The organism is Pseudoalteromonas citrea (genome assembly GCF_000238375.3).
GTDB classification, from domain to species: Bacteria; Pseudomonadota; Gammaproteobacteria; order Enterobacterales; family Alteromonadaceae; genus Pseudoalteromonas; species Pseudoalteromonas citrea.
This window is the reverse complement of the sequence record NZ_AHBZ03000027.1, coordinates 922745-1153430: the sequence shown is the minus strand read 5'-3', so window position 1 is coordinate 1153430 and position 230686 is coordinate 922745. Positions and strand designations below refer to the sequence as shown.

The 230686-nt window shown below is 41.2% G+C and carries 190 protein-coding genes, 7 pseudogenes and 1 CRISPR repeat array (1 of these 198 only partly in view); of the genes and pseudogenes, 93 read left to right on the top strand and 104 right to left on the bottom strand.

Translation table 11 applies throughout. The annotated features are described in order from the left end of the window. Window positions 1–66: 66 nt before the first annotated feature. Both PCIT_RS22960 and PCIT_RS22955 read right to left on the bottom strand, forming a co-directional pair. Complete coding sequence (locus PCIT_RS22960) at window positions 67–492, bottom strand: hypothetical protein (protein ID WP_010367702.1); 426 nt, start codon at window positions 490–492, stop codon at window positions 67–69. A gap of 13 nt (window positions 493–505) precedes the next feature. Further along, on the bottom strand, window positions 506–2311 hold the full coding sequence (locus PCIT_RS22955) for a S8 family serine peptidase (protein WP_010367704.1): 1806 nt from the start codon (window positions 2309–2311) through the stop codon (window positions 506–508). 267 nt (window positions 2312–2578) lie between these two features. Here PCIT_RS22955 and PCIT_RS22950 point away from each other — a divergent pair, with 267 nt between their 5' ends. Next, a complete protein-coding gene (locus tag PCIT_RS22950) occupies window positions 2579–2746 on the top strand; it encodes a DUF2986 domain-containing protein (RefSeq protein ID WP_010367706.1) in 168 nt (55 codons plus the stop codon). Window positions 2747–3497: 751 nt separating this feature from the next. Next, window positions 3498–5081, top strand: coding sequence for a DUF726 domain-containing protein (locus PCIT_RS22945; RefSeq protein WP_010367708.1), 1584 nt, complete (start codon window positions 3498–3500; stop codon window positions 5079–5081). A 559-nt stretch (window positions 5082–5640) separates the two neighbouring features. Here PCIT_RS22945 and PCIT_RS22940 read toward each other — a convergent pair. Beyond that, the gene (locus PCIT_RS22940; RefSeq protein ID WP_192992840.1) at window positions 5641–6615 is read right to left on the bottom strand and encodes a transposase; all 975 of its coding nucleotides are present in this window, start codon (window positions 6613–6615) and stop codon (window positions 5641–5643) included. A 793-nt stretch (window positions 6616–7408) separates the two neighbouring features. Here PCIT_RS22940 and PCIT_RS22935 point away from each other — a divergent pair. From PCIT_RS22935 to PCIT_RS22905, 7 genes and pseudogenes are all read left to right on the top strand, one after another. Next, window positions 7409–8092, top strand: a pseudogene (locus PCIT_RS22935) (IS5 family transposase); the annotation flags it as partial. A gap of 163 nt (window positions 8093–8255) precedes the next feature. Beyond that, a complete protein-coding gene (locus PCIT_RS23370; protein WP_084622662.1) occupies window positions 8256–8423 on the top strand; it encodes a DUF2938 family protein in 168 nt (55 codons plus the stop codon). A 152-nt stretch (window positions 8424–8575) separates the two neighbouring features. Continuing rightward, window positions 8576–9250 carry a vWA domain-containing protein gene (locus tag PCIT_RS22925; protein WP_010366022.1) on the top strand — a complete coding sequence of 225 codons (675 nt, stop codon included), beginning with the start codon at window positions 8576–8578 and terminating at the stop codon, window positions 9248–9250. Further along, window positions 9250–9969, top strand: a complete 720-nt coding sequence (locus PCIT_RS22920; RefSeq protein WP_010366024.1) for a PP2C family serine/threonine-protein phosphatase — start codon at window positions 9250–9252, stop codon at window positions 9967–9969. The genes PCIT_RS22925 and PCIT_RS22920 overlap by 1 nt, the downstream gene beginning before the upstream one ends. After that, window positions 9962–12667 carry a protein kinase domain-containing protein gene (locus tag PCIT_RS22915; RefSeq protein WP_010366026.1) on the top strand — a complete coding sequence of 902 codons (2706 nt, stop codon included), beginning with the start codon at window positions 9962–9964 and terminating at the stop codon, window positions 12665–12667. The genes PCIT_RS22920 and PCIT_RS22915 overlap by 8 nt, the downstream gene beginning before the upstream one ends. A gap of 278 nt (window positions 12668–12945) precedes the next feature. After that, a complete protein-coding gene (locus PCIT_RS22910; protein ID WP_010366028.1) occupies window positions 12946–13311 on the top strand; it encodes a hypothetical protein in 366 nt (121 codons plus the stop codon). 123 nt (window positions 13312–13434) lie between these two features. Further along, entirely contained in the window at window positions 13435–13920 is a 486-nt protein-coding gene (locus PCIT_RS22905) for a YdcF family protein (protein ID WP_010366030.1), read from the top strand. Between the two features lie 41 nt (window positions 13921–13961). On the opposite strand, the gene PCIT_RS22900 is transcribed toward PCIT_RS22905, so the two are convergent. The 3 genes from PCIT_RS22900 to PCIT_RS22890 all read right to left on the bottom strand — a co-directional run bounded on the left by PCIT_RS22900 (window position 13962) and on the right by PCIT_RS22890 (window position 15412). After that, entirely contained in the window at window positions 13962–14123 is a 162-nt protein-coding gene (locus PCIT_RS22900; protein WP_010366032.1) for a transposase, read from the bottom strand. Between the two features lie 97 nt (window positions 14124–14220). Further along, window positions 14221–14427 (bottom strand): hypothetical protein, encoded by a 207-nt coding sequence (locus PCIT_RS22895; RefSeq protein WP_010366035.1) that lies wholly within the window; start codon window positions 14425–14427, stop codon window positions 14221–14223. Between the two features lie 64 nt (window positions 14428–14491). Further along, window positions 14492–15412: a hypothetical protein gene (locus tag PCIT_RS22890; RefSeq protein WP_010366036.1), complete on the bottom strand. Its 921-nt coding sequence runs from the start codon at window positions 15410–15412 to the stop codon at window positions 14492–14494. A gap of 608 nt (window positions 15413–16020) precedes the next feature. Here PCIT_RS22890 and PCIT_RS22885 point away from each other — a divergent pair. Further along, the gene (locus PCIT_RS22885) at window positions 16021–16638 is read left to right on the top strand and encodes an EF-hand domain-containing protein (RefSeq protein WP_010366038.1); all 618 of its coding nucleotides are present in this window, start codon (window positions 16021–16023) and stop codon (window positions 16636–16638) included. 313 nt (window positions 16639–16951) lie between these two features. Here the strand turns inward: PCIT_RS22885 and PCIT_RS22880 are convergent, their stop codons facing one another. Continuing rightward, the gene (locus tag PCIT_RS22880) at window positions 16952–17704 is read right to left on the bottom strand and encodes a hypothetical protein (protein ID WP_010366040.1); all 753 of its coding nucleotides are present in this window, start codon (window positions 17702–17704) and stop codon (window positions 16952–16954) included. Between the two features lie 290 nt (window positions 17705–17994). Here PCIT_RS22880 and PCIT_RS22875 point away from each other — a divergent pair, with 290 nt between their 5' ends. Beyond that, window positions 17995–19695 (top strand): alkaline phosphatase D family protein, encoded by a 1701-nt coding sequence (locus PCIT_RS22875; RefSeq protein WP_010366042.1) that lies wholly within the window; start codon window positions 17995–17997, stop codon window positions 19693–19695. A 127-nt stretch (window positions 19696–19822) separates the two neighbouring features. Here PCIT_RS22875 and PCIT_RS22870 read toward each other — a convergent pair whose 3' ends face one another. From PCIT_RS22870 to PCIT_RS22860, 3 genes are read right to left on the bottom strand one after another with little or no spacing between them, the layout of a single operon-like run. After that, window positions 19823–22927, bottom strand: a complete 3105-nt coding sequence (locus tag PCIT_RS22870; protein WP_010366044.1) for an efflux RND transporter permease subunit — start codon at window positions 22925–22927, stop codon at window positions 19823–19825. Beyond that, the gene (locus PCIT_RS22865; protein ID WP_010366045.1) at window positions 22924–24141 is read right to left on the bottom strand and encodes an efflux RND transporter periplasmic adaptor subunit; all 1218 of its coding nucleotides are present in this window, start codon (window positions 24139–24141) and stop codon (window positions 22924–22926) included. The genes PCIT_RS22870 and PCIT_RS22865 overlap by 4 nt, the downstream gene beginning before the upstream one ends. Then, window positions 24128–25531, bottom strand: a complete 1404-nt coding sequence (locus tag PCIT_RS22860; RefSeq protein ID WP_010366047.1) for an efflux transporter outer membrane subunit — start codon at window positions 25529–25531, stop codon at window positions 24128–24130. The genes PCIT_RS22865 and PCIT_RS22860 overlap by 14 nt, the downstream gene beginning before the upstream one ends. 265 nt (window positions 25532–25796) lie before the next feature. Here PCIT_RS22860 and PCIT_RS22855 point away from each other — a divergent pair, with 265 nt between their 5' ends. Further along, entirely contained in the window at window positions 25797–26816 is a 1020-nt protein-coding gene (locus PCIT_RS22855) for a cytochrome-c peroxidase (RefSeq protein ID WP_010366049.1), read from the top strand. Then, window positions 26813–29062: an ATP-binding protein gene (locus PCIT_RS22850; protein WP_010366051.1), complete on the top strand. Its 2250-nt coding sequence runs from the start codon at window positions 26813–26815 to the stop codon at window positions 29060–29062. The genes PCIT_RS22855 and PCIT_RS22850 overlap by 4 nt, the downstream gene beginning before the upstream one ends. A gap of 42 nt (window positions 29063–29104) precedes the next feature. Here the strand turns inward: PCIT_RS22850 and PCIT_RS22845 are convergent, their stop codons facing one another. The 6 genes from PCIT_RS22845 to PCIT_RS22820 all read right to left on the bottom strand — a co-directional run bounded on the left by PCIT_RS22845 (window position 29105) and on the right by PCIT_RS22820 (window position 36578). Continuing rightward, window positions 29105–29695, bottom strand: coding sequence for a LysE family translocator (locus PCIT_RS22845; RefSeq protein WP_010366053.1), 591 nt, complete (start codon window positions 29693–29695; stop codon window positions 29105–29107). A 96-nt stretch (window positions 29696–29791) separates the two neighbouring features. After that, complete coding sequence (prpF, locus tag PCIT_RS22840; RefSeq protein ID WP_010366054.1) at window positions 29792–30967, bottom strand: 2-methylaconitate cis-trans isomerase PrpF; 1176 nt, start codon at window positions 30965–30967, stop codon at window positions 29792–29794. Window positions 30968–31088: 121 nt separating this feature from the next. Further along, on the bottom strand, window positions 31089–33680 hold the full coding sequence (gene acnD / locus PCIT_RS22835) for a Fe/S-dependent 2-methylisocitrate dehydratase AcnD (protein WP_010366056.1): 2592 nt from the start codon (window positions 33678–33680) through the stop codon (window positions 31089–31091). A gap of 93 nt (window positions 33681–33773) precedes the next feature. Continuing rightward, window positions 33774–34895, bottom strand: a complete 1122-nt coding sequence (gene prpC, locus PCIT_RS22830) for a bifunctional 2-methylcitrate synthase/citrate synthase (RefSeq protein WP_010366059.1) — start codon at window positions 34893–34895, stop codon at window positions 33774–33776. A 107-nt stretch (window positions 34896–35002) separates the two neighbouring features. Further along, window positions 35003–35896, bottom strand: coding sequence for a methylisocitrate lyase (gene prpB, locus PCIT_RS22825; protein ID WP_010366060.1), 894 nt, complete (start codon window positions 35894–35896; stop codon window positions 35003–35005). Between the two features lie 22 nt (window positions 35897–35918). Next, the gene (locus PCIT_RS22820) at window positions 35919–36578 is read right to left on the bottom strand and encodes a GntR family transcriptional regulator (RefSeq protein WP_010366062.1); all 660 of its coding nucleotides are present in this window, start codon (window positions 36576–36578) and stop codon (window positions 35919–35921) included. A gap of 212 nt (window positions 36579–36790) precedes the next feature. Between PCIT_RS22820 and PCIT_RS22815 the strand changes: the two genes are divergently transcribed. Continuing rightward, a complete protein-coding gene (locus PCIT_RS22815) occupies window positions 36791–37510 on the top strand; it encodes a substrate-binding periplasmic protein (RefSeq protein ID WP_010366064.1) in 720 nt (239 codons plus the stop codon). A gap of 48 nt (window positions 37511–37558) precedes the next feature. On the opposite strand, the gene PCIT_RS22810 is transcribed toward PCIT_RS22815, so the two are convergent. The 3 genes from PCIT_RS22810 to PCIT_RS22800 all read right to left on the bottom strand — a co-directional run bounded on the left by PCIT_RS22810 (window position 37559) and on the right by PCIT_RS22800 (window position 39694). Further along, window positions 37559–38533 (bottom strand): IS30 family transposase, encoded by a 975-nt coding sequence (locus tag PCIT_RS22810; RefSeq protein ID WP_010366066.1) that lies wholly within the window; start codon window positions 38531–38533, stop codon window positions 37559–37561. 150 nt (window positions 38534–38683) lie between these two features. Then, the gene (locus PCIT_RS22805; RefSeq protein ID WP_157592837.1) at window positions 38684–39106 is read right to left on the bottom strand and encodes a hypothetical protein; all 423 of its coding nucleotides are present in this window, start codon (window positions 39104–39106) and stop codon (window positions 38684–38686) included. A gap of 30 nt (window positions 39107–39136) precedes the next feature. Further along, window positions 39137–39694 carry a VOC family protein gene (locus PCIT_RS22800; protein WP_010366070.1) on the bottom strand — a complete coding sequence of 186 codons (558 nt, stop codon included), beginning with the start codon at window positions 39692–39694 and terminating at the stop codon, window positions 39137–39139. A 287-nt stretch (window positions 39695–39981) separates the two neighbouring features. Between PCIT_RS22800 and PCIT_RS22795 the strand changes: the two genes are divergently transcribed. Continuing rightward, window positions 39982–40713: a hypothetical protein gene (locus tag PCIT_RS22795; protein ID WP_010366072.1), complete on the top strand. Its 732-nt coding sequence runs from the start codon at window positions 39982–39984 to the stop codon at window positions 40711–40713. 96 nt (window positions 40714–40809) lie between these two features. On the opposite strand, the gene PCIT_RS22790 is transcribed toward PCIT_RS22795, so the two are convergent. The 6 genes from PCIT_RS22790 to PCIT_RS22765 all read right to left on the bottom strand — a co-directional run bounded on the left by PCIT_RS22790 (window position 40810) and on the right by PCIT_RS22765 (window position 46536). After that, entirely contained in the window at window positions 40810–41019 is a 210-nt protein-coding gene (locus PCIT_RS22790; protein WP_010366074.1) for a cold-shock protein, read from the bottom strand. Between the two features lie 476 nt (window positions 41020–41495). Then, the gene (locus PCIT_RS22785) at window positions 41496–42563 is read right to left on the bottom strand and encodes a hemin-degrading factor (protein ID WP_010366076.1); all 1068 of its coding nucleotides are present in this window, start codon (window positions 42561–42563) and stop codon (window positions 41496–41498) included. Between the two features lie 10 nt (window positions 42564–42573). Then, window positions 42574–44682, bottom strand: a complete 2109-nt coding sequence (locus PCIT_RS22780) for a TonB-dependent receptor domain-containing protein (RefSeq protein ID WP_010366077.1) — start codon at window positions 44680–44682, stop codon at window positions 42574–42576. A 159-nt stretch (window positions 44683–44841) separates the two neighbouring features. Beyond that, window positions 44842–45255 carry a biopolymer transporter ExbD gene (locus tag PCIT_RS22775; RefSeq protein WP_010366078.1) on the bottom strand — a complete coding sequence of 138 codons (414 nt, stop codon included), beginning with the start codon at window positions 45253–45255 and terminating at the stop codon, window positions 44842–44844. Beyond that, window positions 45248–45754 carry a MotA/TolQ/ExbB proton channel family protein gene (locus PCIT_RS22770; protein ID WP_010366080.1) on the bottom strand — a complete coding sequence of 169 codons (507 nt, stop codon included), beginning with the start codon at window positions 45752–45754 and terminating at the stop codon, window positions 45248–45250. Before PCIT_RS22770 ends, PCIT_RS22775 begins: the two co-directional genes overlap by 8 nt. A 23-nt stretch (window positions 45755–45777) precedes the next feature. Continuing rightward, window positions 45778–46536: an energy transducer TonB gene (locus PCIT_RS22765; protein ID WP_010366083.1), complete on the bottom strand. Its 759-nt coding sequence runs from the start codon at window positions 46534–46536 to the stop codon at window positions 45778–45780. Window positions 46537–46600: 64 nt separating this feature from the next. Between PCIT_RS22765 and PCIT_RS22760 the strand changes: the two genes are divergently transcribed. From PCIT_RS22760 to PCIT_RS22750, 3 genes are read left to right on the top strand one after another with little or no spacing between them, the layout of a single operon-like run. Then, window positions 46601–47524 (top strand): heme/hemin ABC transporter substrate-binding protein, encoded by a 924-nt coding sequence (locus PCIT_RS22760; protein ID WP_010366085.1) that lies wholly within the window; start codon window positions 46601–46603, stop codon window positions 47522–47524. Further along, window positions 47524–48579, top strand: a complete 1056-nt coding sequence (locus PCIT_RS22755; protein ID WP_010366086.1) for a FecCD family ABC transporter permease — start codon at window positions 47524–47526, stop codon at window positions 48577–48579. Before PCIT_RS22760 ends, PCIT_RS22755 begins: the two co-directional genes overlap by 1 nt. 2 nt (window positions 48580–48581) lie before the next feature. Beyond that, window positions 48582–49376: a heme ABC transporter ATP-binding protein gene (locus PCIT_RS22750; protein ID WP_010366089.1), complete on the top strand. Its 795-nt coding sequence runs from the start codon at window positions 48582–48584 to the stop codon at window positions 49374–49376. Between the two features lie 108 nt (window positions 49377–49484). Here the strand turns inward: PCIT_RS22750 and PCIT_RS22745 are convergent, their stop codons facing one another. The 3 genes from PCIT_RS22745 to efpL form a co-directional block, all read right to left on the bottom strand. Next, entirely contained in the window at window positions 49485–49658 is a 174-nt protein-coding gene (locus PCIT_RS22745) for a hypothetical protein (protein ID WP_157592836.1), read from the bottom strand. A 95-nt stretch (window positions 49659–49753) separates the two neighbouring features. Continuing rightward, complete coding sequence (locus PCIT_RS22740) at window positions 49754–50479, bottom strand: thioesterase II family protein (protein WP_010366090.1); 726 nt, start codon at window positions 50477–50479, stop codon at window positions 49754–49756. Between the two features lie 148 nt (window positions 50480–50627). Then, window positions 50628–51200, bottom strand: coding sequence for an elongation factor P-like protein EfpL (gene efpL / locus PCIT_RS22735; protein ID WP_010366092.1), 573 nt, complete (start codon window positions 51198–51200; stop codon window positions 50628–50630). 226 nt (window positions 51201–51426) lie between these two features. Here efpL and PCIT_RS22730 point away from each other — a divergent pair, with 226 nt between their 5' ends. Beyond that, window positions 51427–51801 carry a VOC family protein gene (locus PCIT_RS22730; protein ID WP_010366094.1) on the top strand — a complete coding sequence of 125 codons (375 nt, stop codon included), beginning with the start codon at window positions 51427–51429 and terminating at the stop codon, window positions 51799–51801. Window positions 51802–51856: 55 nt separating this feature from the next. Here the strand turns inward: PCIT_RS22730 and PCIT_RS22725 are convergent, their stop codons facing one another. After that, the gene (locus tag PCIT_RS22725) at window positions 51857–54781 is read right to left on the bottom strand and encodes a sensor domain-containing protein (RefSeq protein ID WP_010366096.1); all 2925 of its coding nucleotides are present in this window, start codon (window positions 54779–54781) and stop codon (window positions 51857–51859) included. A 214-nt stretch (window positions 54782–54995) separates the two neighbouring features. Between PCIT_RS22725 and PCIT_RS22720 the strand changes: the two genes are divergently transcribed. Together PCIT_RS22720 and PCIT_RS22715 are read left to right on the top strand one after the other, a co-directional pair. Further along, window positions 54996–55613: a hypothetical protein gene (locus tag PCIT_RS22720; RefSeq protein WP_010366098.1), complete on the top strand. Its 618-nt coding sequence runs from the start codon at window positions 54996–54998 to the stop codon at window positions 55611–55613. After that, window positions 55610–56338, top strand: a complete 729-nt coding sequence (locus PCIT_RS22715; protein ID WP_010366100.1) for an oxygen-binding di-iron domain-containing protein — start codon at window positions 55610–55612, stop codon at window positions 56336–56338. Before PCIT_RS22720 ends, PCIT_RS22715 begins: the two co-directional genes overlap by 4 nt. 39 nt (window positions 56339–56377) lie before the next feature. On the opposite strand, the gene PCIT_RS22710 is transcribed toward PCIT_RS22715, so the two are convergent. From PCIT_RS22710 to PCIT_RS22700, 3 genes are all read right to left on the bottom strand, one after another. Then, window positions 56378–57046: a hypothetical protein gene (locus PCIT_RS22710; RefSeq protein ID WP_010366102.1), complete on the bottom strand. Its 669-nt coding sequence runs from the start codon at window positions 57044–57046 to the stop codon at window positions 56378–56380. Window positions 57047–57099: 53 nt separating this feature from the next. Further along, window positions 57100–57450, bottom strand: coding sequence for a VOC family protein (locus PCIT_RS22705; protein ID WP_010366104.1), 351 nt, complete (start codon window positions 57448–57450; stop codon window positions 57100–57102). A gap of 157 nt (window positions 57451–57607) precedes the next feature. Continuing rightward, complete coding sequence (locus tag PCIT_RS22700) at window positions 57608–59944, bottom strand: TonB-dependent receptor (protein WP_010366106.1); 2337 nt, start codon at window positions 59942–59944, stop codon at window positions 57608–57610. Window positions 59945–60568: 624 nt separating this feature from the next. Here PCIT_RS22700 and PCIT_RS22695 point away from each other — a divergent pair. Next, a complete protein-coding gene (locus tag PCIT_RS22695; protein ID WP_010366108.1) occupies window positions 60569–61765 on the top strand; it encodes a cellulase family glycosylhydrolase in 1197 nt (398 codons plus the stop codon). 69 nt (window positions 61766–61834) lie between these two features. Here PCIT_RS22695 and PCIT_RS22690 read toward each other — a convergent pair whose 3' ends face one another. Then, complete coding sequence (locus PCIT_RS22690) at window positions 61835–62488, bottom strand: FMN-dependent NADH-azoreductase (protein WP_010366110.1); 654 nt, start codon at window positions 62486–62488, stop codon at window positions 61835–61837. A gap of 139 nt (window positions 62489–62627) precedes the next feature. On the opposite strand from PCIT_RS22690, the gene PCIT_RS22685 reads away from it, so the two are divergent. Further along, entirely contained in the window at window positions 62628–63506 is an 879-nt protein-coding gene (locus PCIT_RS22685; RefSeq protein ID WP_010366112.1) for a LysR family transcriptional regulator, read from the top strand. 92 nt (window positions 63507–63598) lie between these two features. Here the strand turns inward: PCIT_RS22685 and PCIT_RS22680 are convergent, their stop codons facing one another. Then, window positions 63599–63823, bottom strand: a complete 225-nt coding sequence (locus PCIT_RS22680; RefSeq protein ID WP_010366116.1) for a DUF6500 family protein — start codon at window positions 63821–63823, stop codon at window positions 63599–63601. 179 nt (window positions 63824–64002) lie between these two features. Between PCIT_RS22680 and PCIT_RS22675 the strand changes: the two genes are divergently transcribed. Beyond that, entirely contained in the window at window positions 64003–64773 is a 771-nt protein-coding gene (locus PCIT_RS22675) for a class I SAM-dependent methyltransferase (RefSeq protein WP_010366118.1), read from the top strand. Window positions 64774–64784: 11 nt separating this feature from the next. Here PCIT_RS22675 and PCIT_RS22670 read toward each other — a convergent pair whose 3' ends face one another. Continuing rightward, the gene (locus tag PCIT_RS22670; protein WP_010366120.1) at window positions 64785–65429 is read right to left on the bottom strand and encodes a DUF6058 family natural product biosynthesis protein; all 645 of its coding nucleotides are present in this window, start codon (window positions 65427–65429) and stop codon (window positions 64785–64787) included. Between the two features lie 180 nt (window positions 65430–65609). On the opposite strand from PCIT_RS22670, the gene PCIT_RS22665 reads away from it, so the two are divergent. Beyond that, window positions 65610–66281: an ArsR/SmtB family transcription factor gene (locus tag PCIT_RS22665; protein WP_010366122.1), complete on the top strand. Its 672-nt coding sequence runs from the start codon at window positions 65610–65612 to the stop codon at window positions 66279–66281. Between the two features lie 2 nt (window positions 66282–66283). Here the strand turns inward: PCIT_RS22665 and PCIT_RS22660 are convergent, their stop codons facing one another. Next, complete coding sequence (locus tag PCIT_RS22660) at window positions 66284–66697, bottom strand: ACT domain-containing protein (protein WP_010366124.1); 414 nt, start codon at window positions 66695–66697, stop codon at window positions 66284–66286. 513 nt (window positions 66698–67210) lie between these two features. Between PCIT_RS22660 and PCIT_RS22655 the strand changes: the two genes are divergently transcribed. Next, window positions 67211–67831, top strand: coding sequence for a hypothetical protein (locus tag PCIT_RS22655; protein WP_010366126.1), 621 nt, complete (start codon window positions 67211–67213; stop codon window positions 67829–67831). A gap of 87 nt (window positions 67832–67918) precedes the next feature. On the opposite strand, the gene PCIT_RS22650 is transcribed toward PCIT_RS22655, so the two are convergent. Continuing rightward, window positions 67919–70045, bottom strand: coding sequence for a S8 family serine peptidase (locus PCIT_RS22650; RefSeq protein ID WP_010366128.1), 2127 nt, complete (start codon window positions 70043–70045; stop codon window positions 67919–67921). A 666-nt stretch (window positions 70046–70711) separates the two neighbouring features. Here PCIT_RS22650 and PCIT_RS22645 point away from each other — a divergent pair. The 16 genes from PCIT_RS22645 (at window position 70712) to PCIT_RS22570 (ending at window position 83703) form a co-directional block, all read left to right on the top strand. Further along, window positions 70712–71968, top strand: coding sequence for an AAA family ATPase (locus PCIT_RS22645; protein WP_010366130.1), 1257 nt, complete (start codon window positions 70712–70714; stop codon window positions 71966–71968). Between the two features lie 150 nt (window positions 71969–72118). Then, the gene (locus PCIT_RS22640) at window positions 72119–73318 is read left to right on the top strand and encodes an AraC family transcriptional regulator (RefSeq protein ID WP_010366133.1); all 1200 of its coding nucleotides are present in this window, start codon (window positions 72119–72121) and stop codon (window positions 73316–73318) included. A 264-nt stretch (window positions 73319–73582) separates the two neighbouring features. Beyond that, the gene (locus tag PCIT_RS22635) at window positions 73583–73876 is read left to right on the top strand and encodes a RebB family R body protein (protein WP_010366135.1); all 294 of its coding nucleotides are present in this window, start codon (window positions 73583–73585) and stop codon (window positions 73874–73876) included. A 37-nt stretch (window positions 73877–73913) separates the two neighbouring features. Further along, a complete protein-coding gene (locus tag PCIT_RS22630) occupies window positions 73914–74183 on the top strand; it encodes a RebB family R body protein (RefSeq protein WP_010366137.1) in 270 nt (89 codons plus the stop codon). A gap of 95 nt (window positions 74184–74278) precedes the next feature. Beyond that, a complete protein-coding gene (locus PCIT_RS22625) occupies window positions 74279–74545 on the top strand; it encodes a RebB family R body protein (RefSeq protein WP_010366139.1) in 267 nt (88 codons plus the stop codon). Between the two features lie 107 nt (window positions 74546–74652). Next, window positions 74653–74841, top strand: coding sequence for a RebB family R body protein (locus PCIT_RS22620; RefSeq protein ID WP_010366141.1), 189 nt, complete (start codon window positions 74653–74655; stop codon window positions 74839–74841). Between the two features lie 38 nt (window positions 74842–74879). Further along, entirely contained in the window at window positions 74880–75284 is a 405-nt protein-coding gene (locus PCIT_RS22615) for a RebB family R body protein (RefSeq protein WP_010366144.1), read from the top strand. An 82-nt stretch (window positions 75285–75366) separates the two neighbouring features. After that, window positions 75367–75747: a hypothetical protein gene (locus PCIT_RS22610; protein WP_010366147.1), complete on the top strand. Its 381-nt coding sequence runs from the start codon at window positions 75367–75369 to the stop codon at window positions 75745–75747. Window positions 75748–75768: 21 nt separating this feature from the next. Next, window positions 75769–76824 carry a hypothetical protein gene (locus PCIT_RS22605; RefSeq protein WP_010366150.1) on the top strand — a complete coding sequence of 352 codons (1056 nt, stop codon included), beginning with the start codon at window positions 75769–75771 and terminating at the stop codon, window positions 76822–76824. Next, window positions 76824–77366, top strand: coding sequence for a hypothetical protein (locus tag PCIT_RS22600; RefSeq protein WP_010366153.1), 543 nt, complete (start codon window positions 76824–76826; stop codon window positions 77364–77366). The genes PCIT_RS22605 and PCIT_RS22600 overlap by 1 nt, the downstream gene beginning before the upstream one ends. Window positions 77367–77369: 3 nt before the next feature. Further along, on the top strand, window positions 77370–78923 hold the full coding sequence (locus PCIT_RS22595; RefSeq protein WP_010366156.1) for a hypothetical protein: 1554 nt from the start codon (window positions 77370–77372) through the stop codon (window positions 78921–78923). Between the two features lie 66 nt (window positions 78924–78989). Continuing rightward, window positions 78990–79253, top strand: a complete 264-nt coding sequence (locus PCIT_RS22590; protein WP_010366158.1) for a hypothetical protein — start codon at window positions 78990–78992, stop codon at window positions 79251–79253. 549 nt (window positions 79254–79802) lie between these two features. Next, the gene (locus tag PCIT_RS22585; protein WP_010366160.1) at window positions 79803–80237 is read left to right on the top strand and encodes an eCIS core domain-containing protein; all 435 of its coding nucleotides are present in this window, start codon (window positions 79803–79805) and stop codon (window positions 80235–80237) included. A 244-nt stretch (window positions 80238–80481) separates the two neighbouring features. Continuing rightward, window positions 80482–81330 carry a hypothetical protein gene (locus PCIT_RS22580; RefSeq protein WP_010366161.1) on the top strand — a complete coding sequence of 283 codons (849 nt, stop codon included), beginning with the start codon at window positions 80482–80484 and terminating at the stop codon, window positions 81328–81330. Between the two features lie 146 nt (window positions 81331–81476). Continuing rightward, a complete protein-coding gene (locus tag PCIT_RS22575) occupies window positions 81477–82367 on the top strand; it encodes a hypothetical protein (protein ID WP_010366163.1) in 891 nt (296 codons plus the stop codon). A 257-nt stretch (window positions 82368–82624) separates the two neighbouring features. Continuing rightward, a protein-coding gene (locus PCIT_RS22570; RefSeq protein ID WP_238347981.1) for an IS3 family transposase occupies window positions 82625–83703 on the top strand; the annotation gives its coding sequence in 2 pieces (ribosomal slippage) (window positions 82625–82886 and window positions 82886–83703; 1080 coding nt in all). Window positions 83704–84500: 797 nt separating this feature from the next. Here the strand turns inward: PCIT_RS22570 and PCIT_RS22565 are convergent. Then, complete coding sequence (locus tag PCIT_RS22565) at window positions 84501–85538, bottom strand: IS110 family RNA-guided transposase (protein ID WP_192992814.1); 1038 nt, start codon at window positions 85536–85538, stop codon at window positions 84501–84503. Between the two features lie 155 nt (window positions 85539–85693). Here PCIT_RS22565 and PCIT_RS22560 point away from each other — a divergent pair. Further along, window positions 85694–86738: pseudogene (locus PCIT_RS22560) on the top strand (transposase). 911 nt (window positions 86739–87649) lie between these two features. Then, the gene (locus tag PCIT_RS22555) at window positions 87650–89074 is read left to right on the top strand and encodes a linear amide C-N hydrolase (protein WP_010366580.1); all 1425 of its coding nucleotides are present in this window, start codon (window positions 87650–87652) and stop codon (window positions 89072–89074) included. Window positions 89075–89160: 86 nt separating this feature from the next. Here the strand turns inward: PCIT_RS22555 and PCIT_RS22550 are convergent, their stop codons facing one another. Continuing rightward, window positions 89161–89676: a hypothetical protein gene (locus PCIT_RS22550; RefSeq protein ID WP_010366579.1), complete on the bottom strand. Its 516-nt coding sequence runs from the start codon at window positions 89674–89676 to the stop codon at window positions 89161–89163. Between the two features lie 362 nt (window positions 89677–90038). Beyond that, the gene (locus PCIT_RS22545) at window positions 90039–90566 is read right to left on the bottom strand and encodes a hypothetical protein (RefSeq protein ID WP_010366578.1); all 528 of its coding nucleotides are present in this window, start codon (window positions 90564–90566) and stop codon (window positions 90039–90041) included. A 280-nt stretch (window positions 90567–90846) separates the two neighbouring features. Here PCIT_RS22545 and PCIT_RS22540 point away from each other — a divergent pair, with 280 nt between their 5' ends. The 5 genes from PCIT_RS22540 to PCIT_RS22520 all read left to right on the top strand — a co-directional run bounded on the left by PCIT_RS22540 (window position 90847) and on the right by PCIT_RS22520 (window position 95441). Beyond that, window positions 90847–91371 (top strand): hypothetical protein, encoded by a 525-nt coding sequence (locus tag PCIT_RS22540; RefSeq protein ID WP_010366577.1) that lies wholly within the window; start codon window positions 90847–90849, stop codon window positions 91369–91371. A gap of 373 nt (window positions 91372–91744) precedes the next feature. Continuing rightward, window positions 91745–92587, top strand: coding sequence for a glycosyl hydrolase family 18 protein (locus tag PCIT_RS22535; RefSeq protein WP_010366575.1), 843 nt, complete (start codon window positions 91745–91747; stop codon window positions 92585–92587). A gap of 215 nt (window positions 92588–92802) precedes the next feature. Next, entirely contained in the window at window positions 92803–93504 is a 702-nt protein-coding gene (locus tag PCIT_RS22530) for a glycoside hydrolase family 25 domain-containing protein (protein ID WP_010366573.1), read from the top strand. 63 nt (window positions 93505–93567) lie between these two features. Continuing rightward, window positions 93568–93960: a LysM peptidoglycan-binding domain-containing protein gene (locus PCIT_RS22525; protein ID WP_010366571.1), complete on the top strand. Its 393-nt coding sequence runs from the start codon at window positions 93568–93570 to the stop codon at window positions 93958–93960. A 95-nt stretch (window positions 93961–94055) separates the two neighbouring features. Further along, on the top strand, window positions 94056–95441 hold the full coding sequence (locus PCIT_RS22520; protein ID WP_010366569.1) for an ATP-binding protein: 1386 nt from the start codon (window positions 94056–94058) through the stop codon (window positions 95439–95441). A gap of 12 nt (window positions 95442–95453) precedes the next feature. Here the strand turns inward: PCIT_RS22520 and PCIT_RS22515 are convergent, their stop codons facing one another. Further along, window positions 95454–95627: a hypothetical protein gene (locus PCIT_RS22515; protein ID WP_157592861.1), complete on the bottom strand. Its 174-nt coding sequence runs from the start codon at window positions 95625–95627 to the stop codon at window positions 95454–95456. A 352-nt stretch (window positions 95628–95979) separates the two neighbouring features. Between PCIT_RS22515 and PCIT_RS22510 the strand changes: the two genes are divergently transcribed. The 4 genes from PCIT_RS22510 to PCIT_RS22495 all read left to right on the top strand — a co-directional run bounded on the left by PCIT_RS22510 (window position 95980) and on the right by PCIT_RS22495 (window position 99102). Further along, entirely contained in the window at window positions 95980–96252 is a 273-nt protein-coding gene (locus PCIT_RS22510) for a RebB family R body protein (protein WP_010366567.1), read from the top strand. A 104-nt stretch (window positions 96253–96356) separates the two neighbouring features. Further along, the gene (locus tag PCIT_RS22505; protein ID WP_010366565.1) at window positions 96357–97337 is read left to right on the top strand and encodes a cyanobactin maturation protease PatG family protein; all 981 of its coding nucleotides are present in this window, start codon (window positions 96357–96359) and stop codon (window positions 97335–97337) included. Between the two features lie 25 nt (window positions 97338–97362). Continuing rightward, entirely contained in the window at window positions 97363–98178 is an 816-nt protein-coding gene (locus tag PCIT_RS22500) for a hypothetical protein (protein ID WP_010366563.1), read from the top strand. 9 nt (window positions 98179–98187) lie between these two features. After that, entirely contained in the window at window positions 98188–99102 is a 915-nt protein-coding gene (locus PCIT_RS22495; RefSeq protein ID WP_010366560.1) for a cyanobactin maturation protease PatG family protein, read from the top strand. A gap of 131 nt (window positions 99103–99233) precedes the next feature. On the opposite strand, the gene PCIT_RS22490 is transcribed toward PCIT_RS22495, so the two are convergent. Continuing rightward, window positions 99234–102371, bottom strand: a complete 3138-nt coding sequence (locus PCIT_RS22490) for a M43 family zinc metalloprotease (protein WP_238348050.1) — start codon at window positions 102369–102371, stop codon at window positions 99234–99236. 679 nt (window positions 102372–103050) lie between these two features. Here PCIT_RS22490 and PCIT_RS22485 point away from each other — a divergent pair. After that, entirely contained in the window at window positions 103051–103983 is a 933-nt protein-coding gene (locus PCIT_RS22485) for a bile acid:sodium symporter family protein (protein WP_010366556.1), read from the top strand. Window positions 103984–104038: 55 nt separating this feature from the next. Here the strand turns inward: PCIT_RS22485 and PCIT_RS22480 are convergent, their stop codons facing one another. From PCIT_RS22480 to PCIT_RS22440, 9 genes are all read right to left on the bottom strand, one after another. Then, window positions 104039–104215 carry a hypothetical protein gene (locus tag PCIT_RS22480; RefSeq protein ID WP_157592860.1) on the bottom strand — a complete coding sequence of 59 codons (177 nt, stop codon included), beginning with the start codon at window positions 104213–104215 and terminating at the stop codon, window positions 104039–104041. A 118-nt stretch (window positions 104216–104333) separates the two neighbouring features. After that, the gene (locus tag PCIT_RS22475; protein ID WP_010366555.1) at window positions 104334–105773 is read right to left on the bottom strand and encodes an EAL domain-containing protein; all 1440 of its coding nucleotides are present in this window, start codon (window positions 105771–105773) and stop codon (window positions 104334–104336) included. Window positions 105774–105887: 114 nt separating this feature from the next. Beyond that, window positions 105888–106931 (bottom strand): PLP-dependent cysteine synthase family protein, encoded by a 1044-nt coding sequence (locus PCIT_RS22470; protein WP_010366552.1) that lies wholly within the window; start codon window positions 106929–106931, stop codon window positions 105888–105890. Between the two features lie 88 nt (window positions 106932–107019). Next, a complete protein-coding gene (locus tag PCIT_RS22465) occupies window positions 107020–107265 on the bottom strand; it encodes a BBE domain-containing protein (RefSeq protein ID WP_010366551.1) in 246 nt (81 codons plus the stop codon). 124 nt (window positions 107266–107389) lie between these two features. Then, window positions 107390–107845, bottom strand: a complete 456-nt coding sequence (locus tag PCIT_RS22460) for a GNAT family N-acetyltransferase (protein ID WP_010366549.1) — start codon at window positions 107843–107845, stop codon at window positions 107390–107392. Window positions 107846–107976: 131 nt separating this feature from the next. Next, a complete protein-coding gene (locus tag PCIT_RS22455) occupies window positions 107977–108381 on the bottom strand; it encodes a type 2 periplasmic-binding domain-containing protein (RefSeq protein WP_010366547.1) in 405 nt (134 codons plus the stop codon). A gap of 10 nt (window positions 108382–108391) precedes the next feature. Further along, window positions 108392–109582 carry a porin gene (locus tag PCIT_RS22450; protein WP_010366545.1) on the bottom strand — a complete coding sequence of 397 codons (1191 nt, stop codon included), beginning with the start codon at window positions 109580–109582 and terminating at the stop codon, window positions 108392–108394. A gap of 345 nt (window positions 109583–109927) precedes the next feature. After that, window positions 109928–112429: an ABC transporter permease gene (locus PCIT_RS22445; RefSeq protein ID WP_010366543.1), complete on the bottom strand. Its 2502-nt coding sequence runs from the start codon at window positions 112427–112429 to the stop codon at window positions 109928–109930. Further along, window positions 112419–113132, bottom strand: coding sequence for an ABC transporter ATP-binding protein (locus PCIT_RS22440; protein WP_010366541.1), 714 nt, complete (start codon window positions 113130–113132; stop codon window positions 112419–112421). The genes PCIT_RS22445 and PCIT_RS22440 overlap by 11 nt, the downstream gene beginning before the upstream one ends. Between PCIT_RS22440 and PCIT_RS22435 the strand changes: the two genes are divergently transcribed. After that, a complete protein-coding gene (locus PCIT_RS22435) occupies window positions 113131–113757 on the top strand; it encodes an arylesterase (RefSeq protein ID WP_010366540.1) in 627 nt (208 codons plus the stop codon). The genes PCIT_RS22440 and PCIT_RS22435 overlap by 2 nt on opposite strands. A gap of 112 nt (window positions 113758–113869) precedes the next feature. On the opposite strand, the gene PCIT_RS22430 is transcribed toward PCIT_RS22435, so the two are convergent. Beyond that, entirely contained in the window at window positions 113870–114040 is a 171-nt protein-coding gene (locus tag PCIT_RS22430; RefSeq protein WP_169727616.1) for a hypothetical protein, read from the bottom strand. A gap of 632 nt (window positions 114041–114672) precedes the next feature. Between PCIT_RS22430 and PCIT_RS22425 the strand changes: the two genes are divergently transcribed. Together PCIT_RS22425 and PCIT_RS22420 are read left to right on the top strand one after the other, a co-directional pair. Further along, the gene (locus PCIT_RS22425) at window positions 114673–114948 is read left to right on the top strand and encodes an Rdx family protein (protein WP_010366536.1); all 276 of its coding nucleotides are present in this window, start codon (window positions 114673–114675) and stop codon (window positions 114946–114948) included. A gap of 187 nt (window positions 114949–115135) precedes the next feature. Then, window positions 115136–115582, top strand: a complete 447-nt coding sequence (locus PCIT_RS22420; RefSeq protein ID WP_157592859.1) for a winged helix-turn-helix domain-containing protein — start codon at window positions 115136–115138, stop codon at window positions 115580–115582. Between the two features lie 37 nt (window positions 115583–115619). Here PCIT_RS22420 and PCIT_RS22415 read toward each other — a convergent pair whose 3' ends face one another. Together PCIT_RS22415 and PCIT_RS22410 are read right to left on the bottom strand one after the other, a co-directional pair. After that, window positions 115620–116423 (bottom strand): substrate-binding periplasmic protein, encoded by an 804-nt coding sequence (locus tag PCIT_RS22415; protein WP_010366533.1) that lies wholly within the window; start codon window positions 116421–116423, stop codon window positions 115620–115622. Between the two features lie 2 nt (window positions 116424–116425). Further along, the gene (locus tag PCIT_RS22410; protein ID WP_021032317.1) at window positions 116426–117595 is read right to left on the bottom strand and encodes a porin; all 1170 of its coding nucleotides are present in this window, start codon (window positions 117593–117595) and stop codon (window positions 116426–116428) included. Between the two features lie 187 nt (window positions 117596–117782). Here PCIT_RS22410 and PCIT_RS22405 point away from each other — a divergent pair, with 187 nt between their 5' ends. Beyond that, window positions 117783–119567, top strand: coding sequence for a methyl-accepting chemotaxis protein (locus tag PCIT_RS22405; protein ID WP_238348049.1), 1785 nt, complete (start codon window positions 117783–117785; stop codon window positions 119565–119567). Window positions 119568–119638: 71 nt separating this feature from the next. Here PCIT_RS22405 and PCIT_RS22400 read toward each other — a convergent pair whose 3' ends face one another. Then, entirely contained in the window at window positions 119639–119845 is a 207-nt protein-coding gene (locus tag PCIT_RS22400; RefSeq protein ID WP_010366527.1) for a DUF1289 domain-containing protein, read from the bottom strand. A 314-nt stretch (window positions 119846–120159) separates the two neighbouring features. On the opposite strand from PCIT_RS22400, the gene PCIT_RS22395 reads away from it, so the two are divergent. Beyond that, window positions 120160–120570, top strand: coding sequence for a hypothetical protein (locus PCIT_RS22395; protein ID WP_010366526.1), 411 nt, complete (start codon window positions 120160–120162; stop codon window positions 120568–120570). 89 nt (window positions 120571–120659) lie between these two features. On the opposite strand, the gene PCIT_RS22390 is transcribed toward PCIT_RS22395, so the two are convergent. Then, window positions 120660–122939, bottom strand: a complete 2280-nt coding sequence (locus tag PCIT_RS22390) for an aminotransferase class V-fold PLP-dependent enzyme (RefSeq protein ID WP_010366524.1) — start codon at window positions 122937–122939, stop codon at window positions 120660–120662. Between the two features lie 330 nt (window positions 122940–123269). Here PCIT_RS22390 and PCIT_RS22385 point away from each other — a divergent pair, with 330 nt between their 5' ends. Both PCIT_RS22385 and PCIT_RS22380 read left to right on the top strand, forming a co-directional pair. Then, window positions 123270–125126, top strand: coding sequence for a S8 family peptidase (locus PCIT_RS22385; RefSeq protein ID WP_010366522.1), 1857 nt, complete (start codon window positions 123270–123272; stop codon window positions 125124–125126). Between the two features lie 203 nt (window positions 125127–125329). Beyond that, a complete protein-coding gene (locus PCIT_RS22380; RefSeq protein ID WP_010366520.1) occupies window positions 125330–125986 on the top strand; it encodes a hypothetical protein in 657 nt (218 codons plus the stop codon). Window positions 125987–126138: 152 nt separating this feature from the next. On the opposite strand, the gene PCIT_RS22375 is transcribed toward PCIT_RS22380, so the two are convergent. From PCIT_RS22375 to PCIT_RS22360, 4 genes are all read right to left on the bottom strand, one after another. Further along, window positions 126139–126654 (bottom strand): DUF2141 domain-containing protein, encoded by a 516-nt coding sequence (locus PCIT_RS22375; RefSeq protein WP_010366518.1) that lies wholly within the window; start codon window positions 126652–126654, stop codon window positions 126139–126141. A gap of 165 nt (window positions 126655–126819) precedes the next feature. Beyond that, a complete protein-coding gene (yiaA, locus tag PCIT_RS22370; RefSeq protein ID WP_010366515.1) occupies window positions 126820–127242 on the bottom strand; it encodes an inner membrane protein YiaA in 423 nt (140 codons plus the stop codon). Between the two features lie 133 nt (window positions 127243–127375). Continuing rightward, window positions 127376–128752, bottom strand: a complete 1377-nt coding sequence (locus tag PCIT_RS22365) for an alpha/beta hydrolase (protein ID WP_010366513.1) — start codon at window positions 128750–128752, stop codon at window positions 127376–127378. Continuing rightward, entirely contained in the window at window positions 128745–129488 is a 744-nt protein-coding gene (locus PCIT_RS22360; RefSeq protein ID WP_040697880.1) for a helix-turn-helix domain-containing protein, read from the bottom strand. Before PCIT_RS22360 ends, PCIT_RS22365 begins: the two co-directional genes overlap by 8 nt. Window positions 129489–129618: 130 nt before the next feature. Between PCIT_RS22360 and PCIT_RS22355 the strand changes: the two genes are divergently transcribed. Together PCIT_RS22355 and PCIT_RS22350 are read left to right on the top strand one after the other, a co-directional pair. Then, complete coding sequence (locus PCIT_RS22355) at window positions 129619–129969, top strand: hypothetical protein (RefSeq protein ID WP_010366508.1); 351 nt, start codon at window positions 129619–129621, stop codon at window positions 129967–129969. 26 nt (window positions 129970–129995) lie between these two features. Continuing rightward, window positions 129996–130802 (top strand): DUF2145 domain-containing protein, encoded by an 807-nt coding sequence (locus tag PCIT_RS22350; protein WP_010366506.1) that lies wholly within the window; start codon window positions 129996–129998, stop codon window positions 130800–130802. A 67-nt stretch (window positions 130803–130869) separates the two neighbouring features. Here PCIT_RS22350 and PCIT_RS22345 read toward each other — a convergent pair whose 3' ends face one another. Then, window positions 130870–132669, bottom strand: coding sequence for an FAD-binding oxidoreductase (locus PCIT_RS22345; RefSeq protein ID WP_010366503.1), 1800 nt, complete (start codon window positions 132667–132669; stop codon window positions 130870–130872). 205 nt (window positions 132670–132874) lie between these two features. On the opposite strand from PCIT_RS22345, the gene PCIT_RS22340 reads away from it, so the two are divergent. The 3 genes from PCIT_RS22340 to PCIT_RS22330 are packed head-to-tail and all read left to right on the top strand — an operon-like array spanning window position 132875 to window position 137807. Continuing rightward, window positions 132875–133600 carry a TetR/AcrR family transcriptional regulator gene (locus PCIT_RS22340; protein WP_010366500.1) on the top strand — a complete coding sequence of 242 codons (726 nt, stop codon included), beginning with the start codon at window positions 132875–132877 and terminating at the stop codon, window positions 133598–133600. Window positions 133601–133614: 14 nt separating this feature from the next. Beyond that, a complete protein-coding gene (locus PCIT_RS22335) occupies window positions 133615–134709 on the top strand; it encodes an efflux RND transporter periplasmic adaptor subunit (protein WP_010366498.1) in 1095 nt (364 codons plus the stop codon). Further along, window positions 134709–137807, top strand: a complete 3099-nt coding sequence (locus PCIT_RS22330; protein ID WP_010366496.1) for an efflux RND transporter permease subunit — start codon at window positions 134709–134711, stop codon at window positions 137805–137807. The genes PCIT_RS22335 and PCIT_RS22330 overlap by 1 nt, the downstream gene beginning before the upstream one ends. Before the next feature lie 55 nt (window positions 137808–137862). Here PCIT_RS22330 and PCIT_RS22325 read toward each other — a convergent pair whose 3' ends face one another. From PCIT_RS22325 to PCIT_RS22315, 3 genes are all read right to left on the bottom strand, one after another. After that, on the bottom strand, window positions 137863–138393 hold the full coding sequence (locus PCIT_RS22325) for a GNAT family N-acetyltransferase (protein WP_010366493.1): 531 nt from the start codon (window positions 138391–138393) through the stop codon (window positions 137863–137865). Window positions 138394–138593: 200 nt separating this feature from the next. Then, window positions 138594–139091 carry a GNAT family N-acetyltransferase gene (locus PCIT_RS22320; protein WP_010366491.1) on the bottom strand — a complete coding sequence of 166 codons (498 nt, stop codon included), beginning with the start codon at window positions 139089–139091 and terminating at the stop codon, window positions 138594–138596. Window positions 139092–139190: 99 nt separating this feature from the next. Further along, window positions 139191–139931 carry a dienelactone hydrolase family protein gene (locus PCIT_RS22315; protein ID WP_010366488.1) on the bottom strand — a complete coding sequence of 247 codons (741 nt, stop codon included), beginning with the start codon at window positions 139929–139931 and terminating at the stop codon, window positions 139191–139193. A gap of 199 nt (window positions 139932–140130) precedes the next feature. On the opposite strand from PCIT_RS22315, the gene PCIT_RS22310 reads away from it, so the two are divergent. Beyond that, window positions 140131–140817 carry a hypothetical protein gene (locus PCIT_RS22310; protein ID WP_010366486.1) on the top strand — a complete coding sequence of 229 codons (687 nt, stop codon included), beginning with the start codon at window positions 140131–140133 and terminating at the stop codon, window positions 140815–140817. Window positions 140818–140898: 81 nt separating this feature from the next. Here the strand turns inward: PCIT_RS22310 and PCIT_RS22305 are convergent, their stop codons facing one another. From PCIT_RS22305 to PCIT_RS22265, 9 genes are all read right to left on the bottom strand, one after another. Then, entirely contained in the window at window positions 140899–141969 is a 1071-nt protein-coding gene (locus tag PCIT_RS22305) for a helix-turn-helix transcriptional regulator (protein WP_010366484.1), read from the bottom strand. Window positions 141970–142008: 39 nt separating this feature from the next. Next, the gene (locus PCIT_RS22300) at window positions 142009–142602 is read right to left on the bottom strand and encodes a hypothetical protein (RefSeq protein WP_010366482.1); all 594 of its coding nucleotides are present in this window, start codon (window positions 142600–142602) and stop codon (window positions 142009–142011) included. Window positions 142603–142615: 13 nt separating this feature from the next. Next, window positions 142616–143338 (bottom strand): SDR family NAD(P)-dependent oxidoreductase, encoded by a 723-nt coding sequence (locus PCIT_RS22295; protein ID WP_010366480.1) that lies wholly within the window; start codon window positions 143336–143338, stop codon window positions 142616–142618. Then, complete coding sequence (locus tag PCIT_RS22290; RefSeq protein ID WP_010366479.1) at window positions 143335–144042, bottom strand: hypothetical protein; 708 nt, start codon at window positions 144040–144042, stop codon at window positions 143335–143337. The genes PCIT_RS22295 and PCIT_RS22290 overlap by 4 nt, the downstream gene beginning before the upstream one ends. A gap of 225 nt (window positions 144043–144267) precedes the next feature. Continuing rightward, complete coding sequence (locus PCIT_RS22285) at window positions 144268–146025, bottom strand: hypothetical protein (RefSeq protein WP_157592857.1); 1758 nt, start codon at window positions 146023–146025, stop codon at window positions 144268–144270. 41 nt (window positions 146026–146066) lie between these two features. Further along, window positions 146067–146429, bottom strand: coding sequence for a hypothetical protein (locus PCIT_RS22280; protein WP_010366475.1), 363 nt, complete (start codon window positions 146427–146429; stop codon window positions 146067–146069). A gap of 133 nt (window positions 146430–146562) precedes the next feature. Beyond that, window positions 146563–147777 carry a YncE family protein gene (locus PCIT_RS22275; protein ID WP_157592856.1) on the bottom strand — a complete coding sequence of 405 codons (1215 nt, stop codon included), beginning with the start codon at window positions 147775–147777 and terminating at the stop codon, window positions 146563–146565. A 109-nt stretch (window positions 147778–147886) separates the two neighbouring features. Continuing rightward, window positions 147887–148303, bottom strand: coding sequence for a rhodanese-like domain-containing protein (locus tag PCIT_RS22270; protein WP_010366471.1), 417 nt, complete (start codon window positions 148301–148303; stop codon window positions 147887–147889). Next, window positions 148300–148788: a hypothetical protein gene (locus PCIT_RS22265; protein WP_010366470.1), complete on the bottom strand. Its 489-nt coding sequence runs from the start codon at window positions 148786–148788 to the stop codon at window positions 148300–148302. The genes PCIT_RS22270 and PCIT_RS22265 overlap by 4 nt, the downstream gene beginning before the upstream one ends. A 140-nt stretch (window positions 148789–148928) precedes the next feature. Here PCIT_RS22265 and PCIT_RS22260 point away from each other — a divergent pair, with 140 nt between their 5' ends. The 5 genes from PCIT_RS22260 to PCIT_RS22240 all read left to right on the top strand — a co-directional run bounded on the left by PCIT_RS22260 (window position 148929) and on the right by PCIT_RS22240 (window position 152886). Continuing rightward, the gene (locus PCIT_RS22260; protein ID WP_010366468.1) at window positions 148929–149471 is read left to right on the top strand and encodes a hypothetical protein; all 543 of its coding nucleotides are present in this window, start codon (window positions 148929–148931) and stop codon (window positions 149469–149471) included. 104 nt (window positions 149472–149575) lie between these two features. Beyond that, a complete protein-coding gene (locus tag PCIT_RS22255; RefSeq protein ID WP_192992771.1) occupies window positions 149576–150784 on the top strand; it encodes an IS256 family transposase in 1209 nt (402 codons plus the stop codon). A gap of 277 nt (window positions 150785–151061) precedes the next feature. Then, a complete protein-coding gene (locus PCIT_RS22250) occupies window positions 151062–151961 on the top strand; it encodes an NAD-dependent epimerase/dehydratase family protein (protein WP_010368172.1) in 900 nt (299 codons plus the stop codon). Window positions 151962–152053: 92 nt separating this feature from the next. Further along, on the top strand, window positions 152054–152362 hold the full coding sequence (locus tag PCIT_RS22245) for a hypothetical protein (RefSeq protein WP_010368171.1): 309 nt from the start codon (window positions 152054–152056) through the stop codon (window positions 152360–152362). A 116-nt stretch (window positions 152363–152478) separates the two neighbouring features. Continuing rightward, window positions 152479–152886, top strand: a complete 408-nt coding sequence (locus tag PCIT_RS22240; RefSeq protein ID WP_010368170.1) for an MAPEG family protein — start codon at window positions 152479–152481, stop codon at window positions 152884–152886. A 52-nt stretch (window positions 152887–152938) separates the two neighbouring features. Here PCIT_RS22240 and PCIT_RS22235 read toward each other — a convergent pair. Together PCIT_RS22235 and PCIT_RS22230 are read right to left on the bottom strand one after the other, a co-directional pair. Continuing rightward, window positions 152939–153847 (bottom strand): annotated as a pseudogene (locus PCIT_RS22235) (IS5 family transposase). Window positions 153848–154061: 214 nt separating this feature from the next. Continuing rightward, complete coding sequence (locus PCIT_RS22230; RefSeq protein ID WP_010367733.1) at window positions 154062–154292, bottom strand: hypothetical protein; 231 nt, start codon at window positions 154290–154292, stop codon at window positions 154062–154064. A 454-nt stretch (window positions 154293–154746) separates the two neighbouring features. Here PCIT_RS22230 and PCIT_RS22225 point away from each other — a divergent pair, with 454 nt between their 5' ends. Then, window positions 154747–155496 carry an alpha/beta hydrolase gene (locus PCIT_RS22225; protein WP_010367731.1) on the top strand — a complete coding sequence of 250 codons (750 nt, stop codon included), beginning with the start codon at window positions 154747–154749 and terminating at the stop codon, window positions 155494–155496. Between the two features lie 40 nt (window positions 155497–155536). On the opposite strand, the gene PCIT_RS22220 is transcribed toward PCIT_RS22225, so the two are convergent. Further along, window positions 155537–156025, bottom strand: a complete 489-nt coding sequence (locus PCIT_RS22220) for a hypothetical protein (protein ID WP_010367729.1) — start codon at window positions 156023–156025, stop codon at window positions 155537–155539. Between the two features lie 100 nt (window positions 156026–156125). Between PCIT_RS22220 and PCIT_RS22215 the strand changes: the two genes are divergently transcribed. Further along, window positions 156126–160115 carry a rhombosortase-dependent M36 family metallopeptidase gene (locus tag PCIT_RS22215; protein WP_010367727.1) on the top strand — a complete coding sequence of 1330 codons (3990 nt, stop codon included), beginning with the start codon at window positions 156126–156128 and terminating at the stop codon, window positions 160113–160115. A 102-nt stretch (window positions 160116–160217) separates the two neighbouring features. On the opposite strand, the gene PCIT_RS22210 is transcribed toward PCIT_RS22215, so the two are convergent. Beyond that, window positions 160218–162404, bottom strand: coding sequence for a DUF6359 domain-containing protein (locus PCIT_RS22210; RefSeq protein WP_010367725.1), 2187 nt, complete (start codon window positions 162402–162404; stop codon window positions 160218–160220). A gap of 107 nt (window positions 162405–162511) precedes the next feature. Continuing rightward, window positions 162512–164536, bottom strand: coding sequence for a bifunctional 2',3'-cyclic-nucleotide 2'-phosphodiesterase/3'-nucleotidase (locus PCIT_RS22205; protein WP_010367723.1), 2025 nt, complete (start codon window positions 164534–164536; stop codon window positions 162512–162514). Between the two features lie 255 nt (window positions 164537–164791). Here PCIT_RS22205 and PCIT_RS22200 point away from each other — a divergent pair, with 255 nt between their 5' ends. Further along, window positions 164792–166849: a serine hydrolase domain-containing protein gene (locus tag PCIT_RS22200; RefSeq protein WP_040697926.1), complete on the top strand. Its 2058-nt coding sequence runs from the start codon at window positions 164792–164794 to the stop codon at window positions 166847–166849. Between the two features lie 111 nt (window positions 166850–166960). On the opposite strand, the gene PCIT_RS23010 is transcribed toward PCIT_RS22200, so the two are convergent. The 3 genes from PCIT_RS23010 to PCIT_RS22185 form a co-directional block, all read right to left on the bottom strand. Beyond that, on the bottom strand, window positions 166961–169192 hold the full coding sequence (locus PCIT_RS23010; protein WP_021032330.1) for a YHYH protein: 2232 nt from the start codon (window positions 169190–169192) through the stop codon (window positions 166961–166963). Window positions 169193–169493: 301 nt separating this feature from the next. Beyond that, entirely contained in the window at window positions 169494–170405 is a 912-nt protein-coding gene (locus tag PCIT_RS22190) for a carbohydrate binding family 9 domain-containing protein (RefSeq protein WP_010367720.1), read from the bottom strand. Between the two features lie 383 nt (window positions 170406–170788). Further along, the gene (locus PCIT_RS22185; protein WP_010367719.1) at window positions 170789–171643 is read right to left on the bottom strand and encodes a LytR/AlgR family response regulator transcription factor; all 855 of its coding nucleotides are present in this window, start codon (window positions 171641–171643) and stop codon (window positions 170789–170791) included. Window positions 171644–171827: 184 nt separating this feature from the next. Between PCIT_RS22185 and PCIT_RS22180 the strand changes: the two genes are divergently transcribed. From PCIT_RS22180 to PCIT_RS22165, 4 genes are all read left to right on the top strand, one after another. Further along, complete coding sequence (locus PCIT_RS22180) at window positions 171828–173084, top strand: acyltransferase family protein (protein ID WP_010367718.1); 1257 nt, start codon at window positions 171828–171830, stop codon at window positions 173082–173084. Window positions 173085–173720: 636 nt separating this feature from the next. Then, the gene (locus PCIT_RS22175; RefSeq protein WP_010367716.1) at window positions 173721–174617 is read left to right on the top strand and encodes a hypothetical protein; all 897 of its coding nucleotides are present in this window, start codon (window positions 173721–173723) and stop codon (window positions 174615–174617) included. Between the two features lie 441 nt (window positions 174618–175058). Beyond that, complete coding sequence (locus tag PCIT_RS22170) at window positions 175059–175802, top strand: type 1 glutamine amidotransferase domain-containing protein (RefSeq protein WP_010367715.1); 744 nt, start codon at window positions 175059–175061, stop codon at window positions 175800–175802. 209 nt (window positions 175803–176011) lie between these two features. Beyond that, window positions 176012–176854, top strand: a complete 843-nt coding sequence (locus PCIT_RS22165; RefSeq protein ID WP_040697928.1) for a class I SAM-dependent methyltransferase — start codon at window positions 176012–176014, stop codon at window positions 176852–176854. Window positions 176855–177206: 352 nt separating this feature from the next. Here the strand turns inward: PCIT_RS22165 and PCIT_RS22160 are convergent, their stop codons facing one another. Beyond that, window positions 177207–178178: an integron integrase gene (locus PCIT_RS22160; protein ID WP_010367711.1), complete on the bottom strand. Its 972-nt coding sequence runs from the start codon at window positions 178176–178178 to the stop codon at window positions 177207–177209. A 308-nt stretch (window positions 178179–178486) separates the two neighbouring features. Between PCIT_RS22160 and PCIT_RS22155 the strand changes: the two genes are divergently transcribed. The 4 genes from PCIT_RS22155 to PCIT_RS22140 all read left to right on the top strand — a co-directional run bounded on the left by PCIT_RS22155 (window position 178487) and on the right by PCIT_RS22140 (window position 183287). Then, window positions 178487–179320: a tyrosine-type recombinase/integrase gene (locus tag PCIT_RS22155; protein ID WP_192992768.1), complete on the top strand. Its 834-nt coding sequence runs from the start codon at window positions 178487–178489 to the stop codon at window positions 179318–179320. Further along, the gene (locus PCIT_RS22150; protein ID WP_192992773.1) at window positions 179317–180405 is read left to right on the top strand and encodes an IS91 family transposase; all 1089 of its coding nucleotides are present in this window, start codon (window positions 179317–179319) and stop codon (window positions 180403–180405) included. Before PCIT_RS22155 ends, PCIT_RS22150 begins: the two co-directional genes overlap by 4 nt. A gap of 353 nt (window positions 180406–180758) precedes the next feature. Further along, the gene (locus PCIT_RS22145) at window positions 180759–182408 is read left to right on the top strand and encodes an AAA family ATPase (RefSeq protein ID WP_010368127.1); all 1650 of its coding nucleotides are present in this window, start codon (window positions 180759–180761) and stop codon (window positions 182406–182408) included. Then, window positions 182409–183287 (top strand): HNH endonuclease, encoded by an 879-nt coding sequence (locus PCIT_RS22140; RefSeq protein ID WP_010368125.1) that lies wholly within the window; start codon window positions 182409–182411, stop codon window positions 183285–183287. A gap of 82 nt (window positions 183288–183369) precedes the next feature. On the opposite strand, the gene ltrA is transcribed toward PCIT_RS22140, so the two are convergent. Both ltrA and PCIT_RS22130 read right to left on the bottom strand, forming a co-directional pair. Continuing rightward, entirely contained in the window at window positions 183370–184725 is a 1356-nt protein-coding gene (gene ltrA, locus PCIT_RS22135; protein WP_010368123.1) for a group II intron reverse transcriptase/maturase, read from the bottom strand. 940 nt (window positions 184726–185665) lie between these two features. Next, entirely contained in the window at window positions 185666–186820 is a 1155-nt protein-coding gene (locus PCIT_RS22130) for an IS110 family RNA-guided transposase (RefSeq protein ID WP_010368118.1), read from the bottom strand. A gap of 644 nt (window positions 186821–187464) precedes the next feature. Here PCIT_RS22130 and PCIT_RS22125 point away from each other — a divergent pair. Beyond that, window positions 187465–187725 (top strand): annotated as a pseudogene (locus PCIT_RS22125) (transposase); the annotation flags it as partial. Window positions 187726–187945: 220 nt separating this feature from the next. Here the strand turns inward: PCIT_RS22125 and PCIT_RS22120 are convergent. From PCIT_RS22120 to PCIT_RS22110, 3 pseudogenes are all read right to left on the bottom strand, one after another. After that, a pseudogene (locus tag PCIT_RS22120) lies at window positions 187946–188452 on the bottom strand (transposase); the annotation flags it as partial. A gap of 8 nt (window positions 188453–188460) precedes the next feature. Further along, a pseudogene (locus tag PCIT_RS22115) lies at window positions 188461–189123 on the bottom strand (transposase); the annotation flags it as partial. 90 nt (window positions 189124–189213) lie between these two features. Further along, window positions 189214–189492 (bottom strand): annotated as a pseudogene (locus PCIT_RS22110) (tyrosine-type recombinase/integrase); the annotation flags it as partial. Window positions 189493–189567: 75 nt separating this feature from the next. On the opposite strand from PCIT_RS22110, the gene PCIT_RS22105 reads away from it, so the two are divergent. Then, window positions 189568–190605 carry an IS110 family RNA-guided transposase gene (locus tag PCIT_RS22105; protein WP_192992835.1) on the top strand — a complete coding sequence of 346 codons (1038 nt, stop codon included), beginning with the start codon at window positions 189568–189570 and terminating at the stop codon, window positions 190603–190605. Between the two features lie 430 nt (window positions 190606–191035). Here the strand turns inward: PCIT_RS22105 and PCIT_RS23300 are convergent, their stop codons facing one another. After that, window positions 191036–191164: a hypothetical protein gene (locus PCIT_RS23300; RefSeq protein ID WP_021032152.1), complete on the bottom strand. Its 129-nt coding sequence runs from the start codon at window positions 191162–191164 to the stop codon at window positions 191036–191038. 266 nt (window positions 191165–191430) lie between these two features. Between PCIT_RS23300 and PCIT_RS22100 the strand changes: the two genes are divergently transcribed. Continuing rightward, window positions 191431–192339, top strand: a complete 909-nt coding sequence (locus tag PCIT_RS22100; RefSeq protein WP_192992804.1) for an IS5 family transposase — start codon at window positions 191431–191433, stop codon at window positions 192337–192339. A gap of 771 nt (window positions 192340–193110) precedes the next feature. Here PCIT_RS22100 and PCIT_RS22095 read toward each other — a convergent pair. The 6 genes from PCIT_RS22095 to PCIT_RS22070 form a co-directional block, all read right to left on the bottom strand. Continuing rightward, a complete protein-coding gene (locus PCIT_RS22095; protein ID WP_010367504.1) occupies window positions 193111–194076 on the bottom strand; it encodes a hypothetical protein in 966 nt (321 codons plus the stop codon). Further along, window positions 194064–194798 carry a glycoside hydrolase family 25 protein gene (locus PCIT_RS22090; RefSeq protein WP_010367503.1) on the bottom strand — a complete coding sequence of 245 codons (735 nt, stop codon included), beginning with the start codon at window positions 194796–194798 and terminating at the stop codon, window positions 194064–194066. Before PCIT_RS22090 ends, PCIT_RS22095 begins: the two co-directional genes overlap by 13 nt. Before the next feature lie 77 nt (window positions 194799–194875). Further along, window positions 194876–197272, bottom strand: coding sequence for a hybrid sensor histidine kinase/response regulator (locus PCIT_RS22085; RefSeq protein ID WP_010367502.1), 2397 nt, complete (start codon window positions 197270–197272; stop codon window positions 194876–194878). A 148-nt stretch (window positions 197273–197420) separates the two neighbouring features. Then, entirely contained in the window at window positions 197421–197933 is a 513-nt protein-coding gene (locus PCIT_RS22080; RefSeq protein WP_010367501.1) for a GNAT family N-acetyltransferase, read from the bottom strand. Window positions 197934–197966: 33 nt separating this feature from the next. After that, window positions 197967–198449, bottom strand: coding sequence for a DUF3293 domain-containing protein (locus tag PCIT_RS22075; RefSeq protein ID WP_010367500.1), 483 nt, complete (start codon window positions 198447–198449; stop codon window positions 197967–197969). Between the two features lie 21 nt (window positions 198450–198470). Further along, window positions 198471–199115, bottom strand: a complete 645-nt coding sequence (locus tag PCIT_RS22070) for a LysE family translocator (RefSeq protein ID WP_010367499.1) — start codon at window positions 199113–199115, stop codon at window positions 198471–198473. A 297-nt stretch (window positions 199116–199412) separates the two neighbouring features. Here PCIT_RS22070 and PCIT_RS22065 point away from each other — a divergent pair, with 297 nt between their 5' ends. The 3 genes from PCIT_RS22065 to PCIT_RS22055 all read left to right on the top strand — a co-directional run bounded on the left by PCIT_RS22065 (window position 199413) and on the right by PCIT_RS22055 (window position 201895). Next, window positions 199413–199805 (top strand): hypothetical protein, encoded by a 393-nt coding sequence (locus PCIT_RS22065; RefSeq protein ID WP_010367498.1) that lies wholly within the window; start codon window positions 199413–199415, stop codon window positions 199803–199805. 464 nt (window positions 199806–200269) lie between these two features. Next, window positions 200270–201079, top strand: a complete 810-nt coding sequence (locus PCIT_RS22060; protein ID WP_010367497.1) for an SDR family NAD(P)-dependent oxidoreductase — start codon at window positions 200270–200272, stop codon at window positions 201077–201079. 369 nt (window positions 201080–201448) lie between these two features. Further along, complete coding sequence (locus PCIT_RS22055; RefSeq protein WP_010367496.1) at window positions 201449–201895, top strand: GNAT family N-acetyltransferase; 447 nt, start codon at window positions 201449–201451, stop codon at window positions 201893–201895. Between the two features lie 58 nt (window positions 201896–201953). Here the strand turns inward: PCIT_RS22055 and PCIT_RS22050 are convergent, their stop codons facing one another. From PCIT_RS22050 to PCIT_RS22035, 4 genes are all read right to left on the bottom strand, one after another. Continuing rightward, a complete protein-coding gene (locus PCIT_RS22050; protein WP_010367495.1) occupies window positions 201954–202688 on the bottom strand; it encodes a DNA alkylation repair protein in 735 nt (244 codons plus the stop codon). A gap of 1417 nt (window positions 202689–204105) precedes the next feature. Next, the gene (locus tag PCIT_RS22045) at window positions 204106–205254 is read right to left on the bottom strand and encodes an acetyltransferase domain-containing protein (RefSeq protein ID WP_238348048.1); all 1149 of its coding nucleotides are present in this window, start codon (window positions 205252–205254) and stop codon (window positions 204106–204108) included. A gap of 59 nt (window positions 205255–205313) precedes the next feature. Further along, entirely contained in the window at window positions 205314–207410 is a 2097-nt protein-coding gene (locus tag PCIT_RS22040) for a TonB-dependent siderophore receptor (RefSeq protein WP_010367491.1), read from the bottom strand. 945 nt (window positions 207411–208355) lie between these two features. Next, a CRISPR array of direct repeats spans window positions 208356–209165; the repeat unit is 28 nt; unit sequence TTTCTAAGCTGCCTGTGCGGCAGTGAAC. 658 nt (window positions 209166–209823) lie between these two features. Further along, window positions 209824–217854, bottom strand: coding sequence for an ExeM/NucH family extracellular endonuclease (locus PCIT_RS22035; protein ID WP_010367489.1), 8031 nt, complete (start codon window positions 217852–217854; stop codon window positions 209824–209826). A gap of 580 nt (window positions 217855–218434) precedes the next feature. Here PCIT_RS22035 and PCIT_RS22030 point away from each other — a divergent pair. Further along, window positions 218435–218971, top strand: a complete 537-nt coding sequence (locus tag PCIT_RS22030; protein ID WP_420492151.1) for a methylated-DNA--[protein]-cysteine S-methyltransferase — start codon at window positions 218435–218437, stop codon at window positions 218969–218971. Between the two features lie 119 nt (window positions 218972–219090). Then, window positions 219091–220236 (top strand): FAD-dependent monooxygenase, encoded by a 1146-nt coding sequence (locus PCIT_RS22025; RefSeq protein ID WP_157592810.1) that lies wholly within the window; start codon window positions 219091–219093, stop codon window positions 220234–220236. A gap of 65 nt (window positions 220237–220301) precedes the next feature. Here PCIT_RS22025 and PCIT_RS22020 read toward each other — a convergent pair whose 3' ends face one another. Together PCIT_RS22020 and PCIT_RS22015 are read right to left on the bottom strand one after the other, a co-directional pair. Beyond that, window positions 220302–221003, bottom strand: coding sequence for an NHL repeat-containing protein (locus tag PCIT_RS22020; protein ID WP_010367482.1), 702 nt, complete (start codon window positions 221001–221003; stop codon window positions 220302–220304). Between the two features lie 187 nt (window positions 221004–221190). Continuing rightward, on the bottom strand, window positions 221191–221952 hold the full coding sequence (locus PCIT_RS22015) for a hypothetical protein (protein ID WP_010367480.1): 762 nt from the start codon (window positions 221950–221952) through the stop codon (window positions 221191–221193). A 107-nt stretch (window positions 221953–222059) separates the two neighbouring features. On the opposite strand from PCIT_RS22015, the gene PCIT_RS22010 reads away from it, so the two are divergent. Continuing rightward, on the top strand, window positions 222060–223079 hold the full coding sequence (locus tag PCIT_RS22010) for a M23 family metallopeptidase (protein ID WP_010367478.1): 1020 nt from the start codon (window positions 222060–222062) through the stop codon (window positions 223077–223079). Between the two features lie 74 nt (window positions 223080–223153). Here PCIT_RS22010 and PCIT_RS22005 read toward each other — a convergent pair whose 3' ends face one another. Further along, entirely contained in the window at window positions 223154–226816 is a 3663-nt protein-coding gene (locus PCIT_RS22005; RefSeq protein ID WP_010367476.1) for an amino acid adenylation domain-containing protein, read from the bottom strand. A gap of 286 nt (window positions 226817–227102) precedes the next feature. Here PCIT_RS22005 and PCIT_RS22000 point away from each other — a divergent pair, with 286 nt between their 5' ends. Further along, window positions 227103–228011: an IS5 family transposase gene (locus PCIT_RS22000; RefSeq protein ID WP_192992838.1), complete on the top strand. Its 909-nt coding sequence runs from the start codon at window positions 227103–227105 to the stop codon at window positions 228009–228011. A gap of 153 nt (window positions 228012–228164) precedes the next feature. Here PCIT_RS22000 and PCIT_RS21995 read toward each other — a convergent pair whose 3' ends face one another. The 3 genes from PCIT_RS21995 to PCIT_RS21985 form a co-directional block, all read right to left on the bottom strand. Then, window positions 228165–228527: a hypothetical protein gene (locus PCIT_RS21995; protein WP_010367827.1), complete on the bottom strand. Its 363-nt coding sequence runs from the start codon at window positions 228525–228527 to the stop codon at window positions 228165–228167. 133 nt (window positions 228528–228660) lie between these two features. Next, window positions 228661–229203: a peptide deformylase gene (gene def / locus PCIT_RS21990; protein ID WP_010367826.1), complete on the bottom strand. Its 543-nt coding sequence runs from the start codon at window positions 229201–229203 to the stop codon at window positions 228661–228663. Between the two features lie 131 nt (window positions 229204–229334). Next, window positions 229335–230686, bottom strand: partial view of a winged helix-turn-helix domain-containing protein gene (locus tag PCIT_RS21985; protein ID WP_010367824.1) — the 3' portion only. Its footprint extends 775 nt past the window's final position; 1352 of the gene's 2127 nt are visible here — the last part of the coding sequence; its start codon lies beyond the right edge, outside the window; its stop codon occupies window positions 229335–229337.

Sequence of the window (230686 nt, the reverse complement as noted above, 5' to 3'; positions counted from 1 at the left end):
AAGAAGGTTAATTTAAATAGTGAAAAGGCTTAAGAGAAAACTCTTAAGCCTCTAATTATTAATTGATTAATTAACTTTAGTACCTAAGTCAATTAAACCAAGGTCAGCTGAAATAACCGTACCTTGTTGACGCAGTGTATTAACCACCTCTGTCAAATTAGTCTGTGAAGACGTCACAACATAGAATGACTTATACGCTTGCTTAAGTGTCAAACCATGTGCTGCAGCTACTTTATCCGCATCTGCAAATGTTGCCAATTCGACGATCACTTCACCTGTTGCTTTGAAAGCACTTAGACCATTCTCACCTACGATGATCTGACCTTTCTCAACACTTTGACCGTCATTAACCGTACCAAACTGGCCACCTTGTGCCAGTAGCACACTGACATCTTGCACTGAATGTTGCGCCAATTCTTCATTTGACACGGCCGTGTTTGCTAGCGCCACTGAAGATACTGTCATTGCAGCAATTACTAATAGTTGTTTCATATACATCTACCCCTTAGTGACCATAAATTCTTAAAGACCAATCTTTCAATACACCATCTACTGCATTGTTGGCTGTATTCGTTCTGAACAAACCAATATTTTGGTTATAGATTAAAGTACTGCTGGTACCTTTATCAGTATCAATTACTTTGATTGTCCAGTTACCTTGAGATTGCTCACCATAGAAGTGGTGACTCAGCATGATAGAATTAGTGAAACCACCATCTGTACCATTTAAGAAACCAGTTCGTGCACTTAATACCACACTACGAGTACCTGATGGTGAAGTGAGTTCTACTGCAATATCACGTAAACGCTCATGGTCAACGTTCAATTTCAACTGAACCGCTTCAATCGTTAAGTTTTCTTCAACAACCGTTGTGCTTTGCGCACCCGCTAAACTTGCATCTGGGATAGCAACATTCGCTTCTTGTAACTGCCACTGCGTTGTTTGCAACTCAGGCAATGAAACACCGGTAAACAATGCTTTATATACAGCATCATCAATATTAAATGCGCCTAAGCCATAAAAGTTATGGAAGTTATAACCTGCCGCATTTGTTTGCCATGCAGGGATTGCATCGTAGCTAACTTGTTCACCCGTAGCTGATTCAAAGTTAATTGATACACCATCATGCGTAGGGTCAGTTTTGCGTGCCGTTGAAGCAAGAATATGACGTACTGTACGAGAATCAAGCGCTGGGTTTGCAGACATAACCGTTGCAATTGCACCCGATGCATTTGGTGCAGCTGATGATGTACCATTCATTGTGCCGCGATAGTCACAATTAGGGTCTAGTTCAGCACCACCATGTAACGCATTTTTATGTGCACCAGTAACATTACCACCCTTGTCACAGCCAGTTAAGTCAACCGTAACCATTGCAGGTCTGTCTTGACCATACTCACCACCTGGTGCTGATAAAAATACATTCGCACCAACAGAAGAGTATGAAGATAGCTTACCATCAGCATTCAATGCTGATACGACTAGGTTCCAATTAGTGGTATTACTTGACGTAATATTCGCATCGTGGAATGGCAGCCCTTGGTTATTAAAGAACTGATTGTTCTCATAAGGTAAAACTAAAAAACGAGTACCTTGAATATAGGCGTTGTAATTTCTGAAAGAGTTACCCGCAGATTTAACATATACCGCACCACGACCCCAATGGCTATCAAGTGTAATGTCTTGCATTACTTGCTCTTCTAGCGCAAAACGCGGGTTGTTTGCTAAAGTACCGTCAATGGGTGCTGATGGCGTACTACCATAACTTTGGTTAAATACGCGAGGATCTGTAAAGCGATCAAGTGCACGGAAATCTTCATTTAGGCCGTGAGACACCATCCATGATGTTACAGATTGCTCATCTAAAAAGTTGAAACCAACTAAGTTTGCATAAGGTGCTACACCACGTCCACCAAGGCCATTACCTTCTTCAGCGGCAATCAAACCAGCAACAGCAGTACCGTGACCATTGTTATCTGTAGGGAAGTCACTGCCGTCAACTAGGTTTTTAGAACCCGGTACAACGTTGTTAACTAGATCAGGGTGAGAAATCTCAACGCCCGTATCAATAACTGATACTGTGATACCGCGGCCTTTAATGCCCATACGGTCTGAAAAATCTAAATTAAGATCTTCACCTACTTGGCCAGCCGATAAAGAAAAGCCAGTTTGACCGGTGTTTTGTAAATGCCACTGTTGAAATGTCAGTGGATCTTTTTTTGTTAATTCTTGTGTTGGTGCTGTATTTGCATTGGCTGCACATGTTGCAGAAAGCACAGCAGCTGCAAGTATAGTTTTTTTATAAATCATCATTTCCCCTAGAATTATGCCCCGAAAGGGGAACTAAACATAACACCGTGATCACAATTCAGCAACAGTCAAAAGACACCGTTGTCATGTTAATATTTGCAATTATTCGAATTTACAGCAACTTAAAGTAAAAAATAAATTACAAAAAAAACATAAAACACACATAAAAACGTAAAAGAGGAACGTGATAAAAAAATTATCTCGCCATAATTTCCATTATTCACTCATTCACAATACAATGCGCAATCTAAACATGAGGAGTCATTAATGAACCGTAAAAAGAAGATTTACGAAAAGCTTAAAAAGAAAGATAAACGTGCGAATGCAAAATTACATAAAAGTAATAAACCACGTTACGTCTCTAAAGCAGACAGAGCTGAGCAAGTCGACAACACCGCAACACAAGATAACCTTTCTACTGAGTTGGCTGAGTGATCGCAGCCGCTGCTCCTTCACGGTAAAACAAATTGGAAACAAGAACTTTCAAAGAACCATTTAACGCTTCTCCAAAAATATGATGCTTTATTGAAGACTTTTCTATTCACCTCTTCAAACAGTCCTCTCGATGTATTTATTAGCAGATCTCATTGTTAATCCATTAAAGCTAAAAAGCGAACAAGAAAAGGTCTTTCTAGATCTAGTAGTTAACTATCTTAATAGTGTCTCGATGGTATTAGTATGTGATTCAACTGGTGGATTAACACCAATATGCAGAAAACTCTCTAAATTTTATATAAAGGAGTACAGGAACATATTACTAGCTGAAAGTATATCTCAGCTTTGCGCTAATTTTCGTCACTCACAGAAGAGATCTTATCGGGCCAAAATGTGCCAATAGTGGACCTTGAAGCGTAACTCGTTTCTACCCTAAAACGTGTTTAGGCGAATGCCTCAAAAGAATAGCGGCATTAGAAAATCATTTTTAAAACACTGTTTTTATGTCCAGTTGCTTTGTGTTTCTTCTATAGTCAAGAAAACGACCCATTGGGTCGTTTGTATCCTTTCCATAATTTCTACAATGATTAAAAATATATCTTTAGCAACAAGTTAGTTATTGTGATAGAACTGGTACAATGATCAAAATGACCCGAGGCTCGGTAGAAAAACGACCCATTGGGTCGATATTAAATTGTTATGCTAATAAAAACCAATATCATATTGAATAACTAATGGAGTATTTCAATTAATGTTTAAAAAACTAAAAGAGAATGCAGAGAAGCTAGCTAATTCAGCTAAAGAAAAAGCTAGTAATGTTGCGGATAAAGTAGAAGGTTGCATCCCTGAAGAAATAACAGATAGAATTAATGACGCTAAAATCTCAGTTGGAGAATCAATTTCTGATTTATCAGACAAAGCTGGGAATTTTCTAGATTCTAATCTCGAAGAAATAGAGAGTTATTGTTCTTGGTGTTTTGAAAAACATGGTTGTACTCCAAAAGAAAGAAACAACTTTACTAGAAATATTTATATCTGTAACGGCTGTGGTAAAGAAATTGTTAAGTGTCGCGCTTGTAACAATAAAGCAAAATTTGCCGGTGAAGAAAATACAGACAAAGATGATGTTGGTATTTGGTCAGGTAATTTTTGTTCTGTTCATGAAGGTACAATTGCAAAGTTTGAAACTCTTAATTGGAAACTTTCTACCATAGGTGAATACAGAGATATTGTAGAAAGAAAAGATAGAGATTATAAAAAAATAGGCACAACTGCCGCTTACACAATCGGCGGTGCTGCAGTAATAGCACCTTTAGCACTCGCTGCAGCCCCAGCTGTAGGTGGGGCGTTAGGCACTTCTTTGTTAGGATATAGTGGTGCAGCTGCAACAAATGCTGGTCTTGCTACTTTGGGTGGCGGCGCGTTAGCAGCTGGAGGTGCTGGAATGGCAGGAGGCGTAGCAGTAGTAACTGCTGCTGGTTCAGCTCTTGGAGGTAGATACGGAGCTGTCATATCAAATAGTTATTATGGTGATATTGATGGTTTTGAAATTATAAAAATTAAACCAGGTACACAACCTGCAATAATTTGTATAGATGGTTTTTTAACTGAAAAATCTAAGGAAGCATCAGGTAAATGGTTAGATGAACTGACAAACATTTATCCAGAGAATGAAATTTATTATGTGAAATGGGAAGCAAAGAGACTTCGAGATATTGCTAGCACTTTCAGCGCTATTGGTAGTAAAGAAATAGCTAAAAAAGGAGTATGGGGGTTAGCTAAATCTGCATCAAAAACCGCAGCAACCAAACTTGCTCCAGTAGGTTACGCTTTTCAAGCTCTTGGATTAGTTACAAATCCATGGTCTGTGGCTGGAGTGAAAGCTTACCAAGTAGGAGCTTTGTTATCAGATATTATTGCAAGAACTGATAAAGAGTATATTTTAATAGGACATTCCTTAGGAGCGAGAGTAATTTATTCATGTTTAGCTTCCCTAAAAACAAAAGATGAAGCTTTTATTAAAGATGTACATCTACTTGGAGGTGCCGTAAATAATAGCTGTTCAACTGATAAAGATACATCAAGCTGTGTAAATTGGTCAGGTATTGAAGACTCCGTATCTGGAAGTATCAATAACTACTTTAGTTCAAATGATTCTGTTTTAAAATATTTATATAAAGCAGGAGAGGGAGTTAAGTTCGATCTTGGTAGCCCTATTGGTAGGCATGGAATCAACAATCCAAAAATAAATAATGTAGATGTTTCTATCCATGTGAGCGGCCATTCAAAATATAAAGGGGAAATAGAAAATTTTATAACGCAGCCTAATCAATAAAAGCATAACAAATTGCCTCAGCGGAAAAACTACTCGCTCGCGCTCGCATTTTTCCGCTGAGCAATGGAGATTAAGATGACATATATGGACACTCCCGGTATGTCAAACAAAAACTGATTAAGATGACACCCACCCAAAAGTTAATTCCAATAAATAAGCCGCGTTCAATCTGAAATATCGTTTGGTTAGTAAAATTGAATCAAGTAAATGCGCTATAAGCTCCAAAATAGAGAAAAACTGAACTCATACCCAGTAATAAGGCACGGCTAACCCGCCAAGCTTGATATATTGGTTATATAGAGATTATCTTGATGGTCTAAAAATTAAGCCAGCAACCTTTCACACAAAACTGATTAAGATGACACCCACCCAAAAGTTAATTCCAATAAATAAGCCGCGTTCAATCTGAAATATCGTTTGGTTAGTAAAATTGAATCAAGTAAATGCGCTATAAGCTCCAAAATAGAGAAAAACTGAACTCATACCCAGTAATAAGGCACGGCTAACCCGCCAAGCTTGATATATTGGTTATATAGAGATTATCTTGATGGTCTAAAAATTAAGCCAGCAACCTTTCACACTGCTTATAGTTAGCCCGCCGTTTAATTTCCAGGCTCGCACAATAATTATCAAGCTTTTGAGGTCGCCCTACTGCACCGTGGAATACTCTGGTAAATTGCGTGGTGAGTTTTAGCCAGTTTTCCGGGGCTATGTTTAGTCTTTCTAAAATTGGGGAGTTGATTGGGCTTATAGCGCCTCGCTTATCTGCTCGCATACATCGGCCGGTTAATTCTACCAGCTCTAAGTATGACTTTAATTCAAACGGTAAACCTTTAGGCATGCGCTTTCGGGGGCTGCCTGCAAAACGCGCCAATTGTTTAGGTTGCTTGCCCTCTTTGGCATGTTCACAACGAGTTTTTACACTGGTGTAGTCTGAGGTTTCGGGTGTGTCAGCCATCTTTGCTCTGATTGGATTTAAATCGACATACGCCATACAAGCTGCCAGTGCCGCTTCATCGAGTAAGGCTTGTGATTTAAAGCGCCCTTCCCAAAATCTCCCAGTACAACCATCTTCTTTATTCGCTTTTCGGGCGATGCTTTCATTCAGTACCCGCATAAACCAACTGATACTCGCTAAACGTTCTCTAAATTGTTCAATGTCTTTATTTAAAAAGTATTGCTGTGCTGAGTCTAGACGCTCACCTTGAAGGGACTTATGAGACAGTATGGTACCTTTAAATAGCTTATGCCATCTGATAATAATCGCTTTATCACTCAGTCTTTTAGCTTTTATATCATCTACATAAAGCACAATATGAGTATGGTTACTCATCACCGCATACGCACACACATCAATACAAAATACTTTGGCAAGTTCCAGCAGTTTGTCTTCTATCCAGCCTCTTCTGTGTTCATACGATTGCCCTGTTACCTTATCTTCACCACACAAATACGCACGACGAACACACCGTGAAATACAATGGTAGTATTTGGTATCAGTTAAACTCACTTGTCTTTTTCGTGCTGTGGCCATAAGAGAAAGCGCCTATCTTTTAAGCTGAATCTATAAGATAGGCAATGAATGAAAAACAATCAATTTTGGGTGGGTGTCAGTTAAAATCAGTTAAAATCCGGCGTCAGTTAAAATCCGGCGAACACATCGTGAAATACAATGGTAGTATTTGGTGTCAGTTAAACTCACTTGTCTTTTTCGTGCTGTGACCATGAGGAAATTGCTTACCTTTTAAACTGAATTTAAAGGGTAGATGATGAATGAAAAACAGTCAATTTTGGATGGGTGTCAGTTTAAATTTTTTTATGGCGCATCGTCTGGCAAGATTAATGTGGATATTACTTCAAAAAAATGAATATTACCGCCCCATACGTTCATGCAACCAGGTTCAAGGTAATGTTTAAATACAAAGTTAGATTGGCAAGCAGCTCGTAAAAGACAAGGGTGACTTAACCCGAGTGGGTGTTGAGAGTACTTGCCAATCGCCTATCATTGTTCACTACAGTTAGATGAAAAAAGGCCTAGCCTGCCTATACAAAACCCGGCAAAGGCACGGTATATAAACCGCTTGGGTGTATTCAAATTAGGGTGTATAGGCTCGAAGCTCATTAGGGGCACTGAAATAACAGTTAAGCCCGGATATATGTCAGAGCAACGCTTTATTGCAAATGGGTCAAACGTCAAATAGTGGCAGCGACGAAATGAAAAAACGAGGTAGTTTGTTCTACCCCGCCAGAGTTATTTTGTTGAAACCTGTTTAACCTTAAGAGCTGTATTTCACTTGCCGTTAAGAGCTTTATAGGGGTTTGTAAATTCCTTGCTCACTATGATGGATACTTCGCAGCAATCACCCGGTTATAGTTGTTTATGTAAACGCAGCAAAACACTTGATGTGCAATATAGAAAGAGCGCTGGCAAAGGCTTTATAGATATCGTAGTCGATAGCACAGGCCTTAAAGTGTACGGAAATGGTGAATGGCATACGAGAAAACATCGAGCGACTAAGCGTCGAACTTGGCGAAAACTGCACTTGGCCGTAGATGCGACAAGTCACGATATTGTGGGTGCTGAGCTGTCGATGGTCAATGTGTCAGATGGAGAAGCCCTTGCCGATTTAATCAGGCCACTGCGTAGGAATATAGACAGAGTCACAGGTGATGGAGCATATGACACACGCAGTTGCTATGAGGAGGTCGCAGCAAAAAAAGCGATTATGCGGGTACCGCCAAGAGACAATGCCCAATACTGGGAAAAAGGACACCCCAGAAATAATGCCGTATTTATGATGCACCAAATAGGGTTAACGCAGTGGAAAGTGAATTCAGGGTACCACCTTCGTTCACTTGCCGAGACGGCGATGTATCGTTTTAAACAATTAATGGGTGATAAGCTAAAAAGTCGTCAATTTAATAGTCAGCATACTGAAACGATGATTAAAGTGAAGGCAATAAATAAAATGACTGGGCTAGGTATGCCCAAATATCAGCAACAGAGTTAAAGCTGAGAAATTGATTGGTAGTTAGCTATTTGATCAACAAGGCCTATTTTGTTTGACATACCGGGAGTGTCCATATATGTCAATTAAAATTTATTCAAACGACTGTCACTTATAACGCAACATTTTATTAAACTGCGGGCAAGGCGTAGCATATTGCTTTTGAATAGCTACGGTTATTTTTCCTGATTTGCTACTACAGCCTTGCTTAGGTTTAGGAGCTGCGACAAAAAAGCCTAAACCTAACTTCGCCCGCATACATAGTTTTATTACACATCGAATAGCTGGCTTGGGGTTTTACCTACCGACCATAATCAACCCTCTAAGCATATAGTAGTAATAAAAAATAATATGGAAGCAATGAAGTTAATGGACGACATTACTTGCTATAGCATTGAGACATCAAATAGTTTTTTAAAATACCGTTAGAATTCATTAACTTTTTTTGATTTAATAAGCTTTTACTTTAAATGGATTTAATTTCAAATGTCTAATAATGCTATTCCTGGTGTTGAGTTTATCGATAACGCCAATCAAAGAACTCCTTGTGTGCTCGTTTTAGATGCCTCAGGCTCTATGTACGGTGAGCCACTTAAACAGCTTAATCTTGGTCTTAAAATTTTTGAAGAGCAATTAAAGAGCGACCTCTCAACCGCATTAAGAATACAAGTATTGGTGTTAGCTGTAGGCGGTCATGACGATGTTGAAGTTTTACAGCCTTGGGTGGATGCCGTCGATTTTAAAGCGCCAACCATTAAAGCTGGTGGCTTAACACCGCTAGGTGCCGGTATGGACGCTGCATTGACTGAAGTACAACAACAAAAGTCGGTGTATGATAGCAATGGTATTTCTAGCACTAGACCTTGGATAATTCTCTTATCTGATGGCTGTCCAACCGATATTGACTGGGAAAGTTCAGCAAAAGCATGCCGGCAGGCTGAATCAAATAAACAAGTTGTTGTTTTTCCAATTGGTACTGAAGGTGCAGATTTTGAAGCCTTAAGCCAATTTTCAAATAAGTCAGCTAAAAAATTAAAAGGTTTAAACTTTAGTGAATTGTTTGTGTGGTTAAGTCGTTCTATGGCGACGGTTTCTGCTAGTGTTCCTGGGCAAAAAGTTCGCTTACCTGCTCCTGATGAATGGGCAGAGGTTGAAATTTAATGTCTACACGTTTTTTAGGTAGCGCAATTACCGGAACATCTCACCTTTCTAAGGATATTCCTTGCCAAGACGCTTGGCAAGTAACCAAAAACTCAAGCGGTGTTGTGGCTTGCTTGTCTGATGGTGCGGGCTCTGCAGTACATTCTCACATTGGCTCTAGACTATTAGTCGATACCGTTTGCCAAGTTTTAGCTCAAACAATATCAATGGATGAAAATACACTAAGCCGTATCGAAGGCGCTATTAGTCAAGTCAGAGATGAGGTGGGTAAACAAGGACCATTATCTGATTATCACGCAACCTTATGTGGCATAGTCACTAATAATAATGGCAGTTTAGTTTTTCATATTGGCGATGGTTTAATTATTGGTATCAATCCCGATGATTGGTCTGACTTTGTGGTGAGTGAGCCTGAAAATGGCGAGTTTTCCGAAACAACTTACTTTTTTACGCTACCTGACTGGCAATCACATTTGCGCTATATTTGTGCTCCTAAGCGTTACAAACTTTGGTTTTTAATGTCTGATGGTGCTGCTAGTTTTGCCGCGTTAACCAACCCTTATCGTCCAACAGAAAATTTTTTATTGCCTGTACACCAATACTTAAAAAGTGTTGATAGCATTACTGGCGAACAGGCGTTAGCTAATACTTTAAAAGATCCTCGTACTGACGTTATTACCAGCGATGATAAAACCTTAGTTTGGCTGTTTAATGAGTAATAACGTAAACCTGATCTACCTTGATGGCAAGACACAAAAAATACGCTACCACAAGAAGGCAATTAGCAGTGGTGCTGATGGCACTATTTATGCGAGTGTTGATAAAAAATTAGCTTTAAAAATTTATCATGATCCGCTTAAAGATAAGCAACGGCAAGATAAATTGTGGCAAATGCTATCTCATGCTCCCAAAGGCAACGGCTTTTGTTGGCCAGTAGCCATACTTAGTGATCAGAAGAGTAATTTCATCGGCTACGCGATGCCATTACTTGATTTGAGCCACTGCCATACGCTTGAAATGTTACTCTCAAAGCGCTTACGTTCTTCTTTAGGTATCAGCGAAAGCTATCAATTTAGAGTAAAAGTTGCGGTTAATTTAGCTCAAAAAGTGGCTGAATTGCATCAACTTGGCCATCATATTATTGATTTAAAGCCAGCTAACTTGTCATTTGATCAACGCAACGCAGAAGTAGTCGTTCTCGACTGTGACGGCTTTTCTATACAAGGTAATAACAAGCAATTTCTGGGGCATCAATACACCGCAGGTTATATTGCCCCAGAAGCCTTTGCTGCCCAACTTGCTCCTGAAAAGTTAGGTGAAGCACAAGACTTATTTGCTTTAGCTGCGATATTGTTTCAACTGTTAAATAATGGCTTGCACCCTTTTCAAGGCGTTTCAAAAGACGGTAAGTCACTTCCAACCGATAACCAAGCAAAAATTACCGCTGGCCTTTATGCTTACGCTAAAATGCCACATAAAAAAATAAAGCCGTCTCCGTGGAGTATACATGATGATTTTCCTGATGCTTTACTACAAGCGTTCAGCCAAAGTTTAACCAACACTCACCGCATAAAAGCCAGTGCATGGCAGCAGTTACTAGCAAAGCAGAGCCTCAACCTTAAGGTCTGTCAACAAGATATCAGCCATAGTTATTGGCAAAAAAATTGCCCGCATTGTAAGCTAGGTCAAACCAGAGTCAACATACAGCAACAGGCAAAAACTCAGAAGAAGGCAACAAAAAGAAAACATCAAACAATTAATGGGCACAATTTATCAACCGGTAATGTAGTGGCAAGTGCTCTTTCAAAAATGGGACCCTCAACATTATTATTTGTAATTTTCGCCATTATTTTTATTGTGGTTATCTTTACCTCGATAGATTTTAATTCTGCCCCCACTAGCGTAAATGTACCTAAAAAAGAAGTTAAACAACGCGAAATTTCGGCTATCAGCTCAGAAATATCTACCTTGAGCAAAGCACCTACCATAGCAGTAGCTAATTCATTATCAGGTAATATAACTTACCGTGAAATAAAAAGAGGGTCTCAATCTAAAGCTAATAAATTAGCTGAAATACCTTTTCATCAATTCACTCGTTTTGACTCATCATCTAATTTTCCATTACTAAATTACTTTCCTTTTGGAGTGATATCTCCAAGTAGCTCAGCTGAGATCAGCTTAAAAACGATTAATTTTGAAATGATGGGAAAGGAGCTAGGCCAACTTAAAAAGCAAAACGATAGACTATACCGATTAAACGATTGGCAATACGACAATAATACTGAAACTGCCTATGTTTATAAATGTAAATACAATCCGAGTATTTGTACTGGAGTTAGCCAAGTAGGTATGGGTGAAGAAGTTACCTATACGTTTAACTCCTTCAGTGCTGAAAGAATATTAATGGAGAATCCGACAGAAAAAACAGCGCATAGTTATCGTCCTTGGCGATTTAGTTTAACGTCTTCTGGCAAAAAATTAATAATGGCGAGCAGTTTCGAGTTAGTGGTTTATGATGTTAATAGCCCTAAAGAGCCTTTATTAAAGCAAAAATTACCAACCAAGTGGCAAGATTGGCATATTACGCGGTTGTTAACGATTGATGGAGGTCAACGATTACTACTGTCTTTGGCGAAAAGCGAAAAATATGGCGTAAACTACCAAGGATTTGTGGTTGAACTCACTTTAACTGATGGTTCATACTTGGTAACAACTGACTTTTCGACCTTACCTAATGCTAACTTAATGTCGGGCGTAGATATTGCGACGAACTTATCTGGAGATATTTTAGCGATAGGAGAATACGCAGAAGAAGAAATAAATAATGATAAATATTATACCTTTTTTGGTGACTCTGTTGAAGTGGCGCTAGCCTACCCGATGATCAGCTTGTGGAAAAAAACTACGTTGGGATGGCAGCCAATAAACACTCCTAACGGAAAAACTATACGAATCACACCAAAACAAAGAAAACCAACAAAAGTATTAGTTAAAGTACCGGCAAGTATTAGTAACACTAAAGCAAAGATGTCATTTATGCGAAACTCTAAACTCGTCAATGAATTAGGCTTAAATAGAGGTTTTAAACTAAATCAAACCGGTGATACCTTATTAACCGGCATTGATGCAAAAGAGCAACGTGATACTATATTTGCTAAAGCGTTTATCTATAAATTAGATGCTTCGACGAATAGCCTAACACTAAGCGCTAAGCTGGCGAGAAGTTATAGATCTTCTGACAGTTCAAACGCTGATAGCTTCGACACAAAAAGAATCGCCCACTTAAGCTCTACCCTATCAAACGATGGTAAACAGGCCGCACTTGGCTGGTTTATGTTATCTGATGTTAAATCCGCAGATTTTAAAAAGACCTTAGCGACTCAAGAATATAAACTTGATCTTTTTAATATTAACTAACGTACTTTGAAAGAAAGTTGTAAATAACGTAAGAGGAAGTTTAAAATAGCTTATTCAACTAAATATGAAAGTGGATTAAGATTACATATATGGACACTCCCGGTATGTCAGTTAAAATTTACTATTAATACCCATAAAGCCCCCCTCAAAGCACATAATGAAAATCAAAGTGAAAAGCCACTAAACGATTGAATCAAAATAGGAAGTCGGCTATGGTTGAGGCATCAATAAAAAATAAATTAAAACGAGTAATTCTACAGGCTCGTTAGGTTTTCAAGATGGAATTGGAGCAAATCAACGATTATCTTTCTAAACTCGAAGGTCCTGCTGATGTAGAAAATATATCAGTTGAGAAATCCGATGTTACGGTATCATTGTTAATTAAATTTAATGGTGATATTGGAACCAAAGATGATGGTGAAATAGAACTAGAGTTTTATGGCGTTGATTCAATGTGTCTTTCATTTCGCTTATTGGCTCCTGTAAAACTGGAACAATCGAACGAACTAGCGGTAAGTGTAATGGATTCTAATTATCTTGAAAACGAGCTTAATTTCTATCAACTTACCGATGATGTAGGTGCTAAATGGTGGATTTACGCTAAAGGGTTTAAGGCAAGGTTATTACCTGTCTATTACGGGTAAAGAAAACCTAACAAACAGTTTAAAAGCGAACAAAATTAAGTTGGCTGGTTTCGCTCCTCTTCAAATTTTAGCCAACTAAATTTTGCCTTTTAACTGAGGCGTTAGCTGTAAAGGGGATTTATCATGAGTTGCGCGATTATTGTTTTAGGATCACCCAATGACGAAAATGGAAATTTATTACCAATTGCCCTTTCAAGGTCTGAAAAAGCACTTTCTGAGTATAATAGAATTGGTGATTGTAAAATACTTTGTACTGGTGGCTTTGGTCAGCATTTTAATTCAACCAATATTCCACATGGGAAATATTTACAAGAGCATTTAATGTCTAATGGTGTTCCTCTCTCTTCATTTGTTGAGATTGCTTTAAGCTCCTTTACTCGAGAAGATGCAACGCTATCCAAACCTATATTAGAAAAGCATTCTATTACGAATGTAGTTTTGGTTACGTCGGATTTCCATATGGAACGTGCAAAATTGGTATTCAACCATATACTCCCTAATATAGAGTTTGTATATTCAGAGGCTACAACAATAACTACCCAAGTTGAGTTTAAAGAGTTACTTCAGCATGAAAAAAATGCAATCAAACGTGAGTTAGCAAATTTTTAAAGCTAACAAGTAAGGATAGGTGTCGCGCAGGGCCTTGTTGATCAAATAGCTAAATCAAAATAGTCATTTGAACGTCCACGGCCACCGTGTTTTTCGGTATTTTGCCACTTTGAGATGGCACTATCACTTAGCCAAATATTGATGTTACCGCGTTGAACAAAAGCACGGTTGTACTGTGAGCAATTCCTACTTTTCTTCTTCATTTCAAGGTGTGGGTATTTAATAATCTTAATGACAATAATCCATTAAATTCAATCCATTAGTAAAAAGTATCATTTATCACCGATAGAAATAGGCCAACTAGAAAAAGCGTAATGGCACTATTTCAAAAGCATCAAAATTATTTTTATTATACGCTTCTAAATGCAAATCAATAATCTCATGTGCAGGTACGTTGTCCGCTTTATACACATTATCTAAGTTTAAAATATTCTGCTTATCTACAGCAAACACAACTTCTGTATAAATAGCAAACATCAATAACACACAAGGTAGAATTAATTTCATATTAGTTCCATCTACTCGTTCAAATGAATGTTGGGGCCAACTAAAACACCTTCAAAAATTACACTTACTGCCCCGCCGCATTTCGCAGTTCATCCAGCATACGCGCATCACCAATGATATTGTCAAATAGCTGCTTTAATTTAGCATCAGAAGCGTTATCGTAAAGGCTCAAAATATCTTGAGCGACTTTTTTACTGAGTTCAGGTTGTTTACTTTGTGACTTATAATACTGCGCCACTAACCCTTCGGCAGCCATGCTTCTAATGTAATCGTTATCTTCTTTTTCTAATAAAGACATAAAGCTATCTGATACCCTAGCATCGGCAACTGGTGTATGGGCAACCACTTCTAATGCTTGAATTTTAACCTTATCATCACTGCTATTTCTGCCAATACTCAATATCGCATCAACCGCTTCATAATCATATTCTGGCATTTCTGTTTTATTGAGCATAAACATTGTCATTTGCAATTGACTCATCGCGGCTAAGCGCTCTGTTGCCGATAGGTTCTCATCCACAATCTGAGCTTTTAAGTCTTTACCTACTTGTCGTGCATAATCGGGATCTGTTTTTATTCTTATTTCATAATCTTCGGGCAAATCCTCATAAAAGCCATACATTGGGTTTTTTTCTTTGAGTTTTTGACGATCTTGCTCTTCTTTTAAGGCTATCACTTCAAGTACCGCATCTTGAAAATCAGCCTGAACAGGCATGCCTTGAGGTGCCTCTACATCATTGAACTGCTGATTGTTCAAGCGTTCTTCTAAATCGAGTATGTATCGACGTAACTCTAATATCTCAGCGCTTAAACTATCATTGCTATTGTTTTCAACCCATTGCCTGTTGTATTCATCATTGTTTGAGCTAATAGTCTCACCAGTTTGAGTCACAATTACCTCATTGTCAGTGAAAACACCATAGACTGATACCGCCAGCGCCAAAGCGGCTAGCAACACTGCGAAATTACCTTTATTAGAAGACATAAATAACCCATGAAATATAAAATCAGAAAGTTATACAAAGAAGATACGCAGGTCACGTAGAAAACTGTAAAAAGTTGTACACCATGCAAAAAGATACCACTAAGTGATACTAAACTTTACTCACTCCTTGTATCGGTTAAGAAAACATCATAGCATCAAATTTAAAAGAAAAAACAGTTAATTACATATATAATTATTCATAAAACATAATCCAAAAGCATTGTCATATTATCTCTTTTATAACTCAACTGGTGTGTTCATTAGTATATGAAGTCTATATAAATACGTCAAAAGTGGATTACCCTCCTCGTCCTTTTAATGAGCTTAAGTAAATTATATTAAAACGATCGGTACCAGATCTTGTTATCACCGCAGTTTGGCGATTAACCGCATCTAAATTTACAAACATTGACAAACTCGGTCATATTTTTTGCACATTTGTCTTCCATTTTATAGTTACCGAACAAGAACGGTTAAGTCTTTTAAAGAAAAACAAATGGCAAGTAAGTCATGCACATAAAATTAAATGTGATTTTCTTTGAACCTTTGTCAACCATCCTATGGTTGAACCGTTGCTACCTTTGAATCTACTAAAAAAGAGAATGACTATGAAACTTTCTATCATCAACATCGCACTAATTGGTACTGCATTAACGGCTTTAACACTCAGCACACCAGCTGATGCACGCAAGGGCGGTAAAGGTGGCAAAAAAGCGCCTGAAACACTATTTGCACGTATCGATGCAGATACCAGCGGCGCAATTACACTCGACGAGGTGCTCGCTAACATTGATACTCAGGCGCAAAAAAAGCTTGATAGAGCTGATACAGATGCAAGCTCTGAAATTGAACTGAGTGAATTTTTAGCTAAGAAGCGTCATCAAACTGATTTATCTGCTTATGCAGCAGATATTGTACAGTGTGTACAAGATGCGAAAGACGACAGTGGAGATGCAAATATTGTGGTTCCTACTGCTGACAAGTTTGCTTCACCAGAAACAAAATTTGCTGCGCTCGATACAGATCTAAGTGGTGGCCTAAGCTTATCTGAAATAACCACCGCCGTTACAGCACACAAAACAGATGCATTCACTGACATGGACGCAGACAATAGTAATGACGTAACTGTTGAGGAGTTTACTGCCCATTTTGAATCAAGAAAAGCGACTCGAGTTGCAGTGAAAACCTGTATTGATGAATTAGTTGACGACTCAGATCCAGTATAAGATTCAGTAAATAATTAAGTGTAATTTGAATCAAGCAGATAGTATTCAATTAATTTAATGATATCCGTGAGCAAGTATCGATAGCCCAGTCTATCGATACTTTTTATCATAAGAAACCGTCTCAACTAAGCCTTTACACGGTTAAAGTGGCCCCACAGCCAAAAGTAAACTCCCTCTACTACGTTGTAGCTAAAAGTATCTATGGCATTAAATTTGCTCATTACTCTCCGTCACAACCCCCTGATCTGATGAGGATAATCGATGATAGTCAGCAACTCTATGAACTTGGCAGCCATTAACCCTAGAAAGCATTTTACCGGTAATTAAACCAAATCTCGTGATTTATTTTCCCTTCCTGTGACTGACTAAAGGTCCATTCATCACCCAATATAGTGGTGCCTCCAGCATTACTACAGAAGATAATTTTGACCAAAAAAGGTCTATACGCATCGTAATAAGCAGCACCGTCCATTGTAAAATGATTGGTGTTGAACTGCATCACTTCTGGGTGAAGTGGCAGCGCCTTTGGCATTGTGCCAACCTGATCAGCAACATAGCACTTTCCATCATCTGCTTGGTTATCAATGAATACACTTGCGCTATATTGCACATCTTTGTAATGGCCTGGCGTACGACCAAATATAGGTTGCCACTGGCTCGCGACAACATTTGACTCCAACGTCACTTTAGGCGCACCTGGTACTTTATGATGAACAACATAATCAACACCCTCTGCTTGGCAAGTTAAACGCAAGGATTTCGCATTGTGTATATTACCTTCTGGTACCTCACCATAAAACGCAACGTCGCTGATGTTTAAATCACCTATTTTGTACCCTGCCACATCATCAAATATAGCAACATGAGAACATTCAGCGCCCATTCCTTGGGTCTCATAAAACCCTTGGAAATAGCGAGAATTTGAGGTAACCACTTCCACTTTACTGACAGGCCCGTGGGTATAGGTACTCACTCGGTTACTTTCCGAGTCTTGGTCATAAATTACGCCAGCCAACGCACTATTTGATGCACACGCCACCACAAATAAGCTTGATAAATATTTCATCCTAATTTCCTTTTTAATTTCGCTTGGTCATTTTCTAAAATTAAACTATCAAGCAAAAAACAATAAGTCAATTTAAATGACTTATTGTTTTTTATGCACATTACCGTCCAAAGATTACAAAAACCAGCGAATTAAAACCCTTCGATAATTTAATTAATGGCAATTAAGTAAACCACTCAAAAGCGACGTAAATACCCGTTTCCCTATCATGTATTAATATTGAAACAGTTTTGAAAGACGCTATTCACAAAACCTCACTATGATAATGTGTTTTATATCTGGGGGTTACAATGAAAATAACACGTTATTTGCTATTAAGCATATTGCCAACAATCGTGATGGCTGCACCGGAAGTACATTACAATGAATGTAAATCAAGTTTTAATTACCTAGGCGCTGACTACCAAGGCACCACCAATAAAAATAATGCAGGTAGCCAGTGGTGTTACTTAAAAAGCCCAGTTGAAGAGGCTAGTTGGGGACATGTCCGCGCTGAAACCATACCAAAATTCAAAACAATATCAGGTAAAACTTGTATGGCGCCTTCATCCTATATGGGTGAACAGTTTTATGGTTGCTCTTCACGTAATCACACAACACCTTGGTGCTATATCGATGGGAATAGTTGGGAAGAGTGCGACCCAACCCCTCCCTCTGAACTGTTATCACATACTCAACCACTGCAAAGTAAACGCTTAGACCGGGTCGCACTTGGCTCTTGCTTTAAAACGCAAGGCGACATGCCAGATGCGTTATCACGGTTAATTGGCCATAAGCCCGATCTGTTTTTATGGCTGGGGGATAATATTTACGCCGATACCACCGATATGAGTCGAATGCGCCAAAAATATGATGACAAAAAGCTCAACCCCGACTATCAAAAATTTCTAGAAGCAAAAATCCCTGTCATGGCAACATGGGATGACCATGATTTCGGTCAGAATAATGATGGTAAGCACTACCCAAAACGCGCTCAATCACAACAAGCTTACTTACGCCATTTTGATGTGCCTTCTGAAGACCTACGCCATACAACGCAACAGGGTATATATGAAGCCAAAATGCTCGGCCAACCTGGCGAGCAAACCCATGTTATCACGCTCGACGCTCGCTATTTCAGATCACCAACCTTTAGCAGTTATGGTGAATGTGAAGGAGCCAGCAGTTCTATTTTAGGTATGGCGCAATGGCAATGGCTAGAAAAGGAACTCGCAAAGCCCTCTGAAATTAAGCTCATTGCCAGTGGCATTCAGGTTTTGCCGCCACTTTATCAAGGCCGAGCTAGAAATAAATACTGTGCCTATGCTGATGGCGTTGAGTTTGATCAAGCAATCAGTAATTTGAATGAGTCATCAATGTCAGGGACTAGTTATGAATCTTGGGCAGAAATGCCGGCCCAACGTGAAAAGCTGCTCCGTCTAGTTCAAAAGTCAATAAACGCCGGTCATACTAAAGCGGTTATTTTCTTATCAGGTGATCAACACTGGGGTGAGCTGCTGCAAAAAAACATTCCAGCCAGTAATGAATATGGCAAAGCAACCACAGTGTACGAAATTACCGCGTCAGGCTTTGGCCAAAGCTGGCCATATCATATTGAAAACCCTCTGCGTTTACCAGTTTATGCCGACACTAAAGGCGATGGCAGCTTCACACAACAGTGCCATTTTCCAGCTAAACACAATGGGAAAAGCCACAAAAGTTGTTTAACACAAGATCGCTCTAAGCCATGGTGTTATACCCAAGTAGACGAACAAAATAATGGTAATGAAGCACACTGGGGCTACTGCGCAGGTAATGGCGCAGACATTCCTACCGGTAAAGTAGGTGTGGTTAGCAAAAATATCTCTCAGCTATCCACCAGCGACCGTCACTTGGTAAATAAATCAGGCAGTAACTACGGTATGTTAGACATAGATTGGCAAAATAGAGAGATCAAACTTTCAATTCAAACGGCTGATGAAGAAGCAGTATCGACGATAGTTAGGTTTTAACTCAGATTTATACAGTGGGGCATCTAGCCTCACTGTATCTTAAAAAGAATTTAAAGCATTACTTTTAATACAAGAAAATAAAAACAAATTATCACCTGTTGCTCAAAGTAACTATTCCCACTTTAGTTTAAACAGCTTTACCTAAACACCCATTAACCCTATTTTGAACTCGTTCAACCAAAAGGTAATTCACGGGTACTAAAATAAGCGTGATCATCGTCGCAAACACAATGCCAAAGCCAAGCGAAACAGCCATCGGGATCAAAAACTGGGCTTGGGTCTGTTGTTCAAATAATAATGGCATTAAGCCAAAAAAAGTCGTGATACTGGTTAACATCACCGGCCTAAATCGCGCAGCGCCAGCATTCAGCACAGCCGTCATAACCTCATACCCTTTTCGCCGTTGCTTATTGATATAATCCACCAAGACCAAAGAGTCATTTACCACAACACCCACCAACGCCAACATGCCCAGTAAACTCATTATGGTCAGTTCCATAGACATGATCCAATGCCCAATAACAGCACCTATCATACCAAATGGGATCACACTCATTACGATCAGCGGCTGCACATAAGACTTAAAGGGTATCGCGAGCAATGCGTATATCACAAAGAATACCAGTATTAATGCCCAGCCCAATGAACTAAAAGACTCTCTTTGTTCTTTTGCTTCACCTTCTAGTGAATGGCTAATGCCGGGATATTGTAAAACCAATTGGTCTAAAAATATCTTCAGGTCACTTTGTAACACCGTCATATTGGTATTGGCCTTTTCAATATCGGCTGTGACGTTCACCGTACGATAACGATCGATACGATAGATACTTGAGGGGCTTTGCCCTGGGGTCAACGTTGCAATATGACTTAACGGTACCGTTTGGCCTGATGGCGTATTAATTAATATTTCATTAAGCGTGGCCAAATTGCTACGCTCTTTTAACGGCAAACGCACCATCACACGCACATCATCACGGCCACGCTGAATACGCTGTACTTGCGCACCAAAAAATGCACTGCGGATCTGTCTTGATACCCCTGTACGTGTTAGCCCTAACGCTTGGCCTTGCGCTGTTAACTCAATTTGTAATTCTTCTTTGCCGTCACTCAAGCTATCTGCAATATCAAAAACTGAGGGGTAAGTTGATAAATTCTCTTTGACCTTCTGCGCAGCATCTTTAAGTACTTCTAGCGAAGTTCCCGTTAATTGCACATCAATTGGGTCACTCGAACGACCTATTTCAGCTCTATAAGTAAGGCTTTCTGCACCAGGGATCTGACCAATTAATGTTCGCCATTCGCTGACAAGCTCTCGTGATCCTATATCTAAAGTACGGGTTTCGGGAGGCGTGATCTCAAAACGTACTCGGCCCACATTGCTGGCTCCACCTCGTCCTCCTGTCGTTGCTAATATGTGCGTGATCACACTTTCTCCGGTATCAGGGTCGACATACTTTTCTTTCAGTAACTGTGCTTTATCTGACATCAGATCAATGTATTTTCCCGTCACCTCGAAAGGCGTACCTGTTGGCAGTGTTAAGTTCGCTCTCACCGTTTCACTCGGAATACGTGGGAAAAATATAAACTTAGTCCAGCCACTGCTGATCAAGGCCACAATAATGCAAAAAACACCAATAAATACACTTAAAGTGATCCCTTTACGCGCCACACATTTTTTTAGTAAAGGGTGGTAGTATTTTAAAATGGCTTTTTCAAAACCATCTGCAAAGTTACGTTGAAACTGGCTAAATTTACTCACCCGAGTCGTCGACTTTCTTAACTTGAGATACTTTAAATGTGCAGGTAATACAAACTTAGACTCAACTAACGACATCAATAACACGGGGATCACTATCACCGGAATTTGTGCAAATAACGCCCCTCTAGCGCCTTCAATAAAAGCCAAAGGCAAAAATGCAGCAACGGTTGTTAAAATGCCAAACGTCACTGGCGTTGCAACTTCCTGCGTCCCTTTAATGGCAGCTTCCTCACCAGACTCTGCACTATTGAGGTGGGTGTAAATATTCTCCCCAGTGACGATTGCATCATCAACGACAATACCAAGCACCAAAATAAAGCCAAACAAGCTCATAATGTTGAGGCTAATACCAAAAATAGGCATCGCAATAAAAGCGCCCATAAATGACACCGGAATTCCGATAAATACCCAAAATGCGATGGCAGGGCGTAAAAACAAAGTCAGTAATGCTAAAACCAATATCCCGCCTTGCATTGCATTAGATGCTAAAGTCGAAATGCGATTTTTTACAATCACCGAGTCATCATCCCAGTAACTTAATTCATATCCAAAAGGCAAAGTGCTTTGTCGCGCTTCAATATATGTCTTGACGCTATCGGCCACCTCAATCGCGCTTTGTTGGCCAATACGATACACTTCAATGAAAGCAGCTTGCTTGCCATTAAAGCGTGTGCGTACGGGGGTTTCTTCAAAGGCATCTAAGATAGTCGCAACATCTTCTAAGCGAATAACCGAGCCATCTGGATTGGTTTTAATGGCAATTTTTGCAAAGTCATCCTTACGATAGGCTTGCCCTTTCGAACGAAGTAAAATATCCCCGCCAGAAGATTTTAAATTACCTGCCGATATATCATTGCTTGAATTACCAATTAGCTCAGAAACTTGGTCAATTGTTAAGTCATATTGGCGCAGTTTATCTTGACTAATTTCAATCGCAATTTCATAGCTTCTCACGCCGTCTAGTTCAATCTGTGTTACTGCTGGCAGCCGTAATAAGTCATCTCGTACCTGCTCAGCGAACTCCCGGATCTCCTTTTCACCATAACTGCCAGCAACCGTCACGGTGATCACATCTCTTTTACGCTGTGCCAAAGAAATCACAGGTTTTTCAGCTTCGCCAGGAAAGGTATTGACCGCATCCACGCGACTTTTTATATCAGCCAGCATATCTCTGGGATCGTAGCCAGATGCCACTTCAATGGTGACTGATGCAGCGCCTTCTGAGGAACGGCTAGAGATCTTTTCTATGCCTTCTAAATCTTGAACAGCCTCTTCAACTCGAATAGAAACACTTTGCTCAACGTCCTCAGGCGTTGCGCCACGCAAAGAGATATTGACACTGATCCTGTCCGTTTCAAACGATGGAAACACTTCTAATGGGATCTGCGTCGATAATGAAAATAAGCCTCCAATTAAAATTGATATCATCAATAAATTGGCCGCAACATGGTTGCGGGTAAACCAAGCTATCATATGCCACCTCCTTGAACTTTAGCGTTACGTTCACGCTTCACTTGCTTTGGCACACCCTTTGCCACGGTGACCTTTGTACCAGAACTCACTTGCCCCAGAGGGGTGATGACCAACCTATCACCTGCCGATAAACCCGACTGTACTAACGTTATATCTTGATTTTGCCAAGCTAAGTCAACGTTCTTTCTCATCAAGAGATTTTGTTCATTGAGCACATATACATAGCTGCCCTGGTAGATAGCATGATTGGGAATAGTGAGCGCATTTGATAATGTTTTACCAGTAATTTTCGCGTTGACATATTGACCAATTTTTATCGGAAAATGAGCCAATTTTTTTGCTGAATATGGATCACTAATTTGCGCCACAACATACAGTTGTTGTGACTGGTCATTGATTGCGCCTTCGGTCCGTATTATAGTGCCCTGCCACTGCTGATACCCAACAAGGTCAGAACTAAATATAACCTTCGCTTGTTCACCATTATGCACGCCATCTCGTGATTGCTCTGGCAGAACAACGAACCGTAAATCACCATTATTAATTGGCAAACGCACCTCAACATAATCCACTGCGTAAACTTCTGCCAACTGGCCATTGTTAGAAACCACCTGGCCTACATCAACCTGCTTATTTAATACTCGTCCAGAGAACGGTGCCACCACACGTGTGCGTTCAAGTGCAAGCTGCGCTTTCTCGAGTTTAGCTTGTGCTGAGAGTACATTGGCACGTTGCGCAGCTAATTGAGGCTTGCGCAGCACCAACGAATTTGCATTGGATCCATTGCCCAATCGTTGCCAATCAGCCAACGCTTGTTCACTGCGCGCTTGCTCTTCTAACAGCGCTTGCTCAGCACTGAGTAAGGTGGCTTGCGCAATTTTAACCTCAGCTTGATAATCTCGGTCGTCTATTTGAAGTAACAACTGACCTTTTTCAAAAAAGCCACCATCTCTAAATTGGTCACTAACATAACTGATCTCACCAGATACCTGTGCTACCAACATGCTTTGTGTACGCGGCTTTACGACCCCATAACTATTAATTTCCATGGTGAAATCTTGCGCTGCCAACGTCAATACATCTACCACCATCTGCGCTTGTGGTTTACCTTTTGAGCGCGTGTTCTGTGGTGGGTTACTCACTATAAAAAATATCAACACACCTGTTATGGCTAAGATACACAGAGGCGCTAATACAGATTTAATTGTTTTCATGGGGTACTTCCTCATAGTGAGTCAATTGAAAGTCACCGCCCAGCGCAACATGCAGTGCAACGCGATTTGTGAGTAACTGTTTTTTTATTGAAATCAGATTGCTTTGCGCTTCAAATGAGCGCTTTTGCGCATCGAGTACTGTTGTATAGGTACTCAGCCCTTTTAAATACTGTTCAAATGATAATAGTTGTGCAAACTGTGCATGATCTGCTGCATCACGCGTTTGTTGATACCGTGCCTGTAGCGAGTCTTCTGCGGTGATCGCGTTCTCTACTGCTAAAAAAGCATCCTGAAGCGTATTTAAATAATTTTGCTCTGTCCGTTTTAGTTCTATGTGTGCGATCGCTTCGTTAGCTGCCAGCTTTCCAGCATTAAAAATAGGCGCCGTCATGCCCGCTAATAGCGACCAACCTAGTGCAGAACCAGACAACAATTGACCCAATTCATCGTGATTAAAGCCATAACCCATATTTAAATTTATACTCGGAAAACGTTGCTTGTGGGCATAAGCTAATTCAGCGTCTTTGGCCAGTAACTGATACCAACTAGCCACCAATTGCGGTTTTCGAGTAATTAACTCAGAGGGTAACCCGAACGACACGTCAGACTTTAGCAAAGTAAGATCTGCATCCACCGCTATTACCCCAGCTGGGTAATGCCCGACTAAACGTTCCAACTCTCTTACGGTATTTAATTGAACAGCATGCTGGCTTTCAACTTTGGCTTGTTCATTGTTATATTCACTGCGAGCCAAATACACATCCAACGCACTATTTAAGCCTTTTTGGTATCCACTTTCTATGATATCTAAGTTTTGCGCCACTAATGCAACGCGCTCAACCAATAGCGCCTGCTGTTGATTTGCCTCGATCACTGAAAACCATGCCGTGATCACGTGCGCAACCAACTCATATTGTTGCTGCAGGTATGTGGCTTGTTGCGCCATAAATACCAAATTCGCACGCTGTTCATTTGCCGATAACTTGCCCCATAAATCCAGCTCATACTTTATCGACAAATCCAGTGACTGACTGCTTGCTATAGCCCCTTCTCTGCTAGTCCTTCGCTTTGAACTGTCAAATGATAAATCCAAGGTAGGCCACAAAGCACTGCCAGAAATAATCAATTGCTGACGTGCTGACTCTACAGCAAGCTGTTGCTGGGTAAGCGCATGGTTATTCTGTAAAGCATGACTTACCAATGCATGAAGTTGCGGATTTTGAAACTGTGCTAACCATTCGATTTTTATCGGCTTTGATTGTTCATCTTTCTGCCAATGAGTCGGCACATTGATGTTACTTCGATAGTCACTTGCTATCTCAGATGTACTATTACAGCCACTAAGTAGTAGGCAACCTACTGCTAAATACAGCGTGGTCTTTTGTAGCATCTCTCAATGCTCCTGTTGATTTTTTAATGTATGACAGCCTTAAGTGTAATAGGCCTTATCAAACTAGCTCAACAAACTTTACATAGCCTTACATTTCAACGAGGTTTGTAATATTTCAGCCAATAATTCACACACTAACGTAACGGCAAAACAGCCTGCTAATAATACGAAGTCCACTAAAACTTTAAATCTAATTACATGTAACCATTACATAAAAAGTGACTACACTTAATACAACAAAATCACATACTAGGATTTGTTTAAAGTGAGAGATAACTATGCTCAACACATCGCTTATTTGGTTATTACAACATTGAGCATTGTTGCAAGTTACGCTTGGCTAAAGTTCATCCATTTAAAAGAGTCATACACCGAAAACGTATCAGAGCAGGTCCAATTCGAGTTTGTTTCAGTACCGGGGCCAATTCAACCTATCCCAGAAAAAGCACACTTCGAACAAGGGTGGGTACAATTAGGAAAATCACTCTTTAATAGCAAGTTGCTATCGGGCGATAACAGTATTGCCTGTGCATCATGCCACCTTGTTAATTACGGTGGCGATGACGGGTTTGCGCTATCGACTGGCTTTAATAACGCATTAGGGGAACGCAATTCACCTACCGTGCTCAATGCCGTTTTCAACTTTAGGCAATTTTGGGACGGAAGAAGCACTGATTTGTTTGAACAAATTGCTGGACCGATCCATAACCCCGCAGAAATGAATAGCAATTGGCCACAAATCATTACCAAGCTCAATAAAGAACCTGCAATAAAACAAGCTTTCTCTGAATTAAATGAAAATACCATCAATAAAAACAATATCAGTAAAGCAATTACTTTATATCAGTCAACGTTAATTACGCCTCATTCCCCCATTGATCGGTACCTTCTTGGTGATCAGAATGCACTTACTCAACAACAGCAACGAGGTTGGCGCGCATTTCAAAGCCTCGGTTGTATTGGCTGCCATCAAGGAAGAAACATCGGAGGCAATATGTATCAAAAACTGGGCCGTATCGACCTTATTCAAGGCTCACTCAAAGACGATTTAGGCCGCTATAAAGTCACAAAAAACCCAAATGATAAGCATATTTTTAAGGTGCCTAGCTTACGTAATGTTACTTTAACAGCCCCTTATTTTCATAATGGTTCAGTCGCAACCCTTTCTGAGGCAGTTTCACTCATGGCAAAAATGCAGTTAGGTATAGAGCTCTCAGAACAAACTCAACAAGATTTAGTCGCTTTTTTACACGCGTTTAGCAGTACTGAGGTAGCACACAAATGATCCGAGATTACCTCCTCGAAATTATCATACTTATTTTTGTCGCCTACTTTTCCATCACCACCATTGATAACGTGGTGTCACAAAACAAAAATTATGAAAGGCGTGCGTTATATACCGAATTAGAACCTGCCGTGAATGCTTTAATTATTGAAACCTTACTCATAAATCACGATAAAGTTACCTACTTTGACAAACAGGCAACTTGGCAGTTAACCGTTGATAAGTTGATGCTATCTCCCTATGTTGCCCCGAACATTGCGCAAAGCTGGCACCAACTCAGTAATACTATTTCACGGTATTTACAGATTGTCAGTGTGTTAAAAACATCGCGAAAGTTAATAGAACAAGCGAAAATTAAGAGTAATGCAACAACATATGATGACCATAAAGAAATAAAACTGTTCGCTAAACTGTTATCGTTTTACAACACACCTAATGATAAAAACGAGCAAGATATAAAACACTATTTAGCCGGTAATCCTAGCTTGTTTACGGCTCTGTATATTGACGAACGAAAGCACCAGCAACTTAAAAAGCACATTTTATTTTTAATCTCCAATCAGCATATCGTAGATGAAGCCATTATTGAGCTGACTCAGCAAGCACTGGTGCAACAAATCACTCTACAAAAAAATATCATTAACCAATCACTCGATGACCGTAACCTCATCATTATTTACTTCATCATTATTATCGCACTGTTATTTATGCTGCTGCTAAGTGTGGTATTTAGAAAAATAAACAACCTATTACGGTATCGCTCAGCGCAAGCCGAGGAAGCTTCGATAGCAAAGAGCCAGTTCCTATCGAATATGTCACATGAGATCCGCACGCCCATGAATGGGATTTTAGGGCTCAGTGAAATTTGCTTAAATGAAACACAGTTCAGTAAAGTAAAATCTCACTTACGTATGCTCGACTATTCGACTAAAAACCTGCTCAGGATCATTAATGACATATTAGATTACTCAAAAATTGAAGAAAATAAACTAGACATAGAAATTCGAAATTTTGACTTATATGATATCGTTAATCATTTAAAAGCAACGCTAACAAAATCAGCAAACGATAAAGGCCTGCAACTGTTGTTTTGTATTAATGACCTTGGCTATCAGTACTTTAAAGGCGATGAAGGACGCATAAATCAAGTGCTGCTCAACCTATTAAACAACGCCATCAAATTCACTGAAACAGGGTTTGTAAAGCTAGATATTAAAGTTGTTCCATCAATGAGTGATCAAGCTAGTATCATATTTAGAGTGGTTGATACCGGCATTGGTATTACGCCCGAACAAAAAAGCCGGCTCTTTACACGATTCACGCAAGCACAAATGTCCACCTCACGTAAATTCGGTGGTACCGGGCTTGGGCTCGTCATTTCAAAGCAACTAGCTGCTCTTATGGGCGGCAATATAAAAATGCGCAGTAAGAGCGAAAAAGGCACTGTATTTCAATTTCAGATCCCAGTAGCATCGACAAATACCCACCGCTCTCGTCGCTATGACGCAAAAGTATGTGTGTTACTTTATCCTGAGTTAGCTGTCCGCAAAGTACTTAAAAAGCAACTGTTATATTGGTGCTATGACGTCAAAATTGCTCATAATTTAAAGCACTTTAATAGCCTTATTCATCAATTATCACCGGCCGATGCATTTATACAGGCGAGCCTAATAACAAGCTCTGATAACATTCATCACGCGCCAACTACCAAGGTACACCTCATTGGCAATGCCCATACACATGGTGAAAACAACACCATTCACACTTTGAATTTGCCTATTGTATTTACAGATTTAGTGGCCAACAAACCACAAACAGAGCCGCCTCAACTCACGGAGAAAACAGCCAAGCCAACACAGTTTTGCAACATCAGTGTTCTGCTCGTCGAGGACAACCCTGTCAACCAAGTGGTCAGTAAACGATTGCTAGAACAATTTGGTGTTACGCCTAAGCTTGCCAACAACGGGCAACTAGCTGTCGAACTGATCCTAGCGCAACATTTTGATTTAGTCTTAATGGATATTCAAATGCCCATTATGGATGGAATAACTGCAACACAAAAAATTCGGCAGCACTTAAATAGCAAGCAACTCCCCATTATTGCATTGACCGCCAATGTGATGGAATCAGATATAGACACCTACTTAAACACTGGAATGAATGCCCATTTGGCCAAACCCATTGACACGCAAGCTCTAGAGCAAATTCTCACCCAATATTTAACGATAAAAGACTTAAGCGCATAGGGCCTGTTTGATTGTAAGAATAGCCATCACAATAAAGTTTACTTATAAAACAAAGGCCACAATAATACTGATCAGCAACGCACCAGAAAATCCGAGCCTCAGCCGTTTTGCGTGAGTTGGTTTAGTAAAGAAGCGCCGAAAACTACCCCCTGTGGCCATCCATAGTCCATCGACAAGTACGGCAACTAAAAAGCAGATAGCGCCTGTAACTATGGCACTGAGTAACTGACTATCAAGCACCAGCATATTGCTAGAAAATATTGCTAGAAAAGCCGCATACGCCTTCGGATTGATAAGATTTAAAATAAAGCCATCTTTAAAACTGGGTGCCGTGCCATTCAATTCATTAACGCCGCCTTGACCGGAGGCTATTTTGTACGCGACATAAACCAAATACGCTACGCCAATCACTTGGCATAAGAAGCTCACAGGAGGGTAAGCCGCTAATAAGGCACCAAGCCCTGCCGCAACGGCAAAAATCACCACCAGTAAGCCCGCTAAAATACCCGTTAAAAACCCCATTCCTCCTTTAAAACCAAAACTTGCACCAACGCCGGCCAATGCCAACGGAGCAGGACCAGGAGAACCCAATAGCAATGCAGTTGTTAATACCAATGATATAACGGCTTCCATATACATTATCCCTAACCTCAATACATTTTTTACTGAATAAAAAAGCCCTAATGGGCTTTAATGACATGTCGATTTATTCTAGATTCTAACAATCGGCTAATCCGCTGGTGGCACTCTAACATTGCCTTCCATCAATACCCGCGCACTGCGGCTCATTACGGCACTTTTTGCTTGCCATTGGCCCTCCACTTTATTGGCTACAGCACCTACTTTTAAAGTGCCTGAGGGATGACCAAACGTCACGCTATCTCGTGAGACACCGCCAGCCGCGCTATTCACCAAAGTGCCGGGTATCGCCGCCGCTGTGGCAATAGCAACTGCCGCAGTCCCCATCATGGCATGGTGTAATTTACCCATTGATAATGCACGGACACACACGTCAATCTCATGGCTGTTAATTACTTTACCGCTTGACGAGGTATAACCTTTTGCTTGACTGACAAAGGCAATCTTTGGCGTGTGCTGTCGAGTTACAGCCTCTTCTATATTGTCAATTAAACCCATTTTCACAGCGCCATAAGCGCGAATAGTTTCAAAACGCTGTAACGCTGCGTCATCTGTATTGATGGCTTCTTGTAATTCTGTTCCGTCGTAGCCTAAGTCTTGCGCATTAAAGAACAGAGTCGGGATCCCCGCATTGATCATGGTCACCGAAAAACTGCCTATATCTGGTACTTCCAAGGTGTCAACCAAGTTACCTGACGGGAACATCGCGCCGTCACCCGCCGCCGGATCCATAAACTCCACCACTACCTCTGCAGCGGGAAAGGTCACGCCATCGAGTTCAAAATCTCCGGTTTCTTGTACCTCATTATTGGTGATCGGCACATGGGCAATGATGGTTTTTTTTATATTTGCTTGCCAAATACGCACAATAGCAATGCCATTTTCAGGGATCCGCTGTGCATCCACTAAACCATTGCTGATAGCGAATGACCCCACAGCAGCAGTTAAGTTACCGCAGTTACCACTCCAATCTATAAAAGGTTTGTCTATCGCAACCTGACCAAACAGATAGTCTACGTCATGATCTGGCTGACTACTTTTTGATAAAATCACCGTTTTACTGGTACTGGATGTTGCTCCCCCCATACCGTCTGTTTGTTTAGCATAAGGATCTGGGCTGCCAATCACACGCAACAGTAATTGGTCTCTGTCGGGCCCTGCGTGTTGGGCTGCTTCAGGTAAATCAGTTAAATTGAAAAACACCCCTTTACTTGTGCCACCACGCATATAGGTCGCGGGTATTTTGATCTGTGGTTTATAAGACATCAGAATTCCTTGGTAGAGCTTTCGTTGCATAAAAGCCCGTTACATATCATGACTAAAAGAAGTTAGGCCTGAAAAAATCATCATATTTCAAGCCTAGGCCGTCGTGCTCAAATGGAAGAAATTACGTATTTGCTTCTAAGAAATCTTTCGCGAAACGCTGTAATACACCACCTGCAGCATAAATTGACACTTCTTCTGCAGTATCTAACCGACATAGCATCGGTACTTCAACACGTTCACCATTTGTGCGATGGATGATAAGCGTTAACGTTGCACCAGGGCTAGTATCCCCCTCAACGTCGTATGTTTCAGTGCCGTCAATGGCTAACGTTTTACGGGTTGTACCCGCAGCAAATTCAAGGGGTAATACACCCATACCAATTAAGTTGGTACGGTGAATACGCTCAAATCCTTCAGCGGCAATCACTTCCACACCCGCTAGGCGAACTCCTTTGGCTGCCCAGTCTCGTGATGAGCCTTGGCCATAGTCCGCACCCGCCACAATGATCAAAGGCTGTTTACGTTCCATGTAGGTTTCGATCGCTTCCCACATGCGTGTTTGCTGCCCTTCAGGTTCAATGCGCGCTAATGAACCTTGTTTTATTTCACCCTTGTCATCACGTACCATTTCATTGAATAACTTAGGGTTAGCAAACGTAGCGCGCTGCGCCGTTAAATGGTCGCCACGGTGGGTTGCATATGAGTTAAAATCTTCTTCTGGTAGGCCCATTTTTGCCAAATATTCACCCGCAGCACTGCTTGCCATAATGGCATTTGAAGGAGATAAATGGTCCGTGGTGATATTGTCACCTAATACCGCAAGTGGGCGCATCCCTTTCATGGTGCGCTCAGCAGCTAATGCACCTTCCCAATAAGGCGGGCGACGAATGTAAGTACTCATTTTTCGCCAGTCATACAATGGATCATTGTCTTCACCGTAATCGACGGTTAAATCAAACATCGGCTCATACACTTGACGGAAATGCTCTGGCTTTACACTTTTTGCTATAACGGCATCAATCTCTTCATCACTTGGCCACAAATCTTTCAAAGTGATAGGCGTGCCATCTTGATCATGTCCAAGTACATCTTTTTCAATATCAAAGCGGATCGTACCCGCAATGGCATAAGCCACAACCAAAGGAGGAGATGCTAAAAACGCTTGTTTTGCATAAGGGTGAATACGACCATCAAAGTTACGATTGCCTGACAATACCGCTGTTGAATATAAATCTCGATCAATAACTTCTTGCTGAATTTTCGGGTCAAGTGCACCACTCATCCCATTACACGTAGTACAAGCAAACGCGACAATACCGAAACCAAGCTGTTCAAGTTCTGGGAGTAATTCAGAGTCTTCTAAATACAACTTTACAGCTTTTGAGCCCGGTGCCAATGAAGACTTAACCCACGGTTTGCGCACCAAGCCTTTCGCATTGGCGTTACGTGCTAACAATCCAGCCGCAATAACATTGCGTGGGTTACTGGTATTGGTGCAGCTTGTAATGGCAGCAATGATCACTGCGCCGTCGGGCATTTTACCCTCTTCTTGCTCAACTTTACCGGCAATCCCAGTTTTGGCAAGATCAGCGGTGGCTACCCGTTTATGCGGATTGGAAGGCCCAGCGATATTACGGCCCACTGCCGATAAATCAAATTTTAAAACCCGCTCATATTCAGCTTTTTCTAGGCTATCTGCCCACAAGCCGGTGTGCTTAGCATAGTTTTCTACCAGCTGAACTTGTTCATCATCACGACCTGTGATCTTTAAATAATCAATGGTCTGCTGGTCGATATAAAACATCGCTGCGGTTGCACCATATTCAGGTGTCATATTAGAGATAGTTGCACGGTCGCCAAGGGTTAAACTGGCAGCCCCTTCACCGTAAAATTCAAGATAAGCTCCCACCACTTTTTCAGCACGCAAAAACTCCGTGATCGCCAGTACGATATCTGTGGCTGTGATCCCCGGTTGTGCTTTACCCATAAGCTCAACGCCCACAATATCAGGTAAACGCATGTAAGAAGCACGTCCCAGCATGACACTTTCAGCTTCTAAGCCACCAACCCCTACGGCGATAACACCAAGTGCATCAACGTGCGGCGTATGGCTGTCAGTGCCAACCAACGTATCAGGAAATGCCACGCCATCACGCGCATGCACCACAGGCGACATTTTCTCTAAATTGATCTGATGCATGATGCCGTTACCCGGCTGGATCACATCAACATTTTTAAATGCCGTTTTTGTCCAATTGATAAAGTGAAAGCGGTCTTCATTACGGCGGTCTTCGATTGCACGGTTTTTCTCAAATGCATCTTCTTCAAAACCGGGATGCTCTACAGCCAGTGAATGATCAACAATAAGCTGGGTAGGGACAACTGGGTTGACCTTTGATGGATCTCCACCTTTGGCAGCAATGGCATCTCGTAAACCGGCTAAATCAACCAAGGCTGTTTGGCCTAAAATATCATGGCATACCACGCGAGCAGGAAACCACGGAAAATCTAAATCGCGGCGACGTTCAATAATTTGCGTCAAGCTCGCATCTAGTTTTTCAGGTTCACAACGACGCACAAGGTTTTCAGCCAGTACGCGAGAAGTATAAGGCAATGCATCGTATGCGCCTGGTTTTAGCGACTCAATGGCTTCGCGGGTATCGTAAAAGCTTAACTGGCTATTAGGCAACAGTTTACGGAATTTTGTGTTCATAACTACATCCACAGGCAAAATAAGGTGACGGTTCTAAAGCTAAGAGGCAAAACACATGACTGCGTGTTTTGCCATAAGTATCAATTGTGAAAATTAACGTTCAGCAATCGGGGTTACTGGACGTAAATCTTCGCCTGTGTAATCTGCAGATGGGCGAATAATACGGTTATCTGCACGTTGTTCCATAACGTGTGCAGCCCACCCAGTCAAACGAGACATCACAAAGATAGGGGTAAACAGTTTGGTTGGAATCCCCATAAAGTTATAAGCAGATGCATGGAAAAAATCAGCGTTACAGAATAGCTTTTTCTCACGCCACATCACTGCTTCACAGCGCTCAGAGGCGGCGTATAGCACGGTATCACCGACTTCATCAGCCAGCTTCTCTGACCATTGCTTAATAATCTCATTACGCGGGTCTGACTCAGAGTAAATCGCGTGACCAAAGCCCATTATTTTCTCTTTGCGTGCCAATTTACCCATCATTTCTTCTTCGGCATGATCTGCTGACGTAAAGCCTTCGATCATTTCCATTGCGGCTTCGTTGGCACCGCCATGTAATGGACCACGTAATGAACCGATTGCTCCAGTCACACATGAATGCATGTCTGATAGCGTTGATGCACAAACACGCGCTGTAAATGTTGACGCATTAAACTCATGCTCAGCATATAAAATGAGTGAGACATGCATTACACGCTCATGTAGTTCATTGGGCTTTTTACCATGCAGCATATGTAAGAAGTGCCCACCAATTGAGTCATCATCAGTCTCAACCTCAACACGTACACCATCATGGCTAAAACGGTACCAATAACAAATAATACTCGGGAAACACGCCAACATGCGATCTGTTACTTGGCCTTGAATATCAAAGCTCGACTCACCCTCTAAATTGCCAAGCATTGAACAACCTGTTCTTAATACGTCCATTGGATGGGCATCAGCAGGAATACGTTCTAACACTTCTTTTAACGCAACCGGTAGGCCTCGCATTGAACGTAACGTGTTTTTATATGCATCTAACTCGCCTTGTGTTGGTAAATGACCTTTTAAAATAAGGTGTGCCACTTCTTCAAAGTCACAGTTTTGTGCTAAGTCTTTTACATCATAGCCTCGGTACGTTAAACCCGACCCTGATACGCCTACTGTTGATAATGCTGTTTTCCCTGCGACTTGACCGCGAAGGCCCGCACCACTAAGTACTTTTGCCATGGTATTATCTCCTGAAATTTTTAACCTGCTGTGTATTGATAGTTATTTTGTATAATTTTCTATTGTAAGCGCCCGTATTAACAGGCACTTATATATTGTGTTGACGATTATTTATTCTTACCTTCAGCGAATAATGAATCGAGCTTTTGTTCGTACACGTGATAGCCAAGATAATCATATAAATCCATACGAGTTTGCATGGTGTCGATGACAGCTTTTTGATCGCCATCCGATAAAATTGCCTGATAGACGTTTTCAGCAGCTTTATTCATTGCTCTGAAAGCACTCAGAGGGTAAAGCACCATATCCACGCCCCATTCACCAAGCGCTTCTTTGTTCCAAAGTTCAGTTTGTCCAAACTCGGTGATATTCGCTAAGATAGGCACATCTAATGCTTCGCTAAATGCACGATAATGGGCTTCTGTTTTAACCGCTTCAGCAAAAATACCGTCAGCACCCGCTGCAACATACGCTTTTGCTCTATCGATTGCTGCCTCTAACCCTTCTTGTGCGAACGAGTCGGTACGCGCCATAATAAAGAAATCAGGATCTGTTCTGGCATCTACTGCGGCTGTAATTCTATCGACCATCTCTTCAGTTGAGACAATCTCTTTATTCGGGCGATGCCCACAGCGTTTTTGTGCAACTTGATCTTCCATATGGACTGCTGCTGCGCCGGCTTTTTCCATATCTTTAATGGTTTTTGCAATGTTAAATGCACCACCCCAGCCGGTGTCAATATCAACCATTAAAGGTAAATCACACGCCGCAGTAATGCGCTGCACATCAACAATCACATCATTTAATGACGTCATACCTAAATCAGGCAAACCATAAGACGCATTCGCGACACCGCCACCTGATAAATAAATTGCTTGATGGCCTATTTGCTTTGCCATAATCGCACTGTAAGCATTAATAGTGCCGACAATTTGCAGTGGCTGGTTCGCTTTCAGTGCCTCTCTAAATGTTCTTCCTGGGCTTTTGTATCCTGTGCTCATGATGTTCTCTCTTAGCTTGATTTTATGATTGAAGTTTTGCTTTTATATTATTTTTTGAATACATAATATGGCGGCGCATCAGCATTTCTGCCAACTCAGAGTCACGAAGACTTATCGCCTGTACAATATTTTTATGTTCATCAAATGCGCTCGTTACTCTCGGGCCAGCCATCCCCAACTGAACTCGATACATGCGCACCAAATGGTATAAGCCATTAACTAACATTGAGATTAAATAGGCGTTTTTACTGCCTTGAATAATACGGTAATGAAAATCAAGATCGCCCGCTTCTTGATAATAGAGTTCTGCGTTTTTCACTTCATCAGATTGACTATTCAAAAGGGCATTTAAGTCTGCAATTTCGTCTTCTGACATATTTTTTGCAGCCAATCTGGCAGCCATCCCTTCGAGTGATTCACGTACTTGATATAGCTCAATGAGACCTTCGGGCGTTAAAGATACCACTCGAGCACCTATATTCGCTTTTCGCTCCACTAAGTGACAGGCTTCCAGCCGGTTAATTGCTTCACGTATTACAGCACGACTCACCGCATAATTTGTCGACAATTCAGTTTCACTTAACTTAGAGCCTGCCAAAATAACCCCATCAACAATTTCTTTCCTCAATCGAAAAAAAACCTTATCAGAAGCCGTTATTGCTTGCTCTTTAAAAATAACCATACCTGTTTATTTAAACTTATGTGCATTGCTTATGGGCAGACAATATAGATCTAGTTGACGTTTACGTCAACAGAGGTGAACCTAGATTGTCGACAAAATAGAAAATAGCTTCTATAAACACGGTGAATATAGGTAAATTCGCGACCCCTGTGATGTTTGCTACACTAGATATAGGCCAGAGCGTGTAAGCAACGATTAGCGAGGAAAAGGAAATGAGTAACTATCAGCCCCTCGTATTTATACTGCTGCTATGTCTCACACCCTGCGCGATAGCGCAATTACGCGTAGTAACAGAATTATCTCCCCCAAATCAGATGCTAGAGAATAATCAAGTAACCGGAACCAGCACGGAGGTCGTGAAGCAAATTCTTAAATACGCTCAGTTAGATGCACAATTTTTAATGTATCCCTGGGCAAGGGCGTATCAACAAGCACAAAAACACCCCAATATACTTATTTACAGCATGGTTAGAACGGCTGAAAGAGAAAAGCTTTTTCATTGGATAGGCCCTGTCGCGCTGTTTAAACTCGGCTTTGTCACAACCAAAGAACGCGCTGATATAAATATTCAGCACCTGTCTCATGCCATTCCCTACAGGCTGGCCCTTCAACGCGGCGATATATCAGAAGACATATTGAAAGCGCGTGGTTTTGACTATATTTTAACAGCCGACATTGTAAAGTCGTACCAACTGCTTATCGCCAAAAAAGTCGATATCATCCTTGACGATGCACGCTACCTCACACCACTTGCCAATTCTTTTGGGTTAGCAGATGACAGCTTTCGTTTTGTGTATGAAATCCCTGAATTAACACTCAATGGGTATTTAGCAGCGAGCTTAGCCACACCTCATGAAGTGGTGGAAGAATTACGTAAAGGGCATGAAAAAGTCAAAAAATCAGCGGCCTATAAGAACGTTATGGCTCATTAATAATGAGCCATACTTAATCCATCCCGAATTCAACATGCAAGTGCACCATTATAAACTATCAAGTAAAAAGACTTCCTCAGGCGTCTGATAATCTAAAATCTTTCTTGGACGACTGTTAATTTTGTTTACTACTTCTTGTAGTTCATTATCAGTTATAGTCGAAAAATCTGTTTTTTTGGGGAAATATCGACGTATCAACCCATTTGTATTTTCATTTGTACCGCGCTGCCATGAACAGTAAGGATCGGCGAAGTAAATATCCATATTAAGCCTATTCTCAAGCTTATTAAAAAGTGAAAACTCTTTCCCGTTATCAAGTGTAAGTGTCAGCCTCTTAGAAGTGTCTAACGTTATAAACATTGAAATCGTTGCTTTATTGAAAAGCTCTGCTGTTTTATTTTCTATTTTTTGGGCCATTAGATATTTTGTTGCTCGATCCACATGAGTAATTATATATCCAGAGCCTTTCTTTCCTTCAACAAGATCACCTTCCCAGTCGCCAATACGAGACCGTTTCTCAACGACATTAGGTCGTTCATGGATACTAACTCGGTTTTTTATCTTACCTCGTAAGTCCCCATATTTTCTTTGTTTTTTTCTCTTTTTGTGACGTTTTGGTAATGCTTTATAGAGCCCACCACCAACTTGATAGTCTTTAATAACCCATTGATAAATTGTCTCATGACTGACACATTCTCCCTTGTCATTTGGATGGTTTTTTTTAAGCCTTCCAGCTATGGCGTCTGGTGACCAACCTTCTTGCAGTTTATGTACAACATGCTGATAAAGCGTTTTATTAGCAAACTTTTTTGCGTGCCTTGGTTTCTTTCTACGTTCGGCTGCCAAGTCTTCTGCAGATTCATCGAAGTAAGTATAATAAGGGGGTTTATTCCTCTTTACTTCTCGCATAATGGTAGTGTGGTGTCGGTTAAGTAAACGGCCGATTGAGCGGTAACTTTCACCACTATTATGGCGATAATAGATTGCTTTTCGCTCAAAACTGTTAAGATGTTCATAAGACATTTCTCAGCTCCTAAAATGTATTTGGTCGCACATTTACATTAGCAGAAACTGAGAAGTGTCTTATTTTTATCTAGTTTTTATACGTGGTGCACTTGGAACTTGAATTCGGGCATAATTAAAGGCTGCTATTTATTGTGGGGGATAGGTCATTTAATCGATGTTTGACTTAATGAGTGGCTCACGGCATTCTGATTTGCCAGTAATATGGCCTAAATCGAGTGCGGCAATAATATAGCCATATTGTTTATCAGTGAGCGAACCTGTCACATGTAACTGTTTAGCAAGTTCATGTGTCCAAAGGCACCCTTTCGGCGCCTTGGGGAATGAACGGTCAATACTCAGCAAAGATATATTTTTAACAATATAGCCTTGCTTCGCTGCTTTTTCAGCGCAATAACTCAGTATATATTCAACCGCATATTTATCTACGCTCGGTTGCCAAGTATACTCAGTATTACATGCTACTTTGGTTGTGCCTTCTGGTGTCACGTATTCCAGCTGACCTGTTGTACACCCAACGAGCATTAACAATAGGAAGCTAAAAAATACACCACGCTGCTTAACACACATCATTCGCCTCCCAAATCAATATCAAAGAGCCTGTTAATCGTTCGACTTCAATTGACGGATATGTGATTGCTGCCAATCATTCGCCATTGCAAACCCCGGAAGCGCCTTAATTACCTGTAGCGTTGATGCCCTTAAGGCCTCGTCTGACAGGTTAAAGTCGACTTCAAATTTGCAGGGCTGATGCACATACCAAGGCGTATCAGTAAATATTTCAAAGCGATTCCCTTCAGGATCACGAAAGTATATTGACCAAGTAGAACCATGAGAGACAGTTTGCACAGGTATCTCATCGCTACACAACAGCGACTCAATAAAACGTTTTAAATGTGCTAATGAGTCAACTCGAAAAGAAATGTGATCAACAGGGCTGTCTTTCGCGCTGCGCGATGGGTAGGGACTCAAAACAATTTGATGGTGTTCATTTGGGCTACGAGACAAAAAAACCATGCCATTATCTCCCGAACCACTATCTGTGATCACAAACCCGAGTTTTTCGGTATAAAACGCGGTCATTTCTTTTAAATCTTTGACATACAATTCAACATGACTCAGCAACATATTCGGTAGTTCTTTATTCTTATTTATTTCCATATTTACAGCTCATTTTAAACTAATCTTACAGCAAAGTATCGCTGCTTTCGCACTCCAATTGTACCCATATAAAGAAAATATTTAATGTTTAATTTGGAATGAAAATTGTCATCGGCATGAATTAGCTAGCACAATATGAACACGATTTATTTCATAACACTGATCTAATATTAAAAAGCATCTAGATAAGTATCGCCTAACATTCATTGACTTTGATTAAATCACTGAAAAAGTTAATAATTGAAATTATTTACTTCTATTTCCAAAACTTATATGGAGTTAATACTTTGGAATATTTAATTTTAAGCATTGGTAGTGGCTGTATAGGTTATTGGCTAGCCAAAAAGAAATATCGAAACAAAATAGCCTGGTCTATTGTACTTCTTATATTTCCAGTATACCCCTTATTTATTTTACTTTTTCTCCCATCCATAGAGAGCCAATATAGAAATTATTCAAAAAAATCCGCATCTCGCTTTGTTAAGCGATTCAAAGGTAAAAAAGGAAACTATACAGTATCGTTGGCAGAATTGTCCGAAGCTCTAAGAATTGACGTACGCAACTATGCAATTGACTATACCGAAGATAATGAACGTTCTCAGCAACTTGCAATACAGTCTATTGCACTACAAAGCAGCCGAGCTGCTTATATAACAGGGGCAGTAACGACTTCAATTTTTTCATTTATCTCTAGAGGAATTATGATTCGAACCTTAAAGTCGCTCTACTTCAGTGTAAGTGAAATAGACAAGCCAATCGCCGACTATTTAAGTAAGCTATTCGTAGACAAAAAAATTACTGATGACGATTATATAAAAGGACTCGCCTCTATCGCTTTTAATCACGGAAACAATATTATTTCCTCAGCTAGGGAAGATGCTTTTGGACAGCCCTCTTTTGTCGACGAAGATACTAGGTATTATGCCAGCTTAGCGTATGACTTCTTTGCTGATTATTCAGTTGAAAAAAGTGACGTGCTGAAATTATGCTCTAGGCATGGCTTTCAGATGCCAACCTGAAAAATAGTGACTTATAATACCACGAAATGATTTTATTCTTTTTCCGGCACAAAAAAAGCAAGCCTCGGCCTGCTTTTTTTATCTAAGCTTTACAGCTTATAGCAAAGTGATATTCTCTGCTTGTGGGCCTTTCTGGCCGTTTGCTAAAGTGAACTCAACACGTTGGCCTTCAGCTAAAGTACGGAATCCGTCACCTTGAATAGCGCTGAAATGAGCAAAAACGTCTGGGCCATTTTCCTGTGCAATGAAACCAAAACCTTTAGACTCGTTGAACCACTTAACTGTGCCAGTTACTGTATTAGACATATCTTTAAATCCTGAAAAAATTATAACTATGCCCATATGGGCGCATAGAGCAAAAACTAGACGGTACTTAAAAACTTCAGGACGGTACGACAAGTTAGACTTATACAACAACGTAATGGAATTTTATAAACACTGACATATTTTTTGTCTAATTCTCATACTATAGATCTACATTGCCAAGTCAATAATTTTAACGCATAACATAGATGAACTTTCCATGACATTTAACGAAAAAACAACCAAAACATACATAAAGCACCAATAAAAGCACAAAATCGTTCATTAATAGAACACAGGTTCTCATTAACACCGCCTCTCTGATGTCTTATGACTAGCGCTTTGCAAGGTACGAAGGAGCGTCATCTTTTGCATCCATTACAGGTATGTCGACAACGAAGCTCACAGAAAAAAGCCAGTGATTTATCACTGGCTTTTTAAAGCAGTCACCTATTTTATATCACTCTTTGCGCTATAACTTACGCAATTTCTCGGTCGCTAGAGATCAATTTATCACACAGCGCTTGCCAGTCTGTGCTTTGTGTTTTTCCTTCCACACGACGGCCAAATAACGTCAACACGGTATTATTTTTATCATCGAAGAATTCGATAGATGACACAATGGTATCGCCGTTATCGGTTGGTTTTCGCACCACAAATGCTCGATTCACATCTTGCGTGTTAACATGCAAATTAAATGCTTCATCAAGTACATTATACCAAGGGCCAACTTGCTTAAGGTTAACTACCGGCCCCGAGTATATTTGTACTGCACCTGCATTACCCACAAATGCCATAATTTCAATTTTCTTATCTCGTGACTGCGTCAATACAGACTCTAACGCCGTAGCGCTTATTTCTGCGCTCCAAGGTTCTCCGGCTAATTCAAGTGCTTGTATTCGCGCTAATTTAAACTCTTTGAGTAAATTAGGAAAATGATGGACATCATTCAAATCAGACCAAGCCTGTGTAAACGCAACAACTTCTTGCTCGCTTGGACTATGCCACTGCTGCCTATCTGCTTCGGTTTCACGCGCATCATGTTGAACAGTAAGCTCTAACCCTTCTGTTAATTTAAAGCGTTCGCGTAAATTTAAAAATGCGTTTAAATCAGTGTCACTCGTGGTGAAAACTTTATGAACCGCTTGCCCATAAGCATCAAAAAACTGAATGCTCGAATGTTTCTCGCTTTCTACAATAAAAACACTGCGCCAATGATGTAAGAACAAGCGCATATCAATTCCACCGGGATTAATTGCAATGCCCATCACTCTGTCTTGATGCTCTGAAATATATAACTTATCGTAAACGCCTTTAATTTCATTGACCACAGAGCCATTTCGCGTCAATGCCATAATGTAGCCAAGACGCTTCAAGCCTTTCAAAATAGTGGGGATCTGTGCATCATCTAGTCGAGTGACACCTTGACCGATTTGAGCGTGTAATAGTTCCGCTTCGCTCACCTTTAAGGCATGCGCAGCATCAACGGCTCGCATTGTTGGGTGTTCTTTAATAAGCAGTTGATATTCTTTCAATAGTTGAGTCATAAAAAGTTCCTTAGAAACGCCAGCTAACTTGAGTCTTTATATTACGGCCAACACCATAATCACCAATTCCGCCACCAGTACCCGCTATAACCGTGTATTCTTTATCAAACACATTATCAATAGCCAAACGCAGGTTGACGTCTGTAGTTACGTCCCAGCTGGCATAAATATCCCATATTGTATGGCTCTGATGGTCTTGCAAGCTATATTCGCGCGTACGACGGTTATAACTTTCAACTTCTCTGTCTGAGGTATGTACGACTTTTGCGCCAACCATCACGGTGTTCTCTAGCAAAGCCATGCCAGCATCAAGACTTAACTTATCCGCAGGTAAATACCACAGATCTTTGCCTGTATTATCTTCCCCTTCAATCGTGCTGTACGTGAGGTTTGAATACATATACTGATTTGCATATTCTAGTTCCAACTCAAACCCATCACGGTCATTACTGGCACGATTTGCATAGCGTGCGTTAGGCATTGGGTTTTGCCTTTCGCTGGTCAATGAGGTAATTTCATCATCCACATTAATATCAAAATACATCATACGAACATTTAATGAATCCGTGTCACTGAGCACATTATCAGCCGTATAAATAAATCCTAACTCACTGTTATCACTATACTCTATATCTAAATCAAGGGCTGGTTGACGACCCCCATACTGGTCATAAAGCTCATCTATTAGCGGCGCTCTAAACCCTGACTGCCTATTGGCAAAGACAGAAAATTCAGGAGTAACTTGATAGTTCAGGCTGATTGAAGGCGCCCAATCACTGTGCGTTACTTTCGTATTTAACGCACTAAACTGTGAGGCAAACTCAGCGGTTGGAGTCGTTTCATAGCGCTCATAACGCACACCTGCAATAATTGTTAAATCTCGCAGCTTAAATTCATCTTGAATATACAGACCCGTACGCGCTTGATCACCACCAGGTTGAGAGGTCATTTCTCCAGTAACAGCCACAGTGCCATATTGCTCACACGCATAGGTTTCAAAATTGACTCGCTCACACGGCAAGGCTGTTTTTTCACCGACTCTTTCTTTGTCTGTATATTGCACACCATATGTGAGTATATGCTCACCAAGCTTTGAGGTATTCATCGCATCAAATGTGGTGATGTTGTACTCATAGTTAGATTTAATCCCGATGAAATCTTTAAGCATACCTATTCCATCAGTTTCCGTAACCTGACTACTGGTAAAACCAAGCTTAAGTGTCAAATCAATATATTGATTATCAGATGGCGTTAATTCATAACTTAAATTGGCAACTGTCTGCTCAACTTCACGATATACCGTTCCCCATGCGCCAGGATCAGTGGTGTTAAACTCCGTTCTTTGGTCATCTTGCGTGGTGTTGAATGTCGCACCTAATAAAGAGTCATCCGTTAAAAAGTACTCAGCTTTTAACAATAACGAACTATTCTCAATCCCTGAGTTATCGAGCATTTCTCCGTTTGACAGCTCAAAGTCGTCGCTATCACGCTTTACGACCGCGGCCAGTAAATCCAGCTCGTCGATTGGTCGGGCAAACGCAAATACAGAACCATTTTGTTGGTCATTATTGCTGTCGAAGCCGAGCTTAACCTTTGCGCCTGCCGTTTCGCCGTCACGTAAAAAATCAGCCGCGTCTTTAAGCTCTAACTGCACTACCCCACCTAATGCGCCACCACCATGTAAGACCGTACTAGTTCCTCGTTTAATACTCACGGTTCTGTATAGCTCAGGGTCGGTAAACAAGCTCCCCATACGATACTTTTCAAACGTTTGTACCATACCGTCAACAGTAACTAATACGTCCTCGGCATCGCTAAAACCACGAATATTAAACTTTTGACCACCACTTCGTGGACCACCATTGGCACTCACATTGGGGATCATATCGAGCACATTAAAAAGGTTACTTTCCAACTGCTTTTCAATTTGCTCGCTTGAAACCACATTAACAGCCTGCGCCGATTGCAATACCGTTTTCTTGGTTCGCGTTGCTGTTACTGTTACCGCATCTAATGAGGTCGCCATCACTGATTTATTATCAGCGCTTTGTGGGTTAGCCTGTGCAAGCACAGAAAGAGACAATGTAGCTAGACACAAACTAATTTTAGATAAACGCATGGGGTACTCCAGATTATTATTTAATAGCAAAAACAAACCGTACTTTCAGTGCCCCATTTAACTCAGTTCCTTCACCAAAAATAATGGTGTTAACTCCATACTGAAATGTGCGGTTTTAACTTGTGGCGCATAATACAACAACAGAAACACAAATGATAACTATTTTTGTTTGCGCTCAATAAGTATATTTGCAATTTGGCGGTTTTGTTGACTCAGATCTGCCAATAACCTCACCAGCTCTTCACTGGGGGATTGTTTATCAATGGCAATAAACAGCGGCTTTTCTTTTGCTATGTGTGACACAGCTTGCATTAAGGTTTCACGGGTACTAAAAGGCTGCTCGTCTAGCGCATAACTTACCGCCGTACCATCATACATGAGGCTCAATACTTGAGGGGACTGCTCTGAAACTACCTCCCCTTGCTCGCCTGAGTCGGGTAACGATACTTCCAACACATTCACTTGTACTGCCACACTTAATAACAAAAATACCAATACAATAAATAGAACATCAAGTAAGGCGGTCAGATCAGGTAATAGCGAGTCGTTCGTGTTGTGCGGAAGTTCAAGCATGTTGTACCTGCATATTTGATACGCGCTCATTTGCAAATAGTGTCAACTCTGTTTGCATATACCCCGCCAGCGCTTGGCATAAACCATGAGAAAAAATACAAGGGATCGCAATTGCTAACCCCACGACCGTAGAATACATTGCCCCCCATAGCCCATCAGCTAATAAAGCCGGTGTTACCGCTTGTTGAGAGTGTGCTATATCCCTAAACATCACCACTAACCCCCATACCGTGCCAAATAGCCCCAATAAAGGGCTTAACATACCAATTAAACTGATCAAGGCGAGTCGTTTTCGCCACTGCACCACGTAGCGCTGGATAAAAAGCTGTAATGTTTCGGGGTGTAAAGGTATTTGAGCAAGCAATACTTTACTGTTTTTTAGCTTAATAAATCCCTCCGATAGCACCCAAATCCTTTCCAAAATCAATGTTAATGCCAAAGATGATAAGCACAGAAATGGCCATTTCATCATTCCCAGTTGCGTGATTACTTCATTCATTATTACTTTCCAAATAGAGGTGGTTAACTTGTAAGGCTAAACTCAACAGGCACGGTAAACTTCGCGTTAATCGCATGCCCATGTTGCTCAACAGCATAAAACTGCCACTGTTTTACGTTATTTAATGCCGCTTTATCCAATGCAGCAAAACCACTGCTTTTCACAATATCAACAGCGACTATGGCACCTTGTTTATTGAGCTCAATTGAAACAACCGTGACACCTTGCTGGCCTCTGCGCTTAGCCCGCAGTGGGTATTTTAGTAATGGCCGAGGAGCTTTGAATAAGGGAGGAGCACTGACGTGAACCAGTTCATCACTCATGCTATGTTGTTCTGTAACTAAAGGGGCACTTGAGGACACAGCTTCTGATGTGTCTGACGCAAGGGCTGCAACCTGCGGTTGTTCAGGGTTTACCAAATCAGGGGTTATTGGCTTGTCATTTTTCTGCGGTATAGGATCCAGTGTTTTTTGAGGCAAAGGCAGAACATTTGTTTGCTGAACAGCCTTTTTATCAGTTAATACTTCAGTTTTTTTTGATTTTTTTACTGTAATTAACTGTTGTTTTTTACCATCAAATAAAGCCTCATTAGACGCCGTAAGTGGCACATTCTGCACCAGAGTGTTTTCTTTTTGCTTCATTGCAACTTGCTGTATTTTAACTTTTAAAGCAACAATATCGGCAACATTGCCACCATTAAAATGTGGGGGTTCTGGTTCCATAGCCAGCCAAAATAAACTGTGGGCCAAAATTGAAATACTTGTACAGGTTAAAATCTTCATATTGATTACTAATAATGATAACTGTTATTATTCTCATTATTATAATAGCAACTTTGGAATTGTTATGAAAGTTAAACCTTGGTCTAGTCATTTTGTTTTATCTATCTCTTTACTATGTGTATTTTTACTCAACCCATCGGCTAACGCGAAATCAAATTATGAGCGGATTGTTGTGTCTGGTGGGTCAATCACTGAAATCATTTACGCCTTAGGCGAGCAAAGCCGGATCGTTGGGGTTGATAGCACCAGTGTATTTCCGGCACAAGCTACTGAAAAAGCCCAAGTCGGCTATGTACGTAATATTAATGTAGAAGGCGTATTGTCTTTAAACCCAGACTTATTGTTAGGAGAAGCGGACTCAGGTCCAGATAAAGTAATACAACAACTCAAGAATATCGGCCTGAATACACACATATTTTCAGAAAATGATCATTTTTTTGCTATTGAGAAGAAGATTTCTAAAGTTGCTAAGTTACTTAATGTCGAGCAAAAAGGGCGAGACTTAAACGCCTATATCCAAACCGATCGCAAAGCATTGGCGCACATTTTATCTCAGGCAACAACAAAGCCGAATGTATTGTTTGTATTAAGCTTAAAAGCAGGACAACCTCTGGTTGCAGGCAGTGACACATCGGCACACGATGTTATTAAAGCAGCAGGTGGTCATAATGTTGCAAGCGCCCATTTTTCAGGGTGGAAACCCCTTTCAACCGAGGCTGCAATAGCAACTAATCCAGACGTTATTATTACTATGGGTCGTCACGGTAAAAGCCAAAGCCTTGATGTCGCGAAGATACCGCATTTTAAATACTCTAACGCGGTTAAAAATAACAAGGTGCTCACCTTTAATGGTTCCTACTTACTGGGTATGAGCCCAAGAACTCCGCAAGCTGTCACCGAACTTGCAAAAGCCATTCATTCAGGTGTTTCCTACCCTAAAAGTTATCGTTTGCGGGCGGCACAAACATCAGATAAAAAGGCGTTATAATGCTTGCTCTTAGCCAGTCATTTATACCTGTTGGATCTGCTAAGCGCATGTTAGTTAGCGGTTTGCTTATAGTGTGTTTCATGATCGGGTTAATTTCCTTAGCAATTGGCGGTGTAGATATCAGCTTAAGTCAATTGGTCGATATTCTAAGCTATAAAGAGGCTAATTCACTACAGAATGCTGTCATCTGGGAAATTCGCTTACCTCGGCTGGTACTTACCATGGCCGTCGGCGCAGGACTCGCGGCAAGTGGGGCTGCAATGCAAGCCATATTTCGAAACCCACTCGCGGACCCCGGGTTAATCGGTATAACCAGCGGCGCAGCATTGGGGGCAATCGCCACCATTGTACTGGGCAATAGCTTACTCAGTACCTTCAGTGAGTCTTATGGTATTTACGCTGTGCCAATAGGGGCTTTTTTAGGCTGTTTAGTCATTTGTACCCTGATTTATAAACTGTCTAGCCAAGGGAATCAATTTACAATTATTAGTTTATTACTTGCGGGCATTGCCATCAATGCCATCGTAAGTGCATTTATCGGTATATTAACGCTCATTAGTAGTGATGCCGAGTTACGTGATCTAACGTTTTGGGGAATGGGCTCTCTCGCGGGAAATAACTTTAAAATGATCATCCCTTCGCTTGTGGTAATCAGTGTATGTTGCCTTTTCTTTTTCAAAATGGCGAAACCACTGAATATTTATTTGCTGGGTGAACAACAGGCCAGGCATCTAGGCGTTAACGTCACTGCCTTAAAAAAGCAGGCTTTCATTTATACCGCGCTCTGTATTGGGGCATCAGTTTCACTTACCGGTATGATTGGCTTCGTTGGGTTTATTGTACCGCATATCATGCGTTTATTAATGGGCCCAGATCATCGCTACCTAATGCCAGCATCGATACTCGGTGGCGCGATTCTATTAAGCCTTGCAGACATCCTTGCCCGCACATTAATTCTCCCCTCAGAACTGCCCATTGGGTTAATCACCAGCGCCATCGGCGGGCCATTCTTTTTAGTTATGTTACTTAAAACATATCAATCTCGAGGCTTTTAAAAATGTTACAAGCAAAAAACATCTGTGTGAAAGTTGGTAGTAATACATTGCTTAATGAGACGGAGCTCACAGTTGAATGCGGGCAATTACATGTGGTGATTGGGCCAAATGGTGCAGGTAAGTCTACTTTACTAAAAGCACTATGTGCCGATGTACCCTTGTATTCGGGTAACATTACCTACCAGAGCAAATGCATGAATGACTACCAGCCGACAGAACTTGCCCAGTGTCGCGCAGTACTTACGCAAAACTATGACTGTGACTTTCCTTTTACAGTACAAGAGATTGTCGATATGTCGCACTTTGTTCATAACGAACACGTACCTTATGAGCAATTACTGTCATACTCAAAGCAAGCACTTGATACATTAAACGTGACCAAACTTGCCAATAAGTCATTTACATTATTGTCTGGAGGAGAAAAACAGCGCGTTCAGTTTGCCCGAGTGCTATGTCAATTATTGCCAGCACTGGCACAAAAGAAACCTTGCTATTTACTGATAGATGAACCCACTGCTAGCCTTGATTTATACCATCAATATCAAGTTATGAAATTAGCACGCGACATTGCGGATCAAGGCGCAGCTGTGATTGCAGTGGTACATGATTTAGCACTAGCAGCGAGCTTTGCCGACGAAATTACTATGCTCGAAAAGGGCAAAGTCGTCGCAATGGGTAAACCAGCAGACATACTAAACCGTGCACAGCTACAAAAAACATATCAGATCGATGCGCAGCTATCGCAACAAGCAGATCACTTACCGAGTCTTAATATTGCACATAGCGCGATACAATAGTTCAAGCTGCCTAAGGCTTACTCATAACGCTAGGCAACAAAAAGCAGCATTATAAAATGCTGCTTTTTAAATATGAATATGTGTTTACTGTAACACGGTATTCTCGGGCTAATTAACTTTGATAATAGAGTCACCGCCACATATAAAATAACCGGTATCACACGCAAAAGAAGGAGGATCCATTTTTCCACCCGCAACATGTATGGTTTGCTTTAAGGCAACAGAATTATTATCTGACAACGCTTTTAACTGTTTCTTTTTGAGTGCTAACTTAAGTTTCATGACTGTCCTTTCGTTTGTTTTTTAGTCAAAACAACGTTAGCAAACATCAGTGGCAAGTCAATAAAAAAGCTCAATAAACACACGAATGCATAGGCCTATATCAGCGCTAACCTTGTGCTTACTTTGTCAACAATTTCGGTGGTGCAGTCGTTAATAAAGAAATGCCCACCTTCAAACCAAGTAAAATCACCCGATTCAAAAAAGCTTAACCAATGGCGCGCATGTTCTTCCAAAATAGTATCATCTTTACCTGCAAACACGCTCACATTACATGGGAACGTGAGTGGCAGGTCATACCTGTACGTATCTGCCAATTTAAAATCAGCTCTAAGCATGGGTTCAAACAAGTCCATAAGCTCATCATGGGCCAATATCTCTTTTGGTGTGCCGTTTAGCTCAGCTAATTCCGCACGAAAATCCACCGACGGTAAATCATAAAGTGGCTTTTTTAGACCACAGTAAGTCGGGCTGGCACTGCCTGATGCAAAGAAATGCTTGGCACAAGGTAAGCCTCGCTCTAATGCTTGACGTAACACTTCAAAAGCAACTCGACTGCCTAAACTATGTCCGTATAAAACATACTCACCTTGCATGTAAGGGTCTACATACTGTTGTAATTCGCTCACCAATTTGTTCATATCATCAATGGCAGGTTCACCAAAGTGACGACCTCTTCCGGGTGGCTCTACCATAACCAGTCGAACATCATCAGGCAAACGCGTTTTCCAGCCTGAATAAATGTTTGTCCCACCGCCTGCATAAGGAAAACAGATCAGTGTTTTTTTAGCGTGTTCATTACTCACACTCAGCCATTTACTCACACCACAACTCCTTCTAAATCTTATACTGGCCTCAAATAATAAAAAACTATAACAGAGTTATATAAACCTGAGTTATGTTGGCCAATAATGAACTTCTCTTGAATATACAAGCTGCTTAATATGCAGCTTGCTTTTAGTTCGCTAACGATTAATTATCCGCACGACCCATGAACTTTTTCTCATCGGTGTTGATTTTGATTCTGTCTCCAGTAGAAATGTGCTCTGGTACTTGTACTGTTAGACCTGTAGACAAGGTGGCTGGTTTTGTACGGGCGCTTGCTGACGCACCTTTAATTGAAGGGGCTGTCTCTTCAATGACAAGCTCAACACTTGACGGTAAATCGATTGAAACTGGGCTACCCTCTACGATTACAGCAAGTAAACCTTTGGTATCTTCACTTACAAATAACACCTGCTCTTCAATTGACGATTTATTTAAGTTATACGGTGTGTAATCTTCTTCATCCATAAATACATATTCATCACCATCAATGTATGAAAACACAACCGGGCGACGAATCAAATCAGCGAGCGTTAACATTTCATCGGCTTTGAATGTCTCGTCAACTTTACCGCCATTTACCACATCGTACATACGCATGCGGTATAAACTACCACCTGAACGTCCTTGCGGTACCGAACGTTCAATATCTCTAACAATCATCACGCGATTATTGTATTCAACCGCTGCATGTTTTTTTATTTCACTGGCCTTTGGCATGGTCTATCTCTTTATTTATTTTTGCGAAAAACTATCACGAAGTGATGCGCTAGCCAAGTATCTTAACTAGAAACGTCGTCTTTAAAATGAAACCGCAGTTTAAACTACTCAGAACTAAACTTAAATTAAGAAGGACACATTAAACCCCATCGTGCTTAAACGTTTGAATTTTTCACAACGCCACGCGTCCTTATACTAAATACACCATGATCTAGGCTCGTATCTTATGAGTAATTTAAATGTGATAGCTATACAGCCATTTGTACCTGCAAAATGCTTTTCGTCATCTATAAAATACTATCAAGCACTCGGGTTTGAATTGGTTTCAGAGCATTCTGGTATTGCCGCCTTTCGTTATCAATCTTATTCTTTTTTATTACAAGACTTTTATGAACCCAAACATTGTGAAAACTACATGATGCATTTACATGTCCCTGACCTCAATGCTTGGTATCAGCACATACTGGCACTAGAGCTGGAGCATGATTTTAGCTGTAAAGTGACCGACATAACCACCCAACCTTGGGGGGTACGTGAGTTCTGTTTATATGATCCAAGTGGTGTATTGTGGCGTGTAGCACAAGCTATTTCTCAACAGTAAACATATAACAAATAGGTGAGTCGCACTTTAACGATACGTATTAGTAATAGAAACACTACTTAGTGCTTGCAGCAGTGCTTATGACCTTACCTTGCTCTATTAAAAGCGTCACAGCTTGAGCGTCAATCGGTTGTGAAAAAAAGTAACCTTGTAACTGCTGACAACCACAGGCTGCAAGGACTTTAGCCTGCATTGCATTTTCAACGCCTTCTGCCACACAATTTACGTTCAGACTTTGCGCCATATTGACAATCACAACAGCTAAATCGCCATTGCTTTTACCACCGCTAATATCATCAACAAAGGATTGATCCACTTTGATAGTGTCAAATGCCAAATGCTTTAAATAGTTCAAACTTGAGAAACCAGTACCAAAGTCATCAATGGCGATCGCAAACCCCATTTCTTGTAATAGAAGCAACGTTTTTTGCATCGACTCTATATTTGATACCAATGAAGACTCCGTCACTTCTATTTCTATATTGATGGTCGGTATGCCAAAATCACCAACTAACTCTATAAAACTATTAACAAAGTTAGCTTCACTCAATTGCAAAACCGATATATTGATGCTCATTATCAAATCAGGTTTTACCAAAAGCCATCTGGCAAACTGAGGCAATGCTTTATTCAATAATTGCTGACTTAATCGTGTAATACTGTTCGCGTCTTCTGCTATAGAAATAAAATGTGCGGGTGTGACTAGTTGATCTTTTTGTTGCCACCTTGCCAGCATCTCCAATTTCTCCAGTTCAAAACTCTGCGCATTTACAATCGGTTGGTAATAAGGCAGAAATTCGTCATGTTCAATGCCTTTATGAATGGCACTTTCTATCTCTACACGCAGCTCAGCTTCATGATCTAACCGTGCGCTATAAAACTGAAAGTCGGTTTTTGCTACTTTTTTTGCTCGGTACATGGCTGTATCAGCGTGTTTCATCAATGTTTCAGCATTGTCACCGTCATCAGGGTATATGGCGATGCCAGCACTCAATGAAACTTCGAGTTGAATGCCCTTGAGTTCATATTCACCAGTCGTACTTTGTAATACTTTTTTTATAACTTTACGCACATGACGTTTATCTTCTATGGCATCGAGTAATAAGACGAACTCATCACCGCCCATCCGTGACACTGTATCGCAGGCTCGCACACACCCTGCTAAGCGTTCAGCTACTTGTTTCAATAACAAGTCACCATAATCATGACCTAATGAATCGTTTATCTTTTTAAACTTATCAAGATCAATGAATACCAAGGCAAACTGGTGCTTGCAACGACGCGCTCGCTTACATGCCTGAATCAATCTATCTTGCAACAATAAACGATTTGGCAGCCCTGTTAAGGCGTCATGGTGGGCCAAATGGTTCATTTTACGAGACATCATTCTAGACTCAGTCACATCTTGAAATACCATTACTGAGCCCATTATTTGACCATTTTTACCATATATGGGGGAAATAGAGTCTTGAATCGCAAAGGTAAGTCCTAAATGGTTTTTCACGCAAGTTAGCTCTGGTAACCCTAATGTTTGATGATTCCCCATGCAGTAATCAGTCAAATTCTCGATTGGCTGTAAAGTATCCTCATTAAATAACGGCATGACATCTTGAAATGGCAGCCCAATAACTTCATTGGTCAACCTCGCCAAAATAGCCTCAGCCACGGGATTCATATAAGTGATGTTACTCTCAACATCAGTACAAATCACTCCGTCGCCAATGGAGCTTAATGTCACTTCAAGCAGCTCTTTCTCTTTCGATAACGCTTCTGATAATTTTTGCCGTTCCGAAATATCTTGAAAAAAACACAAGGTATGGTCCCCTGCTTTACTTTTATTAAATACATCAGCTTGGAGTAAGCACGTCACCTGCCTTAAATTCTTCGTCAGTAGCACGATTGATTCAATGGTAAACCGTGTATCACCAGATAAGCCCATCTGGTGAATTAAACTTGCTGAGTGCTCTGTCATATAATTGGTGATCGGCTTATTCAACAGTTGTTCACGTTGATAACCTAAGCACTTTGTTAGCCCATCACTGATGTGTAAAATTCGCCCCTGCTCATCGAGCGTGGTCAACATAATTGGGCTCAGTTCAAAGGTATGTTTGTAATTATTATCAACCTGCTGCATTTGTACTTGCGAGCGCTTACCCGCTAGTTCATACATACAAATAATAAGTGCGTTGCAATATCCAGCGATCATAACAAATAATATCGTCAGCTTAGTTTGCACATCCTGCTCCGCAAAGGACCCCTCTGCACCTGATAACACAGCCACACCAATCGCTAAGATAAAACCTGCTAAACTGAGGGGTTTAAACCCTCTTAATACAGCGCACAGTGCCAATGAAATTGCCGCTAATGCCGAAAAGGTAAACCAAGAAAAATAAATAGAACACAATGCAAATACGCCAATACCACCACCCCATACTAAATCTTGAAACTGATAGGTATTGGTTACTTTTAGCTTACCGCTTTGTGTACATAATAACACCACAGGTAACCCTGTGAGCAGGGTGATCAATGACCCTTCAAACCAGCCTTCTATAACCAGTTTAAAACTCAAAGACGACACCATAGTGACCAGCTGAGCCCCCGCGACGCCCAACAAGAGTGAAGGCAGAAACACAAATAAAAGGAGGCATTTAACCAAGTAAATCGGCTGTACTACCATGCGCTCAAAGTTGAAATGCTGCTTAAAGAAAAAGGCTATAATATAAGCCTCAGCAACATTCAAAAATAGAATAAACAGCACCTCTATACTAAGAGTGTTCCAAATAAAAAATGTGCTAATACTGATAGCAAATGTCAGTAATGTGGTTTTCCACCAGCTCTTATAGCACAATGTCATAAAGCCTGTGATTAACCACAGATCTGCCCCCCACAGCACCGTCCATGCTCTTTGTGTAGGTATATACGATATAAATAGCAAGGCAATGGCGACATAACCCAAAGCCCAAAATAAGTGGCGTTTCATTCAATATGACCTTTATATGGTCCAAAGTTAGGCCTACTTATCAAACCCAACCATAAAATCTTAAATCCATTCTTTAAACTATTGGTGAGAGTACAAAATTAATCAAGTTTACAAAAAGATAAAGCCAGTTAGCATAATGCTTTTAACGTAAGAAATTTCGCAAATAAAATAAAAGTTATCTATGCTGTAAAAACTGCAATAAACGAGCCTGACTATGATTAGCGCTGACCAAGCCACGATGGCAATTCACAACTTTGTGCGCGTTGCCAACATCATTACTAATTTAGACATGATTTTAAACCAAGCAAAAAACCTGTCTTTAACGGCAAAAAATGCCAGAGTGGTTGCATTGCGAGCAGGAGATGTCGCTTTTGGTTTTAAACCTATTACCAACTTTATTGACGAGTTCTCAACGCAAACAATCAAAACCACTGCTGAAATATCACAGCTATCTAATCAACTCTTCAGCTTAGCGCTCGCGGTAGTGCGCTGTGCTGACTTACAATTTCAATTAACCAAAGCAAATGATATAGCCAATCACGCATGCATTTCTCAATTACAACAGCAAAGCTATGCTGATCTAAAACAAAAAACCCGAGCGCTAGAACAAGCTATTTTTTCCCTTGAAAGCTATTTCGAAGATATTCAAAAGCAGATGCGCAGTGCTGAGTACATTGCTGTAACAAGCAGAGTTGAAGCGTCAAATGCAGGGGAGTTTAGCCACAGTTTAGAATCTGTTTCTGACTTTATTACGGACTCGGCCAGAAAAATTAAGGCCGCAGTCAATGAGAACCTACAAGAAATCTGCGCGTTGCGAGGAGGTTTACGATGAAAGCAACTGAATTGTACCACGGTGAATCTCATCAATGGATCGTACTTGGAAGGGATCCCGAAAAGCCGGAAAAAATAATAGATACCAATCAGTATCTGATTAAAAGTGCAGAGGAAGCAATCATTCTCGACCCAGGTGGTATCGAGCTATTTTCACCCATGTTAGCGGGAATTTTACATCATGTGACAATTGACCATATCACCACCTTATTTGCTTCTCATCAAGACCCTGACATTATTTCCTCTTTAGGTTTATGGGATAAAACTGTCCCCAATGCTAAGCTCTATGCCCCCTGGTTATGGGAAGGCTTTATTCGGCATTTTGGAATGGAAAATATTCAATACATGCCTATTAAAGATGAAGGGGGGGAAATCAGACTAGGGCACGCAACTTTAAAGTTCATACCGGCGCATTACTTACACTCTTCAGGCAACTTCAATGTGTACGATCCACAGGCAAAGATATTGATGAGCGGTGATATAGGTGCAGCGCTAGAACACGGTGACGTGCCATTGTATGTCGACAATTTTGCCGAGCATATTAAATATATGGAGTATTTTCACAAGCGCTGGATGCCATCTAATCGGGCAAAAAACAACTGGGTGGCAAGAGTAAAAGAGCTTGAGATTGACATGATGGCACCGCAACATGGCCGTATTCTCAAAGGCGAAATGGTTGCTGAGTTTTTAGAATGGTTTGCCAAATTAGATGTGGGTATAGCTTAGCAGCTACAGCCACGAATACGCCCAGTTATATTTCTGCTGCTATTTTTTGGCTTTGATCCACGCTTTAACTGGGTCAACCCAAGCCGCCAAAGGCCGATAAAAAGCGCCATGACTCAACCCTGTATGAATGGCGATTTCACGAAATGACTGAGTTTCAGTACTCTTTTTTGCCAGCTTTTCGCAGCTACCTGATTTATCTGTTTTTTCATAAACAGACAATACATGACCATATACTTTCACATCAGTATGTTTTTTCCAAACTAACCGTCCGCACCCCGCCAGAATAATGGTATTAACGCCTAAATCAGAAAGCTTGTCAGAGGTAACACCGGTGATAAACGCCCCGCGAGAAAAACCCATAATGGTAATATTGCTGGGCTTAACCCCCTGCTCAACTAAAGTGCGAACCTGTTTATTTAAAGTATAAGCATACTCAAATGGGTCGGTATCTTTTGCTCTATGCTGAGCAATTAAGTGATAGTGGCTATCAGCTAATGCTTGCTTAATTGCTGGAAAGTCATACATGCCCCAACCAAAACGGGTATCAACCGGTTTGGGGTTATCCCCTTCCACAATATATCCATGAGAGTAAAAGACATACTTGGCATTGCGGTCAATATTGGCTGGTAAATCAGCATGTACTTGCCCGGCAATGCTATGATTAGAAATAAATAACGCCAATACTGCACAGGTTATGAGTCTTATCATACCGTTATCAATCGTTCCTAAATAGGTTACTTAATAGCAAGTATATATGAAAGCTATTGCTGTGACCACACGGCCAGTTCGTTACCACTGGGTTCTATAAAATGAAATCGCCGTCCACCGGGAAAATGAAAAATCGCCGTACTGATCTTGCCACCCGCTTGCTCAACAGCGGTTTGAGTTACATCAAGATGGTCACTGTAAATAACCACCAACGCACTGCCTTTACTGGCTTGCGCATGTAAGTCTGCTTTGTAAAACCCACCAGCGAGGCCTGAGTCTGAAAAAGCACTGTATTCTGGCCCATAATGCGTAAATTGCCAATTAAACACCTGAGTAAAAAATGCTTCTGTCGCAACCAAATCTCGGGCTGCCAGCTCAATATAATTAATATGGTGATGGCTCATAGCGTACGCTCCTTAGTATGTACTCTTGTCAGCATAAAGTGCCGTAAAAAATATAGCAACGCTTTACCTATATTGCTACAAAACCTAAGGGTCGCTTAAATAAAAAGGCACTGAAACAGTGCCTTATGGTCAAGCTAAAATTGAGTGTTTACTACATTTAAAATTCTGCTTTAAAGTTTATTGCAGCAGTACGTGGAGCACCGATCCACGCTGATTGATTCGCAACGCCACCTAAGTAGCTTTTATCAGTGATGTTATTGACAGTGAAGCGCAGTTCCATCGCTTTTACACCCGAAATAGGTGCTTCAACCGCAACGCCAGCATAAAAATCTGACACCACATATGCATCAATCTGTTTTGTATTTGCCGCATCCATCCAACGGTCACCGACCCACTTGGTTGAAAGACCTGCAAAGTAATTCCCCTTTTGCCAATCAAACGATACTACCGCTAAGTTTTCAGCTGAGCCAAATACCGTATTGCCTTTAGGGAACGTACTTAACCCACCAGTGTATGTTGAATCGTTATGCGTATAAGACGTATACATGCCCCATTCATTAGAAATATACCACGTCGCTGACAACTCAATACCGTTAGATTCAATACCACCAACATTTTCATACGCGCCATTGTTACCAATAGAGTAATTGATCCCATCTGGCGAATCTGGTGCTATAAAGTTAAGTCGGTTATCAAAGGTAACATCGTAATAGGTCACACTGGCATTTAATTTTTCAGATGTATAACGTAACCCTAAGTCAATATTCTCAGCCGTTTCAGGTTCAATCTCGTCCAGTGCTGACGAATCTCGCTCTAACACGGTATCTTTAATTGCCGCAAAGTTTTCAGCGTATCCAGCAAAGACCTCTAAGCCATCAATCGCTGTCGGTGCAACAATACCGGCTGATAGTAAAGTATCTGAATCAGAGGTAAGTGACGTGTTCTTGCTATTATCAAACTGATTAATGCCTTCTAAATCTACTAAGAATTTTTTCGCTCCCACACGTACTCTCGCAAGTGAAAAATCCAGCTCATTTTCAATGTACAGCATCGTGGTATCAACATTAAACTCGCGATTATATTGCACCCAGTATGGGGTATTATCAAAATTAACACTCACTCTGGCATCGATTCTTTTGTGCCAATCACGCCATTCTTCACGTTGATAATCTTCATACCAAATACCGGCGCGAACGGTATTGTCCATATCCGCAATTTTGCCATAATAAGTAAAGTCGGCATTAAAGCCTAAACGGTCTTTGCCATAATGCGTATGACGGTAAGAACCCACCGGAATGGCCCCTGCAGCGTAACATTTAGGGTCAAACTCCGCACCTGCACCGCCATAAGGGAAAGTAATACTTGAGGCACAACCCTCCATTACATTCAGTTGACGGCCTTCATTGTCAACAAAGTAAATACGTCCATTTGAGCTGCCACCAGTGTACGAGGTATTTGTGGTGATCTCGCTATGAGGTTGGTTAAATCCATCTGCTGAAATATCTTCTAAATAAGGGGGGATCCAATCACCACGGCCTTCGTTGTGATGGTAATACACATTCCCTGATAGCTCCCAGTTGCGTGCCTTATAAGTCGCTTGCACATACCCGAAAGTATTTTCGCGATGTGTTTGCCAGCCATTACGAAACACCTGATCGACATATGGTATACCTGTTATTTGGTCTGTTAACCTATCCCAAGTTGGGTCAATGGCAAACTGTTCTGCACTTATGCGTTGATAGTTAGCTTCTGTTACATCGTCATATGATGCATACGCCTTAACAGTAAGCGGGCCATTAACATGCATTAGTTTTGCTGCTAAATGGTCTCGCTCACTGTTTCCAACTTGCTGCACCCAATCGGAGTTGCTCGAACTTGAAACACTCACCCATGCATAGGTATTATCGAGCATTTCTCCGGTTTGATAACGAGCAAAATATTTCTTCGCATCAAAATCACCGTTAGTCATCGACAAAGTTAGCCCTGCTTGGTCTGTCGGATCTAAAGTCGTAAAATTAAGAGTACCACCAAGCGCTTCATTAGAGCGCGATGCAATGTCTGCTGTACCCTGAGACACCTGCACTGTGCCCAAGTTTTCAGTATCTATATAACGGTTGGCTTTTGCTCCCCCGCCATAATTTGAATTACCATTAGCAATACCATCAATTGTAATACCGATTTGCTGTTCATCTAAGCTTAATTGAAAACCTCGGATTGATACGGTCGTAGACCAATCATCTGAACCGAATGTATCCCCTTCATTAATCAGTACACCGGGTAAGTTATCAATAATAGCCAACGCACTAGTCATGGCAGCTTGTTGTTTCGACATTTCTTGGCTGGTAGCATTGTTTGCAAACGACACACTTTGCGCAACAACAGCCACTTCTTCCATTGTGTCCTCATCTGATTGTGTGTTGTTAGCTGAAACACTGGTTGTAAAGCTTGCCAAAAGTGCAGCGGTAATAAGATTGAGCGAGAGCGTATTTTTCATGATTTCCCAACTTCTTCATTTAAGGGTTAAGGTTTAACACGCGAAGCAGTATGGAGACGTTACATTACAAATAGGAACAAGTTATTTGAACGTTCAATTAATAAAAATTGAAACTAATAAGACAGTGCCACATGAACGGCGAAAGTTATCATAGGATATAAAATGAAGTGCCAAGCAACCCTGTGCTAAGACAAAATTAAGCGTATAAATAAATTGAGTAAGTACGAACCACTGCCACACTCTTGTCACATTAAAAGACGACACTATTTGTGATGCAAGGAGCTAGCGTCCCCCTAACGACTAGTCTGTCTAGTATTATATATTTTGTTATATATTGTTGGGCCATACTTTGATGGCCTTTTTTTTGCATGATTTTTCTACATAAGTAAAACTACCTGTAATAGCATAGCCCCTAAAAATTCGCATGAGGCTAAAGGAAGCCACGCCGACACATGCTTGCTTTTTATACCTGCAACGCACAGTCAGTTAACTTAACAATCTCATAAAGAGTGACGCATTCTCAATATGGCTTGTGTTTATAAACACACATAGACCAAAGTCTATCTGGCTATTATATGACCAGCAAATACAGTAATAACTCACAACATGTAAAAAGGTCATACTATGAATTTAATAAAACTCACTATCGGAGCATGTGCACTCGCATGTCTCATTAGTAACAAAGCGGCTTATTCGGCAGATTGTAGTACAGTCAACGAATACCCAAATTGGACAGCAAAAAACTGGTCAGGGCAATTTGATCATGCCAACACTGGGGACTTGATGCACTACCAAAATAAACTCTATAAAGCCAATTGGTGGACCAAAGCCATACCCGGTTCAAACCAGTCTTGGCAATATCAAGGCACCTGCTCAGACCCAACACTCCCAAAACAAGGAGCATATGATAAACATGGAAAGCTCGCCGTATGCGGCACCAAACTATGCAACAAAAACAATCAACCCATTCAACTGCGTGGAATGAGCAGCCATGGTCTCCAGTGGTATGGGCTAGACAACTGCCTCACAAACCAGTCTTTAGATGTACTAGCCTATGATTGGCAAGCTGATATCTTTAGGATCAGTCTCTACGTTCAAGAAGGTGGCTACGAAACAGATCCGGTTGGTTTTACTGCACAAGTGAATACTCTTATTGCAATGGCAAGTGACAGGGGCATGTATGCTTTAGTAGATTGGCATCAGTTAAATCCCGGCGACCCTAACTACAATCTAGCACTAGCTAAGCAATTTTTTACCGATATCGTTACCAGCAATAAGCACCGTGACAATGTATTATATGATATTGCGAATGAACCCAATAATGTTGCTTGGCAAGGTATTCGTGACTATGCATCTGAAGTTATTCCGGTGATCCGCGCCATTAAAAACGACGCAATAGTACTGGTTGGTACGCATGGGTGGGCGACGTTTGGTGCGTCAGATGGAGGAACGCTCCAAGAGGTCATTGATAACCCAGTTCCCTTTGACAATATCATGTACACATTTCATTTTTACGCCGCTTCTCATTTAGAGTTTTATCGCACAAGACTCGATAACGCCTCAGATGCACTGCCTGTCTTTGTCACTGAATGGGGCTCTCAGAAATACACTGGCGATGGTGAAAATGACTTTATCAGTACACAAGCCTATATTGATTTAATGAAACGGAAAAAAATTAGCTGGACGAACTGGAACTATTCAGATGATATTCGCAGCGGCGCAGTCTGGAAGCAAGGTGCCTGCCGCACTAGTAACTTTACTGATAGCCAGCTTAAAGAAGCCGGTATGTGGCTCAAAAATCAAATATTATTAGGTCGATAACCGCACTGCCAATATGGGCTACCACACTGCGCCCGTATTGGCTTTTAAAAATTAAAACGATGCTCTATCCTATAATTTTGCTACAAGACTCGCTATTTTTTGTTGTGCACCTTGCACAGAGTTTGTGTGACGTTCATCTGTAAATTCTTGATATTCAGATCCTACTTCGTAAAAATCCTCTACCCCCAAATAGCGGCTTAACATTTTTATATGTGGACCTAAGTGGTTCATATGCGCGCGAGCTTGTCCTGCTGAAAAGCTATGCTCGCCGCATGAAGTAAGTAATACCATGGTCTTACCTGATAGCAAAGGTTGCAGTGCGTTATCACCTAAGCTGGCATCAAATGAAAACGTTTTATTCACCCGTATTACTTGGTCAAACCAGGCTTTAAGCACTGCCGGCATACCATAATTATACATAGGCGCAGACATCACAATAATGTCTGCTTTTATTACTTCTGCTATCAAAGTGTCTGAAACCTTTAATGATCTGCGATCAACCTCGGTATTGTCTTTTTTGGCAAAGCTTGCGGCCACCCATTGTTGATCAATAAATGGAGGTGGGGTTAATGATAAATCTCTATTAATAATAATACTATCAGGATTTCTCTCTAGGTATTTAGTCGTAAAATCATGTGCCAATTTACGTGAAACTGATTGGTGTTTCGCGGTGTCACTCGTATATGCCCTTACACTACTGTCTATTTTTAAAATGCATGTCATTATATTATCTCCGTAGTAATCTACTTGGTGAACTTGCTTGTATTGTTTCTCTAATTGGTTTTTTTCACAAACGAGAAAAGCCAACCTATAGATGAGATATACTTACTTATAAATTCATTCACCGCAGGTGTATACAATCATGCAATTTGGGCAGCTCCCTTCTTTAAATAACTTAAAAGCGTTTGCAGCAGCAGCGAAATACAAAAGTTTCAAACTCGCAGCGGAAGCTTTAAATGTCACCCCAACCGCAATTTCACACCAAATAAAAAGCCTCGAAGCGCACCTTGGTGTTACATTATTTGAAAGAAAGATAAGGGCTATCACGTTAACTGAAGAAGGAGAAAAGTTAGCCACAACCGCGCTCAACATTTTTGCACAGTTGCACACTACAATTTGCGAATTAGCCACACCTAACAACCTCATTAGGGTATCGTGTTGTACATCGTTTGCCACATTGTGGTTAGCCCCGCGCTTACCTGAGTTTTATCAAAAGCACCCTAATATTCAGATAGAGATCTGTGCCAATGATCAACTTATTGATATTACCCACACACGACAAATCGACGTTGCTATTCGTTATGGCAATCGCTCCAGTGCTAAAAATGACGAGGTCTACTTAGCCACTGAATATTTACAAGCCTATTGCGCAGCCAATGCTGTAAATAACCGTTCGCAAACAAAACCAACATTGTTTGTAACACAGTGGCAAGAGACCCCAGGCCTTGCCAATCTGCAGTGGCAAGCTCACTTTGATAAAAATGATTTTAAGATCACCAGCTTTACTCAAGAGCATTATGTATTACAGGCCACACTGGCAGGACAAGGTATCGGGCTATTGAGTAACATTTTCAGCAGCACCACCGTACATCAAAACTGGTTACTCCCGATGGAGAATTTACCCAAAGTCGCAGGGTATAGTTACTCTTTGCGACTATCACGCCACGCACACAATAATCATGCTGCACGCTATTTTAGTGAATGGATGAAAAATGAGATGCAACCTGAGGCCACGTCGTGAGCGTAGCATCACACCAGCTCAGCAAAACCATTGCAAAATTTAGACTGGTACTTTGAGGCTGAGTTTAATCAGCCAATATAACAGCACTCATCTCACTGGGCATTTTCTGAATTTACTAACGCGATAATGCGTTTAGCTTTTTCAAAATGGTCAAGCTGATGAGTTTGGATCCACCAAGTAGCCGCTTCCATTAAAGAGTCAGGATCGTCGTTCTTATTGGCAAAAAAAGCATAAAAAGATACACCAACTCCGTCGCCTTTCTGTGCTATTTTTTTATGACACACTTGAATAATTTTTTCTCGTAATACCGCACGCATACTAGGCGACTTCCTTATATCGTTTATTCATTGATTAGTAACTGACATTTTAACACTGTTAGTTTTGATTATCAGGTTGAATAATTGGAGGTTTCCCTCTGCTTCCTTAATACTCGTAGTGTTAAAACAGTCCAAATACTTTTATACTGAACATAGACACTTTTACTGCCCAGCTAATCATGCATCATTTAGAACAAGATACTCACGCCAAGTATTTACTAGACGAAATAACCACCCCCTCTGACACTGTATTTGTATACGAAAACAGCAACTATCGATGGCTAACCTTTTCAGACAAAATTATTCAAGGCGTGATGTCTTTAGTGCGCCCCGAGCAAGTTGTGTCACCCATAAGCCAAGCATTAATGCTCTTTTTATTGACTGAGCAGTCTAGTTTCCGTTTGCTAAATTTAGGCTTAGGGACTGCCGCCATTGAGCGGGGGCTGCAATATTTGCATGATAAACAACAAGTAACTATACAAGATTGCGTCACCGTTGAATTGAGTGACACAGTAAGCCATTGTGCCAAGAAGCACTTTAATTTCAGCGCCAAAAGCTTACACACTGAATGTGCACAGCATTATATCAACACCACACAGGCACAGTTCAATGTGATTGTATTAGACATTGTGCACACACAGTATGAGAATGATTTCTTACAGCAAGCATCACTTTGGGAAAAGATCACCCAAATACTCGACCCTGATGGACAAATACTCTTTAATTTCAACGCTTACTCTGAGCATGCATTGATCATGTTACTCAAGCTCATTCGCCCACACTTTCGCACCATTGATATCATTGAGTTTTACAATTATAAGAATATTATTATTCGTGCACATAAATCGTCAACGTTCAACCTAAGCCTACACAACATCAATCAGAGTAATACTCTCTCGACTATCGCTCCAAACTTTTTACATAACGTTAAAAATATATTCAAGGTATAGGCAGCGTCAGTTCAACTCCGTAACGCATCAATATATTTCGATCTTGAGCTTGCTGCATATTCATGTGGCGCAAAGTAAGCACTAGCTTCATCCAGTAAATCAATCGCACGTTGCAGTGTTGTCATCTCACCCTCGGTTAACTTATCAATGCCTGATAAGTGCTGTATGGTCTTAATCGCCACTTCTTTTTTAACAATTTCAGCGACCCGTCCAGTGCGCGTGCACACGCCATACGTTCCCGCTATAAAATAATGAAACTGCTCGTTAATATAACTATCTAGCATCATGCTTTTAGCTGCATCATTGCGCACATATCCCTGTATTTTTAGCGCCTCATACTCACGCAAAAAGCATCCCTTAAAATGCGCGTAAATCGTTTGTTCATTTGAGAGCGCTCGGACATCAGTGATCCACTGTACACAACCCTGCGCATAATAGGTGCATTGTGTATTTGGTACCGTATGCTCACCAAAGTAAGAGTGGCAGCTTAACGAAAAACCCAATTGATATGAAGGTTTAGGGATCGCACCTTGTTCCAGTAGCTTATAGAAGGCAGCCTCTGATATATTCGCTTGGGCAATCAGCTGTGCTTGAGATAAAAAGTTCCTTTGTAAATACCTCCCCAGCGCCACAATTTCTTCAACAGTATTTTCCATACTCGCTCCTGTATACATAACAAAGTATGCATGCACAGTACACTTAACATAAACAGTATACTTCGTTGCTCATCGAAGCATCGGCTACAATTTTATTGCGCTGTATCAAGGGTTAAAATAGCACTATGATTTAAGTGAGTATTTAGTTAAGGTACTGAAAAACATAACCATGAGTTAACAATGGAACCCGATATCGCCTCTTTAGCAGCCATGATAGCCGACCCCTCGCGAGCAAAAATGCTTACAGCATTACTTAGCGGCAAAGCACTCACCGCTACAGAGCTTGCCCTAGAAGCTGATATAACCGCACAAACAGCCAGCAATCACCTCGCTAAGCTACTAGAAAAAGAGCTATTAGTGGTACGCAAACAAGGTAGGCATAAGTATTTTCAACTTGCAGGGGAACATATTGCGCGACTGCTAGAAAACTTAATGGTATTAAACCACAACATTACCAGTATAAAAACAGGGCCAAACGACCCCAGTTTAAAAGTGTCACGCGTGTGTTATGACCATATGGCAGGAGAAATTGCGGTGGCACTATATGCTGCATTGTTAAAGCAAGAGATCATTATTGATAAGGTCGATCACTGTACTTTGTCGCCGGCCGGCGAACGCTTTTTTATCACTTTAGGCGCGGATTTTACCACCATAAAAGCCACCACAAGGCCTGTCTGCAGGCCTTGTCTTGATTGGAGTGAACGGCGTAGTCACTTAGCTGGCACACTTGGCCAGTGGATACTCAATGACGCACTACACAAAGGGTGGGCTGAGCGCGACCTCGTTACCCGAGCCATTCATTTTAGCCCTCGGGGCAAGCGAGCTTTTTTTAACTGCTATGCCATTGTATAACATCACTTTGCAATGCCTTCTTGCACCAATGCCTGTAAAGCCATTAACGCTTTTTCGCCATCATGCTCATTGATGAACACATGGTCATGATAATACGCCGCAATCACATTAGCACTGACATTCACTTGCGTGAGCTTTGCTGACACAGCCGCTGTTAACCCAACCGCATCGAGACTTGAATGCACCATCAAGGTAATACAGTTAAAAACCCCCGTATATGCGATGCCAAACTCATCGGCTTTTGCCTGTGTTAATACCACCGTTAAGCCCTCTTTTTCTTGAAAAGTGCTCACCGGTGTTAACTGGGCCAAAAGTGTATAATCCCAATTTTCTAAAGTCGCAAATATATAGCGCTCATTCGCTAACTCAGGCTCCATTGTGGCAATTAATTTCGCTAAATCAGTTTCACCAGACATTATTTATCCTCAAAGGTTTATTATTTATATTAAGACGGTCTTAAAACCATAGGCCGTTAAAAGATCCAACAATAGAGAGGTAATGAAGGTATGAAAAAACTATCATGCAAGCAACATTAACACTCTATTCAATATTGGGGTCGTCCCCTGAACAAATAGAGCGGTGAGGTCGTCCTCACTTCGGGCTAAACACATTTTTATTCTGATTTAATGACTATATCAAACACTCACCTTAAATCACACATCATATAATGGTAAATAGCAGCACGCTAACCAGCCTCATCTTTGGCTCATGAACCCTACACTGTAATCGCCTGTAATAGCAAGCCACACTATATAGCCCTAGAATAATGTTCTCTGAGGATACCAGTTATATAAACTTTATTATTACAAGGAGTGATGCCAACGAAGGGGACACCTTTACGATGAAAAACAGCCATAAATCAATATTAATACTATCGAAACCTACTGCACTAACTATTTTTAAATAACCTATTTATCGGGATAAATATAATGTCTTCAAATATTGAAATTACTTATATCAATAAATCAATGAACAAAGATTTACCAAAAATCTTTGTCTTTACTAAAAACGAAACGCCTACCTTTGATGCGTTAAAAGAAGGTGTCGCCTGGCGAGTGATCCCAGATATTGATCGCGCATCTTCTAGTACTTTTTCTTTCCCAATTGAAACCAGTGTGGGTGCAACTTGGCAGGGTGGTCAAAATCAAACCAAAGTGCTTAATTCAGTTATTGGGAAACGTTATACGGTAATTAAAGATGATACAGGTGTAGTGCTTGCAGCCAATGGCAATGCTTCAGATACAAAAGCAATTGATGTTAACAATGATGTACAGGTGCCTAATGGGATCTGTGCTCAGCTGTATAAAGACGGCAAGTTAATGATGGAAAAGAAAATTGTCGGTTTTGGTCAAAAAGCGACTTTTGTACTTAAGCCTAAATTATATTGGGGTGTGGCTTCAGAAATTGAAGAAAGTCAGTTATTAAATTCAGCGGTACTGAATACCAATAGCTTTTTTGAACAAGATCTGGAAGGTGTCAGCAAGGCAACCATTTCATTGAATGGCAATGCTGAAGAAGGTTACACCTTTAAAATTGAAAGTCAGGAATAAGCTTATAACTGAACGAAAATGGGCCAACGTCTTTGGTTGACCCATAATAGATATTTATCTCTTTTCAGGTATTACCCAAAAAGTCGTTTACTGAGATTTCTTTTTTGTTACCTTTTCTTTATGACCAATTACACGTAACGACCACCCTTTCAATGTGCCAGCATCGGCATTATTTTCATTGTTAATTGTCACTGTAGGACCATTAGTTTGGTTCAAAATGAAATTACGATCTGCGTTACTGATATCTGTAATATGAAGCTTCCACTCACCATTCATGGCGTTAGATTTTTCATTCCAGAACTTATAACTTAGCATCAAGTGATCATTGTACCCGTTATATAAGGCATCTTTTGTTACATCAATACCTTGATATTTGGAAATAGCTCGACCAACTAAATTATTATATGGTGACATTAAGATACTGCGAGTCCCACTGGGTGATTCAAGCTCAATCTTCAAATCTGAAATTCGCGTGTGGTCAATATCTAGACGCACTTGAACCGCTTCAACAAATAGATCCTCATCAATTGATACCGTGTCTGTCACCGTCTGCGCATCATCTGAAATAGCAATATTTTTTTGACTATCGATACCATGCCAAGGCGTCATGATTAATTCAGACGGTAAATCTGTGATTGCGTGACGACGAATAAGCTCCACAGCTTTATCTACATCAACTAAACCGAACCCATAATAAGGAGAATAACTCACGCTTTCTTGCGCATTATTTTGTGACCAGCCTTCTAACCCTACAACATCACCGATTAAAATATCTTGATAATTTGGGTCTATCTTAGTCGCTGTTCTTGCAAGTAAATGGCGAATATCTCGGGCAGATAAGTCATGATTTTGCTGCTTTGCAGCAGAAAGCATAAGCGCAATAGCACCCGATGTATTCGGCGCCGCTGACGATGTGCCATTCATGCTATAACTATACTCAGCACGACTTGCCATATAGCCCACAATAGAAATTGTTGGGTTACGAATTTGCAAAAAGACTAAGTAAGCTAGGTCGTTCGTATTGGCACCAAAAGACGCTGAAATTGCTTGCTTATCTTGCACTGAAACCTGAGTATCACTTTCCTGCAAATGCGCTAACAACATAAAGTCTTTACCGTAAAGTGCTCGGTATTTTTCTGATATGACGTATAACGTATCAATCGCATCAATGTTTGCACATGCGATGCGATTAAAGGTATTTGTGTCTAACTCCCCTCTAAGCTCAAGTAACTCACAAGTTAACGTGGGCGTAACATGCCCTGGTGTCCCTTGATCATTTCCACCTGGTGCAGTCAAAAACACATTACTGCCTACTGAAGAGTACGAAGAAAGCTGACCATCTGCATTAAGTGCACTTACCGTCAGATTCCAGTAGTTAGCTTGTTCAAAATCAACATTGGAGTTATGCCACGGTAAACCAAAGTTATTATTGCCCGGATTGCTATGCCCTTTAAAAATAAGCCCGTTATCACCGAAGGCATGTACACGAGATCCGGTATAACCATTCCCTGCAGATTTAACAAATGTGGCTTCTCGTGGATCTAAAACATTACTGGTAGAAACTTGCTCTAAAACACGCATGCGATCAGCTTGATCGATCAGTAGTACTTGCTCACCAGCAGCAGTCGATATTGTTTGAGCGTATTCATAGGGAATACTGATTGCCTGACTTACACCGTAACTTTGGTTAAATACTCGAATTTCATCTGTAATAGTGTGTGTGTTGATATCACCATCATCACCATGACTAACCTTCCACTGGGCGTGGCTATCTACTGCACCGCCAAAATTTGAATATGAAATAATTTTCGCACTTGGTGCAACGCCTCGAGCCCCTATATCATTCATAACAGCCGCAATAATGCCGCCTACCATAGTGCCATGAGACCCAGATACATCTTCATTGGTATTGGGGTCAATGATCACATTGTCAGCTAAATCAGGGTGAGATAATTCAACCCCGCTATCAATAACTGCAACTTTAACATCTTGACCTAAATGGCCCCAAATATGGGTTTGCCATAAATTCAAGTCAACACCAGCAACCGTCCCTGCTCGAGTACCATTATTTAACAAGTTCCATTGATATTGCACTAATGGATCGTACTTTAAATCAATCCATCGATTATCATAGTCGCGGTCTGTCGTCGCGTTGGCTTGAAATACAAGAGCAGCCGATACTGCACACGTTAAAAGGGCGAGTTTATTTCTCATCAGACTTCCTTCGTCATATTTAAATTATTGTTTTATCGCAAAGTTTCTTGGGCCAGAACATTCGCTAATAAAATAAAACCCAATAAATACTCAAAAATAACACTAAGCGAAAAAATAACAGTAAATCCCTCGTTACTTTATTCAAAACCACCAAGAATTACTGTAAAGGTCCTACATAAGTTTCTTTAATAGAAATTAAAAACCTCGCTTCATAGTTAGAATAAGCTATTAGTAAAAATGCAGTAATAATGAACTGAGTTTGGCGAAAATATGCGGCAATAATTTCTCAACCCTATACAAAACCAACCACTAAACATATTAAAATTACGAAGTATTTAACTGAGCTTATTTGTAAAAGAATCGCGCCCATCATTCTTATCAGCTTTTTTAATATGGTTTATTACGTAAAAAAAGATATGTCGAATTATGTAATGCTCTGTAATACCAAAAACTTAACAAAAAAGTAAACTTATAATTTCATTTTGTTGGCATCATTGATAACTTCAATACAGCCATTTTAATAAGCAGATAAAAAAGTTATAAGGAATAGCTTAATGGATAAGTTCACGAATGGGCGTATTAATATTAATGCGCATGCGCTGCAATTGCTGAGAAAAAAAAGCCTTAAGTCAAGAGCAGCTAGCTAAAGAATGTACCGATAAAAGATTGTTTATTTCGGTTTCATCAATAAAAAGAGCCGAAGCCGGAGAGAAAATACTCTATCGTACACTGTCGATTTTTGCGCGTTTCTTTCAAGTCAGTATTGACGTATTACTGCCGAATTCTCCTACCCCAACTTGGTTATATAATCATTTAATCAGTAAATCTTTAGAACCTTGTTTAGGCAGAGATTGGGAACTGCACCAACTGCACTCCTTATTAAGCTACGTGAGCAGGAAAAACCACTCTAAAACAATTTACATTTACGGTATAACTGGCTGTGGAAAAACCCATCTATTGAGTCACTTTGCTCAGTGCATTAGAGCTGCGGGACATTTTGATTTAGCCTTTAGCCAACAAGGTTCTTCTGTCATCCGTGCGCTTAAGTTTTCGATTATTAATTTTATCAAACAACTACTGCACATTGATCATACGGCCACTGACGCAGCAGTTAAAGAAAAAGTAAACTTGGTTTCCAGAACATCTCTGGGCTATATGCGCATGCTACAGTTGTTAGCGTTTGATTTGAATAAAAATCAACTCAATACCCTATCACAACAAACACCGCATCAAATCACGAAAATTGATAGACTCATTGCTGACGATTTAATGCGTTATGCTGCGCACAAGCGTATTACATTAGTCACCATAGATGATGCACAGCATTTAACCCAGACCCAACTGCAATTTCTGCGCTTATTTACTGAAGTAGAATACCCGCAGCCGATTTTATTTATTATCCTGGCCCAGCCGCAAGGTTTATTTACTTCAGTACCAGAATGGCTATCACTTGCGCACACCATGCCCTTACAGCAACTCAACCAAGATGCACAGACCCGCTTAGCAAAGCACTGCCTTGCCAAAAAAGGGCTGCCTATAGCCAAATATCAAAACAAATTAAAAATGGCCATAGAGCGTGCTGCCGGCAACCCCGCCTTTTTACAGCAGCTGCTTCTTTCGTCCAATGCACAGCAATGTACTCCACTAGATTTACAGCTATTGATAGACAATACACTGACCAATATGCCAGCTGAACTCACAGAGTTGTTCCAGTTTTCAGCGTTGCAAGGGTTTCATTTTAATGCCAGCCAATTAAGTCAATTTACACAAAAAAAACACACTCGCTCACCGCTGTGCTTAACGCAAAAAATGTTATGCAGTGGTTTAGTGGTACGTAAATCGGATCATTACAGCTTCTCTCACCCTTTAATATGGGAAGGCATTAGAAACTATCAACCTCGAGGTATGACAAACCCGGTATAAAAAAGCTAAATAACACAAGTGAGCCGGATCTGAGCCGATATAAAGAACGATAAAAAAATATCTTTTCGTTGAAGCAAATGGTATGCGCAGTCACATAACCAAAATTTTTGCCTGCGCATGTTTACTCTCCATTCAATGAAAGGAAAAATCATGTCTGTACAGTTAAAAATAACACCCAACATAATCCCGTGGATTGGCAAAAGTGATGCACTTTTTAAACTAAAACAAGATATTGAAAAACTAGCTTGTTCAACCATTCCCATCCATATAACCGGAAAATCAGGGACAGGTAAATCACTTGCAGTACAACAAATACATCAACATTCGCCACACCAACGCGGCAAACTGGTTATCTCGTGTTGTAAATCGTGGGCACCAGAGAACAGCAGAGTTGAGCTTGACTCATTGATCAATCAAGCCTGTCATGGCACCGTTTACCTGAAGAATATTGATGCACTCAGTAGCGCACAATTTGAACAGATTAAAGATTACTGGTTACTTGATAATCCCCTCAGTAATGCTGTTAGACTCATTACATCAACCAGCCAATGCTCCACGACGGAGGTAGGCCAAGTCGATACTTCGCTTACTTGGCTACAATACTATTGCCTCACGTTAGTGTTACCTTCTTTATCGCAACGCAAAGGGGATGTCGAGCCACTGATAAGTTATTATCAAAAGACCGATCTACGTATCGGGCAATTAAAATTAGAAAAGTCTGCTATCTCATTGCTTACTAACTATAGCTGGCCCGATAATGTAAAGCAGTTAAAACGGTGCTTAGAAAAGCTCACCTTTGTTGACGACAACACCGAGATCACAAAACAAGCACTCATTGAAGTGTTTCCATGTATGGCACCCAATTTTGAACATCATACGCAGTCAAACTCTGATATCTCTGCCCCTTTACAATCCCCTCTAGCAGAAGCCCATGCTGACCTAGAGACTGAACTCGCAGTATACTTTCAAACCCCTAATACGACTTCTTTACAAGTGGATAAAACAACAATACGTTCTCAGGGCCACCCGGCATTGCAAAGGGCACTAGATTACTTAGAAGCACACTACACACAACCCTTGAGTTTAAGTGAGGTCGCAGAATGTGCGTGTGTTAGCCCGTCACATTTATCGTTTCTATTTAAGCGCTACATAGGCCGTTCATTTAAACAAACGCTACTGCGCATCCGCATAAATACCGCGATGGCGCTGTTCAGAGAGAACCCATATAGCCAAGTCACCGAGGTGTGCGATGATGTTGGCTTTTCTGATTTAAGCTTTTTTGTTCGCAAATTTAAAGCCGTTGTGGGGGTTAGCCCTGGGGTATACCGAGATCAAAGAGCAAAACATTAGTCACATACAGCATGTAGTAGCAGGTGAAGTTTGACTGTTATTCAATGGTTAAACTTCCTCTGTAAACACAATACAAACTACGTGAATTAACTCCTCCTATTTATTGCCTGTTTTTACCAATTAGCTTACGCGTTCTTACCAATCATCCAATCTGTGCAGTACGTATACTGAGTTCAGTGCTTAGGCAAGGTGAATAAGTTTTTATTGCTTAAGAGAAACACGTTTATTCATTTGATTATTAACATAAAACAAAAAGGTTTAATTATGGCATTTCCAACCGCAGTGAACGACCAAATTACAGACTCTGTCACCCAAGCCAATGTAAAAGTGCTCGGTGATGCGCCCGCTATGTCAATGGGTAACTTATTTCAAGCGACCTCACAAGCACTGGCAAACGCTGCGCATAATGCAACGTCGGCACAACAGCAAACGTCAGTAACGGCTCAGGCTGCGACCACCATGGGGGTGACTACGTTGTACTCAATTGATACAGCAACCACTGGCGTCGCAACCAAAGATATTCTTACCCCAAGTAATAAAGTCGCAGGGTTAGGTTAATAACTCGGTCAATAATTTTAACTTATAGGATATTAATATGGCATTTCCAACAGCCGTGAACAGTCAAATAACCGACTCAGTAACACAAGCAAATGTACAAGTTTTGGGTGACGCGCCTTCCGTCGCAATGGGTAACTTATTTCAAGCGACATCACAAGCCCTTGCTAACGCGGCCCACAATGCCACCACAGCGCAGCAGCAAGCAAATATTACGGCGCAAGCCGCCACCACAATGGGGGTAAGCTTACTTTACTCCATTGATACCGCATCTACTGGTATGGCAACAAAAGCAATTCTTGGCTCATAATATTTCAGCTAAGGTGTTTTTCGTCCCCAGTAAATACCCCTGTAATCATAATGGTTACATTTTAAAACTTTAAAACTTTAAAAAGGAATAATACTATGGCATTTCCAACAGCAGTAAACAGTCAAATTACCGATTCAGTATCTCAAGTAAACACAAAAGTACTCGGTGATGCACCGGCGCTTGCAACTGGCAATTTTATGATTGCAACAAGCCAAGCATTGTCAAATGCTGCGCATAACGCAACGTCTGGGCAACAGAACAATGGCATTACAGCACAGGCTGCACTGGTTCAAGGTGTGAATACGCTCTTTAGCGTAGATACAGCTGCAACGGCCACGGCAACACATAAGATATTTCGCTAATCAGTGAGTATCGCAGCATTGCTTAGCTTTAATCGGCAGTGCTGCACCCAAAACGCGTTAATGACTTTGCCAACTAAGATACACGCTTGATCTAAAGAGGCTACATAATGACCGACTCGCTCTATTCAGTAGACATCGCAGCCATCGCAATGGCCAACTCCATCGCCTTATTGATGGAAAATGCTGTGAGCAATGACAAAAATGCGCAGTTAACTCAGAACGCGGCGGTAACACAGTGTTGTGTACTGATGGTATGCGCGGGTGCAGCACAAGCAGCAGTCGCACCTAAAAGTTAACGTCAATCTCAAGAAATAAACCAGTAAGGACTATAAAAATGAGCACAGTTAACGATCAAATAACAGATTCAATCACACAACTCAATGCATTACTCACCGGCGGAGCCGCGGCACAATCTATGGGCATGCTCGATATAACGGGTACAGAAACCTTAGGTATGTCTATGTTTAACGCCATTACAGCGCAGCAAAATGCACAGACTTCAGCATCCGCCGCTGCCACTGCCAGTTGTGCAAAAATGCTAAACATTGAATTACCAAAACCGCTGCCTGAAAAAAAGCTCAAAGCGGATGCAAAACAGACGATTGCCGATTTAACGCATGCAATCACCGCAGTACAAAAAATTGAGCCCGCACTTAAAAAATACGAGGCCACTTTGCCTTCAAACACAAGTGAAGGCGGTACAAAAAAATCAAGTTCAAGTGACAGCGCATCAAGCTAGCCTAAATCGTTTATAAATAAAAACAGGTATTGAGTGTGTAAACAACGCACTTCAGTGAATATAGATAAAAAGGTAACTAACCATGTCTAATACCACACAAGTTAACCCACAAGTTGTCAATGCTCTGGAGGTTATTCAGCACAGTGCACTGTCTGGTGAAACCGCAAAGTTATCAGGGGCAGGAAAAGCCTTTCAAGCCGTCTCGCAATCCTCAGCCATTGCAATACAAGACGCGACCGATAATTTACGAAATATAAATACTATGGCCACCACTGCAATGGGCGTTGCCATGGCGCAAATGCTAGCTACGGGGGATGTTGCTAAATATAGTCCCATTATTGCCGCCGCCAATACCATGGTAAAAGACGGGGCTGATAACTTCAAAACGGTGAGTACCAACGCAGGGTCATTATTAGATCAATTCCCTACCGAGGCCAACACGCCCCCGTCATCTAATAGTTAAAACAAGAACAGAGAGTAAATTATGACGATTATGATAAACCAGAGTGAAGTGACCGCTGTAGAGCAATTGCCTGATAAGGTTCAAACATTGATACAGTTGATCCCTGAAAGCAAAAATGCATTTGACCTACTACTTAGTAATCAAGATGAGAACTTCAGCTTTAATTCAGCCGATAGCTTAATTGAGCAACTTGCTCTGGGCATTCGCAATTCGTCACTCGTTTTAATACCCAGTGTTAAATTGGTTGCTGACATAAAAAAACTATTAAATTTAAGTACCAATGATCTACGAGATCTATCATATGCTGTTAGCGACAGTGTACAAAAACCAGATCCAGTAAAACCGACACAGCTGTTAAAAAAGTACCACCTCCTAGACAGCAGTGACTTTTCTACTGTAAATAACTTTATCAAGCGCAATAATTTAAGTGATGCTTCACTCATATGGTCCGCCAGTTTTCAAGATCAGATCACATTACAGCGCACATTAACCTATTGTGAGAAAGCTTTTTCATGCTCCAACGCTCAAACAAAGAGTGCTTGTAAGTGGGCCTTAAGCAAAGCACAAAATCTCAGTGAGTTTGCACATTACTACTGTATCTACTTAGCATGGCAGCAATACTTATCTAAAAAAGTCGACCCTATAGATACACTCATGGCGCAACTGCAGCCCGTGGTACTTTCTCACTTAAAATGTCCAACAGTGACATTTGAACTAGATGCAAACACCTTAAATCATGCCATTGTACAATGGCATGAAATAGGCAATACCATTGGCTTTAACAGTGCCACTACTGGGCTACTCAACATCATATTAAACATTGACCTGTCTGACTCCTGCGAGCTTATCACGCAAGCACACCAGTACATAGCAAGACTGCAAAAGCTGCTGGCTCAAACACTTGCCAGCGAACACTTCGTAAACCAAGCCGGATTAGCGCAATATTACGTATTCGAACTAGAGCAACGCAGTGTAGTGATGAGCGTGGCCGCAGATGGGTGCTTAAGTATTGTTAGTGATAAACCTCTTAAAAGTGTAATAACGTCCCCTACAAATACGCCTAAAGGAGAAGCATAATGGCCCACTCAGCTAACAATAAAAAGTTAGATAAAACAGCAGCAACCACAACGCTAGATCACTTAAATAGCTTGGCCAATAAGACGGTGCCAGCAGGGTTGAATGACTTACTTGCAGGGATAGATACCATGCTGGCCAATGCACAGCATACAATTGACAGCTCTTTGCAACAATCGGCTGCGTTAATTGAGCACTCTCGTCAGCAATTACAGCAATTTGAACAGCAGCAAGACCCACATCAAAGCAACGGATCAGGGCCCTCTAAAAATGTGCTAGGGCACGATGATTATACCTTAGGTAACACAACGCCACAGCCAGGAAATGAGTCGGCAGGCAATATATTAACGCCTTCTTTCACGACGCAACAAACCGCTGCATTAGAGGCTGCCCAGACTGCGCAACAAACTATGGATGACGCGATTAAACAGATGCAGCAACAATTATTAGCACAGAGCAAACACTATGAAGCGTCTGTCGCAAAAAAAGTGGCATCTCATGAAGCGCATAACCAAGGCCCACAACCTCATCAAGCGCAGGGCTAAACTATGATAGCCATTGAATTTTCAAGCATCGAATGCTCTGCTGATGAAGATGTCAAAAAGCAGGCTGCAGTGAAACAAATGCGCGCGCTCATGGCACGTTTAGAAGGCGCACCAAAGTATCACACTCTCACAACAAAAGATCGTACTTTACTGATTAAAGAAGGCTATGCCCGTGATTTGGTCGATAACTTAATTTTTATCACTGAGCGAATGCTCACGCGGCCCAAAAGCTACGACAGTCAAGCGGTACAACCTGATAGTCAAGATAATCTCGAGTTAGGGTTTAACTACGCCGCGTTTGACCCTGCGCTATTTGCCAGTAACACCATAAGGTCACATTTAGTACAATTGTCAGACGGATGCTGCGCGCTCTGTGAGAGCCCATTAGCCGCCACACAGTGCGGTGAAATCGCTCACTTTAGACCCGTAGAACTGCTTGATAACGCCTCAATTGATAAACAAGTTATTCACTCTCAATGCTCACCTTACTATGCTTTGGCCTACGAACAAGAGAACTTACTTTATGTGTGCCGTGCGTGTAATGAACAACACAAAATTGGGCTTTTCCCAGTCAGCGGCCCTCGATTTCCTAAAGTTGCCATTGAAAATGAGCATCCTTTACTGGTCAGCCCTTACCATGACAAGCCACGTGACTATATTCGCTTTAACCCATTTACCGGTCAAGCATATAGCTATGACAAAGTAGCCGCCTTTTTAATGGCGACCCGACAATTAACCGCGCCTGAGGTTGAGCAGTTGATTTGGTCACAACCGGATGTGATCCCAGTGCAGGCCTACACAGGTATACTTTGTGATACCGCCAAAGAGCGCGATTTTTCATCTTGGTTTGCAACACTCGATCACCAAACCCAAATACACCTAAGCCGTGGCGAACTAAGCATTGACAGCTATGGCCTTAATCGCCCAGCATTGGTAAATGCAAGGCGTGCATTTAGTGCGCAACTGCTGTCAGTTTATACCCACACACACAGCGCAAAGTCCAAAATTCAGCATAAAAACACTGTTCTGGAAACAAATACAAACACACCCAAAACTGAAACAAGCCCTGCTCGCCCGCTATCTGAGATTCCACTCACTGGATATCGCAGCTTTGCAATAGACGCGTTAAATAGCTGGCAACACAGCGTGAAACAACTCCCCGCTCTTGTTCATGATGTAATAAAGCAGCCACAAGAAAACGCCAACAACCCTTCCGATGAAGCAATCGCGGCAGTTCGGGCATTTCCCATGTGGTTTAGGTCATGCATTAAGTACTGTGTTGGGGAGTCGCACCTCACGCAACAGGACAAACGTCAGCTGGTATTCCTCTCAGGTCAAGATGCGCACTATGGACAAAAATCGATAGAAAAGAGCGTATTTTTAGCGATTGACTGGTTAGCCGACCAACATAAAGTGATTAAAGTAAAATCGCATCGAAATATTTGGGAGACGTCTTTTGCAGAGCTTGCATGTTCACGGGCGCAGCAGCTCACTGATTTATTCAGTCACAATGAAATCTGGGTGGAAGGGCCCTTCGCGCCCTTAGCACCAAATTGATGAAGCCAACCTAGCATAGGTTTTTTTATTTAGTTATTTTTAACCAACCAACAAGGAAATACCGTAATGAGCCAACCAATAGAGCCCACTGTAAACCAAGAAGAGCAACAAGCAACGAACGCCGTTGAATATACTGACACTTTAGTAGCAGAACAAAGTACTGGCTATGCTACCAGCACACCTGAACAAGCTGAGCAAGTGGCCACCAATGCGGTTGTCAATGCCATCAACGCAACCGCTCAGCAACTACAAGGTGAGGCTGAGTACAACTCACCAGTGGAGGCTGAGCAACGAGCAACCCAAGCCGTTGCAGCAACCGAGTACGAATAACCCCCTATGGGTTAATGCCCAGCAACGTGTTATTCACTTAACACCAAAAACCGCCTTGCTCACCCAGCCGAGTAAGGCAGTTTTTTATCTTTATTGTGGACATCATCACCCACCTCTAATTTCGTCTCCCTGACGCAGGTCAGGGCCCACATAAACTAACCCAGCACTTTACTCCCCCAATCCCCAATCCCCAATTCACCTACAGCCTCAATTCACTTACAGCCTCAATTCGTCTCCCTGCCCCAAATTTTATCTCCGCCCCCTATATTGTCTCCCTGACGCAGGTCAGGGCCCACATAAACTAACCCAGCACTTTACTCCCCCAATCCCTAATTCACCTACAGCCTCAATTCGTCTCCCTGCCCCAAATTTTATCTCCGCCCCCTATATTGTCTCCCTGACGCAGGTCAGGGCCCATATCAATTCGCAGCATAATAAAAAAGCAAAATATACCAAACACCTCCACAACAAATACCAATCACATGCACTGGATCTTGCCTATAGTATTTGCATCAAACGGCTTCTTATTAACAATAGCGAACACGAATTATGTGGTTAACTCAAGCAAAATGCGCAGTACACAGAGCCTTACCCAGCACAGCAGCCAGCTCCTTAATGCAGCGTAAAACGCATCGCTTTGCAAAGGTACTCACTCGCCCACATACACAAGGGTTACCACCACGGCTAAAACGCGGCATGGAAAAACTCACCGGGGTGAACCTAGCCAATGTGCAAGTACACTATAACTCGCCTAAACCCGCGCTGGTGCAAGCGCATGCCTATGCGCAGGGCAAGGACATTTATTTATCACCAGGGCAAGAAAAGCACCTCCCCCATGAACTGGGCCACATAGCTCAGCAAGCACTGGGGATGGTAAAGCCCACCACCGAAGTTAATGGTGTGGCGGTCAATGACGACCCTAAACTTGAGCAACAAGCGACAGACTGGGGTGAGATGGCGGTTCGTTTAGGTGGGCAGGGGTAGGTGAAGATGGAGGCTGATTTACGTTGTTGCCATAGACAATGTTAAAGAGCCAGCAGGATTTAAAGTCGTTCAGATGTGAGATTTTAAACAATCGTGGTCTTTTAACGGCTAGATAGGGTGTTAAAAGGCCATAAAGTGATAATGAGACAGTCTGAATAAAGTCCATGGTGGCTTTGTTAGCATGTTATAGGCAATGAAAACAGCCTATAACAGTCAATAAAGAATAATTTAAAAGGATAAAGAAATGTATGAACAAGTAGAAAAACCGAAAGAGAATAAAAGTAGAGCTATTGCTAATTCAGTTGCTCAAAAGAAAAGCAATGTGATGCAAATTTTTGTGGATAATAGACCTGAGGCTGTTGCTCAAAGAAAGTTGCAAAATGCCATTATGAGTGGGCGAGATACAGGCAAACGACGCTCTATAGAAATCATTCAAAGAGAAGTAATACGTGATGGAGAGTTTTCTAAAACAGGTGGTTTTTATAATGATTACAGTTATTTCAAGACTATATTGCCTACATCAATTTATACTGACAAGCTTACGGACTTGATAATAACCACCGAAGATTATGGGGGCAAGAAATATGGGAACACAAAATGTGAAATACAATATGGTGGTAAATGGTATGATATTGATCAGACGACTGAATGGAATAAAGCACATATGGATGCGAAAGCGCGGATTATTATAAGTATTGACGGGAGTAAAAAAGGCAATTTAAATCAATTAGAGGTGATAGAAACATTAGCTCATGAATGGAAATTGCATGGAGAACACTTTTACCGATTTATTAATAACAATTTACGAACAGATATAAGTGAATCAAAATTACTTGATCGCTATGACGAGCGAGATGCCCCTGGTGGATACTTGAATGTAGATACGCAACATGAACGTTTGTTTAAAGCATCTACAGTGACCCCTATGGACGAGAGTATTGTTATGATAGGGGAAAACATGCCCGTAAAGAAAGCAGATGAACTTTATGAGGAGTATAGGAAAGATGTAAAAAGTCACATGGGAGCGTCTTATGGACATGTCCCATCTATGAACTTCTTGACCAGAATGGAAGATCAACAGCACAGATTATAGATGTTTTCATAAAAACTTAGTTCATTGGAAGGCAAGCCCATAACAAAACCTAAAAGCCATTAAAAACAGCTTTTAGCCCCATTGTTATAGGCAATAAAAGACAGCTTATAACAATCGTTAAAGTTCAATTTAAAAAGGTTTGAGATATGTATGCGCTAATAGAAAACCCAAAAGAGAAAAAGTATAGGTCGATTGCTAATTTTTCTGCTCAGACAAAAAGTAATGGGAAACAAGGCTTAGGCTTTGTGGATAGTAGAAGGAATGGTAATTCGGTAGTTGATCGAAGAAACGACAAAGGCAACGCAATGGTCCAATTGGCAATAACCAGAGATGATTATAGTGTTGCTCAAATGAGGCAATCACAAGTTATTCAATGTGATCTAAAGGATTTGGTGAAAGTTCCATTCAGTTGGAAAGGTTTTCAATCTGGATTGTTGATTATCGAAGGTGGGATGACAATGGCTGCTGGATCAATGGCAACAGCATTTCCTTGGTTATCATGGCCTATATGGACGTCTGGATTACTAAAGATGGTAAGAGGATTTACAGAGTGGACTCAAGTCTATTCTGATAAGAGTACGGATAAAGGACTAAATCAATTCAAAGGTCTGCTTAAGGCCCTAGAAGCTGCATCTATAGATATGATCGCCATTGGAGCAGTTATTTCACCTAAGCATTTCCAAGATGCTACGTTAAAAGCACAAGTAGTAGCGGCTATTATGGCTATCATTAAAAGTTTAAGAGCAATATTGGATTTCCTAAAAGATACTGTTTGGTTGGAGACGAAAGTAGGAGCAATGTGGCCAAAGATAATAGCTGTTGTTTCATCAACTTTAAACACTTTTGAAGGCATTGTACTGGATGTGTCAGGGGTCGCTCTATTGGCAGAAGGTGAAAATGGAGCAGGATTGTTAACATTAGCAACTGGATTATCGAAAAATGTTAGAGGTGTAACAGGTGTAAAAAAGGCAGGAGATAAAATTACAGAGCATCAAAATATTGCTGCAGTGCATCCTCAGAATGTTCAACAAGCATAACCCATAACAAAACCTGGGAGTGTCCATATATGTCTTTTTTCTATTAGCCGAAATCCAACGGAATATGTGAATGTTCTCTTGCAAACTGACCATTGGCTGGTGCCCAGTTTCTCGGCGCAAAATAATTAACGTGATCATCGGGGTGAACGCTGACCAATGGCTCAGATAAAAGCCATTTGTAACTCCCTGTAACTCCCCCAAAAAATGAAACAGTTCATAAGTAGAATTTTCCATTAACTAAAATAGGAAAATTTACGATGAGAAAAAGTAAGTTCACCGAAACTCAAATTGTCAGCATGATCAAAGAAGCTGAATCAGGTATTCCAGTGCCTGAAATTTGCCGTAAACATGGCATAGGCCAAAGCACATTTTACAAATGGCGCTCAAAATATGGTGGTATGGAAGCATCTGATGTTAAACGCCTTAAAGAACTTGAAGAAGAAAATCGTAAGCTAAAAGATATGTTTGCAACGCTGAGCTTAAAGCACTCGATGCTTGAGGATATCATTGCAAAAAAGCTGTAAAGACAAGTAGACGCAGAGCTTGGGTTGAGCATTTGAGAACTCAATTTAACGTCAGCGTCGCATTTGCTTGTGAAGTGGCTGGATTAAGCCGCTCAGTTTTTTATTACAAACATAAACGGCCATCAGATGATGAAGTTATCGACGCATTGCTAGCATTGATCGAACGTCACCAAAGGTGGGGGCTGCCCAAACTATTTAAAAGGCTTCGCAACAAGGGTAAACCTTGGAATAAGAAGCGTGTTGAACGTGTTTACAACATGCTTAAACTCAACTTAAGACGTAAAGGAAAACGCCGTGTACCAACGAGAACGCCAGAACCATTAAGTGCCCCACTGCAACATAATGAATCTTGGTCAATGGACTTTATGAGTGATGCATTAAGCTATGGACATCGGTTCAGAACATTGAATGTACTCGATGACTTCAATCGACAAGCATTAGCGATTGAAGTTGATACCAGTTTAACGGCTGAGAGAGTAATTAGGACACTAAAGCAGATCATTGCTTGGCGCGGCAAACCAAAACAAATTAGGGTAGATAATGGCCCAGAGTTTACTTCCACTATGCTTGAAACGTGGGCGATGGAAAACAGTATTAAGCTAGAGTTTATAAAACCTGGTAGCCCTTATCAAAATGGCTTTGTGGAAAGGTTTAACCGAAGTTACCGTGAAGAAGTGCTAGATTTATACTTGTTTGAGTCACTACAAGAAGTACGTGAAATCACAGATGAATGGTTAGATATTTATAATTATGAACGACCCCATGATTCACTTGGTGATATGACACCAATTAGTTATCTTGAGGCTGCATAAAATTCTACAAAAGAGCTGTACTAAATTGGGTGGAGTTACAATAGTGTCACTTAGTTTGCGACTAGAACTCTGTATCGCTCACAAAAAATATTGCTTACCATGATGTACAGGTGTCCCTATTTAAAGGGCACTAACGGACTTAACATAGCATTATTAAAAGTCGAGGACGTAGAGCATTATCTACTAGGTCGCTTAATGCGCCTCAACGGCAACGTGATTTACGTCCCCCGAAAAACCTCATGATAGCCATAGTAATCTACATCGTTTTTAACGATTGAAAAAAAGACACCCACTCTAATTTGACCAATCCAAACCCCTTGCCTATCTTTAAATAACCAGCCCAAAAGATAGGCAAACTCTCATGGCTATTGCACGTAAAAGACAAGTTAGTTTAAGTGACACAAAATATTATCACTGAAAAAAAAGACATATATGGACACTCCCGGTATGTCAAACAAAATAACTCTGGCGGGGTAGAATAAACTACCTCGTTTTTTCATTTCGTCGCTGCCACTGTTTGACGTTTGACCCATTTGCAATAAAGCGTTGCTCTGACATATATCCGGGCTTAACTGTTATTTCAGTGCCCCTAATGAGCTTCGAGCCTATACACCCTAATTTGAATACACCCAAGCGGTTTATATACCGTGCCTTTGCCGGGTTTTGTATAGGCAGGCTAGGCCTTTTTTCATCTAACTGTAGCGAACAATGATAGGCGATTGGCAAGTACTCTCAACACCCACTCGGGTTAAGTCACCCTTGTCTTTTACGAGCTGCTTGCCAATCTAACTTGGTGTTTAAACATTACCTTGAACCTGGTTGCATGAACGTATGGGGCGGTAATATTCATTTTTTTGAAGTAATATCCACATTAATCTTGCCAGACGATGCGCCATTGCAACCGCAGCTTTATTCACACCACGCCTTTGCTTGATGGCAGTGACCCATAGGTTCAGGTCATCGTCTTTTTTATGCGCGTGGTTCACAACCGTTCGAGCACCATGAATAAGTTGTTTTCTGAGGTACCCATCTCCACGTTTAGTAATTGTGCCCAAACGATTTGTTTCACCAGACGCATATTGCCTAGGCGTAAGGCCAAGCCAGACGCTAAAGTCTTTCGCACTTTTAAATGCTTGCCCTTTATCGATACTAGCGCTAAACGCGGAGGCAATGATAGGGCCAATCCCAGGAATTGATTGCATAATTTCTGCACTGGTGTTGTGGGTATTAGTTTGTTGAAACAAGGTATCCATTAGTTTAATTTTTTTATCATAGTTTTCTAACTCTTGTTGTACTTCTAACAACATGAGGCGAATAACAGGTTGAACATCTTGTGATAAAAGTTCATGGATATGCTTTTTGAATACAGAGTATGCTTTGGGAATGTGAAACCCAAATTCGAGGAGTAAACTTCGAGTTTGATTTATACAGGCAGTACGAGTACTGAGTAGCCTTTCTCGTATTCTATGTAGACAAAGCACAGCTTGTTGCTGTTCACTTTTAATGGGAACAAAGCGAATGTTAGGCCTTCTACTTGCTTCATATATTGCCAAACAATCATTTTTATCATTTTTGTTACCACGTACAAATGGGGTGACATGTTGTGCAGGGATTAAATTAACTTGATGACCAGAATTTAAACATGCTCTGCCCCAGTAGTGAGAGGATGAACAAGCTTCCATAACGACTTCACAAGGCGGTAAATTAAGGATTATTTCATGGAGTTTTACTCTAGAAACCCGCTTTGAGAAACAAGGTTTTCCGTGTTCATCAATTCCAAGAAGTTGAAAGACATTTTTTGCTAAATCGATGCTTAATATACTAACGTTATTCATGATGGATGCTCCTACTAACTATCGTTAAAAACACACCTTTAGTTTGGCGCATTGACGCCGATTTGGGAGTGTCCATCTCATCACCCACTTTAATTTGACCATTTAAATCCCTTGCCTATCTTTAAATAACCAGCTCAAAAGATAGGCAACCTTTCATGGCTATTGCACGTAAAAGAAAAGTTAGTTTAAGTGACACAAAATATTACCACTGTATTTCTCGCTGTGTTCGCCGTGCCTTTTTATGTGGTAAAGACACCTTTACAGGTCAAAGCTATGAACACCGCCGGCAATGGGTAGAAGATAAATTACTAGCCCTTACAAAAGTGTTTTGCATTGATGTATGTGCCTATGCAGTAATGAGTAACCAGCAAAACATCGGGAATGTTTTACAACAGCGTTAGCTGATCCGAAGGACGAAAGGCAGGATGCCTGAAGTATACCCATGTGGTGTTGTTTGTGGATGATAAAAAAGCGCAACGCTTAAGTGATAAAGCGGTGATTATTCGTTGGCATAAACTGTTTAAAGGTACTTTGCTGACACAAAAATACCTACAAGGGGAGAAGCTCGATAAAGCCCAACAACTTTTTTTAAAGCAAACCATTGAGCAATATCGAACGCGTTTGGCGGACATCAGCTGGTTTATGCGCATACTCAACGAAGACATTGCCCGTAAAGCCAACCGAGAAGATAAATGCACTGGGCGCTTTTGGGAAGGGCGTTTTAAATCTCAAGCACTGTTGGATGAAGCCGCCCTTGCAGCCTGTATGGCCTATGTGGATTTAAACCCCATACGCGCGAACATGGCGAAAACCCCAGAAGAGTCACACCACACCAGCATACAAAAGCGCATTAACAGTGCACAAGAAGGTAAACAACCCAAACAATTAATACGCTTTGCAGGCAGCCCCAGAAAACACATGCCCAAAGGCGTTCCTTTTGAGTTAAAAAGCTACTTAGAGCTGGTTGAACTCACTGGCCGTTGTATGCGTGAAGACAAAAAAGGGCATATAGCGCATCATCACCTACCGATATTAGAGCGACTTAATATTGCCCCCGAAAACTGGCTAACGCTCACCACACAATTTAGCAAAGTATTCAAAGGTGCCGTAGGGCGAACTAATACCCTTAATAATTATTGTGAACACCTGGCAATAAAACGCAGAATTAGTGTAAGTAATTGCGAGCGATTACTGGCTTAACACTAAGTTCAACTCTACCTAAAAAGCACCATGCGAGCCTTCGTAGGAACACACCTTTCTCAAATACAGTAAAAATCAAAACTTACGGCTTAGTGAGAAATATTCTGGGTAAAAACACCGCATCATTTAAAAATAACCTCAAGATGAGTCATAAGTCTTTATTCATAATGATGTTTAAGTTATATAAATTAGTTTGGTGCCTTTTTATTTCAGCTGAACAATTTAAACTCGATGGAATGACAAAAGTGTTTCGTAATCGAATAATGGATATCCGCTGGTTCATGCGAGTACTCAACGAGGCTATTGCGCGTAAAGCTAATTTTGAAGATAACTGCACTCGCCGCTTGTTTGGTATACGTTGATTTAAATCCAATACGAGCAAAAATCGAAAATCCTCCCGAAGAATCAGATTTCACGATCATTAAAAGGCGCATCAAGCTATTACAGGAACAATCAATTTAGAATGGGCAATCAATTTAGAATCGGTGTCTTTTTTTCTTTGTGTCTTGAACGAAGTACCCAAAAAACAAAAGCGAGTTCAGGTGCAGCCCATTGACTGGTATAAAGATAACGATAGGATCGACAAAAAACGGGCCATGGCTGTCGCCTATTTAGGGGTCAATAAACATGAGTGACGTCGCCAAAGCATTTGGGGGGCACTACACCACTGTCAGCTCCGCAGTTGCACAATGTAAGACCTGACCCTACCCCATCTTTGTACCCTACCTTTGGGATTCACTACGCCACTCTTAGCCATGCAGTTACAAAGTGCAAGACCTGACCTAACTACGTGTAATTCGATGTAATAGATGATTTACGTTATGGCTGCTAGTTTGAGTACTGTGTGTGAATTCAACATTCACTGATCAGATAGATGTTACTTTAAATTAATTTGCTAAAGGAATTAAAAAATGTGCACCGATTTTTCAATCAAAGGGTTAACTCTTGATCCAAATAAAAGTATTCCTGTCATTGGCCGCTCAATGGAGCTGGGCCCAAACTTAAAATCTCAAATATTTTTTAGGCCAAAAAATCATGAATATAAGCAATTAATAGCGAAGTCTTTAGATACATTAACAGAGGATACAGCGAGAGAAGATTTTATTCTGCGCTGCGATATTAATATGATCACTCCTTTACTGTTAACTTGGCAGGGTAAGTATGACTTTATTTCTCTAAATGGCTTTAAGACCTCTATCAGTAACGTACTGGATAAAGAAAGTGATCCGAATGCGAACATCGCAACCAATGGGATGAACAACGAGGGCCTGACAACTGGAACCATGGTGTTCGCGCAATCAAAATATCAAAACCCGCTCGATGAGCATAATAACCCAATAGCTGCAAAAGGGGTCATCTATTACCCAAGTCTTACCACGTGGATTTTATCAACTTGTGCAACTTGCCAAGACGTCATTGATGGTTTGCAATATGGCCAACTCAAAGTAAATAAACACGGTTCAAAACTTAAAGAGAGCAAGGTAAAAAATAAAGACAAAATAGTGGTGGCTAACCCTTTTGAACCGAGCTCAGTGCCAAGTGCTATGAATTTTCATTTCCCCGTCCATGATGCACTCGGCAATAGTATTGTATTAGAGTACGTGGAAGGTCAATTGCAAATCACCGATCTAAACCCGATTGGCGTATTAACGAATGACCCTATAATCAGTTGGCAACAGGAAAACGTAATTAATAACTATGTCAATGTGGTGCCGTTTAACTTTCAAAATAACGAGGGTTACCCAGACGTGCCCAGTGTTGATGCATCGCAACGCGCCGCCTATAAATTTCAAAGCTTTTCACATGCGCAAGGCACTGGTTTTTCAGGGTTACCGGGTAGCTCGACGCCAGTGGATCGCTTTGTACGAGCCGCTATGATGAGTAACTTTGCATTTCCTGTTTTTCAACTTACGGAGCTCAGTGAGGTTGATAATGCGAATACATTTAAACAACATGCTCGTGATTATGCTCAAGCATACAATGAAAGACTGCCAATTGAAGCAGACATTGAAGTGGGTATTACTGACGCGACAACACTCGCATTTCATATTTTGAATACGGTTGATATCCCATTGGGCACGAGCCGAGACTCACAGGGAAAAAATGTCCATGATTACACGCAATGGGTAACTGTTTCTGACTTAGTGAATAAAACCTTTTCTGTACGTATGTATCAATCAACTCAGGTATTTGAATTTAAATTAGAAGATATTCAATTTGAAGGCTTAGAGGCACATGTTCATTCACTTGATATCACCATTAAATCTGTAGATTTAACCGATGTTGTCAATCAGCATTCTTCGTTCGGCAAACAGTCTCAACAACAGACCGCTTAAACCATCATAACCAGGGTCTCTAGTTCAGACTAGCCCTAGCGGCGCGGTCTGGTCTTGCTTCAAGTACAAGACCACGCTCCGCCGCGCTATCTATAGCGTGCCAACGTGCCATCTATCAGCTTAAGGCATTCATTTATATCCCCGACCATCCAGCGGCCAAACTTTCCGCCGGGTTTGATATTGTGCAAGCCTCGATTGGTATACCACTGGAGCAGTTCAGCCTGTTTTGGCCTGCCGTCATATCCTGAGGACTCTGCGATTAAACGCACGATATCACACCCAGCTGCCTTGCCTATTTCCATGACGTGTTTCATTAACTTCACCCCTGTACCTTTTTTCAGCTTGTTAGATACTAGGTCGGTGATCTCCAGTATTTTTGCGCCTTGATAATTAAACATCTTATATTTTAGTTTTCCTTCTTTAATACACAGGTCCTTGCCATCTCCGGTGAGCTCGCGCGATAAGGTCTTGGCGTACTTGTCGTATTTATGCTCTGCTTTTTGTAATACGCCCTTTACTTGGGCACTGCCTCTTTGCTGCGAAACACGCCCTATGATGAGTCGGTGATTATGGCGTTTATCATTTTTTATCTGTGCGTACATATCGCATACCTTATTTAGTAAAAGCGGTAACTCATTTAACCTGTATCTGTTAGCAAATATGCATGGGCTCACGGATGTTTTTATGTTGGCAAATGGCAAACCACGCACTTGTGAGGTCACCAAAACACACTTATCTAGGGTGATAATTTATCAGGTGTGTTTACTATAAATTTTCTGAGGTGATAGCAATTGGTATTAAAACCCAGTTAATTGGTATTTTATCGGATTATGGCTCAGAGGCTGGTTGAAAAGTGCTGCACAAACCAATATAACGCGATCATCTAGCAACACATAAAGCCATAGAAAGAGAGGCCAGTGTAATGACTATTTTTTTTAGTAGGCCTCAAATTTAGGTAAATCAATTAGCCGAAAACCAATGGAATATGTGAATGCTCTCTTGCAAACGGACCATTGGCTGGTGCCCAGTTTCTCGGCGCAAAATAATTAACGTGATCAACGGGATGAACGCTGACCAACGGCTCAGATAAAAGCCATTGATTGCCATTTCGTATGCGCACAACCCAGCCTGCGCCCCCAACATGGCCTGCTTGAGCGCCTGCATCAGCTTCATGCCCGTGAACATGCCAATCCCCCCATTCAAATCTAAAGCCTCTTTGTGCTCTTGGCCCAATATCAAAAGTATTTTGTAACCCCGCGGGTATTACCGCCATTAACTGATCCGCATCGATTCTGCCACCATGCAGTAAATTCTGAAAATCAGCTCTAGTGGGGTTTGGTGCACCTATTGGCACCCAGTGATCTAGACCAAACAAACCTGCAAGCCCTTCCATTCTTTGCATAGTTTTGCGTTCGGTATTTTGCTTTTTGTTGGAAAAATGCATACTCGGGCTCAATACATTCCTTTTTGATTTATCTACATGTACATACATATTTCAAACCTTTGTTAAGTAGGCTTTACTGTTTGCAAAGCGTTGAAACCGTCCAGTCAATAATTTAGAGCGCCTTGATAGTTTCATCTTGGTAAAAACAGGTCTATTTTTGGTGGTTTTTACGGTTTAAAAAACAAAAACGCCTGCCTTTTTATTGTGCAGCCACTTTGATTAATGGTTTTTGAGAGTCTCATAAACATAGAAAATACCAAGCCCAACAATAAATTACCGATTAAGTTACTCATAACTCAACCTGCAAAAAAACTGAATAGGATAAGTTATGAATACAATACATTCACCACCTAATACCAATGACGCCGAGCAAACCGACTTGGACAATTCGGAACAATATCAAGCCGCCATAGCACTTCAACCTGAAAAGGCACAACCTCAGGCTGCGGCTAGTCTTAACATTTTCACCACACAAAAAACCACTGCACTGGCATTAATTGCCAAGTTACTGGCTTGCTTCCCCGGATTTACGAACCCACAACGAGATGATGTGATCATCGCAAATCGTATTTTAAACTTTGGCTTGGATGAACTGAAAACGTCAGATCTGCCGATTGCCAAAGAAGCGATGGATTCTGCGCGAAGCTTTTATAGCAAATATGCCAGTCTGCTGGGGCTTGCCGTTGGCGGTACAATTAGCGCAGGTGTTGAGTGGCTGCAACATACCTACCCAGAATATCAGGCAATTCGGGCGGCACATGTTGGCAGTGGCGTGATCGCCAGCTGGATAGTACACAATATTATGGGTGAATATGAAAGGCGTTTACATCAACTTAAAGAACACCTTAATTAACTCAAGGTACAGCGCTTGTCTGACGCTAAGGCCGCACAACAAGGATAGCTGCACAATTCGGCCGTCCTTGTGATCCCCCCACCAAAAACCACAACAAACAAAATGCTATAAAAAGCCAACCTCTATTAAGTAAGTAAGTGAGTGAGTACTTGCGATAGTGTAATTGCTTGTAATACTAAATATCTACTCACTGAGCTAGATTTTTAGACGATAACGTATTCCCCCTTGTGATGATTAAAAATCACCTTAAGCCAAAGGGGCATTTAATCCTCAGCATGCTGAGCATCGTTACTTTTACCAAGTCAGGTAGGTCGGGTGTAGCTAAGCTAATTACGTAACCTCATTTTCAGTCAAATAGATATAAGGAACTATGATGTCTAAAACCATTACCTATTATAACTCGGGCGCGATCCCGCTCATTAATGCCAGCGAACTGCCATATGATGTGGTGAATCTGGCATTCCTGTCTTCTTCGTCTAGCAACCCGTTCAATTTAGTATTAAGTGGTGCCATCGCTGCAACGGACTCTAGCTTTACAAATAGTACCATTGAGGCCATAAAAGTAATGCAACACAAGGGGCAAAAAATATTGATCTCATTTGGTGGCGGCACTATGGATTCCAACGCTTATCGTGCGTTGTCAGAGGACACGGCCAAGCTGGCTGACTCGCTGGCAAGCTTTGTGAAAAATAATGAGTTAGATGGCGTGGATATAGATTATGAAGATACCCCCGCGTTCACAGGTCAAGCGGGATACAACGGTGCACAATTCTTGGTCTCATTGACTCAGGAGCTCAGAAAACGACTCCCAAGTCCTGACTACATCATTTCTCATGCACCTCAACCTCCTTATTTGGAGCAAGGCGGATACATGGCAGGTTACGTTGAAGTGGTACAGCAGGCGGGGCAAGAGATTGACTGGTTAAATGTGCAGTTTTACAACAACCCACCTTGGAGCGCCAACCCTGACCAAATTGTTAGCTCATATTTGAATTATACAAAGCTACCTAATATGTCTCCAGAGAAGGTTATTGCTGGCTTTCCTGTCACACAGAACGATGCAGGTTCTGGGTACATGCCAGTACAAACAATCATTAATGAAGTGATTAAACCTATCCAACAACAATCAAGCCTTGGCGGCATTATGAATTGGCAGTTCTCAAGTGACCACAATGGTGACTGGATCAAAGCCATTGCACAATCGCTGAATAGCTAAACCAACACCTGATTTGCTTGGAATAGGCCGCTTTTGGTGGCCTATTTTGCGACAAGGCTCTATAAGGATTATAGAATGCTCCATTAAAGTAGAATATACCAATTTAAGCCCCACTTTTACCAAGTTGGTAAAAAACCCCTCTTTTATAGTTAGTTCAACCAATTTATTTGGTTTTACCTGCAGAACAACAATATTCAAAAAAAGAGGATTTTATTATGAGCACCGAAAAAAATGATCAAGGTACACCAGAAACCCCCAGCTTAGTCAAAATAGTTAATCCACCAGCGCCACAGTTAACTTATTCTGAGGTTGCACACCCTCACGCAAAAGGGATTATATACAATGGTACAATGAAACCGAGCATTGCAGATAATTACAAAAGCGAAGGTTATAACTTTTGTATACGCAGTCTTAACGCACCAACAACGCAATCGTCCCCAACTGCCAAAGGTTCTGGGCCGATCACAATACCGCTGACGGCGCAAGAAACCAATCGAATCACCGGTGCAAATGACAAACATGGATACGGGCTTGCTTTGATGCCTTTATACCATCAAGACGCAAGTAAAATTGGTACTGGCACTGGACAAACAGCTCCATCTGATATCACTACCAGTGTACTTAACCTACTCAGTGAAGCGGCCATTCCAATCGGCACGACTGTCTGGTTACAATTAACAAGCACGGAGAGTGGTTCGGGTTCAGACCAAATTCAGGCTGTAGAACAGCAGATTTTTCAATCGGGTTACTCTGTGGGAATACTAGGCGACGAAGTGCAGCAACAACAGCAAACAAATGGCCGAGTACTGGAGTCTACGTATACACCGTTCGGGCAATCTAGCAGCAACACCCAAATACGCACTATTGCCATTGGTGACAACGCTGGCTCATACCCGATTTATTGGGCTATTCAATAATACTTTCTTTCATATATGAGCAGGCAAGCCTATCAGACCTGCTCTTAACTTAGAGTATCCATTATGCATACTGTACTCAAATATACCGTTCAACCAGGCGACACCCTTGCACTGATCACGATTTCAATTAGAGCCAGTGCGGGGGTTAAAGCCAAAGAGGTTATCAAGGCAAATCCCCACGTGAACGTCGCGCTTTTATCAGCGCACACTTTACTCAAAATACCCTATTGTTGCGCGGGTGGGCATTTTATGTACCAAACACGTACCGGCGATTCGGTCACCTCAATTTGTGAGGGATTAGCCAATGCTGCATCACTTACAGTAATCGACTTAATTAATCACAATTACGCCATAAGCAAACACAAGGCGTCATTAGATCTGAGTAAGTTAAAGAACGACCAAGTTTTATCAATCCCCTACTCACCAGCGTTACATGTTGTAACAGCCATACCATGATATACCAATAAACACCGCGTCTTTGCCAAGAGAAACACCCCGTTTTTTTATACGCTATGTCTATCGTCTGTGATATGACTTATAAGGACACACCTATGTGGCAAATCCATACAGGCCATTCAAGGTCTCAGACCAGTCAAAAAACATGCGCGTTTTCACATAATGCGCGTGATTTAACGCAAGAATGTAGCTGGTTAAAACAACTGCTCCACACGCGCATCAAGCATTACTTTGAGCAAAGTGAGCACACAACGCAATGGCATATTACTGAGCCGCCAGAATTTACGTCTGTGCAGTCTCCCTATGGACACTTCATTGTATCTAATAAACTTAGCACCTTAGAGCGACTCCTGATCATTTTGGCATTAACCCCTGTGATCACTCCCTCCCTCTTTGATGTGCTATTAAGTATAAATGAACAAACAAACCGCCCTTTTACTGAGTTTGGTATGGTTGAGCGTGACGCAACCCTATACGCAAGTGCTGCCACAGCAGCGTTTATTCTGGGTGGAGATGATATAATGACCCAGTGCCATGTATTAAAAACGTTACATACAAGCCCGTTGTTAAAGCGGGTTTTATTACACCATACCGATGGGCACGCCCCCAGCCTATTAAGTGCCCCATTGGCCTTAACCGCTGAGTATGTGCAAACACTGACCACCGCCACGGCGTATACCCCTGAGTCAGACAGCACCTTTGCTGCATCACCTGTGAAATCAAATATGACGTGGCAAGACCTTGTTTTACCTACGTCAATTCAAACCCAATTAGACGACATCATTCAATGGGTAAAGCATGGAGAAGCGCTTATCACAGAATGGCAAATAGGCAAACAACTGCGCCCTGGGTATCGCGCTTTATTTTATGGCCCACCCGGCACAGGAAAAACGCTCACAGCCAGCGTGCTTGGGCAAGCGGTCGACATGGCAGTTTATAAAATCGATTTATCGATGGTGACTTCAAAATACATTGGTGAAACAGAAAAAAACTTAGAAAAGGTGTTTAGTTTGGCAGAACACCGCCGTTGGATATTGTTTTTTGATGAAGCCGACGCGTTATTTGGTAAACGGCAAACATCAAACTCTGCCAATGACCAATTTGCCAATCAAAATGTGGCGTATTTACTACAACGTATCGAGCGCTTTAATGGCATTGTCATTTTGGCGTCTAACTTTAAAGACAATATTGATAATGCCTTTTTTAGACGCTTTGAATCAATTGTGCACTTTGAATCACCCAAGCCCGCACAGCGTTTAAGCATGTGGCAAAATGGATTTTGCGAAAAAACCCGACTTTCTCCAGACATTAACTTTCAGCAACTGGCCGATCAACACCCATTAAGTGGCGCTGATATTGTTAATGTCATTCGATGTGTGTCGCTGAAGTTACTATCACAAGGCCGATCTGAAGTGCACCTTCGTGACATACACGATGCCATCGCCCAGATCCAAGTTAATCATACCCAACCCCGATGGTAAGACAAAGTACGCTTAATCGTAACTTTTACCAAGTTGGTAAAAACCATCAGTTCTATAATGACTAAATCCTACTGAGGTTGGAAATGCCAACACTAAGTAACCTCGATTGGTATTGTTCGCTGTATCGGTTGAGGTTATACCCAAGACATTAAATACAAGGTCAGAAGGTGCACACGTAAATGGCATGATCACACGGCAAAAAAATTCACTATGTCATTATTTAACAAAGATAATTTTTAGCGCTATTTACGCACCTCTTAGCTCACTCACATGACCTTGGAGTTAATAAAACGGGGATGACTTATTGTTGGTGGATTGGACATTAATCAAATGAATAGCAGAGGTAACATGGCTAATTTTGGCGTGTTACCTCTTTTGAATCATTAAGCTTACCTGTGTTTAACTGTGAAAAATAACGATTTAAAAACACGTTATTTACCATCTAATCGGTAAGTTCATCCAAAACTTATCATCATAATTTCTCTACTATTATTCCTGAATTTTAACGTAACCACATATTATAATTAAGGAACAAACTATGGCATTTCCAACCTCAGTTAATGATCAAATCACCGACGCTGTTACACAAGCCAATGTGAAAGTGCTAGGTGATGCACCTGCTATGTCAATGGGCAATCTATTTCAAGCCACATCTCAAGCGCTTGCGAATGCAGCGCATAATGCTACCACTGCGCAACAACAAATGGCCATCACAGGCCAAGCTGCAACCACTATGGGTGTAACGACGTTATATTCAATCGACACAGCCAGTACAGGCGAAGCGACTAAAACCATACTAGGTGCGGGTTAATTTTTAGACATTCCATATGCCTCTCCCTGACATTTTAGATAGTAATAACACACCAAATGCACTGACCTAGGTCGGTGCTTTGGCTCAATTAATAAGGTGAAAAAATGAGTGATAAAGATGCTGATGAAGCCACTGAAAGCCACATCGAACAACAAAACACAGCCTTTGACTTGGATACTGACAAGATAAACACAAAAACGAGCGAAGCGATAAATATAACTGCGCAAGCAACACCAATTGTCCAAACGTCTGAGACTGACAATGAAACAATCGAAAATCTTGAACCCATAATTCAACGCCGGCACTCAGATCTTATCTACGCACTTGGCACAATAAAAGTACGTTTTCCTAACAAAGGAATAAAGAAACAGTTTTTAAGCGCTGCCCGCACCCTTGGCGTTAATGAACAAGACTATTATGGGGTCTTTACTAATAATAATGCCAACACTGATCGTGACAAATATTTATATCTAGCCGAACAAGTGCAATGGGTACTCTCAATAAAAGCGCATTATCAGTATTCACTCGTACCGGCAACACAGCAAATATTAGCTTCATTCATCGCATCACTTAAAGCACCTAGTGATACATTAGAGAGTGTATATAGTTGTGTGATTGGCACCAGTTATGTAAGTGAAAATAATCTGAACCTGCCGGAAGTTGTTTGTGAACAAGTTTACTCTCAGACCTTGGATGAATTACACCGTACTATTAAAGAAGTGTCATCGGCGCAAACCACCGCGATCCAAGATGTCATTAAAGAGTTAGAGGTTACGCCAAACATGGGGGTGACTCCCTTCGATAGAGCCCGTAACTTTGTGGCATTTCGCTACCCTGATATGTATGAACATACCCATAAAATGCAAACAGGATCAAACACCATACAAAGTGCATCATTGTTACGTATTGACATGACTATGTTTGATTCTGTGTCAAGCCACTCTATTGTCGACATAACATTCGTCTATCAAGAGAACAGTTCAGACAAGCTGCATTATTATTATTGCCGGATAGATGTAACGGGACTGTTCCCTTTTATTAATACTGCTATCCAAGCGTTCACGCCTGTACAGCCTTTGTTATGAACAGGGTTCTTTGAGGATCAAGAAAATGAATTTATCAGATAAAACGCACAATGCAGCTAAACCAGACGTGGCCGACACAATTAACCCTACTAAAGAAACACTGCAATGTAAGCACAAACAACCCGATGAACACGTGTATGCAATAGGCTATGTTAAACCATATTTTGCAACAATAGATTTAGAGAAACAGTACGAGGCTGCAGCAGAATTTACCAAGCAGTCTGCTACGAGTTTTGATCACGTTTTTAACTATGTAACATCGCCTCATGAGCAGCCAAATCTTCGTATTCGCCCTTTTTTGTACCTCGCACAACAGGCAACTTGGGTATTTACCATTAATAATGTTGATACATATACGTTATTGCCAAGAACACTCACACAATTAAATGCGTTGATCCAAGCGTCGACTAAACACGAGGTTATTTTAGTCGGGTTAGCCGAGCACATGTCTGTGGGTGGTAGCTATGGTTCCAAAGCGCTCCCAGGCGTTCTGGTCGAGCATATAATTGATACTGTGGACGGTACAAAAAGCGCCCCCAATAAACCCAAAGAAGGTGCGTTAGCGCAATTAAAGCCCAATATTGGGCTATCTACTTTAGAACGCGCCAGCAACTACTTAGTCACGCATTTTGATCAAATCAATATTAATCAAGCGCACAATGAAATCATTGACTGCGTTAATGCCGTGCATTTTCAACATATGCCCTCTCACGAAGACCGTTCCATTATTGAAGTTATTTTATCCGACCCAAATGACACCCGGTTTGCTTGTAATATTGATGTGACAAATGCCTACCCTTTTGTGTCGTCTAAGCTCGCCCCCTTTGCCAAAAGCAGCTAGGAGTTACTTATGTATCACAAGAATAAATCAGCATATCAACGCGTTGAAAAACCCATGGTGTTACAACGTGCACTCACCGAAAAAATTGAATTTGAGACGCAACCAATGAGTCGCCACTATGTCTATTGCGTAGGCAATATCAATGCTAAATTCCCCACGTTAAATTTAGAAAAAGAACTAAACCAGAACAGCATCATGTCATCAAGCCCATTACCTATGCTTGAAAACGTGAATGATAATATTGCATTAGAACGCTTAAATCGAAACACCCAACTGTATCAAGTACTGTTTAAAAGTCTCAGTCAACCGCAGAATAACTATATCGCACGTGCGATGGATTGGGTGCTAGATAACCGCTTTAATGAACAACAATATAAACTTATTCTTACTAATGATGAATTACTTACGCAGTGTATTTCAGCACTGGGCCGTAACGAATCGTCTACTGATGGGCAAGTTGTCGTTATTGGCGTAACCTCTGGCGAAGGCGAGATGCACGTAACTGCTATTATGCCGACGGCGGTAATGCCCTATGGCCAAGTGTGTCATGGTGACAAAAGCACGAATGCACATTTCACGCAACTTGTTCAGGAAATTACTGCTCTCGATAGTTCAGCGGGGTGTACCGATGGAGCTCGCGCACTGAATTTTGTGTTGTATAACACGGTTGACCTATATAATCATTCTTACAGCTTGTACTACAACTCAAGTGCAGATGGCCCAAATCCAAGTGGTTACCAGCTACTTGACGTAAACACTGACACATTAAGCACCGGTGATCGTATTGTCGTTAACGTCATTTTTAAATATCAAGGGATCAATACCGGCGCGCTGCAATATTGGTATTATCGTGTTGATGTAACCGGCGAGTATCCCTTTATTACATCTGCTTGGCAACAGTATTTACCCCATCATACTTTTTAATCTTTGCGACACTGGCAGCGCCTATCACAGTGCGCTAACACTGTAACCCTCCAGCTTATTTCTGCCCTAATAAAACAAAAAAAGCAGCGCTTAATGCGCTGCTTTAACTCGGGGGGAAATAAAACTTATGCCTATTGGCGGCAACTTGCAGTATCAAAGTCAACGATAATACTGGTGTTCGTCGCATCGCCATTTATTTTAAAGTACGACCAATGCTGAGTGCCTGCCGGAACATAGATACACTCAGTGTGTGTGCCACTGTTTGATGTCGCATCATAGTCTGACTCACTCGGCCAACCGCCATTTTTGTAGAATACTTCTAAGTTACCTTGTCCATGTGCAGTGGTAATTGCAACGCTCTGTGCAGCCGAAACGTCAGCAAGGCTTAACCAAAGCGTACCATTGCCTCCTAAACAACTGGCAGTGCCTGCTTCTAAGCGCCCACCCGTGATAGGCGATTGTGTCAAACACGCGTTTGATACTGCTGTCACTGGTGGGGGTGTCTCACCTGACTTAACCAAAATGGTATAATCTTCCACTTCACCATCCCCAATATTGCCGCACGCACTGTTTGCTGCGCTGCTATATTTCATTGCAACGCGCAGTATTAAAGACTGCCCGACTAATCCAGCAGGTACAGTCAATTGGCCACTGACAGCGCCTTTACCTGATACGCCTGTGAGTACCTTTTCATTTTCACTGAACGTGCCATCGTTATTGCTGTCTAGCCAAGCAACCCAATGCTCGGTATACGTACCTCCCGCTGTTAACGTCAGCGTATTATTACCTTCGGTCAGCTCAATGACTTTATTGGTAAAGTCTTGGTAACCAACCCCTTGAGACGGGTTCGTAAAGCTGCCAGATTGTACATTGGCAATCCATTCATAACGGGTATTACCAGACGCTTCGCAATAACTTGACTCACTCACTGTCACTTGTGCCGTTGAGGTGTTTGTCAGTCCTAAATTATCAGTCACAGTCAAAGTGGTGCTATAGTTGCCAGCTGCTGTATAAGTGTGGGTTGGGTTTGCACTGGTGCTTGTTTGTCCATCACCAAACGCCCATGCATAATCAGTAATTGTACCATCCGGGTCTGATGAGCCTGCACTGCTGAATACAATCGCTTTACCAAGCTCAACCGCGTAAGGTCCATTGGCATTCGCCACTGGCGCTTGATTACTGGTACTCACTGTCACATTGGCAGAGTCGGTTGCAGTGTTGCCGTCATTATCAGTGACTTGTAATGACGCATTATAACTTCCTGCTAATTGATAACGGTGTGTTGGGTTCGCAAGCGTCGATGTTGCTCCGTCACCAAACGCCCATAAGTATGACGTGATTGAGCCATCACTGTCATTTGATCCTGCGCTACTAAACGAAATATCTTCACCAATCAGCGCTGAGTAATCGCCATTCGCTTGTGCAATTGGCAAACCCGAACCGGCTTGGCGCTCGTAGTAGACCACCAATGAGGCACCGCTATATTCTAAAAATGGGTCAATCATAATATTAAGTGTGCCGCCCCCTGCACCAAATTCACAGTACTCACTTAAACGTGGCGCACTAAACGGCCCACAGTCATAAGTGGTTTTATCTGGTGTCGCATTCATACTCATATACGCATCTGGATCGCCTTGATACCCACCAGGCATAACAGCCACGGTGCGCACTGCATCTGCGGGGATTTGATACTGATAAGTTTTTACCGGTGCTCCTTTGGCTGACGCCAAATCTTTTACCTCAGTTAAAAATACTCGCTCACAACCATTACATAATGTGCTGTCTTGGGCGGTGATCACGCTTAATGTGGCATTCGAATATGCTGAAAATGCATCGACTGCTGCATGGTAAGTATCGGCGCTAGATGGCGCTGAGAGCGTCACCAGCTCAGGTGATCCTGCACTTCTGAACGAGATAAAGTCAGCATTCCAGTTATCACCGGTTTTAGTTGGCACAGTGCCTTTGGAGACATACATGTCTGGATCTTCATCATACCCATCAAGATAAAATGCTACCGCTTCGGTGCCTTCTGGAACGGTGAGTGCAAAGTTATCCACTTCGCCTTTTTGCGCTGATATATTGGTAAACGTTTGCACCGTTGTCCCTTGAGGTTTTGGGTCACCGCCTATGCCATCCCATGGGTGATCAGCGTTACTTGTTAGTTCCTCTAAGCCAACTGCAATCAAGTTATTATTTGACCAAAGTGTTGCACGGGCCGCACTGTGTAATGCCGCGGTCATACGTTTCACTTGATCTTGGGTATACATGGCATAGTTATCAGAGTAATGCATAAAGTTCTCTGTATTGGTAGCTTCACCTAAACAGTTTTGTGCATTATTTTGTAATATGCTGCTGCTCATTTGTGGTGTATCGCACGATCCATCTCCGGTGGCACTGCAAAAAGCTTGTGAGTGGACCGTACAGATCTCACCATCGAATGTATGCGGTAAATTTAGCCAATGACCAAATTCATGCGTAAGTACTGAACGGAAGTTTTCATTGGTATTTGCGCCTACATAATCGCCGTTATATACCACCCGCGCTAAGCCCGCATCTGACATACTCACTTGTGGGTACCACGCAACCCCCGAATTATTTGTTTTACCATCGGCATATAAGTCATGCTGGATGTAAATGTTCATGTATTTAAAGTTATCCCATGCATCTGCGGCTATTTGTGCATCGGCTTTCTCGCCATCGCCGTAGCCTGCCTTTTCAGCATGACGCACGATACCATTAGTGACATTGCCGCTGGGGTCTTTTTTTGCTAATACAAATTCAATATCTAGGTTTTCACGAATTGCCTGAAACTGGGCTGAAATGGGGCCATCATCCGTGATCAACCCTCTAAAGTCTTCATTGGTTTTATTTAAACCTTCAATGATTTTCTGCTCAGTTAAACAGTAGGTGCCAGTCTCACAATTGTATCTATCGCCGTAGACATGCACGACAACAGGAATGTAGTAGCGCCCAGCTACGCCATTGCCATTTAATGCAGCGTCATCTGATGCTTGTGCCATACGTTGTTGTATTTGACTCGTCAGACTGCTTGGGAGTAATGCTTCACGTGCATTTTCTTTTTGCAATAAGTCCCAGTTTTGCAAATTCGTATCTGTACCACAAATCTGCCCTGAACTCGCTTTATCGAATAAACTAGACTCAACTGATACACTGCTTTGCAATGGCATCACCTGATTTTTAAACGACTTAGACTCTACCATTTCACCGGCAAAGGCTGAAGCCGACGACATACCTGCCAGTAACATCATAAGGTCGCTTTTTTTATAATTATGCCTATGTATATTTTGCCTACTAAGGCTGCGTAAACCCTTAAAATTAAATAGCATCATTTTCTCCTGTGAATAACTTTACATGTTGTATCAGTGCCCTAAATTGGCAGTATGATGGTCATTTCAAGCTGCTACTTTTCACGTTTATATTCTCTAACCCTGACGAAAGAAAAGGCACCGTAAAAATAGACAAGTGACCTAAACAAACATGGCCAAAGGCCTGTTGCTTGCTTTTTAAGCTACAACACAACGTCAAATTTGTATACAATATAATTTATATTTTTACATTAAATATATTTTTTAGTGAATTTTTATTAACACTGCTTTGTATCAACAACCTTCGGTTTTAGCGAAGTTAGAAGGTCAATACAGGAGTTTTAACAAAGAGTATCCTCATTAAGGCAACACATTTCGTCTCTCGAAATTAATAAATAAGCAATTAAATTAAGGTTTTATACTTTGGTTAAACGATAATGATTAGCTCAAATGCCTCCATGGGTCATAATTCCATGTCATAGCGCGACGATTTGTCTTACCCAATATGATTTGACTAAGACCCATCATTGATTCAGTACTTGGCCATTTAATCAGGTTCAGTTAGTAAAGTGTGCACAATCCAGATAGTATTTGTTCATCATTAACACGCGTATGAAGACCTATGGCACTGACTTTACAACTTTTCCCAATTTGGGCTATTTTATTTTCAACAATCGCATTTGCATTTCCACAGTACTTTATTGGTCTCAAAGGCATGATAGTACCACTGCTGATGATGATCATGCTGACAATGGGTCTAACGTTAACCCTCAAAGATTTTTCCCGTGCCACACAAAACAAAAAAGCCATTCTCATTGGGGTTTTATTACAGTTTTCTGTCATGCCCATTTTGGCTTTTTTACTCGCAAAAGGGATGGAGTTTGATACCCCATCCTTAATTGGCATGGTATTGGTTGGCACAGTGGCTGGTGGCACAGCCAGTAATGTTTTATGCTACCTTGCAAAAGGCGATGTTGCGCTGTCTATCACTATGACAGCAATAAGTACCCTGCTAGGCGTGGCGCTCACGCCTTTATTAACCACACTCCTTATCGGTGAGCTGGTGGATATTCCGATGATGGATATGCTCATCAGTTTACTAAAAATCGTGCTATTACCGGTTGCTGTAGGCGTCATGTTGAATAGGTATTGCCATAAACTGATCACAAAGAGTCTGCCTGTACTACCATTGCTTTCTATGTTTGCGATAGTAGTGATCATTGCCGTAGTCGTAGCACTTAATCAAAGTAAGTTAGCCACTATTGGCCTATTTGTGATGCTTGCAGTCGTTTTACACAATGGTATAGGGTTGCTACTGGGTTATTTTATTTCTAAACGCTTGGGGTGCAGTGAGCAAGTTTGTCGAACGATAGCTTTTGAGGTGGGCATGCAAAACTCAGGGTTGGCAGTGGCGCTGGCGATGAAATTTTTTACGCCTAGTGCCGCCGTAGCAGGTTCACTCTTCTCAATATGGCATAATGTGAGTGGCTCAGTGCTTGCTAGCCATTGGCAAAAATCGCCCCCCTCAAATAACAAGAGCAACGAACTTAAGTAATAATAAATATAAAAGACTGTGTTCTATACACAGTCTTTCGTGTTCCTTCTATAGGTTAGTCATGTAAACACGTTTCTCCATAGATAGTTGCAGGGCAACTATAATCTGGGTTAGAGATTGGTCCACACCCCATAGCAGAAAAGCCACCTACTACCTTTACGGTCAATTCAACATTGATCTTTTGCTCACGTAGAGACAAGTTTTTTAACTTCTTTTTATTCAATTTAATCACGATATATTCCTTTTACATGTTGATATTTCATTAAATGCCTACCTAGGTAAGCCTGCAATAGGTTACCCCGTTAAGGTTAAAATACAATCAAGTATGCGCGAGAAATAGTAATATACCGTTATACGGCCTGGGGGCTCACACGCCTGTGTTTGTTTTCCAATGATAAATAGTTATTCGCACTGAGTGGTGCGCTGATGTAATACCCTTGCAACATGGCATTTTCGAAGCGTTTAATATATTCAAGCTGATATTGATTTTCTACCCCTTCAACAATCACAGTCAACTTATAGCGCTGTGCCGTTGCCATTATTTGTTCAAGTGATGCTGACGAGCTTCTTCTGTCCCGTACTTCACCAATATACGCTTTATCTACTTTTATGGTTTTATAATAGCCATTATTTAAAAGCTGATAACTCGGCTTATCATTTTCAAAGTTATCTATCGAAAACCGACACCCTAAATTTATGATTTTACGCATATTACTTTTTATGTACTCACTGTCAGTGAGGGAGTCATTCTTCTCCACCTCAAAAATAATGAAACCAGCAATCGCAGGGGCGCCTTTAAGTAGTAACTTTAAATGGCTATATAAATGCTCTGTGTTTAGTTCTTGTTTTGTAATATTAATATGGATTGGCGCTAGTTCTTTTGTCGTTTCTAACTGAACTTTGAGTAATGAGAAAACTTGGTTCAACACTATTTCCGTCATACCTTCTTGCAGACCAGGCTGACTCTTTAACATCGGTATGAAGGTTTTTGGGCCTAAATTTTTATTATTTTTCCAACGAACCAGCGCCTCATAACGCACCGGCTTATCTAAATCACAAGGTGTGTATATTGGCTGAAATACCAAATAGAAATCCTCTTGATTAAACGAGATACTGCTGGTGAGTTTACGTAAAACATGCTTTTTATACATTTCAGCTTTGTATAACTGTTCATTATGAAAAAATGTACCATCTTCACTCTCTAATGCATGTTCCATAGAATAAATTAGTCTGCGTTGCACCTTATCCATACCATAAATGGCGGAGTACCCAGTCAAGCTCAATGATGATATCGCATAATCAATAGGCACCATCGTGTTACTCACCGAAATTTGTTTCGGCAGGTTATCTAGTATTTCATGCTGCTTTTGCACCGCTTCTTGGCTGTTAGCACCACTGCCTTGTGTGACGAATGCCATCAGCATGTATTCATTATCGTACAGCGCTAAAGCAAACGGTTCACATGACTTACTGGTGGCATGAAATAACTCTGACAATGAATCTAGATGATCATCAACATCGTCAAAAACGGGTTGTTTACCCAGTTTAATAAGCGATATATGATACCGCGTAAACTTACGTTCAACTTTGAGCAACTTTTGCATAAATTGTCGATAGTTGGGAATATCACTATCACCATGATAAAACACTTTCTTACTTAATGCCGACTTAGCCTTTTTGATATCTCGAAGGGTTTTTAAGTCACCTTTGCGCAGTTGGCTAACGCGCACCAAAGCAATAAGACTTATTGCCGCTACACCAACTGCGAGTGCTAAAATAATATTATCCATTGCTAAGCCTGTTATACGAAAAGAAATTGTTCGCATTAGATAATAGAAAAGTGGACAAAATATGTATTTTTTACGGAAACAAACTAGGGCCATAGCCCCAGTGTTTGCAAAGTGTTAAAAAAACTGCTTTAAATAATCATTATGATGAATGAAATCGCCAATTGAGCTTTCAACCCACTCATTATCATAATATGTATTTAAATATCGCTCGCCGCTATCACAAATTAACGACACAATGGCCCCGGTTTCACCCGCTTTTTTCATTTGCTCAACACGATTTAACACGCCCCAAATATTAGTGCCAGAAGAAGGTCCAACCCTTCTCCCCAATTTACCATTTAGCCAGTGCATTGCAGCGATACTCGCCTGATCAGGGACCTTTAACATCTCATCCACAACTCCAGGGATAAAAGAAGGTTCGACTCTAGGACGGCCAATACCTTCAATTTTACTGCCGCAGTGGTGCGTTAAATCACTCTTTTTTGTTTTATAATAGTCGTAAAATACCGAGTGTTCAGGGTCAACCACCAACAACTGTGTATCATATTGCTGGAAGCGAATATAACGCCCAAGCGTTGCTGATGTTCCACCTGTGCCTGGACTCATCACTATCCACGAGGGAATAGTAAATGGCTCGTCAGCCATTTGTTTAAAAATACTTTCTGCTATGTTGTTGTTGCCACGCCAGTCGGTTGCGCGCTCGGCAAACGTAAACTGATCCATATAAAAGCCGTTCATTTTTGCAGCTAGTGCTTTCGATTCAGCATAGATTTGGTCTGTTTGTTCAACTAAATGGCACTGCCCGTTGTAGAACTCAATTTGGTTAATCTTTTCTTGTGCAGTTGACTTAGGTACAACAGCAATAAATGGCAAACCGAGGAGCTTAGCAAAATAAGCTTCTGAGACTGCGGTACTACCAGAAGACGACTCTATAATTGGGGTGTTTTCATGAATTTTACCATTACACAGTGCATATAAAAAAAGCGACCGAGCTAAACGATGCTTTAATGACCCTGTAGGGTGGGTACTTTCATCTTTTAAATAGACTAAAATATCCGGATGGCTCTTTAAATCCAGACGAATTAGATGTGTATCAGCAGATCGAGTGTAATCTGCCTCAATGGTTTTAATGGCCCAATTTATCCACGCGCGATTCATGATAAAGTTCCTGCTCAACTTAAGTAATACATATATCAAGACTGGCATCTTTTTGATGCCAGTGCAAAAACTCTGAACGAATTGCCACTTAAGCCAGTAGCTCTATTGATTGACTATGATGCAGCCTATTATGTGGATCAAGCTGGGTTTTTATACGCTGTAACCTTGGGTAGTTGTCTTTGTAATAAAGCGTTTGCCAATTAGGTAAATCAATATCAGGGGAATTCTTATAGCTGAAGGCAATAATACTAGCCAAATTCGGAAAACGGGTATTGACCATTATAGTGTAAAGCTGTTGGTGCAGGATAAAAAACCACCAATTACTATACTGCATATACACCACTTACAATATCAAGTTTCAACATTTGACGCACTGAGGAAAATATCAGCCACTCAACAAATACATTACAACGAGCTGAAACTACCTGCTTTTTTATCAAATAAAAAACTACAAGTTATCACTTTTTATGTACTGCCATTTCAACCAAAGTATCATCAAACCCTAACTTTTTATAAGCGCTCACGGCAGCGCGATTGCTAGAATATACATCAAGATAAAAGTCGTGGATATTCTTTACCTTTGCCCATTCAATCAAACGCTCAATAACCAATTTATTGATCCCTTTTCCCCTATATTGTGGCTCAACATACATGAACCCCAAATAACCATGCTTTTCATGAATTAATGACTGTTTCGAGTCTCTTATCTGTACGTAGCCTGTCGAGATGATTTCCCCTTCCAGCTCTACAATCAGCAGCAAACTGTCACCGCTAGTAATTAAAGCTGGTAAATCATAATACTTAGCACCTTCAATTTTTAGAGTTTGGTTAAATGGCCGCTCAGCAGTAATAATGGCCTGCTCTAACTCCTCTAACTTTGATAAATCAGCCTCTGTTGCAGCTCTATAAATCATATAGCATCCGTTTGTTTCTATTTAAGTACAAACTAAAATGTATCACCATAAAACCTAAAAATATATTATACCTTCAAAAAAAGCACCCGAAGGTGCTTTACATATCTAGATTGCAAACCGTACTCATGCAATTAAAATTTACCGATCACTTTTACAGCGTCAGTCACTTTGGCGCTGTCGATATAACCAATCCCCTGTGGGTTACTGGCCACAAAGTCAATCACAGCTTGATCGCTCGCGAGTGGGTCTGGTGGTGTCCCTTTTCCTGTAAAAATTAATTTAGACCAATAGGCTTTAAACTGACTACTCGATTTACCCACCACATTTTGCGTAAACTCTTTTGCCACAGCGGTGCCTTTTTGCCCAACGGCTTTTATTTTCCCACCATCCGCATATGACTTTGTTTTTCCCAAATATATTTTAGAAATAACGCCCTTATCTAACGCATTATTGTTATTAGGATTAACAATTACGGCAACCTCAGCACTGGTGTACGCAGAGACACACAATAAACAAATAGAAACTAGTTTTTTCATCATTTACTCCTTAAAAGACGAGGTCAATAGCAACAGCCAATACATCAATATCTTGATCAGTAACATCATCATTAAAGCGGCTCAGATCAATTTTGAATGCTGCGGACGGATGAAAATCATATCGAGCACCAACCGTTACAGTACTACTTTCTTGTTTAGCCCCTAAATATACCTGATTTGTTAGGTCTTTTAATAAAGGCGAATTTGCGTTTGTTGGGTCTAATGATACTGGGACCACGGTATTATTTGGGCCAGTTATAGAGACTGGTACGGTATTCAGTCGATTTGAATCATGCTCATCATCGTTACTTTCATAGGTAAGATGCAAGGTCCATTCGTCTAACCGATAGCCAATCGATGCATAGTATTGGGTTTGGTCAGGCAGTAAGCTGTCCGTCACTTCAATTTCTGTATATTCAGCATCGAACAAAAAACTATCGTAATCAACTGAGATACCAAGCCCAAAAAATGAGCCATCATCTTTATTTATCAGTAAATTATTTGCTTGATTGCTCAAACCATAACCATTCAGTGCTGCAGTAAGCCCAGTAACACTCGAGGCATTTATGCTGGTCTCAGCGACCAAATAAGCAGCCCGAGCACTAAACCAGTCATAACTGACTGTCCAATTCACTCCCATTAGATCATTGAGTTTAATATCTTCTGGCATTGCTCCTGCACCTGAAGGAACGGTGTCTTCAAAAGAGCCGTAAATAACCTGCACAGATGAGTCCCAATCACCTAATGTAGTGTTGTGCAATAAATTTAAACCTTCATAGGTTGAAAAAGCAAAGCTATATACTGATTGCGGGGGACGAACCCAACGATAAGCATACCCAACATCTAAAAAGTCTGAATAACGATAAAAGGGAATACGCATTTTTCCGCCACTCACTTTCAAGTCATCATTGATTTGATAACTCACATACGCCCATTCAAACTCTGCATCAAAATCTTCATTACCACGGGCCACAATTTGAGCCGTTGCACTGAGCCCATCTTGTAAATCTGATGACAATTGCAATGCAAACATACTTTCATTTTTATATGAAATATCATCATCATAACCATATAAGCTAGTATTATCATCGAGAGTTTGGCCCGCAACTATCGATGCGAAGCCATTGATCCTAATTTCAGCATGCGCAGTGGCACTGATGCACGCAAGCCCTACAGCTGCCGAGAGTAATTTTATATTCATAGCATTGTTCCATATGTTATATATTATATACCTGATCCAGTCTGAGTATAGTCGTAAAAATAGGCATCACAGGTTTATTTACATGAACACTAATGGCGTCCTATCTTCTTTAACAATTTGATTTGTAAGTAATATAGGAACTTTGCCGTATAAAGTTAAAGTCAGCTTACAAGTTACTTACTCACTTTTATTTGAATAAAAAGTTTGTATAAAGTAACCTCCAATGTTGAGGTAAGTGAGGGTTTAAATACGATTTAGTGTTGTGGTATTTATGCTAAATAATAGCTTGAAGCACATAAAAAAAGGCCGCCATCAAGCGACCTTCTTACTCATTTCCACCTCGTACTAGCTTAGCTTTCTAAGCAGTCCTTGCGTGTTTTGTCTCATGGTATTAGCAACCATAAAATAGCCAATACTTGCTACAAAAACAGCTCCGCTAACCGGTCCAAGTATCCACACATATAAATGAAGCCTACCTTCGACATCAAACAGTTGTTGTTGAATAACAAGTAAAGCAACATCACTCACAAGCGCGGCCACAAAACCAGCAATAGCACCCAGTAAAATAAACTCATAAAGCGTAGCAAGTTTTATCAACCGCCCTTTGGCACCGAGTGTGCGAAGAATGACAACTTCTTGCATACGTTCGGCGAGACTTGCTTGTACTTGTGAAATAAGTACCAGTGCACCGCTGACTAAAACGATTGATAGCACAAAACCAATAGCTAATGACACCTGTGCAATAATTGACTGAGCTTGCTCTAAGCGACTCTTGATATCAATCATGCTAACGGTGGGGTGGCGCTGTAACAACCGACTAATGTCTTTGTTATGCTGGCTTTCTAACTTCCCGGCACTGAAATAGGTTACCGGAATTTTTCCTGCCATATTCGGGCTCAGTATCATCACAAAGTTAGGTTTCAATGTGCCCCAATCAACACTGCGAAAACTTGTTACTTTTGCATCAAAACGCTGCTCATTCGCTAAAAACGAAATGGTGTCTCCTAATTCTAAATCAAGCACCTCTTTCCAGCCTTCAAATACTGAAACTTCGATTTCATCACCGCCACTAAACCATTCACCCTCGATAATTTCATTACCCTCAGGAACATCGCTCAACCAAGTTAAATTAGGCTCCCGGCTGACTCCCTCACGCGCATCTTCGTCTTGCTCTTCGCCCTCTTGCTTGGACAACCGACGCGCCAATTCTTCGCCATTAACAGCATTAACACGCGCATTAAACACCGGATAGAATGCCTCATGCGTAATCCCGTTATTATTGAAGAAAGCAGTTATTGGCGAGATATCTTGTTCTGGAATATTAATAAAAAATGCATTGGGTGCATCTTCTGGGACTTGCATTTCCCAGTCAGAAATCATGTCATTCTTAAGTACAACTAAGAACAACATGAGTTTTATCGCTAATGCAAAGCTGATCAACTGGATAGCATTTGCATTCGCACGCTTTTGTAAGGTTGCAATTGCCAATGACCAACTTGAACCGGGGCTTAAACCGAGCTTGCGGCCAAACGAAAATAGCGCCCGTGAAATGGCAAACAACACCCCAATCACAACCAGTGTCGAACCAAATAAAATCAATGTCAGTATGATTTGACCACTAAACAACCACATGAGTGCAAAAATAGTAAGCAGCGACGACACCATGTGTATTTTGCTTATCGCTAGCTTATCGCCTAAGTTACGACGTAAAACACGTAAAGGCGGGATGTCAAATAGATCTAACAGGGGTTTCAGTGAAAACATCAAAGCACATACGACACCAATAAACGCCGACAATAACCAAGGTTTCGCACCCGCTTCAGGCAATTGAGTGCCCATAAATTGTGCCAAATAATTAGCGCCAATATGCTGTAAAATAAAACCGAGCCCTAGCCCAATTGCGATTGAAACCAGCGTCACTAGACCCAAATGCGTTAGAAAGATATTTCGAATTATTTGACGACTACCACCCAACGTTTTCATCATAGCAACCGGATCATACTGACGTTCACAATACCGTTTTGCCGATACTGCCATTGCCACAGCCGCGAGCATAATGCCAAATAAACCAGCGAGAAGTAAGAATCGCTCAGCACGCGCTAAATTCTCCCCTAAAGGCGACTGTCTATCTTTAATGCCCTCCCAATTTTGATTTTCTTTTAGTTGCGGCTTAAGCCATTCATAATAGTCTGCTAATTGCTGCTCTGTTCCAGCAAATAATAATCGATGGAACACTCGGCTTCCTGCTTGTACCGCTTGTGTTTTAGCCACATCCAAATAATTAAGTAAAACGCGCTTGTTACCTGCCAGAGAAAAGAAAGGGGCATCCGGCTCATTAATAAGCACTTTGCTCACCTTAAATTGCCCTGCGCCTAGCTCTACGGTATCACCAACATTCACATTTAAAGTATAAAAGAGCCCTTCGCTCAACCATATTGACCCAACTTTTGGTCCGCCTCGTACTTCATATGGTAATTCATCTAATTGGTCTTTTATGGTCACCATGCCACGCAATGGGTACTGTTCACTGACTGCCTTCACTGACCCAAGAACTAGCTCATCATTGGCAAATAACATGGAGTCAAAAAATAACAATGAGGCCGTTTCCAGACCTTCTTTACTGGCGATATCAAGATAATTCTCTGTAAACTCATGGTTGCTCGATAAACGTCGGTCCGCCGCAATAAAATCACTGGTCTTTTTCTCAATATTAAGCCCTATACGCTCCGTAACCGACGATAAACTGAAAACCGTTAAAACAGCTAATGCTATCGCTGCAAAAATGATAGTCAGCTCCCCACGGCGAAATTCTCGCGCGAACAACCTAAAAGCTAATTTAACCCACATTAATAGCACTCCCTTCTCTTATTTGCTCTAGCTTCCCACCTTCAATATGAATAATTCTTTGGCATTGCTGTGCAAGCTGTTCATCGTGCGTGACTAAAATTAACGTTGTCCCATTTTGCTTATTTAGATCAAAAAGTAGACGTTCAATTAAATGACCATTTTTGCTATCAAGATTCGCTGAAGGTTCATCTGCAAATAGTATCTTTGGAGAGCCGATAAAGGCTCGAGCTATAGCAACACGCTGCTGCTCTCCACCAGATAATTGAGAGGGGTAATGCGCTAACCTATGCGATAAACCAACCTTTTCTAATAGCTCAATTGCTTGGCTTTTTGCTTTTTTATCACCCGCTAACTCAGCTGGCAGCATTACATTTTCCAATGCCGTTAAACTTTGTACTAACATAAATGATTGAAATACAAAGCCCACTTTTTCTGCTCGAATACATGCACGCTGCTCCTCATCCAGCGTACTCAAGGCATCACCATCTAGGCGAATATCACCACCGCTTGCTGTATCCAACCCAGCCAATAAGCTCAGTAGAGTTGATTTACCGGAGCCTGACGCCCCCACAATAGCAACTGACTCTCCCGACTTGACAGAAAAATTAATTTCGCTAAGGATAGTAAGCTCCCCTTCAAGGGTACTCACTCGTTTGGTTAATCCTTCGACCTGAATTACATTTAATTGAGAAAGTACTGACATGACTCGTTTTATCCTAAATTTTTTAGTTATTAGTATCTTACTGCTTTTGCCATTTTCTAGCATCGCCAAAGACAGAATAATGCTCATAGGTGACAGCTTAAGCGCAGGTTACGGCCTTAAACAAGCCCAGGCATGGGTTAATTTGTTACAAAATAAATACGTTGAAGAAAAAAAACCGATCGAAATAATTAATACCGCTATCAGTGGGCAGACAACCGACAATGCATTGCTAAAAATAGACACTTGGCTAAAAGTGCACAAACCAAGCCATGTATTAATTGAGCTTGGCGGTAACGATGGCATTCGAGGGTTTCCGATAAAGTTACTTAAAAAGCACCTGACTGAGCTCGTAGAGAAGAGCCAACAATCGGGGGCTAAAGTGGCACTGATGGAGATTCAAATCCCCCCTAATCTAGGCCCTAGGTATACATCTATGTTCTCAAATAGCTACGGTAAAGTTGCACAAGACACAGGGGCTTATTTAATGCCTTATTTTATGACTGAGATCGCTGTGGACAAAGCACTCATGCAAAATGATAATTTACACCCTAATGCTAAAGCTCAACCAATAATTCGTGACTTTATGCATGCAGAAGTGGGTAAATGGTTAAAGAGTTTAAAGTGATGGGTTTAAAGTGATAATTAGGTCTTTGGGGAAGTGATAGGAGCTATAAACGCAAAGCTTATAAAACGATAACTTAAAGCTTTGCGCCTACACACCATAACGGTAAAACACCTTAGCTTTTGGCTGTTAGCCATTTTATAAAGCTACGTGCATCGCCTGTTGAGGCAAACCTAGTGTTTTTCATCCCTGTTTTATCCGCATAAACAACGGTACTTTTATTAACAGAAATAGACTGCACTGGATGTGCTATTTGGATCATAGACCCATTGTATTCATATGACATAGAAAACTCACAATAATATGTGTTCAGCTCAATAAGCTGAACGAATTTAGTATAAGCTTCACTACAGTTTTGACGATATTCCGACATGTTCAACATGTTTAAGAGGACTTTACTTTAGCAACGAGATTTCGAGTCTTGCTTTTGGTCGCCGTACAATAATTCAGCTTCGTTTTTTTTAATGCTGGCTTACTGGATCAGGGTAAGAAAGGACATTACACTTGGTTTTAAAAACCAAGCTAGAGATAATACCAGTCTTAATTAAACAATACAAGTAAAAATAATGGCCCTAAACCCTACATTTGCCGCTTACATATCTAACATAGAGACGCTTTCATTATTTTTCAAGGCTACAAAGCAAATAAACAAAGTATACATTAAATGCATTTCACCCAACCTAAACACTTTACTTTTGTACTTTAAAACCAGATATGTAAACTTGATAGCTTACTCAGTAGGCACATGCACGACAGTAAAGAAAGCGAGCAATGCGAAGTGGCCTATTAATACGCACTAAAAAGTAGCGTGTTTTGTAAGTTACTATCGCCTATTTAAAGAAAACATGACAACCTAGTCTTTATTTAAGTTGGCTAGTCTTTTTTGAAAAAAACACCATAATCCTTAGGTTCTTTAATATGCATAAACCAAAAATCACTATTCACTATTGCGTATTGTGCCAATGGCTACTTCGCAGTGGCTGGCTTGCACAAGAGTTACTGTCTACTTTTTCTGATGACTTAGCCGAGGTAGCATTAGCCCCTGCAATTAAAGGGACATTTAAAATCTTTTATAACACAGAGCTGATCTGGTGCCGAGAGCAAGATAATGGCTTCCCCGAAGCAAAAATATTAAAACGTCGTGTCCGAGACCGCTTAGACCCAAGCAGAGCACTTGGCCATATCGACCGTTAATAAGTATAAAGTACTAGTTATAAATGAGTTTAGTATCGTTTTAGTTGTAAGTTAGCCAACAATGTAAAATATTGTTAAATAATAATATAAATTACTTTTCACGTTTACATCCCGATTTTGTAATGAATATGTTATGCTTTAAAAAAAATAAAAACAGGTACGTGCCCAGTGGGGTATGAAAATTTTCATGATATATAAATTTAATGACTTTGAGTTTGATTGTGACAATCTCATTCTCTTTAACTCCGGAAAAAAGTTTTCTATAAAAGAAAAGCATGCACATATGCTTGCAATACTATTACTTGATACAGAGAAGGTTCATAGCAAAGCCGAGTTACTGCAAAAAGTATGGCCTGATAAAACAGTGTCTGATCAGATGGTATTTCAGAGTATTGGGCACCTGCGTGCACTGTTTGGTGATGATGCAGTTAAGACCTTCTCTAGAAAAGGATACCAGTGGCAACTCCCTCTAGAGAAAATAGAAAAGCAAGGTGATAACGCAGCAGCTGCAACCTCACCAAATAAAATACCACCGCAATCGACAGTAGCGCATATTACCAACGAAAATAACGCAAACCATACACCTTGGTTTAAACGTGCATTAGGTAAAATACAAAAAAAGTTTGGTTACTAACATGTGGCCAAACTGACTCTTCGCAGCTCTGTGGCCCTCAGTCTGTTCCTACACCATCTTCTTGCCTTTCTAGTATTGTTGACAGCGCGCCGTCCATTTTATTAATAAAGTCATTTTTAAATGGGAATTTAATACTTGCCTCTCTCAAATACCCTATGTGTGCAGTACGTCGTAATATTGTTTTATCTTCTACAAAATTTGTAGTATCAATTTCAGGGTGAGCGCGTTCCATATTATTTATGCCTATCAATGTAGATAGGCGATCATTAATATAACAATCGATACGCTTTTTCCCCAGTTTCATAATATTGGCTTTGGTATTTTTATTTTCCCATATTTTTATTTTACCCCGTTTTTGCGCTTCCATCAGTGCCTCATCTAAAATCATAAACCCCGCATTTAAGCCAACATTTATCGGGAGATCAGTGCTTGCCCTTGAAAGAACATCAATTAAAGTAAAGCCTTTATTGCAAAACGCTACAACAACCTCCTCTTGCAGCGCGACAGAGTATGGCCAAATAAAAGGCCTCTTTTTCATGTGAATATAGGGAGGCATCAATGCAAATGCCTCCCCTTGCTCCAAAGCCGCGACTCCTCTTTTCCACGGTACTGGCTGTAAGTCAATTTTATAGGTGTTTCTTAGTAAATATGCAGCTTGCTTTACTAAATCTACATAAATACCATATAAGTTACCATCGCTAAGGTATGAGTAAGGAGGATAACTGTCGTCAACTAAGATTGTGACTTTTTGTAGATGTCGGTTTTTGTCAACTTGACCAAAGACGAACGAGTTAAAAAGTAACAATAAAAAAGCAGAAACATACAGCATCGCCCTAGCCATAATTACTCATACTGCCATTTAGTGCTAAAGTCATATCTAAACCCTATAGAAATAGAATCAAAATCGTCCCTGCTTTCGAATGATTTCATTAAATACTCTATGTGTAATCGTAAGGAGTCTACAGGTAACCACTCTAACGTTAAATTATAACCGTCAAAGCTCTGATTAAGTGGATCTGGCTGGCTGTAACCATCATCAAAATCAAAATACCCCATTTTAACCTTGTAATGTTGTGATAGTTGGTAAGCTACCGATAAATCAAAAGTGTGGCCGTCACGATCACCATTTAAATAATCATACTCTTTACCTTGATAGGCAACAGCAGCGTAAAACCCATTATTAAACTGATACGCTAGTGCACCCGACCACAGCGTACTATCGCCCAAAAGCTGCTCTTGCTCATAATCAGTATGGTGTTGATATGTGACAGCAGCATGTAAGCCGTTGTTGTCGTAACTTAGACCTGTATTAATTAGATCTGCCTGGTTATCCCCATCCTCCCCGTCAAACTTCCCAACAGCTATGAATGTAAGTGGGCCTGTTTTGTATCGATATGTCACTAGGTTATCAACAAAGAAGATGCTTTCAGGGTCATAGGCAAATGGACTGGCACCATGGTTAAAGATGTCGACGTACTCGGCAATAAACAAATACTGGGCAGGTCGCTGCTTGCCAATACCGAATCGTCCAAAAGGCGTATCAAGTGCTGTGTAAGCTCGGCGCGAACGGCCAAAGTTGCCTTCGTTTGCTAAATCGATACTCCATTCTCCATGTAGCTCTGCTGTCCAGCCCGGTTGGAACTCATACATCGCTTGTATTCCAGCATGTGACAAAGCATCTCTTACATCAATATTGCTGGTACCCTGCTCATCTAATATGCCGAGGGTTGGACGCACGGTTGCATAAGCGCGCATACTTTTTTGCAAGGCTGGCTCAGGCTGGGCTTTATGCCTTTCAACTTTATTTCGTTGAGACTGTGGTTGACCCGGTGACATTTTCACCGGCTTGTTAGATTTTTCTTGCGAAATAAGACGAGCTTTTAATTCGGCTAATTGAGCCTCTAACGCACGGATATCGGCCATGGTTACAGGCTCAGCGGCTAAACAAGGTGAGCTAATACACACCATTGAAAATAGGCTAGAAGTCAGGATTGAACGTTTGAGAGTTTTCATATTGTTCACACTTTAGGGTTGCGAATAACAAAATTATAGTCAACACTTTAGATAATTGAGTGTTTTTTAACTAGCGGTAGAAATTATAATGAAAATCCGTACTAAGTTTTCCGTTGCTTCTGCGCTCGTAATTTTAATCATCATTTGCGTGACAACCCTGTCCACTTATTGGTTTGTTAGCGATTCGATGAAAAATAAAACTCGGGCTTATGTGACTGACAATGCTGCTTTGTTGTCGATTAGTATCGATAACTGGCTTGCGTCAAAGGCAAATCAAATTGATGTTGTGAAAAGTCAGCTAGAGCAAGACTTTAGCCCTGACAAGTTTCAAAACACACTCAACACCCCCTATTTCAGCAATGCTTTTTTACTCGCGTTCGGTACTTTAGAAACGGAAATAGGTTTACGGTCAAACAATCCCAATCGACAAAATCCGCCAGGTGTCGATTTTAAACAGCGCCCTTGGTATCAGCTTGCTAGGGACAAAGGAGCAACCGTATTTACAAGCCCATATACCGATGCAGCGACTGGAGATTTGTTACTTTCTGTGGTGTCTCCTATCAACACAGCCAGTGGCTTTTCTGGTGTGATCGGGGGTGACTTGAGTTTAGATACGATTGCAAAAAGTGTGAATGCCGTAAACTTTGATAATACTGGCTATGCTTTTATCGTAGACAAAAATGGCACTATAATTTCGCATCAAGAAAACGACTATAATGGGAAAAAAGTCAGTAGTTTGTATCCAGGTCTAACGACCAATAATGTCGACGAACTAATCGAAATTGATACCAAGGATGGGCAAAAGATATTTTATCTGCACGAACTACAAAACGCATTCGGTACAAATTGGTACCTAGCAGTGTTAATGGATAAATCACTTGTGTATAGCACCTTAACTGACATCACCATAAACTCTTTTGTCATAGCCGTACTCGCAATTTTATTTGGCGCGATATTGATGAGAAGCCTCGCTATTCATTTGCTTAAACCATTACGAGATTTAGAACAAACTATTACAACGATGGCAAGTGGTGGGGGAGATTTAACCCGCAGGTTAGAGATTGTAAATAAAGATGAATGTGGCACAGTCGCTCGACAATTTAACCGCTTTTTAGAGTCACTCCAGCAACTGGTCAAAAGTGTTAAAGATCGCGCGGATTTGGTCGTAAGCAGCAGTGATGAAGCCAAAGAGCTATCAACACAATCGACTCAGCAATTAGATCAACAGGTCAGTTTAATCGAAAGCCTAGCAACTGCAATGCATCAAATGAGCACCACCTCCTCTGAAATCGCCAGTAGCGCTCAACAAGCTGCCACATCAATTACTCAGGTGAACGATAAAACAGAACAAGGCCAAGATGTATTTAACCTCGCTCGCTCACATATTACTGACTTAGCTGATGAAATATCAAAATCACATGAGTTAAGTACACAATTGGCCGAATACAGTAAAAGTATTGAAAATATTTTGTCTGTCATTAATGGTATTGCTGAGCAAACAAACTTGCTGGCACTGAATGCCGCAATAGAAGCGGCCCGAGCCGGTGAGCAAGGAAGGGGCTTTGCTGTCGTAGCTGATGAGGTTCGCTCTCTGGCATCAAAAACCCAAGAATCCACAACAGAAATCAAATCTATGATTGGTCAAATTCAAGTTTCTTCAAGCCAAGTGCAAAATGCGATGGGCTCAAGTAGAGATAAAACTCAATCCTGTGTAGAGCAAACAGAGCAAGCTACATTAATGCTAAGTGATATATCTGAGTCAGTAAAAGAAATAATGGACAGAAATATTCAAATTGCCACGGCCATTGAAGAGCAAAGCGTGGTCATTGAAGAAATCAATAAAAATACCAGCCATATAAATGACATCAGCGTGGAGGTCGGTAGTTTTGCAGATAAACAGTTCACGGCAAGTGGTAAGCTGGCAAATCATGCTCACGAACAAGAAGGCTTATTGTCTAAGTTTACTCTATAATTTATTTAACCCTAATGAGGCTCAGTCTAACTGATGTTTTGAGTTTGCTTATAAACAAATGAACACAAAGGTTATTTTGCGCCCTTTTTACGACTCCTGCACTTGTCTATTACGATTTCTTTTTCTCCGTCACTATATGTATGCCATGACAATATTTCATGCAGCGTTCTAAAACACCCCATACATCTATCATTACTATCTAAGCAGCAATGACGAATACATGGCTGCTCAACCGTTGGCATGTGGGTGTCTATTCTATTTGGTTTAGAAAAAGTCATTTCAGGTATCAAGAAGAGCCTAGTAAACACTGTAAAGTGTGGACCACGAATACCGACAATACAACAATTTAGTCCAGCAGTATTATAAAGGGTTAAGAGCTTGCTTTTTAAAAAGTAAAAACCCAAAAAATGGTAAATTAATACTTCATAAATCAATAACAAACATAATACATTCCAGATGATGGCTTTTTAGGGTGAGAGGAAACTTGATATTATTAAATGAAATTATCATTTTCCTTACTAACGCTCTACAGACTAGTTTTAATTTAGTACACTACTTAAAATCAGTCATATAATAATAAAAAGGAATAATAATGCGTCTTAAATTATACTCAATGGCATTGTTAGCGATATCCACATTTTCAGCTAATGCCATGAATGATTTAACAGGAGTTGTGGGGGAAGTACATACTCGTTCAGGTAACTCAGACGGCGACCACTCAATATATTTTCGCTTAGAAGTTGATAATGAAGGCTCTACATTTGCTAATTGCCTGAGTGAGGGCACGACAGTAACTTGGGAATTAAACCCTCAATCTCCGGTATTTCAACAACAGTATAACTTAGTAATGCGCTCATATACGGAACAATTGCCAGTGCGTGTTAGTGGGCAACGTGATGTCTGTAATTCAACGTATATTAATAGTGATAAGGTATTTGAGTTAAGCCCAATCCATTGGGACTACTTACTGAACCGTTCGAAAGCGACTGAAAATAACCAATAGTAAAGTAACCTACCGCTTATTCTCAGTAAGAAAATTTATCGAGCCCAAACACATCAAGTTTTGGCTCGACATTAAATATTAAACACCGATTAATGGCTCAAAGCATAGCCGCCTTTTAGATGTCCAACATGCTTAAAACCTAATCGTGCTAACGCATTCGCCGCTATATGAGAGCGGCTGCCACTACGGCATACTAAAATAAGCTCTTGATCCATATTGTTATGCTGCTGCGCAATAAAGTTAGCTAAACGCGTCAGAGGCACATTTTTTGAAAAATATTGGTCATGGTTGAGTGCATACTCATGAGGCTCTCGAATATCAATGAGAGTGGCATCGCTATGTTGCTCTATATGCTCTGTAAGCGCCACACTATCGTACTCACTCACTTGTACTTTTTGACAAGACTCCACAAAGGCGCCACACATGATTTCAGCACCTTGTTCATCATCAATATGTAAATCTAACGACGTCTTTGCTTTAATAAAATTGGCAGACGATATCCTGCCTTCAATAGCCTGCTCTAACAATGTATTGCGATTCATCTCTGCATCAAAAGTGGTTACAAACTCATTGTGATAGTCATGGCTTGGGCACAATACGCCTTGTTTATTTGTGATTTTAGCAAGGTTTCTGAGGCTACAATACATCGCCGCGGCATCACTCGTTGAAAAATTTGTTCTTCCTACACTGCCCATCAAGATCAAATCACCACAAAATGTAAACTCCGGGACAAACTTTTCTTTGAGCAATTGAGACTTATCACAGAGTAAAAGAGAAATGCTATCCGCTGTATGACCTGGGGTGCTCACTTTTACTAAACAGTGCTCACCTAGTTCAATAAAACTAAATACATTTTTATTTATTTCGATACGATCGCACTGTATTGGCCACCCTAGTGGATCGCACGCCTGCTCACTAAGGTGTGCTTGCACTAAACCAACTCTACCCGAAGTATGGTCTGCGTGGCCATGTGTATCTATAGCCGCAACTAAGGATAGTTTTTGGCATTCAAGTATCGTGAGTAATCGCTCCTGAACCTCAACTAAGGGGTCAATAACAACCGCTTTACCACTTTGCTTATCAGCATATACCCAGCAGCAGCTGCCACCGACTTTAAGTTGTAATAACCCATCAAGCTCTTCTCGCTCATTAGTTACCCCATCCATACTCACCAAACAACTATGCCCTAAAGCGTGCGCACAGTGCTGTATTCTGTCACATGCTTCAGTGATTTGTTGCTGCGTAACCGCTGGACCAAATGACATTCTAATGGCTGATTCACTGCGCCAAGGCTCTAATCCCATCGCATCTAATACAAAGCTACGGGTTACTTTTGAGCTACATGCAGAACCGGAGCTTACACGCATATTTGCCGCATCAAATAAGTCCATAATTTCTTTCGATGTAAAACCTGGGATCGAGAAATTTAATGTGGTGGGAACACTATTGTCAAAGTTATGATTAAATACCACTGTCGGAAAAGCCGTTTTTAGCGCTGTTGACAATTGAGCGCGTAACTCACTTAACACCTTCGTCGAAGAAAATACGTCGCTACCTTGCCCTAGTAGCTCATCAAAAATAACGTTCAATGCTGCAAGCCCTGGTAAATTTTCAGTACCTGAACGTAATCCGCTTTCTTGGCCGCCGCCTGCTATAAAGGGCGTAAAAGGGGCCCCTTCTCGAATATATACAAACCCAATACCTTTAGGGCCATATAATTTGTGACCACTAAACGGGGCATAGTCAATCGTCGTATCGGCTAACCCTAAGTGAGTTTTTCCTAATGCCTGTACACAATCGACCATCCAATAAACGTCAGAGTTATGAGTACGAATTGTCTGTTCAAGGAGTGATAAATCTTGGTAGACACCAGTCTCATTATTGACAGCCATGGTACAAATCATGAGTGCATCAGGGACTTCATTAGCAATGTACTCCATATCAAGTTTACCCTGTACATCTACTGGGATAGCTTTAATGGTCGCATTAACTTCTAAAATACGATTCCAATGTTTGAGAGATTCAGGTACCGCTTTGTGCTCAGTCGCGCCGTATAAAATTGAATAACTTTGCCCCGCTTTCATCTTTGCTTTAGCAGCATATAGTGCAGATAAAATGCCGGTTTGAATGCCTTCAGTGGCACCACTGGTGAAAATAACTTGCCCAGTACCTGCGCCTAATACTTGAATGGCTTTGCATCTGGCCTGATCCATAATCTGCTTCGCTTGTAGACCACTGGTATGACTACTACTTGGATTACCAAACATGGTCTCCATTGTTTCCATCGCAGCTGCTGCTGCACTAGATAATACAGGGGTAGTGGCATTGGCATCTAAGTAGATTTGTTTCAGTACTTCAGGGTTATCCATGATCAGGCCTTACTTTTTAAACACTAAATTTATATAGACTCTCACCCATATAACAAAAAGGAATAACTAATTACTTAAAGTAATATTAAGGAGTTTCCCAAACATATTCAAGTTTAAATTTAAACAGTTCAGAAAAATGTCGCAGCAATTTTAGCTTGGGTATATTCATAAAAACGCCCCCTAAAAAGGCACAAAAGAAAAAGTGTAAAGATAGAGATACAAAAAGCACCACAAAAGTTACATTTAAGTTAATCATATGTTTGTTTTATTTTCGATTCGTGATAATAATTTGTTTACTTTTTAACCACGACAACATGTAAAGGAAATAATATGCGTAAATTAAGTTCATTAACGCTAGCAATATTAACTGGGATATCTAGCCAAGCTTTTGCCGCTCAAATGATAGAAGTCGACCAAGCTAAAGCCATCGATAACAAATATATCGTCGTCTTTGATGCGCCAAAGATTATCGATAAAACGGATAAAAAAGCGATAGCAGCTTACATAGCACAACAAACCAAAATTCTTAGTAACCAGTATAATGTCACTGTTGAAAGAGAGTTTGGTACTGCACTTAACGGCGTGTTAGTTGACGCATCTAAAAAGCAGATCCACACCTTACTTTCAAACCCAAATGTCAAATATATAGAACAAGACCAAATCGTGTCAGTGACACCTCTTGTTGATAGCAAAGCTGACCAAGGTAATGCAATTTGGGGTTTAGACCGTGTCGACCAAACTGACTTACCATTAAACTCCAATTACCATTATGATTATGACGGGAGTGGAGTCACTGCCTACGTTATCGATACTGGCGTGCTGATCAGCCATAATGAATTTGGTAATAGAGCCAGTCATGGTTATGATTTTATAGACAATGACAATAATGCCACAGACTGTAATGGTCATGGCACACACGTAGCTGGTACGGTAGGTGGTAACAGCTACGGTGTCGCTAAAAATGTCAATGTGGTTGGTGTACGTGTGCTTGGTTGTAACGGCTCAGGATCAAACTCAGGGGTAATTGCAGGTATAAACTGGGTGAAAAATAACGCATCTGGCCCTTCTGTTGCTAACATGAGCTTAGGTGGCGGTGCATCACAAGCCACTGATGACGCAGTAAACAATGCCGTTGCATCTGGCATTAGCTTTGTCGTAGCCGCTGGTAATGACAACAGTAGCGCTTGTAATTATTCGCCTGCTCGCGCAGCCAATGCGATTACGGTTGGTTCAACCACAAGCAGTGATGGCCGTTCAAGTTTCTCCAACTACGGTAACTGCCTTGATATTTATGCACCGGGTTCAAGCATAAAATCAGCTTGGTATAACTCAAACTCAGCAACCAATACCATCAGTGGTACGTCAATGGCATCTCCCCACGTTGCAGGCGCGGTTGCATTATACCTTGACCAAGATCCAAGTCTAAGTCCTTCGCAAATTGACAGCCTACTCAGTCAAAGAAGCTCTAAAAACAAAGTGTCGGACGCTAAATCAGGGTCGCCAAATGAGTTACTATTCACGCTTGGCACATCAACACCACCACCACCTCCTCCTCCACCTATAGAGCTATCTAACGGCCAAGCAGTCAGCGCCAGTGCTGCAAATGGCTCAGAAACCATGTATAAAATCTCTGTACCAGCAGGCAGTACATCCCTTGCGATTGATTTAAGTGGTGGAACAGGTGATGCTGATTTGTATGTTCAAGTTGGTCAGCAGCCAACCCTAAACAATTATAACTGCCGCCCTTATAAAACAGGGAACACTGAGTCTTGTAGTTTTGCCAACCCAGCTGCGGGCGATTGGTATGTATTGTTACATGGATATAGCCAATATTCAGGTGCTTCATTAAAAGCAACATTTGACTCTCAAGGTGGATGTGGCAGTAACTGTTTAGATAATGGTGTGCCTATCAGCAATATCTCTGGGTCACAAAACCAAGAGATATTTTACACTATAGACGTACCAGCAAACGTTAATTTGAGTGTGACAACATCTGGCGGCAGTGGTGATGCGGATTTATACGTTCGCAAAGGTAGCAAACCAACAACGAGCACTTATGATTGCCGACCTTTTAGAAATGGAAACAGTGAAAGCTGTAGCCTAAACTCAGGTCAAGGTGGCACTTACCATATTATGCTAAGAGGCTATTCAGCCTTCGCAAATCTCAGTTTAGTAGGTCAATACTAACTACTATTTAGCCATTTCCGAAAGTTCAGTATGCACGCATGCTGAACTTTTTCTGAAAAGCCTCTATTTATGCCTTTCAACCGCACTTTATAACACTACAATTTTATACATATCGTCACCGGAACTTACACTTGAAACCATTAAAATAGCACTGAGTTAACTAAGGGTTCACACCTCATTCTATTTAAATGGATATATACAACATGAAATTTGCACACCTTTCAATACCACTTGCTGGCTGCGTTTTAATGGCATGCTCATCTGAAGATTTAGAAACAGCCAACTTTGGCTCAGACTTAAACAAAAACCACTACAACTACGTTAACGCCACTCAATATGAAGTTAAGTTTCATACCGCAAATACAAAATTAAATGGGCATGAAAGAAACGTCGCGAATGAAAAATACTATGTTACTACACTAGCAACAACAGCTGTTCCAAAGCGTATTGAACACGAACACAATATCAATCGACAAATCAGTTTTTACGCTAAGTCTTTAAATTCTATAGGGCGTCACAAGCAAATGAAATATAAAGTGGAAACAGATCAAAATTATCATGTCATTGCTTGGCAAGATAATGTTGAGAATATAAAGCTCACACTATTAAAACAGCAAACTAACAATAAAGATGATCACTTTGCCCTTCGCTTTCTCTCTAATGTGGATCAAACTATCACCGTTAATAATAAGCCACTAAGTGTGGCCAAAGGCGCGGTTAGCAGTTGGCACTCCCTGCAAAATTGTACCTCCGACCTCAAGCTTAACGGTCAACCTGTAGAATTTTGTAATGCTTCATTTAATAACTCGTATACGTTAGTGATCAATAACCAAGAAATTGAAGAAATAATTACAGAGTAAGCACAAAGCTAGGGCATAAAAAAGTATGGCGCTGTGTAATACTTAGCGCCATTAAACGTTACCTTTAATTGAAAACGAAAAAATAAATATGATTAAGTGTAACGAGCAGATACAAGCATGTAAAAACACACTATGCCAGCCTATTAAATAAGTTACATACCAACCACTTTTTTCAAATGGGTTGCTAAACGCAAATCCACTCGAGAGTTTGGTGCGGCTATATCAATTAACGCATTATCAAAATCACCTTTACTAAAATGGTCATAAATATTATTTGATAATGCATATGGCTCGCTCGGCATGCCAGTAAATGGGAATATCATACGATCTAACCCTCCATCACTGTCTTCATCATGGATCACATTAATTGCATAGCGCCCTGCGGGAACATTTTCGAACACCACCAATGTGTTTGGTACTGATGGTGTGACCACTTTTTTTAAGTAAAACTTGGCATTTGGATCATTAATATTCAAATCATCATGATAATCACCGTTATTGTCATGCACCAACACAATTAACTGCCCATCCGTATTCTGCACATTAGAAATAGTAACACTAAGGTGCGTCGGGAGACCCGCTTCATCATTCACACTGGTATAGCTTGTTGACTGGCATCCCGTTAATAAAGTGAGCCCAGCTAAGGTGGCAACAAGTATTTTAAACATCGTATTTCCTTTACGTTATTACACTCTAAACACATTACCATAGCAAATACACGTTAATACGCTTTCTAAGCAAACAAATTTGTTAAAAACTGTACGCGTAAAAACAATTTAAAAATTCAGCTGATGTATACACAATCGAATAACTTAGTTGCACCACTCCCCCAACTATTCATCAGCAATATAGGTAGGTTCAGCATTGTCAGTGAGCATTGAGTCTCGAACATTCTTTTGTACTGTGATCGCGGCAAATCCGCTCAGGAGAAATGCCATTGCATAAAAACCTTTTTCACTTAACAAAAGTTCAGCATTATACAAACCCACACTCAGCAACCCAATTGCAGCAATTACGGCTACCCAACACATGATTAGGTATGGTTTAGATATACTTTGCCCCTCTACTTTGTCGCGCACGGTTTTTTGCAAAGAGACAAATGAAAACAACCCAAATAGCAAGATTGAAAAGTAATATCCTTTTTCATTTAATGGCATAGTGGCATTCATTAACCCGACTAAAAACCCCAAAACACCCACTAACAAAGCAAAAATTGCAGCAAACTTAAACGCTTTGGTTGGTTTATATATATTCATAAAAATACTCCTGCTGTTAATTTAAAATCCTGTTAAATCAGAACTGCAGTATTAAAATTGTGCACACATAAGTCAACCACACTCATAAAAGGGTAATAACACTCCCCCAAAAGTATCGTAAAACTATACTTAATTATTTACTTGCGATAAAACGCGCCAACGCATCAACCATATGATCAAAGTACGGATTGAAAGTTAGACGCTGCATTGCAGGATAGGCCTGCAATGCTTGAGCTGTCGTTTCACCTATCATTGGGCTCTGCGTCGTTTTACATGTTCGATAATACTCTGTGCCAAATACATGCTCGCAGTTTCGATAAACCCCTTCCCAGCCATAGTGTTGATTATTTGGTGCATTAGTAAGCGCGGTGTGTGCAATACCTATAAGCGCATCACAATAGTCACCACGTGTACATGATTCAGGTTCTATCATATTGATTGAAATAGATAAAACTGGCTTTTGTACCTTATCAGTATAATAAATCAGGGTATCTTTATACTGTGTTTTACGCATGCTTTTGTTATGCCAATGTTCAAGCAAACGTAAGGTACTTTTTGTCTCAATGGTTTGATCAACGTCAGATGCTACAACGAACAAAGGAATATCAGGCGTATCAGTTAAATTAGCAGGCTGAATACGCTGCATCAAAGAGTATATTTGTGCTGCCGCATTGAATGGAAAAGATTCATATTTGGCAAAATCACTGTCTGTACTTTCATCCATATAATCTTTGAACCAAGCCACATATTCTGCTGCCCATGCCATACTCGCCTTAGCTTGACTCGCTGGTGACCATAACAGAAGGCCTTTTATCTGCGCTTTTTGTTCTAAGCTAATGCTTTGCTGGTTTAAATAGTCAATTAATAAAGCACCTCCTGTTGAAAAGCCCCCTAAATACACCGTGTCAAAGTCTTCCAGCATCGATTGCACACCGTATTCAGTGGCAGCTCGCCACTGCGCGTGTGATACATCAACCAAAGCTGATGGCGCAGTACCATGGCCTGGTAACAGTAAAGTACGTACCGTAATGCCTTGCTTTAAAAATGATGAGGCTAAATCATGAAATATGAAAGGTGAATCAGTTAAACCATGGATCAATAGTACCCCGCGCGTATCGTGCTTTTTCTCCGTATTCCCTTGAGTCTGCATACGCGGTTCAATCTGAAATGGCGCAATTAAGTCAAGAACCTTGAGGTCTCGCTCTCCGTATAATTGCTCGCTAATTGGCGTGGTTATTGGGCACGGTAAATGCGCTTTCGGGTTCTCAGCTAAGATTTTTTTTCGTTGATGTGCAATATACTCTGAAAAGGCCCCTTGTGTTGAGAAGTCAAATTCGTCTGTTATCGTCAAGGTCTGTCGATAACGGCCTTTTTCTGCAACAGCCTCAGCCTTCGTAACATGCTGGTTAATTGATACACAGTCTTCTACATTTTTGTGAGGAAGCGCCAGGCTTCCCCCTGACACAAACAAAGATCCCATGAAAATCATGGCCCTAGATAGGCTATTCATTGCTGTTCCTTTTAAATTGTTCAAATAAAGATGGCTCCCATGGCCGCATGGCAAATAACAAGCCCATATGCTTTCGCGCATGCAAAGGCAAATTTGCGTCTTCCTGATTTAAAATAGCTGACTCTTTGGTAAGCTGATTAAGCTTGCGTTGAATAATTTCAATAGAGGACTGTGAATACCTGCCACGTAAATAAAAACGAAAGCTATTAGGCTCATCAAACTTGCTAGCCATGAAACGGTGCAGCACTTCCTGCTCCATAAAGCGTTCCAGTGGACCATTCTTCAGCCACCGAAAGTCCTGCGCTATAAGCAATTTATAATGATTATTCGGTAATAGCTGAATCAACTTTATTTTATCTAAACGCGCGAATAATCGGATCAATTCAAATTGATCAAGGTCGTAATATTTTATGATGTCGTCAAAGTCCCATGCATCTCGGGCGCATACCGCTACCAAAAGCAGTTTTGGGTTATCTATCAGCTCTTGCTCTTGTTCTAATGTAAGCTGTGTCAATTGATTTTGTTGCTTCTCAGAAATGGCAAATAAGTCAGACAAATTCATTTGCAACAAATTACAGATCTGTTCCAGGCGCTGTAACGTGAAGCTTTGATTAGCAAAAATACGCTTAATATTAGCTTCACTCATATCTAGATGCACGGCAATATCCTTGTACGTCAACTTATGCTGTTTGAGTACCGACTTTAAAGTGTCACTGACTAACGCTATCTGACTCATGTCATGTTTATCCATACAAGTATATTTTTTGTATACCTTAAGTTGTTTTTTATAATACATCAAGCACAGCAGTTTACCTTTTTGATACCCTAATTTAAGTTAGTGACAACTTAATTAAAGGGATATATAAATGAATAAGCAACTAAAAATGTTAGGCCTTGCGTGTACTTTTTCTTCATTAACTGTTGTCGCAGAGTCTGCATCTGACAATAGCAGTCAAGCCAGTAAATACTCTGTATTGGCATTGGGCCATAGTTCAGTTGCATCTGCACAAGTAGCAAGTGGCGTTTTAGCCGTACCATTGCTGGTTGCTGGGAGCACTGCCTCAGCATCGCATGCCGCAGCTGAGGTATTGCTCGATGTTGCCAGTGGGCAAACTCATCAAGAACCCGTTCAACACAATACACCTCTGCACATCACACACATTACAATTACTGCCGATAGGGCACCAAATGAGATGATCGGTAACAAAGACGAATAATCTATTTTTATCTTTTTGGAGGTTACATGTATAAAAGAGTCATGATTTCATACGCTATACTTGCATACTCGTTCTTTGCGCAAGCTGGAAGTGAGCAACAACAAGCGCCTCAATTTGATGCTGCAACAATCACTGCATTTGCTAAAAGTGTTAAACACTACGCCGCTGAACAAGGTGCTCGCGCTTTTATTATTGCTCGGCTTGGTCAGCCAAAAGAGAAATTGCCAGCAGGCTTTCACTTTACCCATACAGCCATCGCCATCTACTCACAAATAGAACTAGAGGATGGCAACAAGGTAAATGGTTATGCTATTCATAACTTGTATCAAAAAGCAGGTGATGCCAATGTAAGTCAATTAGTCACTGATTATCCAGTAGATTTCTTCTGGGGAGCCCATGCATTAAAGGCAGGAATTGTGATCCCGACACCAGTATTACAACAAAAACTAATCATGGCGATTCACCACGGACAAAACAAAACAGTCCATAACCCCAAATACTCACTCATCGCTAATCCATTTAACAACCAATATCAAAATTGCACAGAGCACACATTGAACGTTATAAATGCAGCTATATACCAAACGGATAATATGGCAAAGCTCAAAGTAAATACCACGGCCTATTTCAAAGCACAGCCGGTGGCAGTAAGCCGATTTAAACTTGCTTTGGGTAATTGGTTTGCTGATGGGCTCAGTACCGATGATCATCCTGAAAAAGTTGCAACGGCTAGCTTCACAAGTATTGCTAACTATTTAAAAGAGTATGATTTATTAGACAGCGCCGTGATTTTTGAGCAGAAAAAGACAGTCCCCTTACTGTCATCATCATGACAGCATTTAACCACCCCTTTCATAGAGTGATAGGTTGATACTATGAAAGGGAGGTACATTCGTCGTACTAAATAATCGTTTTACGCGTGCGTAAATGATTGTATTGGTCGCGAATATACTCTTTCTTAATCATCACCAGTCGCTCATAATTTTGCTGAAAATACACAGGCGTTGGGATTGAGGCGTCTTTAAAGCTAATAAATGCGCCATAAGCCCCCTCTATCTCAGAGCTACGACTCTCTGCAATCCAATCCATCGCGCGGTTGGTATCAACATACACAGCATTGTTTTGTTGCTCAATCTTATCTTTGAGTTCTTCATTCCACCAGGTTTGATATTGAATCGTATATAAGCAGTCTTGATAAGGAAATGCAACGCCGAGCGATGCCTTGTTCTCATCTCGCTGCTGATAATAGTCGCCAATAATTGCACCTAAAGTGACATAACTAAATAAACCGAGCCCATTATTTTCGCTTTGAATTAAATCAGACGTCAGCGTTGCTAATAATTGTTCATAGCCACACGTTGTCAACCCTGTGGGTTCAACCAGTTTAGAAGTTATTTTATGTGGAGCCGGTGCATCATAGTCAGGAGCAAATCCTTGCCCATGTTGGCCTAAAATAGAGTGAAGCAATGTACTATGGTCGGCAATGCTCTCTCGGGCCCAATGGCTGAGTAATGCATGATCGTATTCGTATTGTGCGCTATTGCTTTGATTGCTGATCAACCTTCTTCCCCCTACTTTAGCAGAACTAATTAATGGTCTCCCCTGCATTGGGTTCACAAACGTGGTGAGAATATAACTATCTAACGCTTCTTTAGTTCCCTCCCAATAACCAAACATTGTACAAGGGTGATATAGTTGCGCGAGATCTGAATAGGGCGTTTTTGCAATCGCATTTATTTTCAGATTGGTACCGAGTAAATAAGGGGCTTCAGTTGATTTTATGGCTTCCTCCCAAGTCGTTAAAATATCGATAGTCGGGCAATCTTGTAAAGGCACACACTCTTCAATATTGGGATCTTTTTTCGTCAGTTTATTCCAAGTAATTTCAAAGCGGTGTAGTTCATCCGGTAAGGCAAATGTTTTTACTTGCAGCTCGGTGACAATACCCCAACTCATGCCGCCACCGCCACGCAACGCCCACAGTATTTCACTGTGATTCTTTTCACTTACCTGCGCAATTTCACCATCGCCAAGCACCACCGTTGCGCCCATTAAATATTCACAACACATCCCATACTTACGAGTCCAAGGTCCCCAACCTCCTCCTTGAATAAATCCTGTGAGCCCGACCGTCGCACAGGTTCCGTGGGCAATCATTCGACCCAAATCAGCCAGTTTGGGGGTCAACTGATAAAAGCGGTACCCTGCACCAATGGTCGCGACTTCAGTGTCGTTATCATAACTGAATTGCTTAATACGGCTGACATCAATCAAAATAGTATTGCTGCCACTGCACTCCCCTTCATGATCATGCCCGCCAGAGCGCACTCTCACTGGTAAATTGTGTTCTATGGCGAGCTTATAAATTAACTGTACTTCTTCGGTTGAGTCACATAATGCAATCGCGAATGGGTGCGCTTGAAAACGCGTATTAAATACCATCGCCTCAGTTTGATAATTATTGAGTCCCGCCACATTACTTAGCCCATTGTGCGTTTGGCTCAGCAAACGTTGTTTACTAAACCCGCGCTCTAAAGCTTGCTGATAAAACAACTGGAAGTTATTCACTGTATTGGCAAACACAGCTTGTATTTGATTTCGTTGTTGCTCTGGGTCTGGGCTTTCAGGTATGGCTGAGCGATCTAAATGCTCGCTTAAGGTGTTGACTAATTTTTGGATTTTATTTTCTTCACTTTGCATGTTATTTATTCCTTCATAGGCAAAATAGCTAGATGACCCACACCATGAATAACAACTGGCGCGCACACTAACTTATATTTCTTTGCTTAAAAGTAGCCGCTAACGTGCAATTAAGAAAGCTTGACAAGTCGGAGTAAAAATTTAGAATAACCGCATTCGAACATCATTCGAATGCGGTTATTAATAAACTTGAATAGAGGTAAAAATGGCGCCAGCTCCAAAATACAGTCACCAAAAGCAACTTGAAATGATCCTTGATGCGGCAGAAGAATGTATACAAGCATCGTCTGTAATGGACTTTACAATGGCAAAAGTGGCAAGGACCGCGGGCCTTTCCATGGGATCTGTTTACAAACATGTGCAATCCAAAGAAGACATTATTTTGGCACTTGCACATAGTACTTTTGTTCACATCTGTAATACCTTTAATCAAGTGCTAGCACTCCCGATTACAACCCCTGAAAAAATTCTGGCAATTGCATTAATTTCACCTAAAAAACTACAGTTTTTTGAGTTTGATAATGATCTTTTATCATACGCAACGAATGAGGCAGTTATTAGCCGCGCTTCAAGTATTTGGACCGAGAAAATGATTATCGCAAACAATGCATGCGAACAATCCTTTAAGTTGGCATTAACAGAAGGGATCAATTCAGGAGAATTAATCGGAGAGCTCAATTTATCTCATGCCATTGAAGAAATCATTTTGGGATCGTGGGCAATGTGTGTCGGGTATGACCAAGTACAACGCGTCAAGCAAATCAAACAAATCGGAGAAGGAACAGATTCATTAATGGACCCGCTAACCGAAAACGATCCTATTATTCGTAGCTCTATACGATTTCTAAATAGTTACCCATGGCAAAAACCCCTCAATGAAAAGTCAGTTCAAGCACTCATAAATACGCTTACTGACATTAATTTACGCTAATTTAAGGATGAACCATGAATATTAAACGTTGGGTAGCATCAGTTATAATTATTGTTACTATTATTTTTGCACTTGGTTTTATTAAATTTAACCAAATACAAGCTGCTATCGCTTTTGGCGAGTCATTTCCTGAACCGTCGGCTTCGGTAAAATCAAGCTACGTGGAACAGCGCAATTATAGCGAGACCAGTAAAGTCATTGGCCAATTACAAGCCAAGCGTGCCATTGACATACATAACGAATACCCCGGGCTTATCGTTAAAGTTCACTTTCAACCTGGCGATTTTGTCGAAAAAAACCACGTACTCTTTGAATTAGATACCCGCATAGAGCAAGCCAATTTACTGGCTGAACAAGCCAAGTTAACTTTGGCTGAATCTACTTTTTCACGTTTATCTAAGTTGCTCGCACAAAAACGCGTTAGTCCAGACCAAGTGGATCAAGCACAAGCCGATGTGGCCATAGCAAAAGCACAAATCGCTAACTTAAAAGCGATAATAGACAAGAAAATTATTAGAGCGCCCTTTTCTGGTATGTTGGGGCTCACTAACTATCAAAGTGGCCAATTCCTTGATGTAAATACCCAACTTACCTCTTTAATTGCACAAGATGAAAAAATTTGGGTAGATTTTAAGCTACCACAAACACTGCCTCAATTAGCCGTTGGTGATAACGTTTCTGTGAATCTTATCGCAGGTAACCAACGCATAGCAGCAACCATCATCGCAAAAAATTCCGCTATTGATATTGCGGCACGCCAGCTTGCTTATCGTGCAGAGTTAGACAATAGCCAATTACAATTGCACCACAATCAAATGGTCTCTGTCGTAGTATCGACGCCAAGTATCCCTATGTTTGCAGTACCAACCAATGCCATTGCTCGAAACCAACTTGGCGCTTTCGTCTTTTCATTGGACCAGGATGACAGCAACAATTGGCGTGCTCGTTCAATTCAAGTGGAGTTAGGTGCACGTCAGGGTGATATGCAGTTGATCACCCATGGACTAAAAGGTGATGAGTTTATTGCGACAGAAGGCGCATTTAAACTAAAAGATCAACTGCTTGTTTATACGCAAGCACCAGATAGCCTTGTGCTTGAGGAGGAGTAATGAGTGCATTGCATGAAAACAAATCATCAATAATGGATATATTTGTTCAGCGACCAGTCCTTTCCATCGTGTTATCACTACTGATAATACTCGCGGGCCTCAATGCTGCAAATAAAATTTCGATACAACAATACCCAAAAATTGAAAGCGCCTCTTTAGTCATTAATACCGTTTATACCGGCGCAGCAGCCGATGTCGTGAAAGGCTATGTCACGGAGCCAATCGAACGGGTTGTGTCATCAGTACCTGGGGTAGATTATGTTGATTCAGTCACTACATCAGGGCTGAGTAAAGTGACAGCATGGTTACAGCTTAATCACAATACCACAGATGCTTTGGCTGAAATGAGTACACGACTCGGTCAAATCAAGTTTGAACTCCCCACAGGAGCAGAAGACCCTGCCATAGAGATTATTCGTGCTGATAGCCCTTACGCCGTATTCTATTTGAACGTGGAGTCACAGACACTTCCTAGAGGGGAAGTCAGTGATTATTTGGTACGCAACGTAGTACCGGGCCTGACTGATATCAACGGGGTACAAAAAGTCACATTGGAAGGCGGGCGTAACCCTGCCATGCGAATTTGGCTCGACAGTGACAAGTTAGCTATATACGATTTAAGTGCCAATGATATTTTTTCAGCCTTACAAAGCAATAATACTATAGCCACATTAGGCTATAGTGAAAATAACCGTCAACGTATCGATTTATTAGCGAATACCACATTAAAAACAGTGTCTGATTTTGAAGATTTAGTCATCAAAGAAAGTAACGGCAGTCAATTACGTTTGGGCACTGTGGCTGACATTGAAATAGGAGAAGCTGAGGGGATGGTGACGGCTCGGCTGGATGCTACCGATACCGTATTCCTTGCCATCTGGCCATTGCCGGGCGCCAATGAGATTGACATTGGTGATGCACTTTACACTAAACTAGACAAATTAAATCAAGAACTTCCACACGGCATGCAAATCACTATCGGCTATGATGGAACCTTGTACATGCGCGATTCAATTAAAGAAATATTCACTACGTTAGCTGAAACTGTGCTGCTGGTAGGTATCGTAGTTGTCGCTATGATGGGATCTTTTAGAACCGCATTGGTGCCGTTAATCACCATTCCTATTTCTATTCTTGGTGCCGTTGCAGTGATCTCTTTAATGGGTTTTTCACTCAACTTATTAACTATTCTCGCGATTGTATTATCAGTCGGATTAGTGGTGGACGATGCCATCGTCGTCGTCGAAAACGTTGCACGTCACATGCGTGATGGCAAACCACGCTTGCAAGCTGCACTCATTAGCTCTCGTCAATTGCTGGTCCCGGTGATTGCCATGACGCTGACTTTGGCGGCGGTATATGCACCAATCGGTTTTTTAACAGGACTCACTGGGTTTCTGTTTAGGGAGTTTGCATTTACATTGGCTATTGCGGTTCTAATATCAGGTATCGTTGCCGTGACACTCTCGCCAATCATGAGTGCATATGTGAGCCCTGAAGGTGGCCGTGAAGGAAAGTTAACACAAGCCGTAAATGGCTATTTTGACCGCCTACAACAGCGTTATTTCAAGCTGTTAGACACACTGTTCACTATGCGCCCTCAGCTGATATTTATTGCCGTTGTATTGTCACTGCTTAGCGTGCCATTTTATATGCTGTCACAACAAGAGTTAGCACCAATTGAAGATCAAAGCTCTATTCAAGTTGTGGTTGAAGCACCGCCAGAGTCTTCTCAGGCCTATACTTCAACTAAAATGAATGACACCGCTGAAGTCATGAATGCCACTGAAGGGGGCAAATTTACTTGGCAAATCGTCACTGCTGCCGCAGGGTTTGGTGGTGTAGAGCTCGCACCATTTGAAGAACGTGAGCACTCTGTTCATGATTTACTCTATGATTTATATGGTCGGCTGGGCAGTGTTACTGGGTTGAGCTTGTTTCCGATTTTACCGGCATCACTGCCAACAGCAGGCCAATTTGATGTAGAAATGGTTGTTCGCGCAAATGATGACCCTATCACCTTGAAAAAGTATGCTGATGAAATATTAGCCAGGGCAAATGCCAGTGGTAACTTCTTATTTGTGAACACTGATTTAAAAATTGATTTACCGCAAGCAGAGCTCAAAGTAGACAAAGAACTAGTCGCTGATTTAGGTCTGAACCTAGCGTCAGTAAATGAACAGCTCAGCGTCTTAATGTCGAATAACTTTGTTAATTACTTCAATAAAGATGGTAAAGCATTTCGTGTTATTCCCATTGTAGGCGATAGTGAACGCTACAACCCAGAAAACATTCTAGATATGAAAATTCGTACCGGTGACGGAGCGCTTATTCCGGTGTCATCTTTTGCCAGTTTGCACACCTCAACCAGCCCTCGAGTGCTGGGTTCATTCAATCAACAGGCATCATTTAGGATATTTGCGGGTGTATTACCACACATTACCAAAGAACAAGGGTTAGCGACGGTTGAAAACATCGCCGCAGACATACTACCAACGGGTTACTCGATAGATTATGCGGGCGAATCACGTCAATTGCGCAAAGAGGGTAACACCATGGTGGGTGTGCTATTTGTCTCTATGATCATTGTCTATTTTGTGTTAACAATTCAATTTAACAGCTTTAGAGACCCATTAGTCGTGGTACTAGGCTGTGCACCGCTGGCACTATCAGGTGCGTTAATGCTGCCCTTTTTAGCATTAACCACCATCAATATTTATAGCCAGATTGGACTGATCACACTCATCGGCTTAATTGCCAAAAACGGTATTTTAATCGTCGAATTTGCAAATCATTTGCAGCTTGAAGGTAAGTCAAAATTAGAGGCTGTAAAAGGTGCTGCGAGTACACGATTACGTCCAATACTGATGACGACGGGTGCAACTGTATTAGGGCACTTTCCACTCGTTCTAGTCTCTGGAGCAGGTGCAGAAGCCCGCAACAGTATTGGTATTATATTAGTCGCTGGAATGATAATAGGCACATTCTTTACCTTAATCATTTTACCATTATTATACGAACTGATCGCAAAGGATCACCGAGGGGAATCAGAAACAGAACAAGCGCTGGCCGCCAGCCCTGTATCTACCGCGCTATAATTGACCCGTGACCTGTCATAAAAAAGCGACATTCATCTGTCGCTTTTTACTTTAATCACTCAATATCGATATCAGCGGGAATTAATGAATAACACTTGGCTGCATAAGGCTTACCTTTGAAAAACAGCTTATTTTTTTGTACTCCTTCAAACGTCGCGTTTAACTTTTCAGCTACTCGATTGCTCGCGTAATTCTCTTCAAGTACATGTATTTCGATTCTTTGCAGTCCTAGGTCAGTAAATGCGTAGTGTAATAGTTGTTTAATTGCAGCAACACATACTCCTTGCCCCAATGCTGATTTAGTAACCCAATAGCCCAAATTACCACAGCGATGCATTGGCACCATTTGATTAATAGCCACAGAACCGAGTATTTTTCGCGAATCAAGGTCTTCAATTACAAAATTATATTCAGCCCCACTTTCCCATTGCTGAATACTGTATTGAACCCACATTTGGGCTTCATCTAAACTATAATTTTCATGGCACCAGGGGAGCCAAGCTCCAAGGTGTTCGACAGACTCGAATACTGAGGTATAAAACCCTTCACTATCATCGCACCTAAAAGGTCTTATCTTTATATTCATAAATATAATCCTTATCTCTGTAATATTAAAAGGGCTGTAGAATCCTGATCACGTCATGTACTAAGTATCACGTCATGTACTAAGTATCACGTCATGTACTAAGTATCACGTCATGTACTAAGTATTTAGACTATCGACGAAAGTCGCAATGCATAAATTTAATTTGCAGTTGGTATGGCTAAGCATACGGTCATAAAACATTAATTGTTAGCATAAGAAACATACACATTATTCACTATTTCACTCTGTGAAAAAGTAAACTGATATCTCCCGGCTAACGTAAGCCCTATATGTGTATAAAATGAATTAGCGTCACTTTCTTCCCAAGTATATAACCAAAACACATCACCAAATCGGTGTGCAACATCATTTAGCAGCGCTTTACCTATGCCTTGGCCCTTATGCAGCCTGTGGATATATAACTTCTCAACTTCGTAGCCATTAGCCTCATTTTCATAGTGAGATTCTAAGTTAACCAACACAAAACCTTGTAGAGTCGAATCCTTTTCGCACACAAGGCATTGATAGTTAGACCGTGCTAACAAGTCTAAAAAATATGCTTCAGTAAATGTTGATAATGCATACTTCGAATACTCAGAACGAACGCCCTCAAGTGCATAAGTATCAAACCATACAAGCACACTCAAAGCAGCTAAATTGATACAGTCTTCTGGGGTTGCCACTCGTATATTGCCCACATTTAATTCCTTTTGCACTAACGCATTATATATGTAATCAAAAAATGTGAGCCTCTAGAATGGCCCACATTACATAAGTCATTTACCTTCATAGCTATGTTATGAAGCGAGTGTCCTACCAAATAACGTCACTGCTTGCTGATACATTGAAATCGCTAATGCTGCGTCATACCTGTCACCTTCATCACGCATAAATGCATGTTGTGCATTTACCTCCTGCCAATGGAAGTTAATACCTGTTCGTTGGCAAGCTGTGTAAATACGCAAACGCCCTTCCATAGGTACATGTGGATCTTGCTTACCCCATACAAAATGGATTTCTCCTTGTATGTCTTTCATTCTTTCAAATGATCCATTACCAATTTGCGCAGGTAACGAGTCACTATGAATATCGGTTGCATACAAACAAAACGCAGCTTTAATCGTAGGGTTTAAGGCTGCTCTATAAGCTAAATGTCCACCAATGCACACCCCCATCGCGCCGACATTACCATTACACCCGTTAAGCTGCTGTGCAAACTCAATCAACGCTTGCGTATCACTGTCGTGATGCTCTAACTGCTTGCTCCATTTGTCTTCATTGCCTTTGTCTTTACCTGCATCGTCATAGGCAAGTACCGTCCCAATTGGATTCAACTCATGAAACACTTCGGGCACAAGTACATGAAAACCATGACTTGCCAAAATCGCTGCTGAGCGTGCTATTGGGGCTGTTTGTTGAAAAATCTCTGAATAGAAAATGATACATGGGTAATTGCCACCCTCGACAGGAGAATAATGGTAAGTGCGCATAATGCCTGTGGGTGTTGTGATATCGTGAGTTTGATTACTAATAATCATAGAGCTAATTAATCTTAATAGAAAAAGTTACCAATAAGGGTAATAGATTTAGTACTAAAAAGTAACATCGCTTGCCTTCAAAGCACCATAATGTGGCCAATTTAGTTTTTATCTTGATGTTATGGCATATATTTTCAATCTTTCACTCGACCACCTTGCCATCATAGTGATCCAACTAGTCACACAAATAAGTCAAACAATGAACAAATTATTATGCTCCAGCCTATTTTTTAGCGCACACTTTACCGTAAATGCTGCCGATGTGAATCAAGCAGATATACACATGAGTCACAAGCTAACTGACACAGGTAAAATATATTCTGTACACAGTAGTCAAAAGCAAAAGAGTACAACCCTGTATAGCGCTGACATTGATGTACAAACAAACCAAGTCACTGTCACTGTGTCACAAGGTCACCCTGCACAAATTGGTAAACTTATAATTGATCATGAAGAGGTCGTCGCTCATTCCAGTAACGGCAAAATCGCATGGCGTGAAAGCCGTAAGTCAAAGGAAAAACTGTGTTTACCTGAAATGTTTGCTGAATTTATCCGTGTCCATTTAAACACCTTGAAATCGGGTAAAACCCTCACCTGCTACGGTCCTATTCTTAAAGCAAAAAAACTCGCCCCTTTTAATGTGGCTTTAAAAAGCGATACCCCTGACTCGCTTGTCTTTGAAGTTGGTCCCGGATCATTTGGGATGTGGTTTTTTATGGATACAGTAGAGATACATCTAAATAAAGCAGCCACTAAAATGATCTATTACAAAGGCATCACACCAGCGCCACAAGGGCTAGAAGGCAAAATGGCTTATCTTGAATATAAGGGTGACGTTAATAATTATAAGCTAAACAGCCATATCATTGACTCAATTTTATGGTAATTGTCACACTTCATAATCACATGCGGTTCCACGGAGTCGCATGCCCTGTACTTCTCATGCGTTCTCTAATGGAAATAGATATTAACCGGCTATGTCGCAAAACTTTTCTTCACCAGTGCCTGCTTTTTTAAATTCACTGTACTGCTTTGGCGATAACCCAGTCCACACTTTAAACACCCGAGAAAAGTGCGCCTGATCAGAAAAGCCACATATAAAGCCTATTTCAGAGATCCCCAGTTGCCCTTGCAATAATAATTCACCAGCGTGTTCTACCCTCACTTCCTGCACAATAGAGGAAAATTTCATATTCAACTGGCTAAGTCGGCGCTGCAAAGTTCTTACAGACAATGCCAAGGCATTCGCAACCTTAGGTAAGTCTATATCCAAAAGCCCCAACGACATTATTACCTGCGTTAAGTTTGCCAGTACCACCGAATTCGATGCCGTCATATGTGCTGGCGACATGACGCTCGAGTAGCCAGCGGCCGAGTGCTGATCACTTTTTGCCATATTTGATGCAACGAACGCGTCGGTTTTAAAATGTATATACCAATTCCGTTGATCACTCAGCTCTGGATGCGACTCAGCCAAAAACTGCTCACGAATCGTATTTGCAGGTAATTCAAGTACACACGAACTCACACTTTCAGACGTACATAATAAAATGGGGTGACCTGAAACCTGCTGCAACAATGCACATAAAACACCTAGCACAGCGAAGTCTTCAGCTAATGTAGGCGGGTGTTCTGTATTTGAGCGGTGACTTACTTTCACATAGTGCGATGTAAACTCTGCAGTAATATAATGTTGACTATGAATATAGCGCTCTAAACGTTGCCACTTCTTTATCAAAGTGTGCACTGAGCTATTGATTAACAGAGCTTGCCCTATTGGTGATCCAGTAAATTCCGTGACCCCTATGCCTAATCGCATTAGTGTCGTTATACCGTAAAGCTCTGCAACATCATTCAGCCAGTTTTGTTTGGTAGTAAGCGGAATGTGTGCAGACACTGCCTTATTTTCATCAGCTGCCATAGCTAAGTTCAGCTTGGAAAGCCCTGAGCGCAAAATATTCAACATCATACGACTCGCAAATGCGGGCGACTCTGGTAGTGATTGCGTTTTTATAGTCGACGCTTTTATATTTGGCACAGCTACTTTCTCCCTGACACAAATAGTCATTATGCTAATTTACGTGTTTATATTTCGTGTAGTAACTGCGCTTGACGCTCGATGGCGCTGTTTTGATACATATTGACCTATCCATGGGACCTTACTCAGCCATGTCGGTGCCATACAAACAAACGTAACAACCGCAAAAAACCACACCAATTTCCCCATAAAGACCATGGCAATCACTGCACTAACCGACAGTCCGGATAAGATACTCAATACTACCAACGTACGTGGTGGTGTCGGTAATAAACACAATACAGGTAAAGCAATTAGTCCATACTCTTGCACAGTGCCTTTAAGCCATTGCCAATGCTCATAACCATTCTTACCTGCAGTTGGTATTAAACTACTAAAATAATCATCTAACATCAGAGCCAAAATGGCTAAAAAACTGCTTCCTATAGCTGCAGCCAATGCAAATGAGACCGCTATCAACCATGCCTTTTTGGGCTGTAACCACGCCAATAACATCACCGATGTTTGTGTTGGTAAAGCGGGTATAAAAAAATCCCCTACTGACAATAAAGATAATGCAGGTATAGCCACCGGCCGTTTTCCGTGGCGAGCGATCCAATTAAGTACGCGTTTTGATACTGTTATTCTAGCCATCACAAGTGTCCTTTTATAATTTAAGCATGATGTTTTCAATAAAGTTAGGAAAAAGAGCACGTGCTCTCATGAGCAATCGGACTTTTCCCACCTGTATTTCCGGCTTTGCTTTATTCACTCCGTCATAAATCTCTTGAGCAGCCTGCGTCGCGGAAATTTTCCCAGTACCGCGACCTCGTGTCATATCCGTGTCAACCAAAGGGAGTATTGCTTCACATACTTTTACACGGCTTGCATGGCGCTTGACTTGACCATTTAACGACTTACAAAAGGCCCTTAGTCCTGCTTTATTGGCACAATAAACTGGTGAACTTTGTTTAGGTGCAATGCCAAGTCCTGACGTGACAAACACCCAGGTTCCTGACTGCTGCTCGATATTGCTAAACAGTTTTTTGGTTAAGGTAATAACCGAGGTGAAATTAATTGCCGTTTCATCCTCGATTGATAACAGTTCACGTTTGGGTTGAAAAAAGTCTCTGCTCTGCTGAACACCAGCATTATGAATAACCAGCTTCAATGGCAGAGTACCAATCTGCTGGACTAAGTTACTTACCTCCTGTCGCTGAGTTAAATCACAGCAGTACCACTGCACATCAGGACAATTCACTTTCGCTTGTTCCACACTTGTCGAGGAAGCCCCAGTCGCGATCACCTCAAACCCATGACGTAAATACAGGTCCACCAGCGCTTTTCCGACCCCTCGTGTACCTCCGGTAATTAACACAGTAGTACTCATGCTATAAACTCCTTTATACGCCCGTAATCCACAGGCGATTCCAACTGAGCATGCCCTAAGTACTCGATATATTTGCCATTTAAATTTCGGTCCCTTGGTTCCAATAACCCAATGTTCTTACGCAGTTTCAGTGTATTACGATCAAAGTAATACTCTGTAGACCCAAATAACATTCGCCAAAACCAGTTTTTCGGTGTAACACTTACCACTGTATGGTCGATGGTCTCTCTTTTTTGCAATGTCACTTTTGTATGTGCTTGAACCTTCATTACAATATAATCCAAGCATACTTTTTCACCGCGCTTTAGCGCAGGCCAATGATGGGAAATTTCAAATGGTATACTCAATAAGGTACAAGGGCGCGAAGTAAACTTTAGTGGCTTTTGCTTTGACTTTTGCCCTGTTTTATCACTTTGTAAAACCGAGGTTGCTTTGCTCTTTGTAACAGTTAGTGAGCCCTTTTCATTTAAGTGTGGTTGCGCCATCGCGCCATATAACAGCCCTTGCGTAGAGCACCAAGTGATTTCCTCTTTCGCTACTATCGTTTGCTCAGCCCCTCGCCACTGCCGTGTTACTCTTAACAACCCTTCAGGTAAACGCGCTATATTCATATCATACTCAAAAATAGGACGTTCACTTTGATGTTTTTTATCTATTACACTGGCTTTAACTTGCTGAAAACTTTCACTGCTATTGCTACTCATGTTGACCACTATCTTGATTAATGTATGGCCTTACAATAATGACTCCGGAAAAATAATGATTGAATATATGTGCCAATGTACATAAGTAAGATGTCAAGCAGCTGGCCAGAAAGAAGCTCACCAAATCATGCACTGTCTGGTTTTATAAATAACATGGTATAGGTAAGAACAAGAAAGGGGCTGTTAGCTTAAAGGCATAAAGCAGTTATGGGGCTCAAGCAAAAACTAGCTGGCTTTATGATGTTCACGTAGCGCAAGTTGAAAATCTTGTTTGTCTTGCTCAGTGATTGACTGATAATAGTTAGCCATGAGTAATACGCCGTCAATCACCTCCCAAGCTCTGCCAGTGATCACGCCAGTCGTTACCTTAAAGACGGATAAAAGTACTCGAAACAGACCACATGCGACTTTAAATAACCTCGCCCGATGCTGCATCGAGACAGTGGCATCACGCATTTGCGATTCAGTGCACTGTGCGCTACGTAATGTCGTTAAGTCAAAGTCATGATCGCCTACCACTTTGAAATGGTCATTATCTACAAACACTTTATTTATCAGCAGTTCAATACCAGATCCAACAATATCCGATACTTGGCTTAGCAATGTCATCCCCTGAATTGCCACAGATTTAACAACGCGTATCACACGTTGCACAAAACCAGATATTGCAAAAAAGACGCGTGAAGCCGCTTTATATAACCATTTAAAAGCACGCTTTAAGCCATCAAGGCAAGCAGCACCGATACTTTGCTTGCGCCACAATTCAGGGTTTCTTTCACCTTTTGATAGCGCCGCGTAGTGTTGGTTAATCGTGGGCGTTAATTGCGTTTGTTGTAAGGGAAGACTATCAAGTTCACAGACACAGTGCAGTGTTCTCAATGCAATGCCTATTACTGTTAATTGTTTTTTTTGTATCGCCCGCGCGATATGTGTTTCTCGCACGAGTCGCTTGTCAGCTGTCCCATGCTTTACTCTTTCAAAGTCATCCCACAAACGAATAACGCGCTTTAGTTCAGGATGTAACCGAGGCAAAGTACTGGTATATCGGGTTTTATATCTTGGTTTAAAGAATTCGCTATATCGATAGGCGTCAATAGGCGCGCCAGGATAAAAATCTCCCCCTTTAGCAAAGTCACTTTGCTTGCTGCCAAAGCCGTTTAACCACGCCTCTATGCGCGCCTGTGCCATGATCACGCGTAAGCTCAATCTCGGTAATTCAGCTGGCGTCACATCAGGAAACACCTCATTATCGGCATTATTCCACACAATCGGTCGCGTCAGCTGTTTATGTTGTTCCAAGAGCTGGTTAGCCTTATCGTTTAAAAACTGTGTAATGCCATCTGTGTCAAATAGCCACTGGAGCAAATGCAGTTTTGTTACACGGATGCTAGGATCAAGCGCTCCCCAATAATATAAGAGCTGTTGCCAATACCCCAAGCCCGCTTCAACAGCTTGGTTAAGCAGATCATGCGCCGCTGGCTCTGTAAAAAAGCGACGTGTTTTACCGGGTAAAAGCCCTAACGCACGTAAGCGAACATAAATAGCGCGATTCAAAAACTTGTTACACGCTGGCTTTGAAAACCAATCTTCTAACTCGGTGGGCGCTTCAAATGAATACACCTGCTGTAGAACTGTAAACGACTTATGACCAAACCACGCATCACAACGAAGACCCGCTTCAGCTTGCAGTGTTTTTACTGCGGTTGAAAAAGAAGATAACCACTGACTCACCTCACCTGAGTATGGCGATGTTTGCCCTCTTAAAGCCTCTTGTATGTTAGTAAAACCAGCGCGATGCTCGGCTGATAGATATTGCATACGATATAAGCGGTCACAAAGCGTTTGCCCCAATGGACCACGCAGCAATGCGGTATTGCCCTCTAGCATATTCGCTGAGAAATCAGGCAATAAATGATGCTCAAGTGCCTGCTCAACCTTAGATTCAGCCTGTTCATAGCACTCGAACACAGAGTCGGAACTCACACTAGGTACGCTGTAATGCAACAACCACGCATACTGCTTGGCTAAAATACATCGTTTACCAATGCCAACAAACCTTCTCTGGTTTCACGCGCTGCACTCAATGCCGCATTATGGGCAGTTTCAAGCTCAGACGTGATGTCTTTTTGGCGAAAGACCATACCATCACCATCTAATTTGTGCGCGTTAAGTGCAACTAGCTCAATCTTGCCTTCGGTCGATGCTGATGCCCCCGAAATCGCTTTTTGTAACACATCATTAAAGTCTAATTCACTGAGCTTTATTGATGTACCATCATCGGCTTTCAATACCACTGAAATATCACCGGTATAAGTCGCAACAGACAAAGTAGAAAAATCAATCAGGGCGTCGTCTAACTTCTCTAGAGCTGCTTTAATTTTTTGCATATTACAATTCCCTTTCGTTATTTTTTATAGATATTCATTAGGTGATGTTAGTTATTTAATAGCTTATTTATTTGCGCCTAAATTGCAAACGAAATTAATATGACACACCACTAATTGAACTATGCAAACTACATTAGTTCAGTGTTGATACGTCTAATACGAATACCGCATCTTGCTTCGCCGCGGTTACGAATAACGTATTTATATCCGATAACGTTAATGACGAAACAGCAAAAAGGTCTGCGTGCAAAATTGTTTTTTTAATCTCTAAATTGCCTCTATAGTCGGTATTTAAAACAACAATACCTCGACCGCTTTCAGCCGCACCATATCCTGTTTTACCATCCAGCGTAAATGCCAAGCTGCTGATCCCTTTTAAACTAGGTGCTTTTAATGTTTGTAAAAGTTCAAGGCGCTTCTTGCCTATTTGGTTACCCAAATCACTTAAAACAATGATGTTATTACTGCCAGTACAAGCAACATAGAGACGATTGGTTGCATTAACTTGACTTACTGCCTGCGGGCCCACGCATCCATGCTTGTTTAAATTAAATACTTGGGCAACACTATAATTCTTATTTGACGCTCGATTTAAAACGGTAAGCTCTGCCTTCTCATGTCCTAATACCAATAGAGTGTCAAATACCGGAGCCCTGCCAAGCGATTGAATAGCTAAGGGTCGTGAAAACCGGTGCCCATTTACTACATTGTTCACGTTTTCATCTGGTGAGAGTTGCCCATCCTTAATTTGAAAAAAGCTGATGGCGTTACTTTGATAACTCGCAACTGCAAACCGCTGTTGGTCAAGTTTAAATAGGTCCCACGCGCCAAGGAGCTGCAATGTATCAAGCTTACCAATAGGCGCTGGGTCTTTAAATACTCTATCTGGTGTTAAGTTATCACTCAGTGTATGTACAAACTCATAAGGACCCGCCTTTGTTTTTTTAAACAAAGATACCGCACCATCATAAAAGCTGCTTGTAACAATGAATTCTGCGTTATTGAAGCTAATTACATCAGATGCTCCCTCTAACTTAAGTGCTGGGTTATCTGAATTTTTAAAGACTTGCTTAAATTGGAGACTCCCCCCTTTTTGTCGAGTAAATATACTCAGCGCATTATCATCCCCACTAACCACAAACACCTGTTTTCCATCTTTTGAGATGCTAAGCTGACGCGGGTTATCTAACCCTGATATGCCTAGGTGGTCGTTAAAAACAGACTGTGAAGTGTACGTTTCGGCTGGTGTTTTATTAACTTTGCTCGGCTGATTACCTGCCCCTTGAGAGATACCAGCAAAGATGAATAAAAAACATGATAGCCACTTTAAAAGTAGGGTGTTTTTCATTGTTTTAATCAACCGCTTTATAAAAAAATTCATTATATTACAGAAGCTTAACATCCAAATCAATCACCACTAAAATCTCAAAAGGCAGGTAGAAAGTAAAACCAATAGCTTAAGGAATAGCATTTTTTATAATGGGTAACTCTGAAGCTAGCCACCCGTTCATGTCTCCAGTAAGATGCTTCACATCAAAGCCACGCTTTTGTAATTGCTTTTCAAAAATAGCCGCTCTGCGGCCAGACCGACAATAAACCAGTAAAGTAGAGCCTTTTTTCGCATTCAATTGTGCTTGATGTTGGGCAATTTGATCAAACGGAATATTTATGGCACCTTTAATGTGCCCCGCGTTATATTCTTGTGCGGTTCTTACATCAATCACTGTAAAGGGGGTTGACGACATTTGCTGCCTCAGCAGTGTTTGTTGAGATACCTGAGTTATGTTGGCTTGCACTAAGGTGCTAACCATAAGACTAAATAAAAGCATACCAAACAGTACCAGCATCCAATTTTTTGTTGTTACTAATTTCATTTTTCTGCCTTTTTGATATATAAGCCGTCAAAAATAACCTGCCACTTTTGATCAAGCATTTTTGTTTTCCACACTTGCCGAACACTGCCATCCTCATTGGGTGTCCAAGTGATTCTTTCTTCTAAATAATTGCCTTCTTTATCAAAATCAGAGCCCGTTAGTACCATAACATTGCCCTGTAAGTTGCCTTCCAGTTGTAACAGTAGTCCCGTGTTATCTACCCAAGTTTGATGCCACAACTTTCTGGTAACATCATAAATGCCAATACTTTCACCTTTATAACCAGATAAGCCAGTATAACGCTCTTTAATAACACACTTATTATGAGCTGCCGTAATTACATTACGCCCTGCTAATTTCCCATCAGGCGTATATACTTGCCAATCACCCAGCCAAAAATCAAATTCTCGGTATGCTTTGTCATCACAATTAGCCCATACCCCACACGCACATAAACAACTAAAAACGATTAAAAACCATCTCATAATAGTCCTCCTTTTTTGTCTTTAAAGCGTAGCTGAAGCACCTTAATTTACGAATTATAGTCAGGAAATACCTTCAGAAATAAACAAACCAGTCGATACTATGAGTCGATAGGAAATACATTCATATTTAAGGATTAAAAATGAAAACGAACGCACTACCGCAGACATTTGTAGTACCAAGAATCACAAGTCATTCGCTCGAGAATAGACCTGAACAGACACAAAAAGAACAACTCCCTCCCGATGGTGATCCGCAAGATGCCGAAGATGAACAACAAGCTTACACGTTTTCAAAATACTTAGATTCAATGGCTGAAGACTACAAAGAAGGTAATGCCAACTTCAAAAGTCACTATGAAGGCTTAGAAGTCATCAATAAGGACTTACAAAGACAAATAGACATAGTGAATAAGCAAATCACCCAGTTAAAGCAAAATCCACAGACACCTACTGCGGAAATTAATATTCAAAAAAGTACCCAACCTGAAAATGAAGGACGCAACAATCATATAAACGTCACTGCACACCGAGGCGTGAAAGAATATCAAGAGAATAACAATGAAGTTGTCATTCAAAGTTTAGAGAAGCAAAAAAGTGCGTTACTCACCGAGCAAGCAGATGTTAAGAAAGCGATGTTAAACATGATCATTGATGAAATGAAGCGATTGGAAAACGGCAACTAGGCTGATACACAGAGAGCATGTACATAACAACGAATTTTCGGAGCCTGTAATTTAAATTGTGTATCTGCTTATAATTAAGCCAGTAATGGCTGAGGATAAGCAATATGGATAAGAAAGCTCTAGAAGCCTTCGCTCGCGAAGCAGCTAAGTCGATTAAGACTCCTTCTGATCTTGATGACTTTAGGAAAATGTTAACCAAGGTGACGGTTGAGACAGCCTTAAATGCTGAACTTAATGAGCACCTCGGTTACGAAAAAAACTCACCAACTAACGATAGTAACAGTCGAAATGGCTACTCATCTAAACGCCTAATTACAGACGATGGTGAGATCCAGTTAGAAGTCCCTCGTGACCGTGACGCGTCCTTTGAACCCAAGCTTGTTCGTAAACATCAAACCCGATTTCAATCGATGGACGACAAGATCTTAAGCCTATATGCCAAAGGAATGACCACCCGTGAAATCGTCGCAACATTCAAAGAAATGTACGATGCGGATATCTCCGCCAGTCTAATATCTAAAGTTACAGATGCTGTTTTAGAACAAGTGGTTGAGTGGCAATCTCGCCCGCTTGATACGGTCTATCCCATCGTTTATCTCGATTGCATCGTCGTGAAAGTACGCCAGAATAAACAGGTTATCAACAAAGCCATTTATCTCGCACTTGGCGTAAATATGGAAGGTCAGAAAGAACTTCTTGGGATGTGGATGTCCGAAACCGAAGGAGCGAAGTTCTGGCTTAGCGTGCTCACCGAACTTCAAAATCGAGGCGTGAATGATATCCTCATCGCGTGTGTAGATGGCCTGAAGGGCTTTCCTGATGCCATCAACGCTGTTTATCCAAAAACTCAAATTCAGCTCTGTATCGTACACATGGTGCGAAACTCAATGAAATACGTCCCATGGAAAGACTACAAGGCAATTACCGCTGACTTAAAAGAAATCTATCAAGCAACAACGGAAGATGAAGCCCTGTTGGCGTTAGAGCACTTTGGTGATAAATGGGATGAAAAGTACCCTCAAATCAGCCGCTCCTGGACGGCTCATTGGGATAATCTCAATACTCTATTTAGCTACCCTCAAGATATTCGTAAAGCTATCTACACGACAAATGCTATTGAATCTCTGAACAGTGTGATCAGAAAAGCGACCAAGAAACGTAAACTGTTCCCGACAGATGAATCCGCTAGCAAGGTGGTGTACTTAGCGATAATGGATGCTTCCAAGAGGTGGACAATGCCTATTCATAACTGGAAGCAAGCTCTAAACCGTTTTATGATTATGTTTGAAGACCGACTAACTGAATACTTGTAACTAAGAGCAGTTACACAGAATTATTTACAGGGTCAATTTTCGAGTTCAAACTTGTTATTCTTATACTCTATAAAATTAGTATAGATAAAACCTCAAAGCTGCGGTGCTGTAACATGTACTTTCATTACAATTAAAGCAACTAGCATTTGCACTCCCACCTAACCGTTTTGAAAAAGCTCCGGCTAGTATTAAAATAGCCTAGGTCGAATAAAGAAACGGCCAAGTTATAGCTCTAAGCTGCAATAAAAACCTTTCAATTGATTACACAGAGGCGATATTGAAAATACTGATCACTGGTTCTGCCGGGCGTGTTGGACGTGCCATTTATATCAACTTAATGCAACAACATGCTGTGTTTGGGCTTGATACAACGCCTTGCTCTACTGTCGACATGGTGGCTGACATTCGAGATACACCCAAAATAATACACGCCCTTAAAGGCGTTGATGTCATTATTCATAGCGCCGCTTTACATGCTCCCCACGTTGGTCTGGCGACGGAACAAGAGTTTATTCAAACCAATATCGACGCCACTGAGCGACTCGCATTAGAAGGCATAAAGCAAAATATTAAACATTTCGTGTTTACCAGCACGACAGCACTGTATGGCTTTGCCTCGACCCCTCAAGGGCAGGCTGGTTGGGTAAATGAGCACACTCAGCCACAACCAAAAACGCTTTATCATACCTCAAAAATTAAAGCTGAAAATAAGCTCAAGCGTATCTCTCAGTTATTTAATCTACCCATTACCGTCTTGCGTATGTCCAGATGCTTTCCCGAGCCTGCTAACTTGATGAGCGTTTATCGCTTAACACGCGGCATTGATGTGCGCGATGTTGCACACGCCCACGCATGTGCTATCACAGCAAGGTTAACAGGTTTTAGAACCTATATTATTTCTGGCCATACACCTTTTGATCGAGGTGACTGCATTGCGCTTTTTCATAATGCGGGTGATATGCTCCAAAAAAAGGCACCTGATCTGGCAAAGACATTTGCACAGCGGCATTGGCCTTTGCCTAACACACTAGACCGTGTCTATGACTCAGCTTTAGCGCAGAAAGAGCTACAATGGCAGCCAAAATATGGTTATCAAAGCGTAATAGATATGCTCGACAGCGAGCTGCCCGAAGTATTGCCGCCAGTGAACTTTACCAGTACGATACAGCGCATCTAAATAAGGGAACGTAATCATCAACGCAATGCAAATCATGCCCTATACCTCCTAATGCCACTGTGGCAATTATTACGGTCATATTTAACGCGTCCGTGAACGCTCTCATATCATGCAATTACTCAATTTACCATAAATTAGGCGCACTGTGGGGCTGCACCCATCCGAGTAATATTACCGTCAAAGCCGTCGCTGAAAGTACAACGTCGTATTCCAACGGTGATAAATATATTGAGTTTCACCATTGCCCTCTGTGCGGCTGCACAACTCACTACAGACCAACAAAAATAGGTAACCCACAAAGAATGGCGGTCAACTTTAAAATGGTGTCAAAGAAGTTAATCAACGACGTTAAAATACGCCACTTCGATGGAGCTGATACATGGGAGTTTATTGAAAGCTAATCAGCTGATGCCACTTATTGCTCTTATCTGTAAATAACACCAGCCCTCAAGGAACACTGGCAATCAAAAGGGAACTAAGCTAATGTACCTAAAAGAACAAAGGACGCATTGTTAGCATGGTAGATATTCTAACGCATTATCACACTTCCATTTTTATAGTCGGCATACTCGCGGGGCTATTTCTGCTGCAACTTATTATTGCTGATATTGCTTTGTTTTTACAAAAGCACCAAGCAGGGCATCCCGTAGAGCCTGATCATACTCGCTTTGTGTTTCGAGCCGTTAGAGCACATGCCAATACCAATGAGAGCATTAGCATTTACATCTTACTGCTTCTTTTTGCCATTTTTTCTCAAGCTAATGCTGATTGGTTGGCTATTTTCTCAGGTATATATTGCTTTGCACGACTAACGCATATGTGTTTTTACTATTGTAATGTGCACCTTGCACGCAGTATTTCGTTCGCCCTGTCACTGGTTGGCTTATCGGGTATGCTAATTTCTGGATTAATCAACTGGATTTAACCGGGAATGGCCTTGTTGATCAAATAGCTAACTACCAATCAATTTCTCAGTTTTAACTTTGTTGCTGATATTTGGGCATACCTGGCCCAGTCATTTTATTTATTGCCTTCACTTTAATCATCGTTTCAGTATGCTGACTATTAAACTGGCGACTTTTTAGCTTATCACCCATTAATTGTTTAAAACGATACATCGCCGTCTCGGCAAGTGAACGAAGGTGGTACCCTGAATTCACTTTCCACTGCGTTAACCCTATTTGGTGCATCATAAATACGGCATTGTTTCTGGGGTGTCCTTCTTCCCAGTATTGGGCATTCTCTCTTGGCGGTATCCGCATAATCGCACCTTTTGCTGCGACCTCCTCATAGCAACTGCGTGTGTCATATGCTCCATCACCTGTGACTCTGTCTATATTCCTACGCAGTGGCCTGATTAAATCGGCAAGGGCTTCTCCATCTGACACATTTACCATCGATAGCTCAGCACCCACAATATCGTGACTTGTCGCATCTACGGCCAAGTGCAGTTTTCGCCAAGTTCGACGCTTAGTCGCTCGATGTTTTCTCGTATGCCATTCACCATTTCCGTACACTTTAAGGCCTGTGCTATCGACTACGATATCTATAAAGCCTTTGCCAGCGCTCTTTCTATATTGCACATCAAGTGTTTTGCTGCGTTTACATAAACAACTATAACCGGGTGATTGCTGCGAAGTATCCATCATAGTGAGCAAGGAATTTACAAACCCCTATAAAGCTCTTAACGGCAAGTGAAATACAGCTCTTAAGGTTAAACAGGTTTCAATTGCTAAATCAGAATAGTGATTCGAACGACCGCGGCCACCGTGTTTTTCGGTATTTTGCCACTTAGAGATGGCACTCTCACTTAGCCAAATATTGATGTTACCGCGTTGAACTAAAGCACGATTGTACTGTGACCAATTCCTAATTTTCTTCTTCATTTCAAGGCATGGGTTAAGGCATTTTATGATCTGATCACACCAAACCAAAGAAGTTCAATTATTTAGGAAACAAGGCCACCGGGAATTATAAATAATTAAGCCACCACTATGCATCAGAACACGCAGCGCTTAACACAAGCTAGCTTAAGAAATTAAAGTAGGTGATGTATTTTAAGCCATTACCTGCTTAACTTCGAGATAAAGCTATACAGCCTTAGCTCGCGTTACAATTACCTTGTTGGCACTGGCGATATAAATAATTGTATAAAGGCACGCTGCTACCACACGCTGAGCCACCATTTTGAGCAGCGCATATTTGGCTACGCTTTTGTGCAGCCCACTGTGCACAATTAGAGCTACACGCTGCGGCAATCGCAGAGGTCGCACTGACAGATAAAAGTAGCATCGCAACTGCCATTAATGGTGTTTTAGTAATCATTTTCATTGTTATTCCTTTCATGTTGTTTATTTACCTAGTTAAACCATAAGTAAACTGTTCAAAAATAGAACTGAAATAAGCTAACATTTCTATTTTTTAAAAAATATTGAAAACAATTCATGCACAAGAAAATATGTACAAATTCATAAAACGTCAAAAATCACAAAAAACTAATTTATAATCCTGTATCCACCATTTTAAAAGCGATGTAATAAAAGCATGCTTAAATATCAGGAAGAGCCAAAGGAAAGTGCACCACGACAAATAAAATACGGCCAATAAATACTGCAATACCTTTTACATTTACGTCTCTTAAAGGCCCTCTCTATTTTACTAAAAAACCTATATTTATGAAAATATCATTTAAGATAATATAATTAATTAAACCATCACTCACCCTATAAAATCGAGTGAAAAGTAAACTAAGATTAAAAATAGAGAGAAAATAAAAAGCATGTACATGTATAAGTTATTACCCATATTTATGTTTATAATTACTGCACATCATGTGTCGGCACAGCCAAAAACGCTTTACGATAAAGAGCGAGCTCGCACCATCCCCATTATTATTTCTGAGCCAGTGAATGCATCGGTACAATGCACCAATAAAAGCAAGTGTTCAGTTGCGTTTATTAGTGCTGGATACGGAGTACCTCATAATAACTATACCTTCATAAGTGAGCTATTAAATAACAGAGGGTATTTAAGCATTGCTATACGCCATGAATTAAAAACCGATCCACCACTTTCCATCACAGGCAACTTATATCAAACTCGCTTAGTGAATTGGCAACGTGGGGTTAAAACATTAAAGTTTGTTAAAAAGGCCCTCGAAAAACAATTAACCAGTTATGACTTTAATAATTTATTACTCGTTGGGCACTCTAATGGGGGAGATATCTCTGCGTTATTGGCAAATGAATCACCAAGCTATGTTAAAGAACTCATTACTCTCGATCACCGAAGAGTCTCGCTTCCCAGATCAAAAACCATCAAGGTGCTCTCTATTCGCGCCAGTGATTTTTCAGCCGATCCTGGGGTACTACCCTCTAACATTGAGCAAAAGCAATATCCAAGCTGTGTAATAAAAATTGATGAGGCTCAGCATAATGACATGTCTGACTCAGGCCCCTTATGGCTTAAAAACAGAATATCTAACATTATTATAAACCAACTCACCAGCTCCTCGTGCGACGCTTCAGATACATAAAGCATTTACATTATTGACCATTTTTCTCAATGGGTGAGCGCTAATACTCACCCATTAACGTTCCAAAATACCTCACTTGAAGCTCTATTGACTGGATCGCATCGATGCCTTGCAACTTTTGAAGCTCACCGAGTAAATCAACATCAGACGACAACACCGTGTAGCTAACCAATGAGTCCGATTTTTCTTGTTTTTTCAACCCTGCTAATTGTGGCGCAAGTTGGCTTTGCTTTAAAACAACAATAATTTCCCCCGTTACGATGCCTATTTGGCCAGTTGTTACATTTTTTACTTGGTCACCTTTATGTAGCATATCACTCGTTAAAATAACCCTGTCCATGGCCGTTATCTGTAAATACTTCTTTGGTATAGAAATTACCGCTTCAGCTTTGCTGTGCACAGTATTATTCACTGTTTTTGTTTCATACAGCGTGTTTTTCACAGTCGGTGCGCCATCAATTTCTGCAACAAAAGAACATCCCGAAAAAAGAAACAAAAAGAACACCAATCGACCTAAAATCATACACATGTGTAAATAACCCCCGCAACAAAGTAAAAAAAACTTTGAATTTTCATTAAAAAAGAGAGATGTTAAGAAAGTCTAACAACAATAACACAAGGGTTAAAGAATGAAAAATGTACCGAAAACAACTATAATCGCAGCTTCACTGACTGCAATATTAGGTACACCAACAGTTTCTGCATTGCCAAATACTACATTGTCAGACTTGGTTAACTTTACCAATGTCGCTAACAGTGCAGACTTAATTACTCAACAGCAACAAGCTCTTGCTAAACAACAGACCAGCTCAGGTATGACAAACCACTATGATGAGCAACTTGGAAAAGCAACTTTTCTGTGGGCTAGTAAAGGGCTAGTCACACCTAACATTTCACAAATTGCTGATGAAGAGCGTAACGCCTTTGTTGCTGATTATTACTTACAACAACTCACCGGTTTAAAAACCAGCAAAGCAACCATTTTAAATGGTGCAAAACTAAGCAGTTTACATCAACCAAAACGCGGGCCTGCAATCGCTAAATACAAACAAGTGGTTGGCGGTATCGACGTGTTTAACAGTGAATACAATGTGATGCTAGACAAAGAATATAACCTTGTCGCTTCATCTGGTTTTGTATCATATGCTAAAGTTGCTAACACCATGGATGCTGCACTCACCTATTTTGGTGATCCTGAAAAAGCCATTAACATTGCCGCTCGCAACATCGGGGCCGATGAAACAGCTCTGAACTTAAGCGAGCAAAAAGTACAGGGCCAATTCACCTCTTTTACTGCAAAAAATAGTGACGGTGTCATCAACACATTCTCTCCTCGTGCTAAGAAGGTATTTTTTGACACCGGTAATGAACTCGTTGCTGCGCATTACGTCGAAGTTGATGTGGCACCAAAAAATAGTGTTGAGTCGCAAGCCTATGGATTTGTCATCGCAGTAGATACAGGCAAAGTTCTATTCAAAAATAATTTAATTGCGCACGACAGTAACTACACATATCGAGTGTATGCCAATCAAAATGGTTACCCAATGGAAGGGCCTCATGGCGATGTGTTGCCGAAAATAGGCACAGGTCCTGATAAAACAGAGATTGAAGCCGCACCTCTTGTTACTTTATCGCACTATTCGAAAATTAGTACCGCAGATGCATGGCTTGCAGAAGATGCAACCATGACTTCTGGAAACAATGTATTTGCTTACGCCGATGTCGTAGCCCCAGACGGCTTTACCGAAGGTGATTTTAGCGCCGAACTCACATCAGCAAAAACGTTTGATTATCCATATGAACCAAGTCAATCGCCGACCAGCTTAAATAATCGCAAAGCGGCAATTGTTAATCTGTTTTATATGAATAACTTCCTTCATAACTTCTTTTACGACTATGGCTTTGATGAAGCATCAGGTAATGCACAGATCACAAACTATGGTCGAGGAGGTGAAGAAAACGACCCACTCCATGTTCAAGCACAAGATTATTCAGGGTTAAACAACGCCAATATGGCAACCCCTGCAGATGGTCGAAGTCCTCGTATGCAGCAATACCTCTGGAACAGCAAAGACGCCGTTGTTGGGGTTGATTTTGGTGTTACTGTGACTTCACACGACGAAGTCGGCTTGCTAGCATCATCTAGAGTCGCGTCATTTGGACCTGTACAATATGATATGTCAGGCACAACAGCGAGACTTAACGACGGCACCGACACTGTAACCGATGGCTGTGAAGCTGCAACAAATACAGATGAGTTAGCAGGGAAAATTGCATTGGTTGACCGTGGTGGCTGCGCCTTCACTGTTAAGGCTAAAAACGCGCAATTAGGCGGCGCAATAGGCGTTATTATTGTCAACAATGTTGATGATGGTACACCAGCACCAATGGGTGGTACAGACGATACTGTCACAGTGCCTTCAATGGGTTTAAGTTTCCAAGATGGCAAAAAAATCTACGACCTGATGGAAAGTGGTGAGATGGTCACCGTCAATCTAATGAGTACTTTCCCACTTAAAGATTCAACGTTCGATAATGGTATTGTTGCGCACGAATGGGGTCATTACATATCTAACCGCCTGATTGGTAACAGCTCAGGGTTAAATAACTTCCAAGGTCGTGCTATGGGCGAGGGTTGGGGCGACTTCCACTCATTGATGTTCATAGCGCTTGAATCTGATTTAGCAATTGCAGGCAATGATCAATTCCAGCTGTCTTATGCTACCGGTACCTTTGTAGAAAACTTTACAACGGGTATTCGCCGTGCCCCTTATTCAACTGATATGTCTGTTAACCCACTCACCTTTAAACATATTACCAGTGGTGCAGAAGTCGATGGTCTACCACCTACTAATGGCGGTTCTCCACATGCGGCAGGCGAAGTTTGGGCAAACATGCTCTGGAACATTTACGTTGGCCTGATCAACAAACATGGCTTCCAAGAAGCGCAAGATAGAATGTCAACGTACCTCATCTCAGGCTATAAAGCGACTCCAATATCACCGACCTATGTTGAGGCACGCGATGCAATACTTGCGTCTATGTACGCCACAGACATGGCTGACTTTACCTTAGCGCTGAAAGCATTTGCTGAAAGAGGGCTCGGCCTTGGCGCAATAGCTCCCCCTCGCGACAGCACAGATAACTCGGGCGTGGTTGAATCGAATAAAACATCACTATCAGCATTCCAAGCACAAAAGATCTCACTAAACACCAACTACAATGGCGCTGAATTAGGGTATTGTTCCAGTGATGAAATCCTTGATAAAGGCGAGACAGGTACATTGTCTGTATCGGTAAAAAATGCCGGTGATACTGAGCTCAGTAATATTCAGGCTAAAGTTGTGGTGACCAGTGGACACGACGTGACACTTGAAAATGACGGGATGATATCATTTGACGCACTGGCACCGTTTACGTCAATGACAAGTATGCCACTTAAGATCACACTTAACGAAGCCGGTACGGCCGAAAACCTCACCTTTGAGGTGACTTTTGAAGGGGAAGAAGTTGTTGGCGAATCCACCATGGACATTTCAACAACGGTAAACTATGACTTTAAAGTTAAAGCGCATCAAGGCACTTCTGCGTTAGTAGACATGGAAGGCTATAACTTATTTGCCGACTTTAAAGAGCATGTTATGACAGGCGCTGAGTTAGCTAAGGGCACGCAAACCTTTAACACTAGCAACACCGCGTTTTTTGCAGCAGGCAATGAAGGCGTTGAGTTTGGTGAGCAAACCATGTTCCTGCGTAACAACGGATTTGAGTCTGATGTTGCAGTAGAAACCAAGAACTTTGAAGTGGGCTTTGGTAATGACTTCTCGGTTAGTTTTTGGCACTTATTCATCTTAGAAGAAAACTGGGATGGCGGCGTACTAGAAATAAGCGTTAATAATGGCAATTGGGTTGATGTCACCTCAGATATCGCAGGTGGTACCTTTGCCACAGGCTACAACACTGAAGCACTGATTGAGAACCCCTCTCAAGCTCTACAAGAAAGGCCGGTATTTTCTGGTTTAAACTTAACTGCGGAGCAACGTGGCAATATGGAAAAGGTCAGCTTTGGCGATCACCTTAATGGCCAAACCGTAAAATTCCGTTTCCGTATTGCATCTGATGGTGGGACAGCTGAAACAGGTTGGTTTATTGACCAAGTGAAATTCGAAAATGTAGTATCTTCTCAGTTCCACACTACAGTCGCTGGTGATACAAACGCATGTGACAATGTAGCGCCTCTTGTGAATACACCTGAATCAGTCGATGTAAATGAAACTGACACAGCCACAATTACAGCCACAGCAACAGATCGTGATAATGATAATTTGACATACTATTGGGTACAAACTGAGGGGCCTGAAGCGACACTCTCGGGCAGCGACTCAGCGACTCTCTCAGTGACTCCGCCAAGTATTACTGAAGACACCATGTTAAAGTTTGAGTTAACCGTCAATGATGGCTCAACTGAGGTGAAAACATCTACTATCGTCAATGTCACGAATGAAACGCCAGTGGTAACCCCACCAACATTACCTGATTCAAGCAGTAATAGTTCAGGCTCTATGGGTTGGTTCGCATTATTATTTGCAGCAGCAGGCTTGATCCGCCGCCGTAAGTAACACTTTGTGAATTATCTATTTTGATAGGGAAAAAACAGAGCTATTTCATAGCTCTGTTTTTGTATAACACCATTGAATAATACGCTCTACCCTCTGTATGTACTAATCAAGGAGGGTCAAACGGCTGACATTGCGCACACCAGCATGGCTCATATAGTTATTTTTAATCCCTTCTACACGCAACCGTTTACCGATCACATTAGAATTCAGTTGTGGGCTATACATATTACGTTGCGACGACTCCAATTTAATATACACAGTATCAGATGCACTATTATCATCACGTAGCTCTAACGCATATTTACCATTTACAGCACGGGTAATTACCCCTACGACGGTCACAGGCTCACCATTACTCATAGCAAGTACTTCAGCTACTGAAGAGTCTGAGCCAGGTGCTGGCTCATTGGTACTGCCACCCGATACGCTCAATTGTGACACTTGGCGAACACCAGGCTGACTCATATAGCTGTCACGTACGCCTTTAACAGTTAAAGTCGCATTCAGCAACTCAGGGTTTAACTGTGGGCTAAAGTCGTTACGCTGGTTACTTTCAAGTTTAATATTAATGGTAAAATTCGCGTTGTTATTATCTTCGAGTACCAAGGCATAGATGCCATTTAACGCAGACTTAATACGCCCAGTTACTTCAATCGCCTCGCCCGTCGACGACGCCAACGCTTGCTCAACAGATAACGCCGTCGGTGCAATTTTTATATCACTGACATAACGAATACCCGCGTCACCCATGTAGCTATTACGCGTCCCGGTTACGATAATATTTTGGTTTAAAATAGCAGGGTTTAACTGAGGATTAAAATCAGCACGTTGTGCACTTTCTAGTTTTACAAATATATGGCTTGCTTGCGCCGTTAAATCATTTAACTGCAGACCATAAATGCCATTAACCGCGGCTGTGACTTTACCTATAACAACAACTGGTTGCCCTTGTGCTGTAGCGAGCGCATCAGTTACTGAAATCGTGCCACCAGGTGTCGGTGTTGGATCAGGGTCTGGATCTGGGTTCGTGCTGGTATCACCAAAAGGCGCATTAAATGAATTATTTTTGTATGTATCTGTATCCCATGGATTAAAACCGCTTGCTGGCGTACCCCATGGTTGGCCATTATTCGGATCACTCATTTCTTGCGCAGCCATAGCGCTCGGCGTTACAAAGCCGCTGTTATGGCCGTTTTGATTATCAAAATACTGGTAACTTTCAGGCGTGGCTAGCCAGTCAATAATATTCACCGCAAGCGTGGCTGCATTGCCCGCATCAGTCCAACCTGGGTAAGTACGCTTAGTACTGCCAGAATCTTGGCGACGGTACTTAGGGCTCGCATCTTCAATCGGTGATGAGTCGCCAATAAAGGCTGCTTTACCAGCACCCGATTTGGCAATTGCTACATAAGGGCCTTCCGCTTTGCCACCAAAATACAGCCCTTGATCTTTAGCGTGCTTCCATTTTACTGGGTTATCTGACTCTGAAAAATACACCAAGCCCTTGGCTTTTTGTGCATCAACAACCGCAAGCGTCGCGCCGGCCGCCATCAATATAGGTTGTACGCCTTGTGTAATGCCCTCTGTTTGTGCACTTGGCTCTACACCACTGACACCTTGCTTATAATCAACGCCGTTAAAACGAAAACGAATCCCAAAATTCTCAACTAACCACCCCGCATTAGCTGACTTTGGGTTACGCCAATCGCCATACTCTCCGCCTAAGTTATATTTACTTAAGTCAGAGCGGTTATAACCATTAAATACTTCAGTGGCATCCCATGTATTCAGGTTGCGGTCTGCATCATAATGATCAGCGACAAAAAATATACCTTTACCCGCGGCGATATATTGCTCTAGCGCTGCTTGCTCTGCCATTGTAAAGGGGCGGTTAGTTTCCGCCAATACGAATACATCAGAGCTTTTAATAGCATCATAAGTTATGACGGCTTCGTTTTGCGCACCATTGCCAGTACGGTCGTCATAAAAACGGATCGCGCCGTCGTTATTTAAATCGATACCTCGGTATTCTTTTACCGTATATCCTTGTTGTACTAACGCATCGGCAAAGTCAGAAAACGCCCCATCAATGACCCAGTCTGCGTTGCCCTCTACGCCACCATGCGACACATCAAAATAGACTGTTTTACCATTATTGTTGCTCGCTGTTGGCGTTTTAACTGGCGCGACATTATTCCAGTCGTAAGCTGCGGCCGACACGCTATTCGCTTGTGCAAATAAGCCTGCGCCAAGCACCATTGCCAGCGTTGTTTTATTCATACTGATCATGATTCAATTCCCGTTGAGTGTATGTGTAATGAAAGTGCCCACGCTCGTTATATAAGCAACGCACGTGAACACAGAGCAAGCATTGCGCTTGCTCATAAGTAAATTGGCTAGTTAGCTTGAGTTAGGTCCAAGCGATACAAAGCAAAGCCGTCAGGGTTGGTTTGGTTTAACGCTTGAATATGGCCAAATTGCTGACTGTACGTTTTAGCATCGTCGCTATTTGAACTAATAAACTGAATGTCAGCATGGCTATTTGGCGCAAAGCCCCAGTTCATATCTGCTGACGGATCAAGTCCTTTACCGGCGTTTTGTTCACTTTGATAAGCAATGTAATCGGCTACTACTTGACGGTTTTCATTGGGTGAATCAATGACAATTTTATCTGCCCCAATGTTTGGGAAATTACCACCACCAGACGCGCGGTAATTATTGGTTGCCACTAAAAACTGCTGCGCTGCAGTGACATCTTTACCCTGATATTGTAATGACACAATGCGTTCACCATCAGACACTTTAACGCCTTTACTGTCATAACGCGCTGGTTGCGCAACATCAATCTGGTAGGTAACACCGTCAATCACATCAAAGTTATATGACGGGAAAGCAGAGTTTATCAATGACTGAGTCTGAGCATTTTGGCTATCAACTTGGTTAAACTGCCCGGCAGACATCTCAAGCCACTCTTTGACTTCGGCGCCATTAAGTTTAAGTACTTTCAATACATTCGGATAAATGTATAAATCAGCCACGTTGCGATACGCAATGTCACCTTGTGCAATCGAGGTGTAATCATCCGCTCCACCTCGACCCGCTCTAAATGGCGCACCCGCAGACAATATAGGTAAATCTGCAAGCTCAGTGCCCTGTACAATTTTTTGGGTATACCAAGTTTGCGCATCGGTCACGATTTGTATCGACGGATCATCATTAACTAAGGCAAAAAAGCTATTCACTGAACTGGTCACTTTAGCAAAAGGTTCATTGACCCATGTACGCGTTTGCGTATGCTCATGAGTGACAGCCGCTTCGACTTCTGGGTCATTGTCAACCAAGGCAATCGTTTGACGATTATCACCTGTCTCATAAATTGCCTGAAGTGAAGATTGAGAGTCTGTAACTTGCCATTGGCCCGCGTTGTACTGCAATGTCAGATCAATTACTCCTAAATGATTGCCCCAAAATCCAGGCATCACTGCAGCTACGCCATTGACCGTACCTTTTTCTATATCAATGCCTTTATCTGCCATGCCTTCATAACGACTCCCGGGGAAGTTCGCATGCGCATGACCAAATAAAATGGCATCAATTCCGGTCACTTTAGACAGATGATAGCTGGCATTTTCTTCCATTTGTTTATGCTCAGCCACCTCAAGCCCTGAGTGCGGAATGGCAATCACAATATCAGCGCCTTTACTTTTCATTTCAGGGACATATTTATTCGCCATTGCCAGAATATCTTTTGCAATCACTTTGCCTTGTAAATTCGCTTTATCCCACTGCATGATTTGTGGCGGCACAAACCCAATAAAACCAACTTTTACCGTATGACTATTGCCTTGAGTGTCTGTAAATGTTTTGTCTTGAATAAGATAAGGTGAGAATAAAGGCACGTCATTCGTTTCATCATCATCATCCACAAAGACGTTAGCCGAGATATAAGGGAAGTTCGCGTCATCAATCGCTTCTTCTAAAAACTCAATGCCAAAGTTAAACTCATGATTACCAATATTTGCCACATCATAATCCAAAGTATTCATGGCTTTATACACTGGGTGCACATCCCCTTCGGCTAAGTTTTTAACTTTGGCCATATAATCGCCCAGAGGACTCCCTTGGATCAAATCACCATTGTCTACTAACACAGAGTTGGTTGCTTGTGCACGTGCTTGATGGATCAAAGCAGCCGTTTTTACCAGTCCGACTTTATCGTCTTGCTTATCCGCAAAGTAATTGTAGTTCAGTAGGTTTGCATGCAAGTCTGTGGTTTCTAAGAGGCGTAATTCAATTTGTGTGCCCTGAGCCGGTGCAGGCACTGGCGCGATAACTTCTATGTCATTATTTGAATCAGAACATCCTGTAAATAGTGCAGAAGTACCGCATAAAACCGCCAATTGCAGTAATTTTGTTTTCATAATCCCTTTCTCTTTTATCGTTTTTAGAGACACTACTATAGAAGGTGAAAAAGACATTTAAGCTAAAATAAAGTGGCAAATTGGTGCCAGATTTATGACAATTTTATATTTGAGAATAAATAAGAAAAATATGAATTTAGACAAATTTAGTAATCAACTTATTCCGTGTTAATAGATGGTTGTTAAACGAAATTGACAATAGCCATTAATATTGGCCATAGGTAATATAACAAGGAAACATAAAAAGGACTTACAATGAACACAATCCGGACTGATCTTCTTTTAATGTTGAGGCGCCTTAGTTTAATGTTATTTATTGGCATAGGGTTAAATCAGCCTGTATGTGCCAGTGCTCACCCCATATGTTGTGGTCAAACCGTTCCTAACAACGAAAAACCAAATAGACAAAACCCGTTAACCCCCGCTTCAAAAACACAAGAATTAAAAGGGTTACAAAAATATGTCGACTATTTAATAAACACAGAAATTGCACGGCACAATTTACCCGGGGTGGCTGTGTCTATCGTTAAAGATGACAAAATTATCTTGTTAAAAGGCTACGGCTTTGCTGATCTAAATAACCAAATAAAGGTGGACCCTAATGACACCTTGTTTCGCATAGCATCTATCACCAAAACAATGACCGCCATTGCAGTAATGCAATTGGTAGAGCAAGGCAAACTTGAAATAGATGCTGATATTAATGACTACCTAAGCGCATTTAAAATCCCTAACACATTTAATGAACCCATTACGATCGGCGCTTTGCTCAGTCATCGTGCGGGTTTTGAACAAGCCGATGCTGGTAACTTGTTTGTGCAAAACCCGTTAGAGGTTTTGAGTACTGAGCAATATTTGGCTACACACATGCCCCAAAGAATTTGGCCACCCGGTCACTTAGTATCTTATTCAAACTATGGCTTTGCTTTGCTTGGCTATCTCGTGGAGTTGCAGTCTGGGATGAACTTAGCGACGTATATGGATCACGCTATATTTTCCCCGCTAGGTATGAGTTATACAACATTACGAGAGCCGATAAAAAATAACACAGCCTCCACGTCTATGCCGTCGGTATTAGAAAATCACCTTGCCACAGGGTATTTTCGAAATACAAAAGGCCAAAATATTGCCAAACCTTTCGAATTCACGGGGCATATTGCCGGGGCTGGAGCTGCGTCTTCAACGGCGCATAATATGGCGCTTTATATGCGTACACTGTTGAAAAATAGCAGTCTTTTAGTCAACTTAGATACTCACGAGCAAATGAAGCAGCGGCTTTACAGCGATAGGCCATTAGCAACAGGCATTACACATGGTATGTTTAATGACACCTTTAAAGGCTATCAACAACATCATCATGCGGGTGGAACCTATACGTTTTCATCTAATATGGTTATGTTCCCTGAATTGCAATTGGGTGTTTTTATTTCAACCAACGCGGTTGAGCCGCAATCTCATTTAGTGACCTCGTTAGCTACTGCAATAGTTAATAAATACTATCGACATCAGCCAGCAAAACCCACGGCAGGGCTTAAGGCTGAAAAACAGGCTCAACCGCACTCATACAGTCAGTTTTTAAGTGGACAAATAACTCAACGGCACCTCGCAGACTACACGGGAACGTATCTAACAACACGCCGTTCATACACCCAATTAGAAAAACTATCAGCGTTAAATGGGCCGGCCACGATCTCGATAAATCAGCAAGGCGAGCTCGTCATGACCAATTCAGGGCACCAATTAAGACTTAAACGGCTCAAAGAAAACATCTTTCAGGGAAAGTCTAAAGCGGCACCAGCGTTTTATTTTTATCACGATGACTCGGGAAATATCGACCGCTTTTCGGCAAGTATGTATTCTGGTGATTATGAACGAGTGAGCTTTTTACAAAGCCCGCTGTGCTTTTATTTGGCGTTGGCGCTCGCTTCATTATTGTCGATGTCGACCCTATTACTCAGCGCCATTCGACACTTTAAAAGTAACACTCTAAGCAGAGCCGAGCTGTTAGCATGTTACTCAGCAGGAATGATATTAGCCGCAGTGTTGGGCTTTGTTTTTATGAACGTTACTTTAGCGGTTGATGATTATGACTTTCTTATAAACTTCCCTACGATTGAGGTAAAACTACTACTGAGTTTACTGATAGTCATTGTGTTAACCACCTTAGCAAAAGTGTTCTGCTTAGCATTGGTATCGCGCCTTCGCTGTCTGCCTTTACTTTATAAAGTCCATTTTTGGCTTTTTACACTAAGCTGCTTAAGTTTTATCTACGTATTTTGGATATGGAATGCGATTGGGTTTAACTATTTTTAACTAAGCTTGCATACAGTCTGTGGCAATCAATGATATAGGTAAAACATCAAAGGTATCGATGCTGTGCACATATGGAGGTCAAGCGGTATTAACCTCCACATGCGCACATTACTAACCATTAATGGCTATGCTCCCCTCACTACCATGACTGTGGCTTCTTCGCTCTAAGTTGGTAGGCCGAGTAAATGTGCCATTTAAGTTGCCTTTAAAACACCCTAATACCCAAGGGAACGTATCTGTAACGTAGTAGCCATACTGACCATTTACGGTCATGCCGTTACATTCATCTAAATCTCCCGCACTGGCTTGATACTCCCAATCACCTCTGAACTGACCATCATAATTATTGCTCGCAACAACGCCTGTTCCACCCACAGGCGTGGTATACCCTGATACAGCTTGGCGTGCGCCACCATTATTTTTTAATACATAGCTTGAGGTCGCCTTTCTAATGGTGCCTGTGGTGGCATCTTGAAAACAGCTACCATAAATAGGGAAACCATCGGCTGCGAAGCCAATAACCGCCGATGCTCGACTACCACAAGTCTGGTTGAACATCGCAACCGGATTGCCATGATAGTGATATTTGCCCGAAGGCTGAGTATGAGCATTATGCGCGTCAGTTCCAAATGTATTTAATGATGACATCGGGTCGTAGCGCCACGGGTTATCATTTTGATCTGGGCCGCAGCCAATTTTCTCTCGGCCTATTGGTTCATCGCCTACGTCATAGCACGCAGCTGGCAACAAATCTAAGGTCACACCATTAAGTAATACACCCTCGGTGGTGCCTATGCCCTGAGATGTTGTAGCTGTCGCGAAGCTGGCTGTGATAGGTAAGTTATAAACCAAGTTTTGCGCCGATGCATTCGTCGCAAAGGACGCAGTATTATCATTAAAATCATGATTTGGGATCGAGTTTACTGTAATTGTGCACGTCGTATTACCCACTGTGAGTACCACATCTCCGGTAAAATCAGCCGCCCTTTTAATATCGGTGACATTAGAGAAATAACTGCCTTCATAATTGCGGCAACTTACAGCTTCATTGGTAAATATTTTGTCTGTTATATTAACGCTCGTGTTACTCGAGGTCACTGTAAGCATATCGGTTGCAGAGCTTGTCCCTTGCGTCACCGTTAAACTCACCTCAAACACACCAGCAATATCTGCATTAAATTCCGCACTCACTTTATCGGCGGCACTCAGTTGTGCACTACTATTATCGGGTTTACTCACCAGTTGCCACTGGTAACTTAAATTATCCCCTGTACTTTGGCTGCCACTAAGCGCAACAAAGTCACCAACAGTAACACTTTGGTCATCCCCGGCATTGGCAGTAGGTGCGCCAGCTTGTGCCTCTGCGGTTATCGTGATCATATCTGCCGCAGAGTTCACTTTACCGTCATTAACAACCAAAGAAAGCTGATAAGTCCCTGCTGTATCTGGCGTGAGCTGCACAGATTCAGACGTGCTACTTGAAAGTACCGTGTTACTTTGTGAGGGCTTACTCACTACACTCCAAGCATAACTAAGAGTATCGTTATCAGCATCACTACTGAGCGCACCAGATACGGTTACCACATCCGCAACGCTCACTGTTTGGTCATTCCCAGCATTGGCAATAGGTGCTTGGTTCGTGGTAGATGCTTGCGCCACCACCGTCATTGTATCTTGGGTTGATTCAATTTGCCCATCACTGACCGTTAACCCTAGCTCATAATTACCTGCAACATCAGCGGTGAACTTTGCATTCACCAATTGTGCATCTGTTAGCGCCGCATTACTGCCATTGGGTTTAGACACAAACAGCCATTGGTAACTCAACGTATCGCCATCAGGATCTTGACTTGCAGCCCCCGATAACGTGATCACAGCACCCAGCAACACTTGTTGATCGCTCCCCGCATTAGCAATCGGCATTTGATTGACTGCAGCCGCATTCACGGTAACCGTATCTTGGCCTGAATTAACCGTGCCATCATTCACAACAAGACCCACTGTATATTGCCCAGCAATATCCGGCGTAAACGTCGTGCTACTGCTTGTGGCATTGACTAAACTAGACTGGCTCGACGCAGGCTTTGTAATAAACTGCCATTCGAATGAGAGTGTATCTCCATCGGCATCTTGGCTTTGACTACCACTCAATGTCACAACAGTCCCCACAGAAACCGATTGCTCATTGCCAGCGTCTGCCACTGGTGCTGAATTACTGACAACCACGCTACCACCATCATCTGTATTTGGCGTTGTCCCTGAGCTGCTATCACTACCACCCCCGCAGCCACTTAGCATGCTCGAAGATACTAGTATCAACCCTAATAACCTTTGTCTTGTCATGATTTACTCTCTGTTGATTCAACTCAGTAAGTGTTGGCAATAAGCGGTGTTATTGCCACTGTGATGACAAGAAATTTAGAAAGTAAATGTGCAAAGAGTATGCACGCATCAAATCTATACTGTTTTTCACAACAAAAAATACACATATCCCCATTTAAGGTGCAGAACACATGCATAAAAGATAGAAATACCTTCTCTCAACTGCTATATGAAATATGAATTTGGAGAACGTCAATTACTGCTCTGTATTAACGTGTTAGCAGTGTTAGCAGTGTTAGCAGTGTTAGCAGTGTTAGCAGTGTTACTCAGAGTAAGAATTAAAACGCGTCATATTCACATCTTGCGCGTCAACTTCAGTGCCAGAAAAGTCAGTATTTAGTGTCAATAACCCTGTTACGTTGGATGTAAATTTATACATCACATCTATGGCTGGTTCGGTATCAGTTACATCGCCAGAACGCTTTACACTGAGTGAGGGTTTTACATCCAACCCTAACCCTTGACGTACATTTTCAACTCCTGATATTTCTCCCAACTGATGTGCATTCCAAGGTTGATCTTGAATATTATTAAAATTCCAAAAATAGTCTTGAAATGGCTTGGACTTTTTATGCCTAAGCTGCAATCCCCAATTCGTTTTTGTCGGATCAAATGAGATAGAGTGCATTGGAATCGCGATTTCAACAGACCAGCTATCCGCTGTTTTATGTGTTTTGGCGTACCACAATGTATTCCACTCTTCTATCCACTGTGACCCATTGACCATACCATCTACTTTAACGCCTGAAGGAGTGACATGAAATAAATAAGCATCCGATTTATCATAGTTGGTGTCTAACACTAATCCGAAGTAGTCTTCACGCCAGATCCAACTCCCTTGCGTTAATACTCGATCAACAACGGAATCTTCCTTTTGATGAATTGTCGCTGCAACATAAAAGTAATCCGCATCATAAGCAACGTAGGCTTCAGTAGGATGATCTGGCTTATCACCAACAACAGGCCTAAATTCAAAGAACTCCGTTACTTGTTTTGCTTCTAACCATTCATCCGCCTTTAATAAACCGTCAATCTCAGGCGGGCTTGAAAGCCTTGGTATTTCAACTGCCATTTGCTGATATTGACTTGCGCTTGCCTCTGCCGCCGTTTGGCTCATTGCCAAAGCTGCACTACTAAGTGGAAACAAAATAAGGGGTATGCTTTTATTGAACATTATACTGCTTTTCCTACTGCGTTCGATTGAGTGCAAATACTGTCATTTACGATAAGAAAAGAAGTGAGAAACAAAGGAAAAAAGGTGGTCAAAACGTGAATTACGATAAAGCATCGGGTTTTATCGACAAGCTGCCTAAAACTGACTCAAAGTCGTACAAATACCAGCCATTCAGTAACCTAGCCAGTTTTGCTTATGAATTGAATTAATCACTCAGCCAAGTAGCAAAAACACGCAAAGCGCTATTTAAAGCCACCCAATAAAAACCATAAACTTATGATATATATACTTAAATTAACTTTTAAATTATCATCTCCCCTTGTTAAAAACATAAATTAGCCTAAAGCCCCTGATGTGAGGCTAAGCTTGCATTGATATAGAAATTAGCCGTCAATCAATAGGAGTGATTTAAACTGCTCTTTGTAACGTCTTGATAGATTTATTTTTTTACCATTTTTCAGGGTGATTTCACTATCTCCACTGTGTATTGGCATGATCGAACAAATGGCATCTAACCGAACGGCATAACTACGATGAACCCGACAAAACCCCTGAGAAATGAGTTGCTCACTGAGCTTGGTTAACGTTGTTCTGAGCGGGTAAGCTCGCCCATTAATATGTAAATTAACATAATTCCCTGAAGACTCTATCCACTCAATCTCACTCACTTTAATAATAAACTCTTTGCCTAACTTTCTCACTAGCAAGCGTTCAAATTGCGGCTGCACTGACTCTTCGGCGCTTTGCAACACTCGAGCCTCACCTTTGAGCTGAGCCATAAAATATTGATAACCTTTTATCACAGCAATCAGAAAAGCAAAGCTCAATAAATCTTTACGGTACTCGTATAAGAACTCATACCATAATAAGCCAAAATCATAATCACGACTGTTACTCCAATACACAAGCTCCCTAATGCCAACCATTATACTGACATGCAACACACTAAATATAAGAGATGCCAGCAAGTAAACTGACAGTGAGCGGCCCATTGCCTGAAAGTTAAATGGATAAGCTGTAAGTAAATATACAATACCCGGTACAAGCGCCAATGTGCCCAATGCACTACTATATTCCCAAATAAATGGTTCCCACCATTCAAACAGCTGGTTATTCAACCGTTGCGCTTCCATAATATCTGACGTGGCATTAATGGTGTTATTAATGAAAATGTACGCCGCTAAAAAACACACACCATAGAGGTTCGAATACTGTAAAAAGTGTGCTGAACGCACCATGACATAACCTTATTTGTTTGATGGATCTCCAGACTATCAATTAACCGAGTTTACCCCAAGTTGTTTATCCCTGTATTCCTCCGCTTATCCCTAGTAACTGTTTTTTAAACACATATTAATATGAATCCACCTCAAATTAAGAAAAGCTATACACATCTAATCACACCATTTTATAGGGTTATCTATGCTAAAGCGCATCATAGCATTGTGGCAATCATCAATATTTTCATTACAAACAACAGAGCGTATGGTTGAACTAGATTGGCTTAGAGTCCTTGCCTTTGGCTTATTGATTTTTTACCACACCGGCATGTTGTACGCTCAAAACTGGGGTTATCATTTTAAAAGTTCGCACATGAATACTGATATCGAAAGCTGGATGTTATTGCTATCACCATGGCGAATGGGGGTAATTTGGTTTATTTCTGGCGCAGCATTAAGTAGCATTTTACAAAAAAAACCAATGACACACGTGCTACTCAACCGCTCAATTAAAATCTTGTTGCCTTTGCTTGTAGGTGTGTGGATGGTCGTACCGATTCAGCTATATGCGCAAATGCAACAGGAAGTCGGGCTATCAATGAATTACGCCGAGTTTTATAGCGCTTTTTTAGACTTATCTCACCCTTTATTCACACAATACCAAGCAGGTATTTGGCCCCACGTTGATGTCAATCACCTTTGGTACCTGCGCTCACTTTGGCAATTTACTATCTGGATACTAGTCGTATTACCAATTTTACGGAGCAATTGGCTGCAAAAGTTTATTCAATATTGTTTAAAACAACCGTTTATCTTCGTCTGCTTGGGGCTATTGCTCCCCCTATGGGTCCTTAAGTTAACTTGGCCAAGCGAAACATATCGCTACCCTATGGGGTTTGTGTTTTTGTTATATGGCTTTTTATTGGTACATCACACAACGTTTTTTACTCAGTTATGCCGATATTGGCAATGGCTACTTGGGTTATTCGCCTTCACATACATAATAATTGTTTATGGATACCAAGCGATTTGGCTCAGTAGCAGCAGTCTTCACTGGCAACTTGTGAGCATGAATATGATATACACGGTGCAAAGCTTACTGGGTGTATTGGCAATACTGGCATTGGCCACACGCTTTTTGAAACGCCCCTCCAAGCTACTGACAAACCTAAACACGATTGTTTTCCCGTTTTATATTTTCCACCAAAGCGTCATTATCGCTCTTGCTTACAGCTTAAGTACGTTAAAACTAGGCCCTTGGCTTGAAGCCTTCATTATTTTATTAGGGACATTTTTGGTATGTGCAATACTCTGCTCTATTGTCGCGCATGTTAAGATCCTACGGCCGCTCTTTGGTATGAAAACCAATTACCCGTGTTCAAAGAGGGTTACTTTAATTGGCACTATTATCTCAATATTAGCGATAACACCTATGGCAATAAAACTATTAATATTTTAACAGGAACTACACCACAATGAGGTGCGACCCCCTTAATATTGATGGAAAAGAGCTCGTTCTTAGAACGCGAACGAGCTCTCCCTATACATTACACCGCTAATTAAAGGTACATTGAACACTGCCATCGAACTGATTGACATATATAGTTTTATTTCGCTTCTTATCATTGTCGCTTTTGGGTTTTCCTGGGCGTATCGATAATGGTCAACGGCTATAATCATTGCAGCCTTAGCCTGCTTATTAACTTGTTTTTATTGTTAACTGCCTCTATGTAGCTCAGATGAATTATCTAGAACAGTCGTGCTTAAATATCAAAAATACTGCACAGAAATCGCCATGACCTCTGGTCTACACTCATCCTAATAATTTAGCGAAGAAAATGGTTCACTCAGCAAGGGCACCTGCTAATAGAAACAGTATAAGTACCTTTCATAATCCCCACATCTCTGCTTTCAAAATGGTTAAAGCAAAGCTATTTATTAAGCTAAACTCGAAAAGCCCCTTCAGTCAATTTAATCCTTTTTTTGAATCGAACCACATAAACAAGCCCCAACAATTAACATTAAAGATACATTGACTCATAAAAACAAACAATTTAATATAATGATTCTCATTTGCATAAAGGAAAGTTACTAAATGAAATTAATCTCAGCACTGCTAATTCTGCTGTTTTCTATCCCTGCTTTTGCCAAAAAGCCAATACGTGTCGTTGATATAGGGGTGATGGGACTCGCGTCTCATGATCTCTTTCAGTGGAACTCTCAAACCCGTGAAAATGATGAAAATGGCCGTTTTGATTTAAGCACTATTTTCGACTACGCAAATGGCACTCGAATTAATCAAGGAGGAAACCCTAAAAACGCGTCCAACGCCGCGGTGTATTCAATTACGCAAAATCTAGTCAGTTTCTATGTTGGCAAGAAAACGACGTTGCTCATGTCTAGGCAAGTCACTGAAGAACAGGCGCACATCATCGCCCGCCAAAAAACACTCGAGTTTTTCATGGGCATGGTTAAAGAGTCTTATCAGCGTTTTACCAATAAAAGGTTCCCTAATTACGCGCTTTCTCTAAGTGTGAATGACAATGAGCAAGGCGTGATGCGTGCCTTACACGATATTTTACCAGGAACCATAAACGTCAATCGTAACCTCACTCAAGAACAATTAACCGTCACCGACTTTTCACTCGCTATGACTCAACTATCGCCTACAGAAATGCTGCAAACAGTGAAATTCTATGATGGTGAATATGACGAAGAATACTTACACGTCGTAATTCCTAGCTTCCCTGAGCCTACAATTATCAATTTAAAAGAAATAGACCACACGTTTATCGCAGAACAAACGGACTATAACTTAGATAATATGCTCCGCGAGCTACACTTCTATGGAAGGCTTCCATTATTCGGCAATCTGGTTGACTTCACCAGCTTTGGTTATCACTTAGAAAACCTGTTTGCAAAAGGGATTTGTAATAAATATGCCGATGGCACTCCAAACACTTGGAATACCATTGCGATAGACTGCTACTAAAAAATACATAGGGTCAGCTGGCTAGCTCCATAATACGCTCTGAAAATTAAAAGTATCATGAAGCAAGCGTCCTGACCCCTCACCATTTCCCCTAAACTAAAGGTACTCACCTGTTAAAATATTGTTGTTTTAGCTGGGTGACCTCCTGTGTACTAACCCACTAAATATTAGACGCACCAGTCGGTTCGCCATAGCGCCTAAAGAATAAAAACGAAGAAACGTGCGAGTGCAAGACGATTATCAGTGTATGGCACAACTCCCTGCCAAGCGCGGCTGCAAAAAGTGCCACTGCGTACTTTTAGTATTGAAGCCCGGAATGACTGGCAACTCAACCTTGGCGTAAAATGCTTAAAAGCCTTGCGATTGAAGATTTGAATGTTTAAACCATTTATTAGCTGGTCTCGTCTAAATAACGATTCTAATTATTTAAAAAGGCAAGTGATGAAACTCTTAACCACTTTTTTATTTATAACAATGTTAGTCACCACAAGTACTGTGGCAGCATCAGCAAAGAAAGTATTAATCGTCGTATCAAATACGGTGGATATGGGAGACCCTGAAAAGCATGATGCGCGCAACAATTTATGGGAAGTCGCCCCGCCTTATCACATTTTTTTAAGCCATGGTTTTGAGGTTGATTTTGTCTCACCCAAAGGAGGCTCTGTTGAGTTCATGATGGACCCTCTAGGGATAAGTAGTTATACCATTAAATATGAAGGTTTTTTAGATAAAGCGAATAACTCTCTCTCACCCGCCCAGGTTAACCCTGAAAACTATTGGGCCGTGTATATCGGCGGCGGTTACGGCGTGATGTTTGACGTTGCTAACAATGCCAAAATCCACGCTATCATAAGCCGAGTATATGAGTCTGGCGGCGTGATAGGAGTTGGAGGACATGGTTCGGCAGGCATTGCGAACGTTACTTTATCTAACGGTGAGTTTTTAGTGAAAGGTAAAAAAGTAGCCGGGTTTCCTAATTCAACTGAAACATCTAAATCATGGGCGAAGCAAGGTGCATTGCTACCATTCCTTATAGAGAGCCAGCTGAATAAAAACGGGGCAATTGCACTAAATAAGCAAACACTAAAAGACAAACACGCCGTCGTCGTCAATCAGCGGATCGTTTCAACCATGTTTTTGCCTTCAGCGGCACTGGTTGCAAAAGAAATGATTATATTAAATTGAGACTTTAATAAATGACATTAATTATACATTAACCACATACAGATAATTAACGAAGAAAACACGTTTTAAAACCTTTTGAAAGTTGAATTAAAATAAAAACCGAGATATGGTTATTTTAGAAAATAATGAAGTTAAAAATTAAAATTTCTCGACCCGTAAGTAATAATAAAAAAACACAAAAAAATAAAAATCACAACAGGACATATAACGTGAGTAAACATGCATATTTAGCAGGCATAATTTTGTTATTCTCAACTCTTAACGTGAAAAGCGTATCAGCCACATCAACGGAGAAAGATGCTATTTGGCACGCTGTGCATAATAATACTTACCGTACGACGGAAGAGTTAAAACGTGATAAATATCGAAACCCTGAAGAGGTACTAAGGTTTTTTGACATAAAAGAAACATCTCAAGTCGGTGAAGTAGCGCCAGGTAAAGGCTGGTATACTCACATACTTGCACCTTTACTCAAAGACAAAGGCAAATATGTTGGTTTACAGCATAACCCCGCATACTATGGGAAATGGCCTGAATGGGCTAAAACTCTGCAAGCATACCCTGAAAAAGTGAAAAACACGCCTGAGCTGTATGGCAAGAATGCAATTGGTTCATGGCTGCCTTCCCTTAAAGGGTTACCTGTAGATGAGGGGTCATTGGATTTTGTTTTTATTACACGTACTCTACATAATTGGCAAAACCAAGGTCGATTAGAGTTAGGCTTGAAGCAGTCATGGCAGATATTAAAAGACAAAGGTGTTCTAGCGATAGTGCAACACAGAGACGATGAAAGCTATTCAGGCGATCGAAAAGCATCTTCAGATCGAGGACGCTGGAAACAGTCAGATCTTATTAACGTGGTTGAGTCACTTGGTTTTAAACTCGTTGCTAGCTCAGAAATTAACGCCAACCCAAAAGATACCAAAGAGTATGAAAAAGGCGTGTGGACTTTGCCCCCGAGCCTAGCTTTAAAAGACAAAGATAAAGCGGTTTACACCGCAATCGGTGAGTCCGATCGTATGACTCTTAAATTTGTCAAAGTGGCATTATAAAGCTCATAAAAGCGCCGCGATTTAATGAGCTCGGGTGTTAGAATAGCTGATGATTTGCTTCATAATAAAATCAATATGAAGCAAATCAACTACGGTTATAGTAAAACAATCGACATACCATTGAATAAAAAATAAAGAATTGGATCTCAAGCAGTTAAGTTAAAAACCCTATGTAAGGTAGTTAAAAATAGAGTTAACGATTAACTGTATTGGTTCTATAAAGTTTAGCGAAAGTACCTGTGCTGTGAGTGTACAGCACCTTTTGAGATTAGCAGGACTCAATCAAACCTGACAGTCGTGTATGTGCCAATTTCAGTCATTTAGGTATAACTCGTTTCTGCCGTAAAACAAGCTAGAATATTTTGCTCAAAGGGCTAACAACACCGTTTGCGCCTTGCTGTAAAACATGAGTATATATTTGCGTTGTCTTCACCTCAGAATGGCCAAGTTGAGCTTGCACGGTTCTGATATCTGCACCACTTTGTAGTAAATGAGTAGCAAATGAATGTCTAAAAGTGTGGGGCGTTATAGGTTTTGTGATTTGTGCTTTTTTGGCTGCCTCTTTAACCGCTTTACGTACTCCTGTTTGATGAAAGTGATGTCGGCGGATCTCGCCAGTTTCAGGATCAACACTTAGCTTATATGAGGGAAATAGATACTGCCAAGCAATTAACTTATTGGCGCTAGGATATTTTCTTGCCAGTGCGTTTGGCATCCAAACACCAGCATATTGTTCATTCTGGGAATCTAATTTTAAGTATTCATCAGCCTGAGCAATTTGATTTCTTAGTTTAGATATAAGTTCTGTGGCGAGTGTAACCACCCGATGTTTATTCCCTTTTCCATTCCAGATCCGAATGCATTTGTAGTCAAAGTCAATATCCTGAACTCGTAGTTGAACAGCTTCCATTACACGTAAGCCGCTACCATACATTAAACCTGAAATTAAATAATATCGTTTACTTAAAAACGACATGAGACGTTTAACCTCCTCGGGGGTCATAACAATTGGCAACTTAGATTGACGCTTGCTTCTGACAAACGTTAGATTAGGACACAAATCCTGTTTAATTATTTGCTTATACAGAAAAGATAACGCATTTAACGCTGTCGCTTGTGTTTTAGGCGACACATTACATTTAAGTACAAGGTAGTCGAGATATTCGACAACCTCGTTATTGCCCATTGAAGCTGGGTGACGCTTACCATGAAAATTAATATAGGAAGAAATCCACTTAAGATATGTATCAACGGTTCTGAGCGAATATTGCTTAGTCAGCATAAACTCGGTGATGTGGTTTAAAAATGGTGAACGAGTTCTCATTGAGCTAGCTCTAACAGGTAACTGTATTTATACACAGTATCGTTGTGTTTCTCCTATAGTCAAGAAAACGACCCATTGGGTCGTTCTTATCCTTTCCATAATATCTAAAGTGCTTAAAAATATATCTTTAGCAACAAGTTAGTTATTGTGATAGAACTGGTACAATGATAAAAATGACCCGTGGCTCGGTAGAAAAACGACCCAATGGGTCGATATTAAATTGTTGAACTAAGCCGCTACGCGGAGATCCTATTCTCAGCATTTGAGCCACACTTTCTCTGAGTTATTTCACAACTTAGAGGTCAAAAATGCATACACTCATTGAACAGGTCAAGGCAGAAATAACCTATCGAGGTTATTCACAAAGAACAAGTAAAAGCTATTGCGCGCACTTACTTAAACTCAGAAATTACTTTAATAAATCGTTGGATTTAATTACAGATGAAGAGTTGAATTCATTCTTTCAAGATCCGGCGATCCGCAAGCTTTCTCGGGCAAGCCAAAAGTTACAGATAAACAGTATTTGGTTCTTGTTTAAGCACATTTTACATCGGCCATTGAACTTAGATATTACCTTACCAAAAGCGAAGTCTCGAGCACCCATTTATTTATCTCGTAGCGACATACAACGGCTGATAGCAAGCTGCACAGATATGCGATTAAAGACGCTAATTATCGTGTGTTATGGCTGTGGTTTACGTATTGGTGAGCTATTACGCATTAAAGTTACAGACATAGACGGTAAACGAAAAACCATTTTAATTGAGCAGGGTAAAGGAGATAAATCACGTTACGTTGTTGTGTCAGAGAGTGTATTGAAGCAGTTACGTTGCTACTGGAGAGTGTACCGTCCATCAGGCTGGATGTTCTATTCTCGATGGCTTATGGACAAACCGATGTCGCCATCGAGCTTTAGAAAGTCATTAAGGAAGCAGTCACACAGTATTGGTTTGCAGCAGTGTAACCCGCATGCACTTCGCCATGCTTACGCGACACATCAACTTGAGTCAGGCATGCCGCTTCATCAATTGCAACATCAGCTTGGTCACAGTGATATTAAAACGACACAGAGTTACTTACATTGGTTACCTGAATTAGGCCATGGCGGCATTGATTTACTGGCCGATTGGGCAAAACAATGAGTAGGTTACACCTTGCTGATATTTTAAACTTAGGGTTAGATGATTATCGGCAACACCACTCACTGAATTACCAGCAGACACGGGTCTGCCAACATCTTCAATCATGTAGGACAGGCAAGTTAGGGTATCAATCTTGGCAATGTGATACGTGTGGCGAGGTAAAACAGGTCGGATGCAGCTGCCGAGACCGACACTGCCCACGCTGTCAAAGTATGGCAACAGCACAGTGGGCGCAAAAACAGCAAGCCCGTTTATTGCCTTGTCGTTACTTCCATCTTGTTTTTACACTGCCACATGAGCTGAATATTGTTGCGCGCTATGACCCAAACACGCTTTATCAGTGTTTATTTAAAGCAGTATGGGACACCCTAAGTAAATTTGCACAGCGTAAAGGGCATGGGCAGTTAGGGATGACAAGCGTTTTACATACATGGGGACAAACCTTAAGTCAGCATATTCATCTGCATTGCTTAGTGCCAGCTGGAGGGCTAACGCAAACTCAATGGCATGAAATAGAACAGGGCTACTTATACCCAGTTAAAGCATTATCAACGGTATTTAGAGGGAAAATGCTTGCGGCATTGCATGCGCGAGGTACTTCGCTGACACATATAACGACACCAGCTAAATGGTGTGTGTATAGCAAAGCGTGTTTAACATACAGTGATAAGTTAGTAAGTTATCTAGCACGTTATACCCGAAAGGGCGCGATGTCAGAATCGAGACTGGTGTCGGTGAATAAACAAAGCGTGTGCTTTAAATATCGAGGTTATGCAGATAAACACAGTGAAAAGGTCATGACACTGAGTTGTAGAGAGTTCTTACGGCGCTATTTACAGCATGTGCTACCCAAAGGGTTTATGCGAATTCGTCACTATGGCTTTTTAGCCAATGCATGTTACAAGCGAAAGTTGGCGTTGATAAAGGCGCAAGGGCCCAGTTTACGTAAAGTGAAGAAGAAAAAGGCGGAAGCTGCGTCACCATCCCCTCATTGGGCTTGTGAAGTATGTAAAATCGGGGTCTTACGATTTAGTGAAATGGTTAATTCAAGTGAAGAGACAATGAAATTAGCACGAACGAGTTAGCAGCAGAGCTTGCTGAATTAAATCAACGCGTTAACCTGCTTAAGTGTTCGGGCTAGAAAAGTGCGTGCGCGGTGAAAATATCATTGATAAATCGGCGAAAATTAGCTCTAATGGCAGGATAAAACGTACTGAGTAATGCAGGGATGGCTTAATCACGAAAGACAAGCCGATAAAATAGGCTCAAGACAAGTTACGCCACTAAAAGCAAATTCCCATAGCATAAATAACACCAACTCTGACACACCGAGCGGGTAGCGGCTCAGTCCAACAAGCGATTATGCAGCACAAACAACGTGCCGCATAAATACTAAATAGTTAGCTGTCAATCCATCAACTTTATACTTGAGTCCCAAATGAAATATTATTATTCAGAATCTTTAGCAATTGAAAAACTAGATGGATTTCATTTATTACAAGATCATCATGGAACAAACTATAGGCAGCCATGGGATGATTTTGGGTTTATTATCAAATTTAACTTGTACTATGTTACCGAAAAAAAGAAACGAAAATTAGGTCCTCTAAAAGTATTGATTAATGATAATGAAGATTCATCATTATTTTTTAAAGATAAAGGAATAGCTGTAGATTCAAAATTTTTCGACATTACTGATGCATTAAATAGCGGCAATATAGTGTCAATTGGGGAAGATGTTGATTTTTATAAAAAAATAAACTCTTTATTCAATGTGGAGCAAGTTGAAGATATTCTGGTTAAAATTTGTGATGCGGGGTATTTTCACAATCGTTATGATGAATATTCTTCTTGGAAAGGATTTTCAGGCAGTTTTATGCGAGGCACTGCCGCAAGTGCAATTCTAAAGAAAGGGTTTCAAATTGCTTTAGGACGTTACGTACCCAAAAAAACATTTGATATAAGCCTCAGTGAACTTGGTGATACTTTTGATGATTTATGCTTAAAATTTGATACAAGCCGTGTGATAGGGAAATCTAATATCAACTTACTTATAGGTAAAAATGGAGTCGGTAAGTCCCACGTATTAAAAAAATTGAGTGAAATAATTACGGGTGTTATCGATAGTAAGGATAACCCTCCATATTTCCATAAGTTAATCATGATTGCCTTTTCTCCATTTGAAAGTTTTTATACTAAAAGTGAGATTTTTGAAAAACTATCTAATAGATATTCAGATGTTGATGATAAAGATAATAAGAAAAGTGACAAAAGAAAAAGATTGCATGTAAACGAGTATTCCTACATCGGCTTTAAAAATGAAGACGGTGTCCATGATATAACTCATCCAATTAAGCAAAGTATAGAATCGTTGGTCAAAGTACTACAATATGACGATGAAAACTCCTGGTGGGAAGATCAATCTAGATTAAGAATACTAAAGGATACACTGTCTTTATGTATTGGTTTTGATGCGATATTTATTACTAATGATGAAGGTAAAGAAGTTGAAATCACTTCAACTCTAAAAACCAGTACTTTAAAAGATAAAATAGATTACACAAAAGGTATTTTCTTCAAAAAAGAAGGAGAGATATTGCCATTAAGTTCAGGTCAAAAAATATACTCATATATGATTCCTGCAATTATTGCAGAGCTTGAGGAGGAGAGTTTATTAGTACTTGATGAGCCCGAGTTATATCTACACCCTGAGCTTGAAGTTGGCTTGATGAATATGCTGCAACATATATTGAGAGAAACTAAATCATACGCAATTATTGCTACGCACTCTGCGATACTGGCTAGAGAAGTCGAGAGTAAAGCTATAAGCATTTTAAGGAAAGTGAAAGGAAATACAGAATCAAATATTACAAGTGTTGAAACGTATGGTGAATCTTTAGATATTATAATTTCTGAAGTATTTGATGATGAGTATATGATTAAGCCATATCAAAAGGAAATTGATATATATTTAAAAAAGCCAGATAGTTCTATGGATACGATAAAAGAACTTATAGGGGATGATGCTCTAGCATATGCATTATCAACAATGGATGATGTTGATGATATAAAGATAGAGGATGTTTAATTGCAATACCTTAATGAGCTCTTAGAAGAATTACCTTGTAGTTGGATTGACCTAGCTACAGGTTGTAGAAAAGACAATGTTAATGAACTCATAGACATTTCAGATGAATTATCGAGAAGGTATTCCTTATACGAGGGACTTGTCAGTAACTATACATTAGATCTTCAGTCTACAGAGTTTAATGACCACCGAGATTTACTTGTTGAGTACTATGAAAAGTCCCCCGCAGCATTAAACCGTGAATTGCTGAATAGAAGAAATGAACATGGTTTATATTTATGTCCATTCTGTGGTAACCCAAAGAAACCTGACACATTGGACCATTTCATTCCTAAGGTTCAATGGCCTGAGTACTCAATTTTTCCAAATAATTTAGTACCTCAATGTCGGGGGTGTGCTCCGATTAAAGGTGAAAACTATTACTGTAACGAAGAGAGTACTGCAAAGTTTATTCACCCAATATATTCAGATCTTCTACAAAGATTTAGGTTCAAGATTACAGTCAATTTTGACGAAGGTAACAATAGGCCTATTTTTGCTATAAGCTTAATAAAGGTTTTAGATGCCGAAAGAAGTGAAAATGAAAGAGTAATATTCCATATAAAACACCTAAAGATTCAGCAAAGAATAATAAAGTTTTGCCAAGAAGATTATCGAAGGTGGAAGAAGAGGCTATCAAAAACTAGATTTGATTTAAGGGTCGCCTTACAACAAAGATTATCCGAAATACCAGAAAATGATTGGGGAAGAGATTGGAAAACTGCATTCATTAAAGGGCTTTTAGATAATGAAAATGCAATTGACTACCTTCATTCTTTAAGGCCTAACCCAATACAAGCTCCGCAATTACAGGTTATCGAAGAATTAGAGATAGAGTGAATCAAAACAGCTAATCGGGTAGCCGGAGGTCTCTAACCTCCAGCCCCCACACCACCCATCATGCGGGTCCGCAATGGGCGGTTCATCTCCCGTAATGAATATTGATCCAAATATCTCTCAATGAGACTAAACCTTGTGAAGCTAAGTAGTCATTGCTTAATGCAATGTTAATTCCTTTTGTTTTTGAGCTTCGACAAGGCCCCTTGCTAGTAATACCGCATGCTATGGCCAGTCGTTCATTAACCCCTAATTTTATTAAACTGCGTACTTTGGTGCGTGGTTTACGCCATTGTCGCCAGTAGCACATTCTTATCCTGCGGCGGATCCAGTGATCTAAATCCACCGTTAGCTGATAAGTGTTGGCTATTAGGTAGTAGTGTCCCCAGCCGCGTAAATACCGCGTGAGTTTATGAATTTGTAGGGTCATTGAGATCCCCCAATTTCGGTTAGTGAGCTCTCTTACATTTGCTTTAAACTTCTTTAGCGCCTGTTCGTGGATCTGCACTTGAGCGTAGCGGAAGGTAAACCCGAGAAATTTCGAGCCTGATACTGAACCGACCCGACTTTTCGACTCATTCACTTTGAGCTTTAATCGCTTAGTGATAAACGCAGTAATTTCCTGTTGGATTATTAGCCCTTCGCTTTTCGTTTTTACTAAAATGATTATGTCATCAGCGTAACGTGCAAACTTAAGTTGTTTACAGGTTAGTTTCTTATCTAATTCATCAAGTAAAATGTTGGAAAGCAAAGGGGATAATGGCCCACCTTGAGGGACTCCTTTGGTTGACTCAAACCACAGACCTGTTTCACGCTCTGCGATCCCCGCTCGGAGGTATTTACCGAGTAGGCGCATGAGTGCTTTGTCTTTGATTTTACGGCCAATACGACTCATCAGCATGTCATGGTCTACTTCATCAAAGAACTTAGACAAGTCAATATCAATTGCTATTTTATAACCTTGTTTAACACAAGATTGAACATGGTTTACTGCTTGACTGGCTCTTTTATGAGGGCGATAACCATAACTATGTGGTGAAAATTGAGGCTCAAAGTAATGCTTAATCACTTGAGCAATGGCTTGTTGGATCACTCTGTCGATAACAGAAGGGATCCCAAGCATTCGCTCACCGCCATCGGGCTTGGGTATCATCACGCGTTTGACTGGCAATGGTTGGTAAGTGCCGTTAAGTAATTGTTGTTTAATACCCAGCCAATGTAATTTAGCGAAGTGATTAAATTCCTCAATACTCATATTATCAATACCCGCAGCCCCTTTATTGCGCTTAACATGTTGCCATGCTGCATCAATATTGTGGTTGCTTAGTACCATTGCCATCAGGTCATGATCTGTTTGGTTATATTCATTCGAGGTATTATTCACAGTAGAACGCTGTTCATCACTATCACAACACGGTGATCTATGTGAATTCAAGTTCATTTGTAGTATCTCCTCTGGTTAAGATGTTCAGGCCTTCACCGTGTCCCCTCCATTACGATGGGCGTTTGGCTACTATGCCGTCTGCTGACTTCTGATAAATCACTCTAGCGATTACTCGATAAAGCGCGTCTAAACTAACGCTTGTTTACTGCTATTTCGCTCGCTGTAGGTCGCAGCAACCAAAGCGCCAAGGGTTGATCAACCAGCCCCTAACTGGTGATCTCCAAGCGTTAGCGCGGATGCGTGTTTATCAGATCTCCCCGAATAAGGAGCATCGACTTTCTCTGCACAACTACATCATTTACGGTGGCCGTTAGATCACATGACTTCGCTATCTTGTGCTAGCTCGTCTCCAGCCTACGCCTCATATGATGTTTTTGTTCATCAGCTCACAGATTTGCTAGCGGCTTCCTCCAGACTATCTCTCGCGATTTAGCCCTTGCCATTCGCTAGTAGTTATCGTTTAATAACAGTATGTTATTTAAACGGTGGTCTTCCTACAGAGGACTTTCACCTCATGAGTCAATGCCCATGTCGGGCGTACACAAGGCAATTAAACGGACAAAAAACAGTTGGCTTTGTTCGTGCCTCACAAATTATAGACAACTGTTTGTTTGCCGCTTATTGCGGCGTTGGTATGACTCCCACTGTCAAGTTAAACACACTGATCCCTGCTTAACTTTAAGCCATAATCTCTCAACTCGAATTAGAGCGAGTTAATACATAGGATGAAGCAAGTAATTTCGTCGGTTTTCATGCTGATATTCGTTGGTTACTCACTTTCGTGAGCAGAGCAGACCTTACTTAGTTCGACGTGGCACCTGTCTTCAGTCTATGTTCGTGGTTCAATGCTGTGTTTGCAGCATTGCCATCCTAACGCCGTCGGTGGTTGTGCCACACCCGATGCCTGACCCAATGCATTAACTCTAATTCGTTCATTTTAAGCTGGTACCCGTGCTAAACGTAATCTTGGATTAACGGGTATCAATACTACTTCTTTTGCAATTGCCCAGATATACGCAATCATTTCACGGGCAATAGCAGTGACAACGAGGTTGTAATGCTTGCCTTTATTTATAAGCTTTTTATAACGTTTGCAGAGTCTTAATTGTGCTTTCCATGCGATATCAACAATTTGCTTTGGCAAGCCTTCTTGTCGTTTTTGTAGTTCAGTCGATATATTGGCTGCATGACGATAACTATGCGCGCCTTCGACTAGTAATCGCCTTGCACGACCATTCCCACATTTAGTAATTGCGCCAATATGCCTTTTACCACCGCTTGAGTGTTCACTTGGTACAAGGCCAAGGTAACTCATGAGTTTACGCGGATGATCGAAGCGGGTTAAATCGCCAAGCTCAGCCACAACGCCAGCGGCGACAAGTAAGCGAACGCCGCGCATGGCTTGAATGGCTTTAACAACGGGGTAATAACGCCATTGATAAACATGATGAGATAGTTCGTTGTCGAGTCGGTCCAATCGTGCAGTTCGCTCGTTTATAGTTTGAATAAACTCTTGTAAAACGATTTGTTGTGCAGGGTGTGGCAATACCAGTTCGGTGAGCCAACGTAAGTGTTTGAGAGACCAGTTTGCTGTGCCTGCATAGTTAATATTATTACGAAGTAACAGCGCTTTGAGTTGGTATTTGGCATCTTTTAAATCCTTCATGGCGACTTCTCGAGCACGAGATAAATCACGAATAGCTTCATCTTCAGGCTCGGGGACATAAATAGGGGTTAAGTCTTCAGATTTAAGAAGCTTTGCGAGTTTTAGTGCATCACGTTTGTCAGTTTTAATACGTTCACCAGGCTTTTTAGGTATTAAAGAGGGTGCAACCACGTAACAGCAATGTCCAAGAGAAGTAATTAAACGGTAAATCCAGTAACCGCAAGGGCCAGCCTCATAAACGAAGTGCAGAGTTGCATTTGGGTATTTAGATTCAAATTGCCTGATAAGCTTTTTAATAGCGACTTTAGAAGAAGGAATTCGGCCGTGATGGATAGGTTGAGCGCCGCGTTGGTCTTCAATATAAGCCACTTCATTAAACTCTTTATGAGTATCTAAGCCAATGAAAAGTATGTTATGTTTAGTCATGCTAGCCTCTGCTATTTAGTTATTTGACAAACTAATTATGGCTCTGGCTTTAAGCTAACCCACGAAAATGCGGAGGCTAGCACCGTGTGGGAGTCATTATGTCTATATGCCCTAAAGGAATTTGGTGAAATCTTGAATAAATTCGACTATAGGTTTGACGCCGCTCCAAATCAAAAGGCGAAGGTAATTCGTTATATCGTATATACGCTTCTAGTTTGTATTGCTTCGTTCTCGTTTATGTATTTTATTCACTACATGGGGGATGTATTGAATATAAACGTTAATCAGCCTATACGAGAGTTTCCGACGAACGTAGTGATTTTGGGTTTGTTGGGAATGCTTGTAGCATTCACTCTTATTTATACTGTCCTACTTATATTAGCTAGAGTGATATTTACAAAACTCAGAGTGTGAATCGGGCATATAACAAGGCGATGAAGAAAGGGACATAAAATCATTGGCTTGTCACTCGTCCCTCGCTAAAGTATAACCAATAATTTTATTGCCTCTTATCGAGGCGTTGAGGCTGTAGAATTACTCGTTTCAGGGACTTATTCTACACTGCTTAACTTGTTCACTTTTTGACCTTGAACCAAGCTGGTTACTGTGATCTAATAGATATTATTCACCCATGGTAAACTGTTATGGCTAACTACAAGCCTGACTTATCCTGCCAAAATAAATTCATTCCAATCAATTTTTCTGAACAGATATTGCCTGGTACATTTGAGTACGCGCTTTGTTATATTATTGAAAATAAGCTCGACTTATCGGGGTTTGATGCAGGGTATAACAATGATAAAACGGGCGCGGCGGCGTATTCGCCAGCGGTGATGTTAAAGATAATTTTACTCGGTTATGCACATGGGTTGATCAGTAGTCGCCGTATCGCCAAGGCCTGTGAAAACAAAGGATAGATTAGGATGACACCCACCCAAAAATTAATACCAACAAATAAGCCGCGTTCAATCTGAAATATCGCTTGGTTAGTAAAATCAAATCAAGTAAATGTGCTATCAGCTCCAGAATAGAGAAAAACTGAACTCATGCCCAGTAATAAGGCACAGCTAAGCCGCCAAGTTATGGAGTATCGGTTATATAGAGATTATCTTGATGGTCTAAAAATTAAGCCAGCAACCTTTCACACTGCTTATAGTTAGCCCGCCGTTTAATTTCCAGGCTCGCACAATAATTATCAAGCTTTTGAGGTCGCCCTACTGCACCGTGGAATACTCTGGTAAATTGCGTGGTGAGTTTTAGCCAGTTTTCCGGGGCTATGTTTAGTCTTTCTAAAATTGGGGAGTTGATTGGGCTTATAGCGCCTCGCTTATCTGCTCGCATACATCGGCCGGTTAATTCTACCAGCTCTAAGTATGACTTTAATTCAAACGGTAAACCTTTAGGCATGCGCTTTCGGGGGCTGCCTGCAAAACGCGCCAATTGTTTAGGTTGCTTGCCCTCTTTGGCATGTTCACAACGAGTTTTTACACTGGTGTAGTCTGAGGTTTCGGGTGTGTCAGCCATCTTTGCTCTGATTGGATTTAAATCAACATACGCCATACAGGCTGCCAGTGCCGCTTCATCAAGTAAAGCTTGTGATTTAAAGCGCCCTTCCCAAAATCTCCCAGTACAACCAGCGCCAATTGTTTAGGTTGCTTGCCCTCTTTGGCATGTTCACAACGAGTTTTTACACTGGTGTAGTCTGAGGTTTCGGGTGTGTCAGCCATCTTTGCTCTAATTGGGTTTAAATCAACATACGCCATACAGGCTGCCAGTGCCGCTTCATCGAGTAAGGCTTGTGATTTAAAGCGCCCTTCCCAAAATCTGCCTGTACAGTTATCTTCCTTATTCGCTTTTCGGGCAATACTTTCATTCAGTACCCGCATAAACCAACTGATACTCGCTAAACGTTCTCTAAATTGTTCAATGTCTTTATTTAAAAAGTATTGCTGCGCTGAGTCTAGCCGCTCACCTTGAAGGTACTTGTGAGATAGTATGGTACCTTTAAACAACTTATGCCATCTGATGATAATCGATTTATCACTCAGTCTTTTAGCCTTTATATCATCTACATACAGCACAATGTGAGTATGGTTACTCATCACCGCATACGCACACACATCAATACAAAACACTTTGGCAAGTTCAAGTAGCTTATCCTCTACCCAGCCTCTTCTATGCTCGTACGACTGCCCTGTTACCTTATCTTCACCACACAAATAAGCACGGCGAACACACCGTGAAATACAATGGTAGTATTTGGTATCCGTTAAACTCACTTGTCTTTTGCGTGCTGTGGCCATGAGAGAATTGCCTATCTTTTGAGCTGAATCTAAAAGATAGGCAATGAATGAAAAAAATCAACTTTGGATGGGTGTCAATGTAAATTAATGTAAGTATTCATTAGCCTGAGCAATTTGATTTCTTAGCAAAGGTATAAGTTCTGTGGCGAGTGTAACCACCCGATGTTTATTCCCTTTTCCATTCCAGATCCGAATGCATTTGTAGTCAAAGTCAATATCCTGAACTCGTAGTTGAACAGCTTCCATTACACGTAAGCCGCTACCATACATTAAACCTGAAATTAAATAATATCGTTTACTTAAAAACGACATGAGACGTTTAACCTCCTCGGGGGTCATAACAATTGGAACTTTGGATGGGTGATGAGATGGACACTCCCAAATCGGCGTCAATGCGCCAAACTAAAGGTGTGTTTTTAACGATAGTTAGTAGGAGCATCCATCATGAATAACGTTAGTATATTAAGCATCGATTTAGCAAAAAATGTCTTTCAACTTCTTGGAATTGATGAACACGGAAAACCTTGTTTCTCAAAGCGGGTTTCTAGAGTAAAACTCCATGAAATAATCCTTAATTTACCGCCTTGTAAAGTCGTTATGGAAGCTTGTTCATCCTCTCACTACTGGGGCAGAGCATGCTTAAATTCTGGTCATCAAGTTAATTTAATTCCTGCACAACATGTTACCCCATTTGTACGTGGTAACAAAAATGATAAAAATGATTGTTTGGCAATATATGAAGCAAGTAGAAGGCCTAACATTCGCTTTGTTCCCATTAAAAGTGAACAGCAACAAGCTGTGCTTTGTCTACATAGAATACGAGAAAGGCTACTCAGTACTCGTACTGCCTGTATAAATCAAACTCGAAGTTTACTCCTCGAATTTGGGTTTCACATTCCCAAAGCATACTCTGTATTCAAAAAGCATATCCATGAACTTTTATCACAAGATGTTCAACCTGTTATTCGCCTCATGTTGTTAGAAGTACAACAAGAGTTAGAAAACTATGATAAAAAAATTAAACTAATGGATACCTTGTTTCAACAAACTAATACCCACAACACCAGTGCAGAAATTATGCAATCAATTCCTGGGATTGGCCCTATCATTGCCTCCGCGTTTAGCGCTAGTATCGATAAAGGGCAAGCATTTAAAAGTGCGAAAGACTTTAGCGTCTGGCTTGGCCTTACGCCTAGGCAATATGCGTCTGGTGAAACAAATCGTTTGGGCACAATTACTAAACGTGGAGATGGGTACCTCAGAAAACAACTTATTCATGGTGCTCGAACGGTTGTGAACCACGCGCATAAAAAAGACGATGACCTGAACCTATGGGTCACTGCCATCAAGCAAAGGCGTGGTGTGAATAAAGCTGCGGTTGCAATGGCGCATCGTCTGGCAAGATTAATGTGGATATTACTTCAAAAAAATGAATATTACCGCCCCATACGTTCATGCAACCAGGTTCAAGGTAATGTTTAAACACCAAGTTAGATTGGCAAGCAGCTCGTAAAAGACAAGGGTGACTTAACCCGAGTGGGTGTTGAGAGTACTTGCCAATCGCCTATCATTGTTCGCTACAGTTAGATGAAAAAAGGCCTAGCCTGCCTATACAAAACCCGGCAAAGGCACGGTATATAAACCGCTTGGGTGTATTCAAATTAGGGTGTATAGGCTCGAAGCTCATTAGGGGCACTGAAATAACAGTTAAGCCCGGATATATGTCAGAGCAACGCTTTATTGCAAATGGGTCAAACGTCAAACAGTGGCAGCGACGAAATGAAAAAACGAGGTAGTTTATTCTACCCCGCCAGAGTTATTTTGTTTGACATACCGGGAGTGTCCATATATGTCAATGTAAATTAATGTAAAAGATAGGCAATGAATGAAAAAAATCAACTTTGGATGGGTGTCAATGTAAATTCGATGAAATATAATCATCTAAATACCAATAGGTAAGCCACCCTGCATTTCGATAAGCAAATTTTGTTGAACAACCCGCAACCGTTAGCAGCGCAAGTAATATGATTAATAGTCGCATTTTAAACCCACTTAAAGCCTGTAATAACCTCAGTCTATACTCTTCACTTTCAAAAACGGATTAATAGCTGCATAAAATTATATCAAAAAGGCAATGTTAGGGGCCCTGAGTTCGGCGTTAAATGTTTACAAAATGGGCAGAAGAGCAGCTAAATACTGAAAAGGTTAATTTATTCTTTTAACCTATTTGGCCGTTGTTTCCTAAATAATTGAACTTCTTTGGTTTGGTGTGATCAGATCATAAAATGCCTTAACCCATGCCTTGAAATGAAGAAGAAAATTAGGAATTGGTCACAGTACAATCGTGCTTTAGTTCAACGCGGTAACATCAACATTTGGCTAAGTGATAGTGCCATCTCAAAGTGGCAGAATACTGAAAAGCACGGTGGCCGTGGTCGTTCAAATTACTATTCTGATTTAGCAATTGAAACGTGTTTAACCTTAAGGGCCGTATTCCATTTGCCACTCAGGGCCTTAGAAGGGTTTGTAAATTCCTTACTTACTACGATGGATACCTCGCTGCAATCACCGGGTTATAGCTGTTTATGCAAACGCAGTAAAACACTTGATGTGCAATATAGAAAAAGCGCAGGCAAAGGCTTTATAGATATTGTGGTCGATAGCACGGGCCTTAAAGTGTATGGAAATGGTGAATGGCATACAAGAAAACATCGTGCGACTAAGCGCCGAACTTGGCGAAAATTGCACTTGGCCGTTGATGCGACAAGTCACGATATTGTGGGTGCTGAGCTGTCGATGGTAAATGTGTCAGATGGTGAAGCCCTTGCCGATTTAATCAGGCCACTGCGTAGGAATATAGACAGAGTCACAGGTGATGGTGCATATGACACACGCAGTTGCTATGAGGAGGTCGCAGCAAAAGGTGCGATTATGCGGGTACCGCCAAGAGAGAATGCCCAATACTGGGAAGAAGGACACCCCAGAAACAATGCCATATTTATGATGCACCAAATAGGGTTAACGCAGTGGAAAATGAATTCAGGGTACCATCTTCGTTCACTTGCCGAGACGGCGATGTATCGTTTTAAACAAGTAATGGGTGATAAGCTGAAAAGTCGTCAATTCAATAGTCAGCATACTGAAACGATGATTAAAGTGAAGGCAATAAATAAAATGAATGGGCTAGGTATGCCCAAATATCAGCAACAAAGTTAAAACTGAGAAATTGATTGGTAGTTAGCTATTTGATCAACAAGGCCCCTATTTGTGCTTTCTACTGCTCTTTGGGGTTTTTCCGCACATAAAAAGCCACTGTAAAAATGAGGGATATTATTAATTGGCTAGTAAAACTAGAAAAATACCTTTCACTTGATATGTGGGCCACAACATTACAAATTCCCATATTCGCAAGAAAAAAGATCAAATTCCCCCCAATTTTATGATGAAATCTAAAACATGAAAAATCTTGAACCCACTGCGTATACTTCTTATTGAATCTCAATTTCACCTCCAGCATCACCGAGCTGATAAAATAAGCGCTGGAATGATGTTCTCAGCGGCGTAGCTGTACCATAATTAGTTTATTAATTTACAAAATAAATAGGGGTAACCATAAATAAAGATAACTAACTCATAGACCTTTAAGCTGTCCAATAAATAGCTTACATTGAAGGAAACTCTAACGCTAATCTCAATAACTTTGACCGTATTATGGCTTACAGCCTCGAATACCAAATGAAGGGGGCAAAGCAGGTAACTCTGTGATTAGGCAAGGGGTTACACTAGCGAAATCGCCACAGCTCTTAACACTCAATATTTGGAGCTCTTTGTTTATTTGATGATTAAATTAGTTTCAAAATACAGCAGTACTGAATGGGCTGCGCAGCAGGATTACGCGACAACCCACTATTTTACCTGTCGTTATTATTGAATAACGACCAAATAAACTATATTACTTGAAACAGAGCTTCTCCCGCTCTCACAGAATCACTTTAAAGGTGTAATAGGTACGGGGTCTCCACACACAGGCGTTGACCGCACCTCCTGACGAGTCAGTCCGCGCAATACATGGCAAAAAACTAAATACAATACAAAGCCAATACTTAGGGGAGCCAGTAACAATGATATGACGGAGTGTGCTAGCGCAGTCATTATCACCTTCGCACCTCTTTGTAATTGAGCCTGAGCAATTTTTGATGTAAACGCCGGCTCCATCGACTTGGCCGCTCCCTGTTTATCAAATTCATTACTTTTTGATTGCATTTTGTGCGCTGTCTGGCTTATATCTTGGCCTATTGAAGCAAAATAATCATGACTAATCGTGTTATGAAAATGTGTTTCTATTTCATGAGTGACAGCTGAGCTAATATGGATTGAGTACGGGATCACGACATACATACACAACCATGTTACACCCAATAGCTTACTTACCCATTGTAATGTAGCCTGATGAATCAGTCGTGGTTTGAGTGACATCAACACACCCCATACCGACATATACCCCAGTAATACATTAAAAATAATGGGCGCTAACCAATCACTGAGATAATTCACGATTTGCAGACCACCCACCACAGCGATAGCTGACAAAACATAGTGGCTACCAGAGCTTAAAATGGCAACAAACTCATGATAGATTACGGAAACATCTTTACTCCACAACGCGTTATTTACTGAGGTATTCAAACTGCTTTTTAACTGTGTCATTAAAGCATTTAACTGCCCAAAGTCCTTCAACAGATTGTCTTCTATTTCAGCTAAATAATGGGTGTTATGGTCATATAACGAAGCAGACTGGTGACTGAATATATTTAAGTTTATATCACTTTGTATATTCAAACCAAGTAGCGATACGCATAGCATCGCAAACGTAATAAACCCCCACCGACTCGCTACCCCGTCGCCATCATAAATAACGCGCTCTATGGAGATGGCCTTACCTAATATTTGCATTTTAATGACTCCAACCCCTGTTGAGCGCTTAATACTCGGTCTAGGTCAACCTCATGGTTTATACCCGCTATCTTGCCTTTATCTGAATATTGCCACAGTACAACGTTATCGATGCCTTTCGGTGGTGTTAATGTCGCATTATATTCGGCTAGCCAAACTGGATAAGCCGCAAAGGTAGCGCCAATATTTTTGCTCCAAAAATTACGCGAACTATAAATAATGGGTTTGCACCCTAAAGATGCATTAACATACTGCAAATACGCGTGTAATCGTGATGCGATAACGTGAGGAGTTTGATTTTTAGTTATTTCCACATCCACCATAGGCAAAAGCGACATATCAACTGATTTAACCTGATTTATAAAGTTTTTAGCTTGAGCAATTGGATCATCTTCAGCTTCGAAAAAATGATATGCACCAACCAATAAAGAAGTTTGCGTTATCGAATTAGCATACGTTACAAAGGCAGGATCTTGATAGGTCACACCATCTGAGGCTTTTAAATACGCAAAAGACACCCCCGCCTGTGCGACTTTTTGCCAATTAATATCACCTTGTTGATGAGACACATCAATACCTAAAATACGCTTTGTATTAGCAGCTATTTTCGCGTTATAAGGTAAGGGCTCTTTAGCCACAGAAGATGTAAAAATGATGGGTTTATACAACAAAAATAATAACAGGGCTATAATACCAAGCCCTTGAAAAATTCGTATACTCATGCTCATTCCTTATGAGTACTTGTGCTATGCACATTGTTATTTTCTATATATTACATGAAATTAGCCAAAAACTCTTTTTAGGTACCCACCTTTTTGGGGAGCCAACGTACTAATGCACGTCGTAACTGCGCCAATTGCAACGGTTTGGCTAAGTGATCATCCATGCCAGCACTAAAACATAATGCGATGTCTTGCGGCAAAACATTGGCAGTCGTCGCAATTATCGGCAAATTACTCCAGCGAGCATCACGGCGGATCTGCTTAGTCGCCTCTACGCCATCCATATTCGGCATATGCATATCCATCAAAACCAAGTCATAAGGCTCTAAACTAAGCTGCTCTAGCACCAGTACGCCATCATCTGCTATTTTTACGTCCATACCCAACTTACTCAACATGGCACTTATTACCATTTGATTAATCGGATTATCTTCCGCTACGAGTACTTTACCAGATAACAGGGAGTGCGCTTCAGTTAAACAAACAGATTCATCTTTAGCCTCACCTTTGCTAACTAAGATGTCAAAAGTTACGTGTGTTCCTTGGGTATATTCAGAGCTAATTTCAATACTTCCGCCCAGTAATACTGCAAGTTCTCTGCAAATACTCAACCCCAACCCCGTTCCACCATATTCTCTTGTGGTACTATCGTCGGCTTGCTGAAACGGTAAGAATATGTGTTCTAACTGAGCAGACTTTATGCCTATCCCCGTATCAATAACATTAAAAATCAAGCGATATTGCTGTTGCTCAGGCCGCGCTGAAATAATGATTTTGATACTACCTTGTGAGGTAAACTTAATTGCATTACTCACTAAGTTCACCAGCAGCTGCTTCAAGCGCACTTTATCTGTTTTAATAGCACTTGGTACAGCATCATCACAATGTACCATTAACTCTAGCGACTTTCGCGCAGCAAGGGGTTGCAACATAACTAATACGTCATCTAATAACTCCGTCATCAAAAAGTCTTCTATGACTAACTCAACGTGGCCTTCTTCCAGTTTAGATATGTCTAAGATATCATTCACAAGTGATAGTAAGTGTTGCCCTGCACTGGCTCCCATGGTGAGCATTTTTGTTTGCTCTGCATCTAACTTAGACTGCAACTTCAGTAACTCAAGCATTCCCAATAAACCATTTAAAGGCGTTCTAATTTCATGACTCATATTGGCCAAAAAGCGGCTTTTAACCTGTACAGCATGCTGAGCACGTTCTTTTGCATATTCCAAAGCCTGTGTTCGGTCTTTTACATGCTTTTCCAATTCATATTCCCGTGTATGAACTTGATCTCGCATTTTAACAAATGCTTGGCTAAGCTCTCCTAATTCATCTTTACGATGGTTAACAACTTTGTAAGTGAAATCGCCATTCGACAACGCTTTGGCCGCTTTTGTCAAAGCATGTATTGGTGCATAAAGCTGCCCCGATAGTTTGAGCGAAAAAGCAATAACAACAATGAATACAATAAAAAAGGTGCCCCATAAAACCTGCTTTAATGACTCAACAGGTTCAAATATAACGCGATTTGGTACAACAACAGCAATGCTGTAGCCTGTTGAAGGGATTGGGGCAAAAAAGACATGTTGTAACTGTGAAGTATCGGCATCTTTGAGTTCAGCAAACCCAGTATGCCCGGCCAGCATTTTTATGCCTAATGAGCGTATTGCTTCGTCTTCTTCTTCATTAATTTTAAGCCTAACAGATTCCTTTTCGCCAATCTCATTGAGTACCCAGGTATCATTATGCTTTTTTAATTGTATAACTTTATTCGGATCCCAGTGGTACATATAGTAGCCATAATTCGAAACCAACATTAGACGCGTATTTTCAGCAAACATGGTCATAATCTTGTTTTGAACCACAGACACCAAACGGTCTATTTCACGCCATGGAACACTGCCACCAAGTAGCCCAACGACCTTATCTTTGCTGTTTAATATGCTCGCACTCACCACGATTTGTCTAACCCCCGTGGTATACGAGATCATCGGATCAGACACGAATGTAATCTGTCTATTACCGACATTGTCACCAACCGTCGTTCGCCAATAGTCTCGTTTTTTAATGGTTTTTTGCACTGAAAATGGCTGAGTGTCATCAAAAGTGCGTTTCATTTGCTGGTGAGGGTTGCCCCCTTCGGTGTTATGAAAACTACCATCTTTTGTGCCCACAATGAACTTTTCATAGACATTGTTTTGCCGATTTTTTTCATCGATTAAAAACGGTCTCATTTTAACAAAGTCCATGCTTTGCACCCGAGGATCACGTGCCATCAACGCAATTTCGGCTTTTCTGTTACTAAAGTAGCGTTCAAATAATGCAGCAGCATTGCCAACTTGAGCGAGCGTACCTTGAATGCTTAAGCTTCGTGATTGCTCTGCACTGTGAGTTACACTCAATACAAATACAACCAACAACGGCAGTAGTGAAGTAAAAAGTAACACCGCAGCCAAACGTACTTTTAACCGCATTATAACCTTCTTATTTAGAGAAACATCTCATTAGTTTAGACGAGCTTATGGCATAGCACTAATGCAAAATTTCTTGAGTTTATTCAAGCGTTATTAACCTATAAATACACTGTTAATCCACTTTAAATTAGGTAGGCAACGGCATCTTTCATGTCGTCTGTACACCTGTTACCCTCGGTGGCAACAACTGTTTATGCATAATGTAACTATCGATATACCCTAACGTTCCATGACGATATGCCTGTGGAATGGTGCCTATGATTTTATACCCCAATTTTCCCCATAGCTTAATCGCCACCTCATTTGACGACACCACACTGTTATACTGCATCGCAGCAAAACCCAGTTCAATGGCAATGTGTTGTGAATGCTCACATAGAGCACTGGCAATGCCTTTGCCCCTGGCAAGTTCACTGACCATATAGCCACAATTACTAATATGACTGCTTGGACCCATGCCATTGGCTTTTAAATAATATGAGCCCAGTATCTTATTATTTTCTTCATATACATAGCTGACTAATGCACTCTCACACCACACACTATAAGCCTGTTCACAGGTCATATCGGGGTCAAATGCATAAGTTTCTTGAGCTAAAATAACCGCTTCAAATGTGGGCCAGAAGGCGATGAAATCGGCTTTAGTCATTGTTCTTATCATTAATTACTTCCTTAACACGTGTACCTTTAACATTTATGATTTAGCGATGGCTAAATTGCCCGCAGTAAGAGCATTACGCCACTTATGTAAACCTGACACTTTTAAAACACGTCGATGTAACCCCCCTACAACTGTTCGCTGTTGCCTATTGTGACTATTGATAAGTATCAATATGCCATTATCAACATAATAATAGGCCAATTGCTTAAATTGCTGAGCAAGCTGACAGGCACGTGTACTATCTACACGAACAAACACACTTAACTCTCTATAAGTCATGTCTTTTGAGCCACCCCATAACAAAAAATAAGGTATCGCTTTACTATTTAAGTATGTAAGCACCTTACGTGAAAACAGCGCATTTTGTTGGAGAGTAAGCGTTTGCCCAAATGGATTCCAAACAGAGATAATCGCACCTTTTACCCCATCAGTTAAACCTAATATATTTGTGTTTACACTATGTGAGGAAAAATATACGTCACAATAAAGCTGCCACAACTTTGCGTCTATCTGCACGCTGTAAAGCCCCTTTCCAGTTTATGCACCTTGCTCACTACTAAAGGCCAAGCGGCCCGCTAATGTAATGAAAAGCAATCCTAGTATGCCGTCAACATATCGGCCGATTTTAAACTTATTAGCCAGCTTCTTCCCCGCGAGGCTAAACATTTGGCTTAACGCCAAGTTAGTCAGCAGTGCGATCAAACTCAATATACACCCTAACGTTAAAATCTGTAGAAATATATCGGTCCCATTGTGTGTGAATTGTGGCAAAAATAACGCGAAGAAAAGCAGTGCCTTTGGGTTTAAAATGTTATTCAGCATACCTATGAAGAAAAGTTGTACATCGCTTTTATTTATTGATTGTAAAGAGGGTGCACTTGCCACCTCATGTACATACCACTGCTTTATTAATTTGAGCCCTAACCACAAAAAGTACAGCGCCCCCATTAATTTAAGAGCAACAGACAACATAGGTATTATCGTAAGCAACTTCGCTAAGCCAAAAGCGACTAACAACGTTTGTAGTATGCCAGCCACAAAAATACCCAATGTAATCGCGGCGCCACTTTTAACGCCTTGTTTTGATGAATAACTACCAATCAGCAACAGATCAGGCCCGGGTGAAATCACCAAGATAAAACAAGCAGCTAAAAACATAGGTAATACTGAATAATCAATCATTTTCACGTTCCTTATTGGGTTAATATCAGCCAATTTTGACTTTAAAAAAAGCGACGGAATCTACAGGTGAAAGTAAAATAATACAATAGAAACTATATAAATAAGCCATATTAAATTGCACACAAAAATTTACAGCTGCACTACATTAATTACAAAAAAGATAAATTAGAGCTTTAACTTTAAATACTGATTTAAAAAAACTTTCATAGTTTGGTCGTCTAATGGCTAGCGCCAGCAATTAACATTATTTCAATGTTACCTGGCCTTCACGCAATATAATTTAGAAGGATATTTTTTGTGAAAAATTTAGTAACTGCAACGTTTGCAACTGTCGCTTGTTTCGTTAGTTTGTCGTCTGCGGCAAGCAATGTAGATTTAGCGTCAGGGTATTACACAACCGCCGAAGTATTAGAGTATGGTCGGCAAGTACAAGCCGTGCAACAACAGCTCGCCAATGCGGGCTATGTATTACAAAATTGCTCAGAAAATCAAGTCAATTATTTTACCCAACCGAGTGAACCTCACTATTTTCACAGTGAAACACACTGCATGTATTCAATCCCAAGAGATACTGGAGGAATGTCATTGCAAACCGACTATGCCAAACTCTCTATGCAAGTGCACTACCACCAGCTCAATGCTTTGTACCACGAAGGTGAAGTGAATGTGGGTTACTTTACCGTCTATTAATCGAACTGTTCGATGATCACACAGTAGTGCTAAGCTAGCTGGCACTACTGTGTTTTGTGGCATTTCAGTTAAGCTAACCCACAGCTTGAATATCCATCACCAATTGTGCTGATTATTCATGTGATTTTGCGCTCCATTATCATCTGCATATTGAAAACACACCTACGCAGGGGTTTTACTTACTGCTTGATACAACTGATAAGCTTTTTCTCACAACGCGTTCTTTATCAGTCAATCTATAATCGCAATAAGTGGATAGGATAGGTTAAACCAAATTCAAATTATCAAAAAAACCTATAAAGTGTTTCACTTAAATATACGATTATCATTTGTTTACTCTCCAATTATGCTATCAATATACCTAGCAACTGTACTGTGTAAAACGCACAGAAATACCGACAATGATTGAGTCGAAAAACAACCCCATTGCTTTTCAAACAAGTACTAAATTAGGAATAAGCGTTATGAAAAAGAAAATACTCATTACCGGTGCTACTGACGGGATAGGGCTTGCAACAGCCAAGCAACTTGCCAGTCAAGGACATCATTTACTGATCCATGGTCGAAACTCAGAAAAACTGGCGACCGTAAAACAACAATTATTGTCAGAACCAAATGTAGGTGAAGTCGAGTGCTACACTGCTGATCTTTCAAAATTTAATGACATTACAAAGCTTATTCAAGCCGTCACGCAACAACACAGTACGTTAGATGTGCTCATTAATAATGGGGGTGTCTTTAAAATAGCGCAACGGCAAACAGATTCAGGGCTCGATGTGCGCTTTATGGTCAATACCATCGCGCCGTATTTATTAATGAAAGGACTTACTCCCTTATTTTGTAATACAAGTCGTGTTGTTAACTTGTCATCAGCGGCGCAAGCGCCTGTAGAGGTGGCAGCTATGCAAGGTAAAATGCAGCTCGATGATATGAGCGCTTATGCGCAAAGTAAATTAGCACTGACATGTTGGTCACATTTTATTGGTGTAGAGTGTGCAACCACGGGGCCTATGGTTGTGGCTGTAAACCCGGGATCCATGCTCAATAGCAAAATGGTCAATGAAGGCTTTGGAGTACAAGGTAATGATATTGAAATTGGTGCAAATATTCTTGTTGAAGCTTCGCTCACTGACCGGTTCAATAATGCAGCTGGGCATTATTTTGACAATGACAGTCAACAGTTTTCAGCACCACACTCTGACGCTATCAATCCACAAAAAGCCGCGACTATTCTGCAATTTTTAACGAAAGTAACCGATGCACACCGAGTGTAGAGCTCACACTTTGATGTGACTAAATGAAGAGCCATTTACCTGAGAAAATAACCTGCTGGATTTTCACGGTAACGATATTGAAGTAAATAATAACTTTAGTGAGATCTCAAGCAGCTCTATAAAGCTAGCTATGACAGAAGCTAAACCATATTACCGCTTCCCTTCTTGGCGTGTTACTGCGTAAAACATCACTGGCTATCGCCCCATTATTTTAAAATTATGGTACATGTATCGTTGTACATGTGCCACGTGTTAAGGTAATGTAAACTTTCATTGAGGCACGACTCAATCCTATTTTTAGTGTTTCAAAACACATAAAAACAATAACTAACGCTATTTTTAGTGAAATTTGATGAAAGGAATTACCCCATGAAATTCAGCGAAGTTTCTGGTTATGACGTACCTATATCACTTTTATTAGAAGCCGACCCATGTGAAAAAAGCATTCTAAAATATCGGGATGATTCTTGGTGCTTTGTTTATAAAGAAAACAATCAAATTGTGGCTGCGTGTATTGCTAAGCTAATAGCTGACAACACGGCTCAAGTACACAATATATCGGTCGAACCAGATTATCAAAAACGCGGTATTGGCTCAGAGCTACTTACTTTTGCCATGCAACAAATGCGCACGAAACATGTTACGCGTATTGAACTTGGTACAGGGAGTTTTGGCTATCAACTAAGCTATTACCAACAACTCGGTTTTCGGGTCGACAGCGTGATTAAAGATCATTTTATTACCCATTACGATGAAGCTATTTTTGAAAATGGCATTCAACACAAAGATATGCTCAAACTCTACCTAGATTTATAAGCTCACTAACGCCTTTGAGCACATTGGCAATGGTTATGTGTCTGTGTGCTCATATGTATTACAACGTCAGTAAGCGCTTGCGCACAGGAGGTGTCATTTTTTCAATCGCATATCGCAGTGTGCCGCGTTGTAACTGCTCAATGTTGCGCTCTATGTACTCTACAACCGCATCATGATGATGTACTGCGGTGACTTTTAATAGCCACCCAAGGCTTTTTTGCACAAACTCATCAGGGTCTTCAAGCAACACATCACAGTTGTAAAACACGAGGCTTTTATCTAGCTGATACACCTTTTTTGCGATTGGCCTATATATAAACTTAACCCACACCACATTACTCGCGCGGCGACACCAACTCACCTTAGAATGACGCCAATGCTGCGTTTTTTCGATTAAATGTGGCCGAGACAGCAAAAACAAATAAATAGTTTTAATGCATAAGTCGTCAACCGTGGACCAATTGGTTGTGTAATGTTCTAACCAATATTCAAATCGCGTTAATAGGCTATCGTCATAATGCCGTTTCACATACTTATTGAGCAAACCAAACGCCGTGAGTATCTCCTCATTGTAATGTGCTTGTGCGAGCAAAACCTCAGTAATGGCCAATACCTCATTCGCGCAAAGTCCTTTATGTGTATTATGAAACTCACTCACGACTTTTTTAATATCTGCAGCATTTACACCCATACAACACACTTCATGGGTAAAAAACCGTTGACTGGCTTGCGCCTTTTCAGTGGTAGCATGCTGTAATAAAGCTTTTTTTAACGCTACTACATAACATTGCATTTATGCACTCCTACAAGCTTATGACGCATCATAGTATGCCTGCTCTTTGATCAGTTTGTTATTTTTACTTGCCTGATATTTCGAAGTCTAAAGCTCGTCAATCAAAAAAGGGCCCGTAAAACAATGGATTCTGACCTTCGTCAGAAAGACGGAGTATAAGGCGAGTATTACGTTTCGTCTTAGCTGTTGGCAGGGCTTTATGCCGCGCATATTAAGGCTAGACGTTTTAAGTAAATTAAACCCATTTCGTCTCCCTGAACTTGATTCAGGGTCCACATAACAATTCAAATACGTGTCATTTAATCCATCTGCTTTCTAAAAAACAATGGATTCTGACCTTCGTCAGAAAGACGGAGTTTGAGGCGAGTATTGCGTTTCGTCTTAGCTGTTGGCGGGGCTTTATGCCGCGTATATAAAGGCTAAAAGTAACTAAGAAAATTCAACCCTTCGTCTCCCTGAACTGGTTTCAGGGTCCACAAAAAAAAAATCAAATACGTGTCATTTAATCCATCTACTTTCTAAAAAATAATGGACTCTGACCTTCGTCAGAAAGACGGAGTATGAGGCGAGTATTGCGTTTCGTCTTAGCTGTTGGCGGGGCTTTATGCCGCGCATATTAAGGCTAGACATTGTTAAATAAATTAAACCCATTTCGTCTCCCTGATCTGGTTTCAGGGTCCATGTCAATTCAGCTACACACCATTTAGCCCCATGACCTATCTTATTTCTAAACACAATGGATTCTGACCTTCGTCAGAAAGACGGAGTATGAGGCGAGTATTGCGAGTAATCTTACCCGTTGGTGGGGCTTTATGCCGCGTATACAAAAGCCAAAAGTTACTAAGAAAATTCAACCCTCCGTCTACTTGAACTGGTTTCAGGGTCAACAAAAACAAATCAAATACATGTCATTTATCCCATCTACTTTCTAAAAAATAATGGATTCTGACCTTCGTCAGAAAGACGGAGTATGAGGCGAGTATTGCGTTTCGTCTTAGCTGTTGGCGGGGCTTTATGCCGCGCATATTAAGGCTAGACGTTGTTAAGTAAATTAAACCCATTTCGTCTCCCTGAACTTGATTCAGGGTCCATGTCAATTCAGCTACACCCATTTAGCCCCATGACCTATTTTATTTCTAAACACAATCGATTCTGACCTTCGTCAGAAAGACGGAGTATGAGGCGAGCATATCGTTTCATCTAAGCCCATTGGCAGGACTGTACGCCGCGCATATAAAGGCTAAAAGTTGGCAAGTAAATTCTACCAACTTCGTCTCTCTGAACTTGTTTCAGGGTCAATATGTAGATTAAAAAAGGCCCAGCTCTAAACATAAAAAAACCCCTATTAGTCAATCCTAATAAGGGTTTTGCTTTATGAACTTATACTTCAATTAACGCCGTACACGGATTATATATTTTACAGGTACTTAACCCACCACGTATTACTGCTATGCTTAAAATCAGAAAACATTTTACAAAGCTTATAAAGCAGCCCTGTCAGCACTGCTGCTGTGAGCCATATCCACGCAAGGTGAGAAAACCCTAGTTCAAACCCGGCAACGCCAGCAAGACCCGGGGTTGGGCCAAAGAGGTGTAGCAAGACAAAGTACGTCACGAGCAATACATATAAGTGCACAATATAAAAAAACAATGGCACAGAACCAAATGTACGCAATACATTACTGACTTTACTTTGTGCATTTTCAAAATACGCTAACATCAGCGCTCCGATACCCAGCGTAAACAATAAAAAGGGTAATGATGGCGGGTACTTGGTGTAATTCAAAAATGACATAATAGACAGTACTAAAGTGTTTTGTACTGCAAAGTCGAGAGACTCCCCATACAAATTAAGAGACCTTAAAATACACAGTGTCACTAAGCACGCAATGCCGCCAACTACTAAGGCTTTTTGCCTTACGGCAGCCGCTACTGATTGAGTAAATAATGGGCCACAGACATACCCCAAAGTAATAACCCCAATCCAAGGAAGTACGGGGTAAGAGGCTTTAACTTTAACCAGCCCATCACTAATAAGGTAGCCCCTATCATGTAATATGGCCCAAAGCGTATATCCTGTTTCATTAGCTAAAAACGTTACCGGCGACAACGCATTATGCCCAAATACAATAGCCAGTCCCAACCCAAGTAACCACAGTCTCGGTAAATAGCTCAAAGCAGCTAACGCGATCATACTCACACCAATCGCCCACATTACTTGCAAATATAGCGTGTTATATGCGGCAAACCATGAAAAATTAACCAAGGTTATTTCTAGCAACACTAAAAATGCACCGCGCTTCAGCAAAAAGCTTTGCACATTACGTGCAGGCTTATTGATTGGATTTTGATATAAAAATGCAGACAGGCCTGTCAAAAAAACAAAAATAGGCGCACAAAAGTGTGCGAGTAACCGCGTAAAAAACAGCGCAGGATCAGTTGTGTCAATATCCATTGGATCTGCTACTTGGTGGTGCAAGAAAAACCGCTCTCGCGTGTGATCAATTAACATGATCACTATTACTAAGCCGCGCAGAATATCGATAGATACTAATCGCTTATTCAAGGTGTTATTCGTCATAAAATAATGGGCGTAGCCTGAGTACGCCCACTCCTTATTATCGATTAAAAGTGGTATTTTAAACTGGCTCTAAATTGAGCTGGTTGCCCTGGCATAGTCCACAAATGTGAGTATGAATTGGTGTAGTGCTTTTTATTCAACGCATTATCAATATTAAACTGCAACATAAAAGCATCAGAAAGCGAAATATTGGCAAATAAATGCGTTAGCGTATACGCTGGTAATTCATAATCTGGGTTGATTGTTTCACCCAATCGCGTGCCGACATATTGTAAGTTCACACCAAAATCAACGCTATACCCCATAACTTGCGTGTAATGGCGCAGTACCATATTCAAACTGTGCTCTGGCACATTGATCAATTGGCTATTGGCAGGAATTGCGACGCCCCAGTCGGTATTAACCATGTCATTGACGGTATGCGCATCAACATAAGTGTAGCTGCTGCTCAAGTTAGTCTGCTCAGTGAGCTCCCATGAAAAGTCAACCTCAACACCTGTACTTTGGGCTTCACCTAATGCCGCACTAAAACCAGAGTTAACCGGATCGGCCGTAAGAATATTCGATTTTGTCGAGCGAAAAAGAGCCATTGTTAACGCAACATTTTCACTATCTTGTAGCCATTTTACGCCGGTCTCGAATGACTTACTGTTTTCAGGTTCAAAGGTATTTCCTGAATGATCAGCCCCTGAATTTGGCCTAAATCCAGCTGAATAACTGGCATACCAATCAACGCCATTATCAAAGGTATAAACAGCGCCCACTCGCGGGCTAAACTCTGATTCTGTGTGTTCAGCATCTGCACCAGTAAGCTTATTTTCTATTGTTTGTTCGAAACGATCGAATCGAGCACCAACCAGCACCTGCAAGTTTTTATTCAGCTTAACCTGATCCTGAAAGTACATACCCCATGCTTTTTGCTTCTCAACATTATCAGCTGTCGGTGCTAGCTCAGGTGCAGTTTGACCATACACAGGGTTAAATACATTTACGCTATACGTTGTGTCACCCGCGCCCCAAGCAACTCGATAACGCTGTTGATGCGTCTCTAGTTTATAGTCATAGATATCTGCGCCAAACATCACATTGTGCGTCAATCCCATTGCTGCAAATGTTCCACTGAGCTCAGCCCTTGCTGATAAATCTGTGGCATCATAATCTCTGTAGCGGCGTTGACGGCTAACGGTTTCACCATCAACATAAAGTAACTGACGGCCCGGAGACAGTTCAGTATCCGATGAATACCCTTCTAATGATGACTCCCGAATACCCACACCACCACTGATAGACCAGTCATCATTTAACTGATGTGACAATTCTAATTGATGACCCATTGCATCGACATTCATGGCACCATCATTGGGCTCACCTAAAAATCGGCTTTCTGGTAAGTCTAAACCGGGTAAAACAGGCACCCCGCGATCAAAAGGTATGGCTTGATTTGCATACTCTAGCTCGTAGGTAAGCTGCGTTGCATCACTGAGGTTGATTAATATTGACGGGGTGAATGCAACCTTCTCAGTTTCAATGGTATCACGGTAACTCTGCGACTTTTCTACAGCACCATTTACCCTAAATGCCGCAGTACTATTAATAGAATTAGTATAATCACCTTCCACCCGCTTGTAGTCATATTCACCGAGTGAAAGCTGCACGTAACCACTTTGCTCAAACTGTGGCTTTTTGGTGATCACATTGATGGTGCCGCCAGGCTCACTGCGACCATACAATGCAGAACCTGGTCCTTTTAACACCTCTACCGCTTGAATATTAGACACATCACGCAAGCCGCTGTAGCCTCGACCGGCACTAAAGCCATTGAACAGATAGGCCGAAGGTAAGTTTTCATCGCCTGCAAAGCCCCGTATCGCAAAGCTTTCCCACAAGCCGCCAAAATTGTTTTGCGTAGAAATCGCACTAACTTGATTTAGGGCATGTTGAAAGTTATTTACACCAAGACCATCTAATTGCTCAGCGGTCACCACTGAAACTGACTGAGGTAAGTCAGCAATCGCGACATTGCCGCGATAAGCTTGTTTATGGCTAAGTACTTCGATTGATTCAATCTCTTGCGCAGTGTTAGCAAAAGCGGCACCAGAACAGAGTAAGCTAGATATTAATGCAGGTAATTGTTTTTTCATAGTTGAGAGTTTTAATATGTTATATTATTGCATTTATTGTAATTGTTATAGTATAACAATACAATCTTTTTGTTTTGGTTACCTTTACCCGAAGTAGGTAATTTGGCTGATATAGTCTTTTAAACCAGCGTGTTATGACTTCACGACTAAAGCTTTACTCCCCATAGTAAACATACCTATCTCACCGCTTTCACTTGTTTCAGGGTCTATATGTCATTCAAATACAAGTTATTTAGCTCTGTAGTCTTACTAATAATAATGGATTCTGACCTACGTCAGAAAGACGGAGTATGAGGGGAGCATGCCGTTTCACCTAAGCCCGTTGGCGGGGCTTTACGCCGCGCACATAAAGGCTAAAAGCTGCTAAGAAAATTCAACCAACTTTGTCTCCCTGAACTAGTTTCAGGGTCCACATGTCAATTCAGCTACACACCATTTAGCCCCATGACCTATCCTAGCTCAAAACACTATGGATTCTGACCTTCGTCAGAAAGACGGAGTATGAGGCGAGCATGCCATTTCACCTTGCCCGTTGGCGGGGCTTTATGCCGCGCATATGGAAAATTCACACCTTCGTCTCCCTGAACTTGATTCAGGGTCCACGAAACAGCCACTACAGTGCGAGCAATCCATCCTTGGAGCTTGGTTACATCGGTCATTGCCTGCATGGATGCAGGTACTTAGGTTTTGTCTGGAACAAAAAACCTGCCATGACCTCACATCGAAGTGCTGCGAAACTTCGTTTCGGTCACTCATCACCTAAGATTCGTTGGCGGGGCTTTATGCCGCGCATATGGAAAATTTCACACCTTCGTCTCCCTGAACTTGATTCAGGGTCCATAAAACAGCCTCTAAAGTGTAAGTAATCCGTCCTTGGAGCGGGGTTACATCGGTCATCCATGACCTCACTTCTTCGCGCTGCGAAACTTCGTTTCGGTCACTCATCACCTAAGCTGCCTGTGCGGCAGTGAACAAAATGGGACTAGAGTCCACTATTAAAGTATGTTTTCTAAGCTGCCTGTGCGGCAGTGAACACCACAAGCGCCCCGCTACTTTGTATTATAGCTTTCTAAGCTGCCTGTGCGGCAGTGAACTGACCCAGAAAAGCTTTAGCGACAGCATGAAATTTCTAAGCTGCCTGTGCGGCAGTGAACGAGTAAGATGTAGCAGAGTCAGACGTGACATTTTTCTAAGCTGCCTGTGCGGCAGTGAACAACAATGGGAAAATGGCCAAACATCTCCTCGATTTCTAAGCTGCCTGTGCGGCAGTGAACTGGGGCCAACTGTGCAGAAAAGTGCGTAAGTATTTCTAAGCTGCCTGTGCGGCAGTGAACAAAATGGTACGATAATTGGTTTTTTAAAGGCTCTTTCTAAGCTGCCTGTGCGGCAGTGAACAAATTCGCAACAGCGGGTTGTTGGTTCTAGATTTTCTAAGCTGCCTGTGCGGCAGTGAACGGGTTTAAGTATGCTTGAGTATAAATGTCTGTTTTCTAAGCTGCCTGTGCGGCAGTGAACTCTAGCGAGGTATGTTTGGGTTGCCAAAATTTTTTCTAAGCTGCCTGTGCGGCAGTGAACTCTATTAGCTGTGCTTGCTCGTTGGTCATAGCTTTCTAAGCTGCCTGTGCGGCAGTGAACTGTTTGTTAGATTATTTACAAAATACCCGCTATTTCTAAGCTGCCTGTGCGGCAGTGAACTTGATATTGATTCCCCCGGGGGAGAGGCGGCGTTTCTAAGCTGCCTGTGCGGCAGTGAACAATAACCAATTTATCTTAAGTCAATTAAAATCAGAAGCTTAACCCCAATATACCTATTTTTACCTTATAAAAACCAAGGAAACATAGGTTATTGTATTTAAATGATTTTTTAAAGAACTAAAAATAAAAGGGTATTTTTACATCTGTTCGTACAAATAATGACATGAAAACTGAAACTGCACCATCAATGATTTCATCGCATAGTTAACGACACACTCAATACTAAAATGGATTCTGACCTGCGTCAGAAAGACGGAGTATGAGGGGAGCATGTCGTTTCACCTTGCCCGTTGGCGGGGCTTTATACCTCATATATAAAGGCTAAAAGTTGCTAAGAAAATTCAACCCTTCGTCTCCCTGAACTGGTTTCAGGGTCCATGTCAATTCAGCTACACACCATTTAGCCCCATGACTTATCTTATTTCTAAACACTATGGATTCTGACCTTCGTCAGAAAGACGGAGTATAAGGGGAGCATGCCATTTCACCTTGCCCGTTGGCGGGGCTTTATGCCGCGCATATGGAAAATTTCACACCTTCGTCTCCCTGGACTTGTTTCAGGGTCCATGTATCAATAAAAAAGCACGACATTCTAAACATAAAAAACCCTTATTAGTTGATCCTAATAAGGGTTTTTATTTAATAACTTATGTTTTGGTTAGCGTCGTGCTCGACGTATCAATGCAGGTACTAACAAATATATAAGCACTGGCATACTACCGCCGCTAGACGATTGTGTTGCATTATTCGGCTCTACTGCCGCTCTGGCTTTAACCGTCACTTCAACATTACCCGTACTTTGCATACCATGTTCGTCAGCCACAATGTAACTAATCGTCACTTGGCCTTCACTGCCTGCAACCGGTTGATACACTAATTGCTTAGCCTCGATAGACACCTCTCCTGAACTGGCAGTGGCACTTAACAAAGACAATGCGTCATTATTGGGATCTGTGTCGTTTTGTAACACATCAATCACACTGCTTTCATCATTAAACACGGTCGCGCTATCATTATGTGCAATTGGCGCGTGATTTTCTTCATTTCCCGTGGCAGATATGGTTACTGTGACATACGCGTTGGCAGTCTCACCTTTACCATCACTGATGGTATACGCAATCAGGTCACTACCAACAAAGTCTGCGGCACTGTCATACAACAACGTCGAGTCACTGTTTATGTGTACGCTCCCGAGTTCTGCGTGCGCACTAATAACGTACAGGGCATCATTATCAGCGTCTGTGTCGTTATTTAGCACCGATACGACCGCTTGCGTATTTTGTGACATAGCCAGCGTATCATCTACCGCGACAGGTGCCTGATTATCGCTTACCGCAACGCTCACACCACCGGGGTCGACAATTTTGCCATTTTTTACACCGTCTGCATCATATTGACCGCCATCGACTAGGGTCAAACGTACACACCAAGCCCCTTCGATTAAACCAGATTGCCAGCTCGTATCATCTATGGCAGGGCAATGACCTTGTTGCCCCATAGCAGAGTGTAATTCATTACCATTTTCTTCAACGAAGGTGATCCATCCTTGCTCTGGCAAAAATTTACGATACTGTGCATTGGCTGGGGTTGCAGCCTGTTGAGGTAACACAACCTTAACGCTCGACATCCCACTGGCAGTAGTCACGACGAAATCGAAAATCCCGCCTTGATTTTTCATGCCAGTGTCTAAGCTTAAATGCGCTGAGTTTGCGATCTGCTCTTCATTCAGTCGCGCCGTTGCAGCCCCTAAACTGGCACTACCTAACGACATACATACACCGGCTTCAACTTCAATTAATCCAGTGCGCCACTCATTTTTTTGAGTTGGTAAAACGTTACACTGGCTATCAATTGGATCTAAGTAATTAGCAATGCCGTCACCGTCATCATCAGCCAACCCTTCCAATGCATCATTGAGTAAATCGCCATCGGTGTCTTTCGCTTCATCAAGGCTGGGCGTAACTGCAACTAATTTAAAGTACACGCTTTGCGTATCTTGTAACCCTTCACTGTCGGTGACGGTAACATCAAATTGATACATACCCGGTACGAGTGTTTGCGGATCAATACTCAACTCGTTCGACTGTGGTGCACTATTAACTACCCCATCTGGTAATTGCCAATTTATGGTATATGAATCATCAGGGTTTTGATCAGTTACTGCGGCGTGTATCAGAATATTGCCATCTAGCTGCGACATAGTGGTACGCAGCTGATCCGCTTGCGTCGCACTTAGCGTCACAACCGGAGCAAGATTTAATTCAGATATCACAATTTCATGGTTCGTTTGATTACTTAAGTTTTGCTCATCACTTTGCAAAGTCACCACAATTGATTCACCGCTGTCGGCTAACGTATCACTCAACACCTCAATTTCAATCAGTCCGTGCGTCCCTTGTGTGATAACCAATTCACCACTTAGTGAACCAAAGTCATCAGTACTTGCCGTGCCACTGATTGAGTATCCAAGTGCTACTGGGTACTCAAAATGCGCACCACTTAATATCACAGGGACCACTGCTTTGGTGCCTTCAAGTACCACTTGGCTTGGCGATGAAAAACCAATCAAAGGTTTAACGTTTACTTGCTGGGCGACTTTATCACACACCTCGTTACTACATGCTTGCCAGTAAATTCTATTAAGACCTGAAGGTAAGTGTTCACTTCCTTCACGCGTAACAGCAATAGCATCACCAGCTGCGTTTATTGCAGTTGCAACACCTAAATCTACTTGGGTGAATTGCCCAGTTGCGTTAACCGTTATTGGGTTTGGTACTGTGATCGTCGGTGCTGAATCTTGCTGCTGCTTGATCTCCAATAATCCTTCGTCACGCCCACCGAATCCATCTGTAATGGCGTAACGCACCTGTGCGCTGCCTTGGAATGAATCAGTCATGGTAAAGTGAATGGTATTGTCAACAATCACCGCAGAACCCGCATCTGTACTTACCGCGATTACGGTTAATACATCACTGTCAGCATCAAGGTCGTTCTCTAAAACGTTAATAAGTACAGAATCTTCATTGCTATCAAGCTCAAAGATATCGTCATGCGCCACTGGTGATACATTCGCTGTATGAATGTTGACATGCACTGTGGCAGCGCCAGTCACCGTGCCATCACTTACGGTATAGTTAAGTGCTGCACTACCAGTGTTAAGTTGAGGCGCTTGATAAATCAGCGTGTTATTGCTGATGCTAACTATCCCAACATCAGCCGACGCAGAAACAATACTTAATGTGTCATTATCAATATCAGAATCATTGCTGAGTACATCGATTGTCGTTGCATTGCGCGCAGAGGCAAGTGCTGTGTCGTTATTTAACAGCGGTGCATCATTCACCGGCAATATGGTGATCGTTGCAATGGCACTCGACGTGGCTCCTTGAGAGTCTTCAATGGTGTAACTTAGCGTCGCAATTCCGTTGAAGTGAGCGCTCGGCGTGTAAGTCAAGGTCGAAGCATTATGCGAAACCACGCCCTTCCCAGACAAAACAGTCGCCGCATTAATTTTCAATAAAGCGGTGTTTTCATCGAGGTCATTGTCAATAACAGACACTGTGACGGCATTATCTTCATTGGTAGTCGCGGCATCATCTTTTGCTACTGGCGCTTGATTCTTTGCGGTAACAGTCACTGTTAATGTAGCAGTCGCAATGCCATTCGCACCATCGTTGATCGCATAGTTTATCGAGGCGTCCCCGACAAAGTCTGCATTAGGCGTAAATAAGATATTTGCCCCAGACCAACTCACTGTTCCCACCTCATTTGAGAGCGTTGCAGCGGTAATAAAAAACGCATTACCTTCTGGGTCTTGGTCATTGGCTAGTACATTAATACTAACCGACTCACCTTGCACCGTTTCAGCGGTATCATCATTCGCAATCGGCGCTTGGTTTACCGGTAATACTACAGCCGCTAAATCAAAGTCTGCAATCACAGGGTCATGATCAGATGAACGATACGGTGTTTCACCAAACCACTTGGCTTGTTGAGCCTCAGTTTTATCCTCAGTATTGTAATCAAGCGCTGCCGCTTCATCAGCGTTAATGTGCCAGTGCATTGCTTGCGCAACACTATTCACAGACGTATTTGCCGTTAATAAGTGGTCTAAACTACCTGCCACCCCTGAGTAATAATATGAATAATTTTCGCCCGTGCCTTTGGCTACATTTATATTAGTAAACCCTGCGTTATAAAACTCCAACATCGGTTCTTCATAGGCGTAGGCATTAAAGTCTCCTAAAATGGCAAATATTGGTTCATCATTACTATATACCTCAGTGCTCATTGCACTGCGAGCTTTCAAGTCTGGCGCATTCAACTTTGCCGTTTTCCCTAGGCTTTTAAGTAATGTTTTTGATGCCAATACACGCTGACCATTACATGCGCCTTGCACATCATCATCCATATCTGCGCCACAAGACCCCCCTTTCGAGCGGAAGTGGTTCACAATCACTTTTATTTCTTTACCACCATGGATTGGTTTAAAGCTTTGCATCATAGGCGGGCGATGTGCTTTGGTTTGTTCATCAAATGGGGCGTCAGTTATCACCTGTGGTACGCCAACCGGCTGTACTCTATTACTACGATAAATAATCCCAACGGTAACCGCATCAGAACCGACTTTGTCTAATTTAGGATTAACAAATTGCCACGTATGTTGCTGGTCGCGCTCGTTTAACCCATCAATCAAGTTTTGAATCGCACTGCTGGGACCAAACCCACTATTTTCTATTTCCATTAAGCCCACAACATCCGCATCCATGGCTGTAATAGCCCGAACAATTTTGCTGCGTTGACGCTTAAATTCTTTTTCGTTGCTGGCACCTCTTCCTTTAAAGTCAAGGAAGTAGTTCAAAACATTAAAGCTTGCTACACGAATATGTGGTGATGATTTTCGGGCAAAAGGTTTACTGCGCCGCGCATTCACATTATCAAATTTAGGCACATTGGTTGGCAGTAACTTGTACTTACCGAACCCGTAATGGATCACACCACTAAAGCCTGAAACCTGCGCCCCTGAACGAAGCGGTTTGTCTGCACTAAATTGCGGGTAGTAACTAATGCTTTCTGGATTGCGTTGTGTAGAATCGTCGTCAACCAATAGTACATTTCGAGCGTTCAAATCTGCGAGTGCTTGACGCTTTGGGTCGTCCTTAGGGTATTTATTGGTCGGTTGCACACGCATACCGTTAGATAATAATATCTCCCCATACTTTGTAAAGTTATGACTCAAAGTGACATGCAACTTTTGAGGAAGCGTTACCCACATCCCTTCTAAAGACTCTTGCATGAAGTTTTCCGCAAACGGTAAATTAACCGGCGTTGGCGTTACCATTGTCAATACATTGGTGGCACATGTTGTAATATTTGCCACATCATTGAGTTGAGTTAAACCGTATTTTTCAGCCACTTTCGCTGTAAAACGAACCTGCTGACCAGCCGTAACCGAAGTTGTCGTTTGCGCCACAAAGATGCCTTCAGAGGTGGCTTTATTACCATCTTTTTGTGTGTCTTCTTCTTGTACAAAAAAGCCACCATGCTGGCCTGAACCTTGATAGCTTGCCACCACAACACCTTCTACCACGACACTTTTATCAACCAGAGGGCTTGTACTCTCAGCACCTTGAATGGCACTGATCAAGGTCGCGCTATCGCCACATTTTCCCAGCTCAATCGGTGATGTGCCGCTAGAACCACATGCTCCAGTGCCACTACATCCCAAGCCATCAGCAAGATTTTTAGCAAAGCCTTGCCATTGTGCGCTTGGGTTAAATACGTCAGTGCCATTTATATCACCGGCTGTAATACCCGCTTTGCGTCGCAGCGTTTTATCTTTTGTTGATGTATCGCCTGAGCCCCAGCTACTGCCTGGATCTGTCCCTAATTGGCCAAACACATCGGTTACTTTCTCATCGACCATGAGCACCAAGGTATCGTCACCATTAAAATAAGTCACTGTACTGGTGCTATTTTGACGAGCCTTTATCTCCTCATTGGCACCACTATTAGCAATCACATAGCTTGCTTTATCGGCTAATACCCCTGATAAAATTTGCGAGCGTAGCCCTGCGGTTGCAAGTGGTTTACCATTGTCGGCAAGCACTATTTTAACGCGACTTAAATCTAGGCTCTCCCCCGTGAAGTTAGTGATCTCAATGGCTTTGTTATTGCTGCTGCCTTCAATATATTCGGTAAAAATGACATTATTTACCGGCGTATCATTACTGACTAAAATTGAAAAAGGCGCAAGTTCAACCGCTGCAGTATTGCCATCAGTCACACTGATAACAATCGCGTTATAACTCCCTTTGTCCGAATTCGTTGGTGTGCCTGACAGCTCACCCGTACTGGTATTAAATGCAGCCCAGCTTGGTTTATTAACAATGCTAAAGGTTAAACTATCGTTGTCACTGTCATGGGCTGTAGGTACAAAACGGTATGTCTGATTGATTAACACGCCCGTACTCGGTACGCCTGACAGTGTGGGGGGATGCTTAATGGTTTTTGGGTCAACCACGTCAATATTAAACGCTGTCAAACTCGTACTGAATACACCATCGCTCACGGAGATTTGAATATCTCGATATGTCGCAATATGAGCCATTTCAGGCGTCCCAGTCAGTGAGCCCGTGACGCTGCTAAACTCAGCCCAATTTGGTTTGTTTTTTATCGAAAATGTTAACTTATCACGATTCACATCGCTTGCTGATGGCACAAAGCTATAGGCACTGCCAGCACCGATGCTAAGTACCGCAGAGCCGCCAATAACTGGCGCTGTCGGGCCAATTTTTGGGCAGGTTTTTCCAAACAATAATTCAGCAAACTCGCCATTATCGACAAACGGATTACGGTTGCCCTGCTGTTCTACTATGCGTTGATGGCGATCACGCTCTAGGGTATCAATAGGATCCTGACGATGCCACTGCATTAAATTACACAATACACCTAACGTTGGTGACTTACTGCTACTTACCGTGTTAACCAATTCTAAATCAGGCATGTTGCCGTCAGTACCATCGTAGCGTACGGCCATGTAAAACATCATACGTGCTGCATCACCTTTGACTGCATCACGTGGCTCAAACGAGTCATCGTCAGTAAAGTTACCAGGAGCACCACTTACCGGAGCCCCCCCCTCATCATAATCTTTATTACTGCGCGCAGAGTTTACTTTTACATTAGTAGGGCGCAAATGATGTATATCAGTGTAACCGTATTGATTCTGTTCAGGAAAACCATGAGATTTTGGCCAGCTGTGTTCTCGGTTCCACTGTGTTGTTCCGCCACCATTGGTATTTTTGGCTTGGCTGCGACCAGAGTAAAACAAAATCACATTCTCTGAGTTTTGCGGATCTTCATCTGAGTACTTAAGTGCATCCCACACTTGCGAATAGGTCATTTGCTGCTGACCTTTACGTGAGATCAAGGCTAACGCCTGTTCAAGTTCCGTATCAGTTTTGCCAATTACAGAGGCATAGTACTGGCTGTAATCATAGTTACTGCCTGGCTTATCTGTCACCGTAATAGAAAACGACGGTAGGCTTTGCGCAGTATTATACTCATCAGAAACAGAGATGGTGACATCAGCATACACCCCAACCTGTACTTCATTTGGCGCACCACTTAATTGACCTGTTTGTGTATCAAACACTGCCCAACTGGGCTTATTATTAATTGTAAAAGTCAGAGTATCATTTTCAATATCCGTCGCTTTTGGAACAAAGCTGTATGACCGAGTTGCTTGAATCGATAATGAAGGGGTACCTGTTATTTTTGGTACATCGTTCGTGCCAGCGGGCCTCACTAATATAGAAAAAGACGCCAGCGCATCAGAAGCAGTGCCATCATTGACAATTATCACAATACCAGTGTGGCTGCCAATATCAGCTACTTTAATATCTCCTGAAAGCTGACCTGTCTTTGCATCAAATTCAGCCCATGCGGGTTTATTTTCAATAGTAAAAGTAAGGGAATCGTTGTCAAGGTTAGTCACACTTGGCGTAAAATCATAACGGGTGCCGGCATTAACAACCGTTTTTGCCGCTCCACTAATTTTAGAGGGTATATTACCATCCCCACCACATGCCGCGACTCCAGAGCACCCTAATCCATCAAAGGTATCTTTAGCAAAACCAACCCATTCATTAGATGGGGTAAACGCATCATCATAGACCGTATCTCCCACAAGGATGCCAGTTTTACGGCGTAAAGTTCTATCGAGTGTGCTGGTATCACCACTGCCCCAGTTTTTACCCGGATTAGTGCCCACTTGCCCAAAGCTATCAACCACTTTGCCATTAAAAAACAGCGTTAACGCGTCATTACCATTAAAGCTAGTCGCATTACTGGTTGTATTGCTGAATGCTTTTAGCGCGTCGACCGCGCCACCATTGGTCAATACATAACTGCTTCCTGCGGCTAAAGTACCAGAGAGTGCAATAGGCGTAACATCAGCGTGAACTTTACCATTGGTGGTTAATGCAATTGAAGCCTGAGTTAAGTCGACGCTAGATGCGCCAACATTGGTGATTTCCAGTGCTTTGTTACTACCGTTTCCTTCAACATACTCAGTAAAAATAACATTGGCTGTCGCTTGACCCATAACAAGGTTCGCACATACCCCGGCGATCATACTGCGTTTTAAATATCGCAATCGCCTGTAAGCGCGTGTGTAATTAGACATAATATTCCCGTGTGTGTATTTTATCTCTTTGGTTTTAATGAAGTTATTAAAACCGAGATTTATTAGCTTACTTTTTATACAAAAAAGCCCATTCACAAAATGGGCTGGGACTATAATAATCTATTATGAATTTTTTATTAAAATTAAATCAATTACTCAACAATAATTTACAACAAAAAAACTCGATAAAAATTAACAATTAAAAAACCAAGAATAAAAACTTAAGGTACTGATAATATTGAATTTAAAAATAGTTAAAGCATAAGTACCCTTCTATTTTTAATGTAAAAACCAAGATAAAGAGCGTTAAAAAAAACAAAATAAACACACCTTATATACAATTAACACCTATAAGAAACAACTTGGAACGGTGTAATTTTTACATTCATTTACAGTGAGTTTAAATAACAAGCAATTAAAGATGAGTTTTTGTTTTGCGTTGCTTATTCATTGCAACAACTCCTTATTGTTCTACTTTTATCCAGAACACTTGCTAACAGTCAGTGCGAATTGCGGCCAGAACCACCTAAAAAATTCGAGTATGATACGCTCTGTTAATAGATTTCTTTGAGGAACCGCCATGATGTTCGTTGATTACTTAAACACCCCGCTCGGTACAATCGAGTGTGTATCATCTGAAAAAGGCCTAAGACATGTCATATTTTGTGGCGAGCAGGTCAACGAAGCGAACCCTAATAAAATTACTCATATGTGTATTAAACAACTCGCTGAGTACTTTGATGGTTTACGCAGTACTTTTACCATTCCACTTGACCCAGTAGGTACTGATTTTCAACAGCAAGTGTGGCATTGCTTAAACAGCATCCCTTTTGGCGAAACGCGTTCTTATTTAGATATTGCCAAACAAGTTAATCGCCCGAAAGGATCGCAAGCCGTTGGTGGCGCCAATGGCAGAAACCCAATCAGTATCATTGTGCCTTGTCATCGCGTTGTAGCCAGCACTGGAAAGTTAACAGGATATGCAGGGGGGATAGAACGTAAATTGTGGTTACTCGAACATGAGGGCATTTATGTTAAAGCGTCAAATGAAACCAAACAGCTTGATATAAAAAACGTGTTACATAGCCGCCAATCAAAAACACAATATTTAGGCTAACTAAATGCAGGGTATGCTCTCTCTTTACTCGCAACTCAAAACGATGGTACTTTCCAGCTCAGTTGTTATTAAAAAAAGTCTTTAGTAAACGCTTTAACATTGTTCTTTTTATTGAGATTATGAGTAAATTGGAAAATATACGTATATTGATTGTTGGTGCTGGGATCGCTGGAAGTGCCTTATTTCGTCGTTTAAAAGCACAGGGACATCAAGTTGATATTATTGAAAAGTCGCCTACTTTAACCAATGAAGGCGCTGCCATCTGTTTGCCTGCCAACGCAATGATTGAGCTTAAAAAGCTAGACTTAGTTGACCAAGTTATGGCGTGCGCACATCAAGTAAATCAAATTGAGTATGCGCTATCGAATGGCAAAACACTCGCTAAAGCGTCGCTTAATGATGCTCCATTGAATAAAGCGCCCTTCGCAGCCTTAAAGCGCGACGCATTGATGGATATACTCAGAAAAGACATCGCCGAAGAAATCAGGCTCGATACTTGCCTGACCCATATTGAACACACCAATGAAGGTGCTACCGTGACGTTCAATAACGAGCACTCTCAGCACTACAATTTGGTGGTTGCCGCAGATGGAATAAACTCACAAGTTAGGGGGATAATCCAACCTGACACGCCTTTACTAAAACATACCGTGACAAATTGGCGATTTATCACTCAAAAGCCTTTACAAGATTTTCAGCCCGTGTACTACGTGGGTGACACTTCATTATTTATGATTTACCCCATTAGCGATGTAGAAGTGTACTGCTATGGTCACGTTATCGACCCAACAGGGCAATACTATGCTATGCCAGCCAAAGCTGCGTTAAATGCCATATTTGCCAACTATGCAGCGCCCATAAAGCATTGCCTAGACAACATGCCTGACAATAAAGATATTGTTCGAGGTGGCCTAAAAAGTGTCGCTAAAACAAATGCTGTGTTCAACAATGTAGTATTAATTGGTGATGCCCTACATGGTTGCCCACCTAGTTTGCAGCAAGGCGCAGGTATGTCTTTAGAAGATGTCAACTGTTTGGCTGATCAACTTGCTGATACCACACTAGATTTACAGCATGCATTGGCAAACTATCAACAAGCCCGCAGTGCACGAGTCGCTTGGACAGTTCAAGAATCAAATAAAATTATAAAGCTTGCAGGGTTAGGGCAAAGCGTTTTAGGGCGGCTAGTAAGAAACTTCATTATTCGTCGAAAAGGTCCGGCAAACGTCGTTGGTTGGCGCAAACTGTTAGCAGAAAAAATATAAGCACCTAACCAAAAGCATCATACACAGTGGAATATATGATGCTTTATCACTGCAACTCATGCAGCTTAATGACCTGACAGCACGGTCACTGTGTCATTAAATTTACCACCAACACCACTGATCACCTGGTAACCATCTATTTGCCTGATATGTCCTATATGTCGGCCAATATGGTTATAAGAAGACACATATACACCATTTGCAGCGTAAACGCGTATAATATTGTCATTACTGGTTAGAACATGAATGTTGCTTTGCTCATCGACTGTCAAGCTTTTTGGTCCATTGAGATCTTGCAATAAATCAGTCCCAAATTCCCCGATACTTGTCACAGTCTGGCCATAAAAATCAAGCGTCGTTATGCTATGTTTGCCGTATTCTAATATATGCACGGACTGAAGCGTGTGATCAATCGCAAAGTCTTTAATGCCACTCATTGAATCTGGTAGGTGGATCTTGCCCATACTTTCGCCTTGTAAAGAAAAGATACTGATTTCCTTTACCTGCTCAAAATACACATAAATAGAATGTGCATAACGGCGAATAATGCGTGGTTTTAGCTGTACTTCAACCGTCTCACCTGTCGGTGTAATAACCACCATACTAGGAAAGGTGACATTTAACTTACGCAACGCAGAAATAGACAAACGTTGTGTCATTTGATCAACATGGGTATTATTTTTTTGCTCTTGAGCATGAACTGATAAACCCAGTAACCCCGCTGAACAAAGCGCTGAGGTTGATTTTAAAAAAGTACGGCGTTCCATAGCTAAGCTTCTTAATTGTGTCACAGTAGATATATTGTCACACGATTAAATAATGATTTAAATTACACTCGATTACAGCATCTAAGCCATTAGACACTATCACTAGTTTTACAAAGAATTTTAAATCACAGAGCCCCAATATAATACGCATGCTACTGCTATTTACCTATTGAACTGAGCTGCCAAGTTACAAATCTAATATGGGTGAAAGTGGTATGGGACTTGTGTCGGGGATCTTATTATCTACTATCAACACCTGACGCATGTTTTCAATGTCTTCATGCTTATACTTCTCTGATAGCTCCGCATATTTATCAACCACATTCACCAGTTCATCAAGCATTTTTTCATGCATTGAATACGGTAACTGTAGTGGTTTTACTATCATAAAAGCATGCTTATCTTGCTCTGTAACAATCGCTTGAGTAGTTTCTATAATCACTTGTTTTAACTGATTTTTGAGCACAAGACTATCGGGTGAAAAACCGATAGGGAAGGTGAAGTTAAACTGCACTTTATTCGCAGGTAATAGCGTGATCAGTTCAAGCTTCTCTAACGCTCTGAGATACGTATAAGTCATCGCAGGAGTTAACTGATATTGCAGCTCAATTTCTGCTATTGGTATTTTTTCAAATACGAGCAAACTAAAGTAGTGCAATAGTTGTTCAGAGTTTGCAAAGGCATGATCTTGAGCTGGTGTGAAATACTGATGTTCGGCTGGTCTATTTACCGCCTCATTTAATAACACATCAATTGCAATATCAGCGATACCACATAGCTTGATCAGCCGTTCAAACTTAATATTGTCATCATACATCATGCGTTTAACCGTTACCTCTGAGGTGTCGAGTCGGTGCGCAACATGGCTATAAGTCAGTGACTTTTGCTTTAACGCCCCCCTAATTTTAGCCAAGCAATAACGTATGATTTGCTGATCGAAAAGGCTCATTACTTTCCAATTGAGTATCAATATATGATACTTGACACTATATACTTTCGTTCGCTATTTCAAGTCATATTGCTCAAAGCTATGATTGAAAAAAACGGAGGTTTAAAATGTGGATCGAAATTATATTAATGTGCTTACTCACAGCGATTTTTTGTTTCAGTCATCTGATTGGTATACTCTACAACGCGCTAAATGGTTACCTTATTTTGAGCTTTATCGGCATGACTGCGCTTACACTTTTTAAGCTCTTTACCCATCAGTTTGGTTTTGAGTATTGGGCAAATAATCTAATCCATTTAGGCCTATTATATTGGCTAGATTGTGCTATTAAAGTTACTTACTTTACCCTGATTTTTATTTATATCTGGCTGCGTTTGCCTGGGCACTCTTTTAGTACACAACAGAGAAAAGTGATCAAAAGCCTTATGGTCACCCTGCCTCTATCAGTTGCTATTTTAATGTGCTTACCCAGTAAAGCAGTTAATTGGCCACAATTAACCTTTATGTCAATTTTTAGCCTATTTCTCGTCACTGAGTTACTCCGTTATCAACGTGTATTCTTTGACCATGCAGTCACACTATTAAGCCCGTTTAAGCAAGATGCGATAGTATTGCAAGGAGGCGCAAGTAGCTTATTTAATCATCATTTTAATATTGCACAGCAACGTTGGGCATTAGATATAGAATTGTTTGAAGGTGATGTATCTACAAGTAATACGAACAAAAACAAGCCCGACGACTTTCACTCCTTTGCTAAACCACTATTTGCGCCGATCAGTGGCGAAGTGGTCGCTTTGGCAACAGATCATACAGATATGCCATTAGGGCAATCAGATTTAGACAATCTGGCCGGCAACTACGTCATCATAAAACATGGCGATAAATATGTGATGCTCTCTCATTTAAAACAACATTCTTGTCAGTTACAGCACGGTGACAGTGTTTTTGAGGGGAAAACCTTGATTGGAGAATGTGGAAATTCAGGTAATTCAACACATCCGCATTTACATATACAGGTGCAAAACCACGCCAATTTTGAGCAAGTAACACAAACCTACCCAATCTACTTTAAAACACAAGCGAGCACTGCCACATTTAAACGGGTCAATGACATTATTACCGGTTAGCTTAGGTATGTAATTAGGTATGTAATAAGACCCATTAACGCAGGCCTTATTACATACCACCTCACTTCGCCGGCTTAAATCAGACCTAGTTCCTGTTCATTAGTTTCGCTTTGCGCAACCAACACTTTTTGTTCATCCATGCGGGCTATCAACCAGACAAACACCTCTGTTTGCCCAGCTAATAAGCAGGTTCCCATACACACATTATTTAACAGCGCTTCAATATCATGCGTACATAAATGATTCAGTGCTGCATTATTTGCTAGCTGTAGCGTACATGATGGTAGGTTCTCAAGCATCTTAAGCTCATTGTGCACCGTAACTTCGCGGTTTTTAAGCATAACGCAAATTGACCGTTCACCTTCCCCCACCTCTACAGAGATCATTAATTCAGGAGCCGGCCCTGATAATGAAATTAAATAACCATTTAAACCCGCTGCGAATTGCTTTGCCCATCTCTGTACTTTCGCCGTAACCAGTTTAGATGCAAGGTGAGGTTCTGCCGATATCTCAGTGACAACCTTACGGGTTGCCATTTCATCTTTGACGGCCTGCTCAGTTTCTATCAAGGCTTGTAACGTACGGTCGATGTCGTCTCGCGTATGAGATGCTGAACAAATAAACCGTAACCGCCCACGGCCCATCTCAACAATAGGATAAGTGACCGCTAGCGTTTGCACACCACGGTCATACAGGCCTTGAACAATCGCGTACAAAGTCTCTTTATCAGAAAAGTGCGGGGTGACTATGGGGCCATCTCCGTCACCTAAATCATATCCAGCCTGTGTAAAACGCTGCCGCATATAAGTAGTTCTGTCCCATAGCTGCGCTCTCAATGAATTATCCGAGCGTAAGTATCGTAAAGACGCGAGCGCTGCAGCAATATCAGCAGGACTTATCGACGCCTGAAAAATATACGCGCGCGATGCCGATTTTAGCAACTCAATATGTGCGTCACTTGCCGCAATGACTCCACCAATACTTCCCATGGCTTTGCTGAGTGTCGTCATCAAAAAATCAACATTGTCTGTGGCCCCTTGCAGAGCGCAAACTCCCGCTCCATTGTCACCGTAAAACCCAAAAGAATGCGCCTCGTCGACTAAGGTTAATGCTCCATATTGTTTTGCTATTTTGACAATATCGGCCACTGGCGCAATTCCTTCCCCCATGCTATACACGCTTTCTAACACCACTAATGTGGTATGGTAGGGTGACATAGCGCTGCTGAGTACAGCTTCGAGATCTTGCATATCATTATGTTTAAATGTTCTTATTTGTGCGCCACTGAGGCGTGCTCCATCCACAATTGAGGCATGACAAAGTTGATCAATAACCACAATATCATTGTTACTTACTATGCCCGAAATAGCGCCCAAATTTGCGGTATAACCTGTCGGAAATAAACAGGCACTTTGCTTGCCTACTAGCTGCGCGAACTCTTGTTCAAAAGCGACATGCAAATCAGTCATACCTGTTGCAGCAGCAGAAATCCCCATCCCTGTGCCATACTGTTGCAACGCTTTACTTGCTTGCGCAATGATATTTGCATCTCGATTCAAGCCAAAGTACAAGTTGGTTGACCATATAATGGCATTTCGATCACCGCCCTTTTTATAAGAGTCGCCAATCACCCCAGTTGCAGCGCTGCCCGTGCGCAGTACCTTTCCGTACGGGTTTCTTCCGTTATTGTTAACCATTTCAGTTATATACTTAACTAATATGCTTTTATCAGTAACACTCCACGACACTGCACTGGCTGATTGAAAAGTGGGGTGACTGCATTGCAGCAGCGTTTGAAAATGAGCCAAGGTATCAGCCAGTTTTGATTCCAGAGGAGGTTGACCTAACGCACTGACATCACTCCCTGTACCAGACAGGCACTTAACCAAGTACCCTGCCAATGCTTTTGGCGTACCCTGTTCAAAAAGCAAGGTGTCAGCCAGTTTATAGTTTAGCTGGGCACTCAATCGACTGGTAAATTCTAATGAACTCAAAGAGTCAAAACCAAAACGATTAAATGTCACATCTTCTTGTACGTCTTGTGGGCTGGTTAAATTCAGTAAGCTTGCAACTTCATGTTGGATCACCGCCAATACTTCTTCATACCCATACTTGCCGTGCGACTGAATTATGTTTTCGCGGGGAATAGATGTTTCGCTCTCAAGAGCCTGTTCTTTGTGCACCGCCAAACGCACCTCGGCTAACTGCGGTAACTGACTGCGATCTAATTTATCATTGGGTAAAAAAGGCAACGACTCAAGGTGCATAACAAGCTGAGGTAGCATGTATTTCGGTAGATGCATTGACAAATACTCTGTGATTTCCAAGCTTGTTAGGGCACTACTTTGACTGACCACATAAACCACCAGCACCTTTTTCCCAGTGCCACTGTCTAATACGGCCGCTGCAGCGGCATCAATACCCGCCATTTCCTCTAATGTCGATTCAATTTCTCCAAGCTCGATTCTAAAGCCTCTGAGTTTTACCTGTTGATCAATACGACCCACATAGTCTATTTCTCCATTGCTGTGCCACTGACATAGATCACCAGTTCGATATAAACGCTGCTCAGGGATTGCCGTTGTGGGTGTCACGTCAATAAACCGCTCTCGCGTCAAGGCCTCATCATTTAAGTAGCCGCCAGCCAACTTGTTACCCGCTAAATAGAGTTCACCGGGCTCTCCTGCACTTGTGACCGTCATTGATTCATTTAAAATATAGGCACGCGAGTTTGTTACTGATTTACCAATCGTCACGCACGATGTGCCACGCTCAACTGCACTAATGGTAGAAAATACCGTATCTTCGGTTGGGCCATATGCATTCAAAACCCGTGGGCAATGAGCAAGTGCATGAATTTGCTTCACCAACGACAGCTTAAGTGCTTCGCCACCGAATACCACACATTGAATGTTATCTGGCAACGTGTTTGTTGCCAGCAATGCCTGCATCGATGAAGGTACCATCACACACATTTTAACTTTATTCGCATGAACTAATGTTGGCAATGAAACTGCATTTGGGGCCAATATAATGGTACCTCCCAATGATAAAGTCCCTAAAACTTCCATCACTGACGTATCAAAGCACACAGATGCTGCTGCCAATACACCAGACAATTCTTCTTGGCTAAACAATTGAGCCATGGCATCACTTAGAGCAACAAGATTACCATGACTGACCATTACCCCTTTTGGCTGACCAGTAGACCCTGAGGTATACATGACATAAGCAAGCTCATTACTTGACGGCCCTTCAAAATCACAAAGCGGCTGCTCTGTCACCTCTGTCACCTCTGTCATATTGATTAACTTATCAACCGTGCTGCATAATGCGCTGGTAGTTTCACTGTCAACGATTGCAGCAACAGCACATGAATGCGCTAACATATACTGAATACGCGCTTGCGGATAACTTGGGTCTAACGGTACATAAGCACATCCTGCTCGTAAAATACCAATCAATGTTGCGACAAGTTCCCATGACCGTTCCATACATACAGCGACTAATGCACCTCGCTTAACCCCTTGTACAGCAAGCGTATTCGCAACGATTGACGCGCGAGCAATCAATTGCTCATAGGTTATCGTTAATTCACCATCTAGAATCGCACTGTTTTTTGGAATACGTTTCCCTTGCCCATAAATCGAGCTAATAATAGTAGAACGCTGAGAGGGAGAACTCACTGGTATATCCCATGGTTTTTTCTGTTTATCTAGTAATATCTCAAGTTTCATAAACTATCCTTATTTTTTATTACATAGTTAAATCATGCCAAAACATTATGTAAAACTATGTACTTTGGTTTTATTTCTAAGAAAGCATTTATTAATAAAGAGATGAAATAAATTGAAAAATAATTTGTGAAATCATAGCAAGGGAAGGAGAAGAATTAAATTCACACAGTCATTAATATGACATATGAAAGTAATTTCCAGTGCCAATAGGCCTTGTTTCCTAAATAATTGAACTTCTTTGGTTTGGTGTGATCAGATCATAAAATGCCTTAACCCATGCCTTGAAATGAAGAAGAAAATTAGGAATTGGTCACAGTACAATCGTGCTTTAGTTCAACGCGGTAACATCAACATTTGGCTAAGTGATAGTGCCATCTCAAAGTGGCAGAATACTGAAAAGCACGGTGGCCGTGGTCGTTCAAATTACTATTCTGATTTAGCAATTGAAACGTGTTTAACCTTAAGGGCCGTATTCCATTTGCCACTCAGGGCCTTAGAAGGGTTTGTAAATTCCTTACTTACTACGATGGATACCTCGCTGCAATCACCGGGTTATAGCTGTTTATGCAAACGCAGTAAAACACTTGATGTGCAATATAGAAAAAGCGCAGGCAAAGGCTTTATAGATATTGTGGTCGATAGCACGGGCCTTAAAGTGTATGGAAATGGTGAATGGCATACAAGAAAACATCGTGCGACTAAGCGCCGAACTTGGCGAAAATTGCACTTGGCCGTTGATGCGACAAGTCACGATATTGTGGGTGCTGAGCTGTCGATGGTAAATGTGTCAGATGGTGAAGCCCTTGCCGATTTAATCAGGCCACTGCGTAGGAATATAGACAGAGTCACAGGTGATGGAGCATATGACACACGCAGTTGCTATGAGGAGGTCGCAGCAAAAGGTGCGATTATGCGGGTACCGCCAAGAGAGAATGCCCAATACTGGGAAGAAGGACACCCCAGAAACAATGCCATATTTATGATGCACCAAATAGGGTTAACGCAGTGGAAAGTGAATTCAGGGTACCACCTTCGTTCACTTGCCGAGACGGCGATGTATCGTTTTAAACAATTAATGGGTGATAAGCTAAAAAGTCGTCAATTCAATAGTCAGCATACTGAAACGATGATTAAAGTGAAGGCAATAAATAAAATGAATGGGCTAGGTATGCCCAAATATCAGCAACAAAGTTAAAACTGAGAAATTGATTGGTAGTTAGCTATTTGATCAACAAGGCCGTGCCAATAACGAAAATTTACTTATTTCACGTCAAAAAACACCTTATCACCTTTGTGAAATAATATAGGCTGAAATTTAAATACAGCCTATATAAAAGGTAAAATGGGCTTAAATATTATTAAATAGGCTTGTTGCCCATACAGTTTCCCAAGAACCATCTTGGTACAATACCTTCGCAGTTGCAGCGTGTACCTTATTTGCTGACGTAAGTACTGTGCACGAAGCGCTATTAGAGAAACCGCAATTCGCTGCAGCATCGCCCCAAATTACATGACTTATGGCTTTATTTCCAACTATTTTAAATGTAGTTTGAGCATAGGTACTACCAAATTCTACTGTATAACAAGTGTAGTTATTATAGTCCCTGTTGTACTGTGGATCTCCAATAGTACATTCCATAGATGCTGCAAATGCTTGGCTACCCATAAAAGTAGATAATACAAGAGTTCCAATTTTAATTAATTTTTTCACAATAATTCCTTCATTATTTAAAATACCAAGTGGCAAATTAAAATAGCACATTAAAAGAACAAAAAACAACAAGAAGCATTAACAATAAAATAAGAAAAACAAGAAAAAATATTTTATGGTTAACACCCTATATTCAGCCCTCAGCAAACTGCTTATACCATTCACTTTCACTGATTAAATCTTGTGTTGATTCTAATTGGTCAATAAACGTCAGCCCATTTAAGTGATCCAGTTCATGCTGAAAAATGCGTGCGACAAAATCGTGAAAGGTTTTATGTTGCTCATTACCCTGTTGATCAAAGTATTTAACGGTAATTGCAGTATGTCTAGGTACTAACCCACGCATGCTGGGCACACTTAAGCACCCTTCCCACCCTTTTACTTTTTCTTTTGAATACGATACAACCTCGGGGTTGATGATGGCGGTGGGGTCCATCAAAGGGGCGTCAGGGTATCGCGCATTTGGCTTTGAACACATAATAAATATGCGTTTACTATGATGTATTTGAGGGGCCGCAATCCCCACACCACCCGCCTGTGATACCGCGAGCAGCATGGTGGTAATGAGTTGCTGGCATTCATCTGCGAGAATATCCTCTACTTCGGCCGCGGGCTGTCTTAATACTGGCGCGCCCAACTGAGCAATATCATATTCCTGTGTGCTTACATTATTCATTGAGTTTCTCTTTTTATGCTCGGTTGACGGCGCGATGTTTACCTCGCCTGTTTATTAACGACATGGTCAATTTACCATTAAGCCAGCTACAAGACAGCACTACCTAACTCGCTGGAAACATATAAATAACGCTAATTAGCTGCCAACACTAACTCAGCCAGCGATTTTTTTGACGCAATATGATTACTAAACAACACATTCGTATGATTTACGTCGGTTAAATAGTCTATGGTTTTTGGCACAGTACCTAACACGTGAAACACTGTCGAGTCCAAATCATAAGACCACAACTGTGATGCTTCATTTACCCCATAGATTACATTATTTGTGATCACGAATCGCTTATCACTGCCTTGAGACATCAAAGGCGGAATTAAAGTATCTTCAACCGAACCAGTTATCCAAAAACGGTCGAGTTGATCCGTGTAAATAACACGTCCATCCTCGCTTTTTTGTGCCCATTTAACGCTTTTTTCGCTCACTTTCGTATAAGCTGAATTACTCAAGTTAAGCTTAACAAGCATGGGTTCCCCATCAATATTGACTAGCCCCAATGCACTGTCATTTTTACTGTTCCACTGAAACAACTCTCGAATAGGGTAATTCATCGGCACCCGCTTTTGGCTGCCATCTAATAACACCCTGAATAACTCAGAATTCACATTAGCTAACACACTCTGTCCATCTTGAGCCCAATGAATACCATTAAAATAGCTGTCTTTTGGAAAGTTACTGAGCTTTTGTGAGCCTTCACCATCGTACAGCCATATTTGAGCCTCCCCCGAGCGGTTCGACTGAAAAGCAATTAAAGCGCCACTAGGCTGAAACTGCGCTGCGTGTTCAAATTGAGTTGAACGGTCGAGGGTAACATAATTATCAGCGTGTACATTTGATAACGCCATCATCGCAATATCACTATCATAAAACCCCTTTACCACTAATGCGCGCTGGCCATTTAGATGAAAAGTAGGCGTACCAATAGAAGTGTCTAATGGAATACTAATATTTGACACTTGACCATCAAAGGTAAGGCCAAATAACTGTCGGCCAGTGCTAAAAATCAACTGCTCATCATCAGGGGTAAAATTAGGTGAAATACGTCGATAAGGTGATATTTCAGGTATATTTTCAACTGAGTGGCTCGAAACGAGCTCACCACTGGGTTTAACTATATCAAGATAACGCTGGTGATCACGTCTTAGTACAATTAATGCAATTAAGTTATCTTTAACGGAGTAATCATAATCAATAAAACGGCCATCAGGCACATCATAAATAGTCTGGCTTTCATTGCCAGAGACTGAATATAAGATCAGCTTCCAACGTTTGTCGCTCAACTGCATCAGTAACACTTGATCGTCATTCAACCAAGTTGGTTTGATTATTTTGGTATTTTTACACTCCATGATTTGTGTCGGTTGATTATGCCCCTCAAATGCCTTTGCAACATCAAGGCGCTGTAATGTATAGCACTGCTTTTGCG

Coding starts and splice junctions, on each gene's coding strand:
- PCIT_RS22055 (WP_010367496.1), top strand. CDS start 201,449: ATGAAATTCAGCGAAGTTTCTGGTTATGACGTACCTATATCACTTTTA.
- prpF (WP_010366054.1), bottom strand. CDS start 30,967: ATGTCTTATAAACCACAGATCAAAATACCCGCGACCTATATGCGTGGT.
- PCIT_RS22450 (WP_010366545.1), bottom strand. CDS start 109,582: ATGAATATAAAATTACTCTCGGCAGCTGTAGGGCTTGCGTGCATCAGT.
- PCIT_RS22270 (WP_010366471.1), bottom strand. CDS start 148,303: ATGAAATTAGTAACAACAAAAAATTGGATGCTGGTACTGTTTGGTATG.
- PCIT_RS22215 (WP_010367727.1), top strand. CDS start 156,126: ATGAAAAATGTACCGAAAACAACTATAATCGCAGCTTCACTGACTGCA.
- PCIT_RS22295 (WP_010366480.1), bottom strand. CDS start 143,338: ATGAGTACTACTGTGTTAATTACCGGAGGTACACGAGGGGTCGGAAAA.
- PCIT_RS22610 (WP_010366147.1), top strand. CDS start 75,367: ATGTCTAATACCACACAAGTTAACCCACAAGTTGTCAATGCTCTGGAG.
- PCIT_RS22490 (WP_238348050.1), bottom strand. CDS start 102,371: ATGATGTTACTGGCAGGTATGTCGTCGGCTTCAGCCTTTGCCGGTGAA.
- PCIT_RS22945 (WP_010367708.1), top strand. CDS start 3,498: ATGTTTAAAAAACTAAAAGAGAATGCAGAGAAGCTAGCTAATTCAGCT.
- PCIT_RS22410 (WP_021032317.1), bottom strand. CDS start 117,595: ATGAAAACTCTCAAACGTTCAATCCTGACTTCTAGCCTATTTTCAATG.
- PCIT_RS22425 (WP_010366536.1), top strand. CDS start 114,673: ATGCATAAACCAAAAATCACTATTCACTATTGCGTATTGTGCCAATGG.
- PCIT_RS22310 (WP_010366486.1), top strand. CDS start 140,131: ATGAACAAATTATTATGCTCCAGCCTATTTTTTAGCGCACACTTTACC.
- PCIT_RS22705 (WP_010366104.1), bottom strand. CDS start 57,450: ATGAGCCATCACCATATTAATTATATTGAGCTGGCAGCCCGAGATTTG.
- PCIT_RS22890 (WP_010366036.1), bottom strand. CDS start 15,412: ATGTCTTCTAATAAAGGTAATTTCGCAGTGTTGCTAGCCGCTTTGGCG.
- PCIT_RS22365 (WP_010366513.1), bottom strand. CDS start 128,752: ATGAATAGCCTATCTAGGGCCATGATTTTCATGGGATCTTTGTTTGTG.
- PCIT_RS22910 (WP_010366028.1), top strand. CDS start 12,946: ATGGAATTGGAGCAAATCAACGATTATCTTTCTAAACTCGAAGGTCCT.
- PCIT_RS22905 (WP_010366030.1), top strand. CDS start 13,435: ATGAGTTGCGCGATTATTGTTTTAGGATCACCCAATGACGAAAATGGA.
- PCIT_RS22290 (WP_010366479.1), bottom strand. CDS start 144,042: ATGAGTAGCAATAGCAGTGAAAGTTTTCAGCAAGTTAAAGCCAGTGTA.
- PCIT_RS22170 (WP_010367715.1), top strand. CDS start 175,059: ATGAAACTCTTAACCACTTTTTTATTTATAACAATGTTAGTCACCACA.
- PCIT_RS22865 (WP_010366045.1), bottom strand. CDS start 24,141: ATGAAAACAATTAAATCTGTATTAGCGCCTCTGTGTATCTTAGCCATA.
- PCIT_RS22580 (WP_010366161.1), top strand. CDS start 80,482: ATGTATGAACAAGTAGAAAAACCGAAAGAGAATAAAAGTAGAGCTATT.
- PCIT_RS22515 (WP_157592861.1), bottom strand. CDS start 95,627: ATGCCATTTACGTGTGCACCTTCTGACCTTGTATTTAATGTCTTGGGT.
- PCIT_RS22420 (WP_157592859.1), top strand. CDS start 115,136: ATGATATATAAATTTAATGACTTTGAGTTTGATTGTGACAATCTCATT.
- PCIT_RS22665 (WP_010366122.1), top strand. CDS start 65,610: ATGGAACCCGATATCGCCTCTTTAGCAGCCATGATAGCCGACCCCTCG.
- PCIT_RS22090 (WP_010367503.1), bottom strand. CDS start 194,798: ATGAGTATACGAATTTTTCAAGGGCTTGGTATTATAGCCCTGTTATTA.
- PCIT_RS22920 (WP_010366024.1), top strand. CDS start 9,250: ATGTCTACACGTTTTTTAGGTAGCGCAATTACCGGAACATCTCACCTT.
- PCIT_RS22225 (WP_010367731.1), top strand. CDS start 154,747: ATGTATAAGTTATTACCCATATTTATGTTTATAATTACTGCACATCAT.
- PCIT_RS22605 (WP_010366150.1), top strand. CDS start 75,769: ATGACGATTATGATAAACCAGAGTGAAGTGACCGCTGTAGAGCAATTG.
- PCIT_RS22625 (WP_010366139.1), top strand. CDS start 74,279: ATGGCATTTCCAACAGCAGTAAACAGTCAAATTACCGATTCAGTATCT.
- PCIT_RS22150 (WP_192992773.1), top strand. CDS start 179,317: ATGAGTAGGTTACACCTTGCTGATATTTTAAACTTAGGGTTAGATGAT.
- PCIT_RS22720 (WP_010366098.1), top strand. CDS start 54,996: ATGATTAGCGCTGACCAAGCCACGATGGCAATTCACAACTTTGTGCGC.
- PCIT_RS22035 (WP_010367489.1), bottom strand. CDS start 217,854: ATGTCTAATTACACACGCGCTTACAGGCGATTGCGATATTTAAAACGC.
- PCIT_RS22240 (WP_010368170.1), top strand. CDS start 152,479: ATGGTAGATATTCTAACGCATTATCACACTTCCATTTTTATAGTCGGC.
- PCIT_RS22085 (WP_010367502.1), bottom strand. CDS start 197,272: ATGCGGTTAAAAGTACGTTTGGCTGCGGTGTTACTTTTTACTTCACTA.
- PCIT_RS22820 (WP_010366062.1), bottom strand. CDS start 36,578: ATGGTTATTTTTAAAGAGCAAGCAATAACGGCTTCTGATAAGGTTTTT.
- PCIT_RS22510 (WP_010366567.1), top strand. CDS start 95,980: ATGGCATTTCCAACCTCAGTTAATGATCAAATCACCGACGCTGTTACA.
- PCIT_RS22265 (WP_010366470.1), bottom strand. CDS start 148,788: ATGAGATGGTTTTTAATCGTTTTTAGTTGTTTATGTGCGTGTGGGGTA.
- def (WP_010367826.1), bottom strand. CDS start 229,203: ATGAATAATGTAAGCACACAGGAATATGATATTGCTCAGTTGGGCGCG.
- PCIT_RS22880 (WP_010366040.1), bottom strand. CDS start 17,704: ATGAAATATTTATCAAGCTTATTTGTGGTGGCGTGTGCATCAAATAGT.
- PCIT_RS22770 (WP_010366080.1), bottom strand. CDS start 45,754: ATGAATGAAGTAATCACGCAACTGGGAATGATGAAATGGCCATTTCTG.
- PCIT_RS22955 (WP_010367704.1), bottom strand. CDS start 2,311: ATGATTTATAAAAAAACTATACTTGCAGCTGCTGTGCTTTCTGCAACA.
- PCIT_RS22685 (WP_010366112.1), top strand. CDS start 62,628: ATGCAATTTGGGCAGCTCCCTTCTTTAAATAACTTAAAAGCGTTTGCA.
- PCIT_RS22785 (WP_010366076.1), bottom strand. CDS start 42,563: ATGACTCAACTATTGAAAGAATATCAACTGCTTATTAAAGAACACCCA.
- PCIT_RS22440 (WP_010366541.1), bottom strand. CDS start 113,132: ATGTCAGTACTTTCTCAATTAAATGTAATTCAGGTCGAAGGATTAACC.
- PCIT_RS22810 (WP_010366066.1), bottom strand. CDS start 38,533: ATGTCTTATGAACATCTTAACAGTTTTGAGCGAAAAGCAATCTATTAT.
- PCIT_RS22885 (WP_010366038.1), top strand. CDS start 16,021: ATGAAACTTTCTATCATCAACATCGCACTAATTGGTACTGCATTAACG.
- acnD (WP_010366056.1), bottom strand. CDS start 33,680: ATGAACACAAAATTCCGTAAACTGTTGCCTAATAGCCAGTTAAGCTTT.
- PCIT_RS22315 (WP_010366488.1), bottom strand. CDS start 139,931: ATGATTATTAGTAATCAAACTCACGATATCACAACACCCACAGGCATT.
- PCIT_RS22675 (WP_010366118.1), top strand. CDS start 64,003: ATGCATCATTTAGAACAAGATACTCACGCCAAGTATTTACTAGACGAA.
- PCIT_RS22595 (WP_010366156.1), top strand. CDS start 77,370: ATGATAGCCATTGAATTTTCAAGCATCGAATGCTCTGCTGATGAAGAT.
- PCIT_RS22495 (WP_010366560.1), top strand. CDS start 98,188: ATGTATCACAAGAATAAATCAGCATATCAACGCGTTGAAAAACCCATG.
- PCIT_RS22380 (WP_010366520.1), top strand. CDS start 125,330: ATGAAATTTGCACACCTTTCAATACCACTTGCTGGCTGCGTTTTAATG.
- PCIT_RS22230 (WP_010367733.1), bottom strand. CDS start 154,292: ATGAAAATGATTACTAAAACACCATTAATGGCAGTTGCGATGCTACTT.
- PCIT_RS22600 (WP_010366153.1), top strand. CDS start 76,824: ATGGCCCACTCAGCTAACAATAAAAAGTTAGATAAAACAGCAGCAACC.
- PCIT_RS22355 (WP_010366508.1), top strand. CDS start 129,619: ATGAATAAGCAACTAAAAATGTTAGGCCTTGCGTGTACTTTTTCTTCA.
- PCIT_RS22030 (WP_420492151.1), top strand. CDS start 218,435: ATGATGTTCGTTGATTACTTAAACACCCCGCTCGGTACAATCGAGTGT.
- PCIT_RS22695 (WP_010366108.1), top strand. CDS start 60,569: ATGAATTTAATAAAACTCACTATCGGAGCATGTGCACTCGCATGTCTC.
- PCIT_RS22715 (WP_010366100.1), top strand. CDS start 55,610: ATGAAAGCAACTGAATTGTACCACGGTGAATCTCATCAATGGATCGTA.
- PCIT_RS22160 (WP_010367711.1), bottom strand. CDS start 178,178: ATGAGAACTCGTTCACCATTTTTAAACCACATCACCGAGTTTATGCTG.
- PCIT_RS22730 (WP_010366094.1), top strand. CDS start 51,427: ATGAGTAATTTAAATGTGATAGCTATACAGCCATTTGTACCTGCAAAA.
- PCIT_RS22185 (WP_010367719.1), bottom strand. CDS start 171,643: ATGGTGCGTTCAGCACACTTTTTACAGTATTCGAACCTCTATGGTGTG.
- PCIT_RS22925 (WP_010366022.1), top strand. CDS start 8,576: ATGTCTAATAATGCTATTCCTGGTGTTGAGTTTATCGATAACGCCAAT.
- PCIT_RS22100 (WP_192992804.1), top strand. CDS start 191,431: ATGAAGAAGAAAATTAGGAATTGGTCACAGTACAATCGTGCTTTAGTT.
- PCIT_RS22025 (WP_157592810.1), top strand. CDS start 219,091: ATGAGTAAATTGGAAAATATACGTATATTGATTGTTGGTGCTGGGATC.
- PCIT_RS22460 (WP_010366549.1), bottom strand. CDS start 107,845: ATGATTTATAGAGCTGCAACAGAGGCTGATTTATCAAAGTTAGAGGAG.
- PCIT_RS22280 (WP_010366475.1), bottom strand. CDS start 146,429: ATGCAAAAAATTAAAGCAGCTCTAGAGAAGTTAGACGACGCCCTGATT.
- yiaA (WP_010366515.1), bottom strand. CDS start 127,242: ATGAATATATATAAACCAACCAAAGCGTTTAAGTTTGCTGCAATTTTT.
- PCIT_RS22020 (WP_010367482.1), bottom strand. CDS start 221,003: ATGGAACGCCGTACTTTTTTAAAATCAACCTCAGCGCTTTGTTCAGCG.
- PCIT_RS22860 (WP_010366047.1), bottom strand. CDS start 25,531: ATGCTACAAAAGACCACGCTGTATTTAGCAGTAGGTTGCCTACTACTT.
- PCIT_RS22750 (WP_010366089.1), top strand. CDS start 48,582: ATGTTACAAGCAAAAAACATCTGTGTGAAAGTTGGTAGTAATACATTG.
- PCIT_RS22940 (WP_192992840.1), bottom strand. CDS start 6,615: ATGGCCACAGCACGAAAAAGACAAGTGAGTTTAACTGATACCAAATAC.
- PCIT_RS22095 (WP_010367504.1), bottom strand. CDS start 194,076: ATGCAAATATTAGGTAAGGCCATCTCCATAGAGCGCGTTATTTATGAT.
- PCIT_RS22300 (WP_010366482.1), bottom strand. CDS start 142,602: ATGGCTAGAATAACAGTATCAAAACGCGTACTTAATTGGATCGCTCGC.
- PCIT_RS22805 (WP_157592837.1), bottom strand. CDS start 39,106: ATGATGTGTGTTAAGCAGCGTGGTGTATTTTTTAGCTTCCTATTGTTA.
- PCIT_RS22360 (WP_040697880.1), bottom strand. CDS start 129,488: ATGAGTCAGATAGCGTTAGTCAGTGACACTTTAAAGTCGGTACTCAAA.
- PCIT_RS22325 (WP_010366493.1), bottom strand. CDS start 138,393: ATGAATATAAAGATAAGACCTTTTAGGTGCGATGATAGTGAAGGGTTT.
- PCIT_RS22200 (WP_040697926.1), top strand. CDS start 164,792: ATGAACACAATCCGGACTGATCTTCTTTTAATGTTGAGGCGCCTTAGT.
- efpL (WP_010366092.1), bottom strand. CDS start 51,200: ATGCCAAAGGCCAGTGAAATAAAAAAACATGCAGCGGTTGAATACAAT.
- PCIT_RS22640 (WP_010366133.1), top strand. CDS start 72,119: ATGTCTGTACAGTTAAAAATAACACCCAACATAATCCCGTGGATTGGC.
- PCIT_RS22555 (WP_010366580.1), top strand. CDS start 87,650: ATGTGCACCGATTTTTCAATCAAAGGGTTAACTCTTGATCCAAATAAA.
- PCIT_RS22415 (WP_010366533.1), bottom strand. CDS start 116,423: ATGGCTAGGGCGATGCTGTATGTTTCTGCTTTTTTATTGTTACTTTTT.
- PCIT_RS22155 (WP_192992768.1), top strand. CDS start 178,487: ATGCATACACTCATTGAACAGGTCAAGGCAGAAATAACCTATCGAGGT.
- PCIT_RS22745 (WP_157592836.1), bottom strand. CDS start 49,658: ATGAAACTTAAGTTAGCACTCAAAAAGAAACAGTTAAAAGCGTTGTCA.
- PCIT_RS22850 (WP_010366051.1), top strand. CDS start 26,813: ATGATCCGAGATTACCTCCTCGAAATTATCATACTTATTTTTGTCGCC.
- PCIT_RS22395 (WP_010366526.1), top strand. CDS start 120,160: ATGCGTCTTAAATTATACTCAATGGCATTGTTAGCGATATCCACATTT.
- PCIT_RS22105 (WP_192992835.1), top strand. CDS start 189,568: ATGAATAACGTTAGTATATTAAGCATCGATTTAGCAAAAAATGTCTTT.
- PCIT_RS22400 (WP_010366527.1), bottom strand. CDS start 119,845: ATGACTTTTTCTAAACCAAATAGAATAGACACCCACATGCCAACGGTT.
- PCIT_RS22875 (WP_010366042.1), top strand. CDS start 17,995: ATGAAAATAACACGTTATTTGCTATTAAGCATATTGCCAACAATCGTG.
- PCIT_RS22670 (WP_010366120.1), bottom strand. CDS start 65,429: ATGGAAAATACTGTTGAAGAAATTGTGGCGCTGGGGAGGTATTTACAA.
- PCIT_RS22430 (WP_169727616.1), bottom strand. CDS start 114,040: ATGTCATATGAATACAATGGGTCTATGATCCAAATAGCACATCCAGTG.
- ltrA (WP_010368123.1), bottom strand. CDS start 184,725: ATGAACTTGAATTCACATAGATCACCGTGTTGTGATAGTGATGAACAG.
- PCIT_RS22915 (WP_010366026.1), top strand. CDS start 9,962: ATGAGTAATAACGTAAACCTGATCTACCTTGATGGCAAGACACAAAAA.
- PCIT_RS23010 (WP_021032330.1), bottom strand. CDS start 169,192: ATGACAAGACAAAGGTTATTAGGGTTGATACTAGTATCTTCGAGCATG.
- PCIT_RS22655 (WP_010366126.1), top strand. CDS start 67,211: ATGTCTTCAAATATTGAAATTACTTATATCAATAAATCAATGAACAAA.
- PCIT_RS22210 (WP_010367725.1), bottom strand. CDS start 162,404: ATGATCAGTATGAATAAAACAACGCTGGCAATGGTGCTTGGCGCAGGC.
- PCIT_RS22080 (WP_010367501.1), bottom strand. CDS start 197,933: ATGATAAGAACAATGACTAAAGCCGATTTCATCGCCTTCTGGCCCACA.
- PCIT_RS22500 (WP_010366563.1), top strand. CDS start 97,363: ATGAATTTATCAGATAAAACGCACAATGCAGCTAAACCAGACGTGGCC.
- PCIT_RS22345 (WP_010366503.1), bottom strand. CDS start 132,669: ATGCAAAGTGAAGAAAATAAAATCCAAAAATTAGTCAACACCTTAAGC.
- PCIT_RS22780 (WP_010366077.1), bottom strand. CDS start 44,682: ATGCGTTTATCTAAAATTAGTTTGTGTCTAGCTACATTGTCTCTTTCT.
- PCIT_RS22545 (WP_010366578.1), bottom strand. CDS start 90,566: ATGTATGTACATGTAGATAAATCAAAAAGGAATGTATTGAGCCCGAGT.
- PCIT_RS22660 (WP_010366124.1), bottom strand. CDS start 66,697: ATGTCTGGTGAAACTGATTTAGCGAAATTAATTGCCACAATGGAGCCT.
- PCIT_RS22010 (WP_010367478.1), top strand. CDS start 222,060: ATGTGGATCGAAATTATATTAATGTGCTTACTCACAGCGATTTTTTGT.
- PCIT_RS22700 (WP_010366106.1), bottom strand. CDS start 59,944: ATGAAAAATACGCTCTCGCTCAATCTTATTACCGCTGCACTTTTGGCA.
- PCIT_RS22790 (WP_010366074.1), bottom strand. CDS start 41,019: ATGTCTAATACAGTAACTGGCACAGTTAAGTGGTTCAACGAGTCTAAA.
- PCIT_RS22565 (WP_192992814.1), bottom strand. CDS start 85,538: ATGAATAACGTTAGTATATTAAGCATCGATTTAGCAAAAAATGTCTTT.
- PCIT_RS22615 (WP_010366144.1), top strand. CDS start 74,880: ATGAGCACAGTTAACGATCAAATAACAGATTCAATCACACAACTCAAT.
- PCIT_RS22435 (WP_010366540.1), top strand. CDS start 113,131: ATGACTCGTTTTATCCTAAATTTTTTAGTTATTAGTATCTTACTGCTT.
- PCIT_RS22870 (WP_010366044.1), bottom strand. CDS start 22,927: ATGATAGCTTGGTTTACCCGCAACCATGTTGCGGCCAATTTATTGATG.
- PCIT_RS22585 (WP_010366160.1), top strand. CDS start 79,803: ATGTGGTTAACTCAAGCAAAATGCGCAGTACACAGAGCCTTACCCAGC.
- PCIT_RS22190 (WP_010367720.1), bottom strand. CDS start 170,405: ATGTTCAATAAAAGCATACCCCTTATTTTGTTTCCACTTAGTAGTGCA.
- PCIT_RS22815 (WP_010366064.1), top strand. CDS start 36,791: ATGAGTAACTATCAGCCCCTCGTATTTATACTGCTGCTATGTCTCACA.
- PCIT_RS22845 (WP_010366053.1), bottom strand. CDS start 29,695: ATGGAAGCCGTTATATCATTGGTATTAACAACTGCATTGCTATTGGGT.
- PCIT_RS22680 (WP_010366116.1), bottom strand. CDS start 63,823: ATGCGTGCGGTATTACGAGAAAAAATTATTCAAGTGTGTCATAAAAAA.
- prpB (WP_010366060.1), bottom strand. CDS start 35,896: ATGAGCACAGGATACAAAAGCCCAGGAAGAACATTTAGAGAGGCACTG.
- PCIT_RS22530 (WP_010366573.1), top strand. CDS start 92,803: ATGAGCACCGAAAAAAATGATCAAGGTACACCAGAAACCCCCAGCTTA.
- PCIT_RS23300 (WP_021032152.1), bottom strand. CDS start 191,164: ATGCGACTATTAATCATATTACTTGCGCTGCTAACGGTTGCGGGTTGT.
- PCIT_RS22505 (WP_010366565.1), top strand. CDS start 96,357: ATGAGTGATAAAGATGCTGATGAAGCCACTGAAAGCCACATCGAACAA.
- PCIT_RS22540 (WP_010366577.1), top strand. CDS start 90,847: ATGAATACAATACATTCACCACCTAATACCAATGACGCCGAGCAAACC.
- PCIT_RS22950 (WP_010367706.1), top strand. CDS start 2,579: ATGAACCGTAAAAAGAAGATTTACGAAAAGCTTAAAAAGAAAGATAAA.
- PCIT_RS22960 (WP_010367702.1), bottom strand. CDS start 492: ATGAAACAACTATTAGTAATTGCTGCAATGACAGTATCTTCAGTGGCG.
- PCIT_RS22255 (WP_192992771.1), top strand. CDS start 149,576: ATGGATAAGAAAGCTCTAGAAGCCTTCGCTCGCGAAGCAGCTAAGTCG.
- PCIT_RS22550 (WP_010366579.1), bottom strand. CDS start 89,676: ATGTACGCACAGATAAAAAATGATAAACGCCATAATCACCGACTCATC.
- PCIT_RS22895 (WP_010366035.1), bottom strand. CDS start 14,427: ATGAAATTAATTCTACCTTGTGTGTTATTGATGTTTGCTATTTATACA.
- PCIT_RS22350 (WP_010366506.1), top strand. CDS start 129,996: ATGTATAAAAGAGTCATGATTTCATACGCTATACTTGCATACTCGTTC.
- PCIT_RS22050 (WP_010367495.1), bottom strand. CDS start 202,688: ATGCAATGTTATGTAGTAGCGTTAAAAAAAGCTTTATTACAGCATGCT.
- PCIT_RS22015 (WP_010367480.1), bottom strand. CDS start 221,952: ATGAGCCTTTTCGATCAGCAAATCATACGTTATTGCTTGGCTAAAATT.
- PCIT_RS22635 (WP_010366135.1), top strand. CDS start 73,583: ATGGCATTTCCAACCGCAGTGAACGACCAAATTACAGACTCTGTCACC.
- PCIT_RS22630 (WP_010366137.1), top strand. CDS start 73,914: ATGGCATTTCCAACAGCCGTGAACAGTCAAATAACCGACTCAGTAACA.
- PCIT_RS22725 (WP_010366096.1), bottom strand. CDS start 54,781: ATGAAACGCCACTTATTTTGGGCTTTGGGTTATGTCGCCATTGCCTTG.
- PCIT_RS22260 (WP_010366468.1), top strand. CDS start 148,929: ATGAAAACGAACGCACTACCGCAGACATTTGTAGTACCAAGAATCACA.
- PCIT_RS22800 (WP_010366070.1), bottom strand. CDS start 39,694: ATGGAAATAAATAAGAATAAAGAACTACCGAATATGTTGCTGAGTCAT.
- PCIT_RS22535 (WP_010366575.1), top strand. CDS start 91,745: ATGTCTAAAACCATTACCTATTATAACTCGGGCGCGATCCCGCTCATT.
- PCIT_RS22405 (WP_238348049.1), top strand. CDS start 117,783: ATGAAAAATAAAACTCGGGCTTATGTGACTGACAATGCTGCTTTGTTG.
- PCIT_RS22375 (WP_010366518.1), bottom strand. CDS start 126,654: ATGTTTAAAATACTTGTTGCCACCTTAGCTGGGCTCACTTTATTAACG.
- PCIT_RS22710 (WP_010366102.1), bottom strand. CDS start 57,046: ATGATAAGACTCATAACCTGTGCAGTATTGGCGTTATTTATTTCTAAT.
- PCIT_RS22455 (WP_010366547.1), bottom strand. CDS start 108,381: ATGAAAAAACTAGTTTCTATTTGTTTATTGTGTGTCTCTGCGTACACC.
- PCIT_RS22775 (WP_010366078.1), bottom strand. CDS start 45,255: ATGCTTGAACTTCCGCACAACACGAACGACTCGCTATTACCTGATCTG.
- PCIT_RS22275 (WP_157592856.1), bottom strand. CDS start 147,777: ATGAAAAACACCCTACTTTTAAAGTGGCTATCATGTTTTTTATTCATC.
- PCIT_RS22385 (WP_010366522.1), top strand. CDS start 123,270: ATGCGTAAATTAAGTTCATTAACGCTAGCAATATTAACTGGGATATCT.
- PCIT_RS22175 (WP_010367716.1), top strand. CDS start 173,721: ATGAAATTAATCTCAGCACTGCTAATTCTGCTGTTTTCTATCCCTGCT.
- PCIT_RS22340 (WP_010366500.1), top strand. CDS start 132,875: ATGGCGCCAGCTCCAAAATACAGTCACCAAAAGCAACTTGAAATGATC.
- PCIT_RS22475 (WP_010366555.1), bottom strand. CDS start 105,773: ATGGATAATATTATTTTAGCACTCGCAGTTGGTGTAGCGGCAATAAGT.
- PCIT_RS22220 (WP_010367729.1), bottom strand. CDS start 156,025: ATGTGTATGATTTTAGGTCGATTGGTGTTCTTTTTGTTTCTTTTTTCG.
- PCIT_RS22000 (WP_192992838.1), top strand. CDS start 227,103: ATGAAGAAGAAAATTAGGAATTGGTCACAGTACAATCGTGCTTTAGTT.
- PCIT_RS22590 (WP_010366158.1), top strand. CDS start 78,990: ATGAGCCAACCAATAGAGCCCACTGTAAACCAAGAAGAGCAACAAGCA.
- PCIT_RS22330 (WP_010366496.1), top strand. CDS start 134,709: ATGAGTGCATTGCATGAAAACAAATCATCAATAATGGATATATTTGTT.
- PCIT_RS22755 (WP_010366086.1), top strand. CDS start 47,524: ATGCTTGCTCTTAGCCAGTCATTTATACCTGTTGGATCTGCTAAGCGC.
- PCIT_RS22070 (WP_010367499.1), bottom strand. CDS start 199,115: ATGATTGATTATTCAGTATTACCTATGTTTTTAGCTGCTTGTTTTATC.
- prpC (WP_010366059.1), bottom strand. CDS start 34,895: ATGGCAAAAGTACTTAGTGGTGCGGGCCTTCGCGGTCAAGTCGCAGGG.
- PCIT_RS22520 (WP_010366569.1), top strand. CDS start 94,056: ATGTGGCAAATCCATACAGGCCATTCAAGGTCTCAGACCAGTCAAAAA.
- PCIT_RS22145 (WP_010368127.1), top strand. CDS start 180,759: ATGAAATATTATTATTCAGAATCTTTAGCAATTGAAAAACTAGATGGA.
- PCIT_RS22470 (WP_010366552.1), bottom strand. CDS start 106,931: ATGAATCGCGCGTGGATAAATTGGGCCATTAAAACCATTGAGGCAGAT.
- PCIT_RS22765 (WP_010366083.1), bottom strand. CDS start 46,536: ATGAAGATTTTAACCTGTACAAGTATTTCAATTTTGGCCCACAGTTTA.
- PCIT_RS22005 (WP_010367476.1), bottom strand. CDS start 226,816: ATGAAACTTGAGATATTACTAGATAAACAGAAAAAACCATGGGATATA.
- PCIT_RS22575 (WP_010366163.1), top strand. CDS start 81,477: ATGTATGCGCTAATAGAAAACCCAAAAGAGAAAAAGTATAGGTCGATT.
- PCIT_RS22465 (WP_010366551.1), bottom strand. CDS start 107,265: ATGCAGTATAGTAATTGGTGGTTTTTTATCCTGCACCAACAGCTTTAC.
- PCIT_RS22040 (WP_010367491.1), bottom strand. CDS start 207,410: ATGAAAAAACAATTACCTGCATTAATATCTAGCTTACTCTGTTCTGGT.
- PCIT_RS22620 (WP_010366141.1), top strand. CDS start 74,653: ATGACCGACTCGCTCTATTCAGTAGACATCGCAGCCATCGCAATGGCC.
- PCIT_RS22180 (WP_010367718.1), top strand. CDS start 171,828: ATGCTAAAGCGCATCATAGCATTGTGGCAATCATCAATATTTTCATTA.
- PCIT_RS22760 (WP_010366085.1), top strand. CDS start 46,601: ATGAAAGTTAAACCTTGGTCTAGTCATTTTGTTTTATCTATCTCTTTA.
- PCIT_RS22390 (WP_010366524.1), bottom strand. CDS start 122,939: ATGGATAACCCTGAAGTACTGAAACAAATCTACTTAGATGCCAATGCC.
- PCIT_RS22900 (WP_010366032.1), bottom strand. CDS start 14,123: ATGAAGAAGAAAAGTAGGAATTGCTCACAGTACAACCGTGCTTTTGTT.
- PCIT_RS22485 (WP_010366556.1), top strand. CDS start 103,051: ATGGCACTGACTTTACAACTTTTCCCAATTTGGGCTATTTTATTTTCA.
- PCIT_RS22525 (WP_010366571.1), top strand. CDS start 93,568: ATGCATACTGTACTCAAATATACCGTTCAACCAGGCGACACCCTTGCA.
- PCIT_RS22060 (WP_010367497.1), top strand. CDS start 200,270: ATGAAAAAGAAAATACTCATTACCGGTGCTACTGACGGGATAGGGCTT.
- PCIT_RS22650 (WP_010366128.1), bottom strand. CDS start 70,045: ATGAGAAATAAACTCGCCCTTTTAACGTGTGCAGTATCGGCTGCTCTT.
- PCIT_RS22335 (WP_010366498.1), top strand. CDS start 133,615: ATGAATATTAAACGTTGGGTAGCATCAGTTATAATTATTGTTACTATT.
- PCIT_RS22445 (WP_010366543.1), bottom strand. CDS start 112,429: ATGTGGGTTAAATTAGCTTTTAGGTTGTTCGCGCGAGAATTTCGCCGT.
- PCIT_RS22205 (WP_010367723.1), bottom strand. CDS start 164,536: ATGAAAACAAAATTACTGCAATTGGCGGTTTTATGCGGTACTTCTGCA.
- PCIT_RS22690 (WP_010366110.1), bottom strand. CDS start 62,488: ATGACATGCATTTTAAAAATAGACAGTAGTGTAAGGGCATATACGAGT.
- PCIT_RS22130 (WP_010368118.1), bottom strand. CDS start 186,820: ATGACTAAACATAACATACTTTTCATTGGCTTAGATACTCATAAAGAG.